Source organism: Acinetobacter sp. Ac_5812, from assembly GCF_013072695.1.
In the GTDB taxonomy this organism is placed as follows: Bacteria; Pseudomonadota; Gammaproteobacteria; order Pseudomonadales; family Moraxellaceae; genus Acinetobacter.
In genome coordinates this window covers 1-230,686 of the sequence record NZ_LXUK01000009.1, presented here as the reverse complement: position 1 = coordinate 230,686, position 230,686 = coordinate 1, and the positions used below count along the sequence as shown (strand labels likewise).

General features: G+C 41.2%; 214 protein-coding genes, 7 tRNA genes, 1 pseudogene and 1 riboswitch (1 of these 223 cut by a window edge). Of the genes and pseudogenes, 133 read left to right on the top strand and 89 right to left on the bottom strand.

The window, feature by feature from the left end; translation table 11 throughout:
• Together A7P55_RS08705 and A7P55_RS08700 are read right to left on the bottom strand one after the other, a co-directional pair.
• Positions 1-321, bottom strand: partial view of a sigma-70 family RNA polymerase sigma factor gene (locus tag A7P55_RS08705; protein ID WP_171551833.1) — the 5' end (the start) only. 552 nt of this gene lie to the left of the window's left edge; the window shows 321 of its 873 coding nt (coding positions 1-321); its start codon is at positions 319-321; its stop codon lies beyond the left edge, outside the window.
• Positions 322-326: 5 nt separating this feature from the next.
• A complete protein-coding gene (locus tag A7P55_RS08700) occupies positions 327-758 on the bottom strand; it encodes a carboxymuconolactone decarboxylase family protein (RefSeq protein WP_171551832.1) in 432 nt (143 codons plus the stop codon).
• Between the two features lie 257 nt (positions 759-1,015).
• On the opposite strand from A7P55_RS08700, the gene hisD reads away from it, so the two are divergent.
• On the top strand, positions 1,016-2,308 hold the full coding sequence (gene hisD / locus A7P55_RS08695) for a histidinol dehydrogenase (RefSeq protein WP_171551831.1): 1,293 nt from the start codon (positions 1,016-1,018) through the stop codon (positions 2,306-2,308).
• Positions 2,309-2,467: 159 nt separating this feature from the next.
• Positions 2,468-3,553 carry a histidinol-phosphate transaminase gene (gene hisC, locus A7P55_RS08690; RefSeq protein ID WP_171551830.1) on the top strand — a complete coding sequence of 362 codons (1,086 nt, stop codon included), beginning with the start codon at positions 2,468-2,470 and terminating at the stop codon, positions 3,551-3,553.
• Positions 3,554-3,567: 14 nt separating this feature from the next.
• On the opposite strand, the gene A7P55_RS08685 is transcribed toward hisC, so the two are convergent.
• Positions 3,568-4,911 (bottom strand): anthranilate synthase component I family protein, encoded by a 1,344-nt coding sequence (locus tag A7P55_RS08685; protein WP_171551829.1) that lies wholly within the window; start codon positions 4,909-4,911, stop codon positions 3,568-3,570.
• A 507-nt stretch (positions 4,912-5,418) separates the two neighbouring features.
• On the opposite strand from A7P55_RS08685, the gene A7P55_RS08680 reads away from it, so the two are divergent.
• The 6 genes from A7P55_RS08680 (at position 5,419) to A7P55_RS08655 (ending at position 13,734) form a co-directional block, all read left to right on the top strand.
• Complete coding sequence (locus A7P55_RS08680; protein WP_171551828.1) at positions 5,419-6,483, top strand: DUF6160 family protein; 1,065 nt, start codon at positions 5,419-5,421, stop codon at positions 6,481-6,483.
• Positions 6,484-6,753: 270 nt separating this feature from the next.
• Positions 6,754-7,587: a C39 family peptidase gene (locus A7P55_RS08675; protein ID WP_171551827.1), complete on the top strand. Its 834-nt coding sequence runs from the start codon at positions 6,754-6,756 to the stop codon at positions 7,585-7,587.
• Between the two features lie 45 nt (positions 7,588-7,632).
• Positions 7,633-8,781 carry a transporter gene (locus tag A7P55_RS08670; protein ID WP_216078002.1) on the top strand — a complete coding sequence of 383 codons (1,149 nt, stop codon included), beginning with the start codon at positions 7,633-7,635 and terminating at the stop codon, positions 8,779-8,781.
• Positions 8,782-8,796: 15 nt separating this feature from the next.
• Positions 8,797-10,461, top strand: a complete 1,665-nt coding sequence (locus tag A7P55_RS08665) for an outer membrane protein transport protein (protein ID WP_171551849.1) — start codon at positions 8,797-8,799, stop codon at positions 10,459-10,461.
• Complete coding sequence (gene filE / locus A7P55_RS08660; protein WP_171551826.1) at positions 10,461-11,696, top strand: putative pilus assembly protein FilE; 1,236 nt, start codon at positions 10,461-10,463, stop codon at positions 11,694-11,696. Before A7P55_RS08665 ends, filE begins: the two co-directional genes overlap by 1 nt.
• A gap of 19 nt (positions 11,697-11,715) precedes the next feature.
• Positions 11,716-13,734 carry a hypothetical protein gene (locus A7P55_RS08655; protein WP_171551825.1) on the top strand — a complete coding sequence of 673 codons (2,019 nt, stop codon included), beginning with the start codon at positions 11,716-11,718 and terminating at the stop codon, positions 13,732-13,734.
• Between the two features lie 42 nt (positions 13,735-13,776).
• Here the strand turns inward: A7P55_RS08655 and A7P55_RS08650 are convergent, their stop codons facing one another.
• Positions 13,777-14,325, bottom strand: a complete 549-nt coding sequence (locus tag A7P55_RS08650) for an NUDIX hydrolase (RefSeq protein ID WP_171551824.1) — start codon at positions 14,323-14,325, stop codon at positions 13,777-13,779.
• Between the two features lie 121 nt (positions 14,326-14,446).
• Here A7P55_RS08650 and A7P55_RS08645 point away from each other — a divergent pair, with 121 nt between their 5' ends.
• From A7P55_RS08645 to fghA, 7 genes and pseudogenes are all read left to right on the top strand, one after another.
• Positions 14,447-15,061, top strand: a complete 615-nt coding sequence (locus tag A7P55_RS08645) for a CoA pyrophosphatase (RefSeq protein WP_171551823.1) — start codon at positions 14,447-14,449, stop codon at positions 15,059-15,061.
• A gap of 23 nt (positions 15,062-15,084) precedes the next feature.
• Positions 15,085-15,611: pseudogene (locus A7P55_RS08640) on the top strand (gamma carbonic anhydrase family protein).
• A gap of 131 nt (positions 15,612-15,742) precedes the next feature.
• Positions 15,743-16,441 carry a tRNA (adenosine(37)-N6)-threonylcarbamoyltransferase complex dimerization subunit type 1 TsaB gene (gene tsaB / locus A7P55_RS08635; protein WP_171551822.1) on the top strand — a complete coding sequence of 233 codons (699 nt, stop codon included), beginning with the start codon at positions 15,743-15,745 and terminating at the stop codon, positions 16,439-16,441.
• 8 nt (positions 16,442-16,449) lie between these two features.
• Positions 16,450-17,271: an undecaprenyl-diphosphate phosphatase gene (locus tag A7P55_RS08630; RefSeq protein ID WP_004655558.1), complete on the top strand. Its 822-nt coding sequence runs from the start codon at positions 16,450-16,452 to the stop codon at positions 17,269-17,271.
• Complete coding sequence (locus A7P55_RS08625; protein WP_023270757.1) at positions 17,271-18,080, top strand: class I SAM-dependent methyltransferase; 810 nt, start codon at positions 17,271-17,273, stop codon at positions 18,078-18,080. Before A7P55_RS08630 ends, A7P55_RS08625 begins: the two co-directional genes overlap by 1 nt.
• Before the next feature lie 203 nt (positions 18,081-18,283).
• Positions 18,284-19,729 carry a C13 family peptidase gene (locus A7P55_RS08620; RefSeq protein WP_171551821.1) on the top strand — a complete coding sequence of 482 codons (1,446 nt, stop codon included), beginning with the start codon at positions 18,284-18,286 and terminating at the stop codon, positions 19,727-19,729.
• Positions 19,698-20,537: an S-formylglutathione hydrolase gene (fghA, locus tag A7P55_RS08615; protein ID WP_171551820.1), complete on the top strand. Its 840-nt coding sequence runs from the start codon at positions 19,698-19,700 to the stop codon at positions 20,535-20,537. Before A7P55_RS08620 ends, fghA begins: the two co-directional genes overlap by 32 nt.
• A gap of 89 nt (positions 20,538-20,626) precedes the next feature.
• On the opposite strand, the gene A7P55_RS08610 is transcribed toward fghA, so the two are convergent.
• Both A7P55_RS08610 and A7P55_RS08605 read right to left on the bottom strand, forming a co-directional pair.
• Positions 20,627-21,634: an OmpA family protein gene (locus A7P55_RS08610; protein WP_171551819.1), complete on the bottom strand. Its 1,008-nt coding sequence runs from the start codon at positions 21,632-21,634 to the stop codon at positions 20,627-20,629.
• A gap of 127 nt (positions 21,635-21,761) precedes the next feature.
• The gene (locus A7P55_RS08605; protein WP_171551818.1) at positions 21,762-22,037 is read right to left on the bottom strand and encodes a DUF2218 domain-containing protein; all 276 of its coding nucleotides are present in this window, start codon (positions 22,035-22,037) and stop codon (positions 21,762-21,764) included.
• Between the two features lie 181 nt (positions 22,038-22,218).
• Between A7P55_RS08605 and rpe the strand changes: the two genes are divergently transcribed.
• The 14 genes from rpe to A7P55_RS08535 all read left to right on the top strand — a co-directional run bounded on the left by rpe (position 22,219) and on the right by A7P55_RS08535 (position 32,097).
• Positions 22,219-22,905 (top strand): ribulose-phosphate 3-epimerase, encoded by a 687-nt coding sequence (gene rpe / locus A7P55_RS08600; RefSeq protein WP_171551817.1) that lies wholly within the window; start codon positions 22,219-22,221, stop codon positions 22,903-22,905.
• A gap of 369 nt (positions 22,906-23,274) precedes the next feature.
• Positions 23,275-23,730 (top strand): hypothetical protein, encoded by a 456-nt coding sequence (locus A7P55_RS08595; RefSeq protein ID WP_171551816.1) that lies wholly within the window; start codon positions 23,275-23,277, stop codon positions 23,728-23,730.
• A 39-nt stretch (positions 23,731-23,769) separates the two neighbouring features.
• Entirely contained in the window at positions 23,770-25,752 is a 1,983-nt protein-coding gene (locus A7P55_RS08590; protein ID WP_171551815.1) for a multicopper oxidase domain-containing protein, read from the top strand.
• Positions 25,739-26,641, top strand: a complete 903-nt coding sequence (locus tag A7P55_RS08585) for a copper resistance protein B (protein WP_171551814.1) — start codon at positions 25,739-25,741, stop codon at positions 26,639-26,641. Before A7P55_RS08590 ends, A7P55_RS08585 begins: the two co-directional genes overlap by 14 nt.
• Positions 26,642-26,723: 82 nt before the next feature.
• The gene (locus A7P55_RS08580) at positions 26,724-27,224 is read left to right on the top strand and encodes a cobalt transporter (protein ID WP_171551813.1); all 501 of its coding nucleotides are present in this window, start codon (positions 26,724-26,726) and stop codon (positions 27,222-27,224) included.
• 1 nt (position 27,225) lies between these two features.
• Positions 27,226-27,771: a hypothetical protein gene (locus tag A7P55_RS08575; RefSeq protein ID WP_171551812.1), complete on the top strand. Its 546-nt coding sequence runs from the start codon at positions 27,226-27,228 to the stop codon at positions 27,769-27,771.
• A gap of 168 nt (positions 27,772-27,939) precedes the next feature.
• The gene (locus tag A7P55_RS08570; RefSeq protein WP_004655532.1) at positions 27,940-28,257 is read left to right on the top strand and encodes a multidrug efflux SMR transporter; all 318 of its coding nucleotides are present in this window, start codon (positions 27,940-27,942) and stop codon (positions 28,255-28,257) included.
• A 17-nt stretch (positions 28,258-28,274) separates the two neighbouring features.
• A complete protein-coding gene (locus tag A7P55_RS08565; RefSeq protein ID WP_171551811.1) occupies positions 28,275-28,763 on the top strand; it encodes a methylated-DNA--[protein]-cysteine S-methyltransferase in 489 nt (162 codons plus the stop codon).
• Between the two features lie 347 nt (positions 28,764-29,110).
• Positions 29,111-30,331 carry a bifunctional glutamate N-acetyltransferase/amino-acid acetyltransferase ArgJ gene (gene argJ, locus A7P55_RS08560; protein WP_171551810.1) on the top strand — a complete coding sequence of 407 codons (1,221 nt, stop codon included), beginning with the start codon at positions 29,111-29,113 and terminating at the stop codon, positions 30,329-30,331.
• Positions 30,332-30,474: 143 nt separating this feature from the next.
• Entirely contained in the window at positions 30,475-31,539 is a 1,065-nt protein-coding gene (gene nadA / locus A7P55_RS08555) for a quinolinate synthase NadA (RefSeq protein WP_004655525.1), read from the top strand.
• Between the two features lie 143 nt (positions 31,540-31,682).
• Positions 31,683-31,759 (top strand) — tRNA-Pro (locus A7P55_RS08550).
• 68 nt (positions 31,760-31,827) lie between these two features.
• Positions 31,828-31,904 (top strand) — tRNA-Arg (locus tag A7P55_RS08545).
• 36 nt (positions 31,905-31,940) lie between these two features.
• Positions 31,941-32,016 (top strand) — tRNA-His (locus A7P55_RS08540).
• Positions 32,017-32,020: 4 nt separating this feature from the next.
• A tRNA-Pro gene (locus A7P55_RS08535) sits at positions 32,021-32,097 on the top strand.
• Between the two features lie 1,060 nt (positions 32,098-33,157).
• Here the strand turns inward: A7P55_RS08535 and A7P55_RS08530 are convergent.
• Both A7P55_RS08530 and A7P55_RS08525 read right to left on the bottom strand, forming a co-directional pair.
• On the bottom strand, positions 33,158-33,802 hold the full coding sequence (locus A7P55_RS08530) for a T6SS effector amidase Tae4 family protein (protein ID WP_171551809.1): 645 nt from the start codon (positions 33,800-33,802) through the stop codon (positions 33,158-33,160).
• Positions 33,792-34,322: a PAAR domain-containing protein gene (locus tag A7P55_RS08525; protein ID WP_171551808.1), complete on the bottom strand. Its 531-nt coding sequence runs from the start codon at positions 34,320-34,322 to the stop codon at positions 33,792-33,794. Before A7P55_RS08525 ends, A7P55_RS08530 begins: the two co-directional genes overlap by 11 nt.
• 400 nt (positions 34,323-34,722) lie before the next feature.
• Here A7P55_RS08525 and A7P55_RS08520 point away from each other — a divergent pair, with 400 nt between their 5' ends.
• Positions 34,723-36,327: a choline dehydrogenase gene (locus A7P55_RS08520; protein WP_171551807.1), complete on the top strand. Its 1,605-nt coding sequence runs from the start codon at positions 34,723-34,725 to the stop codon at positions 36,325-36,327.
• 33 nt (positions 36,328-36,360) lie between these two features.
• On the opposite strand, the gene A7P55_RS08515 is transcribed toward A7P55_RS08520, so the two are convergent.
• From A7P55_RS08515 to prs, 3 genes are all read right to left on the bottom strand, one after another.
• Positions 36,361-37,128 (bottom strand): NUDIX domain-containing protein, encoded by a 768-nt coding sequence (locus A7P55_RS08515; RefSeq protein ID WP_171551806.1) that lies wholly within the window; start codon positions 37,126-37,128, stop codon positions 36,361-36,363.
• A gap of 270 nt (positions 37,129-37,398) precedes the next feature.
• Positions 37,399-38,886, bottom strand: a complete 1,488-nt coding sequence (locus A7P55_RS08510) for a nicotinate phosphoribosyltransferase (RefSeq protein ID WP_171551805.1) — start codon at positions 38,884-38,886, stop codon at positions 37,399-37,401.
• A gap of 25 nt (positions 38,887-38,911) precedes the next feature.
• On the bottom strand, positions 38,912-39,790 hold the full coding sequence (gene prs, locus A7P55_RS08505; RefSeq protein ID WP_171551804.1) for a ribose-phosphate diphosphokinase: 879 nt from the start codon (positions 39,788-39,790) through the stop codon (positions 38,912-38,914).
• Between the two features lie 355 nt (positions 39,791-40,145).
• On the opposite strand from prs, the gene A7P55_RS08500 reads away from it, so the two are divergent.
• Entirely contained in the window at positions 40,146-41,321 is a 1,176-nt protein-coding gene (locus tag A7P55_RS08500) for a zinc-binding dehydrogenase (protein ID WP_171551803.1), read from the top strand.
• Between the two features lie 70 nt (positions 41,322-41,391).
• Here the strand turns inward: A7P55_RS08500 and A7P55_RS08495 are convergent, their stop codons facing one another.
• From A7P55_RS08495 to betI, 4 genes are all read right to left on the bottom strand, one after another.
• Entirely contained in the window at positions 41,392-42,174 is a 783-nt protein-coding gene (locus A7P55_RS08495; RefSeq protein WP_171551802.1) for a TorF family putative porin, read from the bottom strand.
• A 66-nt stretch (positions 42,175-42,240) separates the two neighbouring features.
• On the bottom strand, positions 42,241-43,935 hold the full coding sequence (gene betA / locus A7P55_RS08490; RefSeq protein ID WP_171551801.1) for a choline dehydrogenase: 1,695 nt from the start codon (positions 43,933-43,935) through the stop codon (positions 42,241-42,243).
• Between the two features lie 91 nt (positions 43,936-44,026).
• Positions 44,027-45,499, bottom strand: a complete 1,473-nt coding sequence (gene betB, locus A7P55_RS08485) for a betaine-aldehyde dehydrogenase (RefSeq protein WP_171551800.1) — start codon at positions 45,497-45,499, stop codon at positions 44,027-44,029.
• On the bottom strand, positions 45,492-46,118 hold the full coding sequence (gene betI, locus A7P55_RS08480; RefSeq protein WP_171551799.1) for a transcriptional regulator BetI: 627 nt from the start codon (positions 46,116-46,118) through the stop codon (positions 45,492-45,494). The genes betB and betI overlap by 8 nt, the downstream gene beginning before the upstream one ends.
• Before the next feature lie 265 nt (positions 46,119-46,383).
• Between betI and A7P55_RS08475 the strand changes: the two genes are divergently transcribed.
• Positions 46,384-47,997, top strand: a complete 1,614-nt coding sequence (locus A7P55_RS08475) for a BCCT family transporter (protein ID WP_171551798.1) — start codon at positions 46,384-46,386, stop codon at positions 47,995-47,997.
• A gap of 117 nt (positions 47,998-48,114) precedes the next feature.
• Positions 48,115-50,175 carry a choline transporter gene (locus tag A7P55_RS08470; protein WP_005210696.1) on the top strand — a complete coding sequence of 687 codons (2,061 nt, stop codon included), beginning with the start codon at positions 48,115-48,117 and terminating at the stop codon, positions 50,173-50,175.
• Between the two features lie 52 nt (positions 50,176-50,227).
• Here A7P55_RS08470 and A7P55_RS08465 read toward each other — a convergent pair whose 3' ends face one another.
• The 3 genes from A7P55_RS08465 to mqo all read right to left on the bottom strand — a co-directional run bounded on the left by A7P55_RS08465 (position 50,228) and on the right by mqo (position 53,687).
• The gene (locus A7P55_RS08465; RefSeq protein WP_171551797.1) at positions 50,228-50,683 is read right to left on the bottom strand and encodes a hypothetical protein; all 456 of its coding nucleotides are present in this window, start codon (positions 50,681-50,683) and stop codon (positions 50,228-50,230) included.
• A gap of 42 nt (positions 50,684-50,725) precedes the next feature.
• The gene (locus tag A7P55_RS08460) at positions 50,726-51,967 is read right to left on the bottom strand and encodes an MFS transporter (protein WP_171551796.1); all 1,242 of its coding nucleotides are present in this window, start codon (positions 51,965-51,967) and stop codon (positions 50,726-50,728) included.
• 79 nt (positions 51,968-52,046) lie between these two features.
• Complete coding sequence (gene mqo, locus A7P55_RS08455; RefSeq protein WP_171551795.1) at positions 52,047-53,687, bottom strand: malate dehydrogenase (quinone); 1,641 nt, start codon at positions 53,685-53,687, stop codon at positions 52,047-52,049.
• A 617-nt stretch (positions 53,688-54,304) separates the two neighbouring features.
• On the opposite strand from mqo, the gene A7P55_RS08450 reads away from it, so the two are divergent.
• From A7P55_RS08450 to hxsA, 8 genes are all read left to right on the top strand, one after another.
• On the top strand, positions 54,305-55,318 hold the full coding sequence (locus tag A7P55_RS08450; RefSeq protein WP_171551794.1) for a DUF1852 domain-containing protein: 1,014 nt from the start codon (positions 54,305-54,307) through the stop codon (positions 55,316-55,318).
• A 27-nt stretch (positions 55,319-55,345) separates the two neighbouring features.
• Positions 55,346-56,374 carry a methionine synthase gene (locus tag A7P55_RS08445; protein ID WP_065343570.1) on the top strand — a complete coding sequence of 343 codons (1,029 nt, stop codon included), beginning with the start codon at positions 55,346-55,348 and terminating at the stop codon, positions 56,372-56,374.
• Between the two features lie 87 nt (positions 56,375-56,461).
• Positions 56,462-56,953, top strand: a complete 492-nt coding sequence (locus A7P55_RS08440; RefSeq protein WP_016541624.1) for a flavin reductase — start codon at positions 56,462-56,464, stop codon at positions 56,951-56,953.
• 609 nt (positions 56,954-57,562) lie between these two features.
• A complete protein-coding gene (locus tag A7P55_RS08435; protein WP_171551793.1) occupies positions 57,563-58,114 on the top strand; it encodes a TetR/AcrR family transcriptional regulator in 552 nt (183 codons plus the stop codon).
• A 349-nt stretch (positions 58,115-58,463) separates the two neighbouring features.
• Positions 58,464-58,739, top strand: coding sequence for a hypothetical protein (locus tag A7P55_RS08430; protein ID WP_171551792.1), 276 nt, complete (start codon positions 58,464-58,466; stop codon positions 58,737-58,739).
• Positions 58,708-60,162 (top strand): His-Xaa-Ser system radical SAM maturase HxsB, encoded by a 1,455-nt coding sequence (hxsB, locus tag A7P55_RS08425; RefSeq protein WP_252727841.1) that lies wholly within the window; start codon positions 58,708-58,710, stop codon positions 60,160-60,162. The genes A7P55_RS08430 and hxsB overlap by 32 nt, the downstream gene beginning before the upstream one ends.
• A gap of 5 nt (positions 60,163-60,167) precedes the next feature.
• Complete coding sequence (gene hxsC, locus A7P55_RS08420) at positions 60,168-61,352, top strand: His-Xaa-Ser system radical SAM maturase HxsC (protein WP_171551791.1); 1,185 nt, start codon at positions 60,168-60,170, stop codon at positions 61,350-61,352.
• A gap of 54 nt (positions 61,353-61,406) precedes the next feature.
• Positions 61,407-62,069 (top strand): His-Xaa-Ser repeat protein HxsA, encoded by a 663-nt coding sequence (gene hxsA, locus A7P55_RS08415; RefSeq protein WP_171551790.1) that lies wholly within the window; start codon positions 61,407-61,409, stop codon positions 62,067-62,069.
• A 14-nt stretch (positions 62,070-62,083) separates the two neighbouring features.
• Here the strand turns inward: hxsA and A7P55_RS08410 are convergent, their stop codons facing one another.
• The 4 genes from A7P55_RS08410 to A7P55_RS08395 all read right to left on the bottom strand — a co-directional run bounded on the left by A7P55_RS08410 (position 62,084) and on the right by A7P55_RS08395 (position 67,689).
• On the bottom strand, positions 62,084-62,962 hold the full coding sequence (locus tag A7P55_RS08410; RefSeq protein ID WP_171551789.1) for a DUF6685 family protein: 879 nt from the start codon (positions 62,960-62,962) through the stop codon (positions 62,084-62,086).
• A 232-nt stretch (positions 62,963-63,194) separates the two neighbouring features.
• The gene (locus A7P55_RS08405; RefSeq protein ID WP_004804751.1) at positions 63,195-64,478 is read right to left on the bottom strand and encodes a ribonucleotide-diphosphate reductase subunit beta; all 1,284 of its coding nucleotides are present in this window, start codon (positions 64,476-64,478) and stop codon (positions 63,195-63,197) included.
• 142 nt (positions 64,479-64,620) lie between these two features.
• Positions 64,621-64,752 (bottom strand): hypothetical protein, encoded by a 132-nt coding sequence (locus tag A7P55_RS08400; RefSeq protein WP_004655460.1) that lies wholly within the window; start codon positions 64,750-64,752, stop codon positions 64,621-64,623.
• A gap of 93 nt (positions 64,753-64,845) precedes the next feature.
• Positions 64,846-67,689 carry a ribonucleoside-diphosphate reductase subunit alpha gene (locus A7P55_RS08395; protein ID WP_171551788.1) on the bottom strand — a complete coding sequence of 948 codons (2,844 nt, stop codon included), beginning with the start codon at positions 67,687-67,689 and terminating at the stop codon, positions 64,846-64,848.
• Positions 67,690-68,233: 544 nt separating this feature from the next.
• On the opposite strand from A7P55_RS08395, the gene bfmR reads away from it, so the two are divergent.
• The gene (bfmR, locus tag A7P55_RS08390; RefSeq protein ID WP_004655457.1) at positions 68,234-68,950 is read left to right on the top strand and encodes a response regulator transcription factor BfmR; all 717 of its coding nucleotides are present in this window, start codon (positions 68,234-68,236) and stop codon (positions 68,948-68,950) included.
• 109 nt (positions 68,951-69,059) lie between these two features.
• Complete coding sequence (bfmS, locus tag A7P55_RS08385; RefSeq protein WP_216078000.1) at positions 69,060-70,700, top strand: sensor histidine kinase BfmS; 1,641 nt, start codon at positions 69,060-69,062, stop codon at positions 70,698-70,700.
• Positions 70,701-70,794: 94 nt separating this feature from the next.
• Here bfmS and A7P55_RS08380 read toward each other — a convergent pair whose 3' ends face one another.
• From A7P55_RS08380 to A7P55_RS08370, 3 genes are all read right to left on the bottom strand, one after another.
• Positions 70,795-71,496, bottom strand: coding sequence for a glutathione S-transferase (locus tag A7P55_RS08380; RefSeq protein WP_171551787.1), 702 nt, complete (start codon positions 71,494-71,496; stop codon positions 70,795-70,797).
• Between the two features lie 237 nt (positions 71,497-71,733).
• Positions 71,734-72,090 carry a hypothetical protein gene (locus A7P55_RS08375; protein WP_216077999.1) on the bottom strand — a complete coding sequence of 119 codons (357 nt, stop codon included), beginning with the start codon at positions 72,088-72,090 and terminating at the stop codon, positions 71,734-71,736.
• Positions 72,091-72,182: 92 nt separating this feature from the next.
• Positions 72,183-73,601 (bottom strand): GGDEF domain-containing protein, encoded by a 1,419-nt coding sequence (locus tag A7P55_RS08370; protein WP_171551786.1) that lies wholly within the window; start codon positions 73,599-73,601, stop codon positions 72,183-72,185.
• Positions 73,602-74,292: 691 nt separating this feature from the next.
• Here A7P55_RS08370 and ndhC point away from each other — a divergent pair.
• From ndhC to A7P55_RS08285, 17 genes are all read left to right on the top strand, one after another.
• Complete coding sequence (gene ndhC, locus A7P55_RS08365) at positions 74,293-74,844, top strand: NADH-quinone oxidoreductase subunit A (RefSeq protein WP_004804766.1); 552 nt, start codon at positions 74,293-74,295, stop codon at positions 74,842-74,844.
• A gap of 6 nt (positions 74,845-74,850) precedes the next feature.
• Positions 74,851-75,528: an NADH-quinone oxidoreductase subunit B gene (locus tag A7P55_RS08360; RefSeq protein WP_004655450.1), complete on the top strand. Its 678-nt coding sequence runs from the start codon at positions 74,851-74,853 to the stop codon at positions 75,526-75,528.
• Positions 75,529-75,616: 88 nt separating this feature from the next.
• Positions 75,617-77,404, top strand: coding sequence for an NADH-quinone oxidoreductase subunit C/D (nuoC, locus tag A7P55_RS08355; protein ID WP_005292013.1), 1,788 nt, complete (start codon positions 75,617-75,619; stop codon positions 77,402-77,404).
• A gap of 12 nt (positions 77,405-77,416) precedes the next feature.
• Positions 77,417-77,926, top strand: a complete 510-nt coding sequence (gene nuoE / locus A7P55_RS08350; RefSeq protein WP_171551785.1) for an NADH-quinone oxidoreductase subunit NuoE — start codon at positions 77,417-77,419, stop codon at positions 77,924-77,926.
• Positions 77,923-79,248 (top strand): NADH-quinone oxidoreductase subunit NuoF, encoded by a 1,326-nt coding sequence (gene nuoF, locus A7P55_RS08345; protein WP_171551784.1) that lies wholly within the window; start codon positions 77,923-77,925, stop codon positions 79,246-79,248. The genes nuoE and nuoF overlap by 4 nt, the downstream gene beginning before the upstream one ends.
• Positions 79,249-79,259: 11 nt before the next feature.
• The gene (gene nuoG / locus A7P55_RS08340) at positions 79,260-81,944 is read left to right on the top strand and encodes an NADH-quinone oxidoreductase subunit NuoG (protein ID WP_171551783.1); all 2,685 of its coding nucleotides are present in this window, start codon (positions 79,260-79,262) and stop codon (positions 81,942-81,944) included.
• 3 nt (positions 81,945-81,947) lie between these two features.
• Positions 81,948-82,964: an NADH-quinone oxidoreductase subunit NuoH gene (gene nuoH / locus A7P55_RS08335; protein ID WP_004804775.1), complete on the top strand. Its 1,017-nt coding sequence runs from the start codon at positions 81,948-81,950 to the stop codon at positions 82,962-82,964.
• 18 nt (positions 82,965-82,982) lie between these two features.
• Complete coding sequence (nuoI, locus tag A7P55_RS08330; RefSeq protein ID WP_004655439.1) at positions 82,983-83,525, top strand: NADH-quinone oxidoreductase subunit NuoI; 543 nt, start codon at positions 82,983-82,985, stop codon at positions 83,523-83,525.
• Positions 83,525-84,043, top strand: coding sequence for an NADH-quinone oxidoreductase subunit J (gene nuoJ, locus A7P55_RS08325; RefSeq protein ID WP_171061079.1), 519 nt, complete (start codon positions 83,525-83,527; stop codon positions 84,041-84,043). The genes nuoI and nuoJ overlap by 1 nt, the downstream gene beginning before the upstream one ends.
• A complete protein-coding gene (gene nuoK, locus A7P55_RS08320) occupies positions 84,043-84,351 on the top strand; it encodes an NADH-quinone oxidoreductase subunit NuoK (RefSeq protein ID WP_004655436.1) in 309 nt (102 codons plus the stop codon). The genes nuoJ and nuoK overlap by 1 nt, the downstream gene beginning before the upstream one ends.
• Entirely contained in the window at positions 84,348-86,243 is a 1,896-nt protein-coding gene (nuoL, locus tag A7P55_RS08315) for an NADH-quinone oxidoreductase subunit L (protein ID WP_171551782.1), read from the top strand. Before nuoK ends, nuoL begins: the two co-directional genes overlap by 4 nt.
• A gap of 1 nt (position 86,244) precedes the next feature.
• A complete protein-coding gene (gene nuoM, locus A7P55_RS08310; protein WP_171551781.1) occupies positions 86,245-87,843 on the top strand; it encodes an NADH-quinone oxidoreductase subunit M in 1,599 nt (532 codons plus the stop codon).
• Positions 87,844-87,846: 3 nt separating this feature from the next.
• Positions 87,847-89,343, top strand: a complete 1,497-nt coding sequence (gene nuoN, locus A7P55_RS08305) for an NADH-quinone oxidoreductase subunit NuoN (RefSeq protein WP_004804782.1) — start codon at positions 87,847-87,849, stop codon at positions 89,341-89,343.
• Between the two features lie 106 nt (positions 89,344-89,449).
• On the top strand, positions 89,450-90,085 hold the full coding sequence (gene upp / locus A7P55_RS08300) for a uracil phosphoribosyltransferase (RefSeq protein WP_017402053.1): 636 nt from the start codon (positions 89,450-89,452) through the stop codon (positions 90,083-90,085).
• A 123-nt stretch (positions 90,086-90,208) separates the two neighbouring features.
• Positions 90,209-90,499, top strand: coding sequence for a cold shock domain-containing protein (locus A7P55_RS08295; protein WP_004804787.1), 291 nt, complete (start codon positions 90,209-90,211; stop codon positions 90,497-90,499).
• 110 nt (positions 90,500-90,609) lie between these two features.
• A complete protein-coding gene (locus A7P55_RS08290; protein ID WP_171551845.1) occupies positions 90,610-91,299 on the top strand; it encodes a cold shock domain-containing protein in 690 nt (229 codons plus the stop codon).
• Positions 91,300-91,511: 212 nt separating this feature from the next.
• Positions 91,512-93,623, top strand: a complete 2,112-nt coding sequence (locus A7P55_RS08285; protein ID WP_171551844.1) for a TonB-dependent siderophore receptor — start codon at positions 91,512-91,514, stop codon at positions 93,621-93,623.
• Between the two features lie 50 nt (positions 93,624-93,673).
• On the opposite strand, the gene gigC is transcribed toward A7P55_RS08285, so the two are convergent.
• Positions 93,674-94,558 (bottom strand): LysR family transcriptional regulator GigC, encoded by an 885-nt coding sequence (gene gigC, locus A7P55_RS08280; protein ID WP_171551780.1) that lies wholly within the window; start codon positions 94,556-94,558, stop codon positions 93,674-93,676.
• A gap of 84 nt (positions 94,559-94,642) precedes the next feature.
• On the opposite strand from gigC, the gene A7P55_RS08275 reads away from it, so the two are divergent.
• Complete coding sequence (locus A7P55_RS08275; protein WP_023270726.1) at positions 94,643-95,404, top strand: ferredoxin--NADP reductase; 762 nt, start codon at positions 94,643-94,645, stop codon at positions 95,402-95,404.
• Positions 95,405-95,426: 22 nt separating this feature from the next.
• Here the strand turns inward: A7P55_RS08275 and A7P55_RS08270 are convergent, their stop codons facing one another.
• The gene (locus A7P55_RS08270; RefSeq protein ID WP_004804795.1) at positions 95,427-95,849 is read right to left on the bottom strand and encodes a hypothetical protein; all 423 of its coding nucleotides are present in this window, start codon (positions 95,847-95,849) and stop codon (positions 95,427-95,429) included.
• 203 nt (positions 95,850-96,052) lie between these two features.
• Here A7P55_RS08270 and A7P55_RS08265 point away from each other — a divergent pair, with 203 nt between their 5' ends.
• The 3 genes from A7P55_RS08265 (at position 96,053) to A7P55_RS08255 (ending at position 98,462) form a co-directional block, all read left to right on the top strand.
• On the top strand, positions 96,053-96,253 hold the full coding sequence (locus A7P55_RS08265; protein ID WP_004655414.1) for a hypothetical protein: 201 nt from the start codon (positions 96,053-96,055) through the stop codon (positions 96,251-96,253).
• 229 nt (positions 96,254-96,482) lie between these two features.
• Positions 96,483-98,069 carry a mechanosensitive ion channel gene (locus A7P55_RS08260; RefSeq protein ID WP_171551779.1) on the top strand — a complete coding sequence of 529 codons (1,587 nt, stop codon included), beginning with the start codon at positions 96,483-96,485 and terminating at the stop codon, positions 98,067-98,069.
• A 213-nt stretch (positions 98,070-98,282) separates the two neighbouring features.
• Positions 98,283-98,462, top strand: a complete 180-nt coding sequence (locus A7P55_RS08255) for a hypothetical protein (protein ID WP_004804800.1) — start codon at positions 98,283-98,285, stop codon at positions 98,460-98,462.
• Positions 98,463-98,512: 50 nt separating this feature from the next.
• On the opposite strand, the gene A7P55_RS08250 is transcribed toward A7P55_RS08255, so the two are convergent.
• Positions 98,513-99,709 carry an NAD(P)/FAD-dependent oxidoreductase gene (locus A7P55_RS08250; RefSeq protein WP_171551778.1) on the bottom strand — a complete coding sequence of 399 codons (1,197 nt, stop codon included), beginning with the start codon at positions 99,707-99,709 and terminating at the stop codon, positions 98,513-98,515.
• 141 nt (positions 99,710-99,850) lie between these two features.
• On the opposite strand from A7P55_RS08250, the gene A7P55_RS08245 reads away from it, so the two are divergent.
• Complete coding sequence (locus tag A7P55_RS08245; protein WP_171551777.1) at positions 99,851-100,216, top strand: hypothetical protein; 366 nt, start codon at positions 99,851-99,853, stop codon at positions 100,214-100,216.
• Positions 100,217-100,259: 43 nt separating this feature from the next.
• On the opposite strand, the gene A7P55_RS08240 is transcribed toward A7P55_RS08245, so the two are convergent.
• The 4 genes from A7P55_RS08240 to A7P55_RS08225 all read right to left on the bottom strand — a co-directional run bounded on the left by A7P55_RS08240 (position 100,260) and on the right by A7P55_RS08225 (position 104,588).
• Complete coding sequence (locus A7P55_RS08240) at positions 100,260-101,126, bottom strand: pyridoxal-phosphate dependent enzyme (RefSeq protein WP_171551776.1); 867 nt, start codon at positions 101,124-101,126, stop codon at positions 100,260-100,262.
• Positions 101,127-101,192: 66 nt separating this feature from the next.
• On the bottom strand, positions 101,193-102,260 hold the full coding sequence (locus A7P55_RS08235; protein ID WP_225761715.1) for an HlyD family secretion protein: 1,068 nt from the start codon (positions 102,258-102,260) through the stop codon (positions 101,193-101,195).
• A gap of 119 nt (positions 102,261-102,379) precedes the next feature.
• Positions 102,380-104,026, bottom strand: coding sequence for an MFS transporter (locus A7P55_RS08230; RefSeq protein WP_171551774.1), 1,647 nt, complete (start codon positions 104,024-104,026; stop codon positions 102,380-102,382).
• A 13-nt stretch (positions 104,027-104,039) separates the two neighbouring features.
• Positions 104,040-104,588, bottom strand: coding sequence for a TetR/AcrR family transcriptional regulator (locus A7P55_RS08225; protein WP_171551773.1), 549 nt, complete (start codon positions 104,586-104,588; stop codon positions 104,040-104,042).
• A gap of 186 nt (positions 104,589-104,774) precedes the next feature.
• On the opposite strand from A7P55_RS08225, the gene A7P55_RS08220 reads away from it, so the two are divergent.
• The 4 genes from A7P55_RS08220 (at position 104,775) to A7P55_RS08205 (ending at position 107,558) form a co-directional block, all read left to right on the top strand.
• Entirely contained in the window at positions 104,775-105,452 is a 678-nt protein-coding gene (locus A7P55_RS08220) for a DUF1345 domain-containing protein (RefSeq protein ID WP_065343557.1), read from the top strand.
• Between the two features lie 100 nt (positions 105,453-105,552).
• Entirely contained in the window at positions 105,553-106,320 is a 768-nt protein-coding gene (locus A7P55_RS08215) for a class I SAM-dependent methyltransferase (RefSeq protein WP_171551772.1), read from the top strand.
• 103 nt (positions 106,321-106,423) lie between these two features.
• Positions 106,424-107,032: a hypothetical protein gene (locus A7P55_RS08210; protein WP_171551771.1), complete on the top strand. Its 609-nt coding sequence runs from the start codon at positions 106,424-106,426 to the stop codon at positions 107,030-107,032.
• Between the two features lie 7 nt (positions 107,033-107,039).
• Positions 107,040-107,558: a hypothetical protein gene (locus A7P55_RS08205; RefSeq protein WP_171551770.1), complete on the top strand. Its 519-nt coding sequence runs from the start codon at positions 107,040-107,042 to the stop codon at positions 107,556-107,558.
• Positions 107,559-107,669: 111 nt separating this feature from the next.
• Here the strand turns inward: A7P55_RS08205 and A7P55_RS08200 are convergent, their stop codons facing one another.
• Positions 107,670-109,292: an oleate hydratase gene (locus A7P55_RS08200; protein ID WP_171551769.1), complete on the bottom strand. Its 1,623-nt coding sequence runs from the start codon at positions 109,290-109,292 to the stop codon at positions 107,670-107,672.
• Between the two features lie 400 nt (positions 109,293-109,692).
• Between A7P55_RS08200 and A7P55_RS08195 the strand changes: the two genes are divergently transcribed.
• The gene (locus tag A7P55_RS08195; protein WP_171551843.1) at positions 109,693-110,274 is read left to right on the top strand and encodes a LysE family translocator; all 582 of its coding nucleotides are present in this window, start codon (positions 109,693-109,695) and stop codon (positions 110,272-110,274) included.
• A 61-nt stretch (positions 110,275-110,335) separates the two neighbouring features.
• Here the strand turns inward: A7P55_RS08195 and A7P55_RS08190 are convergent, their stop codons facing one another.
• Positions 110,336-111,313 carry an MBL fold metallo-hydrolase gene (locus A7P55_RS08190; RefSeq protein WP_171551768.1) on the bottom strand — a complete coding sequence of 326 codons (978 nt, stop codon included), beginning with the start codon at positions 111,311-111,313 and terminating at the stop codon, positions 110,336-110,338.
• Between the two features lie 392 nt (positions 111,314-111,705).
• Here A7P55_RS08190 and A7P55_RS08185 point away from each other — a divergent pair, with 392 nt between their 5' ends.
• Positions 111,706-112,602: a hypothetical protein gene (locus A7P55_RS08185; RefSeq protein ID WP_171551767.1), complete on the top strand. Its 897-nt coding sequence runs from the start codon at positions 111,706-111,708 to the stop codon at positions 112,600-112,602.
• 48 nt (positions 112,603-112,650) lie between these two features.
• Here the strand turns inward: A7P55_RS08185 and metG are convergent, their stop codons facing one another.
• Positions 112,651-114,708: a methionine--tRNA ligase gene (gene metG / locus A7P55_RS08180; RefSeq protein ID WP_171551766.1), complete on the bottom strand. Its 2,058-nt coding sequence runs from the start codon at positions 114,706-114,708 to the stop codon at positions 112,651-112,653.
• Between the two features lie 202 nt (positions 114,709-114,910).
• Between metG and A7P55_RS08175 the strand changes: the two genes are divergently transcribed.
• The gene (locus A7P55_RS08175) at positions 114,911-115,378 is read left to right on the top strand and encodes a hypothetical protein (RefSeq protein ID WP_171551765.1); all 468 of its coding nucleotides are present in this window, start codon (positions 114,911-114,913) and stop codon (positions 115,376-115,378) included.
• Between the two features lie 26 nt (positions 115,379-115,404).
• Here A7P55_RS08175 and A7P55_RS08170 read toward each other — a convergent pair whose 3' ends face one another.
• Positions 115,405-115,902 (bottom strand): hypothetical protein, encoded by a 498-nt coding sequence (locus A7P55_RS08170; protein WP_171551764.1) that lies wholly within the window; start codon positions 115,900-115,902, stop codon positions 115,405-115,407.
• 109 nt (positions 115,903-116,011) lie between these two features.
• On the opposite strand from A7P55_RS08170, the gene A7P55_RS08165 reads away from it, so the two are divergent.
• Positions 116,012-116,548, top strand: a complete 537-nt coding sequence (locus A7P55_RS08165; protein WP_171551763.1) for a GNAT family N-acetyltransferase — start codon at positions 116,012-116,014, stop codon at positions 116,546-116,548.
• A 189-nt stretch (positions 116,549-116,737) separates the two neighbouring features.
• Positions 116,738-117,187, top strand: coding sequence for a hypothetical protein (locus tag A7P55_RS08160; RefSeq protein ID WP_016541670.1), 450 nt, complete (start codon positions 116,738-116,740; stop codon positions 117,185-117,187).
• A 94-nt stretch (positions 117,188-117,281) separates the two neighbouring features.
• On the opposite strand, the gene A7P55_RS08155 is transcribed toward A7P55_RS08160, so the two are convergent.
• Entirely contained in the window at positions 117,282-117,962 is a 681-nt protein-coding gene (locus A7P55_RS08155) for a hypothetical protein (protein WP_171551762.1), read from the bottom strand.
• A gap of 264 nt (positions 117,963-118,226) precedes the next feature.
• Between A7P55_RS08155 and apbC the strand changes: the two genes are divergently transcribed.
• Together apbC and A7P55_RS08145 are read left to right on the top strand one after the other, a co-directional pair.
• Complete coding sequence (gene apbC, locus A7P55_RS08150; protein WP_171551761.1) at positions 118,227-119,456, top strand: iron-sulfur cluster carrier protein ApbC; 1,230 nt, start codon at positions 118,227-118,229, stop codon at positions 119,454-119,456.
• Between the two features lie 147 nt (positions 119,457-119,603).
• Positions 119,604-120,482: a 5'-methylthioadenosine/S-adenosylhomocysteine nucleosidase gene (locus tag A7P55_RS08145; protein WP_171551760.1), complete on the top strand. Its 879-nt coding sequence runs from the start codon at positions 119,604-119,606 to the stop codon at positions 120,480-120,482.
• Positions 120,483-120,506: 24 nt separating this feature from the next.
• On the opposite strand, the gene A7P55_RS08140 is transcribed toward A7P55_RS08145, so the two are convergent.
• Positions 120,507-121,064, bottom strand: a complete 558-nt coding sequence (locus A7P55_RS08140) for a DUF2062 domain-containing protein (RefSeq protein WP_017402057.1) — start codon at positions 121,062-121,064, stop codon at positions 120,507-120,509.
• Between the two features lie 316 nt (positions 121,065-121,380).
• On the opposite strand from A7P55_RS08140, the gene A7P55_RS08135 reads away from it, so the two are divergent.
• The 11 genes from A7P55_RS08135 (at position 121,381) to A7P55_RS08085 (ending at position 140,579) form a co-directional block, all read left to right on the top strand.
• Positions 121,381-121,974 carry a LysE family transporter gene (locus tag A7P55_RS08135; protein ID WP_171551759.1) on the top strand — a complete coding sequence of 198 codons (594 nt, stop codon included), beginning with the start codon at positions 121,381-121,383 and terminating at the stop codon, positions 121,972-121,974.
• A gap of 106 nt (positions 121,975-122,080) precedes the next feature.
• Positions 122,081-122,650 (top strand): dCTP deaminase, encoded by a 570-nt coding sequence (gene dcd / locus A7P55_RS08130; RefSeq protein ID WP_003653416.1) that lies wholly within the window; start codon positions 122,081-122,083, stop codon positions 122,648-122,650.
• A gap of 373 nt (positions 122,651-123,023) precedes the next feature.
• Positions 123,024-125,954, top strand: a complete 2,931-nt coding sequence (locus A7P55_RS08125; RefSeq protein ID WP_171551758.1) for a filamentous hemagglutinin N-terminal domain-containing protein — start codon at positions 123,024-123,026, stop codon at positions 125,952-125,954.
• Between the two features lie 86 nt (positions 125,955-126,040).
• Entirely contained in the window at positions 126,041-127,744 is a 1,704-nt protein-coding gene (locus A7P55_RS08120) for a ShlB/FhaC/HecB family hemolysin secretion/activation protein (RefSeq protein WP_171551757.1), read from the top strand.
• Positions 127,745-128,164: 420 nt separating this feature from the next.
• Entirely contained in the window at positions 128,165-129,574 is a 1,410-nt protein-coding gene (locus A7P55_RS08115) for a hypothetical protein (RefSeq protein WP_171551756.1), read from the top strand.
• Between the two features lie 275 nt (positions 129,575-129,849).
• A complete protein-coding gene (locus tag A7P55_RS08110; protein ID WP_171551755.1) occupies positions 129,850-131,481 on the top strand; it encodes a hypothetical protein in 1,632 nt (543 codons plus the stop codon).
• A 306-nt stretch (positions 131,482-131,787) separates the two neighbouring features.
• Entirely contained in the window at positions 131,788-133,278 is a 1,491-nt protein-coding gene (locus A7P55_RS08105; RefSeq protein WP_171551754.1) for a tryptophan halogenase family protein, read from the top strand.
• Between the two features lie 347 nt (positions 133,279-133,625).
• Positions 133,626-136,010, top strand: a complete 2,385-nt coding sequence (locus A7P55_RS08100; protein WP_171551753.1) for a hypothetical protein — start codon at positions 133,626-133,628, stop codon at positions 136,008-136,010.
• Positions 136,011-136,020: 10 nt separating this feature from the next.
• Complete coding sequence (locus A7P55_RS08095) at positions 136,021-136,836, top strand: hypothetical protein (RefSeq protein ID WP_171551752.1); 816 nt, start codon at positions 136,021-136,023, stop codon at positions 136,834-136,836.
• Positions 136,837-136,863: 27 nt separating this feature from the next.
• Positions 136,864-139,533, top strand: coding sequence for a DUF6160 family protein (locus A7P55_RS08090; protein WP_171551751.1), 2,670 nt, complete (start codon positions 136,864-136,866; stop codon positions 139,531-139,533).
• A gap of 8 nt (positions 139,534-139,541) precedes the next feature.
• Positions 139,542-140,579 carry a DUF6160 family protein gene (locus A7P55_RS08085; RefSeq protein WP_171551750.1) on the top strand — a complete coding sequence of 346 codons (1,038 nt, stop codon included), beginning with the start codon at positions 139,542-139,544 and terminating at the stop codon, positions 140,577-140,579.
• A gap of 86 nt (positions 140,580-140,665) precedes the next feature.
• Here A7P55_RS08085 and A7P55_RS08080 read toward each other — a convergent pair whose 3' ends face one another.
• Positions 140,666-141,595, bottom strand: coding sequence for a tRNA-dihydrouridine synthase (locus tag A7P55_RS08080; RefSeq protein ID WP_354667320.1), 930 nt, complete (start codon positions 141,593-141,595; stop codon positions 140,666-140,668).
• A gap of 601 nt (positions 141,596-142,196) precedes the next feature.
• Positions 142,197-143,006, bottom strand: coding sequence for a cytochrome c biogenesis protein CcsA (ccsA, locus tag A7P55_RS08070; protein ID WP_004804864.1), 810 nt, complete (start codon positions 143,004-143,006; stop codon positions 142,197-142,199).
• A 147-nt stretch (positions 143,007-143,153) separates the two neighbouring features.
• Here ccsA and ffh point away from each other — a divergent pair, with 147 nt between their 5' ends.
• Both ffh and A7P55_RS08060 read left to right on the top strand, forming a co-directional pair.
• A complete protein-coding gene (gene ffh / locus A7P55_RS08065; protein ID WP_016164568.1) occupies positions 143,154-144,566 on the top strand; it encodes a signal recognition particle protein in 1,413 nt (470 codons plus the stop codon).
• 150 nt (positions 144,567-144,716) lie between these two features.
• On the top strand, positions 144,717-145,304 hold the full coding sequence (locus tag A7P55_RS08060) for an alpha/beta hydrolase (RefSeq protein WP_171551749.1): 588 nt from the start codon (positions 144,717-144,719) through the stop codon (positions 145,302-145,304).
• Here A7P55_RS08060 and A7P55_RS08055 read toward each other — a convergent pair.
• Together A7P55_RS08055 and A7P55_RS08050 are read right to left on the bottom strand one after the other, a co-directional pair.
• Positions 145,274-146,017 (bottom strand): pantothenate kinase, encoded by a 744-nt coding sequence (locus A7P55_RS08055; protein ID WP_171551748.1) that lies wholly within the window; start codon positions 146,015-146,017, stop codon positions 145,274-145,276. The genes A7P55_RS08060 and A7P55_RS08055 overlap by 31 nt on opposite strands.
• 15 nt (positions 146,018-146,032) lie before the next feature.
• Positions 146,033-146,809, bottom strand: coding sequence for a biotin--[acetyl-CoA-carboxylase] ligase (locus A7P55_RS08050; RefSeq protein WP_171551747.1), 777 nt, complete (start codon positions 146,807-146,809; stop codon positions 146,033-146,035).
• Between the two features lie 6 nt (positions 146,810-146,815).
• Here A7P55_RS08050 and A7P55_RS08045 point away from each other — a divergent pair, with 6 nt between their 5' ends.
• The gene (locus tag A7P55_RS08045; protein WP_016660428.1) at positions 146,816-147,616 is read left to right on the top strand and encodes a sulfite exporter TauE/SafE family protein; all 801 of its coding nucleotides are present in this window, start codon (positions 146,816-146,818) and stop codon (positions 147,614-147,616) included.
• A 6-nt stretch (positions 147,617-147,622) separates the two neighbouring features.
• Here the strand turns inward: A7P55_RS08045 and A7P55_RS08040 are convergent, their stop codons facing one another.
• Positions 147,623-148,165 carry an ATP/GTP-binding protein gene (locus A7P55_RS08040; RefSeq protein WP_023270702.1) on the bottom strand — a complete coding sequence of 181 codons (543 nt, stop codon included), beginning with the start codon at positions 148,163-148,165 and terminating at the stop codon, positions 147,623-147,625.
• A 14-nt stretch (positions 148,166-148,179) separates the two neighbouring features.
• Complete coding sequence (locus A7P55_RS08035) at positions 148,180-149,145, bottom strand: hypothetical protein (protein WP_171551746.1); 966 nt, start codon at positions 149,143-149,145, stop codon at positions 148,180-148,182.
• 353 nt (positions 149,146-149,498) lie between these two features.
• On the opposite strand from A7P55_RS08035, the gene A7P55_RS08030 reads away from it, so the two are divergent.
• From A7P55_RS08030 to ligA, 4 genes are all read left to right on the top strand, one after another.
• Positions 149,499-150,194 (top strand): GntR family transcriptional regulator, encoded by a 696-nt coding sequence (locus A7P55_RS08030; RefSeq protein WP_016541691.1) that lies wholly within the window; start codon positions 149,499-149,501, stop codon positions 150,192-150,194.
• A gap of 10 nt (positions 150,195-150,204) precedes the next feature.
• Positions 150,205-153,654 (top strand): chromosome segregation protein SMC, encoded by a 3,450-nt coding sequence (smc, locus tag A7P55_RS08025; protein ID WP_171551745.1) that lies wholly within the window; start codon positions 150,205-150,207, stop codon positions 153,652-153,654.
• Between the two features lies 1 nt (position 153,655).
• Complete coding sequence (locus tag A7P55_RS08020) at positions 153,656-154,660, top strand: cell division protein ZipA C-terminal FtsZ-binding domain-containing protein (RefSeq protein WP_171551744.1); 1,005 nt, start codon at positions 153,656-153,658, stop codon at positions 154,658-154,660.
• A gap of 71 nt (positions 154,661-154,731) precedes the next feature.
• Positions 154,732-156,759, top strand: a complete 2,028-nt coding sequence (gene ligA, locus A7P55_RS08015) for an NAD-dependent DNA ligase LigA (protein ID WP_171551743.1) — start codon at positions 154,732-154,734, stop codon at positions 156,757-156,759.
• Positions 156,760-156,828: 69 nt separating this feature from the next.
• Here the strand turns inward: ligA and A7P55_RS08010 are convergent, their stop codons facing one another.
• Positions 156,829-157,884, bottom strand: coding sequence for an aldehyde reductase (locus A7P55_RS08010; RefSeq protein ID WP_171551742.1), 1,056 nt, complete (start codon positions 157,882-157,884; stop codon positions 156,829-156,831).
• 353 nt (positions 157,885-158,237) lie between these two features.
• Here A7P55_RS08010 and bfr point away from each other — a divergent pair, with 353 nt between their 5' ends.
• Positions 158,238-158,702, top strand: a complete 465-nt coding sequence (gene bfr / locus A7P55_RS08005) for a bacterioferritin (protein WP_171551741.1) — start codon at positions 158,238-158,240, stop codon at positions 158,700-158,702.
• Between the two features lie 78 nt (positions 158,703-158,780).
• On the opposite strand, the gene A7P55_RS08000 is transcribed toward bfr, so the two are convergent.
• From A7P55_RS08000 to benA, 7 genes are all read right to left on the bottom strand, one after another.
• Positions 158,781-160,049: an OprD family outer membrane porin gene (locus tag A7P55_RS08000; protein ID WP_171551740.1), complete on the bottom strand. Its 1,269-nt coding sequence runs from the start codon at positions 160,047-160,049 to the stop codon at positions 158,781-158,783.
• Positions 160,050-160,094: 45 nt separating this feature from the next.
• Positions 160,095-161,453, bottom strand: a complete 1,359-nt coding sequence (locus A7P55_RS07995) for an aromatic acid/H+ symport family MFS transporter (protein ID WP_171551739.1) — start codon at positions 161,451-161,453, stop codon at positions 160,095-160,097.
• A gap of 482 nt (positions 161,454-161,935) precedes the next feature.
• The gene (benE, locus tag A7P55_RS07990; RefSeq protein ID WP_171551738.1) at positions 161,936-163,129 is read right to left on the bottom strand and encodes a benzoate/H(+) symporter BenE; all 1,194 of its coding nucleotides are present in this window, start codon (positions 163,127-163,129) and stop codon (positions 161,936-161,938) included.
• Between the two features lie 56 nt (positions 163,130-163,185).
• Positions 163,186-163,971 carry a benzoate diol dehydrogenase BenD gene (gene benD / locus A7P55_RS07985; protein ID WP_171551737.1) on the bottom strand — a complete coding sequence of 262 codons (786 nt, stop codon included), beginning with the start codon at positions 163,969-163,971 and terminating at the stop codon, positions 163,186-163,188.
• 21 nt (positions 163,972-163,992) lie between these two features.
• The gene (gene benC / locus A7P55_RS07980) at positions 163,993-165,009 is read right to left on the bottom strand and encodes a benzoate 1,2-dioxygenase electron transfer component BenC (protein WP_171551736.1); all 1,017 of its coding nucleotides are present in this window, start codon (positions 165,007-165,009) and stop codon (positions 163,993-163,995) included.
• A 72-nt stretch (positions 165,010-165,081) separates the two neighbouring features.
• On the bottom strand, positions 165,082-165,582 hold the full coding sequence (gene benB, locus A7P55_RS07975) for a benzoate 1,2-dioxygenase small subunit (protein WP_171551735.1): 501 nt from the start codon (positions 165,580-165,582) through the stop codon (positions 165,082-165,084).
• Positions 165,579-166,961, bottom strand: coding sequence for a benzoate 1,2-dioxygenase large subunit (gene benA / locus A7P55_RS07970; RefSeq protein ID WP_171551734.1), 1,383 nt, complete (start codon positions 166,959-166,961; stop codon positions 165,579-165,581). The genes benB and benA overlap by 4 nt, the downstream gene beginning before the upstream one ends.
• 238 nt (positions 166,962-167,199) lie before the next feature.
• On the opposite strand from benA, the gene A7P55_RS07965 reads away from it, so the two are divergent.
• Positions 167,200-168,159 carry a LysR family transcriptional regulator gene (locus A7P55_RS07965; protein WP_171551733.1) on the top strand — a complete coding sequence of 320 codons (960 nt, stop codon included), beginning with the start codon at positions 167,200-167,202 and terminating at the stop codon, positions 168,157-168,159.
• A 78-nt stretch (positions 168,160-168,237) separates the two neighbouring features.
• Here A7P55_RS07965 and A7P55_RS07960 read toward each other — a convergent pair whose 3' ends face one another.
• Positions 168,238-168,813 (bottom strand): peroxiredoxin, encoded by a 576-nt coding sequence (locus A7P55_RS07960; RefSeq protein ID WP_005191107.1) that lies wholly within the window; start codon positions 168,811-168,813, stop codon positions 168,238-168,240.
• Positions 168,814-168,947: 134 nt separating this feature from the next.
• On the opposite strand from A7P55_RS07960, the gene A7P55_RS07955 reads away from it, so the two are divergent.
• The 7 genes from A7P55_RS07955 (at position 168,948) to A7P55_RS07925 (ending at position 175,111) form a co-directional block, all read left to right on the top strand.
• Positions 168,948-169,277: a DUF6176 family protein gene (locus tag A7P55_RS07955; protein WP_171551732.1), complete on the top strand. Its 330-nt coding sequence runs from the start codon at positions 168,948-168,950 to the stop codon at positions 169,275-169,277.
• A gap of 42 nt (positions 169,278-169,319) precedes the next feature.
• Complete coding sequence (locus A7P55_RS07950) at positions 169,320-170,033, top strand: hydrolase (RefSeq protein WP_171551731.1); 714 nt, start codon at positions 169,320-169,322, stop codon at positions 170,031-170,033.
• A gap of 336 nt (positions 170,034-170,369) precedes the next feature.
• A complete protein-coding gene (bioA, locus tag A7P55_RS07945; RefSeq protein ID WP_171551730.1) occupies positions 170,370-171,665 on the top strand; it encodes an adenosylmethionine--8-amino-7-oxononanoate transaminase in 1,296 nt (431 codons plus the stop codon).
• Positions 171,652-172,806: an 8-amino-7-oxononanoate synthase gene (locus tag A7P55_RS07940; RefSeq protein ID WP_171551729.1), complete on the top strand. Its 1,155-nt coding sequence runs from the start codon at positions 171,652-171,654 to the stop codon at positions 172,804-172,806. The genes bioA and A7P55_RS07940 overlap by 14 nt, the downstream gene beginning before the upstream one ends.
• Complete coding sequence (gene bioC / locus A7P55_RS07935) at positions 172,803-173,555, top strand: malonyl-ACP O-methyltransferase BioC (RefSeq protein ID WP_171551728.1); 753 nt, start codon at positions 172,803-172,805, stop codon at positions 173,553-173,555. The genes A7P55_RS07940 and bioC overlap by 4 nt, the downstream gene beginning before the upstream one ends.
• Positions 173,552-174,196, top strand: coding sequence for a dethiobiotin synthase (gene bioD / locus A7P55_RS07930; protein WP_171551727.1), 645 nt, complete (start codon positions 173,552-173,554; stop codon positions 174,194-174,196). Before bioC ends, bioD begins: the two co-directional genes overlap by 4 nt.
• A 249-nt stretch (positions 174,197-174,445) precedes the next feature.
• The gene (locus tag A7P55_RS07925) at positions 174,446-175,111 is read left to right on the top strand and encodes a hypothetical protein (RefSeq protein WP_171551726.1); all 666 of its coding nucleotides are present in this window, start codon (positions 174,446-174,448) and stop codon (positions 175,109-175,111) included.
• Positions 175,112-175,185: 74 nt separating this feature from the next.
• Here A7P55_RS07925 and A7P55_RS07920 read toward each other — a convergent pair whose 3' ends face one another.
• The 5 genes from A7P55_RS07920 to A7P55_RS07900 form a co-directional block, all read right to left on the bottom strand.
• Positions 175,186-175,605, bottom strand: a complete 420-nt coding sequence (locus A7P55_RS07920) for a biopolymer transporter ExbD (RefSeq protein ID WP_171551725.1) — start codon at positions 175,603-175,605, stop codon at positions 175,186-175,188.
• A 14-nt stretch (positions 175,606-175,619) separates the two neighbouring features.
• The gene (locus A7P55_RS07915) at positions 175,620-176,048 is read right to left on the bottom strand and encodes a biopolymer transporter ExbD (protein WP_171551724.1); all 429 of its coding nucleotides are present in this window, start codon (positions 176,046-176,048) and stop codon (positions 175,620-175,622) included.
• A gap of 11 nt (positions 176,049-176,059) precedes the next feature.
• A complete protein-coding gene (locus A7P55_RS07910) occupies positions 176,060-176,935 on the bottom strand; it encodes a MotA/TolQ/ExbB proton channel family protein (protein WP_119055277.1) in 876 nt (291 codons plus the stop codon).
• Between the two features lie 41 nt (positions 176,936-176,976).
• Positions 176,977-177,690: a TonB family protein gene (locus A7P55_RS07905; RefSeq protein WP_171551723.1), complete on the bottom strand. Its 714-nt coding sequence runs from the start codon at positions 177,688-177,690 to the stop codon at positions 176,977-176,979.
• A 154-nt stretch (positions 177,691-177,844) separates the two neighbouring features.
• Positions 177,845-180,529, bottom strand: coding sequence for a TonB-dependent receptor (locus A7P55_RS07900; RefSeq protein ID WP_171551722.1), 2,685 nt, complete (start codon positions 180,527-180,529; stop codon positions 177,845-177,847).
• A gap of 659 nt (positions 180,530-181,188) precedes the next feature.
• Here A7P55_RS07900 and A7P55_RS07895 point away from each other — a divergent pair.
• Genes A7P55_RS07895 through A7P55_RS07870 form a run of 6 tightly spaced genes read left to right on the top strand, consistent with a single transcriptional unit; the run spans position 181,189 to position 190,697 of the window.
• Positions 181,189-182,973, top strand: a complete 1,785-nt coding sequence (locus A7P55_RS07895; RefSeq protein ID WP_171551721.1) for an ABC transporter substrate-binding protein — start codon at positions 181,189-181,191, stop codon at positions 182,971-182,973.
• Between the two features lie 14 nt (positions 182,974-182,987).
• Positions 182,988-184,802: an ABC transporter substrate-binding protein gene (locus A7P55_RS07890; RefSeq protein ID WP_171551841.1), complete on the top strand. Its 1,815-nt coding sequence runs from the start codon at positions 182,988-182,990 to the stop codon at positions 184,800-184,802.
• A 26-nt stretch (positions 184,803-184,828) separates the two neighbouring features.
• Positions 184,829-186,847, top strand: a complete 2,019-nt coding sequence (locus tag A7P55_RS07885; protein WP_171551720.1) for a M3 family metallopeptidase — start codon at positions 184,829-184,831, stop codon at positions 186,845-186,847.
• Between the two features lie 12 nt (positions 186,848-186,859).
• Entirely contained in the window at positions 186,860-187,798 is a 939-nt protein-coding gene (locus tag A7P55_RS07880) for an ABC transporter permease (protein ID WP_004804925.1), read from the top strand.
• A gap of 10 nt (positions 187,799-187,808) precedes the next feature.
• Positions 187,809-188,951, top strand: coding sequence for an ABC transporter permease (locus A7P55_RS07875; protein WP_171551719.1), 1,143 nt, complete (start codon positions 187,809-187,811; stop codon positions 188,949-188,951).
• Between the two features lie 12 nt (positions 188,952-188,963).
• Positions 188,964-190,697, top strand: coding sequence for an ABC transporter ATP-binding protein (locus tag A7P55_RS07870; RefSeq protein ID WP_171551718.1), 1,734 nt, complete (start codon positions 188,964-188,966; stop codon positions 190,695-190,697).
• A gap of 55 nt (positions 190,698-190,752) precedes the next feature.
• Here A7P55_RS07870 and rluB read toward each other — a convergent pair whose 3' ends face one another.
• Genes rluB through A7P55_RS07855 form a run of 3 tightly spaced genes read right to left on the bottom strand, consistent with a single transcriptional unit; the run spans position 190,753 to position 193,133 of the window.
• Positions 190,753-191,700, bottom strand: a complete 948-nt coding sequence (rluB, locus tag A7P55_RS07865; RefSeq protein ID WP_171551717.1) for a 23S rRNA pseudouridine(2605) synthase RluB — start codon at positions 191,698-191,700, stop codon at positions 190,753-190,755.
• Between the two features lie 42 nt (positions 191,701-191,742).
• A complete protein-coding gene (gene scpB, locus A7P55_RS07860) occupies positions 191,743-192,342 on the bottom strand; it encodes an SMC-Scp complex subunit ScpB (RefSeq protein WP_171551716.1) in 600 nt (199 codons plus the stop codon).
• Complete coding sequence (locus tag A7P55_RS07855; RefSeq protein ID WP_016541723.1) at positions 192,339-193,133, bottom strand: segregation/condensation protein A; 795 nt, start codon at positions 193,131-193,133, stop codon at positions 192,339-192,341. Before A7P55_RS07855 ends, scpB begins: the two co-directional genes overlap by 4 nt.
• Before the next feature lie 241 nt (positions 193,134-193,374).
• Between A7P55_RS07855 and A7P55_RS07850 the strand changes: the two genes are divergently transcribed.
• From A7P55_RS07850 to A7P55_RS07825, 6 genes are all read left to right on the top strand, one after another.
• Positions 193,375-194,091, top strand: a complete 717-nt coding sequence (locus A7P55_RS07850) for a GNAT family protein (RefSeq protein WP_171551715.1) — start codon at positions 193,375-193,377, stop codon at positions 194,089-194,091.
• Between the two features lie 209 nt (positions 194,092-194,300).
• Complete coding sequence (locus A7P55_RS07845; protein ID WP_171551714.1) at positions 194,301-194,783, top strand: hypothetical protein; 483 nt, start codon at positions 194,301-194,303, stop codon at positions 194,781-194,783.
• Between the two features lie 76 nt (positions 194,784-194,859).
• Positions 194,860-195,420: a hypothetical protein gene (locus tag A7P55_RS07840; protein WP_171551713.1), complete on the top strand. Its 561-nt coding sequence runs from the start codon at positions 194,860-194,862 to the stop codon at positions 195,418-195,420.
• Between the two features lie 316 nt (positions 195,421-195,736).
• Positions 195,737-196,186 (top strand): hypothetical protein, encoded by a 450-nt coding sequence (locus A7P55_RS07835; protein WP_171551712.1) that lies wholly within the window; start codon positions 195,737-195,739, stop codon positions 196,184-196,186.
• Complete coding sequence (locus A7P55_RS07830) at positions 196,155-196,481, top strand: hypothetical protein (protein WP_171551711.1); 327 nt, start codon at positions 196,155-196,157, stop codon at positions 196,479-196,481. Before A7P55_RS07835 ends, A7P55_RS07830 begins: the two co-directional genes overlap by 32 nt.
• 55 nt (positions 196,482-196,536) lie before the next feature.
• Positions 196,537-197,418, top strand: a complete 882-nt coding sequence (locus A7P55_RS07825; RefSeq protein WP_171551710.1) for a DMT family transporter — start codon at positions 196,537-196,539, stop codon at positions 197,416-197,418.
• Positions 197,419-197,494: 76 nt separating this feature from the next.
• Here the strand turns inward: A7P55_RS07825 and A7P55_RS07820 are convergent, their stop codons facing one another.
• Positions 197,495-198,112, bottom strand: a complete 618-nt coding sequence (locus tag A7P55_RS07820; RefSeq protein WP_151716571.1) for an L-threonylcarbamoyladenylate synthase — start codon at positions 198,110-198,112, stop codon at positions 197,495-197,497.
• An 88-nt stretch (positions 198,113-198,200) separates the two neighbouring features.
• Complete coding sequence (locus A7P55_RS07815) at positions 198,201-198,863, bottom strand: elongation factor P hydroxylase (RefSeq protein ID WP_216077997.1); 663 nt, start codon at positions 198,861-198,863, stop codon at positions 198,201-198,203.
• Positions 198,864-198,959: 96 nt separating this feature from the next.
• Here A7P55_RS07815 and A7P55_RS07810 point away from each other — a divergent pair, with 96 nt between their 5' ends.
• From A7P55_RS07810 to lysM, 6 genes are all read left to right on the top strand, one after another.
• Entirely contained in the window at positions 198,960-199,520 is a 561-nt protein-coding gene (locus tag A7P55_RS07810) for a YceD family protein (RefSeq protein WP_004804944.1), read from the top strand.
• 74 nt (positions 199,521-199,594) lie between these two features.
• On the top strand, positions 199,595-199,780 hold the full coding sequence (rpmF, locus tag A7P55_RS07805) for a 50S ribosomal protein L32 (RefSeq protein ID WP_004638135.1): 186 nt from the start codon (positions 199,595-199,597) through the stop codon (positions 199,778-199,780).
• Positions 199,781-199,977: 197 nt separating this feature from the next.
• Positions 199,978-200,964: an ACP S-malonyltransferase gene (gene fabD / locus A7P55_RS07800; protein WP_171549429.1), complete on the top strand. Its 987-nt coding sequence runs from the start codon at positions 199,978-199,980 to the stop codon at positions 200,962-200,964.
• On the top strand, positions 200,961-201,695 hold the full coding sequence (gene fabG / locus A7P55_RS07795; protein ID WP_171551709.1) for a 3-oxoacyl-ACP reductase FabG: 735 nt from the start codon (positions 200,961-200,963) through the stop codon (positions 201,693-201,695). The genes fabD and fabG overlap by 4 nt, the downstream gene beginning before the upstream one ends.
• 86 nt (positions 201,696-201,781) lie before the next feature.
• Complete coding sequence (acpP, locus tag A7P55_RS07790) at positions 201,782-202,018, top strand: acyl carrier protein (protein WP_004655272.1); 237 nt, start codon at positions 201,782-201,784, stop codon at positions 202,016-202,018.
• 206 nt (positions 202,019-202,224) lie between these two features.
• Positions 202,225-202,698: a peptidoglycan-binding protein LysM gene (gene lysM / locus A7P55_RS07785; protein ID WP_004804950.1), complete on the top strand. Its 474-nt coding sequence runs from the start codon at positions 202,225-202,227 to the stop codon at positions 202,696-202,698.
• 70 nt (positions 202,699-202,768) lie between these two features.
• Here the strand turns inward: lysM and A7P55_RS07780 are convergent, their stop codons facing one another.
• Positions 202,769-203,545 (bottom strand): hydroxymethylpyrimidine/phosphomethylpyrimidine kinase, encoded by a 777-nt coding sequence (locus tag A7P55_RS07780; protein ID WP_171551708.1) that lies wholly within the window; start codon positions 203,543-203,545, stop codon positions 202,769-202,771.
• A 93-nt stretch (positions 203,546-203,638) separates the two neighbouring features.
• On the opposite strand from A7P55_RS07780, the gene A7P55_RS07775 reads away from it, so the two are divergent.
• Complete coding sequence (locus tag A7P55_RS07775; RefSeq protein ID WP_171551707.1) at positions 203,639-204,313, top strand: HAD-IA family hydrolase; 675 nt, start codon at positions 203,639-203,641, stop codon at positions 204,311-204,313.
• 47 nt (positions 204,314-204,360) lie between these two features.
• Here A7P55_RS07775 and ribB read toward each other — a convergent pair whose 3' ends face one another.
• The gene (gene ribB, locus A7P55_RS07770) at positions 204,361-205,020 is read right to left on the bottom strand and encodes a 3,4-dihydroxy-2-butanone-4-phosphate synthase (protein WP_171551706.1); all 660 of its coding nucleotides are present in this window, start codon (positions 205,018-205,020) and stop codon (positions 204,361-204,363) included.
• A gap of 98 nt (positions 205,021-205,118) precedes the next feature.
• Positions 205,119-205,277: riboswitch (FMN riboswitch) on the bottom strand.
• A gap of 185 nt (positions 205,278-205,462) precedes the next feature.
• Here ribB and A7P55_RS07765 point away from each other — a divergent pair.
• Together A7P55_RS07765 and A7P55_RS07760 are read left to right on the top strand one after the other, a co-directional pair.
• Entirely contained in the window at positions 205,463-205,687 is a 225-nt protein-coding gene (locus A7P55_RS07765) for a hypothetical protein (RefSeq protein WP_171551705.1), read from the top strand.
• 1 nt (position 205,688) lies between these two features.
• Positions 205,689-206,861: a hypothetical protein gene (locus tag A7P55_RS07760; RefSeq protein ID WP_171551704.1), complete on the top strand. Its 1,173-nt coding sequence runs from the start codon at positions 205,689-205,691 to the stop codon at positions 206,859-206,861.
• Here the strand turns inward: A7P55_RS07760 and A7P55_RS07755 are convergent.
• The 11 genes from A7P55_RS07755 to A7P55_RS07705 all read right to left on the bottom strand — a co-directional run bounded on the left by A7P55_RS07755 (position 206,858) and on the right by A7P55_RS07705 (position 214,782).
• Complete coding sequence (locus tag A7P55_RS07755; protein WP_171551703.1) at positions 206,858-208,648, bottom strand: patatin-like phospholipase family protein; 1,791 nt, start codon at positions 208,646-208,648, stop codon at positions 206,858-206,860. The two genes, A7P55_RS07760 and A7P55_RS07755, sit on opposite strands and share 4 nt — an antisense overlap.
• A 205-nt stretch (positions 208,649-208,853) precedes the next feature.
• Complete coding sequence (gene panD / locus A7P55_RS07750; protein ID WP_004655255.1) at positions 208,854-209,234, bottom strand: aspartate 1-decarboxylase; 381 nt, start codon at positions 209,232-209,234, stop codon at positions 208,854-208,856.
• A gap of 139 nt (positions 209,235-209,373) precedes the next feature.
• Positions 209,374-209,955, bottom strand: a complete 582-nt coding sequence (gene pth / locus A7P55_RS07745) for an aminoacyl-tRNA hydrolase (RefSeq protein ID WP_171551702.1) — start codon at positions 209,953-209,955, stop codon at positions 209,374-209,376.
• Between the two features lie 19 nt (positions 209,956-209,974).
• Entirely contained in the window at positions 209,975-210,271 is a 297-nt protein-coding gene (gene rplY / locus A7P55_RS07740) for a 50S ribosomal protein L25 (RefSeq protein WP_004663523.1), read from the bottom strand.
• Between the two features lie 97 nt (positions 210,272-210,368).
• The gene (locus A7P55_RS07735; protein WP_004804966.1) at positions 210,369-211,322 is read right to left on the bottom strand and encodes a ribose-phosphate pyrophosphokinase; all 954 of its coding nucleotides are present in this window, start codon (positions 211,320-211,322) and stop codon (positions 210,369-210,371) included.
• Between the two features lie 37 nt (positions 211,323-211,359).
• Positions 211,360-211,434, bottom strand: a tRNA-Gln gene (locus tag A7P55_RS07730).
• An 18-nt stretch (positions 211,435-211,452) separates the two neighbouring features.
• Positions 211,453-211,527 (bottom strand) — tRNA-Gln (locus tag A7P55_RS07725).
• Positions 211,528-211,556: 29 nt separating this feature from the next.
• Positions 211,557-211,631, bottom strand: a tRNA-Gln gene (locus tag A7P55_RS07720).
• Positions 211,630-212,463: a 4-(cytidine 5'-diphospho)-2-C-methyl-D-erythritol kinase gene (ispE, locus tag A7P55_RS07715; protein WP_171551701.1), complete on the bottom strand. Its 834-nt coding sequence runs from the start codon at positions 212,461-212,463 to the stop codon at positions 211,630-211,632. The genes A7P55_RS07720 and ispE overlap by 2 nt, the downstream gene beginning before the upstream one ends.
• 14 nt (positions 212,464-212,477) lie before the next feature.
• Complete coding sequence (gene lolB, locus A7P55_RS07710; RefSeq protein WP_171551700.1) at positions 212,478-213,059, bottom strand: lipoprotein insertase outer membrane protein LolB; 582 nt, start codon at positions 213,057-213,059, stop codon at positions 212,478-212,480.
• 4 nt (positions 213,060-213,063) lie between these two features.
• On the bottom strand, positions 213,064-214,782 hold the full coding sequence (locus A7P55_RS07705) for a tetratricopeptide repeat protein (protein WP_216077996.1): 1,719 nt from the start codon (positions 214,780-214,782) through the stop codon (positions 213,064-213,066).
• A 79-nt stretch (positions 214,783-214,861) separates the two neighbouring features.
• On the opposite strand from A7P55_RS07705, the gene hemA reads away from it, so the two are divergent.
• Positions 214,862-216,145, top strand: a complete 1,284-nt coding sequence (gene hemA, locus A7P55_RS07700; RefSeq protein ID WP_171551699.1) for a glutamyl-tRNA reductase — start codon at positions 214,862-214,864, stop codon at positions 216,143-216,145.
• A gap of 7 nt (positions 216,146-216,152) precedes the next feature.
• On the opposite strand, the gene A7P55_RS07695 is transcribed toward hemA, so the two are convergent.
• Entirely contained in the window at positions 216,153-218,039 is a 1,887-nt protein-coding gene (locus tag A7P55_RS07695; RefSeq protein ID WP_171551698.1) for a CHC2 zinc finger domain-containing protein, read from the bottom strand.
• A gap of 127 nt (positions 218,040-218,166) precedes the next feature.
• A complete protein-coding gene (locus A7P55_RS07690; RefSeq protein ID WP_171551697.1) occupies positions 218,167-219,270 on the bottom strand; it encodes an outer membrane protein assembly factor BamD in 1,104 nt (367 codons plus the stop codon).
• A 71-nt stretch (positions 219,271-219,341) separates the two neighbouring features.
• Between A7P55_RS07690 and rluD the strand changes: the two genes are divergently transcribed.
• The 3 genes from rluD to A7P55_RS07675 all read left to right on the top strand — a co-directional run bounded on the left by rluD (position 219,342) and on the right by A7P55_RS07675 (position 221,953).
• Positions 219,342-220,391, top strand: coding sequence for a 23S rRNA pseudouridine(1911/1915/1917) synthase RluD (rluD, locus tag A7P55_RS07685; protein WP_171551838.1), 1,050 nt, complete (start codon positions 219,342-219,344; stop codon positions 220,389-220,391).
• Between the two features lie 165 nt (positions 220,392-220,556).
• Complete coding sequence (gene pgeF, locus A7P55_RS07680; RefSeq protein WP_171551696.1) at positions 220,557-221,297, top strand: peptidoglycan editing factor PgeF; 741 nt, start codon at positions 220,557-220,559, stop codon at positions 221,295-221,297.
• Between the two features lie 83 nt (positions 221,298-221,380).
• Positions 221,381-221,953, top strand: coding sequence for a flavodoxin family protein (locus tag A7P55_RS07675; RefSeq protein ID WP_171551695.1), 573 nt, complete (start codon positions 221,381-221,383; stop codon positions 221,951-221,953).
• A 40-nt stretch (positions 221,954-221,993) separates the two neighbouring features.
• Here the strand turns inward: A7P55_RS07675 and smpB are convergent, their stop codons facing one another.
• The 11 genes from smpB to A7P55_RS07620 form a co-directional block, all read right to left on the bottom strand.
• Positions 221,994-222,467 (bottom strand): SsrA-binding protein SmpB, encoded by a 474-nt coding sequence (smpB, locus tag A7P55_RS07670; RefSeq protein ID WP_004804984.1) that lies wholly within the window; start codon positions 222,465-222,467, stop codon positions 221,994-221,996.
• Between the two features lie 101 nt (positions 222,468-222,568).
• Complete coding sequence (locus A7P55_RS07665) at positions 222,569-222,769, bottom strand: AlpA family phage regulatory protein (RefSeq protein WP_171551694.1); 201 nt, start codon at positions 222,767-222,769, stop codon at positions 222,569-222,571.
• 37 nt (positions 222,770-222,806) lie between these two features.
• Complete coding sequence (locus A7P55_RS07660; protein WP_171551693.1) at positions 222,807-223,211, bottom strand: helix-turn-helix domain-containing protein; 405 nt, start codon at positions 223,209-223,211, stop codon at positions 222,807-222,809.
• Positions 223,205-223,810, bottom strand: coding sequence for an HNH endonuclease signature motif containing protein (locus tag A7P55_RS07655; RefSeq protein ID WP_171551692.1), 606 nt, complete (start codon positions 223,808-223,810; stop codon positions 223,205-223,207). The genes A7P55_RS07660 and A7P55_RS07655 overlap by 7 nt, the downstream gene beginning before the upstream one ends.
• Before the next feature lies 1 nt (position 223,811).
• A complete protein-coding gene (locus tag A7P55_RS07650) occupies positions 223,812-224,048 on the bottom strand; it encodes a hypothetical protein (protein WP_171551691.1) in 237 nt (78 codons plus the stop codon).
• Positions 224,045-224,281, bottom strand: a complete 237-nt coding sequence (locus tag A7P55_RS07645; RefSeq protein ID WP_171551690.1) for a hypothetical protein — start codon at positions 224,279-224,281, stop codon at positions 224,045-224,047. Before A7P55_RS07645 ends, A7P55_RS07650 begins: the two co-directional genes overlap by 4 nt.
• Positions 224,282-224,420: 139 nt before the next feature.
• Positions 224,421-225,734 (bottom strand): hypothetical protein, encoded by a 1,314-nt coding sequence (locus A7P55_RS07640; protein WP_171551689.1) that lies wholly within the window; start codon positions 225,732-225,734, stop codon positions 224,421-224,423.
• Between the two features lie 9 nt (positions 225,735-225,743).
• Positions 225,744-226,475, bottom strand: coding sequence for an ERF family protein (locus tag A7P55_RS07635; protein WP_171551688.1), 732 nt, complete (start codon positions 226,473-226,475; stop codon positions 225,744-225,746).
• Between the two features lie 11 nt (positions 226,476-226,486).
• Complete coding sequence (locus A7P55_RS07630; RefSeq protein ID WP_171551687.1) at positions 226,487-226,807, bottom strand: hypothetical protein; 321 nt, start codon at positions 226,805-226,807, stop codon at positions 226,487-226,489.
• A gap of 2 nt (positions 226,808-226,809) precedes the next feature.
• Positions 226,810-227,265: a hypothetical protein gene (locus A7P55_RS07625; protein ID WP_171551686.1), complete on the bottom strand. Its 456-nt coding sequence runs from the start codon at positions 227,263-227,265 to the stop codon at positions 226,810-226,812.
• 195 nt (positions 227,266-227,460) lie between these two features.
• On the bottom strand, positions 227,461-228,291 hold the full coding sequence (locus A7P55_RS07620; protein ID WP_252727840.1) for a S24 family peptidase: 831 nt from the start codon (positions 228,289-228,291) through the stop codon (positions 227,461-227,463).
• Positions 228,292-228,406: 115 nt separating this feature from the next.
• Between A7P55_RS07620 and A7P55_RS07615 the strand changes: the two genes are divergently transcribed.
• From A7P55_RS07615 to A7P55_RS07595, 5 genes are read left to right on the top strand one after another with little or no spacing between them, the layout of a single operon-like run.
• A complete protein-coding gene (locus tag A7P55_RS07615) occupies positions 228,407-228,670 on the top strand; it encodes a helix-turn-helix domain-containing protein (protein ID WP_171551685.1) in 264 nt (87 codons plus the stop codon).
• On the top strand, positions 228,658-228,966 hold the full coding sequence (locus tag A7P55_RS07610) for a hypothetical protein (RefSeq protein WP_171551684.1): 309 nt from the start codon (positions 228,658-228,660) through the stop codon (positions 228,964-228,966). Before A7P55_RS07615 ends, A7P55_RS07610 begins: the two co-directional genes overlap by 13 nt.
• Positions 228,967-228,983: 17 nt before the next feature.
• Positions 228,984-229,331 (top strand): hypothetical protein, encoded by a 348-nt coding sequence (locus A7P55_RS07605; RefSeq protein ID WP_171551683.1) that lies wholly within the window; start codon positions 228,984-228,986, stop codon positions 229,329-229,331.
• Positions 229,328-229,624 (top strand): hypothetical protein, encoded by a 297-nt coding sequence (locus A7P55_RS07600; RefSeq protein ID WP_171551682.1) that lies wholly within the window; start codon positions 229,328-229,330, stop codon positions 229,622-229,624. The genes A7P55_RS07605 and A7P55_RS07600 overlap by 4 nt, the downstream gene beginning before the upstream one ends.
• Positions 229,621-230,475, top strand: a complete 855-nt coding sequence (locus A7P55_RS07595; RefSeq protein WP_171551681.1) for a phosphoadenosine phosphosulfate reductase family protein — start codon at positions 229,621-229,623, stop codon at positions 230,473-230,475. The genes A7P55_RS07600 and A7P55_RS07595 overlap by 4 nt, the downstream gene beginning before the upstream one ends.
• The last annotated feature ends 211 nt before the right edge of the window (positions 230,476-230,686 follow it).

Below are 230,686 nucleotides of genomic sequence, written 5' to 3'. Positions count from 1 at the left end.
GAGGGTGTAGTCAGATTCGACCGAGAATGATTCTGTATGATGATAGGGTTCAGGTAACCATGTTCCCGTATATTCAGTTCTAGATCTGTGGTGAGCACGAAGTAGATCAATGCAATGGCGTGTGCATACAGAGGTCAACCAAGCTTGAGGATTGAGAATATCTTGCCTAGGTTGCTGCTGCCATTTTATAAAAATATCCTGTAAGACATCTTCAGCATCACTCGTTGTTCCTAATATTCGGTAAGCAAGACCGAACAGAAATGTTCGGCTTGTCTCAAAAATAGTTAAATCTTGTTGGCTAATCATGCCCGATGCTTTCATAGATGTTAATGCTGTGAAATTGCAATTCGATTCCACAAATTAATCATGCCAATCAGTAAAGTTAAAGCTGAAATTTGTGCTTCACTGAAATTTTTTAATAGGGTTATGCCTAACGGTTCATAATCAGTGAGCACATGCAAAGTCGTGAGTGCTTCAACCCAAGCAAAGGCTGCTTTTTCCTGATCTGTGTAATCATTGCAATGTCGCCATACCACCAAGCGATCCAAGCGTGATTGTATTTCACCATCTGCCAAGGCTTCTGCAATATGCATCTTCACACAGAAAGCACAACCATTGATTTGCGAGGCACGTAATAGAACAAGATGATAAAGCGAGCGATCTATCAGAGCTGAATCGAGAATGTTTTGATGAACTTGATAGAGGTAATGAAGTGACTCTGGTAAATGTTTTTTAGGATGAATATTAAGCGTCGTCATTGTCGTGTTCCTGATTAAAATCAAAGTAGGTACTCATTTGACGAGTCAGCCTTTTGCTTTGTGACACGGGAAGGAAAATAATTTTTAACTTTTTGTTCTTGTTGCTTAAATATTTTGATTAAGCAAATAAAAGTAGAATGATGGGGTGATCGAAGAACTCATTTTTTCCCATTGATTTTTTTAGCCTACATTGTGCCCACAAGCGTACTGAAAAAGAGTAAACTTAGCGTTCTCTTTTTCGCCTTGTGGGTAAATTGATGCGACGTTTATCGACTCAGGATCAAAATTTTAAACAGACATTTGCTGAACTTTTAGCATTTGAAACGGTTAATGATCCTCAATTAATACAAACTGTAGATCAAATTATTGCTGATGTTCGTCAGCATGGTGATGATCACGTGCTTAAATTAACGCAACAGTTCGATCGACATCCAGCGCATCAATTCTCTGATTTAGAACTGACTCAGGCACAGCTCAAAACTGCATTTGAGGGTTTAAGTGTTGAAATCCGTGAAGCATTAGAACTTGCTGCAAAACGCATTCGTACTTTCCATCAGGCACAAAAGCAGGAAGGTTGGACTTATGTCGATGATCTGGGGAATACCCTAGGTCAGAAAGTTACACCACTGGATCGTGTTGGAATTTATGTGCCAGGTGGATTAGCCTCTTATCCATCGTCGGTACTCATGAATGCTTTGCCTGCACATGTAGCAGGCGTTCCTGAAATTATTATGGTGGTTCCTGCACCAAATGGTGAGTTGAATCCATTGGTATTGGCAGCTGCTTATTTGGCAGGCGTAAGCCGAGTGTTTACTATTGGTGGTGCACAGGCCGTTGCAGCATTGGCTTATGGAACACAAACCATTCCAGCAGTAGATAAAATTACAGGACCAGGTAATCGCTTTGTAGCAGCCGCAAAACGTGCGGTGTTTGGTCAAGTCGGTATTGATATGATTGCAGGGCCTTCGGAAATTCTGGTGTATGCCGAAGGTGAAAATAATGCTGAATGGCTAGCCATGGATGTATTGTCTCAAGCAGAGCATGACACCGTTGCACAAGCGATTTTCATTACCTCTGATGAAGCGCTGTTAAATGCAGTTGAAGCCGCGATTGAAAAGCACTTAACTGAATTACCAAAAGCCGAAATTGCCAAAACATCGATTCAAAATCGTGGTGCATTGGTATTGGTAAAAGATCGTGCAGAAGCAATTGAACTGATAAATCAGGTTGCGCCAGAGCATTTAGAACTCTGTCTTGATGATGCTGAATTGATGAGTCAGGCGATTCGTCATGCAGGGGCGATCTTTATGGGACGTTATACACCAGAAGCGATTGGGGACTATTGTGCCGGTCCAAACCATGTCTTGCCGACATCGGGGACAGCACGTTTTTCTTCACCGCTCGGTGTTTATGATTTTCAGAAACGCTCTAGCTTAATTATGTGCTCTAAAGAGGGTGTGAAGAGCTTGGCAAAAGCAGCGGATGTGTTGGCAGTGCAAGAAAATCTTGATGCCCATGCGCGCTCAGCCCGTTATCGTTACGAAGTTTAAGCTTGAAGTGTGTGTTGTGGTCTAGCACTATAATAAATATAAACCTCTCCCTAACCCTCTCCTAAAATGAGAGGGGACTTGTCTCTATAGATGTGAAATAGGTTTGAAGATTCCTCTCCGATTGGGAGAGGTTAGGAGTGGGCAACAAGAGAATATAAAATGACGTTTACAGCAGAACAAATGCGTTTTTGGAGTCCAGAGGTTCGTGAATTAGAGCCTTATGTACCTGGTGAGCAGCCTAAAATTCAGAACTTACTCAAACTCAATACCAATGAAAACCCATATCCGCCATCACCAAAAGTGGTAGAAGCAGTGCAAGCTGTTTTAGCAGATCATGCTGATGCGTTACGTCTATACCCTGACCCAGACGCGACGGCGTTAAAGCAGGCGATTGCCAAACAGCAGTATGTTGATGTGGCTCAAGTGTTTGTAGGCAATGGTTCGGATGAAGTATTGGCACATATTTTCAAAGCTTTTTTTATCCAAAAAGAACCGATTCTTTATCCAGATATTACCTATAGCTTTTATCCAGTTTATAGCCAGTTTTTTGCTACGCAGACCAAGCAGATTCCTTTGAATGAAAAATTCGAAATTGATGTATCGGATTATGCGCAGGAAAATGGCGGTATTATTATCACCAATCCGAATGCCCCAACCAGTATCGCGCTTGGTTTAGATGAGATTGAACAGGTGCTGAAGGCAAATCCAGATCGTGTGGTTGTGATTGATGAAGCTTATGTCGATTTTGGTGCTGAGTCGGCGGTGCGATTGGTCAATCGCTATGAAAATTTAGTGGTTTGCCAAACGACATCTAAATCTCGTTCATTGGCTGGCTTACGCGTTGGTTTTGCGATTGCACAAGCGCATTTGATTGCAGCACTTGAAGCAGTCAAAAATAGTTTTAACTCTTATCCAATCGATCGCTTTGCGATAGCCGCCGCCGTAGCTTCATTTGAAGATCAAGCTTATTTTGAAGCGCAATGTGCCAAAGTGATTGAGAGCCGAGAAAAATTGGTGAGTGATCTCTCTGATTTAGGCTTTGATGTATTGCCATCAAAAGCCAACTTTATTTTTGCTACGCATCCTCAACAAGACGCTGCTCAACTGGCTCAAAAATTGCGTGAACAGGGAGTTATTGTGCGTTATTTCAATAAGCCGCGAATTAATCAATTCTTGCGTATCACGATTGGTACAGATGAACAAAATCAGCGTTTAGTCGATACGCTTAAAACGCAAATTTTATAAATCGATATTGAAGTTTACTGTTCAGAAGCCTGCCATGTATTGAGTAAATCAAGCATGGCAGAAACTTTATCAAAGCATTCTTGATATTCTGCTTCTGCATCAGAGGCAATGGTGATGCCGCCACCCGCCCACATGGATAATTGGTCCTGATATTTTTGAATACTACGAATCAAGATATTCCAACAACCTGTACCATCGAAATTAAAATAACCTAAGCTGCCACAATAGGCACCTCGTGGTGCACCTTCCAATTCTTCAATGATTTGCATCGCCCTAATTTTGGGTGCACCTGTAATCGACCCCCCAGGGAGGGCAGACAATAGCATCTGCATTGGATTGATTTCTGCTTTTAAGATTGCCGTAATCTCGCTGACCATATGATGGACTTGATTAAAGCTTTCAATTTCAAATAATTTGGTTGTTTCAACAGAGCCTGTCTCAGCATAGACACTCAAGTCATTGCGGAGCAAATCGACAATCATGACATTCTCAGCCTGATCTTTTTCAGAGTGGCTGAGTTTATCCTTTGAGATCTGATCTTGTTGTGGATCGTCAAAACGTGGCATGGTGCCTTTGATTGGACGTGTTTTAATTTCTCGATTGTTTTTAAACTCAATAAAGAGTTCAGGAGAGCAACTAAGCAATTCAAAATCATTGATTTTAAGATAACCTGCATAAGGTGCTTGAGTGAGTTCCCATAAATCATGGGCACGGCTTAATAATGAGCCTTGTACATTTGCTGTAAATTCTTGAGTCAGATTAATTTGATAACAATCGCCTGCTTTGATGTACTCCTGAACTTGGTTGAATGCAGTGGAGTACTGCTGTTTCGTCCAACGAGGGTGGCATTGCTGATTTAAAGACAGTGCATTGAGTTGTTTTGGTGTATTGATCAAATCGGAAATGTGTTGATAGATACTCTTAGCCTGAACTTCATCACTATAAAAGTACCATTCACCTTGCTGAAACTTTAAAAAGCTAGTGTATTGACCCAAGAAAAAACTTGGCTGTGGACGTGCATCAATTGTTGTAAATTGATCTGCACTATAGTCATAACTAAAGAAACCAATATATCCACCATAAAATCCATCAGGATGATCAGAAGAGGAGGTGCCATCAAACTGAGAGAAGTCTAGGAGAGAGCATACTTCTGATTTGATTTGATATTGATTGAATTGTATTTGTTGAAATTGTTGAAGATTATATTGCTGAAAAATTAAAAACTCTTTGGGTAAAAATGCAATAACAGGTGTACCTTGGTCATGTAAATAAACTAATCCAGTCAAATCAAACAGTCGGGACAGAAGCTCAAATGTAGAAGTGAGTTGCGTGTTAAGCTTTTGCTGAAAATAAGACATAAAACGGAAATACTGGTTGTACATTTGAAGAGAGAAATTGTACTACATCCAAAAATATCAAACTGATGTTTATCCTACTGTTTGATGAAAAAACGGATGCTTTGGAGCAAAGATTCCTTAGATCAAATAAATGATGTATTTATCAAATTAGAATAAAAAAGCACTTTTGTTAACACTTCTTATACGTATTTGGATAGGGATAAACGGAGCATCGCCAAACTTTATTATTTATATACAAAATTATTTTATTAAAAAAATCAAAAATTACATAGTGTTGTCATATTTTTTTGATGGATGGAGTGTTGTGTGTTTTATATGCCGTTTGTCGGTTTGTGGATAAAAAACGGTTAACAGGAGTTGAACATAAAATAACAAACAGGTAATTTAGTAATTGCTAAGCGAACTACTCAAGGATTGGAAGTTCAAGTTGTCATTTAAGAATAAAACGACCGTGAACAGTTTAGAGTAGTGTAAGTCAAAAAATAAATGCTCTTGGGAGAGTGCTCAATGAAAATGTTTACTAAACTAGCTTTAGTTTCTTCAATGGCGATTAGCGCAAATGCAATGGCTATGCAGTCAATGGATGATGCTGCACTAAGCGCTGCAACAGGTCAAGATGGTATCAATATTGGTATTGGTATTTCTAAGATTGAAATTGAAAAAGTTTTAATCCATGATAATGATGGTTTATCTACTACTGCAACCTTGAATGGTACAGCTATTGTGGGCGGTACAGGTACAGCTACAACAACTTCTTCAGGCGCGATTGTCATTAAGGGTAATGGCTTAGCTCCGAGTGCAACAAATTTAAACTCAACGAATGGTATCGTAATTACTGCTCCAATGCTTAATGCAACTGATGTTGATGATACTCGTGCGTTAGCTTCACATAACCTTGCTGATCTGTCGATTGATACAGATAAAGGTACAGGTACTAATGGCGCATTTCTTAACGTTGCAGCTGCAGTTTCTGGTCTAGATATCTACATCGGTGAAATTGGTGTATCTGAATCAAATGCTCCAAGCACAACTGCGGTTCGTCGTGGTGCGAAAGATTCTGGCACGGGTTCTAATTACAATGCAATTTTATCTGGTTTAACATTGAAAACAGGTAGAACTTCTGCAAACATTCAATTAGGTGCTGCTCCTCAAGGTGCTATGATTGTATTGGATACAAAAATGATCGGTGGTTTGGAAATTAAAAACCTTGGCATTATTGATAACTCTACAAAACCAACTGGTAGTGATGGAACAGGCTCTAGCGCTGCTAACCGTGCTGCTGGTGTAATTCAATTGGATAGCATTAAAGTTGCAGATGCGAGTGGTGCTGACTTAACAGTCAATGCTAAGGTAAGCGTAGTTGGTAAAACTGATACAAGTAACGGTTACTTACGTATTATTACAGGTTCTGGTGCTACGACTCCAGCAACTGATGTATATATCAAAGGCGTTCATTTAGGAAGTGGTGCAGCTAAATCAATTGGTGATGTTGAAGTTCAAGGCATGCAGACTTACTACAACGACGGTACAGCAAACGTAAAAGGTTCTATGATTACAATTTCTGGTCACTAAACCTATAAATAAAGAAAGCGCACATAGTGCGCTTTTTTTATTTATATCAAGAATAAAAGGTGATTTACATTTTTTAATGTAACTTTAGTCACGATAATCTATTAAATTATTACTCAATTGTATTTTCTCTTACATTTCGTCAAAAAAAACTAAAAAAAAGATGTATTTTCTTATAAAAAAAGGTATCTTCAATTTGCAGGGATGGAGTGTCATTGACACTAAAAATAAAATGAATAAGGCAAGTGCTGCCATTGTTAGAAAAAGAGACTTATGTTAGAGATCGCTTTAGGCTCGGCATTGATGTATTACTTTACAACGCAAGCCTTTGAAATAGAAAAAAAACCAGCGGGGACTGTGTATTACACAGAAACCATGGATTCTCGTTATCCTTCTTTTACACGGAATCATCGCGAATCAGTTGTGATTAAGCCAGCTGTAGAGGAGCAATTCCGAGGGATTGTACGTCAGGCTTATGATTATAGTTGTGGTTCTGCAGCATTAACTACATTATTAAATGGCTATGGTGGTTTGCGTCTTACAGAACAGCAAACCATGAGTGGTTTACTCCAATACGGAGAATACCAGCGTATTATTGAACGCCGAAGTTTTTCTTTACTTGATATGAAGCGTTTTGTTTCTGCTTTAGGGATTAATAGTGGGGGATATCGTGGAGAGTTTTCAGATCTTACAGCATTAAAACAACCCGCGATTGTACCAATTACGTATGCTGGTTTTAAACATTTTGTCGTATATAAAGCATATAAAGATGGAAGGGTTTATGTTGCTGATCCTGCACTTGGCAATATCAGCTTTGATGAATCTCGGTTTAAAGAAATATGGGACAACAATACATTATTTATTGTTGATATTCCTCAACAATACCAAAAGAATCTATTGGCATTGCAAGATGCAGATATGCGTCATGTAGAGGATGCAACAGTAAATCGATATGCCCTTGCTGAAATTCAGTTCCCAACGCAAAAGTTTGAACGCCTTGCTGACAAAGCTTCAACCATGCGTAAGGTATTGGATTCAGATACCAATTCAGCAACGTATAACCAACCGATAACGACATATATGCGCTTATATTACAAGCGGAAATAAGTTTAGAAAAATCAGTAAAATTAATGTAATAGGATGCAAAGTAAAATGAATCATACATGGATGAAAATGAGTGTGTTAGCCTTAAGTTTAAGTGCTATCACATCAACACTTTACGCAGCAGAACAACAACCTACTACCGACCCAGTCACATCTGAGACAGGTCAGGTGTCGGTAGCGGATGTACAGGGGAATACGATTGCTGAAAGTCCAGCAAATCCTGTTGTGGAAAGTAGCTCGGTTGCTGAAGGAAGTCAGGCTGATCAAGCTGCAAGTGCTTTACAGAAAAAAGAAAATGACGCAACTCAAGAAACAAATTTACAAGAAGTATTCACTTCAAATGAGCGTCAATATTCATTAATTAAAAAAGGTATTTTTTCATCTTATTATGATATTGATTATACCTACTATCGTGATAGCCGCCTTGATTTGGCTATGAGTGATAGTAATAGTTCTCTATCAAGATTACGGGTTGAGGAAGATGCTAACCATACTTTAACCAATACGTTTACGGTCCAATATGGTTTATTGGACAACGTCACTTTATCTGCATCATTGCCTTTTGTTGCGAAAAAAGATTTATTACAAGACCAAACAACTGCAGGTTTGGGCGATATTAACTTTGGTGCACGTTGGGAACCGTTTCCATTAAAACAGGGCCGCTTACCATTAGTACTCTTTGGTAGTCTATCGACTAAAACAGGAGATAGTCCTTATGAAGTGGGTGTGGATGAACTCTCAACGGGTAAAGGGTATTATTCTGTTGGAGCAGGAGCGAGCACGCGAAAGTATATTGATCCTGTGGTCTTGTTTGCATCGGTTTCAACTAATTATGGTTTGAAAGAGTCTGGTCTGAATCAATTGAGAGGAAGCCGAGTTTTAGAAAGTTTCGAACCAGGTTTGAGTGGCGGTTTCTCTTTCGGTTTTGCATATTCGTTTAACTATGATGTGTCTTTAACCATGTCATATCAGCAAAGCTTTAATACAGGTGCGAAATTCTATTTTGAGAATGATGAGAGCTATAAATCTGCTGACCAGAGTAGTGCAATGCTGTCATTTGCTTTAGGGGTGCGTGTATCACCTGAAACAATTGTCAATGGTACTGTTGGGATCGGCTTAACGGAAGATGCGCCAGATGTATCACTAGGCCTATCTTTCCCGCTTGATATCATAGGTTTTGGTAAAAAAGCTCGTTAAGGAGATGTAATAATGGTGAAACACCTTAAATTATGTCCATTAACGATAGCGATTTTTTTTGCTGGGCTATCGAGTGCTACCCATGCACAACTCGGACAAGACCTATCTGTAGATTTGCGTTCTTTATCATTAGGGAATGCAGTTACTGCAGATCCCCCTGGGATTAGTGCAGTTCACTTCAACCCTGCAGCACTTGCTAAACTGGACGGTTTGCAAACTGACGTACAAGGGATTCTCGCCAATTTTGCTATTAAGCGAGACTATGCAGCACCAGCGGGTTATAACGTTTTTGGTTATTCTGATGATCCGCTAGTATGTAATGACGGACCTGAAGTTGATGCAAATATTTGTACTGATTTTAAAGGTACTGTAAATGGGGACGTTGAATATGCCAGTATTTATGTCCCTGTTTTGAAGAAGATTGTCGATTTAGGACCGAATTCCCCATTAGTTGCGCCGACAGCAGGTATTTCTTATAAACCTCCTGGTTCAAAGGTAACTTATGCGACTGCGATTTATGCACCTCTAGTTGCTGGTTTTGGGGCAGAAGATGGTAATCCAAGTAACTATATGGGGCAACAGGTTGCCTTAGAGCGTATTACCTATTTGTCACCTTCATTTGGTTATCAGGTTAATGATAATTTATACTTGGGGGCATCATTTGGAATGTCCTATCAAGCGATTGCGATGAAAACCGACTTACGTTTCCCTAATGAATTAATTGGGGTATTACGTATGGTGGATGAGGTGGTATGTGGACCATTTAAAGAAAATGGTGACATTATTACAGATCTTCTACTATTTGGTATGTGTAATGCTAAAGAGGGAATGAATCCATTTAGTAAAGTTGGCGCGCTAGATGTATCACTAGAGCAGTCGCTAAGTCCAAGTTATAATTTAGGTTTGCTTTGGGAACCTACTGATGATTTTAGTTTTGGTATGGTATATCAAAGTGAAGCAAAAATGCGTTTGCATGGGAAATATCTAATTAATGTAGCTCAAGCACCTAGAGATTTGATTGCAGGCCTTAATTCATCAGCTACAGGTCAAATTCTTGCTGCAATTTTAGGATTTCCTGGTTACGCGCCGGCTGTAGAATCAGGTTTATTAGCAATGGATTTTAAATATCCACAACATTTTAAAGCAGGGATTAAATATAAAATATTACCTGATCTGCAAATGAATTTTGATTTAGGATGGACTGACTTTTCAGCATGGGATAAATTTAGGTTTGAATTTGATCGCCAAATTTCGCTGTTAAAAGTTGCTAAATTATTATCATCTGATGTAACAGATCGCTCACTTTCTCTACCATTGAAGTTTCAGTCTTCATGGCGTTGGGGAATTGGTTTTGAATATTCCGCGACAGATCGTTTGAAGTTACGTATGGGCTATGAGCCGCGTACAAGTTCGATTCCAGATGATAAACGGAATACCATGGTACCAATTAATAATGCGCAATTGTTTGGTTTGGGCATTGGTTATCGTTTTGATCAGGATACAGACTTAGATTTATCATTAGGTTTCTTACGTAGTCGTGATGATATTCCAGCAAATACAAGTAGCCTTTCCAACCAGACAGGTGTAAATAACCTGTTACTCAACCCGTATGCGGGCTTAAATGTAAAAACAAATACCAAAGTCACTTTACTCGGGATTAACTACAGAACAAGATGGTAATGCAAAAGAAAAGGGCTAAAAAATCGACACTTGCTATTTCATTATTTTATTTAATGGTATCAAGTGTTTCAGCTGTTTATGCAGATGGTTTCTATACAATTATTGGACCAGATGGTCGTCCTATGATTGTGCCGATGAGAGCCGAAAAAAAGGAAGTAGAGTCAAATAAGCAGAAACAGGAAATTGTTACTGAAAAAACGGTTCAGCCAACTATTGACCATTCCAGTACGGTAAAGACGATTGTCATGCCTATTGGACAGCAAAAGATTGAATATGCTCAAGCAGTTGAGGCCCAAAAAAATCTGCCTAAGGCTATTAACACCGATGAAGGTGCTAAACCTACGATAGAACAGCATAAAATAGAACCAATGGGTTCATCTGATAGGATGGACAGGGGGACAACAAAGCCTCTGATTGTACCTGTTGAGCAATCAAAAGTGAGTAAAGCACCTACAAGCTCATTGAGGATAGAGAAGCCAACAGTTGAAAAAAACACAGCTGTGATAGAAAAAGCACCGTTAGCTCAAGGCACTTCAGATGAGGCAATCTCATCTAATGGATTTAGTCGGGTTGATGGTGTTGATTATGTCAATAATGAATATTTAGAAAATCAAGAATTTAATCTCGATGGCAAAAAACGCTTTTATACGATACCTGACGGCACTGGGCGTACAGAAACGATTGAACGAAAAAAAGGAGTAAGTCGGTCAGTTTTGGATAAATTATTGAATCGTTCACAGCAATCCGCAGCTCCAATCGTGTTATCTAGCACCTATGTGAGTTTATCGAGTGAAGATCTAAAAGCTGCTTTTGAAAATGATCGCTGCTTTTTAGAAGATTATAAAAAGTCGATCAAAACTTTGACTTTGAATAAAGATGTTGGACTTTGGCCTCGAAAGCCACTAAAGGAAAAGTTTGAATATGAGCTTTTGAAGTTAGATACCTCAATTCAATATATGCAGATTGACTCATATTCTTCTAATAACAGTAAACCAGTGTATTACTGGCCACTGGTTGTTTTTCTCGATGAAAAAGGATGTATTGCTGAGGGTGTCAGTGGTTTTAAAAATAGCACAACTGCAGCGACAGTGTTGCAACACTCTGCTATTCAAGGTGTGATAAAAGTACCTAAAGATGTTCGTTATGTGATGATGACACCATTAGCATCGGCAGTTGATGTTTCTGAGCAAGAACTCTCTAATCAAGGACAGATAAGAATTTCTGTTTTACAGTAAGTACGGATAGGATGAATCAATGATGAATAAAAAAATATTATTGCCATTTGCTTTTTCAACGTTGGCTATTTTTTTACATGGTTGTGGTAGTGAAAGTACTAAAATCAATGAGGATCCAACCAAAGGAGTAACAGGTGTTACTTCTAATACCAGCTGTAATGTGACGGCGGATGATTGTCTGCAGTTTGTATTAGATTATCCCGTTGCAGGTCTAAATTTTGATTGTAGTAGTGACAAGGTCAATCACTTTGCTACAAAGCTAGATAGCAATATTGTTACAGGCGCATGTAAATTAGGAGATACCATAACTTTCTATTTACAAGGTGCTGACAGCCCGCGGAAAATTAGTTTAGGTACAATTCAGTTAGATAAAATCACCAAAATCAAAGTGGCAGCAGTACCTACACGTATTCGTATCGTTGATCTGGCGTCGGGTTTAACGGGGCAAACACCGGCCAGTTTAAGTATGAGTGATAATACGATCAGAGTCGCAATGGCTTTGGTTAAAATTTTCCAGAGTCAGAGTATTACAAATGATCTAAATATTATCGGTGATATACAACCAATTGAGTTCACCACGGAAAAGAAAAATACGCTTGCTGCGATCAGTCGTGATATTGGGAGTACTGAATTAAGCAGTGGGGCATATGCCGAAATTTTAAAACCATGGTTGGATGTTAGTAAAGTCAATGATGATCAAGCATTTGCTGTAGTTACCCAGCTACTCAATTTAAGTAATATGGGCGTATGGTATGCAGAACTTCCACTTTTTAAAGCAGGCAGCAATGGTACAACTGTTGAAGTACCCAACGAGGGGAGTGGTGTAGCCCCAGATGGTTTTTTCGGATGTAATAGAGAGCTGTATAAGGACTGTTTCAATATCGGAGAGGATAAAGGTGCTAGTTTACGACACATGATGGGACGTTTTGAATTGCTGACAGATCGTCAAGGATATATCATTGGTCAAGGTCAACAATGGCGAGGTAGCCCCGTTATTACCAATAGTATTGTATCTCCACCAATGGTATTACTTACAAATACTAAACCTGATAAGTTGCAAGTCAATGCACAGAAAGATTGGTTTAATATAATTAGTCAAGAAGTTAATCAAAGTCAGCCTTTACATTTTACATTAAATAATAATTCAGCCGAAGATGTGCTAATAACACAAGGTAAATTCATTAATGGAACCAATATTGCTAGTACAGAAGCAGTTTATCGACAATTGACGAAAGCTAAATCTACAGATCCATTTAACAATGCAAAAGATTTAGGTTTATGGCAGCAGAGTATTGCTGGCGTAAATTATAAAGGCGTGACTGATGTCTATAGGCTTAACCCAGCCAGTTATTTACCAAAAGATGTTTTTACTACAGAAGCTAATGTTCGATCTGGACAGCGCTATGCATTCCCATTATATGCAACTTTAACCTTTAAATTTCAGGACGCGAGTATCTCACCAGTAGATTTAGGGATTGTGATTGATGAACATGGCGATATTCGAACTGATATTAAAAAGGATGCAACAGCAACAGATATGTCTGGGAGTTGTGCTAAAGCAGAACCACAAGCAGATGGTTCATATATTGATGAGTATGGTGTAGCACAATATCGAGTGGGTACGACAGGTGGAGCACTTTATTCAGCCAATGATAAGTCGATTACAGTTCGTATGATTTTTGCAAATCCAAAATTTGGCGCAATTGATGGCGTGTTACTTGGTTTAAATTTTACCTCCTTAGATGGTCAGACGAATATCAGTGGTGCGAAAATTAATGTGCATAATTTATTAAATGGACAAGCGACAGGGATTAACTTAACCAACTTTGCAAATAATACAGTTTCTTGGTTGAATAATTCTGCGCTATATCTCACAACGTATATTAATATCTATGATAAAGAAGGAACAGATAAGAGCAAGTTTATTGAACCAACGGCTCAGGAACGTGCATTTGCAAAAGGGTACCAAGGAACTGCAAGTATCCGTATTGCAGACCAAAGAATACCAGCATGTAATGCAATTAAAGTGAAATCTTAATATATATCAATAAAAAAGACCGCAATTGCGGTCTTTTTTATTTTAACCCGTATGGTCAAGTCGTGTTCCCAGCGTTTCTAAATGGGTTGGAAAAAGCCCTGTTTTACGATCAGAAAAATAATGTCGAAGTGTCTGTTCTACACTCGGAAATGCCAGTTCTGTCCAAGGGATTTCATGTTCTTCAAACAAACGGCATTCGATACTCTCTTCGCCAGCACCAAATAAACCTTGCTTTAATTGTGCTTTGAATAGGACATAGATTTGACCAATACGTGGAATATTGTACATACAATATAGTTGTTCAATCTCAACTTCAGCTTCGGCTTCTTCGCGAGTTTCTCTTGCAGCGCCTTGCTCCATGGTTTCAAAGAGTTCCATATAACCAGCAGGTAAAGTCCATAAACCATAACGTGGTTCAATTGCGCGACGACATAGCAAAACTTTATCGTCCCAAAGCGCTAAAGCACCACAAATCACTTTGGGATTTTCATAGTGAATGTTGCCACAGTGAGTGCAGACAAGTCGTGATTTATGATCACCTACTGGAATTTTTGCTTCAGTTTGATGTCCACACGCAACGCAAAAGCTCATAATTATCATCAGCCGTAGAGATAGCTCAGCATAACTGAATTTTGAGGACTTCGCATCATGATCTATGATTGCAGTTAAAATTTCAGCTATGATGCTGAGTAAGGAAAAAGAGAACAAAGAGATGAGTCATATGGAAGAACCATCGTTAATACAGCTTTTACAACAACGGTTGCGTTTTTCCAAACGAATCCAGCAGGCGGATGCTGCGGTTTTGATTGCAATTACCCAAGAAATTCAACCGAAAGTTCTACTGACACGCCGTTCAATGCAACTGTCTCAACATGCGGGAGAGGTGTCTTTTCCCGGTGGAAAACGTGATCCAAGTGATACCAGTAATATTGTGGTTGCATTACGTGAGGCACAGGAAGAAACTGCCCTAAATCCATTTGATGTTAAACTTTTGGGTGATTTACCGATTCAGCGTGCGCGAAGTGGTCTCTCGGTTAAACCCATTGTGGGCTTAATACCAGCTCAAGTCGATTTAATCGCTCAACCTACAGAAATTGATCGAATTTTCTTTGCACCTTTACAAGCGTTGATGGATGCTCCGCCTTTGCCTTATGAAGTCCGATTGGCACGGCAGTCGCTTTATTTTCCTAGTATGCAGGTGGAAAGCGAAGTTGTGTGGGGACTTACGGCTCGCATGTTAATTTCTTTATTTCAATATGGATTGGGCTATCAAAAGAATTGGCCATTCTTGGTGAATCCGCCTCATTTTGGTTTATCTAAATTCTAATTTTTTAAGAGTTATTGATCATGATGTATACCTATCAGGGATTGAGCCCAAAAGCTTTACATGAACCTTGGGATGGTTGGGTTGCACCCACGGCGACCGTGATTGGTCAGGCTGAATTAGGACGTCAGGTCAGCATTTGGTTTGGAGCTGTGGTTCGTGCCGATAATTGTGTGATTCGGATTGGTAATTTCTCTAATATTCAGGAAAATGCAGTATTACATACTGATGCAGGCATTGAATTGAATGTGGGTGAATATGTCACGATTGGGCATAAGGTGATGTTGCATGGTTGTACGATTGGTGATAATTCCTTAATTGGTATGAATGCTGTAATTCTCAATCATGCAGTGATTGCAAGAATTGTATTATTGGAGCCAATGCATTGATTCCTGAAGGGAAAGTGATTCCTGATAATTCAGTCGTGATGGGATCACCAGGTAAAGTAGTGAAAACGCTGGATGAGCAGGGAGCTGCCCGATTACGTTTAAGTGCATTGCATTATGCAGAACATTATAAAAATTTCTTAAATTTAGAGCCGTTCCAGTTTTAATCATTTCAGTGTAATCAGCCAAGCTTATGCTTGGCTTTTTTATGGCGATAAAAAGACAATAACTCGCCTATCGTGTTTGAGTGGAGTATGATACTCGACGTTTTTTATCTCTTTTTCTCTAAGGTTTTTGCATGAAGTTGCTTGCATTGGAAACTGCAAATGAGCAGTGTTCTGTTTCATTAATTGATGATACTCAAGAACTCTATTTTCAATTGGATGAGCGAACCAAGGCACAAACTCAAACTATTTTACCTTTAACTGAACAAGCCCTGTTGCAAACCAATACGCAATTGGCTGACTTAGGCGCGATTGCTTTTAGTCGTGGCCCAGGTTCATTCAGTGGTGTGCGGATTAATGCGGCGGTAGCACAGGCCTTAGCATGGTCACAAGATTTACCTGTTATTCCTGTTTCGAGTTTACAGGCTTTGGCACAGGCGGCTTATCGTCTTAATGGTCTAAAACAAGTGACGGCTGTTCTTGATGCACGTATGCAAGAAGTCTACATTGCCAATTTTAGTCTGGATGAGCAGGGCATCATGCAGGCCATTGATGATGAGAAATTGTTAAGTTATGAGCAGGCCACAGCATATTGTCAATTTACAGCGATTGGTTCGGGTTCAGAATTAATTAAGCCAACTGCGATAGACTCGGAAGTGGCTTCCAGTCAGCACACGTCAAATGTCAACATCAAGGCAACGGCGCAGGATATTGCGAGCATCGCTCGAGTCTATGCGGCGCAGCAAAAATGGGTGGATGCTGAACACGCATTGCCTGTGTATTTACGTGATGATGCTTGGAAAAAAATTCCCGAACAAGGCAAAGCGAACTAAGGTTAATTATGGATCTTTTATTGCTATTTAAAGCAGCGATCATGGGGTTGGTAGAAGGGATTACTGAATTTCTACCAATTTCAAGTACAGGACATTTGATTTTAACCGGTCAACTGTTGGATTTCTGGACGGTTGAAAAACGAGATATGTTTGCGGTGGCTGTACAGATTGGTGCAATTGCAGCCGTGATCTATGAATATTGGGGTAAGTTGTGGGGCGCACTGATTGGCGCACTCACAGGACAAGAGCAAGGTCGCCGCCTAAGCCTGAATCTGATTATTGCCTCGATTCCAATTGTGATTATTGGTTTGACCTTCGGTGATGTGGTCAAAGCCTATTTGTTTAATGCCATTACCGTTGCGATTGCCTTGATTGTCGGTGGTTTTATTATTTTATGGGCGGAACGTCGCCCACATCAGATCGTGACTCAAGAAGTTGATGATTTGAGTTTTAAGCAAGCGACTTTAATTGGTTTGATTCAGTGTTTGGCTTTGATTCCAGGAACGTCTCGTTCAGGCTCGACTATTATTGGCTCATTATTCTTAGGCGTATCACGTAAAGCTGCAGCAGAGTTTTCCTTCTTTTTAGGGATTCCAGTGCTGATGGGTGCAGGCTTACTGGATATGTACAAGATGCGTCATGAGTTGCATAGCAATGATATGGCCGTGTTAGGCGTAGGAATCATTGTTGCCTTTGTTTCTGCTTTGGTGGTGATTCGCGCTTTGATTCGTTATGTATCCAAGCATGACTTCACTGCATTTGCTTATTATCGCATTATCTTTGGTTTGTTTATTCTTGCAACATGGTGGACAGGTTGGGTGCATTGGTAATGCAAATCGGGTGTTGGTATCAAACGGAATATGAACAGTCGTTTCAACAACTGCACACGCATTTGGCTGAACTGAATGTGCAGCTCAACGGGCAGGCGGTTGAAAAGGTGAATGCACGTTTTTTACGTTTGAATCCTGACATGGCATTGGTTTTGGATGAGGATGGACTTAGTCTTGCTGCCAATGGCATGAAAATGCAGCCGGATTGGCGTGCAGAAATTCCTCGCCTAAAAAGAGCCAGCCTGAAATCTGAAATGATTGCCAGAGCCTGTCAGTTGGGTGAAAAGCCAACCTTAATTGATGCCACTGCGGGTTTAGGTCATGACAGTTTACTCATGGCCTACCTCGGTGCGAATGTTCGTTTGATTGAACGTCATCCGATTCTGTTTGTGTTATTGGAATACAGCAAAGCCAAAGCCGAACAAGATCCATTTTTGCAAAGCTTTATGCAACGGATCGAGCTGATTTATGCAGATTCCAATACCTATTTACAGCAATTGGGGCAGCAAGGTGAACAGGTGGATGTGGTGTATTTAGATCCAATGTTCCCGCAGCGTGATCAGAATCAGCAAGCCGTAAAAAAACAGGCGCAAGTCAAAAAACAAATGCAATTGTTGCATATGTTGTTGCCTGAGGATGGCGAGATGGATTTAGGCGATCAACTGCTGGATCTGGCGCAAAAAATTGCCAAACGTGTCATTGTGAAGCGTCCACGCCATGCAGTTTATCTGGCAGATCAAACGCCTGATCATCAATGGCTTGGTGATGCTTGCCGTTTTGATGCCTATTTTCCAAAAGGTCAAATTTGAATCAGAATTGAATGATTGTTTGGCTTGCGTCAATGCTCGGTAAAGATTTGTGATATAGTGCAAAAGCATGATTGCTAAAAAATTCTTGTCGAGCTTACACTACAGTCACGCATCGCGTCTTTTAGGAAAAGTACTGCGCATTCAATCATTAGAATGGCATATTTTCAGTTTAGGCTTGAAAAGAGAAACTCCCGAAGAATTTTATGATCGACCTCAAACCCTCTATTAATATCTGGCATGATTTTAAAAGTAACCAAATTGCTGGAATGTGGTTGTTCCTCGGGTCACGTCGTTCCTTGCAGGTCGTTCATCCCTCGATTACCCAGCTGATTATTTGGGGTATTTTAGGGGGCTGTACCAACTCTTTATATAGCTGGTTGGTGGCTGGACAAGTCGGAGAGTTTAATGCTCAAGGTCTGATTGGTTATGCACTTTGGCCGTTTATTGCTCTGATTGTTGGTATTTTCCTGTCACAACGCATGAACCAGCCGCGTCTGATGTTGGTACCTGCCTTGTTATGGCTCGTATTGGATACCAATATTCTATTGTTGCAATGCGCCATTCAGTATTTGGGTTCAAACGGCTATCTTAACTTTATCCCTGACAGTATTTATAACGGATTCTTACCACCTTTATTTGTTGGCCTCTTTGTTTGGCAAAGTTTGGCAGTGATCTGGGTTTTTTCACGTGCCTTGAATTGGCCTTGGTGGGAACGTGCCTTGGTGTTTGTGGCAACCATTGCCACCATGGTGGTTTGGCAACTTTCAGTGAAAGATCAGCCGATTTGGAAAGTCGAGGCAACACCACCAAGTTTTGCAGAAGATGCTTTTTATGCGCAAAGTCATTTGTTAGATAAAGCGCTGGATCAGATTCAATATGGAGATATCGCCAAAAGCCATTGGTATTTTATGGGGGTGGCTGGTGATAGCTATGTGGATGTATTTAAATCTGAAATTGAGCGCATAAGAGAGCAATTTGACACCCGTTTTGGCACTTTTGGGCGCTCGATTATGCTGATTAATAATCCAGCAACACGCTTGGACGTCCCAATAGCCTCTAAGACCAGTATGGAATTGGCTTTACGCCGTATTGGCCAGCAAATGAATCGTGATAGCGATGTGCTGTTTCTTTATATGACTTCACACGGCGAACGCAATCATTTTGAAATTGAAAATGCGCCTTTGGATTTAGATCAAGTTGATCCAAAATGGTTAAGAGAGACATTGGATAAATCGGGCATTCGCTGGCGTGTCATTGTGATTTCTGCTTGTTATTCAGGTAGCTTTATTCCGGCGCTACAGTCACCTGATACTTTAATTATTACCGCATCTGCTGCAGATAAAACCTCGTTTGGTTGCAACAATGAAGCGGATTATACTTATTTTGGTCGAGCATTCTTTGATTTGGCGATGCGCGAACAATACTCAATGAAAACTGCATTTGAGCAAGCCAAGCAAACTGTGACCAAATGGGAAATAGCACAGGGTGTAGAACCTTCTGAGCCACAGTGGGCGATTGGCCGCAATATGGAACTGATGTTGCCACAGCTTGAGCCCTATTTATTTCCAACGCAAAATATCGCTTCAACAGATATAACCAAAACACAGGATGATGAACATGCAGCTACTGCAAAAAAACCGCTGTTTTGAGGGTGAACAACGTATTTATCAGCTGGAGTCGCAACATTTAAAGGGAAGCAGCAAAGTGGGCGTTTATTTGCCTCCTGCTGCTTTGGCAGGTAAGCCTTGTTCAGCTTTGTTTTATCTTGCAGGACTGACCTGTACCGAAGAAACCTTTGCCATCAAAGCACATGCACAACGGATGGCTGCTCGATTAAGTCTGATTTTGATTACGCCCGATACTTCTCCGCGTGGAGATAATGTCGCTCAAGGCGATCATTGGGATATTGGGCAAGGGGCTGGTTTTTATATCAATGCAACCCAACAGCCTTGGGCAGCGCATTATCAAATGGAGTCTTATCTGGTTGATGAACTGTATGCGCATGTCTTGCAAGATTTTCCGGTGATTGAGAACCAAATTGGTATTTTTGGGCACTCAATGGGTGGGCATGGTGCCTTGACCTTGGCCTTTAAATATCCCGAACAATTTAAATCAGTTTCAGCTTTTGCGCCGATTTGTGCGCCGAGTCTCTGTCCTTGGGGTGAAAAAGCATTCAGCCAATATTTAGGTGCAGACCAACAACAATGGCTCGCACATGATGCGACAGCGTTGGTGCAGGAAAAGGGCAGTGTGTTTGATGAAATTTTAATTGATCAAGGTTTGGATGATCAGTTCTATGCGCAATTGAATCCTGAAAAGTTCAAGCAAGCTTGTCTGGATGCAGGGCAACACCTGACTTTACGCCAGCACAAAGGCTATGATCACGGCTATTATTTCATTCAAAGTTTTATCGATGATCATTTACAGTTTCATGCGATTCAATTAGAAAAAAATTAACAACCAAAAGGTTCTGCTTAGGGGCTGTTGTTTGAGTCAATAACATAAGGCATAGCTGAAATGCCAACAGCCCCTAATTTGTTAGCGCATTATAATTTTACTAATTCGACTCTTCTGTTTCTTGCTTTACCTTCTTCACTCTCATTACTGGAAACGGGTTTGCTATCGCCAAAGCCTTGCGCCTTTAAACGGGATGAATCAATCCCTGCATAGGTCAATGTTTTGACAACGGTTTGTGCTCTTGCTTTAGAGAGTTTTAAATTATGTGCTGACTCACCTGAGTTATCGGTATAGCCATTAATTCCAAGTTTTAGAGCGTCATCACTTTTTAATAAGTTCAGTATTTGGGTAATTTGTTCATCTGAGTCTGCTAATAGTGTTGCTTTATCTGTTTCAAAGTTAATCTGTATATCCACTTTATTGTTCTGATCCAAAGCTGCTTTTAACTGATTTGCCGAAAGTGCTTGTGCGGTTATTTGTACTGGTCGGGTTTCTAAGACCAATAATCCCGCTGATAGTCCGCTTTGAGTGATTTGAAACCAGATATCTCGGTGATTTTGATGAATCACATAGCTTTGTGTCGGATTATTATAAATATCTCCTAAGCCCTCTACATAAGCTACGCCATATTTTTCTGAAAGTTGGCTAGCCAGCTCTGTCGGGATTTTACTGTCTGTAATTTTTTTGCCGCCTAAGCTGCTAATAACCGCATCCAAATTACGCTGTAACTCCAAGAAGGAGGCTTGTTTGTTATTTTCTTCAGCATCGATTCGTCCATTAAAAAGCTGACCTTCAACTTTCTCTAATCGATCTCCGACCCAAAACTCCATTTGAGCGAAGTTTTCAGTGGATTGATGAGCAAAATGATAGCCTTTAGGCAATTGAATAAATGGAAAATCTCCAAGTTCAACATTCGAAATCGGAATTTGATCGATACTGAAGCGATCTGTTTTTGTTTGCGCTTCAGCTGATGGATGTTCTGTTGTCGCCGCACTTGTCTCGGCAGCCTCATGCTTTTCTTGTTTTTTACTACAACCGACGGTCGTTAGGCTGATGATTACAGTTATTAAAATGATGGATGAAAGTTTCTTATTCATATGCTTTCCCTATTTAAGGCATACATGATATCCAAAACAAAATACTATTTTTAATTAACTTAATTTAAGCTGACAGATTGAATTGAAAGATTGATCTGCCAGCTAATTGAACACTTTTTTCAATTTTTTAACTATGCTGCCATTCCGCTATAAATTCCTGTTGCGCCATACGGTTTAAATGATCAATCACCACCTGTTCCAGACGAGCCACATCTTCTTGTTGATTTTCAATCAGTACAGCCAAATGTTGTTCCTGTGGTGTAAGCGTCACAGTGGCAGTCGGCATAAAAATTTTTGAATGGGTTTCGGTTTCCAAGACTTCAAATTTATGTTTCCAATGGTTGAGTAAACGCTTACTGATTCGTTTCCCTTCAGTGGTTGTGATTTGAGTCGTACTGTTCATGTTTTAGATATCCTGTTATTTCACTTCATACCATAGCAAAGCTGAGAAAAGATAAAAATAGTGCAGATGCAACGTGGTGTTGCAAGTTTGCAATGCCCTAATAATGACTTTGTAACAGACTTAAGTCTGTTAAATTTGCTATAATCCATGCATCATTTTCTTAGCGTTTGCCAGGTCATCCATGTCCAAGCCTTATTTAATTGCACCTTCGATTTTATCTGCTGATTTTGCACGTTTAGGTGAAGACGTAGAAAAAGTTTTAGCTGCAGGTGCAGACGTTGTACATTTTGATGTGATGGATAACCACTATGTACCTAACCTGACTTTTGGTGCTGGTATTTGTAAGGCACTGAAAAATTATGGCATCAAAGCGCCGATTGATGTGCATCTGATGGTTTCTCCTGTTGATCGTATGATCGGTGATTTCTTGGAAGCCGGTGCAGACATTATTACCTTTCATCCGGAAGCAACCGATCATATTGATCGCTCGTTGCAGTTGATTAAGGCTGGTGGTGCCAAGGCAGGTTTGGTTTTCAATCCTGCAACGCCGTTGCACTATCTTGATTATGTATTGGATAAAGTCGATCAAATTTTATTGATGAGTGTAAACCCTGGTTTTGGTGGGCAAAAATTCATTCCAATGACGTTGGAAAAGCTTCGTCAAGCGCGTCAAATTATTGATGCCAGTGGCCGTGATATCCGTTTAGAAGTGGATGGTGGTGTAGGGCCAGCCAATATTCGTGAAATCGCGGAAGCGGGTGCAGATATGTTTGTTGCAGGCTCAGCGATTTTTGGTCAGCCAGACTATAAAACCGTGATTGATCAAATGCGTGCAGAATTGGCACAAGTTGGTGCAAAAGAAGTTTAGTATTTTCATTCTATTATTCACATAAACCTGTGGATAACTTTGTTTATAACTCGGTGGATAACCGTGTTGATAAGCAGGTGGATAAGATGTTGTTAAAATAAACAAAATGATTTCAGTTGTTTATATTCACAACAAAATGATGAAAAAAGGACAGTTTTCTGTCCTTTTTTTGTGCATTAACTTATTCATTTTGCTTTATTTTTGTCCATGCTTGTTGGGATGCCGTTTAGCTTGATAAAACAGCAGTTTGCAGCACGATTTGGCTAGAATTATCGAAATTCAAACATAAAGATGATTGTGTATAACTGCAAAAGAACTTATCCTAGGCAGAGTCAAATCTTTTTTGATGATTGAAACAAGGAACATTAAGTGCAACTTCTTAAGCGATACAAACGTGTGTGGTTTGTATTCCTGATGATATTTTTCATCGGGGGAAGTGGCGTGGCTATGGCTGCTGTTCAAGCGATTCAATCCGATCAAAATACCTCAGCTTCAATTCCAGCCATGGCATGTCATGATCAGCAAATGATGGATCAACATCATCATATGCCAAGTTCGAAAAGTGACTTACTGAGTTCAGCACAATGCCATGATGGAAAAATGCATAGCGATCAACATTGTCTGGACTGCAATAGTACCTCACATTGTCAAAGTATAAATCTGGGTTTGGATCAAAACAGCCCAAGTTTAGCATCTTCACCGTTTTTAGAGCTCAGCACACGTACCAATACGGACTATCAAGCTCGACACCTTGCTGGTTATTGGCAAGAGATTTTACGTCCTCCTAAAGCCTGGTCTGCCTTTACAGGCTCTTTCTATTCATGAAAAGAGCAATTTGAAAAGTTAACAGATTAGGAAATTATCATGTCTTCAAAACTATACGCTGGTGTTGTTGCTAGCTTAAGTCTACTGTTTGCGCCTTATACTTTGGCTGCAATTAAAGAATATCATCTGAACATTAATGAAGGGACAGTGAATGTCACTGGCAAACCCGTCAAACGCATTACTGTAAACGGTAAATTTATCGCCCCGCTATTAGAGTTTGAAGAGGGCGATGAAGCAGTGATTCATGTGCATAACCAACTCAAAAATCAAGATACCTCTTTGCATTGGCATGGACTGCTGTTGCCTGGGCTGATGGATGGCGTGCCTGGTTTTAATGGTTTCCAAGGGATCAAGCCAAATGGCAGTTTTGAGTATCGCTTTAAAGTCCGTCAAAACGGAACCTATTGGTATCACGCGCATAGCAAAGGCCAGGAACAAGACGGTTTATATGGCGCGTTGGTGATTTATCCAAAAGGCAAGCAACCTGTTGCTGCACATGAAAAAGCACAGCGGGATTATGTGGTGATGTTGTCGGATTTCCATGAAACGGAAAGTGACAAGATCATGGCAAATTTGAAAAAGTCTGCTGAATACTATCAAAACCATCGTGAAACACTGGGTGATGTCTGGAAACAAGTTAAAACGCAGGGTTTGAAAGCCACGTGGCAAGATCGTTCCGCATGGAATCAGATGCGTATGGCCAAAACTGACATGGGCGATGTAGACGGCTATACCTTCTTGGTCAATGGTCAGACTCCACAACAAAACTGGACCGGTGCTTTTAACGCGGGTGAAAAAGTACGTTTACGTTTTATCAATGCTTCAGCAATGTCTTTCTTTGATGTGCGTATTCCCAACTTAAAAATGACCGTGGTCAGTGCTGATGGTCAGCCAGTCAAACCTGTTCCTGTGGATGAGTTCCGTATCGGTACAGCTGAAACCTATGACGTACTGGTCGAACCAAAACAGGCCCATTATCAAATCGAAGCGGAATCGATTGATCGTACTGGCTTTGCTATTGCTTCATTACACAATGACATGACACCCAATACTCTAGCAGTTCAAATCCCTAAAGCGCGACCACGTGCCTTGTTGACCATGGAAGATATGGGCATGGATCATGGTTCACATGGTTCACATGGTTCACATGGTTCACATGGTCAGATGGATATGGGCAAAATGAATCATGGTTCAGATCAGCCAATGAATATGGCCAATATGGATCATAGTCAGCATCAGATGCCACAAGATCAGGTGAAGACAGCAACAACTTCTCAGCCCGCTATGGATCACAGTGCACATGCTCAAATGGATATGAGCAATATGGACCATAGCCAGCACCAGATGCCACAAGATCAGGTGAAGACAGCAACAACTTCGCAGCCCGCTATGGATCACAGTGCACATGCTCAAATGAATATGAGCAATATGGATCATAGCCAGCATCAATCAGCTACAACTGCTGAAGCATCAAACACGGATACTGTACAAGGTTGGGCCAATGCGGTAACGCCTGCGGGGCATAAGGCGTTAAGTTATGCAGATTTACAATCCTTAAATCCACAGCCTGAGAACTATAGTCGTCCAGCAGAACGTGAAGTGGTGATTCGTTTGGGCGGTACCATGGAGCGTTATATCTGGACTATTGATGGCAAGAAATTTAGCGATCCTGACTTTAAACCTTTAACCGTGCGTTATGGCGAGCGTATCCGACTCAAATTTGTCAATGAAAGTATGATGGCGCATCCGATGCATTTGCATGGCATGTTTATGCAGCTGGAAAATGGTCAAGCACCACAGGATATGCCAAATAAACATACCTTGGTTGTACCACCGGGCAAGACGGTTACGGCTTTACTGACTGCGGATGAAATTGGAGAGTGGGCGATCCATTGCCACCTGTTGTATCACATGAGTGCGGGCATGATGAGTAAGTTGATTGTCGCTAATGTAGACGGAAGTACAGCTGCACCAGCAACCCCTGTTCAATCTTCTCAAGGAGCAAGCCATGCACATCACTAAGCAATCTTCTAAGATGAAACGTTATACGCAATTATTGGCGATGGGTGGATTGGTCTCTTCTTTAAGTACATTCACTTTTGCACATGAAGGACATGATCATTCAATGCAAATGGATATGCCTGCACAGCAGAATATGCCCATGAGCGCTTCTGCTGCTATGGATCATTCGCAACATCAAAACTCAACTATTCCTCCACAGGCGCAAAATAAAGATGAACATGCGGGCCATTATAAGGAGCATGGTGGGCAAATTTATCAGGCGACACAGTTAGATACGCAATGGATGTTGGATGAAGATGGGCAGGGCACACTCAAATCCAAGTTAAAAACTTGGGTGGGAACTGATGAAAATAAATTATTTATCCTTGCTGATTATGCCAAAGCTGAGTCAGAAAAATCGGAGCAAAGTCTGGCTGCGCTATACAGTCGGAATATTGCAGATTTCTGGGATGTGCAAGCTGGGGTAAATTATCGCTATAACCCTGAACGTGAGGTGGATAAGGAACAATTTGAGGGTGTTGTCGGTTTTCACGGCATGGCGCAGTATTTCTTCGAAACCGATGCACATCTGTATGTCGGACAAGACCAACAATGGCGCTTTGTGTTGGAAACAGAACGAGATTTGTTGCTGACTCAAAAGTTGATTCTGCAACCATATCTGGAAATGGAATGGGTACTGCGAGATGAATCCAAGTATGCTGCTAAAACAGGGCTTGCCGATGCTGAAGTGGGGGTTAAAACCCGCTATGAAATCGTCAAGAATCGAGTGATGCCTTTTATCGATGTTGGCTATGGTTATAGCAAAGGGCGTAAGGAAACCAACTGGCAAACCGCCAGTGACTCCAAAACAGGTTGGGTCTATGGTGCTGGTCTGTCGCTAAAGTTCTGATATTTTGTTTAAAATGTCATTTTTTCAAGATACTGTTGGTTTATACTGACAGTATCTTTTTTGAGTCATTCATGGTGCATAAATGGCTTTAGAACAACAAGACAATCCAATAATAGATAAACTAAACGCGTCGACTAACTTGAGAGAAAAATCTCAACGTGTGTCGGCTTCTCAGCTTGAGTTGATTCCTGCCGATGGCAGTATGAATGTGAGTTTTTACTATATCCCTCATATGAGTAGTGCTGTAGAAGAGCAGCGCGTAAGAAAAGCATTACTGCCTTTTTCAGATCAACTCATTGAACACTGTATTGATTTAGAAGCACGCCATTTAGCCCTCTATCATCAGGACCCGATTGCTGAGGTGACTGCCGCATTACAGCGCTTGAATCTTGGTGCGGAATTACAGCAAACCATGCCGCATTATGAACCGATGGAACTGGCGACCTCTAAATCACAAGTCGCTCAGAATAAAGATCAGCAGCAAGATGAAAATATCTTAAGCCTGATTCAACAGTTCTTTTCAACTGCTTTAGCGCGATTAAAGCAATGGATAAAAGCTTTAAGCAATAAACAGGATCAATAACATGCCGAGATGGATGTATGGCTTGCTAGTGATTGCACTCGGCTGGATGCTGTGGACAAAATGGATTAAACCGACACCTGATATCAGTCAGATTACGACTCAGCAAGGGGTACAAGTTGTGGCTTTAGAAAATTATGAAGGCTCATTTCGTGTACTGTCGAGAGAAGACTATCATTTAGGGCGTGAAGCTGAGTTTTCTCCTATGGATATTGCCGTAGGCTGGGGGGAAATGGCCAATCCTCAGGTCTACAAACAGCTTGATATTTCTCAAAGTAACCGCTGGTATCGTTGGTCTATTGATCAGGAACCCCCAATCCCACTGCGGCAGATTGCAACACATAGTGCCAATATGCATTTGGTCCCCGCCAATGCCGCAATTGCAGCACAAATGAAAAAAATTAAACAAGATGATTTGGTGTATTTAAAGGGTTCTTTGATTGAGATTCAGACCCAAGAAGGTTGGCGTTGGAAAAGCTCTTTATCTCGAGAGGATACGGGTAATGGTGCATGTGAGTTGATGCGGGTTGATCAGATTATCTGGCAGTAATGCATTTTAATAGAACGCTTATCTTTTCAATGTCTTAGTGATTTTAGATACATAACAAATTACATAATTTTCATGTTTTACAGTACACTGCTGCACCTAGGAGGACGACCTCCCTCGAAAAAATCACGTTGGGACGACCCGACAATCGATAAAGTTGAGCGTAATAAAATGGCATGGGCAATTTTAATTTTGGCAGGTATTTTTGAAGTCATTTGGGCATATTCCATGAAGATGTCTGAAGGATTTACCAAGTTAACGCCAAGTATCGTGACCATTGTTTTCATGATTTTAAGTGTGGTATTACTTTCCATGTCGATGCGGACACTTCCACTTGGAACGGCTTATACCATTTGGACGGGAATTGGGGCAATTGGATCATTTGTTGTTGGTATTTTGATCTTGAATGAACCAATGACGGCTATGCGTATGATCGCAGCGGTATTAATCGTTTCAGGTCTTGTATTGATGAAGTTATCATCAAATTAATGCTTTAGGAGAGCGTGATGCAACTGGTGTATATGTACATGGATTCTCCTGTGGGTGCATTAAAGCTGGTTGCTCATGATCAGGCACTGGTCGCCGTGATGTGGGACAATGAAGACCATAAACGGGTGCGACTGTCTGAATTAGTTGAAGATCATCAGCATCCAATGCTGCATAGGGTTAAACAACAATTAGAACAGTATTTTGCAGGGCAGCGTCAGCAATTTGATTTGCCTTTGGACTTTCAAGGTACCGCATTTCAGCAACAGGTTTGGCAGGCTTTATTGACCATTCCTTTTGGAGAAACGCGTAGTTATAAAGACATTGCTATTCAGTTAGGGAATGAAAAAGCGGTACGTGCTGTTGGAGCCGCCAATGGTAAAAATCCGATTTCGATTATTGCGCCGTGTCATCGGGTGATTGGGTCGAGTGGGGCGCTGGTGGGTTTTGCGGGTGGTTTGGATAAGAAGCAGATTTTACTGAGTTTGGAACAAAGTAAATCTACTTAGTTCATGGATAAAAACTCGATTTTTCTGATTATTTAGCATAAGCTTTTAAGGCAAGGTTTGGTATATAAACCTTAGTAGATTTTTGATACGTGGGAACGTCACTCGCAACCTGCCCGATTTAAAGAAGATGCAAATATTGTATTGATGATTGAAATTAGATAGATGCAAGAAATGAACAGGTTTTGCGGGTGACAAATGGTTTTGCCTACTTTTCCCGAAAGAAAAGTAGGTCGAGCCGAAGGCTTACTCAGAAATGGGATGAAAGTTCAATAAGACTCCGATGAAATAAATCTCCTAATTAAATATCAAACTAATATCTTTAAAGCTCAATTAATGGAAGTTTAAAAATGGCTGTTGGTGACGTAACAATGCCACTTATGCATGTGGTGCAGGGTGTAAAAATTGGCTCAACTGAGGCGTATGTACGTTATCCAAATCGACGAGATTTAGTCATTTTTGAATTGGCCGAAGGCTCAAACGTTGCTGGAGTATTTACTCAAAGCGCTTTTGCGGCTGCACCTGTTCAATTGAGTAAAAAGCATTTGGCCGAGAACACACCACGTTACCTGATCATCAACACGGGTAATGCCAATGCTGCAACAGGCACAGTCGGTTATAAAAATGCAGAAGCCACTTGTGCCAAGTTGGCTGAGTTAACTGGTGTTCAAGCCAATCAGATTTTACCATTTTCAACTGGTGTGATTGGTGAGCAACTCCCGATTGAACGTTTAGTACAAGGTATTCAACCTGCATTAAATGATTTAAATGCGGATCGCTGGGCGGACGCGGCATCAGGCATCATGACCACCGATACCACACCAAAAGGTGCATCTGAACAGTTTGAGCTGGATGGTGTGAGCTATACCATGACGGGAATCAGCAAAGGCGCTGGCATGATTCGTCCGAATATGGCGACTATGTTGAGCTTCGTTGCAACCGATGCGCCGATTCGTGCTGAATTGGTACAGCGGTTATTGCAAACTACGGTTGAGCATTCTTTTAACCGCATTACCATTGATGGTGATACCTCGACCAATGACTCTTGTATCTTTGTGGCGACAGGTTTAGCTGGTGGTGCTGAAATTCAGAGCCAAGACGATGCACGTTATCAACAAGTGCTCGATGTGCTTGCACGTATCATGAATCGTTTGGCGCAATTAATTGTGCGTGATGGTGAAGGGGCGACCAAATTCATTACCGTTCAGGTGGAAGGCGGCGCCAATACCCAAGAATGTTGTGATGTTGCTTATAGTGTTGCTGAGTCGCCACTTATTAAAACAGCTTTATTTGCCTCAGATCCAAACTGGGGTCGTATTGTGATGGCGATTGGTAAGGCGGGTGTACCAAACCTAGATAGCAGCAAAGTTCAAGTCTGGCTGGGTGATGTACAGATTTGCCTAGATGGTGGTGCAAACCCAGACTATACCGAAGCAGCGGGCGCAGCCGTCATGGCTGAGAAAGAAATTAGCATTCGTATTGACCTCGGTCGTGGTATAGCAAAAGATACGGTTTATACCTGTGACTTTTCTTACGACTATGTCAAAATTAATGCCGATTATCGCTCATAAATTTGCGTTATAATAAAGCCTCCACAGTGGGGCTTTTTTTATAAGCTAGTTTGTGGATGAGGTGATTTTTCCCAAATGATCACGCCATTACCCACGTTAAAAGTTTGCAGTAATGCAAGCACGCAGGATAGAGAAGACGTTTTATGAATGATGCGAATTTAATTGCGAACGAAGCCAAAAATATTGTGCAGGCGCATTTAGATCGTTTGGGCGAGCCAAAGGACAATAGCCTTAGCCCAGAAGTGAAACAAGAAAAGTTTGCCCAAATTGCAGCCGAGTTGAAAAAGCGCAATGCAGTGCTTGTGGCTCACTATTACTGTGATCCTGAAGTGCAGGAGCTTGCCGAACTGACAGGTGGCTGTGTTTCTGATTCATTGGAAATGGCACGTTTTGGTCGTGATCATCCTGCAACAACCCTTGTGGTGGCAGGCGTAAAGTTTATGGGCGAAACCTCAAAAATCTTATCACCTGAAAAAACAGTGTTGATGCCAACTTTAGAAGCTACCTGTTCACTCGATTTGGGTTGTCCTGTGGATGAGTTCACAGCATTCTGCGATCAGCATCCTGATCATACCGTGGTGGTGTATGCCAATACTTCAGCGGCTGTGAAAGCGCGTGCCGATTGGGTGGTGACATCAAGTTGTGCGGTTGAGATCATTGAACATTTAGATAGTTTGGGTGAAAAAATTATTTGGGCACCAGATCAGCATTTAGGTCGCTATATTCAAAAGAAAACCGGCGCTGAAATGTTGTTGTGGGATGGTGCATGTATCGTGCATGAAGAATTCCGTGCGCGTGGTATTGCGCAGATGAAAGCGCTCTATCCAGATGCAGCGGTATTGGTTCATCCTGAATCACCTGAATCGGTGGTGGATATTGCAGATGCAGTGGGAAGTACCTCGCAACTGATCAAAGCTGCACAGACCTTGCCGCATAAACAAATGATCGTGGCAACAGATCGCGGTATTTTCTACAAAATGCAGCAAGCAGCGCCAGATAAGGAATTATTTGAAGCACCAACTGCAGGTGAGGGGGCGACTTGTCGTTCATGTGCACATTGCCCGTGGATGGCAATGAATGAACTTGATGGCATTTTGCATGTATTACAGCATGCTGATCAAGAAATACACGTCGATCCAGCCCTAGCTGAACGGGCGAAATTACCCTTAGATCGAATGTTGAACTTTAGTGCTTCTTTGAAACGCTAAAATGTCTGAAAATGCTTGTTAAATATACATTTGATAAGGATTTATTAGTTTTTTGGAAAATAGGTGTTGACGTTCTAAGGCGTCGCGCCTAGAATGCACACCGTACCGCACGATGTGCGATACAATAAAAGCTGAAAAGAAATCGGAGCATAGCACAGCCTGGTAGTGCACCTGGTTTGGGACCAGGGGGTCGTAGGTTCGAATCCTACTGCTCCGACCATTTAAAATATGTTGAAAAACATAGTTTTAAATATCGGCGAAGTATCGTGATAGTATTATCATCGTTATGCGCCTGTAGCTCAGTTGGATAGAGCATCCGCCTTCTAAGCGGATGGTCACAGGTTCGAATCCTGTCAGGCGCGCCATTTGGCAGCTTGGTATATAGAATCAAAGTTTTGATGGTGGATGTAGCTCAGTTGGTAGAGCCCCGGATTGTGATTCCGGTTGTCGCGGGTTCGAATCCCGTCATTCACCCCAATTTCGGAGCATAGCACAGCCTGGTAGTGCACCTGGTTTGGGACCAGGGGGTCGTAGGTTCGAATCCTACTGCTCCGACCATCATCTTAAAAGATGAGATAAAATACCGCTAAGTTAGCGGTTTTTTTACGTCTGGATTTCTTGAGTTTAATAACTTAAATTGAGTCCGTAGCCGTAGGTCGAGGCGTACCAAGAAAGAAAAATTAATAAAAGAATAATTAAAATAATAAAGGAAGAAATTGTTTTATAACCAACTTTTCTTAAAGAGAATAAGTATCCGATGATTCCTCCTGAAAAGAGGCTTGTCCAAGTAAATGTTCTTGCCATTATTAGAAAATCAGCACTACATCCTTCTCGACATCTCGATTGACCTGTATAAATTAAACTAAAAAAGTGAGGTACAATAAAAATGATTATTGCAACTAAAGAAATCCCAGCTAGAACCCACAAAGTATGTTTCATTACTTTACCTCGAAAAGAAACTCCTATTTATATTTTTAAATTTAATAACTTAAGTTGAGACCGTAGCCATAGGTCGAGGCGTACCACATTAAAAATATATGCGTAAGAAAAAATAAACTGAAATAAAGAACTAAAATTAATTTCTTGATTTTTTGAATCGCGTAGTAATAACTTAATGTTATTGTTATGAGTATTACTCCCCAAAACCAATATTTGAGTATTGAAATAAACTGGGTACTGCATCCTTCTTTGCAGGGGATTTTTCCTGTAACAAAAACAAATGGGTCATATGAAAACTGCATAATTGCTAAAATAAATATTACCCCTACAATTGGGTATAGAATTTTTTTTATCATTTTAACTCAAAATTAATAACTTAGGTTTTTCCCATATCCATAATCTAGGCCGTACCAAGTTATTGCGATCCAGATTATCGAAAGAAAAATTATTATAGTTAGTAGGATTTTATTGGGTAATTTATTGGAACTTTTTAAGTATCCTAGAATACCACCAATCACAATGGAAAATAGAAGGAACCATCTGCTGAAACTGATATATGCTAAGCTACAACCCTCTGCACAAGTTTTTCTACCAATAATAGCTAAATAAAAATTAGGTATTGTATATATCAATAATATTGTTAGTACAACGCCCAAAATTACATATAAAATTTTACGCATTATTTAACCTCGAAAAATAATATCCTTTTTGCGTTAGCATAATCAGTGTATATATACCCACCAAGCATATTCATTCTATTTATACCAAAAAAGAATCTAGGTACAGTTGTCCAATTACTTGTTAACCTAAAATTATTCCATAGATCTATATGCCCCCCAGAGGCTATGTCTCTAAGTTCTTCTAGTCCATCTCTCTGCCAAAAATCTCCAAAGTAAATAATTCCTGTACGGCCTTTAATTTTTTTCTGCCAATTTTTGCCCGTGATATCCTCCGCTGGGCCAATACCACAAACTGGACGTGTTTGTAACCATTGGGCAAATTCATTTGCTCTTGTTGAGGTGGGTAATCCTTTTAAAAGTAAGCGACCAATAGTTGCTTCATTTTTTTCAGGTTTTATTAGTTTTTCTGAGAAAGAAGTCATTTTTATACCAGTGCGATGAAATGTAACACTCATTCGAATTGCACATTGATTTTCAAACTCGTCAGGTATTTTTCCATTTACAGTATAAGGTGGAGTCTTGTCACCATAGTAATTATCCCATAGTTCTTTAAAGGTAATCGGGACGATTCCCACCATACTACAAGCCGCAACAGAACCTCGTTTGGGATTTGTTTTAACTGTCCCCGATTGATTAACTGGCATCACCACCACGCTTGGTGAGCGCTTCTTCACCTAAATAGAGTTTATAAGAAGCATGCTCCTCAGTTTCAATCCGTGGTAGTTTTCCATCAGCGCCAATTGTGCCTTGATAGATTTTACCCTCAGCTGTTTCGATCAAGTAGGGCATACCTTCGGCAAAACTAAACTCAGCTGCAACTTGCTCATCAAAAACTTGAGGGCTACTGGTATTGAGAAAGTTGCTAACAGCGGATGAACTATTCGCGCCTGCACCAATTCCGTTATCTCTCACCACAAGACTTTGATTCGGGAAAAAGGTTGCACCGCAAGTGGCTTTGTCACCCGCCACAATAATAGTTCTGGTGCCTGCCATTAAAAAGCCTCTGCCTGAAGCTTGGGCTGTGGCCATCACTTGGCATTTAGGGCAATAGTGCCTCATGCCTTCGACGTGTACAGGAATCCCTTCGACGAGAAAGATGTTATCTGCCTCTTGTACTATGCCACCGTGGTCTGTATGACAACCTTTGGTGATGAGTGCCTTCATTATTTTATCCAGTAAATAATATTCAGTTATTTGAAAAATTTGTTTTAATAAAACTAATAAGTGGTTTATTTACTTGGTTTGGCTATTCAAAGTAAAGCGGAATGCAAACATTGTCCTGATGTGTTAAAGAAGTAAGTTTGAAGTGTTGATTGGTGAATCCATTCTGAGTGTTGTGCCAGTTTTAAAAAGACGTGAATGAATATTATTAGGTGACTTATTGGCTTCTGAAAGATTGCTTTTTTATTGCAAGGTTATTGCTTGATTTGACTATTGCGCTTTTATTGCGTTGCAGTTAAGTTGCTCTTAATGAAATAAATTGGTTAGACAACTACAACAGTATTTAAATGTTGTATTCGGCATAATGCTTCCACTTTTTAAAAAGAAAAAACAGAGTATAGAGATGACAGAAACAGCTTTTGATTTTGTAATTATAGGTGGTGGTTCGGCAGGCTCGGTATTGGCTGGGCGATTATCTGAGAACCCAAATATTTCGGTATGTTTATTAGAAGCTGGTGGTGATGGAAATAGTTGGTTGGTGAATACACCTTCCGCAGCGGTGATCAGTATTCCAACTAAAATTAATAACTGGGCTTTAGAAACTATTCCACAAAAAGGTTTAAATGGGCGTAAAGGTTATCAACCTCGTGGAAAATGCTTAGGTGGCAGTTCTGCCATCAATGCGATGGTGTATATCCGTGGACATCATAGCGACTATGACCATTGGGCTGCTTTAGGCAATACGGGATGGTCTTATGACGATGTTTTGCCATATTTTATAAAATCAGAGCATAACGAGCGTATTCGTAATGAATATCATGGTCAACACGGACCATTAAATGTCAGTGAATTGCGTTCGGACAATCCGTATCAGAAAACCTTTGTTGAAGCTGCGAAGCAGGTCAATTATCCACTCAATGATGACTTCAATGGTGTAGAACAAGAAGGACTCGGTGTTTATCAGGTTACACAAAAAAATGGTGAACGCTGGAGCGCAGCGCGTGGTTATCTGTTTCCTTATTTAGGTAAACGCCCGAATCTACATGTGATTACCAAAGCTTTGGTGTCAAAAATTGTGATTGAAAATGGTCGTGCTGTTGGGGTTGAATATAAACACAATGGACAAAGCACGATTGTTCGTGCCAATAAAGAAGTGCTCTTATCTGCGGGTGCATTCCAATCTCCACAAGTCTTGATGTTGTCGGGGATTGGTCCACGCCAAGAACTAGAAAAACACGGTATCCCTGTAATTAAAGATTTGGCGGGTGTGGGTGAAAACCTGCATGATCATCCTGACTTTATTTTTGCTTATAAGACCAAGCAAATGGAAGGAACTTTTGGGGTGTCGGTTGGGGGCAGTATTGATTTAGTCAAACAGATTGGGCGTTATCGTAAAGAACGTCGTGGTTTAATCACCACCAATTATGCTGAATGTGGTGGTTTCTTAAAAAGTCGTCCTGAATTGGATAAGCCGAATCTACAGTTGCATTTTGTGATTGCGGTGGTGGATAACCATGCTCGAACCATGCATATGGGACATGGAATTTCATGCCATGTTTGCTTGTTGAATCCGCGTGCGCGGGGTTCAGTCAAACTCAGTGGTAAAAATGTCGATGATCCATTATTAATCGACTTTAAATTCCTTGAGGATGAGCAAGATCTGCAAGATATGGTTGATGGGTTTAAAGTCACGCAAAAGTTAATGAATGCACCCGCTTTAAGTGAAAAAATTAAAGAAGATATGTTTACAGCCAATGTGCAGACTGATGATGAAATTCGTGAGATTTTACGGCAACGTGTCGACACGGTCTATCACCCTGTTGGTAGTTGTAAAATGGGTGTGGATGAGATGGCGGTGGTCGATCCTGAGCTAAAAGTGTATGGCATTGCAGGACTGCGCGTGGTGGACGCGTCGATTATGCCAACCGTGGTCAATGGCAATACCAATGCACCTGCAATTATGATTGCTGAAAAAGCGGTGGATTTGATTCGTCAAACTTGGAAGTAAGTTCTAAGTTATTGAGGAGCTAAGCTATTTACCTTAGCTCTTTTCATTTTCAGTGCTGTTACGTGGCGTTTCCAGCATACGCGGAAAAGTAAAATTATAATCTTGCAGTGCATAGCGGAACAATTGAGCAGGGCGCTTGCCGACAATTTTTTGCTGTCCCGTTTCTTCAACGGCACCAGCTTCTTGCATACGTCGTCTAAATGATTTTTTTTCTAATCTATGACCTAAAATAATTTCATAAATGGTCTGTAATTCAGTCAGGGTAAATAACTCAGGCATCAGGCTGGCGGGTAAGGCGGTATAACGGGTTTTATTGCCAAGACGTTCAAATGCCAGTTGTAATAGCTGTTGGTGATCAAAGGCTAAATCTAGTTGTAATGCTTGATCGATCGGAAGCCATTGACGGTGTTCGGTGGTGCTGCTTGTTTGAATTTCAAATTGGTCAAAATCAATCAGGGCAAAATATAAAGCGGTAATGGACCAACCACGTGGATCACGATGTTGATTGCCAATGGTTTCGACTTGTTCTAGATAAGGGGAGTGAATCCCTGTTTTTTCATGCAGTTTACGGTGTGCTGTTGCCATTAAATCGGGATCGGTTTTTAAATCGACAAAACCACCCGGTAGCGCCCATTTGCCTTTTTCGGGAAAGTTGGAGCGTTGAATCATTAAGACTTGTAATTGACCTTTTGCTACAGAAAAAATTGCCATATCGACCGTAAACAGAGGCGTGTCATAGTCTGTTTTTTGATAGTGGGCAAGGTATTCCTGTTCGGAGGTATGGATAGTTTCCTTACTCATAGAAATATTAAGAAATCGGAATAAAGTAATATCATAGCGGAGTCTTATTGGGTTCTCATCATATTTTAGGATAAGCCTTCGGCTCGACCTACTTTTGTTTTGGCAAAAGTAGGCAAAACCATTGTCATCCGCAAAACCTGTTCACCACTTGCATCTATTTAATTCTAGTAAAGAGAGTCGTGCAGATATTCTTTTAATACTATGCAGGTTGCGGATGACTTTTCCGAGTATCTAGTCACTGGATGTGTTTTAATCATAGAGAATTTCGCTTTAGACCAATCTCTCCCGAATTTGATCAAGTGAGCATTCTCTTAACAATTGACCATTTTCAAATACCGTTTGCAGTGCGCCCATTTTCTCCTGTTCAAAGCTTTGTTGATCAAAGAGCTCAAAACCATTTTCAGTTTGTTCAACCCGTAACAAGCCTTTGGCTGACTTTTTAACACCTGAATCCGTTACAGGGTCTTTAAACAGTTCACGACCGACACCGTTAACCTGACCCCAAGTGGCTTTGACTGCAAAACCAAAGCTATCACGAGTCAAATAGTTATAAGTATAGCTGCCGATTCCGAAGACCAGATTATTTGAAGCAAAGCCTTTGGCCTCCAAACCTTTTAAGATATTTTGGGCACGTTCTAAGGTGATCGAGTCACCATAGATCAAGCCAACCCGTTCATTCAATACCTTATAGCCTTGAGCGGTTTCTGTGCCGCCAAAAATTTCCCATAAACATTGCACTGCACCTTTGTAAGCGGGACTATTTAGCTCTGCATCAGGATCGCCACAGATAATTTTCACGGGATCACCTGAGTCAGGGCGAAACACCACTTTGGCGAGTCCGAGGGCATTCGGTTGGCGTTTTAAAATTTCTGATTTTAATTCCACACTAAACTCGGTAATCACACGCCAGAAATCCCAAGTATCTGAAACGATACTGACTACACCAGCAGGATAAAGCTCACAGATCAGACGTCTAAAGGTCTCGATTTCACTTTCTTCACTGCCCATACACATCACACTGTGTTCTGTTGCAGGTACTGAAACACCGACGACACCTGTTGCGTTGTAATATTCTTCTGCATAATCAATGGAAGCAACTGAATCTGTCCCAATAAAACTGGTTAAGTGACCCACACCCGATTGGGCAGCATCATAGATCCCACTCATCCCTCGGCTACTAAAATCATGGCCTTGAACAGCAACAAAGTCTAAAGCTGCACCTGTTTTTTCTGCATATTGAGTCAACAAACGTTTGTATTCGTAGGCAATGCTGGCGGTGGTACAGCTTTTCCATAATTCGGCACTGAGCACGGTTTCGATATAGTTGGTTAACCAAAAGAAATTCGGGTCAGTATTGATAATAGTCAATACCGGCACTTTGATATTGACGCGGCTACCTTCTGGCAAGGCTTTAATTTTTAATGGTAAATAGCCGAGATCGTGCAAGGCTTCGATGTGCTCGACAGGTACCGCACCTTCACCTAAAGAATTGTCCATACGGCTTTTATAGGCTGCGACGACTTTGGCTTTGGGTTGATTGAAGAAGCCCTCATTCCAGGTTTCGATTAGAAAGTGTTTGATAAAGCCTTGCAGACCAAAGAACACAATCTTGTCATCAAAATCAGGCAGCATTTTGGCTAAACGTGATGAACGCGGGGTAAAGTTGGCATAGACGTATTCAGTTCCCACTGGATACTGACGACGGTGGTCTGCTTTGTAGAAATCAATTGCATTGAGTGGGTTAATTTTAATACTCATTTTTATTGGCCTCGTGCTTTAAATCTTAATTTTGAAAATTGATGATATTGAGTTTGTTTGCTTCTGCTTGTGGCAGGCTATTGCTGCTAAAGACCTGATCGACCAAGCCATCAAATACCGCGAGACCTTTGCTAAAAATGCCATGTGTGACATACAAAATAATGTTTTGGCAGTTTAGGCTGCGTAATTGTTTGGCAATACCAATAAAGGTTGCACCACCGTCACAAATATCATCGGTGATCACGGCTGTTTTTCCTGTCAAATCAGGGCTATCCACCGCCGTTGTGCTAATTTTTCCCGTACTTGGATCACGTTTCTTTTCACAGTGAATCACTTCAATGGCCTGTTGGCGTTGCGGATTGATACCGTTTGCAATCGCTTGGGTACGTTGTATTGCACCGGCATCAGGGCAGATCAATACCGTATTGTCGGCGCTTAAAATCTGCATCAATGCTGGGCTTTGCTGGATAATCTCAATCGGCTCAATATTGATCACCTGTTGGAAGCGGGTATTTTTACGTAGTAGCTCCAGAGTCACCTGACTATGACAATCCCACACCACAATTTTCTGACGTTGTCCTGCAAATTTTTCGCTATTGCTATTTAATAACTTGGTCATTAAATCCAATGAGAAGGCCTGACCTTGTGCACAGATGCGGTCTTGACGTGCATAGGGAAAATAAGGGATTTCTACCGAAAGGCGAGTGCCTTGTTGCAGTAACACATTTTCCAGTAGTAGATAATCCATCACATCTGCGCTGTTATGCAGTGAGGCTTTGATCTGAGTGTCGGCCTGTAACTGGTTCAATAACTCAGGTTGCAGTTGAATATGACGCTCACCACCTGAAAACTGCAAAAACTCGATGGGAACATTTGCTTGAGCTGTCATAAGTTGAATCGTCATTTTTAGTTTCTCTTTTATAGTGGCTTAAAGCCATTAAATATATATTGGCATAATGACACTATTGAATGCAAGTGTTAAATTTGATCGTTTTAATGAAAATAGGGAAGTAATTTAGAAAAATAGTGTCATCTATTTGAAGTTTAAAGAGAATGATTTTTAATCTTTTTTCAATCAATCGGGCTATCCTAAAATACATCATGTGCTGACTTTATTGCTGCGATATATTGATATTTAGGTCATGGTTTTTGACAATTATCCTTGTCAGGATTGAGTTATGTGTTGTTTGCTTGATACTGCAACAGGTCAACGTGCTGAAGGTGAACAATGGAAATAAAACAAAAAAGGAAAGCATCCTATGAAATCTCTGATTTGTCATAACGCTGAATTAAAACTGGAAGACAGCCTTCAATTGGTTCCTGCAAAGGGGCAAGTCTTACTTGAAGTGGTACGTTGTGGTATCTGTGGTTCTGATTTACATATGCAACATCACTGTGATCACATGCATGATTTGGCAGCACGAGTTGGTTTCAATGGGGTGGCAAAGTCCTCGGATAAACTGGTGTTTGGTCATGAGTTCTGTGGCAAAGTCTTGGACTATGGCCCAAAAACACGGCGTAAATTGAAAGCAGATACTTTGGTTTGTGCCATGCCATTGTTAAATGTTGATCCACAAGGTTATGTTCCGACGGGATTGTCGCCAAGTGCTTCTGGTGGTTATGCAGAGCAAGTCTTGGTGCAATCGAGTTTGATGTTTGAAGTTCCGAATGGTTTAGACGCGGATCGTGCCGCGCTGACTGAACCAATGGCGGTTGCCTTACATGCGGTACGTCGTAGTCGAATTAAGAAAAATGAGCCAGCGATCGTGATTGGCTGTGGTCCTGTGGGTTTGGGCGTGATTATTATGCTCAAAGCAGCAGGCGTCAAAACCGTGATTGCCAGTGATTTTTCACCAAACCGTCGTCGTTTGGCTGAGCAATGTGGTGCGGATGTCTTGATTGATCCTAAACAACAGTCTCCATTTGGTAATTGGAAAGAACTTGGGCTATTGGGCAATGTTTCTGAAGCTGTGAATATGGGCATGGGGATTTTTGACAAGGTTCAGACCTACTCATTACCTTGGGTCAATGCCATGCGTGTCGGTGATAAACTTGGGATATTGCCGAAACGTCCAGTGATTTTTGAGTGCGTGGGTGTGGCTGGGATTATGCAGCAGATATTGGAAGGTGCGCCGCTGTTCTCACGTATCGTTGGGGTGGGGGTGTGTATGCAAAGTGACAAGATTGAACCTGCCTTGGCGATTAATAAAGAGTTGGAAATCCAGTATGTGTTGGGTTATACCCCACTTGAATTCCGTGACACGCTGCATATGATTGCGGAAGGTAAAGTCGATTGTTCACCGTTGATCACGGGTGTGGTCGGTTTGGAAGGGATAGGCAATGCTTTTGAGGCGCTGCGTGATCCAGAGCAACATGCCAAGATTCTGATTGATCCCAAACGTGCAGGCTCAACGATTGAGTTGATCAAGGCATAACAGCCAAGATTTTAAAAGCCGCTTGTAATGAAGCGGCTTTTTTATGTCAGAAGGTTTGATCCAGCTAGGATTAGAAACTTTTGGTCAGTGACAAAGTCACGGTTGAATCAATCGGATTGGAGACTTTGGCGTTGGGATTGCCATTGCTGTATTGCTGATAAAAACCGTCTTTATCCCATGCTTTGCTATAGGTCAAACTGCTGGAAAGATTGTAGGGTAGTTCTTTGTTGACGGCAAAACTGGCATCTTGGAAGCTGGCAGCAGAAAAGTTTTTAATGCGTTGGTTGCCATAATGTGCATCGACTGACCAACCTTGCGTAATCGGTTGATGCCAATTGACATCTAAATACCCTGAGCCACGTGAATGCTTATTGTTGCCGACGCCCAAGGTATCCGAATTATTGCCGAAATAATCTTGGGTATAGGTAATCGCATATTTAACGCTGAGCGGCCCATAGCTGATTTCAGGAATAATTTCCCCATAATCAAAACGGGTATTGCCTGTATCCGCAGTGGTTTTTGCCCCAGGATAATAGTAATAGGCGACTTTAGTGCCAACGGTTAAATCACCAAAACTACGGCTATAGCCAGTATATACATCCCATTCGACTGAAGCATCCCGAATAAAATGATCGCTTACGGTCGATGCCCAAGTGCCTGCATAAAAACCACTGGCATGATTGTAGTCCAGTCCCCCTTGCAAGGCTGGTTTGCCCCAAGTTTGTTGAAAACCGCGAGAAACGTATTGGCTGGCTACTGTGATATTGGCTGAGTAGGGTGAGGTCGCTTCAGTGGCGTGGGTGCTTTGAAAATAAAAAGCCAAAGGTGCAATTAAGAATAAAGTTTTTTTCATCATTTCTCCCTGAATGAAGTGGAACCCGAAGCTGGGCTTCGGGTATCCCCTAAAGGAATTTCTTGCTTATTGTATTGGACGTAACGGTGCTTGACGTACAGGTGCTGTATCTGCTTTGTAATAGCCCGCCTCAGAGCGAGGGAGTTTTTGACCACGGATTTGATCTGCAATTTTTTCTGCGATCATAATGGTGGTGGCATTTAAGTTACCGGTAATAATCAGTGGCATGATGGAAGCATCGACCACACGTAAGCCTTGTACGCCATGGACTCGACCTTGTCCATCGACCACCGCCATATCATCTTCGCCCATCTTACAGCTACATGATGGATGGAACGCTGTTTCCGCATGGCTACGTACGAACTCGTCCAGTTCAGCATCGGTCTGGATATGTTTACCTGGACTGATTTCTTCACCACGATATGGATCAAGTGCAGGTTGCGCCATAATTTCACGGGTGATACGGATCGCATCACGGAATTCACGCCAGTCTTGTTCTGTAGACATGTAGTTGAACAGAATACTTGGATGCTCAAATGGATCTTTGGATTTGAGCTTGATCCGACCACGCGAAGGCGAGCGCATTGAACCGACATGGGCTTGGAAGCCATGCTCTTTTACTGCATTACTGCCGTTGTAGTTAATCGCAACAGGCAAGAAGTGATACTGGATATTTGGCCAGTCGAACTCTTCCGAACTACGGATAAAGCCACCCGCTTCAAACTGGTTGCTTGCCCCCACACCTGTGCCATTGAATAACCATTCAGCACCAATGGCAGGTTGGTTATACCATTGTAGTGCAGGGTAAAGTGAAACAGGTTGTTTACATTGATATTGCAAATACATTTCCAAGTGGTCTTGCAGATTCTCACCCACACCCGGTAGGTCATGTACCACATCAATATCCATCGATTTCAGGAAGGTACTTTCACCTACACCTGAACGTTGCAGGATTTGTGGTGAGGCAATCGCACCTGCACAGAGCAAAACTTCACGTTTGGCTTGTGCCTGTTTCATATTGGCTTGGTCTGCACCAATAATATATTCCACACCCACCGCCTGTTTTTGATTAAACAGGATTTTATTGGTGGTGGCATGCGTGACGATGGTTAAATTCGGACGACCTTTAGCCAGATCCAGATAACCACGCGCGGTACTTGAGCGACGACCTTTGGGGGTCACGGTACGGTCCATTGGACCGAAACCTTCTTGTTGATAACCATTTAAGTCATCGGTACGTGGGTAACCTGCCTGTACGCCTGCTTCAACCATGGCATGGAACAGCACATTATTGCCATTTTTAGGGGTTGCCACGGACACAGGACCTTTGTCGCCATGATAGTCATTGCCGCCAATATCACGGGTTTCGGCTTTTTTATAGTAAGGTAAGCAGTCGGCGTAGCTCCAGTCTTCCAGACCTTTCATGCTTGCCCACTGATCCAAATCCATGGCATTGCCACGGATATAGCACATGCCATTAATCAGTGAAGAACCACCGAGACCCTTACCACGACCACATTCCATACGGCGATTGTTCATGTGGGGTTCAGGATCGGTTTCATAGGCCCAGTTATAGCGACGACCTTGTAAAGGAAAGGCCAAAGCGGCTGGCATTTGAGTACGGAAATCTAAACGGTAGTCTGGACCACCGGCTTCCAAAAGTAAAACAGTCACGTCTTTGTCTTCAGTCAGACGTGTTGCGAGTACATTTCCGGCAGATCCTGCGCCAATGATAATGTAGTCATACGCTTGAGTATTCATCGTTATCCCTTTTTCTATTCTTGAGGATGCCGATGCAATCATGGGATTGCTCGGCATTGAGGATTAATTTTGAGGGTGACAGCTGAGCGCATTAGAAAATGCTGTGATACTCACCTAACTCAACTTGAACGGATTTGATACGGGTGTAATGACCCAACGTGGTTAAGCCATTTTCACGACCAACACCAGATTGCTTGTAGCCGCCCACTGGCATTTCAGCAGGTGATTCGCCCCAGGTATTGATCCAGCAGATACCGGCTTCAAGTTGATGAATCATGCGATGCGCTTTGCTGATGTCTTGAGTTACCACACCTGCGGCTAAGCCAAAGCTGGTGTCATTGGCACGACGGATCACTTCTTCCTCAGTTTCATAGCTGAGAATGCTCATCACAGGGCCGAAGATTTCTTCTTGAACAATCGCCATATCATCTTGGCAGTTGCTGAATACCGTCGGGAGCACATAAGCACCTTTGGCAAGATCACCTTCTGTAGCACGACCACCCCCAATCAACAGTTTTGCACCTTGCTGTTTGCCTGACTCAATGAAAGACAACACTTTTTCCATATGCGGGAAACTGGTGAGAGGTCCGAAATTGGTTTGCTCAGCCATCGGATCGCCAATACGAATCCGTTTTACCCGTTCCACAACCGCTGCTTCAAAGTCAGCAAGCAAGGCTTTTGGTACAAACACACGGGTACCATTGGTACAGACTTGGCCTGAGCTAAAGAAGTTTGCCATGACTGCAATATCCGCAGCACGGTCAAGGTTGGCATCATCACAGATAATTAGTGGTGATTTACCACCTAGCTCCATGGTGACTTCTTTCAAGGTCGAACCCGCAGCACTGGCCATGACTTTCTTGCCAGTTTCGACGCCACCAGTGAATGAGATTTTTTCAATCACAGGATGTTCAGTTAACCATTGACCGATATCACGCCCCGCACCTTGAACCACGTTAAAGACGCCGTCTGGTAGGCCCGCTTCAGTATAGATTTCAGCAAGTTTAAATGCGGTAAGCGGGGTGGTTTCGCTTGGTTTGAAAATCATGGCATTTCCCGCAGCAAGGGCAGGGGCAGATTTCCACATTGCGATTTGAATTGGATAGTTCCAAGCACCGATACCAGCAACCACACCGAGGGGTTCACGACGGGTATAGAAGAAGCTTGATTCACGAAGTGGCACTTGCTCGCCTTGAATGGCTGTGGCAAGGCCAGCGTAGTATTCGAGTACATCTGCGCCTGTCACAATATCAACAGTCGATGTTTCGCTGTAGGCCTTACCGGTATCGAGGGTTTCGAGCTGGGCAAGTTCATCATTACGTTCACGTAGGATATCAACCGCACGGCGTAGGATGCGTGAACGCTCCATCGCGGTCATCGCTGCCCAGACTTTCTGGCCTTGTTGTGCGCTTTGAACAGCCGCTTCAATGTCTTGTTGTGAGGCTTGTTGAAGTGTTGCGATCACTTCACCGTTGGCAGGGTTAATGCTGTTAAATGTTTGACCACTGGTTGCTGAGACATAACGTCCGTGGATATATAACTGGTGAACTTGTGCATCACTCATTCTGTTTCTCCTGCAAAGGCGTGTTCGCAAATTGGATTTGCGTTTTTACATAATCATAAGCAATGGAACGTGCCAGCTGGCTGTCAAACTCATCGTGACTGCTTAAACTGCCGCGTAACCATAATCCGTCAATCAAAGCCGCTAATCCGCGAGCGGCAATGCTGGCCTGTTGTTTATCCTCCACCAACATCAGAAAATAATGTTTCAAGTTGGAATACAGGCGTTGATCATTAATTCGTTGTAAACGTCCAAGTTCGGGAAGGTGCATACTGGCAGACCAAAAGTCTAACCAGACCCGCATGGCTTGTTTGTTGACCTGACTGATATCGAAGTTGGAATCAATAATGGCCTTAATCTGGCTTTCTGGATGCGCATCTGCTTCGGCTTTGTATTGGTCAGTCTTTTGACGCAAAACGTTGAGCATTTCTTGCATACAGGTATTGATTAATCCCTGTTTGTCACCAAAATAGTGACTCACAATACCGGTCGATAGTTCGGCCTTTTTTGCAATTTGTGCAATGGTGGTATTGGATAACCCCACTTCAGAAATTACATAAAATGCGGCGTTAATAATCTCTTCACGTCGCACATGCTCTGGTTTTACTCTACGCTTTGTCATGCTTATCCATTTAAAGCCCTGCCAAGGTGCTTTTTATTCAACATTTCTCGATGTAGAGCATCATAACATTTTTTTATCATACTTTTTATTGATTGAACGTTCAATCAATAAAAAGTATAATCTGTAAAAATCAATGAATTTTTGATTGGTAAGAACAGATGTAAAGTAATAAACCAAAGATTCTTATGGATAAGGCGATAAGCAGAATTGAACACTTATCACATTATTTTTTAAGAAAAAAACACCAATTGCAAGGAGCAAGAACATGGTGTCAGAAAGTAATGAAGGGTCCCCATCTGAACCTATACGTTTAAATTTGTTTGTTTTTTGGAGCTCTGCAATCAGTATCGGCATTTTTGGCCTATTGTTTGTGTTGTTTCCACAGCGCAGTCAGTTCTGGTTAACCTATATACAAGGGCAGGCGAACCAATTATTTGGCTGGTATTACATGCTGGTGATTGTGGTTTGTTTAGGTTTTGTAGCATGGCTGGCTTTTTCTCGGGTTGGGCAGATTCCATTAGGCAAAGATGACGATAAACCTGAGTTTGGCTATTTGGCTTGGGTGTCGATGCTGTTTTCCGCAGGCATCGGGATTGCACTGCTGTATTACGGTGTGGCTGAGCCAGTTGATCATTTCCTGCGACCACCAGAAGGTCAGGGTGGAACGATTCAAGCTGCGCGTGATGCCATGATGTATAGCTTTCTGCATTGGGGCATTCATGGTTGGGTATTGTATGCCTTACTGGGTGTGACTTTGGGTTATTTCGCCTTTCGTCGAGATTTGCCGTTGGCCTTGCGTTCCGCACTGTATCCAATCTTTGGTGAGCGAATCTATGGCTTGGTTGGTGATTTTGTCGATGGCTTTGGGATTTTAGCCACAGTCATTTCTTTGGTGACCAATCTCGGCATCGGTGCTTTGGTACTGGTGTCTGGCGTGCATTATCTACTTCCTGAGATTCCCAATAATAATACGACCTTGATTGCCGTGGTGTTGCTGATGATGTCAGTCGCGACCATGACCACCGTGGTTGGGATTGAAAAGGGCTTGGCGTGGTTATCCCGCATCAACTTACGTTTACTCTACGCCTTATTACTATTCGTATTCCTGACAGGGCCAACCAACCACTTGCTCAATGGTTTAGTCCAGAACATGGGTGATTATCTCGATCATTTTCTGGCAAAAAGCTTTGACATGTATCTCTACAACAGCAAGGCAGGTGAGTGGTTAGGTTCGTGGACGGTGTTTTATTGGGCATGGTGGATTGCATGGGCGCCATTTGTAGGGATGTTTATTGCGCGGATTTCCAAAGGTCGTACTATTCGTGAAGTTGTACTCGGTGTCTGTCTGATTCCACTGGGTTTTACCTTGGCTTGGATCTCGATTTTTGGCAATACTGCAATCTATTTTATTTTGGAACAGAAGCAAAAAATCCTCGGGGATTTGGTACTGACTGACCCTGCTTTGTCCTTATTTAAGCTTCTCGAATTTTTACCCTTCAATCCTTATGTTGCTGGGATTGTTGTTGTGATTTGTTTCGTATTGTTTTTGACCCCTGTGGGTTCTGGTACACTCATGATCGCAAATCTGTCCTCGAAAGGGGGTAGCAATGAAAGTGATTCACCAATTTGGTTACGAATTTTCTGGTCTGTGGTGATTACCATTGTCAGTATTGGGCTGCTGTTGGCAGGGAGTTTCCACTCCATGCAAAGTGCCGTAGTACTCTGTGGTTTGCCATTCTCCGTTATTATTTTGCTGTATATGTTTGGCCTTGCCAAAGCAGTTAAACAGGATCAATTTTTTAGTCCTACACCACCGCAAGTGATAACGCAGGACACTCAGTCATCACATCACACAACTGAAAAATCAGAAACATTGTAATTCGGGTAAATAACTTTTGTTTTTCATTTTCTATTCAGATATGTCTTTTCATTGATCTAGTGATGAAAAGACGTGGATGAATATTTTCTTTTTCTTCTCTAACTCCCTGAGGATTGTATGGCGACAGATAATCCAAGAGCGGTTGATGATGCTACATTAGCGAATAAAGACCATTTAAATCGTGTGGTCTTCTATGTTTCAGCTCTACTTATTTTAACATTTGCACTGGTAACGATTTTATTTAACGACTTTGCCAATCATTTACTCAATGTGGTACTGGCTTGGGTCAGTGATAAATTCAGCTGGTATTATTTACTGGCTGCGACATTGTATTTAATCTTTGTGGTTTTTATTGCTTGCTCACGTTATGGCGATATCAAACTTGGTCCGAAGCACTCCAAACCTGAGTTCAGCTTACTCAGTTGGTCCGCAATGCTGTTCGCAGCGGGCATCGGCACAGACTTAATGTTCTTCTCTGTTGCAGAGCCGTTATCTCATTATATGAATCCGCCTGTGGGCGAAGGTCAAACCTATGAAGCTGCGCGTCAGGGTATGGTTTGGACGCTGTTCCACTATGGTTTAACGGGTTGGGGCATGTATGCCTTGGTCGGGATGGCCTTGGGTTACTTTAGTTATCGTTATAACTTGCCACTGACCATTCGTTCTGCGCTCTACCCAATTTTTGGTAAAAAAATTGATGGTCCAATTGGACATAGTGTAGATATTGCCGCAGTCATCGGGACGATCTTTGGTATTGCCACCACCTGTGGTATTGCCGTCGTTCAAATCAATTATGGTTTGCATGTCTTATTTGGCTGGCCTGAAAACCTGTTGATTCAGTCGGCACTGATTTTGGTTGCCGTTATTGTCACCATTATTTCGGTAACCGCTGGGGTCAATAAAGGCATTAAGGTGTTATCTGAAATCAATATTTTTGCCGCAATTGGCTTAATGTTGTTTGTATTGTTCTTGGGCAATACTGGATTCTTACTCAATGCCTTGGTACAAAACTTTGGTGACTATATCAGTCGATTCCCAAGTTTGGCCTTAGAAAGTTTTGCTTTTGATCAGCCGAAAGAATGGATGAACAGTTGGACCTTGTTCTTCTGGGCGTGGTGGGTGGCTTGGTCGCCATTTGTGGGGCTGTTCTTGGCGCGCATTTCTCGTGGTCGTACCATTCGTGAATTCGTCTGCGGCACCTTGATCATTCCTTTATTGTTTACCATTACTTGGTTATCTATTTTTGGGAACAGTGCCTTATATAATGTGATTTTTGAAGGCAATACGGCACTGGCTCAAACGGTTCTGACTGATCCTGCGCATGGTTTTTATGACCTATTGGCGCAATATCCGTGGTTTGCATTTATTGCAGGTGTGGCAACGATTACAGGTCTATTGTTCTATGTAACCTCTGCCGATTCTGGTGCATTGGTTTTAGGAAACTTCACCACTAAATTTTCCAATGTTGATAATGATGCGCCACGCTGGTTAAGAGTATTTTGGGCAACGGCAATTGGCTTGCTCACCTTGGCAATGCTGATGGCAAACGGGATTACCGCACTGCAAAGTGCCACGGTGATCATGGGCTTACCCTTTAGCTTTGTCATGCTGTTGGTCATGGCGGGTCTGTACAAGTCTTTGCGTCTGGAAGATTACCGGAAGGCGAGTCGTAGTATGAATGCTGCACCCGTGGTCGGGAACGTGGATATCCTGAACTGGAAGAAACGTTTAGCCCGTGTGATGCATCACCCAGGTACCAGTGAAACCCAACGGATGCTTGATAGTGTTTGTGAACCAGCAGTACGCACAGTTGCTGATGAACTGGTGAAGCGTGGTATGCATGTTGATGTCACCCAAACAGCATTGGAAGATAACGATGCACTCTATCATTTAGATTTAACCATCTATTTGGAAGAAGAGCACAACTTCGTTTATCAAATCTGGCCGGTACGTTATATCGCACCAAACTTCAGTGAACGTGGTAAACGCGGCAAGCAGTTCTACTACCGTCTAGAAACCTTCTTATATGAAGGCTCTCAGGACAATGATCTGGTTGGATACACCAAAGAACAGGTGATTAATGACATCTTGGATAAGTATGAACGTCATATGACCTTCTTGCATATCAATCGTATTAGTCCCGGAAATCGTCCGTTGTATCCAGACTCTCAAGATTAGTCTGTTGAATAATAAAAAACCTCACGTGAAGTGAGGTTTTTTATTAGCCTAATTATAAGGCCCCATATTTTTGCCATGTTTCACCGGTTTCATAGGTTTCATAATGGCTTTTCAGTTCATGCAGAGATTGGGTCTGGTAGATCGCAAAGATGATCATGATCAAGAATAAGCTGATCAATTTAATGGCACGTTTATTCTTATATTCATCTGAATAGAGGTAGAAAATACAATAAAAAGCGATCATCAAATACGTGCAAAACAGTGAGTTAAACACCAGATAAATCAGCAAGGCAGCTGTAATCACGAAGGCGATCCGATTCTTTAAAATCGTCGGTCGCAAGCTAAGCACATTCAATATTAAAAGGCCAAATGAGGTCCAAAACAGATAGGCTTGACCGCCAATAATGACAATATAGGTCGATTGCAGCCACAGCAAGACCAGCCATACAAAAACGGAAAAAATAATAAATTTAGAGAGGCCTGAAGACGCGGGCAAAGTATGTTTCATATGACATTGAATTTTAAAATAACTGTTTGTTTAATAGGGGAATTAAAAACGGAACTTCAATAAATCTTTGGTCTTAATCTTTGTTAAAACAACGCAGAGCAAAGACAGTGAACCACCCATCAACATCGCAGGAATCACGCTGAAAAAGCGCGTCATCACACTCGACTGCAACGCACCAAGCTCATTACTCGAGGTGACAAAGATGCCATTGATGGCAGCGACACGTCCAAGCATGTCCTTGGGTGGAATCAGTTGCAGTATGGTTTGACGAATGACAATGTTGATACTGTCACATGCTCCCATAATAATGAGAACTGCGACTGAAAAATACAGCTGTCTGGTAACAGCAAATAACAAGGTACACAGACCAAAGCCTGTCACTGCTATCAGCATCATCTGCCACGGTCTAGATTTTGGTGGATAGCGAATTAAAATGATCATCATCACCAATGCACCAAAGGCTGGTGCCGCGCGTAATAGACCAAAACCATCTGCACCGATATGTAAAACATCTTGGGCAAAAATGGGCAATAGCGCGATGATGCCACCAAAAAAAACTGAGCTCAGATCGAGAAACATCGCCCAAAAAATAATTTTAGTTTTAAAAATAAAATGCAGCGCTTCTTTTAGACTCTGAGTTACTGACTCTGTTTGGATTTGCGGAAAATCTCGCTTTTGCAAACACCAGAGGGCAATACTGCCAGCTAAAAAAAGTGCCACGATGACACTAAAAGTAATGTCTAAATCGAGATGAGCGAGTAAGAAGCCACCAATGACGGGTGCAAGAATGCCACTGGCTTGCCAGCACATGCTGGTCCATGTTGCTGCATGGGTATACAAATGCTCGGGTACCACAAAAGGACGTAAAGAATTAAAGCAGGGGCTATATATGCCGCGAATACAGCCAAATAAAAAAAGAATACTCAAGGATGAGATTAATAATACATTTGCACTGATGGTTTGGCTGTGAAAAAGATCAAAACTGATCCACAAAGCAATCGATAAGGGAATGGCAAAGCTAAAGCTGATCTGCAAAATACGCTGACGATTAAAACGGTCAGCAATATAACCGCCCCATAAAGAGAGGATGAGAAAGGGTAAAAAATCCATGATCCCGACCAAGCCGAGAATGAGCGGATTCTTGGTGATTTGATACAGATAAAACGCGATCAGGACTTCTTGAATTAGTACCGCAAACGTCAGGCAGCATTGATTGATGGTCAATAACGTGAAGTCACGACTGGCAAATGCAGCAAAAGCAGAATGAGGTACAGCAGAAGACATAAGGCGTAGATTTAAAACATACTAATAAAGAAAAAGGGAAGAGCTGAAACTCCTCCCTTTTTGATGTGCTTAGCGTTACTTATTGTGCAACAGCTTCAGCTTGAACCACTTTCTTAGCAGGAACTAAGTTTGCAGGTGTCGTATAGTTCAAGCCCAAAGTTGAACTTGAGTACTGACGGATTTGATCTAACAACGCTGGATCTGTTGAAAGGTCTTTACCATAAGAACGTACGATCTCATGCAATTTGTCGTTCCATACACCTTTAGTTTGCTCTGGGAATGCTTTTTCAAGCAAGTTGAGCATGATGTAAGGTGATGTAGACGCACCCGGAGAAGCACCTAACAATGCAGTTACAGACTTGTCTTTAGAGGCAAAGATTTCTGTACCGAATTGCAATTTAGCAGGTTTGCCTGGCTCTTTTTTGATGATCTGAACGCGTTGACCACCTTGTTGTAAATGCCAGTCTTTTGGATCAGCTTCAGGGTAGTATTTTTTCAACTCGTTGAAACGATCTGCATCAGACATTAACACTTGGCTTACTAGATACTGAACAAGATCAGCGTTTTGTAGACCAATTGCAGCCATCGGCAACACGTTGTTTTTGTTGGTTGATGCAAGCAGATCAAGCTGTGAACCATTTTTCAGGAACTTGTTTGAATAGGTTGCGAATGGGCCAAACAACACATATTTTTTACCGTCGATATAACGGGTATCGATATGTGGAACAGACATTGGAGGCGCACCAAGATCAGCACGACCATAGACTTTGGCTGTATGTTTTGCTGTTACTGCTGGGTTGTCAGTTACAAGGAACTCACCGCCCACAGGGAAACCAGCATATTGTTGTGCTTCTGGTAAGCCAGTCATTTGCAATAATTTAATTGCAGCACCGCCCGCACCAATAAACACAAAACGTGTTTTGACATGATCAACTTTGCCAGATTTCAAATCTTTGAAAGCCACAGACCAAGTGTTGTCATCATTTTTGCTGATACCCGTCACTTCAGTTGAAGTGCTGAGTTTGAAGTTCGGACTCTTTTCAAGGTTGCCAATCAACTGCTTGGTGATTGCACCGTAGTTTACGTCAGAACCAACGTCCATACGGGTTGCAGCCACTTTCTGTTGAGGATCACGACCGTCCATCACCAATGGTGCCCATTGTTGAATTTCAGCTTTGTCTTCACTCAATTTCATGCCAGCGAATAACGGATTTTGAACCATGGCAGCATAACGCTTTTCCATGAAGTTCACGTTATCGCCCCATACGAAAGCAATGTGTGGGACTGGGTTGATGAAGGTCGTTGGTGTTTCGAGTACACCTTGCTTCACTTGGTATGCCCAGAACTGTTTGGCAATTTCAAACTGACCAGCCACGTTTACAGCTTTGGAAATGTCCATTTTACCGTCTTTTTCTTCGGTATAGTTCATTTCCATAAAGCCTGAGTGGCCTGTACCCGCGTTGTTAAAACCGTTTGAACTTTCTTGTGCAACAGCATCAAGACGTTCATACATGCGGATATTCCAGTCGGGTTGTAATTCGTTGAGATACGTACCTAAAGTGGCACTCATGATCCCGCCGCCGATGAGTACAACATCGACAGTTGGTTCGTTACTGGTGGTTTTAATTGCCTTAGACGCAACTGGTCTAAAAAGAAAGGCAATTGCAATAATAATTAGTACCACGAGTAGTACTAATAAATATTTCCAAAATTTTTTCATTCAATTTACCTTAAAAATTAAATGACGCTCTATATGACAATCGATATAGAGAGAAAGAATTTAAATGATGATACAGGCGCAATAAAGGCACATCAGTACGGCAAGGGATCGCCTTAACACTGATGTTGAAGAAGTTAGTTCATGAATTTTACTTTAATTTAGACGGTATTTTGGTTGAACTAATGTTTCAAAATGTACAAATCAAGCCGACTTTGATGATTTATTGTGTGAAAGTTGTAGAAAGTTCTAGTAAATCTTAGACTTATGGTTTAGAGAGATCAGTCACATTTTAACCGAATAGGATGATTTGAATAATACAAATGTGCGCTCAATTATCATTGAGTGACGCTCTCTATGAGAGAACAATGCCGCTTGGTATGATTTACATGCAGCTTATGCTTTATCCAGATCAGTTCAAAATCCCCTGAGCGATATTCATCTATAAAAGTGCCATCAGCCGAGGATGCTGAATCATATTCATCTCAGCAAATTTTCAAACATGAATTTCATTCATTTTGGACTTAGATTAAATCATTTTTATTCAGCTAATGATTACGGTATAAATCACTCTATACAGAAATTCAGATTTATCTCAGAAATTAGGGTGGCGGATTAAAATGAGTAGCGCATTTAATTTTACGATCAAGAGTATTCGTTTTGATGAGAACTATTACCCATCAGAAAATACCCGTATTACAACCAACTTTGCCAATTTGGCTCGTGGTCAAAGCCGCCAAGAAAATCTGCGTAATACCCTAAAAATGATCGACAATCGTTTCAATACCTTGGCGCATTGGGATAATCCAGAAGGCGATCGTTATGCGGTCGAGCTTGAGATTATTTCTGTTGAGATGAAGGTTGAAGCGGGCAGCGATAGCAATGCATTGCCTTTGATTGAAATTTTAAAAACCAATATTGTTGATCAAAAAACCAATGAGCGTATTGAAGGTATTGTGGGCAATAACTTCTCTTCTTATGTGCGTGATTATGATTTCAGTGTGTTATTGCTTGAGCATAATAAAAACCAGTCTGGATTTAGCACCCCAGAGAATTTCGGCGACTTACATGGCAACTTGTTCAAGAGCTTTATTGAGTCAGAGACTTACAAGGCAAACTTTAACAAGCCGCCTGTGATCTGCCTCAGTGTTTCCAGCAGCAAGGTCTATCAACGTACTGAAAATCAACATCCAGTATTGGGTACGGAATATCTGCAAGATGAATATTCATTAACGGATGAGTATTTCCAGAAAATGGGCTTAAAGGTGCGTTATTTCATGCCGCCAAATAGTGTTGCGCCGTTGGCCTTCTATTTCTCTGGGGATTTATTGGCGGACTACAGCAATCTGGAATTGATCAGCACCATCAGCACCATGGAAAGTTTCCAGAAGATTTACCGTCCTGAAATTTACAATGCCAATTCAGTGGCAGGCAAATCCTATCAACCAAGTTTGAGCAACCAAGATTATTCACTGACTCGCATCGTCTATGACCGAGAAGAACGTAGTCGTTTGGCGATTGAACAAGGCAAATTTGTTGAAGAACAATTTATCAAACCTTATCAAAACATTCTGGAACAGTGGTCTGCCAGTTATGCAGCACAAAGCAACTCGCAAAAAAGTTACGCGCACTAATTTATTGAAAATATAAGGTTATTGATGATGAAAAGATTATTACCAACGTCGACTGCGGGTAGCTTACCGAAACCGTCTTGGCTGGCAGAGCCTGAAAAGCTTTGGTCGCCGTGGAAACTGCAAGAGCAGGGTTTGATTGAAGGTAAACAGGATGCATTGCGTTTGTCTTTACATGAGCAGCAAGTGGCAGGCATTGATATTGTCAGTGATGGCGAGCAAACCCGTCAGCACTTTGTCACCACCTTTATTGAGCATTTGACGGGTGTCGATTTTGAGAAACGTGAAACGGTGCGTATTCGTAATCGTTATGATGCCAGTGTACCAACCGTTGTCGGTGCGGTATCGCGTCAAAAGCCTGTTTTTGTGGAAGATGCCAAGTTTTTACGTCAGCAGACCAATCAACCGATTAAATGGGCGTTGCCAGGACCAATGACCATGATTGATACGCTGTATGATGCGCATTATAAAAGTCGTGAAAAATTGGCATGGGAATTTGCCAAGATCTTGAATGAAGAAGCCAAAGAGTTAGAAGCGGCGGGCGTGGATATTATCCAGTTCGATGAGCCTGCATTTAACGTGTTCTTTGATGAAGTGAATGATTGGGGCGTGGCGACTTTAGAGCGTGCGCTTGAAGGTTTGAAATGTGAAACTGCGGTGCACATTTGCTATGGTTACGGCATCAAAGCCAATACTGACTGGAAAAAGACCCTCGGTTCAGAATGGCGTCAGTATGAAGAAGCCTTTCCAAAGCTACAGCAGTCAAAACTTGATATCATCTCACTCGAATGTCACAACTCACGTGTGCCAATGGATCTAATTGAATTGATTCGCGGCAAGAAAGTGATGGTGGGTGCGATTGACGTGGCCAGTAACACGGTAGAAACACCAGAAGAAGTTGCCGATACCTTACGTAAAGCACTTCAGTTTGTCGATGCTGATAAACTGTATCCATCAACCAACTGCGGTATGGCACCTTTGGCGCGTGATGTTGCGCGTGGCAAGCTGAATGCTTTAAGTGCAGGTGCAGAAATTATTCGTCGAGAACTGCAAGGCTAAAATGCACTGAGGTCGAGAGGTGCAAAGGGCGAGTAGGTGCGCCCTTTGCGCTATCCCCAAGCTCGGGTTTAATTGAGGAGTAGAGTGATGGTTGAAGCAACAGATTTTAGAGATGCAATGTCTTTACTTACCAGTGCGGTCAGTGTGATTACCACCACAGGTATGTCTGGTCGCTATGGCTTTACTGCATCTGCTGTATGTAGCGTCACAGATACGCCTCCGACTTTATTGGTATGCATGAATCGAGCCTCGAGTTCGCATGTGCATTTTGTCGACAATAAAATCCTGAGCGTGAATGTGTTAAGCGCAGATCATCAGCATATTTCGAAAGCCTTTTCCTCTAAATTGAGTCCAGAAGAACGTTTTAAACACGGTGCTTGGTCAGCGTTGGAAACCGGTGCGCCAGTTTTGGATGATGCCTTGGTGAATTTCGATTGCGAGATTGATCAGATTCAGGACGTGGGAACGCATACGATTTTTATTTGTCGTATTGTAGCGGTTCAACAAAGTGGACATGATCAAAGCTTGGTGTACTTTAATCGTGCCTATCACCAAGTTGGGCAAACTGAAGTCGCTTAAAGCAGTGCGCTTTAAGCCGATTGGCTGATTATTAAAATACATTTATATGATAATTTAAAAATAATAAATAATTTAATTAATTGAAAAATAATAAGAAAGTTACTTTGGCCCAAAGTGTAGCATTGACACCCTTAAACCCACTGATTATTCTTTAAGCGCTGGCCTACATCGCCAGCCGGTTTTAGCAGACCGTTTCCTAAGTGCATTGAAAAACCTTGTTTTTTTGATGTAGACTTGTTCGTCCCTCTTTTGTAGCGGTAGGGCGAAAGGGGGACGCCTTCGGGCGTGCTGATTCTTAGGTTCAGTCTGCTAACCCTCTTTCTCCCTGCCACCATAATTTTTATGTCTTGGCAGAATTCCGAATGATTTAGGAGTTGGCCATGCACTGTCTTTATATTCTTCTCAATTAGTCTTTGACACCGTTTGATTGCCCTTAGGTTTTCAAGCGTAACTTCGTCACGACTAAAAAATCATATCAACAATAAAACTTGAGATGCGCTCATGCCGTCTTATCGGGTCTTTGCACGCCTTTTTTTCGCTTATTGCAGCATTAATGGCCGCTTGATCTGGTTGAGCAACAACAAAAAATTATTCAATCATGGAAATGCTATGCCACCTTTTGCTTTGACTTATCGTGCTTTAAAAGTCTTGGATACTTCACAAGCGTTGTTTAGCCAAGATGGTTTTCATCAGGTCGGGGTCGATCTGATTATTGATGCGTCACAAATTGCCAAAGGCACCTTTTATAAATATTTTCACTCCAAAGAGCATTTGGTTGAAATGACACTGAGCTTGCAGAGAACCGCACTCAAGAAAGAAGTCCGTTCAATTCTCTATACCAACAAGAACTTATCGGGGCGTGAAAGACTGAAACGGATTTTCTTTTTACATGCCGATGTAGAAGGGATGTACCATTTATTGTTTAGGGCAGTTTTTGAAATTAAAGCACGTTATCCAAATGCCTATGAGATGGTGGTGGAGTACCGAAACTGGTTGATTCGTGAAATTTATATGTTGTTGGCAAGGGCGGATATCCATGCTGCCAAAGCAGATGCACAGATGTTCTTGTTTGTGGTGGATGGGGCAATGGTGCAGTTGTTGAGTGGGAGTGAGGTGGATAAAGGGAAGTTGTTGGAGGGATGGTTGGTGGGGGTGGGGTAGGAGGAAGCTGGTGGTAATCTGTTTCTATTATGCGGATGGTATTGTATGCTGAAGTTGTATTTTAAAGCCCAGCAGGTCAGTTAATTAAAAAAATTTGGGAATTTTAATTTCATTATACTTTTATATAACTAGTATGGCTTTTTAATAAATGATGAAATAGGAGTTATTTCTAGATATAGTTTTATTTTTAAAATTTTTCTAAAAAACCTTATAATAAATAAGATCTTGTTTTGAAGTGAATCTATTCTATAATATAACTGCAACTATAACTCTATAGTGCTAGTTGTGGTAGATATTAAATATTGATGGAAATAAATTTCAGTGAATTTATCGACTTAAAGGGGCTAGTATGGGGACTCAGACGCTAATTCAATTTGGTTTTGATGTTTATTATGAGATGTCATTAGATGAAGTAGTACAGGCATTGAAATTTTGTCCCCTTAAGTATGAGATAAAGCAATTAGATACTCATAATTTCTTTTTCACAGTTGAAGATGCTGAACAAAAAAAAGTAATTCTTAATTTTCTTAGTGATTACAAATTACGTCAAGAGCTAAGTCAAAAAATCAGTATTCAACAGAAATTTTTTGTAGATGCAATCATCATGGCGAGTATTAGTAAATAAAATGCTTTTTAAAAATGTTGAATTATTACCATTTAATTTTAAACGAATGGAAAATGAGAAATATCTCATAACTAGTGTGACGGGGGATTTTGAGTTTATTTCTAGAGATAATTTAAAAAAAATAATTGCTAAAGATGAATCTTTAGATATGGCTCTTTATCTGAACTTGAAATCTAAATTCTTCCTGATGAGTCAAAATGCTATTGGTTCAAAACGAGCTTTAATTTCAAGGTTACATGCAAAAAAATCAACAATTTTAGAAGGAACTTCACTCCATATTATTGTTGTGACGATTCAATGTATGCACTCATGTTCTTACTGCCAAGTCAGTCGTCAACATGCAGGAGATGAGTTCACTATTTCCAGAAAAAATTTACTCTTGGCGTGTGATACCATCTTTGAAAGTACATCAGATACTTTAACAGTTGAATTCCAAGGGGGAGATCCTTTAATCAAATATGATTTAGTAAAACTTGCGATTGACTACATTACTAAAAAAAATAAAGAGCACAATAGATCTATTCGTTTTGTAGTAACTACAACATTGCACCAGTTAACCTCTGAAATGTGCTTATTTTTCAAAGAACATCAAGTGGTATTGTCTACAAGTATCGACGGTCTTGCAGACTTGCATAATAAAAATAGACCGATTGCTAATCGAGATGCTTATGAAAGAACTATTACAGGCTTAGAGCTAGCTCGTAAAGAATTAGGTCAAGACTCGGTTTCTGCATTAATGACTACTACACGTAAAAGCTTGGATTATCCTAATGAAATTGTGGATGCATATGTTAAATTAGGATTTAAGGATATTTTTATCCGTGGTTTGAGTGATTATGGATTTGCAAAGAAAAACTCAAAGCGACTTGCACCAACTCACGCTGAGTTCTTAGATTTTTATGAGAAAGCATTGGAACGTGTTATCCATTGGAATGATAAAGGATATGAACTAATAGAAGTTCATTCCGCAATCTTATTAAACAAAATCCTTTCTCCATTTGACCACGGTTATATTGATCTCCAGAGTCCATCAGGCGCAGGACTGGGGTGTATTGTCTATAACTATGATGGATACGTATATCCTAGTGATGAATCTCGTATGCTAAAAGAAACAGGGGATATTTCTTTACGTTTAGGTAGAATTGGTGAGCCTTTATCTCAATTGTTAAGCTCTGATCTACAAAGAAATATCATTACTTCAAGTTTGAATTTTAATGATCCAAGTTGTAGTCAATGTGCTTATCTACCGTATTGTGGGCCTGATCCAATTAGTGCTTATAACGAATTTAGAACGATGACTCCACCTACCCATTTAACTAGTCATTGTAAGCGTTACATGGGTTTGTTCGATTTGATATTTAACAAGTACCAAAATTCTGAAAAGTTTAGAAAGTTAGCAAACCAGTGGGCCTTTAGTAAGTAGATAAGATGAGAAAAATAAAGCTAGACTCGGTCACAAAACATACTCCACAAATCTTTAGGGTACTTAGTCTTGATAATTTGGATGTAGAGTGGTTACCTAATCAATCTATTCTAGTGCCAGTTACTAATGTCCAGGAAGTCGAGATTTTTGATCGATATATTCAGGCAGGATTAGACAATCTTTATTCAATTTATAGTCCAGACTTGCTTGATAAGGTTGGTGCAAACAATCTCTTTATTCCAGAACAACAAGCACTAAAATCAAATGATGTGGTTACTATTGACCCATATAAAAAGAATCTAAGTGTACTTTTGAGAGCAAGTGATACTCATCATACTTTATTTTTAACCAACAGATGCAATAACTACTGCATCATGTGCTCTCAACCACCAACTAAGCATGATGACTCATGGTTGGTACGGCAAGCATTAGAAATTATTGATCATCTTAGCTATGAACCGATGAATATTGGCTTAACGGGTGGTGAGCCATTACTACTAGATACACAGTTAAGATTAATCATCGATACCATTCATAATAAATTTCCTTCAACCGTAATTGATGTACTAACGAATGGTCGCTTGTTTAGTAATCCTAAGATAGCGGAATCAGTGTTATCTAATCTTGAAACGAAAGTGAATTGGCTTATCCCACTATATGGTCATGCAGATCTCTTACATGATTTTGTAGTGCAGCAACATTCGGCTTTTGAAGAAACATTAGAAGGTCTTTATGTCCTCCAGCATTACGAACAACCGATACAATTAAGAATTGTTTTGGTTAAGCCTGTATTAGAGAACTTAATTGATCTCTGTACTTATATACGAACCAACCTTCCATTTGTGAATGAGGTCGCTCTGATTGGCTGTGAACCTATAGGTTTTGCATTGGCTAATAAAGAATTGAGTCAAGTTGATATCAAAGAGTGGTGGGAAGAACTGATAATTGCAATAAATGTATTGGTAAACTCAAAAATCCGTTTAGTACTAATGAATATTCCTTTGTGTTGCTTACCTGAATCTTTATGGGAATTTTCTGCTAAAAGTATTTCAGATTGGAAAAATACTTATGATAAAGTTTGTGAAAATTGTGATGTAAAGAAAAAATGTTGTGGTTTATTTACTTGGTATCAAAATGGCTGGGCACCATCTGCTCTGAATCCTATAAAACTTGTTGATAAACAAGGTTAAACGCTTGCATAATATAAAAGTTTAATAACAATATATTTTTTAGTGGGGTGGTGTTTGAGTAAATTTATAAAATCATTAGCTGTTTTTGCTGCATCGGCACCAGTTATTAATAATAAAGCAGCCGCAGCAATTAATACTAATGTGGATTCTTATGAAAATTTAGAACCAGTTTCTATACGTCCTTTAAATTATGAATATGAAAACATGTTTGCAGGTCATAGAAGTCATTCAAGCCATAGAAGTCATTCAAGTCATTACTCTGGCTCGGGATATTCAGGTTATTCCAGTTCAAGAACACCTGTTTATTCTGTACCAAGCTATACTCCACCGAGTTATTCAAGCTCGAACTCAACTACTTCTTCAGGTACATCCTCATCTTCAAATAGAAATAGTTCGAATATAACTGTAAAAACTTACTCAAATGTTCCAACTAAAACAGATACTCCAGTTAATAATTATTATGGAACTAACTTAAATACGAGTGCACCCTCATCATCAGAAGATCCAATCTTAATGCAGGTTATGCAGATCAAGCGGGTACAAGTAGCCTTGTTACAATTAGGATACTATTCTGGGAAAATTGATGGTGATCTAGGTAAAAATACACGTAAAGCTATTGCTAACTACCAAGTTGATAAAAACCTATCAATTAATGGTCGGATGACAACTGAGCTTTTGAACAGCTTGGGAATTTCTGCAGTTAATTATTATGAATAGTAATGCAAAATATTTTATAATTTATCTCTTAATAGGTCTCTAATTAAATTATTTTTGTGAAATTTTTTGTTTAGCTGAGCTCTTAGTAGAAAGTTTTTGTATGATTTTTCTAAAAAATATATTCTTATATTAAAGCAATCGAAATGTGCATGTGAAAGTGAGTAAATAGTACATCTTTCTGAAAGTATTAAACAAAAAGATTTTTGATTTTCACAAATATTATCCATTGTAATAGAGATTTCTCTATCAGATTTTTCAATAATGAGATATATGGCGTAATTTTTTAATAATTCTTGTAAGGATTCTTGATTTATTTGGTATTTAGTTAGTTGTTCAATGTAAGGTATTTTAAGCTGTGGATTTTGGGTGCAAATATTGGCAATATTTCCAATTCTATGATTGCCATCGCTATTACTAACCATTAGACCTTTGTGCCAGCTTCTTTTAATAAAGCCAGACACTCCATTTAATTTCCCATCCTTATTGAAACATTCTTTTAGATGTTTTACTTCAGTTTTATGTATGTGTTCATCCCCTGAATTTGAAATAGTTGCCAATTTCCACCAGTTCACTAAATCACAAGCTTGAGTAAAGTTGAAGTGTTTGGCGCTTTTACCTCCACATATATACTTAACTTCCGAAAGATCTAATTCATATTGACTTATTATTTCCTTGTGAATCAATCTTTTTAATATGTCACGAAATTTTTTTATAGTTAGTGAATCTGATTTATAGGCTTCAAATATATGATTCCAAGTTTTATCCTGTTCGACTTGAGATAAGTCATCCAAATTTAAAAGAGAACCACTATGTCCATGATTGTCATTTAGCCAATAATTAGTACAAAAAAGTAAATTTTCTTGATATTTATTAATAATTGTCTTGCTGAACATTTGGTGAAATTCCAGTTATGGTCATCAAACCTACTTTAAATGTATTTAAATTAATATTTTGAGTAGGGTTGATTCTATTTTTATTGGGTTAATTTTGAGATGTAAAATATCTTTTTGATTAGCCATTTAAAATGTAGAAAACGACTTTAAGGCTCAAAGCTAGATTAAAAAGATGATATAAAAAGGGCTGCCATTGGTAGCCCTTTTTTAACTGCGTATTTATTCTATTGACTTACCAGCTTAACGCACCACCAGTTTGGTAGTCTGTTACACGCGTTTCAAAGAAGTTCTTCTCTTTACGCAAGTCCATCATCTCAGACATCCACGCAAACGGGTTAGTTACACCAGCAAACTGCTCAGGTAAACCAAGTTGCGCTAAACGACGGTTACAGATGAACTTCAAGTATTCTTCCATCATGCTTGCATTCATACCCAATACACCACGTGGCATCGTGTCACGCGCATATTCGATTTCAAGCATGGTGCCTTCAAGAATCATTTGAATCACTTCTTCTTGGAACTCAGCCGTCCACAAGTGCGGGTTCTCGATCTTGATCTGGTTGATCATGTCGATACCGAAGTTCAAGTGCATAGACTCATCACGCAAGATGTACTGGAACTGTTCAGCAACACCGTTCATCTTGTTACGACGACCCATACTCAAGATTTGAGTAAAGCCACAGTAGAAGAAGATCCCTTCAAGTACGCAATAGAACGCGATCAAGTTACGCAATAAACGTTGGTCGTTTTCAGGCGTACCAGTGTTGAACGTTGGATCACTTAAAGATTGAGTGTATTTCAAGCCCCACGATGCTTTACGTGCAACACTTGGAATCTCGCGGTACATGTTGAAGACTTCGCCTTCGTCCATACCCAAAGATTCGATACAGTATTGATAAGCATGGGTGTGAATCGCTTCTTCAAACGCTTGACGCAAGATGTACTGACGGCATTCAGGGTTGGTAATGTGACGGTAGATCGCCAACACCAAGTTGTTTGCAACCAATGAGTCTGCAGTCGAGAAGAAACCTAAAGAACGCATGATGATGGTACGCTCATCTTCAGTTAAGCCATTTTCAGACTTCCAAAGCGCGATATCATGGTTCATGTTGACTTCTTGCGGCATCCAGTGGTTTGCACACCCGTCAAGATACTTCTGCCAAGCCCACTCGTATTTAAACGGAACAAGCTGGTTTAAGTCTGCACGACAGTTGATCATGGCTTTATCATCAACCTGCACACGCTGTGCACCCATCTCAAGCTCTTCCAAGCCAGGTGCAGCATCTAAATGTTCTAAGGCAGCAGATGCTCGTGCCAACGAATCGGTTGGATTTGTTGATCGCACGGTACTGGTTCCAGCGGGTTGTGCAGCAGCCACGCGCGGCGATGATTGCTCTGAATCAGATACCACTTGCGTATTAACCGTTTTTTGCGTGTCGATGGGCGCAGACTTGTGTTCAGGTGCAGTCGGTTTTTGCGAATCATCTTCAAAATCGTCCCAACTAAGGATAGACATATCAATTCTCTCTTCGTTGCTTTATATCTTTTATTTAGACATCTCAAGCAAGGAGATGTCCTACTATACGCTCAATTTGTGTAAGCAAAATTAAGTTTTATTGATTGAGTTTTTAAAAGTGACCAATGGACACTGACAATCCCTAAGACTTATTTTGATTACGCTGTTGTCTACGTATTTTAAAAAACGCGTAAACGAGGGGGATATAAAACACTAGAAAGGCACAAATCAGAACAATCACACCAAATTGATAATTATGACTGAGATGGAACATGATCGATGCCTCTATAGAAACCTCTCTTGCGACGCTTTAGTCGCTCATCACCTCTCCTAAAAGGAGAGGGAATTTATGCAGAGAGGAATAAAATTACTGACAAGCTTCGCAGTCTGGGTTGTCAATTGAACACGCCAATGGCACTGGTGCTGCTGTCGTGAAACCATCTTCTTCAACCGCAGTTTCAGGTTTCTTCTCAGCCACAACTGCTGCTGGTGCTGCCGCAACCACAGGCGCTTCAACCGATGCTGGTTTAACTGCATTCAGTGCACCAGTATTGATGGTTGATTTCTCAGCCGATGTTGCACCTAAAGCTCGGAGGTAATAGGTGGTTTTAAGACCACGTAACCATGCCATTTTATAGGTGATGTCAAGTTTCTTGCCGTTCGCGCCAGCGATGTAAAGGTTCAATGACTGTGCTTGGTCGATCCACTTTTGACGACGTGACGCAGCATCTACGATCCAGCGAGTATCCACTTCAAATGCAGTCGCGAAGATTGCTTTTAATTCTTCAGGAATACGCGCAATCTTTTGCACTGAACCTTCGAAGTGTTTCAGGTCATTGACCATGACGGTATCCCAAAGACCACGTTCTTTTAATGCACGAACAAGGTAAGGGTTGATCACGGTGAACTCACCAGAAAGGTTCGATTTCACATACAAGTTCTGGAAAGTTGGTTCAATCGATTGAGACACGCCACAAATGTTAGAGATGGTTGCAGTCGGTGCAATCGCCATCACATTTGAGTTACGCATACCGTCTTTTTGAACTTTGGCACGTAAAGTGTCCCAGTCTAAACGTTGCGTACGATCCACTTCGAACATACGCTCTGGACGAGATTTTGCAACGATTTCTAAAGAGTCGATTGGCAGAATCCCTTGATCCCACAATGAACCTTTGAATGTTGAGTAAGCACCACGTTCAAGCGCAAGGTTACTTGATGTTTCGATCGCGTAGTAGCTGATCACTTCCATCGATTCATCAGCGAAATCAACTGCTTCATCTGAGCCATAAGCAAGATTCATTTCATACAATGCATCTTGGAAGCCCATGATACCCATACCTACAGGGCGGTGTTTCAAGTTTGAGGTTTTCGCTTGTGGCACCGCATAGTAGTTAATGTCGATTACGTTATCGAGCATACGCACGGCAGTTTTCACTGTACGCGCAAGCTTTTCACGATCTAATACGCCACCTTGAACGTGTTGTACAAGGTTGATCGAACCTAAGTTACAGACCGCGATTTCATCTTGGTTGGTGTTTAAGGTGATTTCTGTACACAAGTTAGATGAGTGAACCACGCCAACATGTTGTTGTGGTGAACGTAAGTTACATACGTCTTTGAATGTGATCCATGGGTGACCAGTTTCGAATAACATCGAAAGCATTTTGCGCCATAAATCTTTCGCACGTACTTTCTTGTGTAGCATGTTTTCTTGTTTTGCGACTGCTTCGTAGTGTGCATAACGCTCAGCGAATTCTGCGCCTGTTAAATCATGCAGGTCTGGTGTTTCAGACGGTGTGAACAATGTCCATTCAGCATCTTCAAATACACGTTGCATGAACAAGTCAGGAACCCAGTTCGCTGTGTTCATGTCGTGGGTACGACGACGGTCATCACCGGTGTTTTTACGTAGCTCTAGGAACTCTTCAACATCCAAGTGCCAAGTTTCGAGGTATGCACAAACTGCACCTTTACGCTTACCACCTTGGTTCACAGCAACGGCTGTATCGTTCGCAACTTTAAGGAACGGAACCACACCTTGAGATTTACCGTTGGTGCCTTTGATATAAGAGTTCAATGCACGTACAGGTGTCCAGTCATTACCTAAACCACCCGCCCATTTTGACAGCATGGCGTTATCACGCATTGCACCATAAATGTCATACAGGTCATCACCAATCGTGGTTAAGTAACAGCTCGATAATTGCGGACGCAATGTACCTGAGTTAAATAGCGTTGGTGTAGACGCCATGTAGTCGAAGCTAGACAATAAGTCATAGAACTCGATTGCACGGTCTTCTCTATTTTCTTCATTGAGCGAAAGACCCATCGACACACGCATAAAGAATAATTGTGGTAATTCAAAACGCACGCCATTTGAATGGATGAAGTAACGGTCAAATAAAGTTTGTAGACCTAAATAGGTGAATTGGTTTGAGCGTTCTGGTTTGATCGCAGCAGCCAATTTTGCAAGGTCAAAATCAAGCAAGTCTTTAGACAGAAGATCAAGCTCAATACCTTTCTTCAAGAAGGTTTCTAAAGCATCACCTTCTAAGGTGTCTGTCGGTAGACCGAGGAACTCTAAACCTGTGCTGACCAATTCGCTACTGAGTAAACGCGCAGTCACATAAGTATAGTTTGGCTCTTGTTCGATACGGGTACGCGTTGCCATCATCATGGTGGTCGCGATATCGCTTTCTTTTACGCCGTTATATAAGTTCTTTACGGTTTCATCAAGAATGGCTTGAACATCAATCCCTTCTAGACCTTCACTTGCAGTTTCAATGGTTGCAGTAAGCGCATCCAAATCCAATGGTTGGAGCTGACCATTGGCATCTGTAATTTGAAGGGTAGGGTGATGGTTCGCACCAGTTTGCTGACGAGCACTTGCGCGTTGGTCACGATAAATGACGTAGGCACGTGCAACTTTTTGCTCGCCTGTACGCATCAATGCCAATTCAACTTGGTCTTGAATTTCTTCGATATGAATCGTGCCACCAGACGGTAAACGACGATTGAAGGTGTTCATTACCATTTCAGTCAGTTGAGTGATACGGTCATGGATACGACTTGAGTCCGTACCTTGTTGACCTTCAACAGCTAAAAATGCTTTCCCAATCGCAACAGAAATTTTCTCGGCATTAAATGTCGCAATCTCACCGGTGCGCTTAATGACCTGAAGTTGGCCAGGAGTAGAAGTGATGATGCTCATGTCAGCATAGCTCCATTATCATCTATTTTTATGTTCATGGACCGTTTGAATCGAGCAAAAAGTATGCCACGATGTTTGAGGGATAAACACAATACTTAGTGGTTAAAGTTTATTTTCAACACAAGATACGGGATTTTTTGCAGTAGATCAATCCTTGACTTTTTACTAATTTTTTTTTCATGTGTTAACTGCTGAAATCACAGTCACATAGCATATCAAAGCCGTTAAAAAAGGCTTATAGATAACTCTGTGGATAACTCAAAAAACAGACACTTAAATTGTTTTGGGCGAATAAAGAAACAAATTGTTTAACATTGGCACAAAATCTATACTAAATATTCATCCTGTCGGAAAAAGCATAGAGAGCTGAAAAATATATTAAAATTCATAATTTTAATAAAAATATAACAAAAGGGGTTAGGCGTGTATCAGTTTGGTGAACGCCTACTTGTTTACAATGTAAACGTGTGTATATTGCAAAACATAAACCAATGTATCTGTCAGATTTCATAGGCAGATTCACTCAGATTTTAGGGGCAAACAAATGAGCCAAGAAGAAAAGTTACCGAAGATTTTGATCGTAGAAGATGACGAACGCTTAGCACGCTTAACACAAGAGTATTTGATTCGTAACGGTTTAGAAGTTGGAGTCGAAACAGATGGTAATCGTGCAATTCGTCGCATTATCAGCGAGCAACCAGATTTAGTGGTTCTTGATGTGATGTTACCGGGTGCAGATGGTTTAACCGTTTGTCGTGAAGTACGTCCACATTACCACCAACCGATTCTGATGCTGACTGCACGTACAGAAGATATGGATCAGGTTCTTGGCTTAGAAATGGGTGCAGACGATTATGTTGCAAAACCTGTTCAGCCACGTGTGTTATTAGCACGTATCCGTGCTTTATTACGTCGTACGGATAAGACAGTTGAAGACGAAGTTGCTCAACGTATCGAGTTTGATGATCTTGTGATTGATAACGGTGGTCGTTCAGTAACGTTAAATGGTGAGTTGGTTGACTTCACCAGTGCTGAATATGACTTGTTATGGTTGTTGGCATCAAATGCGGGTCGTATCCTGTCTCGTGAAGATATCTTTGAACGTCTTCGTGGTATTGAATACGATGGCCAAGACCGTTCGATCGATGTACGTATTTCACGTATCCGTCCAAAAATCGGTGATGATCCAGAAAATCCAAAACGTATTAAAACTGTACGTAGTAAAGGTTATTTATTCGTTAAAGAAACCAACGGAATTTAAACACCGCAAAAGCCTCCTCCATATAGGGGGCTTTTCCCTTTTGATCGAGGGGCCTTGTGCAGCGTGGCTGCTCAGGGGAGGTGTTCACTAGCTTGGAATTATTTACCCTATGGTAAGTCGAGTACTTAAAAACAGCATATTTTTGCGTATCTATGCTGGTTTGGTGGTTTTGGTCGTTGTGGTTGCCGCATTTTGTTATTTGCTGGTGCAGATCATTAACTATCAACGGGCGCAAGAATATCGTGAATCTCTTACTGATGGTATTTCCTATGTCATTAGTGAAGGGGTGTCTCGTCAACCAGAAAAGCAACAAAAGTTAGATTGGATTTCCGATGCTTCTGATTTGCTGGAGCTACCGATCTACTATGTGGATGCGGAACGGGTAGAACTATCGCGTACCGAGAAAAAGCGTATTGCTGAGCAAAAGTCAGTGGTGCGTTACGATGCCAATAATGGCGTTGGCTATATCATTATCGGTCTAAAAGACGATCCTAAGCATTACCTTTATATTAAAGTCGATAAAATTGGCGAACGCCAAATGAGAGCGCTACCGATTTTTGTACTGGATTATTTGATTTTTTATCCAGGGCAGGAGCGTGAGTATTTAGAGAAAATTAAAAAGCATTTTTATTATCCAATTGGAATTGCAGATATTAAAGATATAAATCTGGATTCAGAGCAGATTGGTCGTTTGCGCCAAGATCAAAGTGTGTTGCTGTATAAAGACAGTGCAACTGTGCGTGGCACCACCATTTCGATTGTTTCTCCAATGCCAAACCATCCTGCACAAGTGCTGATTTTAGGGCCTGTTCCAATGTTTAATTGGATGCCGTTCCAGCTTTCAGCAGGGATCACCTTATTCAGCTTGTTCTTATTAAGTTTGGGTGTTTATGGCCTGATTTTACCGCTTGAGCGTAAAATTCGTCAGGTACGTTATGCCTTGAATAAGATGAAGTCGGGTGATTTGTCCTTACGTGTACCAATTGAAGGTACTGACGAAATGGCAAATTTGGCATCCAGTTATAACAATATGTCAGATCATATTCAGCGTTTGATTGAAGCGCAGCGTGAATTGATGCGTGCGGTGTCGCATGAACTCAGAACACCTGTGGCACGGATTCGTTTTGGTATGGAGATGCTGGCTGAGGAAGATGATTATAATTATCGTATTCAGCAAGTGGACATGATTGATAAAGATATTGAAGCACTCAATACCTTGATTGATGAGATTATGACCTATGCCAAATTGGAGCAGGGCACGCCATCTCTCGATTTCGAAGACATTGTACTGGTTGAAGTATTGGATCAAGTCGCAATGGAAACGGAAGCATTGAAGACGCAAAAAGAAATTGAACTGATTGCACCGCCTTTAGCATTAAAAGTCGATGCAGAACGTCGTTATCTACACCGCGTGGTGCAAAATCTGGTCGGTAATGCAGTACGTTACTGTGATAATAAAGTACGCATTAGTGGTGGGATTCGTGATGATGGGAATGCTTATGTCTGCGTCGAAGATGACGGACCGGGGATTCCTGAACAAGAGCGCAGTCGTATTTTTGAGGCCTTCGCCCGTTTAGATGACAGCAGGACCCGTGCTTCAGGGGGTTACGGTCTGGGTCTGTCAATTGTCAGCCGTATTGCCTACTGGTTTGGTGGTACGATTCAAGTCGATCAAAGTCCAAACTTGGGTGGTGCACGCTTTATCATGACCTGGCCTGCAAAGCGATATAAACAAGTGATTAAAAAATAAGTAGTGAAAAAGGGATGATAAATATCATTCCTTTTTTATTTATTGATCGATTCTTAAATAAAGTGTTGTAAACAGAAGAGTTTGATAGGGGCAATTATGCCCATGTTTTAGACCAGTAAACTTGATGTTCAGTACGATTCCAGTGGCCTTTGAGTTGTGCCGTCTGAAAAGAATTTAATCTCTGGATACGTTGCATATAGTTTGTTGTGGCAGAGAATCGTGTACTGTCTGGAATTAACGCGAGCAAGGCGTCTAATAAAAAGACCATCATGATATCGGCAGCAGAGAAATTTTCCCCTGCAAACCATGCATGTGTTGCAAGATGCTGTTCTATGAATGCCATTTGCTGATAAAGGGTCGGATTAAGAAACTGTCGATCAAAGGATCGCTTTATTATTTTGATTAAAGGTCGTGCAAAAAAAGGTGACCGATCTACCATTCGAGAAAAAATCTGCTTGAGTGCTAAATTCGGCATGAGTGTTGCGTCTGCAAAATTTTTCCAATAAAAATATTGCTCTTTATTTGCTGAATTTGTTGGTTGGAGCTGATGAGGCAACCCATTCGCTAGCAGACGATCTAATATGGCGGAGGTCTCTGCTAAAACGTGGGGGGGGCTATGCATGTCATCCACCAAAATTGGAACTTTACCTAAAGGGTGAATGTCTTTAAGCCACTCAGGTGCCTCGCCGTTGCGGGTACGCTCACAAAAAATAAGCTCATAGTCGAGTTGTAAGGCTTCAAGTAGCCACACGACACGCTGCGAGCGAGAGTTGCTTAGATGGTAGAGTTTTAACATGGATTTTAATCGGTTCTAGTTAATCGTGTCCGCCTGCTGGGGAGTGGGGTTCTGGTGTCTAGTATAATTTTTGGCACAAATGTCGGTGTCTATTGCATTCATTGCCGCGACTAGATCCTGTTTGTTATTGGATTATTTGCAAGAAAAAAGCAGCATGGTTGCTGCTTTTTATAAATATAATGAAAAAGAATCATAATCTAAAGTGTTGGGCACCGATTGCGATGACCTAAATGATTTTTACTCATGAAGAGAGGGGTCGGGTTCAATCAGTGGTTTACCTGAGCGAAGGCTCTGCAATGCATCTGCATTGAAGTCAATCAGTAGTGCATTGTTCTTAATATCGATTTTATAACCTTTGATCAGGGGGTGATCTCCATTTAAGGTTTCGACTTTATAGCCATCGGCAATATTGAGAATACTTTCTAAATTGGTGGTTGTGGCGGCAAAATCCTCTCTAAATACTTCGTAAATGTCTCTTAAATCAAAAATCGCATTATCAGCATCTGGATGTTTTCGAACATAACTTTCTATATGGCGCATCAGAAGTTGTGAAAAAAAGAAATAATCCGAAGCGTGAGTGTATTCTAGATGCATATTTTTCTCCTTTTGTTCTCATTCTAGAATACTCATCTATTTGCGCTGCTGTGTATAAAGATAATTAAAGTATTTAGCTGAATTGCAACATATTATGTCGAAATGACAACTTGGTTTCGGCCCTGTCGTTTGGCTTGATACAGCGCATCGTCGGCCTGCTTAAATAATTGCTCAATGGCGTGTTGATTTTCAGGTGTACAGATACAAATGCCAATGCTGATTTGAATGAAGAAACGTTGCTGTTGTTCATGTTCAATTGGCGTTTGGCTGATCTGTAGGCGGATTTTTTCGGCGCAGAGATAAGCCGCATCTGCATCAGTGTCGGTCATAAAAATCGCGAATTCTTCACCGCCTAAGCGACCGAGCAAGTCTTGAGGGCTAAGTAGGCGCTGAATAGTGTGGACGCAGCTTTGCAAGGCACGATCACCCATCTGGTGCCCATAGTTATCATTCACCTGTTTAAAATGATCAATGTCGAGCATCAGAAAGGCCGTACTTTGACCAGCCTGTGTTGCTTGCTGCTGGAACAGTTGCACCGATTGCAGAAATTGGCGGCGGGTTAGGCTGGAGGTGAGTTCATCATGGGCAATAGTATGCTGCAATTCTTGGATTAGCTTGGATCGCACCATATTGATGCTGGACACGGTGAGTGGGGCAATGGTCATCATAATCAGTCCAAGGCGGATTGAGATGGCATTATTTAAAAATTGCTGGGGGTAAAGTAATAGGTAGTTCTGCGAGACGTGATAGATCACAAAGGCGCAACTGATCGAAGTAATAATTGCCACTGAAAAATGACGATAGCTCAATGCACACCAGATCAGTGCTGCAATTGGATAAAGTAGGGAGCCGGGTCCTGCATCGTAGTAGCCAATTGCAATGGAGAAAATAACCGCAAATAGCGGTAAGCTTTCTTGTACCGTTTGCGTCTTAAACTCTTTCAGTTGCTGTTTAAATTCACTCCAAAGCGGAGCACTAATGATTGCCGGCAGCAGTAATAATGCGTTTTGAATTTCCGCAGTAAACCAATAACCAAAATCAGTCCAGAATGAGCCGAGCGCGAATTTGGTGTTGAGTAAAGGTAGGGTCAGCGCTGCAAATGAAGAGCTGGCCAAAGCGCCGATACAGCAGAAACTGAATAGAAAGAGATAAAAATAACCGTGATGCAGTGAGCGGATAAAGGCATTAAATTTGATATACAGGGTCAGTGTGGTGATGACATAGAGCAAATTGGCAGAGTTCAAGCAGATATTGAGCAAGAGAGGAGTGCCTTGCAAGGCATCAGCAAGTAGATAACCCACGATTGCCCCGATAAAGCTGATCGGGTGCCGAGTTTGTGGAAAGCGAATCAGTAAACCCAGTAACACCGAGTTTGCAGGCCAAAAAGAGGCAAGAAAGGTCAGGTGTCTGGTTGCGATACCGAGTAGGCAGCACAATAGAATGACCCCACTAAAAAGTAGAAATAATTGTAAAAGTGAGCGTGGTTTTAATGCTGCATAGGCTTGGGGCATGCTGGCGCGGTTCTATGGGGAGACAATGTCGCGCTATTATATAGGGTCTGTTGAGATTTCACAGATGCTTGCGACAGAGGATGTTTTTTCGGCGGTACAAGGCGGGTTTTGCGAAACCTAGTTATTCTAAGTAATGAGTAGCGGCAAAAAATGTCCCTATCCTTGCACTGCAATTAAAGCTTTGCTCTTGCTCAGGTTATGGCTAAAACCTCCATAAATTACGTTATGAAGGGGATCACCATTGCCTGCATTTCATGCTTTGTTTATTTACGGAGCTTTAATCGCTCCTCATTTAGCCGATAACGCAATGCATGGCTGAAATGTCAACAGCACCTAACTTTTGTTTAAATTTTCAGCATAAATTTGTATCAATGCAATGATTTAGTTCGTGCTGCAATATATTGGGGCGAGCCACTCAAAATTTAGTTTTTTTTCATGATGTAGAAAAAGAAAAAAATGATCAATATAGTCTTCTTGATTAGATAATTCGATTTTTAGGGGTGAATTAACCATGATCTTGGATATATCGGTAAATTTAAGGACAAAATCATCCGAAAGACTAAAGCGCTTCAACTAGCATGAGAAATTAGAAATCAGGTACAATTGGCGGGATTAATTTTGTGTTTGGTGTATTTGAAGGCCAATACATACATTCTTTGTTAAAAATAGGCCTGCCAGGAGTTATCCCCGCATGAGTGCCATTACTCCATACGAATGGGCAATAATTGCCTTCGTGATCGGCGTTACATTTCTTTGCGTTTTTATGCTCACTGTTCCCTTACTCCTAGGGGGTAAAGCATGGGGACGTGCAAAGCAAGAGCAGTTTGAATCAGGTGTAGTTGGTGCGGGCGGTGCTCGTATCCGCTTGTCAGCCAAGTTCTATTTAGTTGCAATCTTCTTTGTGGTTTTCGATTTAGAAGCCCTCTATCTCTACGCTTGGGCAACTTCAGTCCGTGAAGTTGGTTGGGTTGGCTTTGCAACGGCTGCAGTCTTTATTTTAGTTTTATTGATCGGTTTAATTTATGAACTTTCTACAGGCGCGCTGAACTGGGCACCTTCGGATCGTCGTAAAGCGGCTGGGATTAAAACCAAAATCGGTTCGCCAAATATGAACATTGCTGACATTACGCGATTCAATAATATTGAAGAGTTAGTTGTCGATCCTACTGGTCATATTCCAGCACAGTCTTCAGGTCGTGTTAAATCTAAAACACCGACTACATCATTACTTAAAAAGGAGTAAGTCGGGATGAAATATACTTTAACCCGTGCGAATCCGGATGCCGATCAATATCCATTACAAGATCGTCAAATCGTAACTGATCCACTTGAGGAAGAAGTTAATAAAAGCGTGATGATGACGCGTCTTGAAGATGTGTTGCATACAGCGGTGAACTGGGGGCGTAAAAACTCTTTGTGGCCTTTTAACTTTGGTACTTCATGCTGCTACGTTGAATATGCAACCACTTTAACAGGTGTACATGACTTGTCCCGTTTTGGTGCTGAGGTTATTCGTGCTTCACCACGTCAAGCGGATTTGATGATTGTTGCAGGGACCTGCTTTGTCAAAATGGCACCTGTAATTCAACGTTTGTATGAACAAATGCTTGAGCCTAAATGGGTGATCTCAATGGGTGCATGTGCGAACTCTGGTGGTATGTACGACATCTATTCTGTGGTTCAAGGTGTCGATAAAATTATTCCTGTTGATGTGTACATCCCAGGTTGCCCGCCTCGTCCAGAAGCATTGATTCAAGCATTGATGTTACTTCAAGACCAAATTCAACTAGAGCGCCGTCCACTTTCAGCGGTTATTGGTGATGATCTTCAGCCTGTGTATAAGCCAAAGATGATGCCAGAACGTGACCGTAAAAATGCTGAACGTATTGCGGTGAAAAACTTACGCTCTATGGATGATATTAAATAATTTTCTCGATGAGTTTTTGACATGTCCCGTGATGGGTATGGTCATCGGAAAAATTGCCAGAATTTGTATTAAATAGGAAGCCAAGCCAATGGCTGAAACTGACATTGCTATGCCAGAATCAACACCAGTTGATTCCCGCCCTGCATTTGCAATCGTAGAAGAGCTCAAAACCAAATTTGGTGAGAACTTCTACGTGCAGACGACTTTTGAAGAGTTTCCAACAGTCTGGGTTGAGCGCGCACGCGTGCAAGAAGTCCTCATGTTCCTCCGTAAAGTGGAACGTCCTTATGTGATGTTGTTTGACTTGTCAGCGGTAGATGAGCGTTTACGTGTTCACCGTGATGGTTTACCAGCATCAGACTTTACTGTGTTCTATCACTTGTTATCGCTTGAGCGTAATAGTGATATTCGTATTAAAGTTGCCTTGAATGAAAATGACTTAAGCCTTCCAACCGCAACCAATATTTGGCCAAATGCCAACTGGTACGAGCGTGAAGCTTACGATATGTTCGGTATCGATTTCGCAGGGCATCCAATGCTCCGTCGTATCTTGTTGCCAACCTATTGGGAAGGCCACCCATTACGTAAAGAATATTCAGCGCGTGCGACAGAATATACGCCGTATATGCAAGACCAAGCAAAGCAAGATTTCGAACAAGAACACTTACGCTTTGTACCAGAAGACTGGGGTCTAAAACGCGGTAATGACGACGAAGACTTCATGTTCCTGAACTTGGGTCCTAACCATCCATCTGCGCACGGTGCTTTCCGTGTGGTGTTACAGTTGGACGGTGAAGAAGTGAAAGACTGTGTACCTGATATCGGTTATCACCACCGTGGTGTGGAAAAGATGGCTGAACGTCAAACATGGCATTCATTTATTCCTTATACCGATCGTGTTGACTACTTGGGTGGTTGTGCGCAAAACATGCCATACGTGATGGCAGTTGAGCAGCTTGCTGGTATTAAAGTACCTGAGCGTGCGCAAGTCATTCGTGTGATGTTGAACGAATTGTTCCGTATCAATAACCACTTGTTGTTCTGTGGTACAGCGATTCAGGATGCGGGCGGTATGACTCCTGTATTCTATATGTTCGCAGACCGTCAAAAAGTTTATGACATCGTTGAAGCGATTACCGGTTACCGTATGCACCCAGCATGGTTCCGTATCGGCGGTACGGCACATGACCTTCCAAATAACTGGCAAAAGCTGGTGAAAGAGTTGTTGGAATGGATGCCGAAACGTTTGAACGAGTACTACACTGCGGCGCTTAAAAACTCAGTATTTATTGGTCGTACCCGCAATGTTGCGCAATACGATGCTAAATCTGCGTTGGCTTGGGGTGTAACGGGGACTGGTCTACGTGCGACGGGGATTGATTTCGACGTTCGTAAATATCGTCCATACAGTGGTTATGAAAACTTCGACTTTGATATTCCAGTGGAATATGAAGGCGATGCATATGCACGTGTCTTGGTTCACTTCCGTGAAATTACTGAGTCGTTGAAAATCATTCAACAGTGCTTGGACAACATGCCATCTGGTCCATATAAAGCAGATCATCCATTGGCTGTTCCACCACCGAAAGATAAGACATTACAAGATATTGAAACCTTGATTACGCACTTCTTGAGCGTATCTTGGGGTCCAGTAATGCCTGCTGGTGAGTCATCATTTATGACGGAAGTGGTGAAAGGCGCGAGTACTTATTATTTGACTTCAGACAAGTCAACCATGAGTTATCGTACCCGTATTCGTACACCGACATTCACTCACTTACAGCAAATGCCTTCAGTGATTAACGGCAGTTTGGTTTCTGACTTGATCATTTATTTGGCGACCATTGACGTGGTTATGGCTGACGTGGATCGCTAGGGGTAAACGATTATGATGATTTTGACTGATAAAAAACCTCGTGTGAATGTTGAAGGGATTTTGACTGCTGAAGAAATCCATGAAATTGAACATCACATTGGTCACTATCCGTACCCACGCGCAGCATCACTTGATGCGTTGAAGTGTGTACAAGGCCGTAATGGCTGGGTTGATGATGCACAAATGAATGCGATTGCACAGTTGTTGAGTATGAGTGTGGCGGATCTGGAAGGTGTTGCAACTTTCTATAACCGTATCTACCGTCAACCGGTTGGTCGCCATGTGATTTTATTGTGTGACTCAATTGCATGCTTCTTGATGGGTGCAGAAACTTTGGCAGAAGCGTTCCAGCGCGAGTTGGGTATCCAGTATGGACAAACCACAGCAGATGGTCGTTTTACCTTGCTCCCAATTTGCTGTTTAGGCAACTGTGATAAAGGTCCAACTTTAATGATTGATGAAGATACGCACGGCCTCGTGGACGTGTCATCAGTTAAACAGTTATTGGAGAAGTATGTATGAATACTGAACCAAAACCAATTTATGGCGACGGTAACCCAGAAACGCATCCATTGACTTGGCGTTTGAGCAAACAAGAGTTTGTTCGTGCTGCCGATGAATACGAAGCATTAGAAGGTTATGCTGGCTTTAAAAAAGCCTTGAGCATGCCACCAAAAGATGTGCTTGAAGTCATTAAAGCTGCGACAGTCAAAGGTCGTGGTGGTGCAGGTTTCCCAGCGGGAATTAAATGGTCATTGATGGCGCCAAATGATGGTGGCCCACGCTATTTGATCTGTAATGCCGATGAAATGGAACCAGGTACCTTTAAAGACCGTTTGTTGATGGAAAAACTTCCTCATCAATTGATCGAAGGCATGCTGATTGCAGGTTATACCTTAGAAGCAACTCAAGGTTATATCTTCATTCGTGGTGAATATGTCGAAGCAGCTCAATACTTAAATGAAGCATTAGAGCAAATCCGTGCCAAAGGTTACTTGGGTGACAACATCCTTGGAACAGGCTGGAACTTTGATATGCATGTTCACACCGGCGCAGGTCGTTATATCTGTGGTGAAGAAACTGCATTGATCAACTCGCTTGAAGGTCGCCGCGCCAATCCGCGTACCAAACCGCCATTCCCGCAAGTTGCAGGGGCATGGGGTCGTCCAACGATTGTCAACAACGTTGAGACCTATAACAACTTGCCAGCGATTATGCTGCGTGGTCCTGAGTGGTACATCAATCTTTCTGCGGGTAAGTCGAAAGACCCAGGCACCAAGATCTATGGTGCATCAGGCAAAGTTAAATTCCCTGGTCTTTGGGAACTTCCATTCGGTACAACCGCGCGTGAAGTGATTGAAGATCATGCCGGTGGTATGCGTGATGGTCTCACTTTGAAAGCATGGTTACCAGGTGGTGCTTCGACTGACTTTTTAGCAGCTGAGCACATTGATCTTCCAATGGATTCTGAAACAATCATGAAAGCGGGTTCACGTTTAGGAACCTGTTTGTTGATGGTGGTGGATGAAACTCAATGTATGGTTTCTGCTACACGTAATTTAGAAGAATTCTTTGCACGTGAATCATGTGGTTTCTGTACACCATGCCGTGATGGTTTACCTTGGGCAGTTAAAGCGCTTAAAGCACTGGAAGCAGGCGAAGGTAAGAAAGAAGATATCGATCACTTACAAGAACTTACTCGTAAATTGTGGATTGGTAAAACTTTCTGTGCTCACGCACCAGGTGCGATGGAGCCGCTTATGGGCGCACTTAAATATTTCCGTGGCGAGTTTGAAGCAAAGGTTAAAACCCATGCTCCTGCTCTAGACGTAGAACAAGCTTAAGGAATTCGACTATGGCTACAATTCATGTCGATGGAAAATCGTATGAAGTCAACGGCACTGAAAACTTGCTACAAGCATGTTTAAGCCTTGGCATCGACATCCCGTATTTTTGTTGGCACCCATCCTTAGGTTCTGTTGGTTCTTGTCGTCAATGTGCGGTAACTCAGTACGCAAATCCTGAGGACACACGTGGACGCTTGGTAATGTCATGTATGACACCTGCTGCCGACAATACCTATATTTCGATTGAAGACAAAGAAGCAACGGATTTCCGTGCGTCGATTGTTGAATTCTTAATGACCAACCACCCGCACGACTGTCCAGTCTGTGAAGAAGGTGGTCACTGTCATTTACAAGATATGACCGTCATGACGCAACATGACCGTCGTCGCTATCGCTTTACCAAACGTACGCATCACAACCAAGAGTTGGGTTCGTTTATTGCGCATGAGATGAACCGTTGTATCGCATGTTATCGTTGTGTGCGTTACTACAAAGATTATGCGGGCGGTACGGACTTTGGTGTCTATGCCAATGCTTCACGTGTTTACTTCGGTCGTCCTGAATCAGGAACTTTAGAGTCTGAATTCTCTGGTAACTTGACTGAAGTCTGTCCAACGGGTGTATTTACTGATAAGACACATTCGGCACGTTATAACCGTAAATGGGACATGCAGTATGCGCCAAGCGTATGTCATGGCTGTTCTTCAGGTTGTAACATTTCTCCGGGTGAACGCTATGGCGAAATCCGTCGTGTTGAAAACCGTTTCAATGGTTCAGTCAACCAATACTTCCTTTGTGACAAAGGTCGTTTTGGTACGGGTTATGTGAATCGTGAAGATCGTCCACGTCAACCGCAGTTCCGCAATGGTGAAACTGTTGCGACTGTGAGTGTTGATCAGGCACTTGATCAAGTGATTACTCAACTTCAAGGCAAGAAAGTGTTAGGTATTGGTTCACCACGCGCAAGCTTGGAATCAAACTACGCACTACGTGAATTGGTTGGACAAGACAACTACTCAACAGGGATGTCTCAAAAAGATCAAAACTTGGTTGAGTTAGCTGCGTCAATCATGCAAACACAGGGTATCTATAACCCGAACATGCGTGAAATTGAAAGCTATGATGCGGTGTTGATCTTGGGTGAAGACTTAACTCAAACTGCGCCACGTATGGCTTTATCTGTTCGCCAAGCTGCGAAAAATAAAGCCAAAGAAATGGCTGCTGCAACACGTACACCAGACTGGCTGGCTGAACCGGTTCAACGTATCGGTCAAGATGCAAAATCACCAATCTATATCCTTGCTGCAACACAAACGCGTTTAGCGGATGTTGCGACAGGTGAAGTGGTTGCATCGCCAAATGATATCGCACGTTTAGGTTTCGCAGTTGCTGCTGCCGTTAAAGGCGAAGTATTGACGGGTCTGGCTGATGATGCCAAAGCATTTGCGCAAACCATTGCAGATACTTTGAAAGCGGCGAAAAAACCATTGATTATCTCTGGTACGAGCTTACAAGATCCTGCCATCATGGAAGCTGCAGCTCAAGTTGCACAAAACTTAGGTGAACATGCAGGTTTGTCATTGACTGTTCCTGAAGTGAACTCAATGGGCTTGGCACTGTTTGGTGGCTTAAGCTTAGAACAAGCATTTGCACAAGATTATGATGCAGTGGTTGTGATTGAAAATGACTTAACTCGTCGTTTACCCGTGGCTCAAGTAAAAGCTGCATTTGACAAGGCTGAGACTGTGATCGTACTCGATCATAGTGAAACTGAAACCTTGAAACTTGCAGATATCGTACTTTCGGCTGCAAGCTTTGCTGAAGGTGACGGTACTGTCGTAAGCCAAGAAGGCCGTGCACAACGTTTCTATCAAGTGTATGACCCAAGCTACTACAAACCTGAATATGCGATTAAAGAATCTTGGCGCTGGTTACATGCTATTGAGACGGGTCTGAAAGGCAAAGCAGTCGATTGGACATTGCTTGATGATGTAATTGATGACATCGTGAAGAATGTTCCTGTACTTGCTGCAATTGAAGACGTTGCACCAGATGCTGGCTATCGTATCCACGGTTTGAAAATTGCACGTGAACCACGTCGTTACTCAGGTCGTACTGCAATACGTGCACCGTTATCGATTCATGAACCGAAACAACCGACGGATATCGACTCTGCATTAACGTTCTCTATGGAAGGTTATGTAGGGAATCAAACAGCATCTTCATTGGTACCTTTCGCATGGTCTGCGGGTTGGAACTCACCACAAGCTTGGAACAAATACCAAGATGAAGTGGGTGGTCACTTAAAAGGTGGTGATTCGGGTGTACGTTTATTCGATCGTTTAGCAAAACGTCCTGCACGTAGCTATGTTGCACCTTCAGCTGTTGTTGTGAATCCTGAAAGCTTCCGCCTTGTGCCAATGCACCATATTTTTGGTTCTGGCGAATTCACCATTAAAACACCTGCGATGGAATCTCGTATTCCTGAAGCAATGTTTGCTGTGGGTGAGCAAGATGCGACACGCTTAAATGTTCAAGATGGTCAACGTATTACAGTAAAAGCAGGTGAAACGAGTATTAGCTTACCAGTACAAGTGATCGAATATTTACCAACAGGTTATATTGGTTACCCAATTGGTTTAGCACCAACTGTTTCATTGGCAGAGCCTGTTTCTGTGGCGGTAGGAGTGTAATTCATGAATCAAGAAATTATACGTCAAACGCCACTTTGGGCTGAGAACTGGCCAATCGCTTATTCAGTGATTCAGGCGATTGTGATCTTGCTGGTGGTGGTTTTGGTTGCTGCTTTGATGTCATTTATTGAGCGTCGTCTCTTGGCATTATGGCAAGACCGTTATGGTCCAAACCGTGTCGGTCCGGGTGGTATGTTCCAGATCGTTGCCGACATGCTTAAGATCATGTTCAAAGAAGACTGGACACCAAAGTTTGCTGATAAGCTGACTTTCCGTTTAGCACCAGCAGTTGCGATGGCAACTGCGGTACTTTCATTCATGGTGATTCCAGTAAGTCCGACACTGGGCGTTGCGGACATGAGTATCGGCCTATTGTTCTTTATGGCAATGGCAGGTATTGCAGTTTATGCAGTGTTATTTGGTGGTTGGGCGTCTAATAACAAATACTCATTACTCGGTGGTCTTCGTTCTGCTGCTCAAACCATTTCTTATGAAGTGTTCTTGGGTATCTCGTTGATGGGTGTGGTTGCGATTGCAGGTTCATTCAACCTTCGTGAAATTGTTGAAGCACAACGTGATATGTGGTTCATCATTCCTCAGTTCTTAGGTTTCTTGATCTTTGTGGTTGCGGGTGTTGCGGTCACGCACCGTCACCCATTTGACCAACCAGAAGCTGAACAAGAATTGGCTGAAGGTTACCATGTTGAATATGGTGGTATGAAGTGGGGGATGTTCTTCGTTGCGGAATACGTCAACGTTGTTTTGATCTCGGCTTTGATCGTGACTTTATTCTTCGGCGGATGGCTTGCACCATTTAACTTAGAAATTCCATTTGTTCCACCATTATTCTGGTTCGTGATTAAAACAGCATTCTTTGTAATGATGTTTGTCTTGGCTCGTGGCTCGTTAATGCGTCCACGTTATGACCAAGTGATGAACTTTGGTTGGAAAGTTTGTTTGCCATTGGCGTTGGTCAACTTGTTAGTGACTGGTGCTGTGATTCTGATGAATCAGGCCTAGGACAGCAGGGAGTACAAAATGTATAAAATTCTAGCTGGCTTTGGATCGATTGTACGTTCGTTATGGATGGTGTTCAGCCATGTAACACGTAAACGTGACACGATCTTATATCCAGAAGTACCGGGTGAACAAATTGCGCCTCCACGCTATCGCGGTCGTATCGTATTAACGCGTGATCCAGATGGTGAAGAGCGTTGTGTGGCATGTAACCTTTGTGCGGTTGCATGTCCAGTGGGCTGTATTTCATTGCAAAAAGCGGAAAAAGAAGATGGACGTTGGTATCCAGAATTTTTCCGTATTAACTTCTCTCGCTGCATTTTCTGCGGTATGTGTGAAGAAGCATGTCCAACCACAGCGATTCAGATGACACCAGATTTCGAACTGGGTGAATATGTACGTCAAGACTTGGTGTATGAGAAAGAAAACTTACTCATTTCTGGACCGGGTAAATATCCTGACTACAATTTCTATCGTGTAACCGGTATGGCTGTGAGCGGTAAAGAAAAAGGTCAAGCACAAAAAGAAAGTGCACCAGTAGATGTACGGAGCTTATTACCATGATGTGGCCATTTTATTTGATGGCACTTGTGGCCATTGTTTCGACAGTACGTGTGGTGACCAACACCAATCCTGTGCATGCATTACTTAGCTTGATCGTTTCTCTTCTTGCGGTTGCTGGCATTTTCATGATCGTGGGGGCGCCGTTTGCGGCTGCCCTTGAGATCATCGTGTATGCAGGTGCGATCATGGTCTTGTTCGTCTTCGTTGTCATGATGTTGAACCTTGGACAAGATACCATTGAACAAGAAAGCAAATGGTTGACTTCAGATGCTTGGGCTTTTCCTGCACTGATGAGCTTTTTATTGGGCTTAATCTTGGTGTGGATGCTCGGTGGTGAATACACCACGATTTCTGCACCAATGGGGACAGAAGTTGTTGGGCCTAAAGCAGTCGGTCAAGCACTATTTACTCACTATCTATTATTGGTAGAAGTTGCCGCGATGTTATTGCTTGCAGCACTTGTTGCAGCATTCCACTTAGGCAAACGTGAACCAGGTGCAGAAGAGGATAAAGAATAATGGGACACATCCCTTTAGAACATGGTTTGATCGTTGCAACCATCCTTTTTGCACTGGGTTTTTACGGTGTAATGGTGCGACGCAACCTTTTATTTATGCTAATGAGCCTTGAAGTGATGATGAATGCCGCTGCATTGGCATTCGTTTTAGCAGGTAGCGTTTGGGCGCAGCCAGATGGACAGATCATGTTCATCTTGATTCTGACGCTTGCTGCAGCAGAGGCATGTATTGGTCTTGCGATCGTCCTTCAGTTTTATCATCGCTTCCATCACTTGGATGTGGATGCTGCTAGTGAGATGCGCGGATGAGTACATTATATTTAACCGTTTTATTTCCGCTCATTGGTTTTATCCTTTTAGCGGCAGGGCGTGACAAACTTTCTGAAAATGTAGCTGCCATTATTGGCGTTGGTTCAGTGGGTTTATCTGCGTTATTTGCTTTAATTGCCGGTCTGGCATTTACCAGCAGTGGTCAAACCGTTTTTGTTCAACACTTATGGACTTGGTTCAGTGTTGGCGGTTTTGAGCCAGGCATCAGCTTACAGTTAGACGGCTTGTCATTATTGATGACAGGTATGGTGACAGGTGTTGGTTTCCTGATTCACATCTTCGCATCATGGTATATGCGTGGTGAAGAAGGTTATGCGCGTTTCTTCTCTTATTTCAACCTATTCGTTGCCAGCATGTTGTTGTTGGTCTTGGGCGATAACTTGGCGTTATTGTTCTTAGGTTGGGAAGGCGTAGGTCTGTGCTCTTACTTATTGATTGGTTTCTATTACTCAAACCCTGCAAATGGTTGGGCGGCGATCAAGGCATTCACCGTAACACGTGTGGGTGACGTATTCTTACTCATCGCATTGTTCTTGCTCTATCAACAGTTTGGTACGTTGAATATTCAGTACATTGTTGAAAATGCAGCGACTGTGATGACGCAAAGCTCATCATTGTCGATCTGGACAGCATTGATGTTGTTCTTGGGTGCGGCAGGTAAATCAGCGCAAATTCCATTACAAACATGGTTAGCCGATGCGATGGCTGGTCCTACACCAGTATCTGCATTGATCCACGCGGCAACAATGGTGACAGCAGGTGTGTACTTATGCTGCCGTATGTTCTCTGTGATGGAAATGGCACCAGAAGTAATGCAGTTCATCTCGATTACAGGTGCTGTAACTTTGCTGGTTGCTGGCTTTGCCGCATTGGTGCAAACCGATATCAAACGTATCTTGGCTTACTCAACCATGAGTCAGTTGGGTTATATGTTTATGGCAGTGGGTGCTGAAGCATACCAAGCTGGTTTATTCCACATGTTGGCTCATGCATTCTTCAAAGCGTTATTGTTCCTTTCTTCAGGTGCCGTAATTCTTGCATGTCATCACGAACAAAACATTTTCAAAATGGGTGGATTACGTCACAAGATTCCATTCGTATTCTGGTGTTTCGTGATCGGTGGTGGCGCATTGGCAGCACTTCCAATCGTGACGGTTGGCTTCTTCTCTAAAGATGCGATCTTGGGCGCGGTATATGCTCAATCGACCATTGCTAACCTTCCGCTTTACCATACTTTGTACTGGGTGGGTGTTGCAGGTGCATTCTTAACGTCTATCTATACTTTCCGTTTAATCTGGGTGGTATTCTTCGGCGAAGAGAAAACCCATGCACATGCCATTCATGGCGTGACGTATTGGGGTCCACTTGCGATTCTTGCTACGTTATCAACAGGTATTGGTTACTTCTTGCAAGCGCCAGTTGCCAAGTTATTGACGACTGCAAATATTCCAAGTTTTGTGATTCCAGAAACATTAGAAGCTGCAGTTTCGCATGCTGAGCATTTAGCAAGTGGTGTTGCCCTCGCTGGTTTAGCTGTGGGTATCTTCTTGTTTGCTTTTGCATATGGTGCAGTAAAAGCTTTTGCTCAAACGTCTTTGGGTGCTGGTTTAGCGCACATTTGCCGTACAGCATTTGGTTTCGATGCGTTGTATGACATCGTCTTTGTAAAACCTTATTTATTGATTGCGAAAATTTTAGGTCGTGATCCAGTTGACGGTTTATGGTTAGTACTCCCTGCTATTGTGAAGGGTGGTAATAGCTTTACAAGTTCGCGTCAAACAGGTTCATTACGTGAATACGCTTCAAGCATGTCACTCGGTGTAGTGGTGTTATTGATGATCTTGATCGTGATTCAGGTTGTGGGGAAATAAAATGGAAAACAATTTAATTTTACCCGCACTGATTTTAGTTCCTTTCATTGCTGGTTTTATTTGTTGGTTAGTCGATAAATACGACCAACATTTGCCGCGCTGGATTGCCTTGATTGGTATGCTCATTACCTTCGGTTTGGGCATAGCACTGTGGCAAAGTGGTACATTTAGCTACGAGCTGGGCGGTAAAGTCCCGACTTGGGCGGCTGAATTCCATCTTCCTTGGATTCAGACTTTAGGCATTAGCATTCACTTAGCGGTGGATGGTTTATCTCTCCTTATGGTGTTGTTGACTGCATTACTGGGTGTACTTGCAGTGGGCTGTTCATGGGGTGAGATTCAAAAGAACGTTGGTTTCTTCCATTTAAACTTACTTTGGAGTTTAGGTGGGGTAATCGGTGTATTCTTGGCGATTGACTTATTCCTGTTCTTCTTCTTCTGGGAGATGATGCTTGTACCAATCTATTTCTTGATTGCGTTATGGGGTCACTCAGGGTCGAATGGTCGTTCGCGTGTTTATGCTGCAACCAAATTCTTCTTATATACTCAAATCGCTGGTTTGATCATGTTGATTGGTATCTTAGGCCTTGTGGTCTATGGATACATGATGACAGGTATGATCGGTTTCGATTACAACTACCTATTGGCTGTTGCGAACCACTTACCACCTGAAGTTGCTTATGCATTCATGCTGTGTTTCTTCATCGGTTTTGCGGTGAAATTACCGGTATTCCCATTACACGGCTGGTTGCCTGATGCGCATGCGCAAGCACCAACAGCGGGTTCTGTGGACTTGGCTGGTATTTTGATTAAAACAGCAGCGTATGGTTTACTTCGTTTCGTAATTCCATTCTTCCCGGCTGCATCAGCACAATTTGCTGATATCGCCATTATTTTGGGTCTGATTGGTATTTTCTACGGTGCATTCTTAGCGTACCAACAAACAGATATGAAACGTCTGCTTGCGTATACTTCTATTTCGCACATGGGTTTCATCTTACTTGCAATTTATGCAGGTAACATCCTGACCTTCCAAGGCCTGATGATCATGATGTTGGCGCATGGCTTGTCATCTGCTGCATTGTTCATTATGTCTGGTCAAGTGTATGAGCGTTTACATACACGTGATTTACGTTTGATGGGCGGTCTTCGTGGTCAGCTGCAATACTTGCCATTCTTCTTGATGTTCTTTGTTGCAGCATTGGTTGGTGTACCAGGTTTAGGTAACTTTATTGGTGAATTCCTGATCTTGATGGGTTCATTCAAATCTTATCCAGCGTTCACCATCATCGCAGCAGTGAGCTTGGTATTTGCGGGTCTATATGGTCTGATCTTGATTCACAAAGCATTGTTTGGTGAGCCAAATCCAGAGCAAAAACAGCACTATACTAGTCCGCTTAAGGATCTATCTGCTCGTGAAGTGAGCATTTTGATGATCTGTGCGATCGGTTTGCTTTGGTTAGGTATGTATCCGCAAACATTCTTGGATATGTCTCATTCAAGCATGCAATGGTTAGTCAATAGTTATATGCCAGTACAAGACGTTGTCGAGACTGTTCAACAGGCAGCAACTCAACTTGAACATGTGGAGATGCAATAAATTATGAACTTCACAATTTCTTTTTCTGAGCTAATGCCACTGGCTCCCGTGATGATTGTGGCTTTGACCGCAATTGTCGTGATGTTATTAACTGCGATTAAACGTAATCACAATCTGATTGCAACAACTTCGGTTGTGGGTTTAAACCTTGCTGCAATTTATATTGGATACACCATGTTTAGTGGGCACTTTGCACCAGTAAACGTGATGGGTATGTTCATGGTTGATCCATTTACCATGCTCTATCAATTCTTGATTCTGATTGCTGCTTTAGCGTGCTGTACTTTATCTCATGCCTATATTGAGACCTATAAGGACAACCGCGAAGAGTTGTATATCTTGTTACTGTGCTCAGTGACAGGTGCAATGTTGTTGGTTTCAAGCTCACACTATGCAGCATTCTTCATCAGCTTAGAGTTGATGTCGATTCCTGTATACGGCATGTTGGCGTATACCTATCAACGTAGTCAGTCTTTGGAAGCGGGGATTAAATACCTTGTGCTTTCAGCGACTGCTTCTGCAATGTTGCTCATGGGTATGGCCTATATCTATGCCTATACAGGTTCATTGTCGTTCTATGACTCTGTTCAGGCATTGTTTACTGCAATCAAACAACCGATGGTGTTATTGGGCTTAGGTTTAATTATCTTTGCTGTTGCATTCAAACTTTCACTTGCGCCATTCCATAAATGGACGCCAGATGTGTATGCAGGTGCACCAGCACCTATGGCAACCTTCTTGGCAACGGCTGCGAAAGTTGCAACGATTGGTCTATTTGTACGTTACTTACTGACTTCTGGTGCAATCTTGGTTGAATCATTAGTGACAGTAATTACCATCATTGCGGTATTGTCGATCGTGGTGGGTAACTTACTTGCAGTTCGTCAAGTCAATTTGAAACGTATCTTGGGTTATTCATCGATTGCACACTTCGGTTATTTACTAATTGCTTTAATCAGCATGACTTACGCAAGTCTTGGTAGCGTCACTGTTTATGTAATTACCTATGTATTGACCACAATCGGTGCATTTGGTGCGGTTGCATTAATGTCGAGCCCGTATAACAACGTTGATGAAGCACAAAGCCTTGCAGACTACCGTGGTTTGTTCTGGCGCCGTCCGATCTTGACTGCAACATTAACCGTGATGATGTTATCTTTGGCAGGTATTCCATTAACAGCAGGCTTCATTGGTAAGTTCCTGGTTGTAATGGCTGCGGTGACAACGCAACACTGGTTCTTGGCGGCAATGATCGTGGTGGGTAGTGGTATCGGTTTGTACTACTATTTACGTGTGATGGTGGTGATGTATATGACTCCACCAGATGTACCTCGTATCGATGCAGATGCGCATTGGGGGAGTAAAGTCGGTGGTCTTATGGTGCTTGCTGCTGCGTTATTAGTATTGGTGATGGGTGTTTATCCAGATCCAATGATTAACTTGGCATTGAAGGCAGAGATCCTTTCTCCATTGCACTTTATGTTGTCTCAACAACAGTAATCGTCGGATTTGTACAAAAAAGCCTCCAAAGTTGGAGGCTTTTTTATTGATGAGTAAAAAAACACTTTATAATGGAACGAGATTAATATTACCTAGGTACTCATTCGTGTCGATTCAAGAAATCCGTCATCCGCTTATTCGCCATAAACTTGGTTTATTACGTCGTTCAGATATTAGTACCAAGAACTTTCGTGAATTAGCGCAAGAAGTCACGATGTTACTGACTTATGAAGCAACAAAGGATCTTCCTGTTGTTGATCATGAAATTGATGGGTGGGCAGGGAAAGTCTCAACTCAGCGTATCGCAGGGAAGAAAATCACCATTGTTCCGATCTTGCGTGCTGGTATTGGTATGCTTGAGGGTGTTCTTAGCCTGATTCCAAGCGCGAAAGTAAGTGTCTTAGGTTTAGAGCGTGATGAAGCAACTTTGGAAGTGCGCACGTACTATAAAAAGTTAGTGCCTGATGTTGCCAATCGCTTAGCCATGATTATTGATCCAATGCTTGCGACAGGTAATTCTTTAATTGCTGCAATTGATGTATTGAAAGCAAGTGGCTGTAAAGATATTCGTGTCATGGTCTTGGTTGCTGCACCAGAAGGTGTTGCCAAAGTAGAAGCTGCACATCCAGATGTGTTGATCTATACCGCATCGATTGACCAAGGTCTGAATGAAGAAGGCTATATTGTTCCTGGTCTGGGTGATGCTGGCGACAAGATTTTTGGTAGTGTTCAAAAAGACTGATTTTTGAAACATTCATAAAAAGAGACTTGATCTCATCCTGAAGTTGTTTTGGGGATAGATTGAAAGTCTCTTTTTTATTTTTATATACTGTGATTATTAGATTTGCAAAGTAGGATAAATGTCATGAAGCAAGAGTTCTATCAGGGAAAAATTAAACAATATAATCCAGACAAAGGCTTTGGCTTTATTGGGACCTCTGAAGGGGATGTGTTTTTTCATATTTCAGAGTATCCAGCAGGTGGTGAGCCGAAAAGAAATGAAAAAGTGAAATTTGTGGTCGTTGAAAATGACGGGAAGTACAAAGCCACAAAAATTGAGCTTGTTGATCCAAACCCAGCGAAAACCAGAAAAACTAAAATAGCGACGCATAATAATTCGATCACATCTGAGTTGTTATCAAATTTCAGACGTTAATTTTTCTGCAATGGTTTGACCTGAACTGGGTTGAAATTTTTAGAGAAAAGAGGCTTTTAGCCTCTTTTTTTATTAGAATAGACGGAATATAAAAATAGAGTGTTAATGTGATGTTTCTTGAAGGGAAAATTAAAAAATATAATACTGAACGGGGTTTCGGTTTTATTGAGGTAGAGGGTAAGCAAGAAGATATTTTTTTCCATATTAGTGATTTTCCAAAGATAGCAGGGGAGCCAAAACTCGGAGAAAGACTTAAATTTCTTCTGGTTGAGGATAAAGGGAAATTTAAAGCAGCCAATATTGTGCGTTTGGATTTAAACAATTCGAATATAACCTATGCATCTGTAGCAAATCAGTCCTCTAAAAGATTTATTTCGCAGGAGCATAGTCTATCTAATTCTAAGAAGAGCAAGATATTTACGGTGATGGGACTCATCGTGATTGCAATTTTAATGGTTCTTGTCTTTCAAAAATATCAGTCCTATCAGCAATCGAAAGAGTTAAAAACTGCGCAGCTGATCAATGAGCAAAAACGCATTGTTGAAGAACAACGTAAAGCAATTGGCGAATTACCTGAGCTAAAGTTATCAGAAAAAACGCAGCGCTCACTTGAGTCACATCATCCAGAATCGATTCAAACGGTACAACCTACGAATACTCAGTTTAAGTGTGATGGGCGGACTCATTGTTCACAAATGCATTCTTATGAGGAAGCACTATTTTTTTTAAGAAATTGCCCGAATACCCAAATGGATGGAAATAATGATGGTGAACCCTGCGAGCGACAATTTGGTCGATAAAACAGAGGATTAGGGCTTCAATGACTGAGTGAATATCTAGATTATTTAAATTCTCATCATAAGATTTTCATCACCAATATGTAATAGTTATTATTTTATTAATGATTTTTATTATCATTTGTTAATTTGTCTTATATACTGTGGTCAAATTTTTATCGGGGTTTGATCACTTGAAAAAGAATCTATTATTTTTGTCTCTCATTGCTTTGCCGATGTTTGCTGTTGCAGATGACAATACAGTTTTACCAACGATTACGGTAAAAGCCGATCAACAAGAGAGTTATGCTGCTGGAAAACTTAAGAAAAACTCAAATTTGGGTAGCTTAGGTAATAAAGCTACTATTGATACCCCATTTTCTGTCACGACTTATTCGGAAAAGTTGATTCAAGATCAGCAGGCTGCGACTGTTTCAGAAGTCTTAAGAAATGATCCAAGTATTCGTGAAACAACCAATGCTGGACATTTAAATGAAAATGTTCAAATTCGTGGTTTTAGCGTTGGATTTGAAGACTATAACCTAAATGGCTTGTTTGGAATGGCACCGACTGGGCGTATTCCTACAGATATTCTTGAGTCAGTTACTTTATTAAAAGGCCCAAATGCTTTAGTTGCTGGTATGGCACCAGCAGGTAGTGTTGGTGGTGTTGTAATGGCACAGACTAAACGTGCTAATCGAGACCTTACTCAAGTGTCAGCAAGTTACGAAGATGGGGGCTACTATAAATCAGGTTTTGACGTATCCCGTCGCTTAGGCACAAATAATGAATTTGGTATCCGAGCGAGCGGTTCTTATGGCACAGGTGAACATCTCATTGATGGAATGGACGATACCAATGCAACAGGTGTGCTTGCGCTTGACTATACCACAGACACATTAAAGCTAAACTTTGATGCCTATGCGATGCGAGATGATCGTGAAGGTGGTTCACCGGCAATGGTCTCAATGGGAACAATCAAGCAAGTGATTGCAGCTCCAGATGGCAATAATAACTATTTTCCAAAAATTGAAGGAAAGCAGAATAGCCAATATGCTGGGCTCTCTGGAGAATACAAGTTCAGTCCAGATTTAAAAGTGTTTGCTGGCGTTGGATATACTGAAAAAGAATATTCAGGGCATCTTTTTGGTACGCGCATGATTGTGCAAAATGCTGCAACAAGTGCTGCAACATCTCAATATTATCGGGTGGGTACTCAGGAACACAATGTTGCTGCAAACACTGGTCTTGAAGCAAAGTTTGAAACAGGAAGTATCAAACATACTGTTGGTGTTCGAGCAGATTATTTAACGCGAAAATATTGGCAGCATTATAATAATAAAAATGCAGGATATATCCTTCCAACAACAAACTTTAATACGAATCTTTACAACCCATCATCTGAAGGTGCTATGCCAACAGCATCTCCATATATTGGACCATATGCAGATAATAAATATGTGAGTTACACTTTAACCGATCAGATTTCCCTGTTGAACGATAAGCTTGAGTTCATTGTGGGTGCACGTTATCAAGATATTGATACTAGAACTATACCTGCCTATGCTGCAAGTAGTTACAGTGACGATAAAATTTCACCAAGTCTGGCAATCATTCTCAAACCTTTTGGTGAAAATATATCTTTTTATGCAAGTTATGTTGAAGGTTTATCTGAAGGAAAATCTCTTACTGATCTAAGCTATAAAGATGATATAAATTATAATAAAACTTTTGCTCCTTATCAGACTAAACAATATGAATTAGGTGCAAAAGTTCAGCAGGGTTCATGGTTAAATACTCTGGCGATATATCAAATTGAAAAACCTGATTTGATGACAACAAAGCTTACTGCCCCTGATGCAAATAAGAAAACACAAATTACTACAGATGATGCTAAAACCCGTTCACGTGGGGTTGAATGGACGTTTGCTGGCAATTTAACTCAAGATTTGAGTGTAATTGGAAATATGGCTTATATCGATGCGAAATATAAGAAAACAGCTCTGGCAACAACGACAGGTAAAACCATATATGGTATTCCCGACTTTACTGCAGGGTTGAACCTTAATTATGCGATTCCAACCCTAGATGGTTTAAGCTTAAATGCTGGTGCTACGTATGTAAGCAAACAATATTTAAATAGCGATAATTCTTTAGAGTTGCCTGATTACACTATTTTTGACTTGGGTGCGAAGTATGCGACTAAACTTGGAGGCGTGAATACAATTTTTAGAGCCAATGTTGATAACGTGGCCGATAAAAAGCACTGGGCAGGTGTATTTAACAGTGACTATGCCATTATTGGTGCAGGTCGTACTTATAAACTCGGTGTCAGCTTCGATTTCTAAATGAAAATAAAAAACGCTTCCTATTAGGAAGCGTTTTTTATTGGGATGAACTAAACCTGATTTTCACAAAATTGTAAAAAGGCTTTCAGTCCAGGCCCTTGGTACTTTTGACGATGCACTAACATATAGAGCGGGCGGGTTAATTGCCAGAATGGGGTATCTAAGATCACCAGTTGACCTTTCTCTTGTAGCGGTTCAATTGCTAGGCGTGACACGCATGACATGCCCAAACCACCTGCCACAATTTTTAAGATCGCTTCATTATGACCTAATGTTAAACGGATATTGGCATCGGGTAAATCCTGCAAAATGGCATTATCAAACACTTCACGAGTGCCTGAGCCTTCCTCACGTAGAATCCACTCCACATCTAGGAAATCAGTTGAACTCACGGGGCGATTCAACTGTGCTAAGGGATGATCAGGCGCACAACATACGGCTAGCTCATCATCACGCCAATGGATACATTGCAGTTGAGGTAAATGACAAGACCCTTCGATCAAGGCGAGATCCAATTGGAATTGATTGACTGCTTCAATCATTTGACGGGTATTGCCCACTTGCAGTTGCAGATGTGCTTGTGGATGACGTTGTAAAAATTCAGCCATCAAATCTGGCATTAAATAATCACTAATTGTAAGCGTTGCACCTAAACGCAGATCAATGCTTTGTAATTCACCCTTAGCCGCTTGTTCAAAAGAATCACAGCGACCTAAAATTTCTAAAGCTTGTGGGAGTAAAAACCTCCCCAAATCATTGAGTTGTAAGCGTTTACCCAAACGATCAAAGAGTGGTGCACCTAGACCATCTTCTAAATCGGCTAAAGCCATACTTGCCGCACTTTGTGTAAGTCGGACAGCATCACTCGCTTTGGTTACCGTTCCCTCTTGAGCGACCGCCACGAAAACAGCCAATTGGCGTAATGTCATGCGCATGTTAAATAGCCTTAATGTTTTGAGTATCCATCAATTATTCGATCATGCTAACATGAGCGCACTGTTTCGTGCCACGTTCTCATCATGTCAATTGAAAAATTTAGCGTAGAAAAGGTTTTATCTGTACACCGTTGGACTCATAATCTTTTTAGCTTCACCATGACCCGTCCAGCACATTTCAAATTTACTGCAGGTCAGTTCGCGCGTATTGGTTTAATGGTTGAAGGGGAGCTGGTTGTTCGGGCTTATTCAGTTGTATCTTCACCTTTCGATGAAACTTTAGAATTTTTTTCAATTGTTGTACCTGATGGTGCTTTTACCTCGAATCTGCAACACCTCAAAGTCGGGGATGAGTTGTATCTGGAAAAAATTTCCTATGGCTATTTAACGCTGGCACGTTATCAACAACCTTTACCACAAGATTTATGGTTATTGGGAACAGGCACGGGGCTTGCGCCGTTTTTATCGATGTTACAAGACTTTGAAACATGGAATAAATATCAGCAGATCAATCTGGTCTATAGCGTACGTACGGAATCTGAATTGGCTTATGTCGAGCGTATCCAAGAGATTGCCGACTTATTTGGCGAAGGGCATACCGGCTTTAAGTTTATTCCAATTATTACCCGTGATCCGAATGCCGCTCTGCATGATCGTTTACCTGTTTTAATTGGCAATGGTGAGTTAGAAAAAGCTGCAGGACTCTCTTTTAACCGAGACAGTAGTCATGTGATGCTATGTGGTAATCCACAAATGGTGGAAGATACCAAAGAAGCGCTGAAACAACGCGGTTTAATTATGAATCGTCGTGGTGAAGGGAATATTGCTGTAGAGAATTATTGGTAGAAGCGTGGTGAATGGATATGTCTTAATGTACAAACATATCCATAAATTCACGAATTTCTTGAATGGCGGTATCCACATCCGTGGTTAACCAAGTGGGTTCAAATAAGCCAATATAATGCTCTAGGCGATCTTGTGGGACAACCAGACGCACTGGACAATCCTCTTCGAGTAACCGCCAAGGCAGGATTGGAACTTCATTATCCAAAAAAGGTTGGACATTGCGAATATCGACTATCATCGCATTGATACAATCTGGCAAAGGCATCACCGAAAACTCTTCTGTACGACGACGAAAGTATTCTAAATCGCCCCATTTCAGAATATAGCTCGGCTTATTGAACTCAATAATTCCAATCAAATGTTCATCGCGTGTGTGGTGTAAAAAACATTGATGAGTAACATCAGTGTCTAATTCAAGAGAAACGCTTTGTTGGCTATAGGACATAAAGCAGAATGGCTGAGAAAGGAGGCGCGTATTATAGCTTATTTTAACGCATTCTAAAACCGACTATATTTTAAACAAAAAATTAATAAAAGAAAGTAGAGTTCTGCAACCAGTGCAACGATAGTCCGAAGCTTTTTCACACAATGCAACACTGGGTATTGCTAATATAAAACTTGAAAAGTAAAAGGATGAGGGCTGCTATCATGCATGATTTTAGTAAGCCACAGCCTCATGTGGCCAGCAAAGAAGAAATTACCAAAAAGAGAAGATTACCCGTTTATATTTTGATTATGGTCGGAATCTTCCTGATTGCATTACTTGTTTATATGGTTGCTGATCATTCAGCCAATCCAACTGCTCAAGTGATCATGTCACAGTTGCAGTCGGCCATTCTGAATGCTTAAGCAAGCATATCTTTAGACCAAAACCAATTCATAATAAAGCTCATTGGTGTGAATCAATGAGCTTTTTTGCAATATTGTGAGACTTTTTTGTTGTATTAGTGATGCCATTGATTGATTGGAAAATAGACAAAAACTAAGGTGGAAGCATCCATAAATCATGTTCTTAATTGCAGAACGTTCTTAGGTGGATGTGTATCAAGATTTAAAAACACAATATAAGGATAACAACATGAATGATTTTTTTAGTGACCCCTCCAATCGTGGAGGATTTGATGCAATGTATTATTGGGATCAGTTTCATCCTATTTTTGCTGCAGTTGTCATCCTACTTATAGGGTGGATTGTTGCTTTAGTGATTGCAGCAGGTGTTAAAAAATTACTGCAAAAGCTTGATACCAATCATAAATTGTCTTCTGCAACAGGCCGTACTCCAAATATTGAAAATCTGGTCTCCAAACTGGTGTTCTGGTTTGTGATGATTCTCGCTGTCGTTGGCGCGCTTAATGTTCTAAATATCAGTGGGGTCAGTGATCCATTTAGCAATATGGTGGGTCGCGTGTTGGCTTATATACCTAACTTGCTGGCAGCAGTCGCGGTGGGATTTATTGGCTGGATTATCGCACGTCTGGTTCGTGCGGGGCTGACCAATGTACTTTCTAAAACTGAACTCGACGAGAAGCTGAGTGGCGAAGTTGGTGTCAGTTCACTCAGTAGCAATATTGGTGAAATTTTCTATTGGTTAGTGTTATTACTGTTCTTACCGATTGTCTTATCAATTCTAGGTTTAACAGGGCTTTTAATTCCCGTACAAAACATGGTGAATGAAGCGATTGCTTATCTGCCGAACCTGTTTATTACGGCTGTGATCATTTTCGTGGGCTATGTGTTAGCGAAAATTGTAAGAGGCATTGTTGAAGGCCTCAGTAATAGTCTCGGTTTACAGGCGCAAGCTGAAAAAGTTGGCTTATTTAAGAACTCAAATGTTGCTAAATTCTTAGGTTCATTTGTATTTGCCATCATAATTATTACGACTTTAATCGTGGCTTTTGAAGCCTTGGGTATCCAAGCAATTTCTCAACCTGCAACCGCCATGCTCAATCAGATCATGTATGCAATTCCACAAATCATTGCAGCAGGTTTGATTTTAATTGTAGCTTATATCGTATCGCGTTTTGTGGCACGTTTAGTGGCTGAATTGATTTCGGGTGCAGGGGTCGATGAAATCCCGATGAAGCTTGATTTACAACGCTTCTTGGGACAAACCCGTGTTTCTGATGTGATCGGTTGTTTAATTGTTTTCTTTACCATGTTATTTGCGGTTTCAGAGGCGGCCAATCGACTTGGGCTAGAACAGGTCAGTGTACTGATTGCGATGTTTATCCAGTTTGGCGCAAGTATCCTACTTGGCGCTGTGATCCTCGTGATCGGCTTCTGGTTAGCTAATGTGGTCGCCAATATCGTACAACGTGGTGAATACAACAGTTCACGCTGGTTAGGCAATTTAGTCCGTATCTTAATTATGGGCTTGGTGATTGCAATGGGCTTGAAAGCCATGGGTATTGCGGATTCGATTGTGAATTTGGCTTTCGGTTTAACACTTGGCTCAGTCGCTGTGGCTTTTGCCTTGGCCTTTGGTTTAGGTGGACGTCAACCTGCAGAACGTTTGCTCAGCGATTTGCTGGATAAGGCAAAAACTGAAGCAAAACAACCGAATCCTTTACATAAGGAATCCGTTGAATCTGCGAACCCAACAGCACCAACATCCACCAATACGGTGAATCCAACGCCACCTACACCGCCGTATTCGGATGAATAGAAAAAATAATCTTTGATTTTTTTAATCAATTCGACCACTCTAAGCAGGGTGGTCGTTTTGTTTGTATCGGCGCTATTGGCTTTTGTTTTGGATTGCAATTGGATATTTTGAGTAAAGTTAGAGGGTTTAAATAACAAATTTGACCTCAAAAGCAATTCATTTATAGCTAAAGTATCAATAGTCTCTAAATAAAAAGTCTATAGGAGAATGAAGATGAAGAGGCCAAATCGAGTATTCGCACCGATTATTATTGCAGGCATTACTGTTGGATTCTTGGCGAGTGCTTATAAATTTGTTGTTGCTAAATCAAACTCTTCTAAAGAGAGACCCATTGAAAATACACAACAAATCGCAACTTCAGAAGCAGCAAACTCTTCAGACCACCAAAACTGAAACAGATTTTATTGAAAGTCGCCTGAAGTGCTGTAATTCATATGGTCATATCAGACAAATTGAGCTGCTGCCTGTGCAGAAGACCATGCCCATTGGAAGTTATAGCCACCTAAGTGTCCTGTAACATCCAGCACTTCACCAATAAAATATAAACCTTTCTGTTTTTTGCTTTCCATGGTTTTGGAAGATACTTCACTGGTATCGACCCCGCCGAGTGTGACTTCGGCAGTACGATAGCCTTCAGTACCTGATGGTTTTACCGTAAATGCATGTAATTGCGCTGCAATATGCTCGAGCTGTGCATCACTGAGATTACCAATTGGCGTTTCACTTTGTTCTGCCCAAATTAGTTGTTGTAATTCAAGTACGATACTTTTGGCGGTAAATTCACTGATTAAGGTACGCAGTAACACTTTAGGCTGTGATTTTTTCTTATCTTTAAAAAATTGTGCAAAGTCTTGGCTTGGGAAGAAATCAATTTTAAAGCTTTCCCCAACATGCCAGTAGTTCGAAAGTTGCAGTGAGCTTGGACCACTAAGACCACGATGGGTAAACAGCAAAGCTTCGGTAAATTGATGACGATCATTGATCAAGGTTGCGTCTAATGCATTGCCACTCAAGCGTGTGGTGATTTCTTTAAACTGATCGGAGAAGGTGAAAGGAACTAGACCCGCACGGGTTGGGTAGACATGATGTCCGAACTGTTGTGCCACTTCATAACCAAAACCTGAGCCACCAAGCGTGGGAATGGATAAACCGCCAGTTGCCACCACCAAAGACTCACAGTGATAAGTCCCTTGACTGGTTTCAATCATAAAACTGGAATCTGCCTGAGCCTTAACTTGTTGTACTTCACAGTGGGTGTGAATCTGTACACGTTTGGCTTTGTCACATTCTGAAAGTAAGAGTTCCAGAATCTCTTTAGATCCTTTGAGTGTGAATAATTGCCCGTGTTTGCGTTCTTCATACTCAATGCCGTATTCACAGACCAAGCCGATAAAGTCCCAATTGGTGTAACGGGTTAAGGCTGAGATCACGAAATGCGGGTTTTCAGACAGATAATTGGCAGGTTCGACCTCCAGATTGGTAAAGTTACATTTACCACCCCCTGACATCAAAATCTTTTTGCCAACTTTATTGGCTTTTTCCAAGACCACAACCGAGCGCCCACGTTTGCCTGCTTCTGCAGCCAACATCAAGCCCGATGCACCTGCACCTAAAACAACAACATCAACTTGATGAACCATGGGGAAAATACTCAAGGGAGGAAAAGCGGGCAATTATAGAAGATTTAAAGCCTTTTGAGTATGTTGATTGTTTGATTAAAAAAGATACTTTTAAAATCAAAGCATGTTATAAAATTGGTCTCAATAAAGGGGATAACAATAATGAATGATAAGACTTTTTTAGAAGGCACGCCGCCGAATCAGCAAGACCAACTCAGACAATATACCTTAATTATATATGGGCTTTATGCAGCCAGTATTTTTGTGGGATTGACCAGTATTGCCGCAATTATTATGAACTATATGAAGCGTGACGAGGTAAAAGGAACATGGTTGGCTAGTCATTTTGAGTGGCAAATCAAAACCTTTTGGATCACTCTCATTGCTGCAATCATTGGTTTTATTTTGTCTTTTGTACTCATTGGTATTCCGATTCTCTTTGCAGCATCAATCTGGTTTATTTATCGCATTGTCAAAGGCTTAGTGGTGTTTATGGACAATAAGCCGATTGGTGATGGCTGGTTTTAAGCACTTGATTCGATCAGATGAAAAGTCACTTGAGGGTGGCTTTTTATTTTAAGCGTCCTTGTAATCCACCGGTATGGATCGCCAAAATACGGCTATTTTCCGGAAAATACTGCTGCTGGATTAAATCGAATAGCCCCATCATCATCTTTGCGGTATAGACTTGTTCTAAAGGAATTGCATATTGTTTCTCAAAATGTTGCATAAATTGCAGGAGTTCGGTTGTGGTTTTGGCATAACCTCCACAACAATAAGCATCGGTTAAAGACCAATTACTTTTATTGGTCCACTGTTGAATATCTCGTTTTAGGAAGTCGCCTTTTAATGCAGAAAAGCCTAAAATCTGTTGTTGTTCTGAACTGCTTTCAATTAAGCCTGCAATAGTGCCACCTGTTCCAACTGCACAACAAATCACATCATAATTCTTTCGATCATCTTCGCTCAAAATTTCTTGTGTTCCTTGCAGTGCAAGTGCATTGCTGCCACCTTCTGGAACAATAAAGGCTTGAGGATATTGCTGTTGAAGTTGTTGTAAATATTTGGTTTCATGGCGCAGTCGATACTCAGCCCGACTGACAAAATGCAATTGCATACCAAAATCTTGCGCTGTTTGCAGGGTCTGATTTAAGTCTTGAGTTGCAAGTTCTTCACCACGAATTATGCCAATGCTTTGCAAGCCAAAGTGCTGTGCTGCATAGGCGGTTGCGGCAATATGATTGGAGAATGCTCCACCAAATGTGAGTACTTGGCTCAAACCTTGTTGTTGAGCTGCAAGCAGGTTGTATTTTAGCTTATAAAATTTATTGCCTGAAATGTGAGGATGAATCAGATCTAAACGCTTAATCGTCAGTTGAACCGAACTGGGAAACGCTAATGTTTGATAGGGTGTGGGAAAAGCAATGTGATCAAACATTTTCGAACAAGAGAAATAGATTTGACCACATTGTAAATGGATTTGATTGAGAATGTCAGTGTTGTATTAGGAGTCGGTATCCACGGAGGTAATTACCGACATCCCAGGGCGTAAGTTTTCGATGCCTTTTTGATTTGGATCTATGGCGATACGAACTGAAATACGTTGTACCACCTTGGTAAAGTTACCTGTGGCATTGTCGGGTTTGAGCACGCTGAATTCTGAACCTGCTGCAGGGGAAATCTGTTCAACATGCCCTGTAAATTTCTGATGATTCATCGCATCGACGGTGAAATACGCTTTTTGCCCAATTTTCATATTGGCAATTTGAGTTTCTTTAAAGTTGGCAATCACCCAGGTTTGTGTCGGAATCAAATAAAGTAGTTGTGTTCCCGCTGCAACATATTGACCGACGCGTGGATTGACCTCACCCAATTGTCCATCCAGTGGTGCAACAATGGTGCTGTAGTCTTTGGTGGTATTGGCTTGGTCGAGTTGTGCCTGCGCGCTATTGACTTGTGCTTTTAAGCCAGACTGCGCCACTTGCGCTGTTTTTAAAGCTTCTTGTGCCACCAAGATATTGGCTTCGGCCTGTTTCAGTAAGGCATGATTATTCTGCGCATCTGCCGCGGCTTTATCTTGTTCAGATTTTGACGCTGCACCGCTATCTCCCAATTGTTGGTAGCGTTTTAGCTGAGCCACCGATAAGTCATACTGTGCCTTGACTTGATCCAGTTTGGCTTGTGCGGCCACAACATCGGCCTGACGTTGCGCAATAGCTTGAGTTTGATTGGCAAGACTGTTTTCTGCTTGCTCAACACCAGATGCTGCCTGTGTGACTTTTTGGTCATAGGTGGTGGCATCAATATGCATCAATACCTGACCTTGTTTGACTTGATCAAAGTCTTTGACCAAGACATCTTTAATATAGCCATTGATCTGCGAAGACAGGATGGTGGTTTTACCTTTCACATAGCTATTGTCAGTTTGTTCAACCGCCGTATGGAAGGGGCCAATCCGCCACGCCCATAGAATAATGGTAATACCTACCAATAACACCAATAGCATCCACCACAGGGTCGAGCGTTTGGTCTTGATCAGCTTGCTGGTTGGCGGAGGAGGTGGAGGCGGCATTTGTGCCACAGTTTCAGGCGCCTTTGCTACAGGCGCTGTTTCATTTTGCTCAGTGGTTTGAGCATTATTATCTTCGGGTTTATCTTGTTCTGACATCATCTTTTCTCAATCAAAAAGGATTAACTGGCTGCTTGCAGATTTTTCCGGGTTTTGTATTTATCCCGTGCATATTTAAATAGCCCCCACAGCAATAACACCACCGCAAAAATACCGTTTAATACGATTACATCGTTATAGGCACGTACCTGAGCCTCACGGGTGACCACCTTATTCAGGTTCTGCAAGGCTTGGTTATTTTGTAAAACAGGGTCATTGCTACTGACCATGGCACTATGCTGATAGGTCTGTAAACGCTGTGCCACAATTGGATTTGTCGGATCAAGATTGCTATTGATTTCGACTTTATAATCATAGGTATGACGCTGCTGATAGGTGTTGAAGAAGGATGAGCCGACCAAGCCACCAAAATTCTGTGTGGCTGAAAACAGCACAATAAAGGTCACCACATATTGTGGACCACGTTGTAGGGTACGCATAAAACCCATCAGCAACAGCGGGCCGATAAAGACACCACCTGCAAAGCTGACGAGAAATTGACTGCGGTAAAAGTTGGCAGGACGCACATCACTGGTCAGGTGATAATCCAGTGCACAAGCAATTAAAATCAGGATTTCAGCCAGAAACAAATTCAGAATCAGCCGTTCACGATGAAAGGTCAACGCACTAAATACAGAACCGGCAATGGTGCCGCAGAAAATCACCACATACAGCGGCACAAACTGGTCGGGGCCCATGCCCATGGTCTTAAGAAAATTGACCGCAGCATAGCTTTGTTCTGACATGAGCAAGCGTAGGGCGAAGGCACTGACCACAAAACTGAGTAGATCACCTGCGGCTAACCAACGGGTCATAATCAGTGGATTACGACGATAGTGTTCATAAGTCAATCCCAACACAATCAAACAAAAACCGACGATTAGGGTATAGGCCAACCAAGGACTATTGAACCACCATAAAATCGGCCCTTGGGTGAGTACGATACACAGACAGGCAAAACCGGGTGCAAGCAAGGCAAAGGTAAAGAAGTCCTGCTTCTCGAATACCTCCAAGCGTAGGCTGCGTGGCAGTTTTAACGCCACCACCATGGCAAAACAACAAATTGCCAAACCCAATTCAAAGGTATAAATCACATCCCACTGGTTGGCACTGAGCAGAAAAGGAGAAATGATCCATGCCAAAGGCAGGCCAAGTTGCTGAAAGCCAAAGGCCAAATAAATCCCTTTGGCCATATCCGCCTTACCAAAGGCTTGCATGGTGTAATACATACCGAGCGAGCTTAAAGGCGCAGCTGCCAAACCTGCAATAAAGCGTACAAATAAGGCGACTTCATAGGTTTGAACAAAGATATGTAACACCAGTACACCAATAAAAGCCAATAGGCCAATTTCTGAAAATAAGCGCAAACCATATTGTTGGCGGGCTTTAAACAGAATCAGGTTAGAGCTGACATTGGCCATCACATAAGCCGCAGGTAGCCATGCTGCCTGTGATGGGGTCAAGCCATATTCACCTTGGAAAATTGGTAAATTGGCAATGATAAAACCATTACTTAAACTGGCTGCAATACATATAAACAGGCCAATAAAAAAATAGGCAAAACGTTTTGGTCGGGCATGTGCAATTGCAGCAGGCGAGCCCGGTAAGGTTGGGCGCTCATCAGCAGACCAATCTGGAGGTGTCTCAAGATAGCGAGGGCTTTTATCCATGTTATTTCCCGAACTAAACTTTAATGCCGTTTAATAATAATTCTATTGCTCGTTTGGCTAAGCGCACTTGATCTGATGTATTATGCCCTTGAAATGAAGACCCCAAGATCGCCGTGATCATTCCGAAATCTTGTGGAGTAAGATCAGGACGACAAAGCTGATGTTGTATGGCTTGATCAATCAGTGGCTGTAACGCTTTATCGCGTCTTTGATAAATGTTTAGCATGATTGGGTCTTGCCGATCAATAATACGCCAGTAATCAATCAGTACAACTAAATGCGGCAGTTGTTCGATATGACCTTCAATCAAACGAATAAAACCATCATTAAATGCCAGTAAAGCCTGCGACCGTTGTTCTAAACGTGTAATCGCTCGTTCCAACAAGGCAGCCACCAGCGCTTTACGATCTGCAAAATTACGATAAAACGTTGCACGTCCCACGCCCGCATGATCAATGATGGCTTGTAATGGCACATGAACCCCTTGCCTGCGGAAGATTTCTTCGGCGGCATTGAGGAGTTCATCACGATTATGCGCTGCCAATTGCTGACGTTTTGCCATGACCTAAATTTCTTGGGAGATATAGGGTAAATTAAACGGACATTTTTGTCCGAAGTAAATATGTCGAGAAACTTTATTTTGTTTAATTTCGGTAAAATCGCAGTTCTGAGTGATTTTTCTAAGGCAATACAGTGTTAAAAAATAAGGGTAAATTACTCATGCATAAAAAATACAAATAGGTGAAACATGCAAGGATTCATCCATCGTTTAGTGAAAGGAATCAAGTATCGACCATATTTGTCTGCGACTTTTTCTTTGGGATTGTTGATTTACGGGGCTTTGCATCTGTTCACGCAATGGCATTGGGCAACCTGCTTGCAGCTCGGTTGGAATATTGCGATTTGGCTGTATTTATTTCTGACCTTGAAAATGATGTGGCACTTGGACGCCACCCATATTTTACAACGTGCCAAACAGCAGGATGAAGGCAAGTGGATGATCTTGACTGTGGTGCTGATCGCTATTGTGATTTGTTTTATTTCGATTGTGGTGCAGTTGGGACATGTGCCTAAAGATCAACCTATTTTAAAAACAGTACTCATTTTACTGACCATCGGCACGATTTTCTCGACATGGTTATTACTGCATACTTTATTTGCCATTCATTATGCACATGATTACTACCTTGCCAAAAGTCGTCATCAAGATGCAGGTCTAGATTTTCCGAAAACCGATCAACCGGATTATCTGGATTTTATCTATTTCAGTTATATCATCGGTACTTCTGCACAAACCGCTGATGTCTCGATTACCAGCTCAGAGCTTCGACATCTGAATATTTTTCATTGTGTGTTGGCCTTTATTTTCAATACCGTAATTTTGGCGGTGGCGATCAACGTGGCGGCCAGTTTGATTGGTCTTTAATTGATAACTTATTTTTATTAATTTGTATAAAATTGATCATTTTTATTTTTGGTTGTTGTTGGTTATTTTGAATTTAGACCGACAACGCAAGGATAAGAACATGAGTACCCAGCATCAAGTCAATCAACAGCAATATCAAGATAAATCTCAAGCCTATTTAAACAGTAGTGTTCACGCACAAGGGATTGAGTTTGCAAAAATGCAGCACTTGATCCAGTCACAGCAATTGAAAAAAGTGTTGGATTTAGGTTGTGGTGGTGGCCATGTCAGCTATCAAATTGCACCCTTTACCGATCAAGTGACGGCTTATGATTTAACGCCGTCAATGGTTGAATTGGTGGCTCAGCAGGCCAAGCAAAAGGGCTTTGATCATGTCAAGGCTGTACAAGGTGCAGCGGAGAGTTTAGCTTTTGCCGATCAAAGCTTTGATTGTGTGATTACGCGCTATTCAGCACATCATTGGCAAAATGTGGCACAGGCGATGGCGGAAATTCGCCGTGTATTGGTGCCGCAAGGCAAGGTGATTATTGTCGATATTTTAGGGCACTCAAATCCAGTGATGGATACCTTTTTTCAGACTATTGAAACCATTCGAGACCCAAGTCATGTGCGTAATTATAGTTTGCGAGAATGGATGCGCTTTGCTGAATATGCAGGTTTTAGGGTTGAGACTGTTGAAAAGCAGCATTTAGATTTAGAATTTACGAGTTGGACGGAGCGAATGCAAACCTCTGAATATGCAGTCCAGACCATACGGGATTTACAGCGCAAGGCATCTGATCAAGTTCAACAATATTATCGTATTCAAGCAGATGGTTCGTTTAGCAGTGAAGTGTTGTATTTGGTACTTTCAGCCTCATATGGATGAGGCCAGCAATAAAACATTGAATTCCCAATCTATTCTAAGCAGAATAAGCTGTCTATTTTGTGGCACTTAGACCACGGCTTAAATCAATTGGGTATATTATAAAATGACAAGTAGATTAATTTTAGCAATCAGTGTGCTCTGTTGCAGTAGCGTACTATGGGCGAAAGCAGAAGTTTTGGCTCAAGCGGGTGAGGTCAAAATTATTAAACGAAACTGTAATGTAAAAACCGATGCCTGTGATTATATCAAAGTCTATAAAGGTCAAGAAAAGGTCTTAATATCGCAATGGAATAAGACGGCAAGGGCCTATCAATTCACCCCAAAACAGATTGGGTTTCAACTCGGTGCAACCGGCAGCGCACATATTCTCACGGTATATGGTCAAAATAACAAGCAGCAGGAATTCTTTGAATTATTACAAATGTCACCCGATCAAAAGTGCTTTGTGACCAAACAGCAATTGGATAAAGAACATGACAAAGTGGTGTTTTACCGTTTGCCTGAATTCAAGCCTTATTTAAGCATCAGTAAAAAAGATTCAAAGTTTAGTGAGATGGGACAGATTGGCTATTCCACCTTCTTTGATGAGAGCGATGGCTCGTTTAATTTTGGCTATGATGCAGAAGAAGACGGAGAGAAATACTTTCAGGAGATCAAGGTCGAAAATCCATGTAGTTTAAAACCGAAAATCATTAAACAAGGTGATGAGTAAAATCAAAATGATGAAGCAAAATAAGATGTTGAAATTGGTGCTTGCTGCTACGGTATTGGTCGCTACACAGACTGCTTTTGCTGCGGAAAACGTCAAGAAAACACGTTATGGGCAAGTTCAAATTAAAGTCAGTCCTGAGACTGGGCAAGAAACGTTGTATTTTAATCAGAAGATGGTGTTGCCAAAAATTGAGGGCAATAACGGTCTGTCGATTGAAGGTATTTATAAACTATACATGGATGATGTGGTTTTGGTGCAAGACATTGGCGGCAGTGGTTGTCCCATCCAACTGAATTTTGTGAAAATCAGCCCAAATCAGAAAGTGACAGTTTCGCCTGTTTTTGGTTCATGTTCGGATCTCATCAAGGTTTCAGCGAAGCCGAATCAAATTATCGTGACCATGCCTGACTTTATGGGGGCACCAGAAAGTGAGGAGCAAGAACGGAAAGTTGCTCAGAAGAAAATGATTTATAGCTATGATGGAAAATTACTGAAAGCAAATGGCAAACTGCTGCTTCAAGAATAAGCGCACTCTTCTCTGCAAATTCGACTGAATCTTGCGAATAGATATAAGGACTAATCAAGTGGATGAAGTAGATCATCAAGATCTACTTCATTTTTAGCCTTTCAAAATGATTTAGTGAAACACGGTTTCTAAGGCTTTTAAACCGACGTTGGGATCGAGCAAGCCGTTATAGATTTCTGGAACTTCACGATCTACACCTAAAAGCTGATAAATGGCGAGCATGGCGCCACGAATTGAATATTCCACGGTAAACACCACATCATCTTCCAGTTCCACAAATTGACCCAAGAAGGCAAAATTAACAGCATTTTCTGGAATCAATAAGGGACGATCGCCGGCTTTACGACAGGCAAACAGGGCTGAGGCATAAGGCATCATCACCGTGCTAATGTCACTATGCGCCAGTACATGATCCAGAATATCGTCGAATCCGAGCTGATGAATTAACTCAATCACAATTTCTTGCCCAGTGGCTTCACTCATTGGTTTTTTGATGTAGTCACCGATGTGATCAATTTCAAAGCCATAGCCCCACAAAGTGAATTTACCTGCAGGTAAGTCGGCAAAATGTGGCTGTGCAGGCACAACAATGGATAAATGCCAGCCCGATTCAAACCACGTCATCAGTGCACCCGTTCCTGGTTCATTGCCTGTGTAATCAATGATGCGTTTCAGCAAGACATCATCATGCAGCGTCAGGGTAAAGGACTTCCATTTATGTTCGTCGATATTGCCATTAAAGGTCATTGGCCGGCCAAAATCAGGTGCTTTTTGTGCAAGGGTTTCCCATAAGCGCCAGCCATGATCCTGTCGATCACGAATTAAGGCAGGCACATCATTCTGACCGCCATAACGTGAATCGGCTGTAATTGAACCTAAGGTAAATAAGGCGAGATCATGTTCACCTAAGATAATCTGTTCCGTGCCTTCTGGAAGATTCAGATACAGCTTGCTTGCCTTACGCTCTTTACTCTGCTCGTCTTCAACAAAATCAGCGTCAGTGACATAAGTACCAAAGCGCACATCCACGCCTTGTTCGACCAGCCAACGTTGTAAAGGATAAATCATCGAATCATATTGATTGTATTTGGTGCGTTTAACCCCAGCCAAGGTATGGATACGGGGTAATTCCTGAATAAAGCGTAAGAAATAACGACGTAATTCTGCTGCACTATGCCATTTCTGAAAGGCAAAGGTGGTACGCCACATTCGCCAGAAATTGCTTTGAAAAAATGCATCATCAAAAAATTCATCAATACGACGACTGCCAATCCGTTCTTCTTTGAGTGCCAATAGACGTAGCATCTGCGCGCGATTTAATGTGGATAAACCGAGCTTTTCGGCTTCTGCAATGACATGATTCGCATCGATTAAACGGGCTTGGGCATGGGTTTTAATTTTTTCATTAAATTCGCGACATTCCTCACGGACAGAAATATTGGGATCTTCCAGTGAGGGGATGCTAGAGAATAGATCCCATGTGCAGAGATAGGTTTCATCGGTCAGCATTCGTCCGCCACGCGTCACCCAAGCATGATTGGGGTTGAGTGGGTTATGTCCACCATCCATTGAACCACCTGAAACCTCAAGCTCTTCTAAAATATGAATGTTTTGGGCGGGTACTTTGGCGTCACGAATGGCAAAGGCTGCTGCCGCCATGCCGGCAATACCGCCGCCAATGATCCAGAGATGTGATTGTGAAGGGTCTAAAGTTTTCAGTTTTTTAGTTTGCATCTAATGTGCCTCGGTTATCGTTATTGATGAAAATGAATTTAATCCATAATTTTATTATGGGATTTAAGTTGCTAAAAATAAATGAAAGTTACATTAAAATGGATGACAAATTTTGATCATAAAATTAGTTTTATAGAAAAATTGGATACTTGATTTATGGCGGAGATGAATATGCTATTTTTAAGTGTTTGATATTCATTATGAATTGAGTCTTTGCTCTAGTTTATTGCTTTCTAGTTTGATGACGTCGATTGAAGCACTCAAAAATTGCTGAGATTAGTCAAAATTTTTATATCTTCTCGCTCTACTTTTTCAGTAAAATTAATATTTGAAAATTATTCTAATCTAGAGGTTTTACTTGGAATCGTTATTGATTTTAGGCTCAATTGCTTTGGCGTTAATGTTGGGTGCAATCAGCCCTGGCCCTACCTTTATTTATGTGGCTAAAAACTCAATTGCGATTTCTCGTAAGCATGGACTGTTTACCGCCTTGGGAACAGGGACGGGTGCAGCTTTATTTGGTTTGCTTGCGGTCATGGGCTTGCAAGCGATTCTATTGGCGGTGCCTTCTGCCTATATCGCGCTAAAAATATTTGGTGGTCTGTACTTGCTTTGGCTGGCCTATAAAATTATCAAACATGCTAAAGAACCGATGGAAGCAGTCAATGGTACTGTGAATCGCATGAGCTATGCACAAGCCTTTCGTTTAGGGCTGATTACTCAGCTCAGTAACCCGAAAATAGCCATTATTCTTGCCAGTATTTTTACGGCTTTATTACCGAAAGAGATCCCAAGTTATTACTATGTGGTGTTGCCAATGCTGTGCTTCTTTATTGATGCCGGTTGGTACTCGCTGGTTGCAGTGGCACTGTCAGCAGAAGGCCCACGTAAAGTTTATTTAAAATCAAAATCGATATTTGATCGCATCGCCGGTGGCGTTATGACCTTGCTGGGATTAAAGCTGATCTTTGGTATGAAATAATAGAGCAGAAAAAGCGACCGAGAAGGTCGCTTTTTTATTGCCTAAAATCAGCTTGTTCAGCTTAATCTTTAAAGTGTACAGGAATCCATTGATAGCTTTTTCCATCGGCTGAATATATATGCCCAATGCCCGGGAAAGGTAAATGTGGTGCAGCAATGGTTTGTCCATTTTTAGCAAAATCAGCAAATTGTTTTAAGCGTGTAGCCACTGCTTTTTTCGGATCAATATCATATTCAATCGCAGTTTCTGGTTTATCAAATTGCACAGTATGTGAATGCACAATATCTCCAATAAACACCACACTTTCACCTTTGCTTTTTAATTCATAGCTAAAGTGACCAGGCGTATGTCCCGTCGTATTAATGACTTTAAAACCTTGAATTTCATCACCGAGTTTATAGGTCTTAAAGCGTTGTTGGGCTTGGTAAGGCGCAATCGCTTGCTTAATGTGCTTTACGGTTCCTTCATAACCTGCTTGTTTGTCTTTTGGAAGCTTAGCTGCCTGTTTTGGATCGAGCCAGTAATTGGCTTCATCACTGGAAACGTACACGGTTGCATTGGGGAAGTTAGCAACACCATCTTTGCTGATGCCACACACATGGTCGGGATGTAAATGCGTGAGTAAAATGGTATCGACCTGTTCAGGTTTGTAGCCTGAAGCCTCTAGGTTTTTTAGAATTGAGCCTAAATGTGCACCAAAACAACTGGCAGCACCGCTATCGACGAGTACCAATGATTTTCCTGTATTCACAAGAAAAGCATTGATGGAGGTCTGTACGCCTTTGTCTTGATCGGCGTAGTATTTCTTTAAGATGTGTTGGACTTGTTGCGGTGAAATATCTTTAAACAAGCTTGGTGACATAAAGTTCGTGCCATCGAGTAGAGCGGTAATTTGTACATCACCGACTTGATGTTGATAAAAGCCAGCGACTTGTTTTTGTTGTTCAATGATCGGCAGGGTTTTGCTTGTTTCTGCATGGCTGAGTAAAGGGAAGCTGCTCAAGAATGAGACGGAAAGAAGTAGGGCAGTTTTTTTCATTTATAAATATTCTCGAATTTAGTTGAATTGTCTACTTTTTAGCATGTGAGAAGGATTTTTTCATCTGTTTTTTTATTGATAGAATATTGTGATCATAGGTATCACAGAAATCCCAATTCAAACATCTAAAAACAGAAGAAAAGCTCGAGTGATAAGAAAAATATGTATACGATTAAATATAGGCTTCGATTGGCTACAAAGCTCAGAAAATTCTAAGTTTATGTGCTGGTTGGAATTCAATGCAAGATTTTGAGATATTTAAAAGAAAGTTAATTAAATCTATTTAAGCAATTTATTCTTGCAGATAAAGATTATCAGCAGGTTAATGCATTTTTTCTGAATAGCCTTGTTTTCATCCAAAGCTACAAGAAAATCTAAATTAGAAATAACTTATGAATAAAATATTGGAACATGGGGGGAATTCTGTGTCTTATAAAATATTAAATTATTATGGAAAGATATTTATCATTTTCATCATCATTTTTTCAAGTAAATATGTTTATGCTGAACGGGTTGCCGATCCTGATACATTTTTAAAAATGCTCATTTCGCAACAATTACTTTTTGCAGATTGCCGAGAGAAATATCCACAACAAATGCAGGAAATTTATGGGGCTGAAACCAACGTGTTTGAAGCTTTAGATAAAGATGGTCGATATGATAAAAATTTTAAGGCAAATGTGGATAAGGTATTTATTCATTTAGATCCTGAAAAAAAGCAAAGTTTGACACAGGATGTAACGAGTGAATTTAAGCAAGTAAAAAATAAAGAGGGAGTGCTTTGTACAAATTTTTTAACCCAAAAGAAACACATAAATCTTAAGTTGAATAAAATTGTATATGATCCAAAGACTATGCTTTTTTATTTAAATATTCAAAATTATTGGTTACAAGGCAAGATAACAAGCGATGCGTTACCATGTGATTGTGATAAGAAAAAGACAAATTTAGAAGAAGTCCGCCAATTCACTCTAAAAAACCAGAATAAAATTTTAAAAACTGATCTTCTATATATGCAGCAACGAGAAGATGGTGTGAATGCAGCATCCATGATGATTATGTGGAGAAATGATCATCAAGAATTAAGTCAAAGTGAAACTCAAGCATTGAGTGAAAAAAATCGTATTATTGATGATTTTGGTTTTGAATCTATTGTACCTATAGAGCCGGCAACTCTACCAGCTAATCTAACAAGCTTTTTGGAAGGGGAATATGCTTTAACTTATGAGTGTAAAATTGACTATATTCATGCAGAAAATACAACATGTATAAAAACATTGATTAAATGATGGTGACAATATGACAAGGCTTCCGAAGAGGCCTTGTCATATATTCGATTAAGACACTTTATCGCCTGGTTTCGCGCCAGATTCAGGTGAAATCACCCAAACCCCTTCGCCATTACCTGCTGCAAGTACCATACCGTTAGAAATACCAAAACGCATTTTACGCGGTGCAAGGTTGGCGACCATCACCACCAATTTGTCTTTTAGATCTTCTGGCTGATAAAACTCACGAATACCACTAAACACATTACGCGGTTCAGCTTCACCTACATCCAAAGTTAGTTGTAGCAATTTATCAGAACCTTCAACTGTTGCAGCTTCTAATACTTTTGCTACACGAAGATCAATTTTCATGAAATCTTCAATACCAATGATTTCAGCTTCACCTACTTTTGGCTCAGGCTTCTTCTCGGCTTTCTTGTCTTTTTTCTTCTCTGCTTTTGGCGTTTCTGCCGCCGCAGCTAAAGAATCTTTAGATGCATCCACCATTGCAGCCACAGCTTTGGCATCAACACGTTGCATTAATGGCTGGAATTGCGCAATTTCATGTGCAAGCAAAATTTGCTGACGTGATGCAAAGTCGAAGCTTTCAAGCTGTAAGAAGGCTTGAACCTGTGCAGCAAGCGTTGGTAAGACTGGCGCCAAGTAAATCGCAAGTTGACGGAATAAGTTAATACCCACCGAGCATACATCATGAACTTGTTGTTCCTGACCTTCTTGCTTGGCAAGTGCCCACGGTTTTTTCTCATCAATATACTGATTGGCACGGTCAGCCAATGCCATGATCTCACGAATTGCTGCTGAGAATTCACGTGCTTCATAAGCCTGTGCGATTGAATCACCGGCATCAATAAAGCTTTGAACCAGTTCAGATTCTGCACATGTATTCGACAATGTATTATTGAAGTTGGTGTTAATGAATTTTGCACAACGGCTAGCAATATTCACCACTTTACCGACAAGGTCAGAATTTACTTTTTGAACGAAGTCATCTAGGTTTAAATCTGAATCTTCAACTTTGTCAGACAGCTTAGACGCAAAGTAGTAGCGTAAATATTCAGGATTTAAATGTTCTAAATAGGTTTCAGCTTTAATGAAGGTACCGCGAGACTTCGACATCTTCTGACCATTCACCGTCAAGAAACCATTCACAAATAAACCTGATGGGGTACGGTAGTTAGCACCTTCAAGCATTGCAGGCCAGAACAGCGCATGGAAGTAAACGATGTCTTTACCAATGAAGTGATAGACTTCTTTATCGCTGTCTTTTTTCCAGAAATCATCAAAGCTTAGATCTGGGCGTTTAGTTTTGATGTAGTTTTCAAAACTCGACATATAACCAATCGGTGCATCGACCCAAACGTAGAAATATTTATTTGGCGCATCCGGAATTTCAAAACCGAAATAAGGTGCATCACGCGAAATATCCCAATCCGATAAACCTGCTTCAAACCATTCGTCTAGCTTGTTGGCAATCGAAACAGGTAAACGACCTTGGTCACGTGTCCACTTTTGTAAGTATTCTGAGAAATTCGGAAGTTTAAAGAAGTAGTGGTCTGATGATTTCTCAACTGGGGTCGCACCACTTAACGTTGAACGCGGGTTTTCTAATTCAGTGGCGTTGTAGGTTGTACCGCACACTTCACAAGCGTCGCCGTATTGATCTTCTGACTTACATTTCGGGCATGTACCTTTAATGAATCGGTCAGACAGGAACATGCCTTTTTCAGGATCGAATAACTGAGTAACAGGGCGAATTGCAATATTGCCTGCTTCACGGTTTTTGATATAGATTTCTTCTGAACGTGCTTTATTCTCATCACTATTGGTTGAATCATAGTGATCGAAATGTACGCCAAAACCATCAAAGTCACGGATATGTTCTTTCTGAACATTGGCAATTTGTTGTTCTGGGCTGATGCCGTTCGCTTCAGCACGTAGCATGATTGCAGTACCGTGAGCATCATCCGCACATACATAAGTCACATCATGGCCCATTGCACGCATCGCACGAACCCAAATATCTGCTTGGATATAACCGAGTAAGTGACCCATATGGATAGGACCATTGGCATAAGGTAGGGCATTGGTGACTAAAATTTTACGCACGGATATTGTTCTCTCATTCGTATTTGCAAGGCAGATGATTTTACATGACTTGGCCTCGACTTGCACAAGGGATTCAGTGAAATCTTTTCAAGCCTCGTTTTTAATTATTCTAGAACTTCATTAAAGCTTCACTTGCACTTCAATCAAAACACATTTCCTTTATTGATAATGGCTGCATGGTCAATAAATAAAGGAAACAATAATGAGGTCTTGGCATTTGCTTTGCGCATCGTTTTGCGCCAGCATGACATCAGTTTTTAGTTTTGTGATTCCGTATTGTTTGTTCTTAAACTTTCAACAAAACCATTTATTGCATGTGGTCAGCAATGCAATGCAAGTGATGCTGTATCTCATCCCATTTCTCGTCGTGCTTGCTTTTATCTTCTACGTCATTGTTCTATCAGTATTGAAATTACCCAGTAAGATATTTGATTTGGTGCAGTTTTTTAAAGTCAGTCTGGTCTTTTTTATGGGATGGATGTGCTTAGTATTGATAATTTTATTTGAAGATCAGGTCAATGGTTTTGATTTTGAAACATTGGCCATGAGCCTTTTCATCTTTGTTGCGGTTACACCTGTGCTTGCATTGGGTTGTATCAGTGCCAATTGTTGTTATGTGTTGATGTGCAAAAAGAAGTATGGCGATTTAAATCAATTTAAGAGGATCTAGAGGAGGAGAGTATGCATCCCGAAGGATTACATACTCTGCATTTGTTTAACGGTGATGCTGTCCTTTGAATTTTTTCTTAAAGAGATAATCTTTCCTTTCGATAGGAAATGGATGTGATAGCTCTTTAAGCCGTCCGTTTTCGGATCAAGGGTAATTTCAGCAAACATCGGTGTTTGCCAAAGTTCATCACTGCCCAAAGTTCCTAACCACGCTTGTGCTTTTAGTGCCAGCGTAAATTCATCTTTGACTTCAAGCTCAGTAATGCTGAGTTCACTGCACCAATGTTCTGTTTTAGGAAATTCGGCTTTAGAAAATTTCCAGCAGATTGTAAGTGCCAGACTACTTTCAACAGGTGCTTTATCGTCACTTTGCTGATCAATCACTGGAATTAACTGTTCAGCCAGATCCTTTTCAAACGAGAGAATCATGTTCTGGATTCTTCGTTTACTGGAAAGAATATAGTTCAAGCGTTTTTCTTGGGCCTGAAGTTCATGCTGAATTTCTAAAAGTTCATTTTCATTCATATTAGGTAATTCTGACAACGAGGTCTATGATTGAGATATTGCGGAAGTATATCCGAACTATCTCCTTATATTGTTAATAGTTTTTAATACACATTTATTGGTTGCAAAAATGATCGAAACAGCTCGACTGCGTTTAAGACAGTGGCAAGCAGAGGACTATGCATCCTTTGCCGCTATGGGTACTAATCCACAGGTGATGGAATATTTCCCTAAACTCCTGACTCGAGCAGAAAGCGATGCCATGATCGATAAAATGAAATCGATTATCGACACACAAGGCTGGGGCTTTTGGGCGGTTGAATTAAAACACAACCAGCAATTTATTGGTTTTACTGGTTTACATGATCAACCGACACAATTTTCATTTTCGCCGTGTGTGGAAATTGGATGGCGACTCGATCCAGCCTTTTGGGGGCAGGGTTATGCGCCAGAAGCGGCTCAAGCCGCTCTCGCATTTGCTTTTGATCTATTGAAACTGGAGAAAGTGGTTGCATTTACCACTTTGGAAAATACCAAATCACAAACGGTGATGCGGAAATTAAAGATGCAAAAAGTGTCTGAGTTTCAACATCCCGCTTTAGCGACGGAGCATCCTTTAAGTTGGCATGTACTGTATGAAATTCTAAGACATGATTTTATTGAATAAATGGGATGTTATTCATTTATATGATTTTTATATCTAAAAATGAATAGCTTTAACAATCCGCAATTAATTGAATCTTCCTGTATCCCATTTGTTTCAATTTGCAGCAATGGGCAAAAAAAAACTCCAAACACGGTATAACTAAGGTTGATCCAAACAATATGTTTTTTACCTATAGAGTGAGGAAATACCATGACAAACGAAAAACTTGATGAATTAAAAGACCAAGCAGCAGAATTGGGTAATGACTTAAAATACAAAGCAAAAGAAGCTCAGTTACAAGGTGAAAAAGCAGTTGATGACTTAAAGCATTCCGCAGAGGAATTAAAGTTAAAAGGCGAAAAAGCCCTTGATGATCTCAAGAAAGATGTTTCTGAGCAAAATGCTGAAGGTAAGGAGGCGGTTTCAAATAAAGTGGATGATCTTAAAGCCAAACTTGAAGATACCCAACACGCAGTTCAAGACAAGTTTGATCACTTTAAAGAAGAAGCTGGCCATAAACTGGATGATGCCAAAGCCAAGGCTGCTGAATTGAAAGATGAAGCGGCTGCCAAATTTGATGATCTAAAAGCTCAAGCCAGTCATAAGCTGGATGATTTAAAGAAAGCTGCAACGGATACCATCAATAAATTCAAAGGTTAAGCTTGTTAACCGAAGGATTGACCAAAAATATTCCTCAAACATATGTAAGGTATGTTTGAGGATTTTTATTTAAATCTTTTAAAATTGTTTTCTATCAGGTCGTGCAAATGAATCGAACAGGTTGATTGATGGACATATCGGTATATTGTTGGCGTTGTAGATCGAAAATCCTATAAAAGGGCTGAGTACGTTTTTGATAAGGAAAAAGCTGATTCATTAATGCTGTTTCTAAGGCTGGCTGAGTCTGTTGCTGGTGTATTTTGCCTTCTTTATCGATGTAGATTTTTACATTCAATCTGAAAGATTCACCTTCTAATGGAACACTTTTTTGTAAAAGCAAACAGGCCATTTCAGTTAAGGGAGACGGTGAGGCAACCCGTCGAATACGTTGTGTAACAGCTTGATCTTGCATGGAAATAAAAGAATAAACTTGCTCATAGTTTGAGAACATGCGTCTGTTAGTGTGATCATGCTGTTCTGCCGAGGTCTCCTGAGTGGGTAAATCCTCTGGCTTTATCTGTTGCGCAAGCGCTAAGGCATGGCGATTAAGTATGTCTGAACTGCTTGCTTTGAATAGTTGAATCTTTAATCCGTTTTTTTCTGGGCTAATTCGAATCGAGATCTTAATTTCTGATGACGCAGCTTGATCTTTGTGCTTATTTACCACGATTTCTGTTTGTGACGGCAATTGATAAATAGCACGATTAATCGATTCTTGGGCAAATAGCGGGACGTAAGCAAATAGACTGCAAATCATCAAATAATATCGTGTCATTGAACCCTCCAAAGTTAAGCATAAACATCATGCGACTCAGCATATGATGCAAGAGCAACCCCATATTTTTCATGGTCGATATGATCAGCTTAACAAGATATCCCATTCCTGTGAAAAGTATCAGTTACTGCAGATTGAAATTTAAAGCAGAAAAGTTGCTATAAAAAATGAGCAATTATCTACTTTGATATGAGCGTCAATTCTTCAATACTGCTAAACTAACCAAACTCAGTGAAATGTTGATCTGTTTTTGGAGTAAACAAAATGTCGTGGCTTTCTTCCTTAAAATCTGTTTTTTCACCAGCACAAGAAGTGAAGGAAGACGAGATTCAAACAGTTCTACAAAATTATGTACTGCCACATTCTGAAAATAGTCTGAAAGATCGTATCAGCCAAGTCAATGTACAAGGTCGTATTTTACAACTTACAGTGAATACTTTTCCTGAAGAAAAAGATCATTTACAGCAAATTCACGATGAATTGGCTGAAGCCTTGGAAAAATGCGGTATTCAAGAATTAAACTTACATATTATTCAACAAAAACATGCAGCGCATGGTGAAGCAGGTCATAGCTGCTCATCGAAGCCAAAAGCAGAAAACAGCAATTTACCCCCTGTGATGGATGCTTCACCTCAAGTAGAAGTTGATCCGAACAATCCACCAATTCAAAAAGCGGCACCCCAACAACGCGATGTGGCAGCGCATCCACGGATTCAAAATGTGATTGTGGTTTCATCTGGTAAAGGTGGAGTAGGTAAATCAACCACCACGGTGAATCTGGCACTTGCATTACAACAACTCGGCTTAAAAGTCGGTGTTTTGGATGCTGATATCTATGGCCCAAGCATTCCGACTATGTTGGGTAATGCCGGTAGAACCCCACAGATTGAAAATGAGCACTTCGTACCTTTAGATGCGTATGGTATGGCGGTACTGTCGATCGGGCATTTAATTGGTGCGCACAATACACCTGTGGCATGGCGTGGCCCGAAAGCAACAGGTGCATTGATGCAGTTATTCAATCAGACTTTATGGCCTGATCTAGATGTACTGGTCATTGATATGCCACCTGGTACAGGCGATATCCAACTGACTCTGGCACAACGTATTCCTGTGACGGGAGCCGTGATTGTGACCACACCACAAAATGTGGCGTTGATGGATGCAACCAAGGGTATTGAATTATTCAATAAAGTGAATATTCCTGTACTTGGTGTGATTGAAAATATGTCCACGCATATCTGTTCAAATTGCGGTCATGAAGAGCAGATTTTTGGCACAGGCGGTGGTGATCTGTTATCTGAGCAATATCATATTCCTTTACTTGGTCATCTACCTTTAGATGCCAAAATCCGTGAGCATGCAGATCAAGGCACACCAAGTGTGATCGCAAAAGATGCAGCCGCAGACAGCTATCTCAATATTGCACAAGCCGTGTTGCAACAAATGGAAAAGTTACCAAAACGCCAGAAAGACGATAAGCGTATCTTCTAAGATGCTTAAAAACCCAGCATATCCTGCTGGGTTTTTACTATTTGATTAAAATAAGTTTTTATTTTTACGCTTTAAAAATAAATTAAAAAAATAAAAAATGGTATGTTGCTTGCTTATCACTTGTTTTGATTTTTTGAGTATAGATCAATGATGCAATTTAAAAGCCTGATGGGTATGGTCAGTGTTTGCGCAGCTCTCGTTTTAAGTGGCTGTAATGGAGATAATTCTTCAAATCGTAATAATCAGGTACAAGAAAAGCCAAAGTTACAGCCGATTGTGATTCAAGGTGCGTTACCTGTTGAATCAGAGCGAATGGCATCAAAACTAGACAATGTGACTGTGGAAACCATTGGTGGTTGGAAGTTTTGGAAGGGCACCTATAAAGGCTATCCAATGGTGGTGTCTAAAACCCGTATGGGCATGAGCAACTCGGCCGCAGCGACAGCCATTGCAATTCAGCATTATCAACCGATTGCGATTATCAATCAGGGTACCTCGGGTGGTCATGATCCAGACTTAAAGGTATTTGATATTGTACTGGGTAAATACACCACCAATATTGGTGCATTTAAAACCCCAAATAAGCCAATTGGCGGTGGTTCTAATTCACTGGAGTGGAATGAAGCCTTTGACGTGTTACCAGAAGATGAATCTGATCCAGAACCGATTGCAATCCGCAAATTCGAAGGGGATAAGGAATTACTGGTCGCCGCTTATAAAGCCAAAGTGCATTACAGCAAAGGGCAAGTGGTTGAAGGCACCATCGGTTCAGCAGATACATGGAATAATGAACTGGATCGTATCAACTTTTTCCATACCAAATACGGAACCTCTGTAGAGGAAATGGAAGCGGCATCGGTGGCTCAAATTGCGCAACAGTTTAAAGTGCCATTCCTTGGGGTGCGTATCTTATCGAATAATATTACCAATAATGGTGCCTATGACCCCGCAACAGGCGAAGCGTGTCAGGACTATGCACTTGAGGTCGCTGAGCAATATATGAAGGCGAAAGCAGATGCTAAATAATTAATGTGATCGAGAAGAAGTCATTTAAATGGTTTCTTCTCTCTGTTGTTTTTCTCGTTTGCGCCAGCTGCGAATCACGATCCAGCGCCACATCAGGTGAGTCGCTAGATAAAATAAAACGGCAAATAAAACAGCTTCAATGATTAGACCTGAAACTAAAATTTTGGCCAAACTAAAATCAATATGACCATGCCCAAAGTTCTTAATCCAGTTTAAAATCTGATGTAACACTCCAAGCAACATCTCTTTATTGATCATATTGACGTGATAAATTTTTGTCCCAAACCAAAAGCCTAAATATAGAATTGGCACCACGGTAAAAGGATTGGTGAGCCATGCCATACAGAGGCCAATGGGTAAATTTACTTCAAAAAATAACACCGTCAGAATAATAAACAGACTATGAAATGGAACAGGCAGAATGCCCCAGAAGGTGCCAATAAACATGGCTTTTGCAATCGAGCGACGATTCACATACCAAAGCAATGGATTCAAGGCGCGATCACCAAAAATTTTCATCAGCTTTAAGCTCGCGACTTTCTCTGATGAAGGCAGCCACTTGTGAAAGAATTGCTTAGGCATAAACGCGGAAATAGACCCAGTAGGACAGATGAACAGGAAATTGTATAGAAAATAACACGATTTACTTAGTGAAAACTTAAAATACTGACAGCCATTATTGCACTAAACATAGGCCTCAGAAGAATAGCTTACATTTCTTGTATTTTAAATAGACGCTTTTTATGCTGTGACTGTTGAGTAGAGTCAACTTGTAATTCATAAAACATAGTTAAAACAGTTGCTTAAATTGCATTTGGTCATAACTGTTTACAGTTAATTTTTTGCTATGGCTTCAGAATTGGATTAATCTGAAACTATCTTCTAGTGAGGTCATTCAATGATTTCATGGTTCTTTATTGGTTTAGTCATTACCATTCTGTTGACTCCTGGTCCCACCAATACCTTATTGGCATCTTCGGGTATTCAAGTTGGATTACGCAAATCTTTACTCTTGATTCCAGCAGAAGCAATTGGCTATATCATCGCAATTAGTGCATGGGGCATGCTGATTGGTAAAGTCTCAGCGACTTTGCCTGCCTTGCCTATCTTTTTGAAATTATTAAGTGCGGGTTATATCGTTTTTCTTGCGATTAAATTATGGCGCACAGCGAACCAAGAAGTGGCTTTAAATCAACCGACCATTCGACCTAGAGAGTTGTTATGTGCAACCTTGCTTAATCCAAAAGCCCTGTTATTTGCTTCAGCGATATTTCCCGTTGCAGCATGGAAAAGCCAAGAGATTTATCTTGCGCATATGAGTACTTTTGTCGGCTTGATTTTGCCCATTGCGTTATTCTGGATTTCAGTCGGTGCAATGTTAGCAACCAATAAAGTTGCATGGCTGTCTCAATCAAAATTACAGCGCACAGCATCTGTAGTACTTATGGCTTTTGCGATCCCCATTAGCTATTCAGCATTGATCAATTTATAACTTTGACAGCGTTATCCACATAATAGGATAGTGCTGTTGTTTTCATTGATACCATTTTACGTTAAAGTACTCGCTAATTATTAACTTCGTCTATGGATAAAAAGTCATGGCAATAAAATCTGATCGTTGGATTCGTGAAATGAGCGAAAAACACGGCATGATTGAACCTTATGCAGAGAATCAAGTTCGTTTTGATGAAAACGGAGAAAAGTTGATTTCTTATGGGGTATCGAGCTATGGCTACGATGTCCGTTGTGCACGTGAATTTAAAGTGTTTACTAACGTTCATTCAGCGATTGTTGACCCAAAGAACTTCGATGATAAAAGCTTTATCGATATCGAATCTGATGTGTGTATTATTCCACCAAACTCATTTGCTTTAGCGCGTACCATTGAGTATTTCCGTATTCCACGCAATGTTTTAACCGTTTGCTTAGGTAAGTCGACTTATGCGCGTTGTGGAATTATCGTGAACGTAACGCCATTAGAGCCTGAGTGGGAAGGTCACGTTACCCTAGAATTTTCAAATACAACCAACTTACCAGCGCGTATTTATGCAGGTGAAGGTGTTGCACAAATGTTGTTCTTTGAAAGCGATGAAGTGTGTGAAACATCATATAAAGACCGTGGTGGTAAATACCAAGGTCAAACTGGTGTGACCTTACCGAAGACTTAATTTTTAATCGTTTTAAAAATTTAACCATTGATCATCGGGTCAATGGTTAATACCCTCTCAGTAAAAGCTAAATATAATGCTTATCGCATCATCATAAATCGTATCGTTTTAACGAATAATAATCCTTAAATTTTTAGTATTTCCTTATTTTTACTCAATTAGATTTATCCATCTAAATAAAATGCTCTACGTCTCATTCTCTTTAAATTCAATCTAAGTAAATCAAAATAAGTACTCACCTGTAATTTATGTGATTGCTTGATGATGTTTTAACCATTGGTCAGGAAAATATATAAATTAATCAAATAATAAAAAAGATATGCTAAAAATAAATCGCAATTTTTTAAAATATTAAGAACAGGTGGGGATAATTGTGAATAAGATCTATCAAGTAGTATGGAATGCGACGCATCTTTGCTGGCAAGCAGTGAGTGAAAAGGCTAAAGGGGGCGTGGTTGCAACGCAATCAACAACAAAAATCAAATCTAAAACCGCAGTTGCTCATACAGCAAAACGAGCAGCATTCTTTGCAGTGAATGTACTGAGTGCCAGTATTGTTTTTGCAGGACCAACAGGTGGCGTGGTGAGTTCAGGCACAGCCACGATTTCAACCGCAGGTACCACCACCACCATTAACCAGTCCACCGCAAAAGCTGCGATTGACTGGAGCAGCTTTTCCACCAATAGCAATGAAATCGTGAATTTCGTGCAACCGAATAGCAGTTCGATTACCTTAAACCGCGTTACGGGGACAAGTGCATCCAACTTAAACGGTCAGTTAAATGCCAATGGGCAAGTATTTATTATTAACCCGAATGGCGTGTTATTTGGCAGCACCTCACAGGTGAATACCGCGGGTCTGGTGGCATCGACCTTAAGCCTGAGTAATGCTGATTTTAATAACAATCTATTTAATTTTAATAACGCTACCAATAACAAAAGCGTTGAGAACCGCGGCAAAATCACTGTGCCCACAGGTGGTATAGTGGCTTTGATTGCTCCGACAGTAAAACAAACAGGAACGATTAAAGCACCACAAGGCAATGTTTTATTGGCAGCAGGCGGTGATATTACCCTGAATTTAAATAATGGCAGTTTGTTGGGGTACACCATTAATCAGGGTAAGGCACAGGCCTTGATTAACTCAGGCGGAATGATTCAGGCGGATGGCGGTAAAGTGATCCTTACTGCAAAAGGGATTGATGAATTAAGTAATGCGGTGGTGAATAGTGTTGGGGTGATCCAAGCGCAAACGGTGAATAATGTCCGTGGTGTGATTGAGCTTGGCAGTGATTTAAGCAGCGGTAAGGTAAATGTCAGCGGTACCTTAGATGCATCAGCCCCGAACGGTGGTAATGGTGGACAAATCAAAACTTCTGCGGCTGAGGTAAACATCAATTCAGGTACCAATATCACGACACAGCGAAATAGCACGAGCAGCTTACCGTCGACCACCAGTGGCTGGGAGTTGAAAGCCAAAAATGTTGATGTCGATTTCTTTGGTGGCAGTGTCAGCAGTACCACCTTGGGTGATGCTTTAAATAAAGGCAACGTCACTTTGAATGCGATGGGTACGGCAGAAGGCCAAGGCAATATTAATATCAATGATGCCACTAGTTGGAATGCTAATACCGCCCTGACACTAACCGCAAACAAAGATATTAACTTTAATAGTGATTTAGATTTAAGTGGAGATAAAGCCAAACTTGCCATGAACTATGGCGCGGGTTCGGATTACAACCTAAATAATGGCGCCAAGATTAATATCAGTGGTTCATCCCCGACCTTATTGATTAATGGAACTTCCTACATTGTGATCAATGACTTAGGTGAGGAAGGGGATGCCAATATTAATACCCTGCAAGGAATGAACAATAACTTGACCGGGAATTATGCCTTGGGTAGCAACATTGACGCCTCCGATACGGTCAATTGGAATAATGGGAAAGGTTTTGACCCAATTGGACAGGCGGTTATCGATTTGAGTCAGTTTGAGATTCAAAGCGGTATGCCCTTTCAAGGAAATTTCCATGGTTTGGGCCATACAATTGAAGGATTAACCATACAGGACCCTTTACTTAATGTGGAGAGACTGAGCGTTCATACGTTTATACCACAAGGTTTATTCAGTGTGTCATCTGGCATTTTAAGAGATATTGGGTTGGTAAATACCCAAATTAATGCTTATGTTGGGGTTGGAGCACTATCTGGTTATCATCAAAATGGGAGTGTTAAGAATGCTTACAGTACAGGTTTGATTCAAGGTGGGATATATGTTGGTGGTTTAATTGGTCTTGCTGGGAATCCTAATCAGAGTGATATGAATGGGAAAATTAGCAATAGTTATTCTAATAGCCGAATCGTTGGAGGAACGATTACAGGTGGATTAGTGGGGGCTAGTACGCTATCGATTGATAATAGTTATGCCACAGGGGATATTTCTTTACTCCCTGTAACTATGTCTGAGGAGGATGAACAAAATAAGGGCCCGAATGATTTTGGTGGAGCGTACATTGGTGGTCTGGTTGGGTTCATGAAAAATGGTATTTCTAATAGTTATGCCACAGGCAATATTATATCTGGAATGTATATTAACAATAACTTTCATCCTGAGTTGGGAATATTTGGGGCTGGAGGACTGGTTGGTAGTTTAAATCTCGATAGTGTTACTCATCATATTGATCAAAGTTATGCAACGGGGAATGTATCTGGAAAACGTAGCGTTGGCGGTTTAGTCGGTGTTACAGTTGTTAGAAGCAATTCTAATCAAGCCCAACTCTATATTAATAACAGTTTTGCGACAGGTAAGGTCGATGGCGAAAGTGCTGTTGGTGGCTTGGTTGGTGGAAATGCTGCGAATAATCTTGTACTTGGTAGTTATGCATCTGGTGAAGTGAAAGGGAAGAATGAGGTTGGTGGCTTAATTGGCTTGAATCTAGGAAAGGTCAGTAATTCTTATGCATCCAATTTAGTGGTTGGAGAGAGTCAGGTCGGAGGACTAGTGGGTTATCATACAGGTTCGATTGAAAATAGCTATTCATCTGGTGTTGTGTTAGGTGATAGTAAAACAGGGGGATTGGTTGGGGATAATCCCTATGCGAGCATAGTAATCAATAGCTACTGGAATACTGAAACATCAGGTCAATCTACCAGTGCGGGTGGTGTGGGTAAAACTACCGCTGAACTGCAAAAAATTCTGACTTTTTCAGGTTGGGATATTGCCGATGCTTCTGACCCAACTTCAAGCTCGACATGGGTGATTGATGAGGATAATGCAACTCCATGGCTCCGTTATAACCATTAAGATTAAAAGAGATTATTAAGATATAAGACCAGAGGCTTAAGCCTCTGGTCTTAAATAATAAGATATTGATTAAATTTAGAGAAATAATGAAATTTTATTTATATAAACAAGCAGGGATGCGCAATAGAACACTCCTTCAAGTAATGGGAGGGATTAGCATTTTGATTGCTGGTTCTTCTATTGGCCATGCTGAAGTTGTGATTCCTGATAGCGGAACCATTACTAAACAATTAAGTCCTGAACAATTCAAAGAAACACCAAAAAGAGACCAACAGTACTTTGGCGCTGATTCATCGCAGCAAAATTACAGTCAGGATCAAACCCCTATTTGGGTCACAAAAGTCCAGATAGAAGGGAATCAGCAAATTTCTACAGTAGTTTTGCATGATTTAGTCAAATCACTGGAAAATAAAAACAATGTATTAGCTGATTTACAGCTTGGCGCAGAACAAATTACTGAATATTATAAAAAGCAGGGTTACTTTCTGGCGAAAGCCTATCTCCCTAAACAAAAATTAGAAAATGGAATATTGGTGATCCGAGTACTCGAAGGACAACTCGGTCAAGTTCTTTTAAATAACCAGTCTAAAATTAAAGATACAACCATTAAGCGCTTTACCGATCAAATTCCTCATCATCAGGCTTTACAACAACAGCAAAGTAATAAGACCTTGCTACTTGTCTCAGACCTAGCAGGTGTCGGGCAAATTCAGGCAAACCTACAGGCTGGCGAACAGACTGGGCAAACAGACCTTGTTCTGGATATTCTAGGACAACCAACTTGGCTCGGACGAATTGGTATTGATAACTCTGGAAGTAGCTATACAGGAAAATATCGACTTTCAAGCTATCTCGAAAGCAATAGCTTGTTGGGATATGGAGAGAAGCTATCTGCTCAATTACTCGGAAGTAATCAAGATTTGCTTTCAGGTAGTTTAAATGCTCGGTTTCCTATCACTGGAACGGGTCTATGGCTGGGCGGTGGCTACAGCAGAACTGAGTATGAACTGGGTGAACAATTTAAGCAATTAGATGCTACAGGGACCTCTGAAAACTATAATGTAAATCTCATTTATCCATTGATCCGAAGTCAAAAGACTAATTTGAATTTGAAGCTGTTGGCTGAAAAAAGAAAGTTATTTGATGAAATCGCGGCCACGAATACAGAGACATCCAAACAGATAGAGGCAAGTCGGATCTCACTCAGTTTTAGTCGAATGGATGATTGGGGGATTGGAGATGCCAAAGGTGGTATCAATCAATTTGAATTGATCACTACGGTTGGCAATCTGAATATACAAAGCCCATCAGCTTTGAATATTGATCGCTTATCTGCAAAGACCCAAGGCAGTTTCAATAAATATGAACTTAAGCTTTCTAGACAGCAAAGATTAACAGCATCTTCATGGTTGACCAGTGAGTTATATGGACAGCTTGCATCCAAGAACCTCGATTCAGCCGAGAAATTTTCCTTGAACCAAATGCGTGCTTATCCAGCAGCAGAAGGACTTGGAGATCAAGGTTGGGGGACATCAATTAATTTTTATTATCAATTAAAACCATGGCTAAATACTTATTTATTCCAGGATGTCGGACGAATACAGCAAAATAAAAATCCATATCTTAGCGATAAAAATAGCCGCGCTTTGGCAAGCACAGGGATTGGTTTTGGCGGTGGCTATCAAGACTTTGACTATAATGTAACAGTTGCATGGCGAAATACTTCAGCTGCGAAAAGCGACAAGGATCAGCAACCACGATTGCAGTTTAGCGTGGGGTGGAGATTTTAACTTAAATCAATGAATATATTTATTTGTAAATATTACTAATCATCTGTGTTTTTAGAATAGGGTTATTCTTTTGCAGGGAGAGTAATGTCGTTGTTGGATAAGTTTTATAGAGCAAATAGATATATTGTAATTTTTATTAAATATTAGCTGTTTAATGCTTAAATAAAAAATATTTTAGCTCACCCTGTGAAAATAGGGTGAGCTTTTTTTATGTGATAAATTTAAATAAATTTTATATTTATGGCCTATATTGTTAAGTTAAATTAAACTTGTATTTAATAATATTTAAAATATAATTTAAAAAACGATTTGTCTTTATATCAGTTCACAGAGTGTATATAGATTAGAACCTCGTCTGTGGTTGATATGAAACATTATAAAAATAAACAAATATGGATGTTTTAAACACGGAGGTCGGTCATGCGCCAGTTTAAGTCCCTTCACCTAGCAATGCTTTTGTTCAGCAGTTCGTGCTTAAATTTTGCATATGCCACTACAGCTACATTAAAAAGTATGACAGATAGAGAGTTGTCTGCCACAACTGGACAGGCATTGTTGAATATGTCTTATATTTCACCAACTGATTTAGCTAATAAAGAAGCACAACGATTAGGCGGAGATAACACTATAGGTTTCTATAAGTTAGGTTTAGAAGGTGAAATGGAACTTAATGTGAACATTAAAAAACTTCAATTGGGATGTGGTGGTATCAATGGATATGGTGGTTGTGACATTGATATTGATTATATTAGTTTAAGTGGTTTAGGTAATTCAGCAATATCCAATTCTGATACTGCGGTTGACCGCGCAGCGCGCGTTGGTTCTTCCGCAGTTTTAACTAACCCATTTATAGAGTTCGCAATTAAAAATCCAGATAAGGCCTCAACTCGACAGGTTGTGGGTCTTAATTTTAGTGCAGAAAAGGCATTGGGTTTAATTACCTTTGGTTTGGAAAATGGTGCTACTAAAACGGGTATTAATTCACTCAGTGGTCATATGGAAATTGCAGCAACCACAGGCGTTGCCAATGTCAATGGTTTTGGTAACAGTCAAGTGGCGGGAGAGGCAAATCGACGCACCTTAAATCAGTCAGATGGATACGCTCCTATTTCAGGAGAAGTGTGTTCAGGGGTAGGTTCTTGTACTCCTAACAATATTACAAATATCGGTTTTGAAACAGAGTCTTATTCTTTGAATCTTCGAGATAAAGCCACGGGAAGTAATATTTTAAAAGGTGATTTAGCTATAGGGCAGCAAGCGATTACAGGCAAACGTATTAATACTGCAAACTTAACAGCGACTGCAAAGGTACGTGATATTGATTTAAGTGGGAATATTGTGGCAAGAGCAGCAGGAGTCTTGGATTTAGATAAAGAGGTGACGGGTACGATTCAGAATTTGCTGGTTGATGTGGCGATTAGCGAAAATTTAGGTTATTTCCATAAAGTGAGCTTAAATGGCACAGCCGCTTCTTTATCATTACAGTCTCAGGGTATCCAGTGGAGCAATAATAAATCGGTGTCTCAAAATGGCTGGTGGTTAGAGTTTACTAACCCAGTTGATATTGGATTTATTGAACCTGCTTTTAATGTTGATATTCCTAAAGCCACTCTAAATGAAGCGTTTGCACAAGTATCGAATTATTTAACCAATGTTCAGCCTGTTGATTGTGGTTTTGGTGGCGCATTAAGATGTGTTTTGGGTGATACTGTTCCTGTGGGTACAGTTAATTTAATCAATGCAAATCGACCTCAGATGGGTTTGACAGATTTACAGTTAGCAACTCAGAACTTTACGCCAAACTGTTATGGCACTTTAAAATTCTGCTAGTCTTATATTTGGTAATAGAAAAGTAGCCTAGGCTGCTTTTTTTATTGGTTTGTACCCCAAAAAATCTAATTTAATCTTTTTGTCTGACATGTAACCCATTAAGATCAATTTACCGTTATAGGCCATTTTTATCGGATTTTGTTTATTATTTAATAATATTTAGTTTATATTGGAACGGGTTAGATAGCATCAAATGAGCTATAGCACTTTTATAAGTGAATCTTATAGAGTTAAGTGCATTGTTTATATGTTGGTGATTTAAAAGGATTTTTATAATGAAAAATAGACTTTTACCTATATTTTTTTTGGGAACTATTGGTCTGTGCTTAAATTCAACATACGCAACTACCAATACAATGCAAAGTATGACGGATAGTGAAATGTCTGCAACGACTGGGCAGGCCTTAATGAGTTTGTCCTATATCTCGCCTACTGATGCTGCAAATCTTGAAAAGAATAGATCGGGTGGAGATCAAGCAATTGGTTTTTACAAACTCGGAATGGAAGCGGAATTAGAGTTAAATCTAAATATTAAAAAACTACAATTAGGTTGTGGTGGGCGTAATGGGATTGGCTGCGATATCGATTTAGATAACGTAAGTTTAAGTGGTAATCCTGCAATGGTTGGTAATGCTGCAACTGATGCTGCTTCAGATCAGAATCGGGCAAACCGAGTCGGAAGCTCTGCAAAATTAACAAATCCTTTTATTGAGTTTGCAATTAAAAATCCAGGTCAAGCATCTTTGAGGCAAATGGTTGGATTCAGGGTTAGTTCTGAAAAAGCTCAAGGTTTATTAACAATAGGAACGGAAAATTCGAATATTCCAAATGGGATTAATGCCTTATCGGGCTATATTCCTGTTCGATCAGATAGTTCGGGTAAAATTAAAGGTATTATTGAAACTGCACCAAGTTATTTTGATGCGTCTGATCCGTATAATAGGATCTCAGGAAAGTTGAATGCTCCATTAGGTACGGTTGCACAATTCCATTTGGATCAGGGAGGATTCTGGATTCCTGGATTCAAAAATGTAGGCTTTGAAATTCCTGGATTTACGATTAAAGGAAATCGTATGCCAACAGTTCTATCACTTAATCCTATTGTAAAACTACCAGATTTAGTTATGGGGCGTGATTTTAATAATAATAACTGTAGCGGTGCATGTAATGATTATGGAATGACTTCTAATTTTCCTGTAAAACCTACATATAACTTGAATAGTAATACGATATCGGATGGTAATGGTACTATATTAAGCTATGCGAATAATGGATGGACTCAAGTAGGCGTACAAGGTGGGGTATTAACTCCTGACCAGCCAAATACTGATCAGGGTATACAACATTCATTACGTGCTAAAGTTGATAGCTGTAGTGGTATTGGTTGTCTTTTTGCGGGTGATAGTTATTATGTAAATATGTACACACGCGTAAGAAATGTGACAGCGAATGTAACAGTAAAGCAACCTTTAGGTTTAATCCATTCATTGCCGTTAAATTCTGGAGCTTCTCTGAGCTTACAATCTCAGAATATTTTATGGCCAGGGCAACCCTTAGATGATATTACTGAACCAGGTTGGTGGTTAAGTATTAAAGATGGTGTTGACCTCGGTACAATTGTTCCAACTGCTCCAGTTAATTTATGTGAAGGAACGACAGCTGTTTCACAACAATGTGTTCATCCTCAGATTGCAAAGCAAGTAAGAGATTTCCTTGCGGCAAATCCGCCTTCAACGAGTGATTTGGGTGGATTGATCAGTGGTAATAGTGCATTAGGAATTAAGGTTGGATCAGCTGGCGCTTCGGGAGGAATTGGTTTATCGTCTTTAGGTTTAACTGTAAATGGATTAACCTTGGGTAATCAATATTTTACACCGAACTGTTATGGTAGCTTAAAGTTCTGTTAAGTTTTATGGGCTGGTTTATTTAACCTTTACTTTTTAGAAAGTAAAGGTTTTTTGTTTTTAGATTGAGTAGATATTTTTAGTTTATATTGATTTCCTTTTAAATGAATTTTTAGGTCTTTTTATTGGATTTTAATTTTTATTATGCTGGTTTTTTAAATTAAAATGAATTAAATAAAAGGTGATTCATCTAGTTGAAATTATCATGCGCTTGACTTGGTCTTTGTTCCAATAGTCGTATTAATCATTATTTATAAATAAGTTTAGTACTGTTGGTTTGATTTTAAGATTTGTATAGGGATATGTAAAATGCTTAATTTACGAGGAATGAATAGAGTTGTTGTGGTTGGCGCAGGAACAGCGGGTTGGTTTGCTGCTTTACAACTGAGACAAATTTTTAGTCCTTCAGTTGAAATTGTAGTGGTTTCAGCACCAGAGGTTCCAATTGTAGGGGTTGGCGAAGGGGGGATATTAAATTTGCTTCCTATGTTATATGAGTTAAAAGTTGATTTAAAAAATTTTATTGATGAAACAGGGTCTGTACTTAAACTAGGTTTTCGCTATGAGCGTTGGCGAACAGGAACAAAAGAAGACTATTACTACCATTTATTTACGGCAAAAAGTGAAGAGTTTAATTGGGTAGAAAATGGGTTTCATCCTTATCTATCTGGATTATTCAACCATGGTATAGATATTGGTCGGGATTTGGCATCATTTCAGTTTTGTGAGGAACGAAAGCCATTTAAAGAGGTTTTATCCATAATCACAGAAGGGAAAAGTAATTTTGGTGCTTCCCTCCATTTCGATGCTTATAGAGTCGGTCAATATCTTCGAAAAATAGCATTATCACGTGGGATTATTCATGTCGAGGAAAAAATACAAGACTTTGAGTTGAATGCTCAAACAGGGTATGTCACTGCAATTCAATTATCGGAGCGAAAAATGCCATGTGATTTTGTGATAGATGCTTCGGGTTTTGCGCGCTTGTTAATTGGGAAAAAATATCAAGTTGAGTGGTGCTCTTTTGCAGATATGTTGCCAATGAATAGAGCATTACCCTTTCATTTGTTACATCAGGATAAAATTGAGTTGGTAACACGTGCAACAGCAATGAGTTCTGGTTGGGTATGGCAAATCCCATTACAGGAGAGAATAGGAGCGGGATATGTTTACAGTGATCACTTTATAACAGATCAGCAAGCACAACAAGAAATAGAGCAATGGTTGGGGCATAGAATTAGTCCAGTACAACCAATTGCATTTGAAGCCGGCTATTTTCGACAAGTTTGGAAAAATAATGTACTTGCAATTGGTTTAGCCTCAGGTTTTGTTGAACCATTGGAGGCTACTTCAATTGGACAAATGTTAGTGCAGTTGTCCTTGTTAGCTTTAATTATAAAAGAAAATCATGGAATCATTTCTCAACAATCGATTGACTATTATAATCAGCAAAATGCGCAAGGCTGGCATGGTATAAGAGATTTTATCAGAATGCATTATGATACAGGGCGCTCAGATACCCCATTTTGGAAGTATATGCAAACAGTACCTTTATCAGAAAGCTATCAAGAACTTAAAAAGTGTTGGAATCATCGTACGCCTAGACAGCTTGACTTCTCACAATATGATATGAATGGTTTTCAAATGTTTGGCCTTTCTAGTTGGTTTGCTGTCGGGGCTGGCGTAGGTGTGATTAAACCAGAAGCATCTGCAGCAGAGTTATATGCTTTATCTTCTGAGCAGAAGCAAAGATTGGCACGATATTTACAAGAGACAAAGCAACGTTTGTCCGTCCAATAACGTATCTTTTATATTTGAGGAGAAGTTTATATGGGCTGTTGGGGTTTACTTTCACTATATTTTTATAGGTGAAAGAAGTGTAAATGTTGATTCCAATTAGAAATGAATATCGTTTTTATAGCGTTTGAATTTACGTTTTTTCATCTATCGGAAAAATGTAACATTTAGCCAGTTTATTTTGCATTTGTGTAATTATTCGGCATAATGAGAAAATATGATTGCATAGGCATAATTGATGCCTGTTATATCGAGTGATGCTTGGAAGCATTCCTTTTAGGACGTAAATCACTCAGTTGGACTTAAAAAAATAATGATGATGCGGAGCATCGTGTAATGGGAAGGTCAAGATGACTACACTTCATACGGTATCATTTAAACGAACTGTTTTAGCAACACTCATTAGTTTATGTTTAAGCCGATATGCTTTTGCTTTGCAAGAAATTTCTGACGATGCTCTAAGTGAAGCGATCGGAGAAGGTATTGCGATCTTACCGACGGATTATTCTTTTGTACTTCGTGGAGACAAATTGGGTAATGAAACATCCTTAACCGATAGAAGCAAAGATACGGGATATATTCACTATGTACCAGTAGGTGGACTAACCTCATTAGTTCAAGATACTAACAAAGACGGGTTTGTGACTAGTGCGGACCATTCCGTAGGCAAAGCTGATTTATATTTATATGGCTTAGCCTTGTCCAAAAATGATAATAACGCAAATAGTCGATTTGGCTCAAAGATCGCCAGTTGGGGTACGCCGAATAACCCTTGGATTTTTAAAGCAGCGACGGCCACCAATGTCCCTGATTTTTCAGGTGTAAATGGTTCAGTTACTTATCTTAATCTTGAAGCACCTTTGTATGAAACGGGTGAAAAAACAGGCGTTGATGCTTATAATTTGAAATTGGCATTATGGGCGGATGCTTTTGTACTGGATCAAAGTAAACCACAAACAGGTAGTGTTAATGGTCATAATAGTGCAGACAAATACAAATTAGGTGAATTATTTAGTTCAACACAAACGCCGGCCGAGGCAGCAGCTGGTGATCGTGCCAACCGTTTGCGTTTACAAGCGATTGCCAATGGTTTTGGGGTGAATGGCAGTAATTTACAAGTTTTTCAAACATTGGGTGGTTCAGATAATAATAATGGCATGAGTGCCTTTTATAATAAAACATTGGGTTTATCGGGTCTGATTCGGCTAAACAGTGGGGATAGCCAAAATTTTAAAGCAGTGTACAACGCCAATAATCCGACGCGAACTTATAGTGTTGATGGCGGAACGAATTATTCGGCAACTGCTGGTTGGCGAACTTATACTGGAGCAGGAACAGCGAAAGCTGGATGTGGAGATGCCTCAGCAAGTTTTGATGATGCAAACTGCCAGTATCGTTTCCGTGACCGTATGATAAAAGATGTTGTATCTGGTGCATCTTGGAATTTACCTAGCGGGTTTCAGCCAGGAGATAAAGTATTACGTTTAAGTACTCGAGAATCGTCAACATCACCGCAAACGAATCTATCAACACCTGCTTTAAATGCAACCTCAGCACCAACTTTTGATGCGAATGAAGGGATATATATATATTACCCTAATATCAATCTTGTACTAGGCAATTTATATCAGCCAGTAATTTTAGGTTCTGATGGTCGAAACTTTAGTTTGGAAATTGCGCGTATTCCAAATAAACCTGAAATTTATAAAAAGATTTATACTGACTATTCTGGCGCTGACACTAGTTATTTGGGCTCCACCTGTAATATATATAAGTGTGGCGATTCTACTATTTCTGGTTATCAAGGCGGGTCAGCACGTACTGATTACAGCCTAAACAATGGAACAAAATTGGCGACGCATAGTAGTATTAGTATCGGAACAGCATATAGTCCTGATGGTGGTAATACTTTACTTGCATACAGTGGTGTTGAGTCAATGGGGATATTCTTTGGCACTCCAGTTGCAAGAACCAATATTTCTGGAACGAAAACTTATAATGAAGTTCAATATCAACAGCGTATGCAGCGTGAGCGAACCAATTACTTAGTGACAGATCGTTATGTACTACAATCTCAAGGCGGTGTGTTTAGTGGTGGTACAGAAATTGCGGATCCTTATGGTGGGTCTACGATTCAAGCTGGTTGGGCAGGTACCACAACTTCTTATCGTTGGTATACACGTCAAGGTTCTCATACAGACTGGATATATTTGGATTCAGTCAATCCTGATGGCTCAAAAGTCTTTGGAAATGTAGATGGTACTTATGTTCAACTCAATTGTACAACAGCAGCGTTTAGTTGTTTAGGTGGTAATCCTTATGGTGGTAGCTCGGCTGCTGCTGGTCAAAGAGGGACGGTTTCAAATGCAACAAACCTACAAAATCTTGGTAATGGTTTTATCGCAGGTATGGATGATTGTCCAGGAGCCACCTACTCACAGTCAGCGTGTAGTGGTTCACCCTCTGGTGAAGGACAGTTTGGTGTAGGAACAGCAACAAACCCTAAAACAGAAAATATGCAATGGACGTACGGTTCGCGTGGAGGAGCGAATACAGAAGGACGTTGGTTCAATGTCAATGGCGGTCTAGAAAGAATTCTATATGGAAGTGCAAATGATTCGGCTCCTTCGGCTCCTACAGGTGGTGTCAATCCGTCAGCCATGAATAACTACGGTTCAGCAGTTATTGATGGTCTTTTAATTCAGCATATGAAGTTTACTACTAAAGGATTGTAGGAGTATGAATATGAAAAAAATAGCCTCTTTAGTCCTACTGTTCTCAGCAAGTATATCTCATGCTGAATTAGAAGTTTTAGATAATCAAGCACTGCAATCTATACATGGACAAGGCGGAGCTGATTTATCTTTGAAATTGTCTTTAAATCATAATGTATTAAGTGATGCTGATTTACTTGCTGGTGTAGCACCCACATTTAATTGTGATCCTGCGCGTTTAGAGTATTGCCGTCTCGCAATCTCAGTAAATAAACGATTTGTGCAACAAGGAAATGCTCTACCGACGGACCCAGTTTGGTCAATGGCAGCGAGTGATCCTACTGAAGCGAATAAAGGGCGTAAACTTTGGGTTGTATTGAAGGGTTTACAAGGCACAGTGAATATTCAAAAAATTGGTTTAGATGCTGTAGATCTAAAATATGCGCCAAAAACTGGGTCTGGCATCGTTACGAAACCTGCGATGCAATTCAGTTTTGATGGTACAAAACCTATTCAAATCCGTAATTTTGGCTTCAATGCTTTATCGATTGAACAAGATACAGGTACAGTACTCTCATATTATAATAATGGCAATTTAATTGAGGGAACAAGTACGAATCCACAAGATTATGGCTTTTTAAAAACAGGGACTTATAGTGCTGTTGAGCAAACAACAGATACGGTAAATACAAGTATTCCTATAGATCAAAGAGTCCCTAAAGGCACTACAGCCAATAACTATGATACGGGTTTAGAAAAAGGATTTCTTGGATTACAAATGAATGGCAACCTTGCAATAGATGGCAAAGTTCAGATTTTTGCTTGTAGCAATCATGCTCGTTGTTAGACTTTTTTAGTTTCAAAGGATTGAGCAATGAAAAAAAATAATCAAAAGCTGGAAACACGACATTTTACACTTACGATGCTTACTGCAAGTGTATTGTTGATCAGTTATCCCGTCTATGCATTACAGGCATTGGATGATTCATCTATGCGTAATGTAAATGGTCAAGATGGTTTGCATGCCACATTAGATTTTAAGGAAATGAATGTTGGTACATTTTTTTGGGAAGATGATGCTGGTCGCGGGAGTGCTAATGTAACAGGCACTACTTTACGTGCCGAAGGTGAGAATTTTAAAATACAGGCACATAGTTCAACGCCGAATATCAATCCAAATATTGACATTAAAGTAAATACTGGAAGCGAAGGTAATAATACAGGCCTGAATTTCGGATTAACAGTTGCACCTGTATTAATTAGTATGAATAAGTTTAAAGTTTGTGATGCAACGGCATGTGGTAGTCCTGTGGGGGATATTGCGGTACAAACAAACTCGGATACAAGTATTGGATTTAAAACTCGAGATGGTCTTTTTAGTAGAGATGGTCAAAGTGAGTTAACTTTTAGCTCTAGAAATGCCAGTATTTATTTTGGGCAAAAAACTGGAATATTATCAAGTCAAACACTTAATCAGTTAATTTTGAAAAATTTTAATTTCAACTTTTTTGCTAAAGGGGTGATGTACATTGATGGGACAGAAGGCTTTATTGTAAGAACCAATGCGGCAAACGTTGCAGATGCTTATATTGTTTATAATACAGATGGTTCTGTGAATACGGCCTCTAGTATTAAGCCAAATTCATCTTATGGTTATGTAGACTTTACTCGTGTAAATGACCCAGCGAACTCTGGAACGATTACGGGAAATACGTATGGAAGTACGGCAAGTAATGCTGGTTTAAACCTTGAATTTATGCTCAATAAGAATGTAAATCCGAATAGCCCTTATTCAGTCGATGCAACCAAAACTCCCCTCAATGGTCAAACAACATCAGACACTGCAAAAGGCCTCATCCGTTTAGGTGCGAGTGGTCGTATGGTGAATGGTTCAGTACAGGTGAGGGGAACAAACTCTAATAGTCTTGATAGTGGTGTGAATGGTGGTACGACACGAACAGATCCTATTTATAATATAACCACTAATAATTATGGCAATCCTAATAATACGAATGTGTTAGGCAAAGCAAACAATGGAACTAATGCAACGGCTTCTGGAGGTGGTGGTTCACAAAATATTATTGGGAATACTGGTATCGCTTTTCGTATGAGAGCAGATTTTACCAAGAAGAATGATCCGATGTTGGAAGGGGATAATTCAAAGGCAACGACTTTAGAAATTGGCGGTGCTGGTTTTAATACTTATGGCTTTGAGTTTGGCGAATTGACAGGATTAAACCTGCAAAACCGAGGTTCATTTGATACAGGTAATGTTTATTTAAATTTAGTCGATAGTAAAACAGTTTTGTTACCTGCCAATAAAGCATTGCAAACCAGCCGATATTGGAATGGTTCAGCATCTACTATGCTTACGACCGATGCAGATTATGTTCAAAGCATACATAATGGAACAACTAATCAGAATCCATATGCAATACTCGCTGCAATTCGTGGTGCGGAGTTTCAGGCATTTTCACGGAGTGGACGATTTACCAATAGTGCAAGAACGATCGGAACAAATATTCCAGGAAGTAATCCTCCGGTTCTCTCTGTAAATATGCCAAAAATTAATGACACAGCCGGAAATACATGGGGCTTAGCACTGCCATTCTATGATTTGAATGCAAATTTAGCGATGTATGGTACAACAGCTCCAACTGATGCTTATTATTATGACTTGAGTGGAACGCGGTATACGGTTGCTGCGGGTTCTGAGCGACTAGGTTTCTCACTTGCGATGAGTACTACAGGTATGAATGGTAGTACTGATCCGACCAAGCAGAAAACAACCTCAATATTATTATTAGATAATGCGGATACAAACTCTGTTCGTTATATGGGCTTACGCAATATTGATATGCTGTTGAAAGGTGTGGGAACAATTGGACTTGAAAATGGAAGTTTTAATGCAAGCTTGAAAGATGTGCTTATCATTTTATCTGCACAAATTGCAGGGGGCTATTTACCTGGTGCTAAATATGCGGGAACACAGACTGATGCATTAGCATCATCAGCCGATTTTTCAAATAATAATGATGTTTTACTTTCAACTAAACTTCGTTTAGATGGTAAAAAAATTGATCTTTCTCTTATTCCAAATAGTGAATACACTGCGACAGATGGTAGTCGTCTAAGCGTAGTTGGTGAACTAGAGCTAAAAGCAGTAAAAGATGGAGGCAAGAGTGCAATTCAATTAAGTGATCCTTTGGATGGTTCTACTGTTGGCTTTGATAATATTGAGGGTAAGGTCGCATTTAATAATGCGATTATTATCGCACCCGATACAAGAGGTACATGTCCTACAGCTGGATGTGATGGTATGGTATCATTTAAAGCTGGTTTAACTTTTAACCCTGCGGGCACAACAGGTATTGGTAGTAGTGGCGCCACAGCAACGGATGCTGAGAAAATTGCTGGGGTATTACGAATTAGAGACATTAATTTATATCCGCCTTCAACGACTAGCTCACCGCAGCGTTTGGGTGAAGCTGTCTTAACTGGTGGGCGTTTAATGAGTCAAATTGGTATTATTCCTCGAAACTAAGGATAGGCATGATGAATAAAATAATTGGATGTTTGTCTCTGCTGTTGTCACCATTTGCAATGGCGATGCAACCACTTGATGACCAAAGTCTATCTGTTGCCACAGGTCAGGATGGGTTGAATATTGGTGTTAATGTTTCAAAAGTTGAGTTTAAGCAAATTGCAATTATAGATACAGATGGCTGGGATGCTAATAATGTGAATGCAACAGAGTATCGTGGACGAGGAGCTTTGGTTATTGCTCAAAATGCGAACTCATTATCGAATACAGCAATTAATAAGCCAACCATTACAGCAAAAAATGCAAGTGGTGCACAGACTGATTTAGCTTTGCAAGCCGTTATTGATATAGATAAAGGAACTGGAGCGAATGGAACCTTTGCAAATATTGCCCTTTCTTTTGGTGCAGTAAATGAGTTGATAATTTCACCTTTCTCCATTTATGCAGCAAATGACAGTGTTTTATCTACTTTAGGTAATAGTTATATAAGAAGTTCTATTTTTGATCAAAATCCAGCTGCTCCTAATACTGTTATATTAAAAAGTAATGTTAAAGAGCTACTTAGGCTGCAAAATGGTTTAAATATTAAATTTGTATCCACTAACCAGCCAACAATGAATATTCAATTGGGAGCGGCACCACAAGGTAAGATGATTCGTTTTGGTGGTGCAATTGATTCAATTTGTGGTGTTGGTTGTAATATCATGCTGGTTTCTGGCTATGATGGAAGCAATAACCCTATCGGTGCAAGCTTTAATTTCCAATTGAAGGCTTCAAATTCATCAGGATTTAGTTTGAGTAAGTTTTATGCTGGGATTGAAGGCCTATCTAATACTGATAAGGGAGCTTTTGTTTTGGGAATTGACAATAAATCGGATAATGTCGATTTAAAATTGAATAATATTCAATTTGGTAATACGGCAGCTATTCCAGCAACAACTGACGCAGCCTATCGTTTTAATGGCTTACAAAATAGTGCGATTGGGAATATTGGTTTTACTCAAGCTTCAGTGACAGATTTAAAGGTTCGAATTAACGGCATGTAAGATATAAAACGAATGATTTTATATAAGATGATTGTTTTCCAAAGCGGCTTAGGCCGCTTTTTTATTGCATAAGGATAATTCTAAATTTAGCTTTGTTTTAAAAATTGGATAATCTCATCTAATTGCTTGATTTTCTTCACCTGCCCCCACAGGGCTTGTGCTTCAGGATAGGCTTTGGTCATCATCCCTAGCCACTGCTTATAGCGTCCAACCATACCAATTTCTGTCTTATATTGACCGCTTAAGAAGCGAAGCTGTAGTGTCACCAAATCTGGCCAAGACAGCAATGCCTGATCCATATTTTGACGGATACAGAGTGTTAAATCTGGTGTAGTCACTGCACCACGACCAATCATCAAATCTTGACAATGTGATTGTTCTAAGCAGGCTTTTGCATCGGCATTGTTCCAGATCTCGCCATTGGCAATCACGTTGATGTTTAATGCCTCTGTAATGGGCTGAATTTTTTCCCAATAGGCAGGTGGGGTATAACCATCAGCTTTGGTGCGTGCATGTACAGTGAGCCAGCTCGCGCCAGCGTCTTCAATGGCATGGGCATTATCTAGCGTATGATTTTCATCCAGATAACCCAAACGCATTTTAGCTGAAACAGGAATATGTGCAGGCACAGCATCGCGTACCGCTTTCACCAATAGATGTACCGTTTCAGGCTCATCCAATAAAACAGAACCACCACGATGGCGATTGACCGTTTTGGCTGGACAACCAAAATTCAGATCAATGGCTGGTGCGCCTAGTTCTACGACTTTGGCGGCATTGGCGGCGAGCATATCGGGGTTATTGCCAAGAAACTGTACATGTACAGGTGTACCTGCTGCTGTTTTGCCTCCATTTTTTAATTCAGGGCAAAAACTATCGTAGATATGATCGGGCAGAATGCTATCGGTAATACGGATAAACTCAGTCACGCACCAATCAAAACTGCCAACATGAGTGAGCACGTCACGCATAATCGGATCAGTCAGACCTTCCATTGGGGCGAGTACAAGTTTCACGATTTATTACCTAAAGAAGCGAAAACAGCGTTATACGCATTTTTTATTAAGATGTCTAGAAAATGTAGCATGTTCTAAACATGCTGATCTTGAGCGTTTACAGAGAAGTTAATCCATAAGTTTTCATCATCAAAGTCTTGCACATAGAGCTTAATTTTTTGTTGAGGATACATATTTTCTGATCCTAAAATAAATTCGCAGTCTTTGTAGCTTACGAGACCAAAAAAATTTCATTATATTGAACAATTACCCCTTGAGGGTAAAAACAAACAATTTCTGAATCAAGACATTGGTTGATCTGAAATTTAGTCTTTAAGCGATTCCATGCATTTAAATATTGAGATGTAGATATACTCCAAAAGTTTAAAAATTCGTCCTTTGTCGTAACAGATAATTCTTTTAAGTGTTCTGAAAAGCTCCCTTCTGGGAGAAAAAAATTAGATGTTTCATTTATAAAAGTCGTATTTAAAATTATCGATGACGTAATACAAATTGCTCTTATACAGTAATATTCCTGATCTAATTCATACAGGACGATTGTTCCATCTGTATCTGTATACTTATAGTAAGAGCACATACGAATCCATTTTAGAACGTTTTATCAACGTCCTAAAATCATTTCTAATACAAATTTACTGCCCATAAAACCAATGGCGAGCAGGACAAAACCAGTAATGGTAAAACGAATGGCTTTGCGTCCACGCCAGCCGAATTTGTAATGTCCAATCAACAAAGCGCCGTACAAGAACCATGAAATAATACTAAAGGCGGTTTTATGCGCCAGATGCTGGGCAAAGAAGTTATCAATGGTAAAAAAGCCAAATAACAAGGCGGCTGTCAGTAAGCCAAAACCTGTGATGATCAAATCAAATAACAGTGATTCCATCACTTGGAAGGGTGGCAATAAGTTGACCCAGATCCGTCGTTTTTGTTTCTTTTTCAGTTCTCGATCTTGGAACCATAACAATACCGCATGGATGGTGGCCATGAGTAGAACAGCATAAGCAGATAATGACAGAATAATATGTAAATCTAAGCCTAAGCTATGTTGTTCAATAATTTGATTGGGTTGGCTAAAGGCAAAGCCTAAAATTAAACCGAATGCAGCGACAGGTGTCCCGATCAAATTTAAAGGAAGGATTGGGCGAATCAAACTCAAGATTAAACTGAGTGCCAACATCAGCCCTGAAGTAAATGACATCAGGTTAAAGACATCATAGTTCACCCCAATCGGCGTCATCATGTCTTGGTAGAGCACAGTACTATGCAGTACCAAGCCTAATCCAACCATCAGACCATAACACCAAAGATTTGGAGTACGTTTTGACATCAACCGTATAAACAAATACCAAAATGAACTGGTATAGGCGATGAGTGCCAAAATTGTGTAAACCAAGGGGAGACTGATCATGTCAAACCTTTTGCAGGAGGATGAATAATATTCACCATATAAGATATAAATTCGCTTCGAACTACAGTATCCTATAGCATCTTACGCATAAATTTTCTATTTTAAGAAAGATTTTTTTGCAACTAGCCATTTTAAGCGGATTTCGCAATGTTTGATACCTTAACAGAACGACTCACACAGAGTTTAAGAAATGTTACTGGCTCAGGGCAGCTGACCGAAGACAATATTAAAGATACCCTACGTGAAGTACGTATGGCACTTCTTGAAGCCGATGTGGCGTTACCTGTAACTCGTGAGTTTATCGCGAAGGTGAAGGAAGAAGCGCTCGGTCAAGAGGTGATGACTCAGCTTTCCCCTGGTCAGGCATTTGTAAAGATTGTCTATGATGAACTCACCAAGATGATGGGTGAGGCCAATGAAACACTAGATTTAAGTGCAAAACCACCTGTTGTTGTCCTGCTTGCAGGTTTGCAAGGTGCAGGTAAAACCACAACGGCTGCAAAATTAGCGCGTTTTCTAAAAGAACGTCAAAAGAAAAAAGTCATGACTGTTTCTGCCGACGTGTACCGTCCAGCAGCGATCAAGCAGTTAGAAACGGTATCCAATGAAGTGGGTGTGGGTTTCATCCCTTCGGAAGCATCTGAAAAGCCTATTGATATTGTCAATCGTGCCATTGAACAAGCGAAAATCCAATTCGCTGATGTTTTGATTGTCGATACAGCGGGTCGTCTACATGTCGATGAAGACATGATGGACGAGATTATAGAATTACATGCAGCGGTGAAACCGACAGAGACGCTATTCGTTGTCGATGCGATGACCGGTCAGGATGCTGCCAATACAGCAAAAGCCTTTAACGATGCTTTGGCTCTAACCGGTGTGATCCTGACTAAAACCGATGGTGATGCGCGCGGTGGTGCGGCACTTTCTGTTCGAGCGATCACAGGCAAGCCAATCAAATTCTTGGGGATTGGTGAAAAACTAGATGCACTTGAGCCATTCCATCCAGATCGTGTTGCGCAACGTATCTTGGGTATGGGTGACGTCCTTTCTTTAGTCGAAGAAGTTGAACGCAAAATCGACAAAGAAAAAGCCGAAAAAATGGCGAAAAAATTGCAAAAAGGCGGAACCTTCAACTTTGAAGATATGCTGATGCAATTTGAGCAAATGAGCAAAATGGGCGGCATGATGGGCTTCTTGGATAAGTTGCCTGGTATGAGCAACGCCGGCATTCAGGATGCGATTGAAAAAGCCAATCCTGAAAAGCAAGTTAAGCGTATGGAAGCCATCATTCAGTCGATGACGATCAAAGAGCGTCGTAATCCTGATTTGATGAATCCAAGCCGTAAAAAACGTATTGCAGCAGGTTGTGGTATGGATGTGGCTGAGGTCAATAAGTTGATCAAGCAACAAGCACAAATGGCGAAAATGATGAAGAAATTTGCGAATCCATCGGGTATGAGCAAAATGCTGAAATCACTAGGCAATATGCAAAAACAATTTGGTGGTGGTGGCGGTAATATGGGCCCTTTGTTTGGCAGTAATGACCAGAAAAAGTAAGTTCTATACTTCCTAAAAAGGCGCTTGATGCGCCTTTTTTAATGCGAGCGTGCTGTATAAATTTAATACAAAATATCAACATTCAACTGGATGTAAAAAGCAGAAAATTAAAAATAAGTCTATGTTTTACATTGAAAAGTAGTGTTGAATATGTCACATAATTCAAAAAATAAGGTATTTATTGTACATTGTGAACATGCTGATCCAGAACAGCATTGGTATGCATGGTTAGAACAACAACTGAAAAGTGAGGATGTTTTCGTTGAACGGGTTTTTCTTGCGGATGCCAATCATCCTGAAGCAGAAATTTGGCAAACTTGCTTGGATGCACAGCTCAAGGGGTTAAATGAACAGAGTATTGTGGTGGCACATGGCTTGTCTTGTGTGGCTGTAGCTCGGTTTTTAGCGAAAAAATTACAACGAACGACGTTGAAAGCAGGGATATTCATTGCTGGTTTTCATGATCCTATCTTAAAATATCCTGAGTTCAACAGTCTTCTTGAACACTCCCATTTTGAAAGTGGTTTATTGCGTGTCAATATTCAAAGACGTCTGGTTTTCTTTTCCAGTAATGATCCAGTGGTTCCTGTACCACTCACCTTTAAATTTTCCAATTTACTCAATGCCCAACTGATTGAGGTGGCTCAAGCTGGGCATTTTCGTACAGAAGATGGATTTGGTGAGTTCCCTCAATTATTGCAAGTTGTTCAAACCTTGCTGAAAGCTGAGTTTAGTTGAACATAATGGCGCAATCCTTTGAGTAATAAATCAGATTCAACTTGAGGTTGATAGTGGCTAAGGAATTTTGCAAATAAGCTCGCATCGCCACCAGTCAAAATCAGCTTTTTCGGCGATTGTTGCATAATTTGATCAATGCTGCTGATCAAGCCCAGCAAGATACCGTGGTGTACTGCATCCACTGTGTTATGACCAGGTTTTAAATTATCAAAAGCAGAGTCTGGAATTTTAATGCCTTTGGTATTTTGAATCAGCGAGTCTCGTTGTAGATACAAATTTGGCAGAATATAACCACCTAAATGTTGCAATCCTTCGACCAGATCAATGGTCAGGGCAGTGCCACAGCCAATCACACAAAAATTTTCATTTAGTTTTGCCATGGCGAGGACTTGTAACCAACGGTCAATCCCCAGTTGGCTTGGAACATCATAGCCACACTGTAAACCCGCATATTCAGCATGGACTTTGGCAAAAATAATCGGAATATCCAAAATATCGAGAATCATGTGAATACGTTGATTATTTTCCGAATCCAATACGGAAGAAATGCCGACACGACTTAAATTTTGATGACGAAAGTGCTGAATCAAACCGAGCAATAAATCGGCAGGTGATTGTAGATGTAACTCGGCAGCATGTTCAATCACTTGATCATTTGCTGTGATCCAGTATTTTAAGCGGGTATTACCAATATCCAGCCATAAACTTTTCATAGAATCACCACTTCCTCAAATCGAGGCAAGACGTAAACGGCCTTGATAAAATTGTTGAAGCTGATCGGTTTTGATCAACACTGCACCGTCATTGGAAATCCCTTGAAATAGCCCCTGAACTTTACCGAGGGTATGTTCAAATTCAACCTGTTGATTCAACCAAATTGCATGATGGTTAAAACGTTCAGCTAAATTATAGCTACCATGTTCGAACCATTGTGCTGCTTGTTGAATTGCGGTGTAAAGTTCCGCAATCAGGGTTAAACGATCCACATGGGCTAAACCGAGCATGGCTAAAGAGGTGATCGGTTGGTCTGCATTTTCAACAGGTGGAGTACTTAGATTCATTCCTACACCGACAATAGCTTGATTGGGTGAAAGTGGTTCTACCAAGATTCCGCCCCATTTCCCCTGAGGGCTGTATAAATCATTGGGCCATTTGACCTGTAAGTTCAAGCTATGCAAGCTAGGCATCTGTAAGATATTTAACGCAACTTCAAGTGCTAAGCGACCATCCAGTGCTGTATTGGTTTGGATCAGTGTGCTTAAATAAATGTTGCCCTCAGGAGAGGCCCATTGTCGCTGGTGCTGACCACGACCTTGAGTTTGCTGTGCACTACAGACCAATCCTGTAGTCATCCCTTTTTGCGCAATTTCACGCATATCATCATTGGTCGATGTTGTGGTTGTTTTGAGTAGTACCACTTCTGGAAATTGATTTTTTGCGTTCAATAATTGCTGAAGCTGGCGGGTTGCGAAATCATCCATCATTTTTACAAGTAGAGTGGTCATGTGTTTATGGAGTTAATCATATATTTGCTGATTGGCGCAATTGCTGGATTTGCTGCGGGGCTATTCGGTGTGGGTGGTGGCTTAATTATTGTTCCAATTTTATATATTGTGTTCACCCAAATGAATTATGACCCGAATGTGATTATGCATATTGCAGTTGGAACATCCTTAGCAACCATTATTGTGACCTCGATTAGTTCGGTGATGGCACATCATAAAAAAGGAGCAGTGTTGTGGCCCGTATTTCGTAATTTGGCACCAGGCTTGGTGTTGGGTTCATTCCTCGGTGCTGGGGTGGCTGATTTGATGTCAGGGCAGCATCTACAATTGGTGATAGGTGTCTTCGCCGTCTGGATGGCGTATAAAATGTTTAGAGGCGCCAATGCAGTGGTTGATCCAAATCGTCATCTTCCTTCAGCAGCGTTACAACTTGCTGCGGGTGGCGGCATTGGGGTGGCATCAGCGATTTTTGGTATTGGCGGGGGTAGCCTTACCGTACCTTATCTCAATCGTCATGGCGTGGTCATGCAAAAGGCAGTGGCAACTTCGGCTGCCTGTGGTTTACCCATTGCAGTGGCGGGGGCATTAGGCTTTATGTGGTTTGGTGCCAAAGAGCAGATTGAAGTGCCGAATACGATTGGTTATGTGCATATCTATGCTTTCTTGGGCATCAGTGTAATGAGCTTTATCACCGCAAAATTTGGTGCCAAAGTGGCACATCGTCTGTCACCAGCCATGCTAAAAAAATGTTTTGCAGGCCTATTGGTGGTGGTTGGCAGTTACTTTATTTATAAAGGTTTGCTCTAATCCGTTTTAGTGAGTGAGACCATAATGTACTTCAATGGTGGCAATCAAGGTTTCGACCAGAAGAAGTACATCATCTTGCTGACGTGCATCAATAAAGAATAGTGGGTAATTCAGTTCTTTGGCGGCCAGCCAGTCACGATACATGGATAATGTTCGTTCTGGCATACGATCAATATGGGTAATTGCAATCACAATATTATGACCAAAGGGCTGAAAGGCCTGAAGATATTGTTCTAAATCCAATAAAGGGTTTTCGGCAGCGTGATCAATCATGACAATAGTGCCGATTGCACCTTTACAAATCACTGCCCAAATAAAATCGAAGCGATCTTGCCCGGGTGTGCCATATAAACCGACCTTGAGCCCGTCCTCCAAAGTCAGTTCGCCATAATCAATCCCAACAGTGGTCAGTAACTTGTCATGTGATTCGGTATCGGTGTTCAGTGCTTCGGTACTGAGGACTTCAATTTCAGATAATGCTTTGATTGCCGAGGATTTACCTGAACCCATGGTACCACCGAAGACAATTTTATATTGATGTAAAATCATAAGGATGACCTTAATTAAAAGCCTAAACGATGGCGTAAGCGACCAAATAGTTTTTTCATAAAATGTTGTTCTGTTTCGCTTTGCTGAGTTTGCTGGCGATATTTTGCCTGTTGATCTTTAATCAATGTGCCACACTCTGCACCCAAACACGCCGCGACAAAGTGTCTGACCTTTTGTTCGGGCAGATTGAGTTGTTGTGCAACCATACTGATTTGCGCACCTTGGGCAAAACAAGCAGACATCCGTAAGATATCTTGGCGATCACTTTTGTTTTTGGGTTGTGGCCAGAATTGTAGATAAAAACTCGAGGCAGAGGCGGGACATAATCCTTCAAAGTCCATGGAGGTCCAGAGTAAATGCCAGAGCCATTGTTTTAAGTCTTGCTGTGGTGTATTTAAAGTCCAATGCAGATCATTTTGCGTGGCATAGGTGTAGTTCAGGCTTGGGTCGGTTTGAAAAGAATTAAATTCAGGATGTTGCCATAGCCATTGATTGCGTGGATCGGCAATGGCTAGTAGTCCTTGGTTATCAAACAGCTGAATCTTGCCGTTTTTCGGATTCTGGATTTCTTGTAATACTTCTTTAATTTGTTTGCGCTGAAAGGTCGGAGCATCTTCAGTTTCGATATTTTCTGAGCTTTGATTTAAGCGTTCATTTAGATGAAGGCTGAGCCAGTGATGCAATGAATGGAGATGGTTCAAGGGCAGAAATAAGGTGTCATCTTCAATGGCGCTATTTTTTTCAAGGTCATTGGCAATTTTCAGCACATTGATTTTATTGTTTTGCAGCAAGCTTTTAATATTGGGGGAATCAAAAAATAGCTGATTGATCATGAGGATATCCAACTGCGGCTCGGCAATATTGCTCCAATTGATTTGGACATGATGAGGTACGGCCGTTTGAACCTGTTGTTTTAACTCATTCAAGGTTCTGAGACTGAGCCCAAAAATAGCAATATTGACCGCTTGATGAACACCCATGTTATGACTCATCTATATGTGTACTGAGTAATTCAGTAGGAGAATTAAAAGTGCGATATTCTTAATGAAAATATTATTTTTTGTGACTTGTATCAATTAAAAAGCGATGAAAGAAAATCTTTTCAGATGTGTGGTTAAGTTTCACTTGAGTACATAAATATTTGATATTCAAAATAGAAAAACTAACTTTTTAGTACATATTGAGAATCATATTGCGATTTTTTCGCGTAATTGGCTTAAAAAGCAATAAAATTGTCAGACAATGATATAGAATTTATAGGGCGAGATCAGTTAAAACAAAAAAGCGCAAACAGCATTGGATCAATGCGTATAACAAAGATAGCGAGGGACTCATGAATCTCGAAGAGGCTGATAGTCTTTCTGAACAGATTGCAAAGTATATTAGTGAACAAATTATTAGTGGTGAGCTGGTTGAAGGCGAACGCATTCAAGAGTTGCGCATTGCCAAAGAATTAGATGTCAGTCGTGGCTCGGTTCGTGAGGCACTGTTGTTACTGGAACGGACTTATTTAATTGAAATTTTTCCGCGTCGTGGTGCGATTGTCTCTGAAATGTCAGCACAACAAGTCAAAGCCTTATTCGACACCAATGTGATGGTGCTTGGGCATATTGTGCAGCGGATTAGTGAAACCTGGCGAGTCAATGAAGCAGAACAACTACAAACTTTATTGGATCAACTGGTGGAGTTTGTTCGTGCGGGTGATATCGAAAAATTTTACGATGCCATCTTTAAATATTTGGCAGAACAGCATGACATGGTGGCGAATCCTTATTTGATGCAATTTTATAAAGAACTGTTGCCGTCGTTACGCCGTAGTTATTTTTTGACCTTGAATACTTCGCGTCGAGAGCTCCAAGAATCATTTACCCTATTCAAGTTGGTGATTGATGCTATTTTGATCCGAAAATCACAACAAGCTGCTTTATTTATGGAAGATTTTTGTCGACACTTGCGCAACCTTGTGTTGGAATCTCTGACACGTATGAAACAGATTGAATTGGCTTGGGCTAGACGCTCACGCCGCTAGTTAGGGCAGTATGCGTTTAAGCAGTTTAAAACTTTCAGGCTTTAAATCTTTCGCCGATAGTACAACATTACATTTTAAGGCCAACCGTACTGCGGTGGTTGGGCCGAACGGTTGTGGTAAATCAAATGTCATTGATGCGATTCGCTGGGTGATGGGCGAGTCCAACGCACGCCAGTTGCGTGGCGGCAGTATGCAGGATGTTATTTTTACCGGGACCGCCAAACGCAAACCAGTTGGGGTTGCCAGTGTCGAACTGCGTTTTGATAATACTTATGGCAAACTCGGTGGCGCTTATAATGCCTATAGCGAGCTGGCCGTCCGTCGCCAAGTCACCCGTGAAGGTAAATCTGAATATTTCCTGAATGGCACCCGTTGCCGTCGCCGTGATATTACCGATATTTTCTTGGGCACTGGTTTAGGGCCACGTTCTTATGCGGTGATTGAACAGGGCATGATTAACCGTCTGGTTGATGCCAAGCCCGAAGAAATGCGCGTGTTTATTGAAGAAGCGGCAGGAGTATCACGTTATCAGGCACGTCGTCGTGAAACCTTACAGCATTTAGAACATACTGAACAAAATCTGGCACGTTTAGACGATATTGCGGCTGAACTAAAATCTCAACTCCGCAGCTTGAAGCGCCAGTCTGAAGCTGCAATTCAATATAAGACCTTAGAAGGGCAGATTCGAACTTTAAAAATTGAAATCCTTTCGTTCCAAGCCAATCAAAGTCAGAAATTACAGCAAGAATATACCGTTGAAATGACGGCACTGGGCGAAAACTTCAAACTGGTTCGTTCTGAGTCACAGACCATTGAGCACGATCTTGAAGCCACCAGTGCTTTATTCCAGCGCTTAATTCAGCAGTCTTCACCCTTGCAGCATGAATGGCAGCAAGCCGAGAAAAAGCTGTCTGAATTAAAAATGACCTTGGAACAAAAACAAAGTCTGTTCCAACAAAACAGTACCAGCTTACTGCAACTTGAGCAGCAGAAAGTACAAACCAAAGAGCGTTTGCAACTCTCTGAATTACAGGTTGAAACCTTAAGTACTCAATTTGATGAGCAAAATGAAAGCTTACTTACCTTAGAGCAGCAGACACAAACGTCTGAGCACAATTTTACTGATGTTCAAGCTCAACATAAGCAAGCGCAGCAGCAATTTGAACAACTGAAAACTCAAGTCGATCAGCAACAACAAAAAAAGTTGCAGATGGCGGCGCAAATTGAGCAGTTGGGTAAGAATGTGCTGCGGATTGAGCAGCAAAAGCAGACCTTGCAAACGCAAACCACTCAGATCCGTGCTCAGGTTCAGGATGATGAGCAAGCGCAGCTAGAACAATTGCAGCAGCAACTGCAACAGGAAATCATTGCATTAGAAACTGCAATTGAGCAATTACAGCAGGATGTTCAGATACAGCAAGATCAACAACAGTCGAACAAAACGGATCTGCAAAGCCTGAAAACCGAGATTCAGGTTTTATTGGCTGAACAAAAAAACTTAAATCAACTCGTCGCCAAGCAAAGTCCGAAGCAGGACCAACATGCAGTCCGATTGATGCAAAGCCTACGTTTAAGCGCTCAAGCTAAAGCGCATGCAAGCATTATTGAGAAGTTCTTAGCCAAGTGGCTGCAAGCGCAGTTGATTGAGAATGGGCAAGCCTTCCAAGAGGGTATCTCACGACAGTTAAAATCATCACCACAGCAGCCTATTCAAGTTGCAGAGCTGACCTGTTTGAGTGAATGGATCGAGGCACCACAATCTTCTTTATGGGCCAATGTCGCCGTTGCAGAAGATTTAACCACAGCTTTGCGATCTCAAGTGGATCTTCAGCACGCACAATCCATTTTAACGCTGGATGGTTATCATGTTGGTGCCGATTGGGTGATTGCGCTGCATTATGATGAAGACAGTCAAACTGCGCAGGGCATGCTCAGTCATCAAGTCCGTTTAGAGGAAATTGAACAGCAACTGGCACAGCAACAACCACAGCTGGATAACTTGGAACATCAGTTTTCTCAACAGCAGGAAATGTTGCAACAGCAGCAACAGCATTTGCAGCAACAACAGCAAAGTCTGAAGCAAAAGCAAAAAGAGTTACAACAGTTGGATGTACAAATTGCCAAACTGCAAAGTACGGCACAGGCCTTTGTGTTGCAACAACAACAATTGGCCGATCAACTGAAACAGCTTGATCTACAGCTTGAAGAAGATGCTATGCAGCGTGATGATCTGGAGATTGATCTACATGCGCTTGCATTGAAATTAGAAGCGGTGTTGCCGAACTATAAGACGCTACAGTTTCAGGTGGAAAACTTGAATGAGCAGTTGGATGAGCAGCAACAGCAGTTGACTCAACAACAGCAGCAACGTGAAGCTTTACGCCGTCAGACCTCGCAAGCCAATCAACAAATTGAGTTGTTAGAGAAAGATATCTCGTTCCTAAAAACACAATATCGTCAAATCATTGAACAAATCGAACAGGCCAAGAAGTTTGTTGATCCGATTCAGCTTGAGCTACCGAATTTAGAGTCACAATTCCAACAGCAATTCCAGCAAACCGAAAAGCTGCAAAAAACCTGGAATGAATGGCAGCTGGAATTGAATCAAGTGCAAGAGAAGCAGCAACAACTCACAGAACAACGTCATCAAGCACAGCAAAAAGATGAGCAGGTGCGTGAGCAGTTAGAGCAAAAGCGCTTGGCTTGGCAGGCGGCGAAATCAGATCGTGAACATTATTTAGAGCAACTGAAAGAACTGAATACAGATGCTTTATCTGATCTGTCGATTGAAATTAAAGATCATCAGCAGAAACTGGAAAAAGCCCAGCAGCAATTTGAGAAAATCGGTGCCGTGAATTTAGCGGCTTCACAAGAATACGAAGAAGTGTCACAGCGTTTTGATGAGCTGAGTCACCAGATGCAGGATCTACAAAATACCGTTGATCAGCTCAAAGACGCGATGAAAAGTATTGATCAGGAAACGCGTAAGTTATTTATGACCACCTTTGATCAGGTCAATCAAGAGTTACAACTGCTATTTCCAAAGGTATTTGGTGGTGGTGAAGCGACTCTAAGCTTTGAAGATGATTGGCAGTCTGGGGTGAAACTGATGGCGCGTCCACCCGGCAAGCGTAACAGCTCCTTGGCCTTGCTTTCAGGCGGTGAAAAGACGCTAACGGCTTTGGCTTTGGTATTTGCCATCTTTAGATTGAACCCTGCACCGTTCTGCGTATTGGATGAAGTTGATGCACCACTTGATGATGCCAACGTACAACGGTATTGTAATTTGGTAAAAGAGCTTTCTGAACAAGTGCAATTCATTTACATTACACATAATAAATTGGCGATGACCATGGCAACTGATTTACTTGGAGTCACCATGCCAGAGCCAGGCACATCAAAATTAGTGACTGTCGATTTAGAACAGGCAAAAGAATACGGGTTAGTTGCGGAGTCTTAGTATGGAAATGAATACAATAATAGGCATTGTTGCCGCCGTTGCGATTATGCTCGTTGGTTTAATCATGATTTTAAGAAAACCAAAACCAGTAGAGCCATCATTAGAAGCAGATTTACATATTAATCCTGAAAGTCAGCAACCTGTGATTCCACGTCATGTACGTGACCAGCTTTTACAAAAAGAAGTGCTGACCACAACTGAGCGTGTTGAACCAAGTTTAAATACTGAAGCAATTGTAGTGGAGCCTGTGGCAGAGCAGGCCATTGATGCGACTAGTGTTGAAACAAAAACGACGGAAATCGAACAAACGGCTAAAGCAGATGAGGCTGTTGAAGCTGTAGTAGAACTGGAAGCGGCTCAAAAAGATGAGACAGTAGCAGCTGAAACAGAAATAACAGTGGCCTCTGAAAATGCAGAAGCTACAGAGAAAGCAGAGGAAAGCAAAGCGGAAACTGAGCTCAGCTTAAATCCAAATATTGAAACGGTTGCGATTGAAGAGTTTGATGGCGAAAGTAATATTCTGGATGTGCATTTACATGAACAGCAGCGCTATGATGATGAAAGTGCTTTAGCAACTGCAGAACAGATTATTGCCTTGAATGTTTATCCGAACCCACGCCGTGCCTTATCTGGTGATAAAGCACTTAAAGTATTATTGAAATATGGTCTACGTTTCGGTGAAATGTCTTGCTTCCATCGTTATGAAAATACCGACGAGCCAAGTGCCTTAATGTTCTCTGTGTTGCGTATGACTGATAATGGACCAGCAGGTTTTGATTTAGAAACCTTATCTGGCGAACAAGTACAAGGTCTAGCATTTTTCCTTGCATTGCCAAATAGTAAAGCAGTCACGGGTTATGACATGATGACCAGTATTGCGGGTTTAATTGCACGTGAAGTCGATGGTAAGGTCTATGATGAAAACAATTTAGAGTTTACGCCGCAGTTGAAAGAACATTGGCGTCATCATGTGATCGATTATCGTCCAAATCAAGCAACCGTCTAATGAATCTTTTATAATAAATTTAGTAAAAATTATAGGGCGGTTTTTCCGCCCTTTTATATGGTGAAATTTAAATGGAACACAACTCAGTTATTGAGCAAATGCGTCAGTTGATTCAACTGATTGCAAAACACAATCATGCTTACTATGTGATGGATCAACCTTCCATTTCTGACAGTGAATATGACCATTTATTTCATCAGCTGAAAGCACTAGAACAACAATATCCAGACTGTATTCAGGCCGATACGCCGACCAATAAAGTCGGTGGTCAAGCGCTATCAAAATTTGAAAGTGTGACTCATGCAGTGCCGATGCTGTCACTGGGCAATGTCTTTAATCAGGAAGACCTGTTTGCATTTGCCCGCCGTATTGATGAACGTTTACCGAACCAGAAAGTCCAGTATGACGTTGAACTGAAACTTGATGGCTTAGCGATTTCACTGTGGTATGAACATGGCGTCTTGGTTCGTGGCGTGACACGTGGTGATGGTGAGACAGGTGAAGACATTACCCAGAATGTCAAAACCATTCGCAACTTGCCAAAAGTGTTATCCAGTCAGCATCAAGCGATTCCAGCGTTTTTGGAGGTTCGTGGTGAAGTATTGATGCCAAAACAAGGCTTTGAAAAACTCAATGCCGACCAAGAAGCCAAAGGCGATAAAACCTTTGCCAACCCACGTAATGCCGCAGCAGGAAGCTTGCGTCAGTTGGACCCAAATATCGCCGCTTCACGTCCATTGGCGTTCTATGCTTATGGGATTGCACAGTGCCAGCCAGATCATGGACTTGAAACCATGCATGATAGTTTACATTGGCTCACCAAGTTTGGTTTTGAAATTGCTGAACGTCAATTCCTATGTGCTTCGATTGAAGAGGTACAACAACGCTATGAACAGATTCAACAAGAACGTCCAGATCTTAAAGTTGAAATTGACGGTATGGTGATTAAGGTGGATAGCCTTAAACAGCAACAACAATTAGGCTTCTTGAGTCGTGAACCTCGCTGGGCAACGGCTTATAAATTCCCTGCACAGGCGGCACTCACCAAAGTTGAAAATATTGACTGGCAAGTGGGGCGTACTGGAACACTGACACCTGTTGCGCGTTTGGCACCCGTCTTTGTTGGTGGGGTAACCGTATCTAATGTCACCTTGCATAACATTGGTGAAATCCATCGTTTAGATGTGCGGATTGGCGATACCGTCAGTGTCTATCGTACTGGTGATGTGATTCCAAAAGTTGAGAAAGTTTGGGCTGAGTTCCGACCTGTCGATGCAGAGATGGTGCATCTCCCGACCAATTGTCCAGTCTGTGAATCCCCTGTGGTGATGCCAGAAGGTGAGGCTTTGGCACGTTGTTCAGGTGGCCTGTATTGTGCGGCGCAACGTATTGAAGCCATTCGTCACTTTGTTTCGCGTAAAGCTTTGGATATTGAAGGCTTAGGCGACCGTTGGGTGGAGTCACTTTTACATCTCGATCTACTCAAAGATGTGGCTGATATTTATCATTTGCATGAGCACCGCGACACTTTATTGACCATTGAGAAAATGGGTGAGAAATCGGTTCAGAACTTGATTGATGCGATTGAAGCGAGTAAGAAAACCACTTTGGCGCGTTTTATCTATGCCTTGGGAATTCGCGGTGTTGGTGAAACCACCGCACGCATGTTGGCTAATACCTTTCAGACGCTTGATGCTTTAAAAGCTGCGGATATTGAAGCACTTAAGAAAACCCCCGATGTGGGTGATATTACTGCTGAGTGGATTGCGGATTTCTTCCAAGCACCGCATAACATCGAAGTGTTGGATCGTTTAATGGCGGCAGGTATTCATTGGGATGCACCTACTGCACCAACGCGTCAGCCATTGAATGGTGAGAGTTGGGTGGTGACAGGTACATTGGAAACCATGGGCCGTGATGAAGCAACCCAGAAGCTTCAAGCCTTAGGTGCGCGTGTCAGTGGCAGTGTGTCCAGTAAAACCAAATGTGTGGTTGCTGGCGAGAAGGCAGGTAGCAAGTTAGATAAAGCGCAGAAATTAGACATTCGAGTCTTGAATGAGCAAGAGTTCTTAGAATTTTTGAAGCAGTATGAAGCCTGATTCTTTATTTAAATTTTGAATCTGTGCGAACGGATAAAAAAGGCGGCATAAATGCCGCCTTTTTTGATATTAAATATATTTTTTCACAATGCCATCATCCAGCAATTGCTGGAAATGTTCGCAGACACTTTCACGCACATCTCGATATTCAATCCCGAGTTCTTTGACACTGCGCTGCGCATTAAAATAGATTGGATAACCCATATTCAATTTTACAAATTCACGTGAATGGCCGAGGATTGGCGCGACAAATGAAAAGGCAGTTTTTGGCACAGTAAAATGCGGGAATGGGAACTTATAGCCAAACTTTTGAGTAAGTGCCTTACCCATGTCCAATAAGCTGAGTGTGCCACCACAAATGATATAACGACCTTGTGCTTGTGGATTTAATGCCGCAGCGACATGTGCATCGGCAACATCACGGACATCCACAATCCCATTCCACATTGGCGGTACACCAAACAAGGTGGTGCCATTACCGAACTGTTGTAAGACTTCAATACTACCTGACTGACTCGCATCAGTGAGAGATGGTCCCATCACTAAAGCAGGGTTAATACAGACTAAATCCCAACGATTTTGTTGTTCAGCCATTTCCCAAGCTTTGCGCTCAGCAGCAACTTTTGAATAGGGATAGGGTTGATGGCTTTCACTACTGGTATTGTTCCAATGGCTCTCATCAAATTCATTATTGGCGGTATTTTGAATCTCAACCGCATCACCATAGGTTGAAGCAATGCTTGAGGTCAGTACCACACGTTTGACCGATTCAGTCCGATTGACACTATCTAATACGTTTTCTGTGCCTTTCACCGCAGGCTCAATAATGTCTTTGACTGCATCTTTATAATTGGTCACCACAAAAGGGGATGCGGTATGAATCACGATTTCACAATCTTTCATTGCATCATCAAATGAATGTGGTTCAAGCAAATCTGCTTTAAAAAATTCAATCCTCCCAGAAGATTGCTCTGCCAGATCGTACAGATGCTGAATCTTATTTTTCTTGGATGGGTCACGCACCGTTGCATGAACCGTATAGCCTTGATTCAACAGACGTTCAATAATCCAGCCTGCAATATAACCCGTCGCGCCAGTGACCAAAATTGGTTTGCTTTTATCCATTGTGGTTTCCACATTATGTTTTTGTGATTGCTGTTATTTACCGAATTTTGCTCAAACAAACAACAGCTGAACAGTCATTTTTCATGATTTTTTGATCAAAACATCAGCGGAATAAGAAGCATTGCTAATGGTTACAAAAAATCAAACAAATGATTTTCAATAGGATTATCACTTTTTAAAGCCATAAATGATATGCAAAGGCTTATTTTATTTAGATAAATTCAGCCAATTCGAACTGTAAATGCGTATGTTTCTCATTTTAATTTTATAAAAATCATAAACTTACACACTTTTATTTTTGCAATTCTATTTTAACTTGGCCATAATATTGTCATTCGATAGGAGTAAGTATTATGCGTGGCAATCCAGAAGTCATCGACTATTTAAATATGCTCATTGGCGGTGAATTGGCTGCTCGTGATCAATATCTAATTCATTCAAGAATGTACGAAGATTGGGGCTTGAGCAAGATCTACGAGCGTATTGACCATGAAATGCAAGAAGAAGCATCTCATGCCGATTCAATCATTCGTCGTGTGTTGTTCTTAGGTGCTCAACCGAATATGCATCGTGAAGACATCAATGTCGGTAACGATGTTGTGAGCTGTCTAAAAGCTGATTTGGCACTTGAATATCACGTGCGTGAAAAATTGGCAGTGGGTATCAAACTGTGTGAAGAAAAAGGTGATTTTATTAGCCGTGATATGTTGCGTCAGCAGCTTTCTGATACAGAAGAAGATCATACCTACTGGTTAGAAAAGCAATTACGTTTAATTGAATTGATTGGTTTACAGAATTATATTCAATCACAAATTTAAGTGATCAGACTGGATTCATGATGAAAAAAGAGAACTTCAAATGAAGTTCTCTTTTTTTTTGAGAAATTAATATAAGACTTAGAATTTTTTACTGTAGTTGACAAATAAGCGGTCTTCACCAAAGTCATTACCATGTTTCACATCATAGTCAATGCGGATGTATTGCAGGGCAAAACCTTTGAGATAAGGCTGCTGAAAAGCATAGTTCAGAATAATATTGGACTCAGTTTCATGGTTTTTATCGCCATTGGCGGCCTTAAAATCATGACCATAGACATATTTCACCATCGCATTTAGCCCAGGTACATAGTCCTTAAAATCATAGCCATACATTAGGTGGTAAGACTTTTCATTCTTTTTAAAGAAGCCTGTGGCATTCCAGTTGATAAAATAAGTTTCAGGCAGGAAACCATCAGGTAAGGGATAAGCAGACTCCCCGATAATCTGCTGATAGCCCAAACCAAAAGACTGATTATTCACTTTCAGCATTTCCAGTATTCCAATATTTTGCGCATCAATATCAAAGTTACTGCCATCATTCTTGGCATTGAAATACTTAAACTTGGAATTCAATGATAAGTTCGGTTGTTTCCATGTATGCTCTAACCCAACATAGTGTTTGTTGTAGAGGTCTTCTAAATTGCCGAAGTAGTATTCGGCCTTCAATGATGGCGTCAGTTGATAACGCAGATCCAGATAATTTAAACCATCTGAGTAAACGGTTTTGCCATTGGCAGTAAAAGAAAATTTCTTAAAATCTTCTTCATTACGCGGTGACACTTTGGTCACTCGGCCTATTTCGGCATAGAGCTGATCAGAAAGTTGTGACTTTAAGTTGGTGCCCCAATAGGATGCCAACAACTGGCGACTGGCATCTACCGCCGTCACAGGAAGATCCAGCCAGAGTTCACCGACACTGAGCAGTGTTTTGTCATAGCCCAGTTTTAAGGTCGCACCATATTTTAAATAGTCAGAGGCTTGCGATTGTGTTTGGGTGTCGAATGGCAACACAGTATCCGCCACATGCTTATCTTGACTCAAACGTACCGCATATTGCACTGAAGCATCCGCACCAATGGTGATCGGTTTATCTGCGATTTGTAGTGGGGTATCCCGCATATTTGATTTGTAAAATAAAGATGCCGCTTGAGACCAGCTGCCTGTATTTTTAAGGCTCGGGTTGTCATAGTCGCGGTTGATATAGGCATTTTTGAGGGTAAATTTCCATTCATCTTGAGCTGGCTGGGCTGTTTCAGCAGCGAAAACAACCGGGCTAGACAAGCCACTCATTGCCAATAGGCTTGCAACTGTTAAACGCGTAGGGCAAAAGCGCTGTAATAATTTCATAATCCATATCCGAAGTCAGTGCGCCAATCCTCGGCGCACTTATTGTTATTGCTGAGTGAGCGAAGTTTGTGGGTTAAAGTTTGGAGCTGTTTGGGCTGCAACTGAAACTTTTAAATTGACCATAAAGATGGCAAGCGCCGCGATAATGCCAGGGATGGCAATTGCGAGAAAATTCATTTGGTGAGGCAGTTCAAAGGTGAGCAAAGCACCTGTTAGGACAGGGCCGATGATAGCGCCAATTCGCCCAATACCCGAAGCCCATCCCATCCCAGTTGAACGTACTGCGGTTGGATAGAATTGCGCCACAAAGGTATAGAGCAGAATCTGTGAGCCAATGGTTGCTGCCCCTGCGATGGCAATCAGGCTATATAAAATGAATTGGGGGCTATTAAAACCCAGCAGAATCAGGGCGGCTGCACCAATCACAAACATGCTGGTAATCACGGGTTTTAAGTGGAATTTATCAGCCAGTGCACCACCGCCAATTGCGCCGACCATGCCTCCAATATTCAGTGCAAATAGGAACAACATACTGGCACCTAAAGAGTAACCTGCTTGTAGCATGAGTTTAGGTAACCAACTGCCTAGCGCATAGACCATCAATAAGCACATAAAGAAGGCAATCCAGAACATGAAGGTACTAAAACTACGACCTTGCTGAAACAGTGCACGCACAGGCGCTTCGGTGCTGGTACTTTCATTTAGAATCAGTTGAGTATTGCTGGTTAATTCAGTTTCAGGTGCGATTTTAGTGACAATCATCTGGGCTTGATCGTGATGATTCGATTTCACTAAAAATGCCAGAGATTCAGGTAGAAATTTCCAGATCAGTGGAAGAAGTAATAATGGAATGCCTGCAATTAAAAACATGATTTGCCAGCCCATGTCTTTGACTAACCATGCACCCAGTAAGGCAGAGCTCATTCCGCCTATGGCATAGCCACTAAACATCAATGCAACCAAAGTGCTGCGGATTTTCTTCGGGGCATATTCGGTCATGAGTGCAACCACATTTGGCATCACCCCACCAATGCCAAGCCCCGCGATAAAACGTAAAATTGCAAATTCAGTTGGACTTTTCGCAAATGCTCCTAAGAAGGTAAATCCACTAAATAAAGTGACACAGATCAGAATGGTTTTTTTACGGCCCAGTTTGTCTGAGAGCGTGCCAAAAATCATGGCGCCAAACATCATCCCGAATAAGGCTGCGCTGGCAAGCAATCCCGCTTGTACAGCAGTGAGCGACCATTGTTGCATCAATAAGGGCAATGCTACGCCATAAATCACCAGATCATAACCATCGAAAATAATAATGATGAGACACCAGATTAAAACTTTCCAATGAAAAGCGGTAAAACACGCTTTATCAATTATGTCATTAATATTGACCTTGTTTGTATCCATTGCTTCACCTCCAATTTGTGAAGTACTGAGTTATTTTTTATTAAGCTATTTTGTTATTGGATCAGAGTCAAAAACCTAATTGATATATCTTTATGTCTTTAAAGTATTGTGATTTTATTTGGTTAATCTATTGAAATTTATATTTTTATTTTATTATTTAATTTGGTTTGTAGAATTTGCATTAAATATTAAATGGTGAGAATTTTGCTGATTTTATGCTGCGTAAATGTGTTTTTTTTAAACGATAAAATCATTTTTAAATAGGAGGGATGTTTTTAATTTGGATGTATTTTTTTATTTTACCAATTGGTTTAATTGATGTTGGATTGATTTTAAGTATCTAACTGGACCTCATAATTTTATATTTTAAAGTGAGGTTTAAAAATTGCCTTGCTGACTTTTTAAAAACACAACTTGATGTGACTAAAGTCGGCTTTGATATGACAGCAAGGCGGAGAGTCGGAGGAGTTGTTTTCTTTTTCTTAAGCAGATTGTGTTGCAGCGCGTTGGGTGAGAATGAGATGGGCAATCACCCCAATACAGATTCCCCAAAATACTGAACTTAATCCAAGAAAATGCATCCCTGAAGCTGTCGCCAGAAAGGTAATCAGTGCAGCATCACGGTGTTGAGGACTCTGCATGGCAGCAGTGATATTGGTTGCAATTGCGCCGAGCAAGGCTAAACCTGCTAACGCGGCAACTAGCTCTTTGGGCAATAAGCTAAACAGCATCACAATACTGCCAGCAAATAGTCCGCCAAGAATATAAAAAATCCCATTGGCAATCCCTGCGATATAGCGTTTTTCTTTCAGTTCATGTGCATCTTTGCCCATACATAGCGCCGCCGTAATAGATGCGAGCACGATGGTAATACCGCCGACACAGGCCACCGCTAAAGAGGCAATACTGGTTGCAGTAATAATCGGTTTGGCAGGGGTGTCATAACCACTCAACTTCATGATCGCCATCCCCGGTAAAAACTGACCCGACAGACTGACCAGAATCAAGGGCAGTGTCAGATTTAAGGTGGAGTTCCAAGTCCATTCGGGGCTGATCCATTGTGGAATGGCAAGATGAAAACTGACTTCTACAGGATTCATTTTTCCCAAGAATAAACTGAGTGAAATGCCCGCTGCCAGTACCCAGATCATGGTGTAGCGCGGCATCAGTCGTTTGGCAATCAAAAACACAATCAGCATACTGAATACAATTAAAGGCATGCTGTCCGAGGCGGTAAACAGGTTGATTCCAAACTGGAATAGGATACCTGCCATCATGCCAGCAGCAACGTCCTGAGGAATCCATTTGAGGAGTTTGTCAAAACAACCTGTAATTCCAATCAGAAAAATCACAATCGCAGAGGTGATATAGGCCGCGACGGCTTCATTCAGAGAAATATCAGGAAATAGTGTTACCAATAAAGCGGTCCCTGGCGCAGACCATGCGGTAATAACAGGGGTTTTGTATTTGATCGAGAGATAAATCCCCGCAACAGCTGCACCGATGGAAATGCCCCAGATCCATGACACCATCATCTCTGTCGAGACATGGGCACGTTGTGCTGCCTGAAAGAATATAATCAGTGGCCCTGAATAGGAAATCAGCACCGCCAGAAAACCAGCAACCGTGGCTGAAATGGACCAATCTTGTTTTAATGTTTTGAATAATGTTGTCATTCGCTGATGGCCTCCATGCACATCCTGTACTTTATCTGAAATGCAAAAGATCAGGGCTAACCCTGATCTCCACCTCCTACAGGAATAACACTTCCTGTGATATAGGAGGCATCCTCGGATGCAACAAAGACAATGGCTTTGACCTGTTCCTCAATATTGCCATAACGGCCCATAAACGTGCGGTCTATGGTTTGATCGACGACCTGCTGCATCCAGTCTTTTTCATTTTGACTGAGTGGATTGTGATTGCGTGGTACTTTGCGTGGTGGGGCTTCGGTTCCACCTGTGGCAATGGCATTGACGCGAATTCCATCTTTGGCATGTTCAAAGGCCAGTGATGCCGTCAGTGCATTGACGGCACCTTTGGCTGCAGAGTAGGGAATACGGTTAATGCCGCGAGTGGCAATCGAGGAAACATTGACGATCACGCCTGCCTGTTGTTGAATCATTGTAGGCAAGACTGCTCGGCAACACCATAAAGTTGGAAAAAGTGAGCGATTCACTTCCTTGATAATTTCTTCTTCAGAAAACTCCTGAAAAGGTTTCATCCAGATCGCGCCGCCGACATTGTTGATCAGCACATCGACTCGACCGAACTGTTCAATGGCTTTGGCAACGACACTTTGTGCACCCGCAAAGCTTTCCAAATCGGCTTGGATGGTGATGGCATCAGCACCCAAGGCGTTTACTTCAGCCAGCACATCCTGCACATAATCAGAACGATCTGCCAAGACCAGTTGTGCACCTTCGGTCGCCAGTTGTAGCGCCACGCCACGGCCAATGCCTTGAGCACTGCCAGTGACAATCACCACTTTATGCTTAAATCTTTGTGCTTGAGACATAGGTTAATTCTCCAGTAACCATCAATTCGCAGAGAACTTTTCGAATAGGAAGTGAGCAGGTTTGATCTGTTCTGCCTCTAACCAACCACGGACGGCTTCGACCATTGGTACAGGCCCACAGAGATAAATATCAACATCGCCACTGTTTAGCCAGTCAGATTCGATATGGCCTGTGACATAGCCTTTACGCGCATGTTGACTGTCAGGATGTGCAACCACAGTCCGATACTCAAACCAAGGGAATTTCGCTTGTAATTCTGCCAACTTTTCCAAAGCCACCAGATCAAAATCGTTGGTCACGCCAAACACTAAGCGCACAGGTTGGTTAGAACCTTTTTCTTCCAGTACTTGTAGCATCGACATGAAAGGGGCAATGCCTGTACCACCCGCTAGCATCAGTACAGGACGCGTGATATTGCGGAGATAGAAACTACCGAATGGCCCTGTAAAAGTCATCTTGTCGCCCGCTTGAGCGGTTTTACTTAAGAAATCACTCATTTTGCCGTTTGGCACATTACGAACCACAAAGCCTGTTAAACGGTTACCGGGCTTGGAACTAAATGAATATGAACGGGTTTCGCCTGTTGCTGGAATACCAACATTGACATATTGCCCTGCAAGGAAATGGATATCGGGTTGCCCATCATCCAGTTGAATATCAAAAGTAATGGTCGAATCAGATAGGTTTTCAACGCGGGCCAAAGTCCCTTGGAAAGAATGAATTTCAGTTTTACAGACATCAGAGGATGCCTGAATCTGGAATACAGCATCTGAGCTTGGGCGACATTGGCACGCCAGAATATAACCTTGCTCTGCTTCTTCAGGCGTTAAAGCATCATCGATATACGTTTCTTCTGGCATATCATAACTGCCAGATTCACAGAAGGCACGGCAGGTACCACAGGCACCGTCACGGCAGTCCAAAGGAATATTAATTTTTTGGCGATAGGCTGCATCGGACAGGGTTTCGCCTTGAGCGACACTAATAAAACGTGTCACACCATCTTCAAATTGAAGTGCTACATTGTGGTTTGACATGAGACGTATCCTACAAAATAATTTTAATTTGGGACCTCAGCCAACAGTCCGTTTGACTGAGGAGACCTATTTTTAAAGGTGGTAAATATCAATCACTTGATTGATGTAATCATTTTTAAGCACCACATATTTGCTTAGGATTTTGGGTTCATCACCAGAACAATCAATCACATAGCGTGACATGCCAAAGTAGCTATAGGTGGTTTTATAGCGAAAGCTCAAGGTATTCCAGTTAAAGCGAACCGTGAGTTTATTTCCGTCGCGCGCTACGATTTCGACATTGGCAATATTGTGGCAAGTGCGGGTATCGGGCATGGTGGCAGAAGAACGTTCGGTCTTGATACGGAACACACGGTCTTCCAAGCCTTGGCGATCAGGGTAATAAATCAGTGAAATTTCAGCTTGTGGATCTTCAGTGAGTTGATCATTGTCATCCCACGCAGGCATCCAGAAACTGGCTTCAGGGGCATAACAATTGAGCCAATCGTCCCATTGTTCATCATCTAAAAAGCGTGCTTCACGGTAAAGAAACTGGGCAATATTTTCCAAGCTGGTTTTGTCTTGAATACTCATGCGTTTTCTCCTTGAGCCGCGATTTGCTTCTCAGCGACAATGGCGTGTTTGATGGTCTGCAACCAATATTGATGTTGTGCCAGATAGAGGCCTTCATCTTCGGTTTTAATTCCGCTTAACATCGGTTTAAGTCCAATTTCATTGGCAGCATCATCAGGGCCATAAATCCAGTGCTTGGAACCACGGCACATGTCATTCCATTCCAGTGCAATGCCTGCATAACCGGCCTGACAGGCACGGAATTCTTCCAGATCATCGGGTGTGGCCATACCAGAAGCATTAAAGAAATCTTCATATTGACGTATACGACGCGCACGTGCTTCAGGGGCTTCACCTTTCGGCGCAATACAATAAATCGTCACTTCAGTACGATCGACCGAAATCGGACGTAACACCCGAATTTGTGAACCGAATTGATCCATCAAATAGACGTTTGGATAGAGGCAGAGATTACGCGAGCGTTCGATCATCCATTTCGACATGGCTGCGCCGTATTTCTCGGTATATTCGTCTGCCTTCGGAAAGTTCGGACGATCTTCAGGATTGGCCCATTGCGTCCACAGCAGCATATGACCATTTTCAAAACCATAAGAACCGCCGCCTTGCTTACCCCAAGACCCAGCACTCATGGCACGAATATTATCGGCAGCTTGAGTCTCTTTACGGTGTTGAGTGGTTGCGGCATAGTTCCAATGCACTGCTGAAACGTGGTAACCATCGGCACCATTTTCAGCGGTGAGTTTCCAATTCCCTTCATAGGTATAGGATGATGTGCCGCGTAGAACTTCTAAACCATGTTCGGATTGATCGACAATCATGTCGATGATTTTGCTGGTTTCACCCAAGAATTCTTCAAGCGAAGGTACATCTGGATTGAGGCTGCCGAACAAGAAACCTTTGTAGTTTTCAAAACGTGCGACTTTTTTCAGGTCATGTGAACCGTCTTGGTTAAAGCAATCTGAATAACCTGCTTCACTTGGGTCTTTAACTTTGAGGAGTTTGCCTGAGTTGTTAAAGGTCCAACCGTGGAAAGGGCAGGTATAGGTGGCTTTGTTACCGCGTTTATGGCGGCAGAGTTGGGCACCGCGATGGGAGCAGGCATTGATCATGGCATTCAATTCGCCATTACGATTGCGGGCGATGATGATGGGTTGACGTCCGATATGGGTGGTATAGAAATCATTATTATTGGGAATTTGACTTTCGTGGGCCAAATAAACCCAATTGCCTTCGAAAATATATTTCATTTCGAGGTCGAATAAAGCTTGATCGGTAAACACTGAGCGATGCAGTTTAAATTCACCCGTGTCGATATTATCGACCAGTAATTCATCAATGCGGTCAAGATGGCTGGTATTGATTACAGGAATACGTGGCATGTCCGTTCTCCGACTTTCCAAATCTGTGGAAGTCATCGAGTTACGCTTAAAGCGTCTCGATATCCTAATATGTTGTGTGATGGCTTGAACCGATAAGGATGAATATGGGCAGCTGGAATCTAGCGGAAGCGATTCATAACTTCATCGGTTTATCTCTTGTCTATACCTTAAAAGAATGAGTAAACTGTGTCTAAGACTGAATTTATATTTTTATATATCTTAAAGGTATGGAAACCTCATGGAATTACGTCATTTACGGTATTTTGTTGCGGTTGTTGAAGAACAGAGCTTTACCAAGGCCGCAGAAAAACTATTTATTGCTCAACCCCCTTTGAGTCGGCAGATTCAAAATTTGGAAGGCGAGCTAGGAATTCAATTGTTTGAGCGAGGAAGTCGACCGTTACAAACCACACCCGCAGGGCATTTCTTTTATCAGCACGCGATTAAACTTTTGTCTAATTCTGAAGAAATCAAGAGTATGGCGAAACGGATTGGACTGATTGAACGCAGTGTCACCATTGGTTTTGTCGGGTCGCTGCTTTATGGTCTATTGCCACGGATCATTTATTTATTCAGGCAGCAGCAGCCACATCTCAATATTCAACTGGTTGAAATGAGTACCACAGAACAACTACAAGCCTTAAAAGAAGGACGCATTGATGTGGGCTTTGGACGTTTGCGGATTAGTGATCCAGCGGTCAGACGGATTTTATTGCGGAAGGAGCGATTGGTTGTAGCGGCGCATACCAGCCATCCGATTGCACAGCGGACAGAAGGGGTTTATCTGGCAGATCTGATTGATGAAAAGATGTTTATGTATCCGACTTCACCGAAACCGAATTTTTCGACTCAACTGCTGAATATTTTTGCCGAGCATAGTCTCGTGCCAAAAAATATGCATGAAGTGCGTGAAATTCAACTGGCCTTAGGGTTGGTGGCAGCAGGTGAAGGTTTATGTGTGATTCCTGCCAGTGCAGATACCATTCGTTTTCCACATTTAAATTACATTCCGATTCTGGACAATGGTGCGGTTAGCCCAATTTTTCTGACGGCACGGGCAATGGATCGTAGTGAAGACCTACAGCTGTTATTTGATTGTGTTTATCAGGTCTATGATCTGGAAGGCATTCCGTATCAACGGACCGTATTTACACTGGATCAGAATCCAATTGATGATTCCAATGGCATTGATTTTTAAACGCGTATAAAAATGCCTAGACTTCAAATAGCTAGGCATAAAAGCAATCAATAAGCTGATTCAAAATCTTCAAAGCGATTATTTACTTTGTAAGGTTTTTAGATCTTTCAACACTTGATCTGCATGAGTTTGAGTATTCACGCTGGTGTAGTGATACATCACCGCGCCTTGAGGGTTAATCAAAAAACTCTCGCGTTTGGCAATTTTAGTAATACCCAAGTTTCGAACAATACCAAATTTAGTGGCCAGTTCGCCCTGATCATCAGCAAGAATTGGGAACGGTAAGCCAAGTTTTTCTGAGAATTTTTGATGTGATGCGACATCATCCAGACTGACACCCAGTACCACAGCATTTGATTTGGTAAATTGTGGATACAGTGATTTAAATTGATTGGCTTCTTGAGTACAACCTGCAGTATTGTCTTTAGGATAAAAATATAGCACCACCCATTTGCCTTTATATTGATTTAAGGTGTGCCATTTGCCAGTTTGATCTTGCAGTTTAAAGTCTGGCGCAGATTGCCCAACCCATTCTTTTTGAGCGGTATCTTGCTTTGAAAATAAGGTAGTTTGTGCGCTACTGAGCGTTGGTGCACTGAGTAAAAAAAGTGAACTACATAAAACGAGAACTTTGGACTTTATCGTATTCATCATGTTGATCTCAAAGTGTAATAGCAGCTACTTTAGCAAATTTAGAGATTGGATGTGGTAGAAAATTCTTTACAGGGTTTTGCTCTGCTTTATATATTTAAATTGAATAGCGATTTAGAAAAAGAAAAGGAAAATCAATGGATGTTGGTGCAGTTCTGATTAAATTAAAAGCCAATACGCAGGCAGAGGTCGAGGCTTGGCAGCAAGAAATTCAACAACGTAAAGCCGAAGCCATTCAAACACTGCAAGCTGAAGGGGTAACCGTTGAATCTTGGTTTCAACTTGAATTGAATGGAGAGCACTATTTACTTGCTTATATGCGTGCTAAAGATCTTGCTTATGCGCAGCAGGTGGCAAGAAATAGTTGCTTTGATATTGATCAAGTTCATCGACAGTTCAAGCAACATTGGGAGCAAGTGATCCCAGCACAGCTTTTGGTAGATTTGGAAAATAATGAGCAGTGTTAATCAGGGTATACTGCGTTGAAGTTTTTAGAATTGAGCAAGCGCATGACCTATAAGATTCTACTCATCACAGGATGGGGCGGTGGTGCCGAACTATTAAAACCTTTACATGAGGCTTTAGAACAAAAGGGACATATCGTTGAACGGCTTAATATCTTTAATGCGCTAAATGATGACATCTTGCAACAGCAAGTTGAACTCGCAGTGAAATTTGATGTGATTGTGGGATGGTCGCTTGGTGGACAATTGGCAACATTACTGGTCGATCAAATCCAACATCAATATGCTGAACAGAAAGTTTTAATCACGTTAGCGTCGAATCCATGTTTTGTGGCACAAGCAGATTGGTCGACTGCAATGCCTGTTGAAACCTTTATGCAGTTTAAACAATCATTTGAACAGGATGCGATTACGACTTTAAAGCGTTTTGGTTTATTGGTCTGTCAGGGTGCAAGTTCGGCAAAGAACGATTTCGTAGTTATGCAGAAATTGATTCGTCCGCAACCAATTGCATTGCTTCGGGACGGATTACAGTTGTTGGAGCAATTAAACTTGGTTGAGTTGTATAGAAATTATCAGGGTAGGCAGTTACATGTCTTTGCCGAGCATGATGCTTTAGTTCCTTACCAAGTTGTGCGAAAAACTAAAGATTTGGCTGCAAAGAATTTGTCTTTGGTTTCTGTGGAAGGGGCTTCACACGGTTTTCCATGTTTTATGGTTGAGCGGACTGTGCAAATAATTGAAGATTTTATTCAATAGAGGGTTTAATCTTGCTTGAATTGAAAGTTCTCGCAATATATTTTAGCTTTTGACAAGTTTAAGATAAAGTTTATTTTATAGGCCTAACGGAATCGTGCCGAGTTCTCATCCATTTTTAGGATATGCCTTCGGCGACCTACTTTTCTTTCGGGAAAAGTAGGCAAAACCATTTGTCATCTGCAAAACCTGTTCACTTCTTTCACTTTTTCTTTTGATCTAGTGTACTAAGCCTTGTATCTTGTTTATATCACGCAGGTTGCAGATGACATTTCCGAGTATCTAAAAGCGTGATCAGGTTGATGGAAAATTTTGAAATAGCAGCAAATGAGGTAGAGGATGACCGATTTATTTGATTTAGAACATATATGGCATCCCTATACTTCGATGTTAAATCCACTACCAACCTTTAAAGTCAAACGTGCCTACGGTGCAACGATTGAATTAGAAGATGGTCGAACTTTGGTTGATGGCATGTCGTCATGGTGGTGTGCGATTCATGGCTATAACCATCCTGAACTGAACCAAGCAGTTAAAGATCAATTGCAAAACATGGCGCATATCATGTTCGGTGGTCTGACCCACGAACCTGCAATTGAATTAGGTAAATTATTATTAAAAATTACGCCGCCGAATTTAGATAAGATTTTCTATGCAGATTCAGGTTCGGTTGCCGTAGAAGTTGCGTTAAAAATGGCAGTTCAATATTGGGCTGCATTAAACAAACCAGAGAAAACTAACTTTATTACCACACGTTCTGGCTATCATGGCGATACCTGGAATGCGATGTCTGTCTGTGACCCAGTCACAGGGATGCATCAGATTTTTGGTACAAGTTTACCCAATCGAATTTTTGTACCCGCACCACAAAGTCGTTTCGATGGTGAGTGGAATCCGCAAGATATTCAGGAACTCACGCAGCAGATTGAACAGCATCATCACAGTATTGCCGCACTGATTATTGAGCCGATTGTGCAGGGCGCAGGCGGCATGCGTTTTTATCATCCTGAATATTTACGTCAGGCCAAGGCCTTATGTAAGCAGTACAATTTGCTGTTGATCTTTGATGAGATTGCTACAGGTTTTGGACGTACAGGTAAAATGTTTGCTTGGGAACATGCCCAAGTTGAACCTGACATTATGTGTATTGGTAAGGGCTTAACAGGCGGCTATATGACGCTGTCTGCGACCTTAACCACCAAGCAGGTGGCTGAAAGCATTAGTCGTGGTGAAGCGGGCGTGTTTATGCATGGCCCGACCTTTATGGCGAATCCACTGGCTTGTGCGGTTGCTTTAAGAAGCACCCAATTATTGGTGGAACAGGATTGGCAAGCCAATATTCAACGGATTGAAAAGATTCTTACTCAACAATTAACCGATTTAGCCCAGCTTGACCATGTTGCGGATGTACGGGTTTTAGGGGCGATCGGGGTGGTGGAGTTAACCACAAATGTCGATATGAAAACCTTGCAGCAACAGTTTGTTGAACGGGGTATTTGGGTACGGCCATTTGGAAAATTGGTCTACGTGATGCCGCCGTATGTGATCACAGATGACGAACTCCATTATTTATTGGCACAGATGAGTGCAGTGGTGAAAAATATGCAGGGAGTAAATGCCAATGTCCTTGCTTGATCATTATGCCGAGCAGCTTGTTCAACTCAGACAACAGGGTAATTTTCGCCAATTCACTTCAAATGAGCAATCTGGACGATGGATCACGATTCAAGATCGAAGCATGTTGAATCTGGCATCCAATGATTATTTAGGCTTGGCCGCTGATTTAAGTTTAAGAGAAGAATTTCTGGATACGCTGAAAATTGAACGAGCGCTCTTTAGTTCATCTTCGTCACGCTTGCTCACGGGTAATTTTGCAGAATATGAACAATTTGAAAATAGCCTAAGCAAAGCATTTGGTCGCGCTGCTTTACTCTTTAATAGTGGCTATCACATGAATATCGGCATCTTACCTGCTTTGGCGGATAGTAAAATTGTGATTCTGGCTGATAAATTGGTGCATGCCAGTATGATTGACGGGATTCGATTATCGACCGCTCAATATGTACGTTATCGTCATAATGATTTGCAGCATCTGGAACAGTTATTGCAAAAGTATCATCAAGATGAGCAAGTTGAACGCATTATTGTGGTGACTGAAAGTATTTTTAGTATGGATGGCGACGAGACGGATTTAGCTGCATTGGCGCAGTTAAAACAACGTTATGTCAAAACGATGTTGTATGTCGATGAAGCACATGCGATTGGGGTCAGGGGAGAGCAAGGTCTGGGGTGTGCCGAGCAATATGGGGTGCTGGATCAGATTGATTTCTTGGTTGGAACCTTTGGTAAGGCGATTGCGTCGGTGGGTGGCTATATCATTTGTGATCCAATCATCCGTGACTATCTCATCAATAAAATGCGTCCATTGATTTTTAGTACCGCATTGCCTCCAATTTCGATGGCATGGTCTGATTTTATCTTTAACAAAGTTTTGAACATGCAACAACAACGTCAGCATTTGGTTGAAATCAGTCAATATTTACAGCAGGCGGTGATTGCAAAAGGTTTTTCAAGTCCATCCAGCAGTCATATCATTCCGATTATTGTTGGGGAAAGCCAAGCTGCAATTGAAAAAGCACGCTATGTACAACAACAAGGTTTTTATGCCATGCCAGTACGCCCACCAACAGTGCCACAGAATAGTTCACGCTTACGTATTTCATTAACCTCTTTGGTGCAAAAAAATGAATTGGAACAATTGGTGGAGTGTTTGTGAGCATCAATAAAGCATTGGTTGCGCAACGTTTTGCCAAAGCAGGGCAAAGCTATGTTGAGCATGCTGTGGTACAAAAGCAAATTAGTGCGCAGTTATTTGAATACCTTAAAGTGTATTGTTCGCAGAACTTAGCCTCTGTGCTTGAGATTGGCTGTGGATCTGGCAATCTAACCCACTTACTTCAATCTCATTTTCAAGTTGAGCAACTGTTTTTAAATGATTTATATGCAGATGTTGATCAGCATTTTCTCAATTTTAAACATGTAAATTGGTTGATCGGTGATATTGAGCAGCTGAATTTGCCGCAGTCCTTGGATGCTGTGATTTCCAGTTCAGCATTGCAATGGATGGTTGATCTGCCTGCATTATTACGGCGGATTCACAGAGCCTTAAAACCCAATGCATATTTCGGTTTTTCTACTTTTGGGCCAGATAATCTCAATGAAATTAAGCAGTTGACAGGACAAGGCTTAAATTATATTGGCTTAGAATCTTTAACGCGACAGCTTGAACAGCAAGGTTTTGAAATACTACTCATCGAGCAAGAACTGAAGAAGGTATATTTTGATCATCCAAAATCGGTATTGCAGCATTTAAAGGCGACAGGCGTGACTGCAACAGCAAGGTCACATCGCTGGACCAAGCAATCCTTGCAGCAATTTTATTCAGATTATCAACAGTTTCATGATGAGCAGGGTTTTAGTCTGACTTATCATCCGATTTATGTGATTGCGTGGAGAACAGCATGAGTGCAGCAATTTATTTTGTCAGTGGTATTGATACTGAAATTGGTAAAACGTATGCCACAGGTTATCTCGCCAAGCTTTGGACCGAACAGGGACAGCGTGTCATTACTCAAAAATTAGTACAAACGGGTAATGTAGATGTTTCGGAAGATATCGAAAAGCATCGTGAAATTATGGGTAGTGGCTGGTTTCAGGAAGATCATGACAAACTGACCATGCCTGAAATTTTTACGTATCCAGCCTCGCCGCATTTAGCCACACGTTTGGATGGACGTGATCTGGATTTTGCCAAGATCGAAGCAGCGACCAAAGAATTGGCTCAGCGCTTTGAGGTGGTATTGTTAGAAGGGGCCGGTGGTTTGATGGTGCCTTTAACCACAGAGTTGTTGACCATTGATTATATCGCTCAGCATCAATTTCCTGTAATTTTGGTGACTTCAGGACGTTTGGGCAGTATTAATCATACTTTATTGAGTTTAGAGGCATTAAAGCAGCGTGGTTTGAGTTTACATGCTTTGGTGTATAACTTAAAGGATGAGTCGAAAGATCCACTTATTTCGAAAGATACCGCAGATTATTTAAAAGCTTATTTGGCAAAGCATTTTCCTGATGCTCAATGGATTGAGTTGGAAAAGTTTAAATAACTTTAGATATTTATTGTCTAGTAAATATCTGTGATCGTGGAGGGCGGCAAGGATGCCGCCAAGTTAGACTGCCTTGCGCTGCTTTCAAAGCCTTGCTTTGAAATTGCTCAGGACGTACCGTCAGTCTAACAAAAGATTTTTGTTACTTTTCAAAGATGAAAAGTAAGAAGGTTTTCCTATGATCGGATGAGAGCTGGGAGAGACTCCGTCAAGACCGCTTTCAGATTTAATCACTAAAGAGAAATCATAATGAATAAAAAGAATTTTATTTTTATAACCCTCTGCCTGTCAGGTCTAATCTCGACTACTCATGCTGCTGTACCTCCAGATAAAACCATTATCAGTTGGATCACTAACTTACAAGATTCAAATGCCAATCCTCCTCAAGCCATTCAGATTGATTCTACCGAAGCAGTAAAACTGATCTCAGGAGAAGAAGCCTATTTATCGGGTGTGAGTTTTGAAAATGCAGGACGTAATTTTTGGGCTGGCTATGTGTTAACCCGTCCAAAATTAAAGCAGGCGCGAATCCTAAAAGAGTTTGGTGGTCAATCAAATAGCTTTAAAGTGCATCCAACCGTTTATAAAGCTAAACCGATTCAACTGATCGAAATTGAAAGCGCAGGCTCAGGACAAGGTACTGTTGAATCGAGTAAAAGCTTAGTTTATTTCACTCAGTGGACAAGCAAACTGATTACCGAGGTGGAGGAGTCTTCTTATGACGGACGTTATGATGAAAAACTGGGGGCAGAAGACTGTCGTACTGGTCGAGATAATTCAGGCTATTTAAATGTGATGCCTTATTCCCCTTATGTGATTCGAACCACCGTGACAGGGGATGCCTGTAATAATAAGCCACAAGGTTATAAGGTGAGTAGTAAACTTATTCCGATCGTGATCAATGAAATAAAATAAAAAAAGCTAACAAGCGAACTTGTTAGCGCAGGAGTAAAATTGTAGTTATCTGATTAATTTTTTGTTTTTATTATTTAGTTATTACTGACGATACCGATTTTGGTGACATTGCTCTGTTGAGCGAGTGCCATCACCATCGCGATATTCTTATATTCAGCCTGTGCATCAGGTTTAAACTTAATCTGATCTTGATCAACTTTTTGCGCGACCGAATCAAACAAGGCTTTTAAGGCTGAACGATCAGCAACCGCTTGATCATTCCAAAAAATATGCCCTTGCGCATCAACCCGTAAATTAATGGTTTCGGGTGGCTTCTGATCCGTTGGCGGTGGTGGTGTACCATTTGGCAAATTAATGTTAATGGCGTTGTTTGGAATTGGGATGGTGATAATGAACATAATCAGCAGCACCAACATGACATCAATCAGCGGTGTCATGTTGACGTCGAGCATCACATCTTCTTCATCATTTTTTGAACCCACATTCATACCCATGTGTGATTCTCCTGTTATGGTGTAGAAGCAGGGGGAGTGGTAACAAAAGCGATTTTGCCAATCCCTGCTTGCTGTGTTGTGCTGATTACCTGATCTATCGCTTCATAATGTGTCTGTTGATCGCCACGAATATGAACCTCAGGTTGAGGACGCTTTTGTGCTTCAGCTTGTAAACGGGCAAGTAAAGTTTCTTTATTTGCAACGTGTTGTTCATTCCAGAAAATATCCCCTGTTTTATTGACGGAAAGCTGAATATTTTGTGGGGTGGTGGCATAAGGGGTATTTTTTTCTTCAGGTAGTTTTACCGGAACAGTGTGCGTGACCACTGGAACTGTAATTAAAAAGATAATCAGCAGCACCAGCATGATGTCGACCAGCGGAGTCGTGTTAATCGTCCCGATGACATCATCGTCACTTTGATCTGAATTCATCATCATGCCCATAATGGTGTTCCTTATTTAGAATCACGGTTTGGGTGATTACTGTTTAAGTCACCGCTGAGGAGTACGGCATGTAGGTCTGAACCAAATGAACGGACATTGTCCATGACCGCCTTATTACGACGGGTTAACCAGTTATAACCAAGTACGGCTGGAACCGCGACTGCAAGGCCAATTGCCGTCATAATCAGTGCTTCACCTACAGGTCCAGCTACTTTATCAATCGATGCTTGGCCTGAAATACCGATCGCAGTAAGCGCGTGATATATCCCCCAAACTGTTCCAAATAAGCCTACGAAGGGTGCGGTTGAACCCACAGTGGCGAGGAAGGCTAGACCATTGCTTAAGTGACTTTGTACTTTTTCGATTGCACGTTGGATTGAAATCGTCACCCATGTGTTGAAATCAATGCGCTCTAATAAGGTGCCATCATGATGTTTGGTTGAACGAATGCCTTTTTCAGCAATATAACGGTAGCTGCTATTGCTATTTAAACTTTCTGCAGCGCTATTTAAAGACTCTGCTTCCCAGAAATGACGTTCAGCTTCGGTACCATGACGTTTGATTTTACTTTGTTGAAAAACTTTAGACAGAATGATGTACCACGTTCCAATCGACATCAGTACCAAGATAAATAGCGTTGATTTTGCCACTAAATCACCTTCGCGCCAGAGGGCTTCTAAACCATAAGGGTTATGTACTTTTTCTACAGTTGCAGGTAATGGCGGTGGTGTCGGTGCAGCTTGGGTTGTCGCATCTGTACTCACACTTGTGACTGCGGTGGTTTGTGTTGTTTCATCAGCCCACACGGTTGCAACAGGCAGTAATGTACTGCCTGCGATGAGGCCAATTGCTGCGATTCGAGAAATACGTTTTGCTGTGTTTGTCATGTTTAAATTCTCCAAAAAATTTGTTTGTTCAATGCATTTAATTAGGAAATTGTGAATGGATATTCGATCTCGTACCATTCTTGTTGTGGTACACCGTCTTTCATTGCAGGTTTAAATGTGCACAGGCTATAGGCTTTGACTGCTGCTTTATCTAGGCTTTTACTACCACTCGATTTTTTAACTTTTGAGTCGATCACTTTGCCTGAACCATCAACCAGTACACGAATACGCACCGTACCTTCTTCTTCATTCATCAAGGCTTCACGTGGGTATTCAGGTTTTTGACATCCCGCTTCGCCTTCAGAAACACCGCGCGAAATTCCTGCGGGTTTTGCTGGAGCAGCAGGTGCGGCAGGCACTGTTGGAGCAGCAACAGGACTTGGACTTGCTGCAGCAGGCGTAGGTGTTGGTGTAGCAACAGCCGTTTTGGTTGGTTGAGCCGGTGCTGGTTTTTGCACAGGTGTGACTTTCTCCACCTGTTTAGGTGGGTCAGGCATCTTGGCCACTTTTTCGACCATTTTTTGTGGCTCGGGTGGCTTTTCTTTAGGTTTTGGTTCCTCTGGTTTTGGAGGCGGTGGTGGTTTGATGTCCTGAATAATCTGTAGTTCTACAGGCTTATCGACAGGCTTGCTAAAGTCGGTCGCTAAACTTGTCATCAGAATATAGGCGATAATGAGATGTAAAAATAACACCAGACCAATACCGACAAGGCGTTTGGCAGGTTGATTTTCACTCTCAGAAAAGGGGATGCCCATAAATACTCCTGAAATTGTAATCAGTAATTCATATCCATTCGGGGCGGCTTGTATCGATTTAGACTGACAACAACCGCTTGGAATGTGATGAAACAGAGGATTACGGTGAAATCACTACGACAGAACAATATTCATGTCGTAGTGATGAAACGTATTAAAATTTATAGGTACCGCGAACGAAATAGCTACGACCAAGAGCATCTGCATAACGTGGGTCATAACCCATTTGGAAGTTATCGACGACATTTGACGCAGGTGGTTCAGCATCAAACATATTTTTAAGACCAAGTGTGAGTTCTAGGTTCTTGAAACCTTTATAAGTGCCTGAAAGGTTATAAGTGGTATAGTCGCCTACAGAATGGTCTTGCCCATTAGAGTTTTGGTCTTTATAACCTTTAGAGAAGTTTTGCTGTAAGTTGAGTGCCCAGTTCTCATAGCGCCAATCTAAATTCGCCGTGTGTTTCCAGCGTAAAACGATTGCCTGATAATCCAAGCCTGCATAACTTCCAGCAACACCAACCCATGGCATGCCCTTGTTTTCTTGGTATTGGTAATCTGTTACATAAGTGCCATCAATACTGAGGCCAAACTGACCTGTGCTGGTCATTGCTGAACGCCAAGCTGCGCCGACATCAAATCCTGAGGTTTTGATACCGCCTAAGTTTTGATTGGTGGTATTGATGTAATTTAGGGAACCATCTGCATTACGGATGAATTTATCTGCATACTTCACAGGATCTGCAAAAATAGCCGTCTCTGAAATGGTGGTAATTTGATTTTTCACTTTGATATCGAAATAATCGAGTGTGAAGACCAAGTTTTTGATGGGCTCAAATACCACACCCGCAGTAAATGAATCTGATTTTTCAGGTTCTAAGTTTTGGTTACCGCCATTTTGTCGATCAAATTGCATACCACAGTCACGCGCTGGTAATGCACCTGCTGTTGGGACGCCACCTGGGCAAAGTAATGGATCATTGTAGGTTGCTGCGGTATTGGTGACGGATTTAGGTGAATGCATTTCTTGTAAGGTTGGTGCTCTAAAACCTTTGGTATAGCTGGTTCTAAACATTAACTGTTTAATTGGTTCCCAACGAAGGGAAAATTTTGGATTAAAGGTATCACCAAAATCACTGTAATCATCGTATCGGGCTGCAAGCTGGGCTTCTAAAGTTTTATGCAAAGGGATATGTAATTCTGTGAAGACAGCTTTGATATTGCGCGAACCTTCATTTACGGGTTCATTTGGATCGACGCCTGTACTTGGTGCGACGCTTGCAATTTCAGCCAGTGTCTTCGATTGCCAATCGTCACGGCGATAACTTGCACCAACAGCAAAACCGACATCACCAGCTGGTAATGTATAGATCGGGCGGCTTGCCGTGAAATCGACTGTGGTTGAGTCTAATTTCGCATCTAGATATTTACCTTTGACGCTTAATCCACTCCACACATCACCATCGGCTGAGCTTTGTGCACCAAAGGGATTGAGGGTGCCATCTAATAATGCTGCGGCCGTTTTATTGTAGTTGAGATAGCCATTTAAAACGTTATCGGCAGCGTTACTCCGGGCATAAGTTACACCAGTACTAATATCCCAACCATATGCGTCACCTTCAAGACCAGCAAAGATTCGGTGTGAGTCATTCACACTATTGCTGACACGATTACCGGCTTGTGAGCGTAAATATAATTCTAATGGACCACTGACATTATCCATAGCTGGCGTGATGCCATTTCCAGGATAATACTTACTGGATGGATTCATCGGTAAGTCAAAAAAGACGTCAGGTGCAACGGATGTGGTCACTTCACTACGTGCGTAAACGTACTCACCAATCGCATTGAAATGATCATTAATCTTGGCAGTAATACGCCCCATCACAGAAACGTCTTCTGTTTTAGGAATAATGCCAATCACAGCTTGACTGTTATAACGGCAGGTTACGCCGTCATTGCTGAAGAATAGCGGATTATCGCCACACCCAGTTTTGGCGTATGGACTGCCGAAAGTACCCGTCTCTGTATCGTATAAATTTGCGGGGAAAGAACCACTACTGGTTCGATTGACACCTAATTCGGGTAACACCCCCCCACGACGGCTGACCTTACGGTCTTTCGCCATAACATCTTCACCGCGTCGATAATCAACAACCCCGAAAACATTGAATCCATTTTCCTCTAAATCGCCATAACCACCAAAGATGGAATAGTTTTGTTGCTCACCCCCTGTTTGTTCTGGTTTTTGGTAGTCGGCACTGAAATTTAAGCCACTAAATTGTTTTTTGGTAATAAAGTTGACCACACCACCAATTGCATCGGTACCGTAGATGGCAGATGCACCATCTTTCAGCACTTCAATACGATCAAGCATCGCCAACGGAATGATATTTAAATTGGTGACACCGCTGTCATAGGCATTGGCTGCTAAGCGGCGACCATTCAGCAAAACCAAAGTCTTATTGGCACCAATTCCCCTTAAATTTGCGGCAGATCCCTGTGTTCTACTGGTTCCGACATTTGAAGCCGTGACAAAGTTAGATTGATTGGCTGTAATTTTTGAGAGTGCTTCTTCGGTTGTTGTGACCCCTTGTTTTAGAATTTCATCCACTTTGACAATAGTAATCGGTGAAGCACTTTGTGCTGCGACTCCTTTAATGGATGAACCTGTAACCGCAACTTTTACGACTTTGGCTGCTTTTTCCTCGGAAGGCGATTCGGCCTCAGCAGCATGAGTCATGGTTAAACACAGCATACTTAAACTGAGCGTACTGAGTTTAAGCATGGTTCTGCTCGCTTTTGGCAGAGCACTTGGTTGAGCGAAGTTGGCTTTTTTCATTGATTATTTAACCCCTAAATGGATTGCCACTCTAAAAATTCAATAAATCCGTTTTAGCAAGAGCTGTGCCAAACCCTATTTTTAGATTTCGCTTAATGTAGAATAAAATGTGTAAAAGTGTTTTAGTTTTTATATATAAGCTTTTCATATTTTTACTAAATATTAAAAATATTGAAATAATTTTAAATGTGGAATGGTTACCATAAAGTTCCAAATGAGGTATGGTTTTGTAATGCATTAAAATGAATCATAAAGTTTTATTTTTGCTTTTTTCTGGTGCGAAGTGGTTTTTATTGTTATAAAACATTAGGTTTGTTATTTTTATTTCATTGAAATGGAAAATAATATATAAAAATATGATTTGGCATAAAGTTACTTTTATTTAAGATGCGTGAAAATTAGATCTGCTAAAAATACGTTTTGATTAAAAATTAAACATAATTTTTTTATTTGAAAAGTGGCATGAAATTAGCAAGGTAATTTTCCATCTTTAAGGGGTTTTTCTTTTAACTTAATTTTTCCAACTGGTAAAACATCATTAAATAAATGATTTTTTAATAAAAAGTTGGAATGAGACATGCTGAAAGGGAAACGGTTGTAGTGTTGAATGCTATGCAAAAGTCTAGTATTTATTAAAAAACGATGATGTGAGCACTGATTTGAAGTCAACTTTTTTTACGGTCACTGTATTATCAACCGTTATTGTATTTATACCGATGGGCTATGCAAAAACACCTGCTCAGGCAGATAAAGTACTCAGTGTTGCTTTTGAAGCTCCAGATGATGGTTTTGATATGGTTAAAACTTTTAATTTTTACAGCGGGAATGTGGCCGATGTAATTTTTGAAAGATTGCTTCAATACGATTATCTCGCTAACCCCGTGAAATTGGTTCCATCAACAGCAGAAAGCCTACCTGTGATTGAAAAAAATGGTCAGGTTTATATATTTAAAATAAAACCCGGGATTTATTTTACCGATGATCCTGCATTTAAAGGCAAACGTAGAGAGCTGGTTGCAGAGGATTATGTCTATTCGATTAAGCGGATATTAGATCCTCAAAATCATGCTTCAGCATTTTCTTTTATTGATAATAAAATTGTGGGTGCCAATGCATTGGTGGATCAAGCCAAAAAAACGGGCGCATTTAACTATGATGCCAAGATTGACGGCGTTAAAGCACTGGATAAATATACGATTCAATTTACCTTGACGCAACCTGATTATAATTTCCCTTATATTTTGGCCTATAGCACCTTTGGTGCGACTGCACGCGAAGTGGTTGAATACTATAAAGATCGTTTAGCCATGCATCCTGTGGGTACGGGACCTTATATGCTGAGCAAATATGTACCCCGCAGCAAGATCGAACTGGTTGCCAATCCGGATTACCGTGGTTTTGTCTGGAACTTTAAATCGACAGGCACGGCGTGGGATAACCAACTGGTAAAAGACATGAGTGGCAAGCAAATGCCGCAAATTGGCAAAGTCAATATCAGCATTATCGAAGAAGAACAATCACGTTGGCTCGCCTTTCAGTCCAAACAACTGGATTTTGATAAGGTCACTTCAAGTGCAATACCTAAGGTGCTTGATCAAAATAATCAGTTAAAAGCAGAAATGCAAAAGCAGGGTATACGTCTATATGCCAATAAAGAGGCAGAGATCACCTATTCAATGTTGAATATGCGTGATCCTGTTGTTGGTGGTAATAGCCTAGATAAAATTGCGTTAAGACGTGCAATTGCGATGTCTTTTAATGTCAATGAATATATTCGTATCTTAAGAAAAGGTCAGGCGGTTAAGGCTGAAATGCTGGTACCTGCAGGCATTAATGGTCATAACCCGAATTATCGCAGTAGCATTGGTTACAATCCTGTTTTAGCCAATAAATTATTGGACCATTTCGGCTATAAAAAAGGCCCAGATGGCTATCGTAAGCTCCCAAATGATAAACCTTTAACCTTAAAAATAAATACCGAGAGTGGAACATCTTCCGTGATGTATTCTGAATTGTGGAAGAAAAATTTAGATGCAATTGGAATTCGGGCAGACTTTAAAGTGAGTAATTTTGCCGATAATTTAAAAGCCGCAACCCAGTGTCAATACATGATGTGGAGTGGCGCATGGCATGCCGATTATCCAGAGGGTGAAAATTTCACGCAATTGCTTTATGGTCCGAATGTTGGTCGTGGTAATCAATCCTGTTATCAGTCAGCTGCTTATGACAATTTATATAAACAGGCGATGCAGCAAGCCCCTGAAAAACGTATGCCATTCTATGAAAAAATGAGTCGCCAAATTGAAGCAGATGGAACGTGGATTTTACAAGATACGCGGATTCGGAACTGGTTGATTCAACCTGAGGTGCAGGGATTTAAAGCTCATCCAATTATGAATACCAATTGGCAATATTTAGATATTGTTTCACCAAATCAAAAATAAGTGATGCGTTTATGATGAAGCAAAATTTTAAACTTTCGATGCAACGGACTAGTCTGGCGCTGTTATTGGGGACAACATTAAGTCTAGGGGTAACGATTACAGAAGCGAAAAGCCCAGCTGATCCTAAAAAAGTCTTACGTTATGCCTTTCCAGTGGCGGAAACGGGATTTGATCCCGTAGCGACACAAGACCTGTATTCGGCTCATGTCTTATATTCTATTTTTGAAACGCTCTATACCTACGATTATTTAGCTTCGCCCGCCAAGTTGGTGCCAAAAACGGCAGTGGCATTACCTGAAGTGAGTACGGATGGGTTGACCTATACCATTCGGATTCAGAAAGGGATTTATTTCACACCTGACCCTGCATTTAAAGGCAAGCCACGTGAACTCACCGCTGCTGATTATGCGTATTCATTTAAACGCTTACTTGATCCAAATCTGCATTCTCCTAACAGTTGGTTATTTGAAGATAAAATTGTGGGCATTGAACCGCTTATTCAACAAGCAAGTAAAACAGGAAAGTTTAATTATGATCAGCCGATCGCGGGACTACAAACGCCTGATCGTTATACCTTGGTGATTCGTTTAAAAGAACCCAATCATAATTTTCCGATGCTGTTGGCGCATCAACCCACTGGTGCAGTGGCACGAGAGGTGATTGAAAAATATCGGGATAAGGCGGGCTATGTGATGGGACGTCCTGTGGGAACAGGTCCTTATATGCTGTCACATTGGACACCAGGTTCACGGATTATATTGAAGGCAAATCCAGATTATCGTGGTTTTACCTGGGACTTTCAGGCCAGCAGTCCAGAAGATCAAAAAATCGTACAACAGATGCAAGGCAAAAAAATGCCACAAATCGGTGTGGTCGATATTCAAGTCATTGAAGAATCACAATCCGGCTGGTTATCTTTCCAGAAAGATGGACTGGATTTATTTACACTTGATGGTGAATTACCTGCACAGGCTTTGCAATCCGATGGTTCATTAAAACCTGAACTTGCTAAGAAGGGTATTCAACTGTCTCGTATCTCAGATCCTTCGATTGATTATTTGTATTGGAATATCCAGAACCCGATTGTTGGTGGTTTTAGTAAAGATAAGATTGCATTGCGTCGCGCGATGTCCATGGCAGTTTCTAAAGAAAAATTTATCACTGTCTTGGCCAAAGGGAATGCCAAAAAATTAGAATCACCGATTCCATATGGTGTAGCAGGGCATGATCCAAATTATAAAAGCAGTATTCCTTATTCTGTAAAGGCAGCTAACTTGCTATTGGATCGCTACAACTACAAAGTCGGCAAGGATGGTTGGCGAACTTTACCTGACGGAAAGCCTTTGGTGATTGAGTTTATGCCATCGACCAGCAGTGCACGAAGTATGCAAATGGCCGAGTTGCTCAAGAAAGATTTAACCAATATTAAAATTAATATGGTGTCAAAACCAGTTCCATTTGCTGAAGGTTTAAAAGCAGAAAAACAGTGTAAAACCATGTTTAAGGCTTCGGCTTGGATTGCAGACTATCCTGATGCAGATAATTTTGTGCAGTTGTTTTATGGCAAAAATATTCATGCAACCAATCACACCTGCTTCAAATTGCCCGAATATGACCGTCTCTATGAGCAATCATTAAGACTTGAGGATGGTCCTGAGCGCGATATGCTGTATCGCAAAATGTCACGGTTGTTAGAGTTTTATTCGCCCGTACAATTTATGTCGACGCGTTACCGTACCGTGGTCGCTCAACCGCGTGTGATTGGTTATAAAAAACACCCTGTTCTGCCAGCAGAATGGATGTATATCGATATTCAAGACAAGAAATAACAAACAGATTAAATTGGAGAAAGCGCATGGCGAAAAGAATATTGAAGTTGTCGACACTGGGACTGTTATCGATGGCAGTCACGGGGATGAGTCAAGGCATTTGGGCTGAAAATACAAGAACCACGTTACCGATTTTAAAAAGCAGTGAAAGTGCACAATGGTGCGATGCTAATTTACAGACTTTAAAGCAGCGTATTTCTCAACTGGAAAAACAAAGCATTAAACCGCAATCCGATGCTGCACCTGTGTTGGCAGAGTGGGATCAATTGATGGCAACTTTCGAGGATTTTGCCGGGCCAATTAGCTTATATAGCAACGTTGATCCAGATGCTAAATTACGTCAAGCCGCTGAAGATTGTGAGGTCAAACTCAATCAACTACAAACCGAAATTTATCAGAACCCGAAGTTGTATCAACGTTTTAAAAATACCAAAGCCAACGATGTAATCGATACGAAGTACCGCCAAGATATTCTTGATGCCTTTGAAGATACAGGGGTACAACTTCCACCTGCAAAAAGGGCACGGGTCAAAACAATTTTTGATGAGTTGACCAAACTATCGCAAGAATTCTCTCGCAATATTCGTGATAACCCAGAAAAATTAGAATTTACACCTGACGAGTTAAAAGGCTTACCAGATAGTTATATTTCAGGCTTAAAGAAAAATGACAAAGGCAATTATTTATTAGGTTTTGAATATCCAGAATACCAACCTTTTATGGAGTTGGCCGACAGTGATGATGCACGCAAACGTTATCAAACTGCATTTACACGTCGCGGTACAGAAAAGAACTTAGTCTTGCTTAAACAGATTATCGACTTACGTTATGAACTGGCACAGCTGTTTGGCCAGCCAAGCTATGCCGATTGGGCTTTGAAGAAACGTATGGCGAAAACGCCAAAAACAGTGAATACCTTCTTGGCAGATGTACACAAAGTGGTTGCACCACTTGAGCAAAAAGAAGTGGAGGAGTTACGTGCATTCAAAGCCAAGACCTTGAACACAACTGTAGAAAAAGCTGAAATTAACCGTTGGAATGTCAATTATTGGAGTGAAAAACTCCGTAAAGAAAAATACCAAATTGACCAAGAAAAACTGCGTGATTATTTCCCAACCTTAGCTGCACAGAAGTGGTTATTTGCGATTTCATCTGATCTTTATGGCATTGAATTTAAGCTAGCCAAAGTCGATGCATGGCAAAATGAAGTGGAATATTACGATGTCACTGACAAAAAAACAGGTGAAGTGCTTGGTGGCCTATACATGGATAAATTCCCACGTGAAGGCAAGTACGGGCATGCTGCGGTCTGGGGTGTATATGGCGGCAGTACGCTGAGCAAACGTAAACCCATTTCAGTGTTGGTCACCAACTTTAACCGCAAAGGTTTAAATAGTGACGAACTAGAAACCTTTGTGCATGAGTTTGGTCATGCCCTGCATGGCATTTTATCGAAAACCCGCTATTCAGCTCAGTCAGGCACCTCGGTAGAGCGCGACTTTGTCGAAGCGCCATCACAAATGTATGAAGAGTGGGCACGTCGTAAAGAAACCTTGTCTAAAGTAGCCGATTATTGTGACCCCGCTTGTCCACGTGTTGATGATGCATTAATTGAGCGTCTTAAATCGGTACACAATTATGGACGTGGTCTGCGTTATGCACGTCAAACCCTATATGCACAATATGACATGGCTTTGCATGGCGCAGATGCACTCAAAGTACAGCCGATGGATGTCTGGAAAAAAATGGAATCGGCAACCGCATTGGGCTATGTACCGAACACTGAGTTCCCTGGTCAGTTTGGCCATTTGATGGGTTATCAAGCGGGCTATTATGGCTATATGTGGTCTGAAGTATTGGCCTTGGATATGTTGTCGGCTTTTGGTGATAATTTGAATAATCCAGAAGTGGGACAGCGCTACCGTCAGGCGATTTTGTCACAAGGCAGTCAAAAGAATGCGGCACAACTGGTTAAAGACTTCTTAGGCAGAGAGCCCGATAACAAAGCCTTCTTTAATGAAATTACAGGTCAACGGGTCAAATAAGGATTTGCCATTATGCTTGCTTATGTCGTGCGTAGACTATGGCAAATGATCCCGACCATGTTGGGTGTCATTTTGCTGATTTTCTTCTTGTTTAACTGGGTGGGGGGCGATCCTGCATATATCTTGGCAGGGAAAATGTCCAACCCCGAGCAAATTGAAAACATCCGTAAACAGTTAGGGGTCGATCAACCTTATTATGTGCAGCTGTGGATTTTTATTAAACAGATCCTGACTTTCGATTACGGTGCCAGTTGGAGTACAGGCGAATCTGTTTCACAGATTATTCTGACCCGTTTAGGGCCATCATTGACCTTATTGATTCCACTGACCATTTTGCAAACCGTGATTTCAATCATCTTGGCATTGGCGGTTGCATCTGTTCGTGGTTCCTTGACCGATCGTATGGTGATGATGCTGTGTACCATTGGCATGTCGATCAGTATCTTGGTGTATATCATCATCTTCCAATATGTTTTGGCCTATCAACTCAGTTGGTTCCCAGTACAAGGTTGGAGTGATAGCTTTAGCCAAAATCTATTCCATTATGCCTTGTTGCCGATCTTAATCATGTTGGTGGTCAGCATTGCTCCAACGCTACGTTTATATCGCAGCTTCGTCTTAGATGAAATTAACCAAGATTATGTGCGGACTGCGCGTGCCAAAGGTGTGGGGGAGTCTCGGGTACTCGGTGTACATGTATTGCGGAATGCCTCAATTCCGATTGTGACCGAAGTGATGGCCAGTTTGCCCGCCTTGTTGATCGGAGCTTTCCTGATTGAACGTTTCTTTGGTATTCCGGGCATTGGTCGGGAAATTATCATCGCCGTTGAACGCAGTGATTTTCCTGTGATTAAAGCCATCACCGTATATATCGCTGCGGTCACCATGATTTTTAACTTGATCGCCGATCTGATTTATAAGCTCCTCGATCCTCGTGTGCAGTTGAAATAGGAGGATGACGATGCTCAGTACAATTTTTAAAGGCAAAGCTTCCTCAAATGAATCTTCTGCGTCAACAGGACTCTGGCATTTGGCCTTGAATCGATTGAAGTCAGATCGAATCGCTGTGGTATCTTTTGTCATCGTATTATTTTATTTCATCCTGCTCGCTTTATCCATGACAGGGGTAATTGCCTCTAACTGGAATAAAGAAGTTGCAGTCAGTTATGCGCCACCGACCTTTTTAGGTGCGGATACTGAGTCTGATCAAATTAAGGCAACTACTGAAAGCACGGAAGCTTTACCTGAAAATCCAGTAGACCCCTTAAAAGATGTGATTCAGCAACTCAATGCGGAAATTCAGGCTGAACAGCAAGGTGGTTCAGTCATTGATAATTATGGCGTGGTTGATCCTCTAGCTGAGGATATGCAACAGATTGATCAACAACTCGGTGGGCATTTACTCGATCAAAAACAAGAGCTCAAAACTACATTGCCATTTGGTGCAGACAAATGGGGACAAGATATCTTATTAAAAACCATTAAAGGTGCTGAAACCTCAATTCTAGTCGGTTTGTTATCCGCTTTATTGGCAGTGGTGATTGGTACTTTTCTTGGCGCAATTGCGGGATATTTTGGCGGTTGGGTCGATGATGTTCTGAACTGGTTCTATAACATTTTTACCTCGATTCCTTATTTACTGTTGGTGTTAGCGATTGCGGCGGTATTGCAACAAAAGGGGATTCTATCAATAGTCCTGATTTTAGGTCTAACGGGTTGGACTGGGGTATTTCGTCTGATTCGTGCTGAATATATGAAACATAAATCGCGCGAATATGTCCTTGCAGCTAAGGCCATTGGCGTCAGTCATCTACGTCGTATGTTTGTGCATATATTTCCAAACGTGAGTCATATCGCTTTGGTACAGATTTCGATTTTGGTGGTGTCATTCATTAAATCAGAAGTGATTCTAAGCTTCCTTGGTTTTGGTGTGCCTGTTGGCGTGGTGTCTTGGGGCAGTATGTTGAATGAGGCGCAAAGTGAGTTGATTTTAGGTAAATGGTGGCAATTGGCTGCTGCATCTATCGCAATGGCTGTATTAGTCACTGCATTTTCGATGTTTACTGATGCCTTACGTGATGCTTTAGATCCTAAGTTGAAATAGCGGAGAGACAAAATGCAATATCAGAATGAAACAACGCTATTACGTGTCGATGATCTCCGTGTCAGCTTTAAGGGTGAAAATAAGCAGTGGATCGAAACAGTCAAAGGGATTTCGTTTTCAATTCCTAAAAATAAAACTGTAGCGCTGGTTGGAGAGTCGGGCAGTGGCAAATCGGTTACTTCCTTGGCCGTGATGGGGCTGTTGCCAAAAGGGCAAAGCCAGATTGCCGAACAGAGTCAAATTTGCTTTGAAGGTAAAGATTTACTCAACTTATCGGCCAAAGAGATTCGGAAAATTTGTGGTAAGGATATTGCCATGATTTTTCAGGAGCCGATGTCCTCGTTGAATCCTGTCTTTACAGTGGGAGATCAAATTGCTGAAGTGTTATGTATTCATTTAGGTATGGGACGTAAGCAGGCCAGAGCACGGGTACTTGAATTGCTGAAAGAAGTCGGTATTCCTGCACCTGAAACCAAGATCGATGCTTATCCGAGTCAGCTTTCAGGTGGTCAGCAACAACGGGTGATGATTGCGATGGCGATTGCCTGTGAACCGAAGTTATTGATTGCCGATGAGCCGACCACAGCCTTAGATGTCACCATCCAAAAGCAGATCATTGATTTATTAGAGTCATTACGACAGCGCCATGAAATGTCGATGCTGTTTATTACCCATGATTTAGCCTTGGTGGGTGAAATCGCAGATGAAGTGATTGTGATGCGTCATGGTGAGATTCGGGAAAGTGGCCCTGTTGAACAGGTGTTGGAACAACCACAAGATGTGTATACCCGTGCTTTGCTGCATTGTCGCCCACAGCTGGCGACACGTCCATACCGTTTGCCTGTGACCAGTGATTTTATGAAGCAGGACGAAAATGGACAACTGATCGAAGCCACCAATCTATCTGATTTAAACCTGAAACAACGTGCGCGTGGTCTGACTGGCGAAGAACAAATTGTTTTAGAGGTCAAAGACCTGAAAAAATCTTTTTATAGCCGTAAGGGCTTGTGGGGACAAGATGAATTTCAGGCCGTTAAAAGTGTCTCTTTTCAATTGGCGAAAGGTAAAACCTTGGGACTCGTTGGAGAGTCGGGTTCAGGTAAAACCACCATTGGTTTACTGTTGATGCGTTTGCATGAAGCAACGGGCGGACAAGCCTTGATTGATGGAAAAGATATTCTAGCGATGAGTGAGAAAGAGTTTTGTCAGTACCAACGCAAAATTCAAATCATTTTCCAGAACCCTTATGCTTCACTCAATCCACGCTTTACCATCGGACAGATTTTATTGGAACCGATGCGAATTCATGGCATTGGTCAAAATGATGCTGAGCGTAAAAAGATGGCATTGGAGCTGTTAGAGCGCGTCAGTTTGCCTGTGCAAGCCTATGATCGTTATCCGCATGAGTTTTCTGGCGGACAACGGCAACGGATTGCGATTGCACGTTGCTTGACCTTAAAACCAGAAATCTTGATTTGTGATGAATCGGTTTCTGCGCTGGATGTGTCGGTACAAGCGCAGGTGCTGAATTTATTGCAGGACCTACAAGATGAGTTTGGTCTGAGCTATATCTTTATTTCACATGACTTATCTGTCGTGAAATACATTTCTGATCAAGTCATGGTGATGAATCATGGCGAGTTGGTTGAAATTGCCAATTCAGATGAACTATATCTACATCCGCAACATGAATATACCAAAAAGCTGCTGAATGCGATCCCGCAAGGTATTGTGCAGCATGGTTAAAAACCAATAAAAAAACGCTCTAATCAGAGCGTTTTTTTATTTTTAGGATCAAGAATTAGAACTTCTTAAAACCTTTATTAAAACCAATGGTTTTACGGTTATTGCTGTTGTTGCTATTACCACTTGGGCGTTGTTGTGGCTGATCTTGTTGCTCATCATCACGACGTTGCTGACGTAAGTAACCACCACGACGTGCCGCCATCGGCTTTTCAGACATACGTTCAGTACGACGTTTTGCCATACCGAATAAACCTGTGCCTTGACGTGGTTTTAACTCAACTGATTTTGCCAAGTTATCGATATCGCTTTTATCCAATTCCATCCAACGACCCGTACGTAACTCGCGTGGTAAAATTACCGTGCCGTAACGAGTACGTAATAAGCGGCTAACTTTTAAGCTTTGTGATTCAAAGATACGACGAACTTCGCGGTTACGACCTTCTTTAACCACCACTTGATACCAACGGTTAATACCATCACCACCAATTTCTGAGAATGATTCAAACTTGGCTGGACCATCTTCAAGCTCAACACCTTTCAGCATGTTATTGCGAATTTGTGGGGTGACTTCACCCATCACGCGAACAGCATATTCACGCTCAACTTCGTTTGAAGGGTGCATTAAACGGTTGGCAAGCTCTCCATCATTGGTGAATAACAATAAGCCAGTACTGTTAATATCCAGACGACCCACCATGACCCAACGGTCGTTGGCAATTTGAGGTAAATGATCAAATACCGTAGGACGCTTTTCAGGGTCATTACGTGAACAGATTTCACCTTCTGGTTTATAGTAAATTAATACGCGACGGCGAATTTCATCTTCAATTTGGAATTGTACTTTACGACCATCGATACGAAGTTCATCACCTGGTTCAATACGTTCGCCAACTTGGGCAATACTACCATTGATACTGACACGACCAGCAGCAATGACTTCCTCCATATAGCGACGCGAGCCTAACCCGACTCTCGCTAAAACCTTTTGTAATTTTTCACTCATGACAGCACAACCTTAGACATAATGATCAACAGTTCACCTTTCTCAGGACTTCGGCGCATGTGCGTCGAGTGTCATGAATGCTTCCTTGGCGTTCTGTAGGGGAGGCAATTGACCTAGCGAAGCTAAACCAAATGCATTTAAAAATTGGGGCGTTGTGACTAACAACGCAGGTCTTCCGGGTAAATCTCTGAAACCAGCTTCTTTAATCCAGTTCCAGTCAAAAAGCGTTCTTAAATTCTGGCTATTGTTGGATACACCACGAATCTGCTCAATATCGGCACGTGTGACGGGTTGATGGTAAGCAATCACTGCGACAGTTTCGAGTAATGAGGGTGACAACTTGGTTGGGCGCTCTGGCCAAACCTGTGCAATAACATTTCGATATTTTGCACGTACTTGAAAGCGAAAACCTTGCGCCGTTTCAATTAATTCGATTGAACGACCATGCTGTAGCATCGCCAGTTGTTGTAAAAATGTGCGTAATTGCTGCTTATTATATTGGTTTTGAAAGGCTTCTTTTAGACGTGCAAGCGAAACTGGGGAGTCACTGGCAAATAAAATCGCTTCAATTTGCAATAATACTTCATGATGAATGTCCTCAAACGACATGCCTTCATTTTGCTCAAATTGATCTAAACTCATGCACTCACTCCTTGAATGGTTAAAGGAGCTTCAATGCCTGTATGGATAATCTGAATTCTTTGTTGACGTGTCAGTTCAAGCACCGCCATAAATGTAACCACCATCCCCATACGACCTTGCATGGGATTTAATAATTCAATAAAACTCAATGCCTCACCTGATGCGAGCTGGCTTTCAATAAAGGCAATACGTTCTTCTAATAACACAGGCTCTTGCGCCACCACGTGGGTGATGGGTTCAGGGCGGTTAAATACACAAAATAAAGCATCATGTAAGGCGGCAACATCATAGCCTTCATAAATCGGAGCGATGTGCCCAATACTGACATTGGTGCTAAAAGTATCACGCTCGAAGATTGGCATCTGTCCCAATCGTTCCGCAGCCTGCTTAATACGTAGATAAGTTTCCAAACGATCAATTAATTCTTGTTTTGGATCTTTCTCGAATTGATCAACAGCAGCTGGTTTGGGTAAAAGTAAGCGTGATTTTAAATCCGCAAGCAATGCGGCCATCACCATATAATCAGCCGTCAGCTCAATATTCAGCGATTTCATACTATCCATATAGGACAGATATTGAGTGGCAATCGGAGAGATATCGACCTGTAATAAATCAAAGCCATTTTTTTGAATCAGGTAAATCAGAAAGTCTAGCGGGCCTTCAAATTGTTCCAGCAAAATTTCAAACGCGGCAGGCGGGATATACAAATCTTCAGGTATGACTTCCTGCCACTCGTCAAGCACGCGAATGGAAGGAGTGGACTCCAAAGTTTGGGGGAGAATTTGGTTCATTACCGTTATAAGCCACGCGAATTTTCAAAAGCATGAAAGATATAATTTTTTGTGCAAAGAAAGGCACATGCTACAAGAGCAGCTCTATTCTAATCGAAATTGCCAATTTAATAAATTACCTACTTACAAAAACCTTAAAGTTCTCAGGGTATTTTCTGTATTTATGCAAGATTACATAGGTCATAGAAAAAACTTATGCTTAAATTAGCAACGAAAACCATTCTTTCTATTATAAATCACGATGAAACATTATTTAAAAACACAACAGAATCAATTTGGGCAAACTGTCGGCTTTGCCATCGATCATCAACCTAACCAACCGATTAAACATAATCTAGATGGGCAATCGGTCAAATTGATTCATATTTCAGGTGAAATCTCTGATCAGGCTGCGAATCAAATTTGGGATGCTGTTGCAACGGAAGAAAATGCAGCCTGTTGGACGTATTTGCCTTATGCAGCACCACAAAGCCAAGTTTCACTGAAACAAGATTTGCAAAATTTATTTGGTTTTAAAGGTTCGGCTCATTTTTTAATTGAAATTGATGGCACGATCCAAGGTTGGATTGCTTTGTTAAACCCGAGGTTAGAGCAGGGTGCTATTGAAATAGGCAATGTTTATTTTTCGCATAAAATGAAGAAATCCAAAGCCTCAACTGAAGTGATATTCCTATTATTGCAACAATGCTTTGCATACGGATTTAGACGAGTTGAATGGAAATGTGATGATTGTAATGCACCTTCTAAAGCCGCAGCTTTACGTTTTGGGTTTCAGTATGAAGGTTTATTTCGTCAAGATCGGATGACTAAAGGGCATAACCGTAATACCGCATGGTTTTCAATCATTGATGAAGAATGGCCTGATTTAGAAGAAATGTATCAGCAATGGCTCAGTCCGGATAATTTTGATGCGCAAGGTTTTCAAAAACAGCGATTGTCTGACTTTTTTGAAGGCTAATGAGCGATTATTAAAATTCGCTCATCTCTTTTTTAAATAATTCATCATAAAGCTACCATGGATTTTCTAGTCATCGGAAAATAAGATTTTTTTGATTTATTTCTATCTTATTTTGTTGAATTTAATAAATATTTATAAATAATAGCTCGATCATTAAGTGAGTGTGAACTCATGAATTATAAAATTAAATATTAAGCGAGAAATACAAAATGAATTTTAAGTTTGTTGTAGGTGGGGTAGCAATTATTGCAGCATTATATTTTGGTACTGAAAAATATTGGCAATATGAATTTGAGGAACAAGAAAGAAATAGTTTAAAAAATCTTGCTATTACTCCTGAGATGCAAAGTGCTTCTAAAGATTTACCGATCAAAAGTGATATTTTAAATCAGTATCCTAATATTTTCTTTTATATGAATTTTACTCAGGATCTTCCTCAAGAGGCTGAAGCTTTCATTAAACCTAAATTGCTTGAAAATAGTCAGAAGCTAGCATGTGGATATTTTTCTCAATTACCTCAGCAAGATAATAAATATAAAGATAAGACTAAAGCTGTTGTGAGTGTGATTGAGCACGATAATGTCGTGATGACCTATATTGTTAAAAATCGTTTAGGGAATGTTTTGATGGAACACAAGCAAGTACTTTCACAATGTCCTGAATTTCAAGTGTTAAAACTGAGTATTGCCTAGATTTAATTTAATCTCCAGTTCGTAGGTTTTTAGATTGTAAACTTTTAAATCCATTGTTATCTAGGGCTAACTTTGAATGAAAAACATCCTTATTGTATTTGGGGTGTTGGTGATATTTTGGCAAGTGATTTATCCTAAATATCAATCATATAAATATGAAAAGGAAGCGAGAGAATATTTAAAAACGACTTGGACAGATGAGACAAAAAAGGAAATTTCATCTAGACAACCACAAGGTCTACAAATTGATTTTCTAAATCAATATCCCAACATTCGTATTTATCAAAACTTTTTGGTTGATGCTGTTCCGATTCCTGAACTGTTAGATAAACAAGCATTTAAAAAGTCTTGGTGTAGCCAATTAAATGGGTTGACTGCTATGGAAGCTACACCACGGTTGGCTATGCTGAATGTTTTTGAACAGGATAGAGTAACTTTTTATTTGACGATTAAAGATAAGTTTGGGAAAGAACTATTTTCCTTTCAACAAAGAATCTCAGAATGCCCAAACTTCCATAAAATACGGGATGCTAAACAAGGTGATGTAATTGAAGATACGGAAGAAGTCACCTTTATCCCAAGTACTGTACCAGCAGCGCAAAGTGCTCCCAGCGAACATGCTGCATCTGTGCAGTAATCAATAGCAATTGAACTACTCAAAAGCACTGACATGACCTATACCACGACGCACAATTTCAAGGTTTTCTCCAGATAAATCCGCGATATTGGCGGTTGATAGAGCTCTGAAACCACAGTCAGTAAGCATTAGTTTTAAATGATTTTGATTTATAAGGATTTAAGAAGATAACTATTTTATCTTTTTGTGATGGATTTAATGTTACTTACATTTTGGGACAAGATATTGATTTTTAAGTTTATTTTTTGTTATTTTTTGATTGTGGTTATTATTTTTTTGCTAATTTCAAGATTCTCTAAATAGTGAATTTAAAATTATGGAAAATTTAAAACAATTTATTGAAGATGAAATTTCTTTACATCTTGAAGAGAAATTCATGACTAATGATGAGGTTTTTTGGGCCGCACAATCATTTCTTAGAGATGGATATTTAAAAGTTAGTCATCTGATTCCTGTAAGTGTAAAAGAATTATTTTATGCTGAAGTTCGAGAACTGCTTGGAAAGTATGCAAAAAGGCGTGATCTCCATATGGAGTCAACAGGGAATACGCCTCGTTTTATGAGTAATGTACGTCAAGTTGATATTGCTGAATATGGTGAAGTAATCCCAGCAGTTTATCACTCAGAAAGTTTAATTAAATTTATGGGTAAATTAGCTAAGGAAGAAATTATTCCGAATCCGTGGGAATTTGAGAAATTCATTATTAATTGTCAACATAAAGTAGGAGATACACATGGATTTCATTGGGGGAGACTACCCTTATAGTATGATTTGGATTGTTGAAGCGCCGTCTTTAGAGTATGGGGGAATATTAGAGTGCATTCCTCATACATATTGGAATAAGAAAAATGCAAGGATTAAAGAACATTTATTACGGAATCCTGTGAAAAATTATTATTATGAAACTGGTGATATTTATTTATTAAAATCAGATACAACGTTACATAGAGTGACCCCCTTAGAGCAAGATGCAACTCGAATTATTGTAAACATGGCATGGGAACGTGCTAGAGACATTAATCGTGAGGTTACTCACGAAACATATGCTTTCCGAGACTAAAACTTTAGAAGAGATCGATTATTTAATCCGATCTCTTTTTTCATAAGGAGTTGGAATGAAATTAAAGTTTTTTTTGTTCTTGTTACTTTTGGGCATTATGCAAGGTTCTGCATTTTTATTCATGAAAATAGCAGATTACTCTTTTTCTACAGCCAGTATTGTTTTTTTTAGACTCTTTCTTGCGGCAATGGTAATTGTTCCATATGTTTTTTATAGCACACATTCTTATTGGACTGTGTGGAAGGCGCATAAGAAAATTTTTATTACATTGGCATTTACTTCAACCGTTATTCCATTTTCACTGATCGCGTGGGCGCTTCAGTATATTGCAAGTGGGATTGAAGCTGTATATATGGCATTAATTCCATTATTTGTCGCTCTCTTTGAATATTTCGGTAAAGAAAAAATTCGTTTCAATAGGCAAGTCTACTTAGGTTTTATCTTTGGTTTTTTAGGAATTTTTTTGCTTTCTTTTCAAGATATTTTGAAATATGGGGGAGAAAATGCCAAAGGGCATTTGGCGGTTTTTCTGTCTGCAATTTTTTATGGATATTCCGTTTATAGAACGCGACAGTTAGGAAGTGTTAAACCAGCAATAACCAATGCTTATGTTTTATCAATTTCAGCAATGATTAGTTTGCCGTTTATGATCCTAACTCAGGATTGGAGTACTAATTTTAATCTACAAGCTGTGGGAGCAATGATGGGTTTAGCGCTAATCTCTACAGCCGGCGCACTGTTACTCATGTATTATTTGATCTCTCAAGTGGGCTCTGTATTTACTGCAACAACGAACTATCTTGTTCCAATTGTCGGTTTATTACTAGGTGCTTTATTCTTAAATGAGAAAATCACTATTTTAATGCTACCTGCGTTATTTTTTGTCCTATTAGGGGTGTTTTTTATCAGCAAAAGCACGGTTAGCTTTAATAAATAAGGTGTTTTTATGGTTTTAGATCAACCAAAACCATAAAGTTTAACGGGGGGAGATAAAATAGGTAAGTTTTTATTGGTTACTCAAAAGCACTGACATCACCGACACCACGACGCACGATTTCAGGGTTTTCTCCAGATAAATCCACAATACTGGTGGTGGATAAAGTTCCGAAACCACTATCAATAAATACATCAATCCGTTTACCCAACTGGTTTTCAATATCAAAGGGGTCATCCAATGGATCTTTTTGATCAGGCAAAATCAGGGTACTGGTTAACAGCGGTTCACCGAGTTCTTTTAATAAAGCCTGCGCAACGGGATTACTTGGAATACGCAGACCAATGGTTTTTTTCTTCGGATGCATTAAACGTTTTGGTACTTCGCTGGTCGCTGGCAAAATAAAAGTCGTAACCGCTGGCGTATTATTTTTTAATAGACGATACATCGCGTTATCGACTTTGGCATAGGTCGCAATATCGGATAAATCACAACACATAATCGCATACTGGTGCTTTGGTCCCAGACCACGAATTTGTGCAATCCGTTCCATTGCACTCTTATTTCCGATTTGACAACCGATCGCATAGGCAGCATCTGTTGGATAGACCACAACATCACCAGCACGAATACGTTCTACTGCTTGTGTAATTAAGCGAGCCTGTGGATTTTCAGGATGAATATGTAAATGCAACATTATTTTAACTCCCTGATTTATACGGCTAAATTCAGTATGAAACTTGTTAGGGGCATGTTGCAAGTCTTAGATGTGATAATTTTGTCACTTAATCAAGGTATTCACGTTTAAATTCATCGAGTTGTAATGGTGTTCCATTGCGGGTAGACACACAGATATAATGAATGAAATGTGTGGCATCGCGGGGTAATTTTGCTTCGCCAGAAAAATAACGTTGTACTTGCGCAAAGACATGATCTTTAAATTGATCTCCATTACCGCCATCACCCGTTAAGTTATCCAGTGATACACGAAATTTCCGACCAAAGGCAGTCGCAAATAGCCATTCTATGGCTTGAGGTTTAATTTCAACTTGCTCAAACAGGGCCTGTTGTTCTGAACTTCGTCCATCAGGCGCATACCAATAGCCAAGGTCGGAAAGTAGGCGGCGTTGCTCGCCAGCAATGCTCCAATGGCTGATTTCATGGAGGGCACTATTGAAAAAACCATGGGCAAATTGGATCTTTGCAGGCTGCTCAGAAGTGGCTGGGAAATATTCTGGTTCAAAATCACCTTTAACAAGTGTGACATTATGGTGGGAAAACCAGTGATTAAAGTGTAAAATAAGCCAATCGACCTGTTCTGGTTCTGTTGTTAACTTTTGCCAAGATGAACGTTGCACTTGATCTAGCGCTAACACAGGAACAGAGGTTGAATGGGTGCTAACAAGTAATGAAGATGTTACTTCAAGTTGCGGCTGCAACAGGTACATTGCTTAATTTACCCCGAGTTCTGTCTAAAGAAGTACAAAATTGTATCTTAATCTTTGACAGAGTACCGATGAATTTGTAGAATTGCCGCCTTAATTATGTCAGCAAATACTTTTCCAAGCCAAATCGAGCCATTTAAATGGGCTGAACAGGGCTTTACATGGTCAGGAACACTGCCATTGTCTCGCTTTGCTCGTATTGCTCGAGAAGCTGTTGGTTCAATTGATGATCAATTGATCAACATAGACTGTAAGCTATCAATGGATATCTATCATCGTATTGTATGGTTAGATGGACATACTGAAGCAAAAGTTCCAATGGTGTGCCAACGTTGTTTGGAAGCCGTTGAAATTGAATTGGTTTCAGACTTTCATTTAGCTTTGATTGATGATGAGTCACTGATAGAGCGATTGGATGAGGATGCTGATTTCATCGTTCTAGGTGAAAGTGAATCTTCAAAAAAAGGTGATTTTGATGCACCTGCAGTGATAGATTTGCTCGCACTATTAGAAGATGAGCTGTTATTGTTGATGCCTTTATCTCCTAAGCATGATGCTTGTGAGCATAAGCATCAACCTGCCACTCCAGATGTTGTCGAAGAGAAACGGGATAACCCGTTTGATGTTTTGGCAGGTCTGAAGGGTAAACTTAACTCATAATTTATGTTATAATGTTGAGTTAAGACAACTGAATTTGTTCTGATCCATTTTTTCGATCTTTGTAAGGAGCCATCATGGCCGTTCAGCAAAACCGTAAAAGTCGCTCTCGCCGTGACATGCGCCGTTCACATGACGCTTTAACCGAGAATGCATTATCTGTAGACCAAACTACTGGTGAAACTCATCGTCGTCACCACGTGACTAAAGACGGTATTTACCGTGGTCGTCAATTATTCGCTAAAGCAGCTGATGCTGAATAATTGAACTATATGCATTAAGCGTTAGCTTAAAGTATAGAAAAAATGGGAGCGAAAGCTCCCTTTTTTGTTGTTTTTCGCAATTATAAAAAGAATTAATCAGTGTTAAATTGCCGCATCGCTAAAGAGTCTATTGTCATTCTCATGTAGAATTATGAGTATTGATAAAATTGGCGGTAGACTAATTTAAGGATTTTTATATGTCGACTAAACGACTTGAGCAGGCTGCTCAAGCAACAAAAACAGCATTTGTTTTTCCTGGTCAGGGTTCTCAAAAAGCAGGTATGCTGGCTGAACTTGCAGAGCAGTTTAGTGTCGTTCAAGATACATTTGCTGAGGCATCAGCTGCACTAGGTTTTGACCTTTGGCAGATTGCCCAAACCGGTGAAGGCTTGGACCAAACTGAAAATACCCAACCCGTATTACTGACCGCAAGTATCGCGCTATGGCGTGTATGGTTAGAGCTGGGTGGTATTGTGCCGAAATACTTGGCTGGACACTCTTTGGGAGAGTACAGTGCGCTTGTTGCAGCGGAAGCAATGAGCTTGGCTGATGCAGTTAAACTGGTTCATTTACGTGGCAAACTGATGCAGAGTGCTGTTCCTTCAGGTGAAGGTGCAATGGCTGCAATTCTCGGTTTGGCTGATGAGAAAGTGGTCGAGCTTTGTCAAAATGCTTCTGCTACAGGTCAAGGTTCAGTTGAAGCGGCAAATTATAATGCGCAAGGCCAAGTCGTAATCGCGGGTAGTACAGCATTGGTTCAGCAGGTCATGGCAGAAGCAAAAGAACAATCAGGGAAAGCAATTGCATTGCCTGTTTCTGTACCATCTCATTGCACATTAATGAAACCAGCTGCGGAAAAGTTTGCCGAAGCTTTGGAACAAACTGCCATTGAGCTACCATGCCTTCCTGTAATACAAAATGTCAACGCGGAAATCGCGACAGATGTTGCTCAATTACGTCAGGCGTTAACGGCTCAATTGTACCAATCAGTACAATGGACGCGTACGATGCAATATCTGCAAGATCAGGGTATCCAGTATGTGGTTGAATGTGGTCCAGGTACGGTACTGAGTAATCTTGCTAAGCGATTACCGAACATAGAAAAAGCATTTGCCCTAGATAGCAAAGCACGTATGGAAGATGCCCTAAACGCAGTGTTAGTGGCAGAAGGAAAAATTGCATGACACAACAACGAAAAGTTGCGTTAGTGACAGGAGCAAGCCGAGGCATTGGCGCAGCGATTGCACAGCAACTCATTCAAGACGGTTTTTTTGTGGTTGGTACCGCAACTTCTGAAGCAGGCGCGCAAATGCTGACAGAAAGTTTTGCTGAACACGGGACAGGTGCTGTACTTGATGTTCGCAATGGCGAAGCGATTGATGCACTGGTTTCAGATATCGAGCAAAAATATGGTTCGGTGTTGGTATTGGTCAACAATGCAGGTATTACCAAAGACAACTTGCTGCTGCGTATGTCAGAAGATGATTGGGATGACATTCTCAATATTCATCTGAAAGCGGTTTACCGTTTGTCTAAGCGTGTATTGAAAGGCATGACCAAAGCACGCTTTGGCCGCATTATTAATATTAGTTCAGTGGTTGCGCATTTTGCCAACCCTGGGCAAGCGAACTACTCAGCAGCAAAAGCAGGGATTGAAGCATTCAGTCGTAGCTTAGCCAAAGAGATGGGTAGTCGTCAGATTACAGTGAACAGTGTTGCACCTGGTTTCATTGCCACTGAAATGACTGATCAGTTAAGCGAAGATATTCGTAAAAAAATGACTGATCAAGTCGCTTTAAATCGTCTAGGTGAACCTCAAGATATTGCAAATGCAGTGAGTTTCTTGGCGAGCGATAAGGCTAGTTACATTACTGGTACAGTTTTACACGTAAATGGTGGTCTATACATGGCCTAAGTGGCGATGTATAAACTTTTAAAAAATCTTATATTCAATTAAACTAGTGGCAAATTAAAACGCCACAAGCAATGAGGAGAATTCCTGTGAGCGATATCGAACAACGCATCAAACAAGCAGTAGCTGAACAATTAGGTATGCGTGCTGAAGAGATTAAAAACGAAGCATCTTTCATGGATGACTTAGGTGCTGACTCTTTAGATTTGGTTGAACTTGTAATGTCTTTTGAAAATGATTTTGACATCACGATTCCAGATGAAGATTCAAATGAAATCACAACTGTTCAATCTGCAATCGATTACGTAACTAAGAAACTTGGTTAATCATCTTGCATGATCAAAAGCCACCGCAAGGTGGCTTTTTTGTGTTTGCATGTTTTGCAACAGAATGTTTTTCATTAAGTTCTAACGAATATACATATATTTACAAGACCGCGTTAAATTGAAACTCGAGTGTTTTATTTTTTCTGTATAACTAGATGTAGGTCTATTTTGACTATTATGCATTAATAATTACAGAGGAAATAACAATGGGTCTTTTTGATTTTGTTAAAGGTATTGGTAAGAAAAATACAGCACCAGCTGAACCGCAAGCAGCACCAGCAACGCCAGCTGAACCATCAGCTCAAGAGATTGCGAATAAATTATTAGGTTTGATTAAAAGTTTAGGTCTTCCGATTGATGGTTTATCGGTCACATATAATGGCAATACCGATACAGCAACGATTAAAGGGCAGGTTAAAACCCAAGCAGATAAAGAAAAGATTGTCCTTGCTGTCGGAAATATTGATCATGTTGCGCAAGTTGATGATCAACTTACCGTGGAAACACCTGAGCCAGAAAGTAAGTTTTATACCGTGAAATCAGGTGACAACCTATCGAAGATTTCAAAAGAGTATTATGGTGATCCAAACCAGTACAATAAAATTTTTGAAGCCAATCGTCCATTGCTTAAAAATGCAGATGATATTTTCCCAGGTCAAGTACTGCGTATTCCGCAGTAAATTGTGGATGTTAAAAAAGGCGCTGATTGCGCCTTTTTTATTGAACTTTTACAGAAGATTTTATTGATTACTAGATATTTTGAAAGCGTTTTGGAATCTTTTGCCCATTCGGCACAGGGGTTTCAGCCTGTTTTAACACCCCAAATAACCACGTTTCAGCATGCTGAACGGCAATTTTCAGTGAGTCACCCAGCGCCAAACGTCCAGCAATGAAACTTGCCAACGAGCAGCCTGAACCATGATATTGACCTTCTAAACGCGGGCACTGACTTTCTGCAAGCATTTTGCCATTGGCATAGAGCACATTGCGGATATGATCTGGGGTATCTTCATGACCACCTTTAACCAATACTGCTTTTGCACCCATTTCAAACAATTTTTGTGTGGCTTGTTCAATATCATCCAGACCTGTTAAGGCTCTTAACTCAACGGTATTAGGAGTAATCACTGTTGCTAATGGGATCAGCTCAACAAATGCTTTAACCAGTGTTGCTTGATCGCCCAATGAGCCGCCACTATTTGCCACTAAAACAGGATCGAGCACATAGAGATAATCTGGATGTTCACGTAAAAACTCGGCCAATGCAGCAATATTTTCGGTCGTGCCTAACATGCCTGACTTTACACATTTAATTGGTAAGTCATCCACCACCGCATTTGCTTGTGCGAGTAATAATGCTTTTGGAGTTGCTTCAAAACCAAACACTTGCTGTGAGTTCTGAATCGTCAGCGCGGTACATGCAATCGCAGCATGCGCACCACTTTGCCCAATTGCTTCAATATCTGCTTGTAAGCCAGCACCACCAGATGGATCTAGCCCTGAAAAACAAAGTACGGTCGGACGCACTGCAATTTCCTTTTATTCTGTAATCTACGGTAGTATAGGGGAGTTTCGAGAAACTCTCGACTGCGTTGTGTAAGACTGTAAGAGATTGAGCGAATGACGATCAAAAATATTCTCATCGATTTAGATGGAACCTTAACCGATCCTAAAACTGGAATTCATGGTTCAATTCGTTTTGCTTTGGAAAAATTAGCTCAACCTTTGGCAAATGACATGAATTTGGATTGGACTATTGGCCCACCATTGAAAGCATCTCTGGCAAAATTACTCAATACTCAAGATGACGATTTGGCTGAGCAGGCATTGCAGGCTTATCGTGAGCGGTTCTCGGTGACAGGCTTATTTGAAAATGAAGTTTATCCTTCAGTCGCTGAGACTTTGCAACAATTGCAATCACAAGGCTATGTTTTATTTTTGGCGACAGCAAAACCTACGGTTTATGCGAAGCAAATTTTGATTCATTTTGATTTAGCCCAGTATTTTACCGAAATGTATGGCAGTGAATTGACTGGTGAGAGAACCAATAAAGCGGATTTAATCGCTTATATTCTTGAACAACAGCAGTTAGATGCACAGCAATGTATTATGGTGGGGGATCGTCAATACGACATCATCGGTGCGCGTGCCAATGGCATTGAAACCATTGCTGTGAATTATGGTTATGGCACGGCAGAAGAGTTGGCTCAAGCACAACCTGTGACCCAAATTTCGCAATTTAGTCAGTTGATTGAAGCTGTTGCTGAATTGAATGCAGAGCGGAAAGTTTCATAAAGCGAATTGTAAAAAGCCTCGATAATTCGAGGCTTTTCTATATCTAATCAGACATTATGTTTTAAGCGGTATTGCACCAGTTCTTCGATGCTGATCACAGTCAAGTTATGTGTTTGTGCATAAGCAAGCACTTGAATCCCTGAAGCCATTGAGCCATCAGGATTGGTCAACTCACACAGCACTCCAGATGGCTTTAAACCTGCCAAACGTGCCAAATCTATAGTTCCTTCAGTATGACCACGACGGCTTAAAACACCACCATCGCGTGCACGTAAAGGGAATACATGACCTGGACGACTGAGATCACTCGCCATAGCGCCATCTTTGGTGGCTGCCAAAACAGTGGTGACACGGTCTTTGGCAGACACGCCTGTGGTCACGCCTTGTGCCGCTTCAATGGTCACGGTAAATGCGGTTTTAAACTGACTAGAATTGTCGACTACCATGGGTGGAAGTTCTAAATGATCGGCCAAGGCTTCTGTTAAGCATAAGCAAACAATACCTGAACCATCACGAATCATTTGTGCCATGGTTTCGACAGTTAAGGTTTCAGCAGCAATAATCAGGTCAGCTTCGTTTTCACGATCAAAATCATCCATCACCAATACAGGTTTGCCTTGGCGGATATCTTCTAAAGCTTGTTGAATGCGTTGTTCAGCAGGGGAAAGTGCTGAAAAGAAAAGTTCGGGTTGGATTAAACTTGACATAATGAAACGCTCTCGTAAGTAGGATACGGTTGAACATTTCAGGACTGATGTAAAAAATAAGCGTGCACAAAAACAACGCAAAAAGCGTGTTTCAGTGGTTTCGTCTTCTTTCATCCGGACTATACCGTCGGCTTTGGTCTCTCACCAAATCTGCGAGTATATAAAAAATATATACAGGCTCGTGGGCTGATTAGGTCATTTGATTGCAATGCCTAACTTACCACCGGTGGGGAATTTCACCCCGCCCTGAAGCGATGTACTTTGATTATAGTCGGATTTTTATGAGAAAAGGCAACTTTTTATAGAATGAATCGTTCTATAAAAATGAAAAAAATTGCTGAGAAGTCGCTCTAGTTTTTCTATCGATCTGTGAAGCTGGTAATGGATTTAAATTGAGCATACACTCGAAAGATAAAACAACAATAATTTAAGGACACGATAAATGGAGCAAGCAGAGAAGACAGAATTAGAACGATTGGCACAACAATTACGACGGCCTGTGATGAGTCTTCAGTCATTCTCACAACTTTCTAATCATGATTTGGCTTGGCTCAATCAACAATTACAGCAGGCCATCAAAAATGAAGATCAGAAAATGAATCGTAGTGTGTACCAAACACCTTTTTTTCTTCGTTGGCTGTTTCGAAAAAATAAAATGAGGGAATAGCATGACTCGATTGGCAGTACAGGCAGAGCTGATTAAGCTCGCTCGCATTTTGCAAGTATCAGAGCAAGAATTAGAGTTCATGCAGTCTTTGGCCCCTGAAAACCTTAGACAGTTTCGGTTTGCGATATTAGAGCGACTACAAAATCGTCAGAAAAAGCGTTTCCGTTACCTAGCAGCATGGGTGAGCTGGTTACCACGTTGGGTGAGTGTTTTTATAGTTAAACACTTTTTAGAACCCTTTATTGTCGCCCAGATTGCAGTGTATTTATCTACAGAAAATTCTTATCGAATAGCGAAGCATTTACCTGCAAAAACCATAGCTGCAATTGCTGTTTATTTAGATCCTCGATTGGCAAGAGAACTACTTGGTTATCTCACTACACATCAAATTACCGACATTACTCAAGTTCTATTAGAGCAGCGGGACTTTGTGACAATTGGTCGTTTTGTGAGTATGTTATCTGATGCCGTTTTACAAGATGTTGCACAGGTCGTTGAAAGTGAAAGCGATCTATTGGAAATTGCTTTTTATATTGAGTCCCGCGAGCAAATCGATCATTTAGTCCATGTTTTGCCCAAGCAGCGCATTGAGCAAGCCTTATTGATTGTGGGTGATCCAGCTCAGCGGCTGGTATGGCCTAAAGTTTTGGCTTTAATGAGTTATATCAGTTATGGACTTAAGCAGGAGCTTGGTGATTTGGCGGTTCAGCAAGGGGAATCCGTCGTGAATGCGATTATTCAAGCCACACAGGAAGACCAATTATGGGAAGACATGTTGCCTGTAGTGGCTTGTTTGTCGGCGCAAGCACAGAGCTTTGTTGCTAATTTACCGACATTAAGACGCGTAGAGATTATTCGGAGTATTGTAGAGGCAGCTGATCGTTGTGATTTATGGACCGATATGCTGGTCATTGTGAATTATATGCAAGATGAGGCAAGAGAGGTCGTTGCCACAGCAATTGCCCAAATCGATGAGCAAGTCTTGCATCATATTGCCTATGCATCATTATTACGCTCACAATGGGAAGTTACTTTCGACATTATGCGACGTATGCCAATCGACAAGCAGCAACTATGTCATCGTATTCTAGATGGTTATATGCAGCAATTAGATCCTGAAACCTATCAATATTTAGATAGTCTATTGGATCGTTATCAGATTCATTCGGCTTAAGCACTAGGCAAGGTTTCTCGAATTGGCAATAAGGTTTCTAGAGCATGCTCATAGCCACGTTCGATGAGTTCATCTAATTTATGCCAGTCAAACATACCAATACCTTCAATGGGCATGCGGATATGTAAATTGGCGCGTTCAATTGCTGCTGTTTGTATCATGGTATCACTCGCAAGGGTGGCGGTGCGCATTAAAATCTCTGCCAGACGTGGTGCATGTAGAAGCTTATCTTTGATGATTTTATTCCAGTTCAATAATGCACTTTGATCTGGTTCTTCTAAACCAATCCCTGGGACTCGAATATCGTCATGCAAGCTGACATTGCTAGCAATAATGGTGCCTCGCTCTAGGTTTTGCATGACATCTGTGGGGAGATTGTTAATTACACCGCCATCACAGAGCAGGTTTTCATGCCAAGCGACAGGTGGAGCAACACCAGGCACACTCATGCTGGTTCCGACCCAAGTCGCCAGTTCACCTTGATCATGAATCACCGCTTGACCTGTGGTGAGATTGGTGGAAATACAGTAATAGGTCTGTCTGAGCTCCTCAATTCTGCGACTTCCAAAGATGGCCTGTAATCGGGTATGGAAACGTTGTCCACGAATCAGTGAAACCCGTGGCATGGTGTAATCATTGAGATAATTACGTGCGACAAAAGTTTCATAAGCAATATGGGTCATTTCCACACTATCAAAACCACAGGCGACCAGCGCTGCCACAAATGCCCCCATACTGGTGCCCCCAACAATATCAATTGGGATATGTAGTTGTTCAAGTGCACGAATTAAACCAATATGCGCAAAGCCACGTGCGCCACCACCACCCAGCACCAAGCCCACCCCTTGGCTGGAGATCTGACGAGCGACGGCACAGATATCGGCCTGTGCCCAAGGGTGAATAAAGTAGTGGGCGCGGGCGTGATAGAGCTGTTTCCAAATCAATGTATGCGGGGAAGGGTCTCCTTCGGAACGCAGTAAAACCAATTCAATCGGACTTTGCCAATCATGCTGATTCAATACATCTGATAGTCTGGTTTGAGTGGGTGTTTGGTTGGCCTCCGCCAAAATTAATATTCGATCAGCTTGATGTAAACAGCGTTTCGACCACTCATCATCACTGCAATCCGCAGCATAGAGTACATAACAGTGTTTTTCTTCTAAATTGGCCAGCCATTGGCGTAGTTTTAAATCTTCACTACTGTAGTCTAAAGGGGTCTGACTAAATCCTGAACCAAACAAGGCATCAATATGTGCAGCAGTGACTAAACGAACTTGAGGCCAACGTTGTAAGTGCTCGGTCAGTTTTTCTGCCAGATGTGTGGCAGGGATATGCGCGGATACAGGAATCACTGAAAGTGTGCGACTGTGTCCCATTGCATGACAATGTTGTAATTCGGGTTGCGAGCGGTGAATGATGAGTCGAGATAAAGCAAATAACACTTTGGGGTGTTGGTGAATAAAATCTAGAAATTGTTGTTGTGGAATACCGAGTAGAGCAGTGTCACGGACTGCATTGACTGTTCCTTGATGAGGTTGATTGGAAATGACCCCTGTTTCGCCAACAATATCGTGGCGACCAAAATAAGTCAGTAAGCCTGTCGAAGTGGTAAGTTTGACCCGACCATAAGCAACAATATACACATAATCGGCAATATCATGTGCACAATAAAGCTGCTGTCCTGTTTGCAAATGACGAATATGACAGTGAGGCACCAAGCTTTCTAGGGCGCTGTGATCTGAGTCAGCAAAGAGACTAACTTTGCTAAGAAGGTGAGTAATATCCATATTGTTCAAATTATCGTTATTGTCTTTTTATTGAACAAATTTTGCTGCTGTTTTACAAGTTTGCTTGCGTAAAACTTGGCCTTATTTTTCAGTGTTTTTGTATTTTGTCCCAGAGTATAAACGGGCTGTGTTCGTACAATAAAAAAGCCATGAGCCGCGACTGAAGCGGCGCAAGGGAATGGCTTTTTGAGAATCTTTATAGGGCTTATGCAATTTGTACAGGAATACAGTTTGCAGTGTGGTTTACTGTATTGTCTGGGTTTGCATAAACTAAACGTGGTTTGTGAAGATTGGCTTCGACTTCGGTAAAATCGCCGAAAGTTGCAATAATCACTAAATCACCAACATCAGCTTGATGGGCTGCGCCACCATTCACTGAAATAATACCTGAGTCATCTTCACCACGGATTGCATAAGTGGTGAAACGTTTGCCGTTAGTGACGTTCCATACGTGGATTTCTTCGTATTCACGAATCCCTGCTAAGTCCATTAATACGCCATCAATTGCACAAGAACCTTCATAATGAAGCTCTGCATGAGTCACAACTGCACGGTGAATTTTACATTTTAATAAACGAGATAGCATGGCTAGCGTCTCCTGAGTAAGACCTAAGATGATTATCTTATGGTTGACTTGTCACGTTTTCCGCGGGCTATAGGCGGTTTGATGCGCATTTTGCGCTTAAAAATGCAATATGGCAAGCGGGATTGATCAACAATTCAGTTTAAGCGGGTTTGTAAGCGTTAATTTGATTCATTGCCTGTGACACTTGTCCATCAACAAGCATTTTCACTTGAGATAGAGCATGGTCAATGGCTGCATCCATTAAGCCTTGTTCACTGCTAGGTGCTTTACCAAGCACATGACCAGAAACGCGTTCTTTGGCACCCGGATGACCAATTCCAATACGTAGACGATGGAAATTAGCACCGATATGCGGGACGATATCGCGGAGACCATTGTGTCCACCGTGTCCGCCACCTGTTTTCAAGCGAATAATGCCAGGATTCATATCCAGTTCATCATGCGCAATCAGGATTGCTTCAGGTGCAACTTGATAAAATTTAGCGAAAGGGACAACACTTTGACCAGAACGGTTCATAAAAGTGGTAGGAAGTAATAAACGGACATCATGACCTTCGATTTGGCCACGACCACTGTATCCATGGAACTTTGGATCAGCTTTTAAAGAAATGCCATAACGATTTGCAAGCTGTTCAACGAACCAGAAACCTGCATTATGGCGGGTTTGGGCATATTCCTTTCCAGGATTGCCCAAACCAACAATTAGCGAAATATTTGACACTAATTTACGCCTTTAACACTTATGCGCGTTTGAAGTCAGCGTGCATAGGCGTGTTTTTAGCAGGGTGGCGTTGTAACGCTTGGATTTTAACGTTTTCAACTTTGTCACCGATTTTGATTTCGATAACTTCTTCGAAGAAAGCGTTGTTTTCTAAAGCTTTAACGATTTCACGAAGCTCTAAAGTAACGGCTACAGGCTCAGCGCTACCACCATAGATGATTGCTGGGATTTGAGCAGCGTGGCGAAGGCGGCGGCTCGAACCTTTCCCTTGTTGTGCTACTTCACGTGCTTGAGCGTTTAATACGAAGTTTGCCATGGGCATATCCTCATTGAGTTTGAGTAACTAAACTTGCGACCAGTTTAGTGATAGAAAAACCCTAGCGAGCTAGGGTTTAAGAAAAAAAGCTGGGCTATTATAGATAACTATCGAACATTGCGCTAATAGATTCTTCGTTATTGATACGACGAATTGTTTCAGCAACCATGCTAGCAACAGAAACTTGGCGAATTTTGCCTAAGCTTAGTGCTTCATCTGAAAGAGGAATGGTGTCAGTAACAACCAATTCATCAATGACAGAGTTACGAAGGTTATCAATGGCTTTGCCAGATAAAACAGGGTGAGTTGCATAAGCAACAACACGACGCGCACCAAATTGTTTGAGTGCATCGGCCGCTTTGCAAAGCGTACCTGCTGTATCTACCATGTCATCGACGATCACACAGTCGCGATCTTTAACATCACCAATCAAATGCATCACTTGTGATTCATTTGCTTTTTGGCGACGTTTATCAATGATAGCTAAATCGATATCACCCATTTGTTTCGCAACAGCACGGGCACGAACTACACCACCAACGTCAGGTGAAACAACCACAAGATTGTGGTGTTGTTGCTGGCGTAGGTCAGCGAGTAATGCTGGCGTACCATAGATGTTATCAACTGGGATATCGAAGAAACCTTGAATTTGGTCTGCGTGCAAGTCAATCATTACTACACGGTCAATACCAACAGTTGTCAGCATGTCTGCAACAACTTTCGCTGTAATCGGTACACGAGCAGAGCGTGGACGACGATCTTGGCGAGCATAACCAAAGTAAGGAATGACAGCAGTGATACGACCAGCACTTGCACGACGCAAAGCATCAGCCATCACCAAGATTTCCATCAGGTTATCATTGGTAGGGGCACAAGTAGACTGGACGACAAAAACGTCTTTACCACGGACATTCTCAGTAATTTCAACTGAAATTTCACCATCAGAGAACTTGCTAACAGAAGCAGCACCTAATGGAATATGTAAATGGCTTACGACTTTTTGAGCGAAATGTGGATGAGCACTTCCACTAAAAACGACAAGATTGGGCATGAAGCACCCTTGGCGGTTGGCTTATAATGAATTTGGATGGCAGGGGCGGCTGGATTCGAACCAACGGATGCCGAGATCAAAACCCGGTGCCTTACCACTTGGCGACGCCCCTAAATTCGATACTATGTAATGGCAGGGGCGGCTGGATTCGAACCAACGGATGCCGAGATCAAAACCCGGTGCCTTACCACTTGGCGACGCCCCTAAATATTACATGTATCTACAGATGAAAATTGGCAGGGGCGGCTGGATTCGAACCAACGGATGCCGAGATCAAAACCCGGTGCCTTACCACTTGGCGACGCCCCTAACAGGTAACTTCAAAATGTCTTAGAGGTGATTCTACTAAACTGTTAACCAAGTAAGCTTTACAAGGCGCGTTTTGCAAAATTTGCTCTATATCCATTTCATCGGTTACTTCAGTAAAAACACAAGCACCTGTACCTGTAAGCTTTGCTAGACCAAATTGATCTAAATATTGCATCGCTTCATCTACTTCGGGGTATAACTGTCGAGCCAGAGGTTCAAAGTTATTTCCAAAATTAGAAGGTTGTAACTGATAGGCGCAAAATGTAGTGATCTTAGAATCTCTTGTCAATGTTTTTTGTGAAAAAAGCTGTTGAGTGCTGATAAAACAGTCAGGTTTTAAAATTATGAATTTTTTTTGAGCTAAGTCTATGAATGATAAATGTTCACCGATGCCTTCGGCCCATGCATTACGACCTAAAACAAAGATCGGAACGTCTGCACCCAATTGCACCGCATACTCGGCCAATTTTTGTTCATTTAAACCGCATTGCCAGAGCTGATTCAGCACAATCAGTGTCGTTGCTGCATTGGATGAACCACCACCAAGACCGGCACCCATCGGAATATTTTTTTTAATGCTTATATTTAACCCACATGGTTTTTTTGCATGTGGACGTAATAATTGTGCAGCACGGTAGATTAAATTTTGTTCGAGCTTGACTTCGCTTAAACCTTTAATTTGAATGACTTGTTCTGGGGTTTGCTCAAAAGTCACCCAGTCATATAGATCAATCAGTTGAAAAATAGTCTGTAATTCATGATAACCATTGTCACGACGACCTGTAATATGCAGAAACAAGTTCAATTTAGCAGGGGAAGGCACTCTAATCATAAAAACAATCTAAATCATCGGTTTTGAATCACCATTGTAATACGGTTTTCTTTGTTATCGGCAAGTGCTTGCTTCAATAAAAGTTTATTGGGAAGGGTTTGCGCGTCGTTATAGCTAAAATCAACCGTCCAGCCATCTTCAACCAGTTGCTTGAGGCGATTGCTTTCATCTTTGCTGATTTGCGCATTTTGAGTCGCGGGTTTAGCTTGTACCCAATAAGCGAGATGCATAATTGGTGCTTGCCAACCGGTTGCTTTCTCAAGTAATTCTTCAGGTGTTTCAGCGGTAATCAGACCTGTTTTGGCACTGTTTAATGTCACTTCACCCGGTTTACCTTCGATCTGGGTTTTACCAACCCCTAAAATTCCTGTGAGTTCAATATCAAACTGATCCTGTTGTTGAACCCATGTGAAAAAAGCACTGCCTGATTGTTGTGGTGTGCGGACACCGATTTTACCTTGTAAGCTAAAATTATTTTCATCTTGAACTTGTGGTGATGCAATCACTTTATTTGGCTGACTTAAATGTTGGCAACCAGTTAATAATAGAATGCTACTACTACAAACGATGATGCATAATTTTGAAAACAAGCGCATGAATTTAACTCTTTTTTACGGTAATGGGTAAGATTAAGCCATCAAGTTGTTGTAATTGTGGGGCATTGGCATGTTTTTGTTTCAATTGCTGTAACACCTCGCTAAATTGCGTGAGTGCGCCTTGCATATACAGGGCTTTAGCATAACGAATACCAATATTGACATTCTCACTCAGCGAATACGCTTGGCCCAAGACTTTGGATGCGGTATCAAAATCATTTTGTAAAAAGGCGATATAGCCTAAGGTGTCTAGGATAGATGCCTGTTCTGGGGCAAAATCTAGCGCTAGTTCTGCATATTTACGTGCTTCTTTAAGGCGACGGTTTTGCAGTGCCAGTGTATAGGCATAAGCATTCAGATAGGTTGGGCTGTTGGGCTCAATGATTAAGAGTTGCTTTAATGTTTTGTCTAATTTATCTCGATCGGTATATGGATCGAGTAATAATACTTCGGCATAAATCAGTTCAGGGTCATCAGGTAAACTCTTAATGGCTTCATCAAGCAAGGCTAACGCCGCCTTTTTATTATCCATCTTCTTTAGAATATCGGCCTGTGCTTGATATAAGAAACTGGCATGTTGTGGGTAATTCACCCGTTCTTGGGTCAAGAAGCGTAAGGCATCATTCAGTTGGCCTTGCTTCTCAAAGATGGCAATCATATTGCGGCGAGAAACGATATATAAACTACCATCGACTAGGCGATAGTATGCTTTTGCAGTTTCATAATGTTGTTTACGTTGCGCATTGATCGCAAGGTAATAATAAGCCTCATTTTGGTATTTTGCCGATGATCGCAATTCAACCAAATATTGTTCGGCTTTTTCATATTGCTTTAAGTCAATACTGGTCAAGCCCGCAATAAAGAGCGCTTCTTCTGCCTTGGGATGGTCTTTAATAATATCTTCAAGTTTATCCAAAGCTTCTTGTTGCTGATTAATTTGAATGTAATAGCGCGCTTCCGCCATTCGTACATCAATATTATTCTTATTTTTGCGACTGGCTTGAGCAAACCATTTTTGAGTTTCCTCGTCATTACGTAAAGCCATCAATAAATTAGCTTTCATTAAAATGAAACTGGTTGATTTTGAACGTTTGCGTAATGCACGATTAATATTATTCAGTGCTTGTTCATACAAACCATCTTGCGCTTCTAAACCTGCAATTAAAGCGAGAATAGAGGGGTTGTTGCGCTCCTCACTGGCACGGAGTGCATTGAGTAGAATCTCACGATCTTGTGCCTGTTCAGGTGCAATCCCAGCTAAAATTTCTTCCAGATCGGCAGTAGGATCAATATTTAGAATCTTATCTAGCGTCTTGGCTGCCAACTCATATTCATGTGTTTTTAACGCGATATGAGACAAATAGAACAGGGCAGGAACATCTTTGGGTTCTTGTTCAACCCAATGCGTGGCAATATTTAAGGCGGCTTGTAGGTCATTGTATTCTAAAGCAATGTCTAAGGCGCGTTGTTTAATAGTGGTTGAATTACTACGAATCGCAAGCACCGTATAATTATGTAGCGCGGTTGCAATATCATCATAAGCAAGGGAAAATTCAGCAATCATGCTCTGTTGCAGCGCATGCTCGAAGCTCTTGTCTGCATACATGTCGTGTATTGCTTGTGCAGAGACATAAGAGCTCATGCTACCTAACAACAAGATTGTGGTAGAATACCGTCTAATCGTCTTGCCGCTAAAAAGGGTACGGCGATATAGCTGACGCAATTTTTATTGATCCAAAGTAATGCTTTTTATGACACCGATGTTGCACAATAACATAAATTTAGCGAAATGATGATCTGATATGTCTTTCTTTGCATTGGGCGTCAACCATCAAACAGCCTCTGTTGAACTTCGCGAACAAATTGCTTTCAATGCAGAGCGATTAGCTGCGCTATTGCTTGAACAAAACCAACATTCATCGCTGAATGATCTGGTGGTGGTATCAACCTGCAACCGCACCGAAGTCTATGCCATGACAGAAGATGCGGATAGCGTTCTGACTTGGCTGGCCCAAGTGAATAATATTGATGTAAAACAGTTAATTCATCATGTTTATCGTTACGAAAATGCCCAAGCTGTTACACATTTAATGCGTGTTGCCAGTGGTTTAGACTCGCTGATGTTGGGTGAGCCGCAAATTTTAGGGCAAGTGAAAAGTGCCTTAGCGCTGTCCAAAGATGCAGAAACCGTTTCGCCAGAATTAAACAGCGTATTTGAATATGCTTTTTATGCGGCAAAGCGTGTCCGTTCTGAAACTTCAGTAGGAAGCCACGCTGTTTCAATGGGTTATGCGGTTGCACAGTTGGCTTCTCAGGTGTTTAGTCATACTGAAAAACTCACAGTGATGGTGGTCGCGGCAGGCGAGATGAACACCTTGGTTGCCAAACATTTGGCCGAAATGGGGGTAGCGAAGATCCTGATTTGTAACCGTAGCCGTGAACGTGCAGATCTGTTGGCACAAGAAATTGCCCATCAAGTTGATGTGGAAATTATCCCCTTTGCTGAGCTTGCACAAAACTTGCATAGAGCGGATGTCGTCTCTAGCTGTACAGGTAGTTTGCATCAAGTGATTGAATATTCAGACGTTAAAGCTGCATTAAAAAAGCGTCGCTATCAACAAATGTTGATGGTCGATTTAGCTGTTCCGCGTGATATTGCCCCCAAAGTCGAATCATTGGATAACGTGTATTTGTATGGTGTTGATGACTTACAAAGCGTGATTGATGAAAACCTAGCGCAACGTCGTCAGGCCGCAGTTGAAGCTGAAATCATGGTCAATCAATTGGCGACCCAATTGATGACTCAGCAAAAGGTTAAAGAAGCCAGTGGTACCATTCAGGCCTATCGCCAGCACAGTGAAGAAGTGAGTCAAAAAGAATTGGCGCATGCTTTAGAATCGTTGCAACATGGAAATACTGCTGAGCAGGTCTTACAAGAGTTTGCACATCGCTTGACCCAGAAGTTGATGCACCCAACCTCAATTTTACTTAGAGAAGCAGCTAAAGCTGAAAATCCAGATTACTTTGAATGGCTACAGCAACATCTACAAGATGTGTTTGAACATGAGCGTAAGCCACGCCAGTAATGCACAATTAAGACAATAAACGCAAACTAATCTGTTTGGTCAATTCATTCAGTTGTTGACGTAAATTACGCGATTCAATTAAAGAAATTGGCGATTTTAGTTTTAAGCGCAAATACTTCTCTTGTAGACCGAGTGCATATTCTTTCGCAAGTTTATCGGCAACTTCAGGTGCTTGGGTTAAGGATTGGATATTGGTACGCTGCATAATATCAGCCAGTTCATGGCTATAACTACTACAAGCGCCCAGCACATAATAGGTTGCAAGTTCCTGATCATCAGGAAGATCATCAAACACAATATTCAGTGCCGCTAAAATCTTCGCCAATAATTCATTTTGATCAATCACCGCGCGCAGCTCTTCAAAATGAATATACAGGAAGGGGTGGTGCATTAAAATCGCCACTGCAAAATCTTCGTCTTTGGTCTGAATATTAAAAGATAAAGAGGCATCATGGCTGATTTGTGGGGTGAAGCGTTTTCCAAGCCCAAGTTTTTCACGGAAAGACTGACTCAGCAGATAACGGAATGAGCCATGTTTAGGCAATAACTCCGTTAATTCACGTAGTTCACCCATGACCAGACTTTTACCTTCCGGCGTACTGACATCATGTTGTCCTGTTAGATGGGCAAACACAAAGTCAGATAACAGTGGTGCTTGTTGTAATAGTTTTTGGAAGTTTTCTAAGCCTTCACGACGAATTAAGGAATCAGGATCGTGCTCATTGGGAAGTACAAAAAATTTTAATTCACGACCATCATTGAGTAATGGCAGGGCAATTTCCAAAGTGCGTCGTGCTGCTTTTTGACCTGCGGCATCTCCATCAAAGGCAATGGTAATTCGAGAATTTTGCTTAAATAGCGTGGTTAAGTGATCGGCATTACTGGCCGTTCCCAATGTTGCCACAGCACCATTGATGCCATATTGCTGTAAGGCAATGACGTCCATATAACCTTCGACCATCAGCCAATCATTGGCTTTGAGTTTACGGCCTTCATATAGGCCATAAAGCAGCTGGTTTTTATGGAAGACTTCAGAATCAGGTGAGTTGATATATTTCGGTTTAATCTCATCGTTTAAGGCACGACCACCAAAACCTACCACACGTCCTTTATGATCGCGGATCGGGAAAATCACCCGTTCACGTAATAAATCGAAATCTCGACCACTGTCACTGGAACGAATTAAGCCCAGTTGTTTTAAACCTTCAATATCTTGCGGAAAGGCTTTTTCTAAATGTTGCCAATCCTCTGGTGCATAGCCTAAGCGCCAAAATTGAATGGTTTGTGGGGATAAGCCACGCTGTTTAAAATAGTTTTGTGCCTTTTGACTATTAGGGAGTTGACGTTCATAAAACTGAGCGACATTTTCTAACAAGTCGTAGAGATTACCTTCTTGTACCTGTTCTTGAATGTTAAATGACGGATCAAACTGCGCAAAAGGATCATCCATATAGTGATCCATATCAACAAAATGATCGTCCAGCGCTTCTTGGATAGAAGGAGCTGGTGCTGTTGATTGTTCTTGTTTTGGTGGTGTTGTTTGTGGAGCAGCGGCCTGTTGTGGGCTGCGTTTATAGGATAGTTTTTTATTATCGTGATTATCTTTAGGGAGTTCGATGCCTGTCTGATTAGATAAATCTTTCATTACATCGACAAAGTTACGGCTGTCAATGTCCATCAAAAAGCGAATGGCATTGCCATTGGCTTGGCAACCGAAACAATGATAGTACTGCTTATCTCGATAAACATGGAATGAGGGTGACTTTTCCTGATGGAAAGGGCAACAACCCGAATAGGTACGTCCCGTCTTTTTTAACTTCACACGTTGACCGATCAGATCGACAATGTCGGTTCGATCTAAAATTTGATCAATCGTATGTTGTGGAATTGCCATGTGTGTTTAACCATTTAAGACGGGGAGTAGAACATTGTTGCACTGCAAAATGTCAGGAATCATTGTTACATAAAATAAAAAACAGGCAAGGGAGACTTGCCTGTTTGATGTATCAGATGATTGCAAATTAGTTTGCAGCATCGTCCTCAGATGTATTGCTCGCTTCTGGCTTATCTAATAGGCCAAAGCTTAAACGGTTTTTCCAACTCGGTTTATTTTCCGTGGTTGCTGCCGGTGCTTCAGGTGCTGCCACTGGAGCAGGTGTGGCTTGTTCAGCTTCAGGTTTATCAAACAAACCGAAGCTTAAACGATTGGTTAAGCTGCGTTGTTCAGTATCGCTGCTTACTTCATCTTTTTTCGTTTGAACCGTTTTAGATTCGCGACCCAACAAACCTAAAGTTGCACGATTCACCCAACTACCTTCTTTACGTGCAGCACGTAAATTCACTTCGCCATTCGATTTTACGAGATTTGGATAGTTGAGTTTTAAGATATCAATATATTGCTGAGAGGTCGCATTATCACCAAGTTTTTGATAGCTATAAGCTAAAGTAGCTAATGCTTCAGGCGTTTGTGGCGTTTGCGGATAGTGTTCAATTACCCATTGCGCACGCTCAGCAGCAGCAAGCCATGCTTTGCGTTGAATGTTGAAACGCGCTGCGTTCATTTCGCTTTCAGCCAATTCTTGACCAATAAACTTCATACGCTGTGCAGCATCAACCGAATATTGGCTACTTGGGAAGCGACGAATCAGTTCTACGAAGTTTTGATAAGCAACTTTGACATAGCTCACATCGCGGTGTGATTGCTGTAAAGAAGTATAGCGAATCAAACTGTCGTAATTCATCTCCATGTTGGCTACGCCACGAACATAGTAGGCATAATCAACATTTGGATGTTGTGGATTTAAGCGAATGAAACGATCTGCAAGTGCAATCGTACCTTCATAATCTTTTTGCTTGAATTTCGCATAAAGCAGCTCAAGTTGAGCTTGTTGCGTATATTGCCCAGTTGGATAGTACGTGTCTAAAGCTTCGAGTGACTTTACTGCATCGGTATATTGATTGCGTTCAAGCGATTTTATTGCTTTTTCAAAATAAACTTGTTCACTCGATTGTGGTCCTTTATCCACCACATCTTTCTTACTTGGATTGCTGCTACAGCCCACAAATGCAGACGCTACACCTAAAGATAGTGCAAGCACCGTAATTTTATAACGTGGTAGCGACATAAAAACTCCTCTGTTATTCTGGGCAATGAGCTACAATGGTGCTATTAAACCATTTTTGTACCGATCATCAAATGACTTCAGCACAATCTTCCAATTCAAACATCTCTGAAACAGATTTCTTACTCGAAGATTCTGTGGATGCAGATAATCATAATTCCGACTCAACTGCAACACGTTTATCGTTGCAAATTCAACTTGATGAAAACTATTTAGGTCAACGTATTGATCAGGTTGCCGCATTGGTTTGGAGTGACTTTTCTCGCGAGAAACTCAAGCAATGGATGAAAGACGGTCATCTGTTGGTAAATGGTAACATTGTTAAACCAAAGTACCGTTGTGAAGGCAATGAGCTGCTTACGCTTGAGGTTGAACTTGAAACACAAACTTCAAGCCAACCTGAAAACATTCCATTAAATATTGTCTATGAAGATGACGATATTATTGTGATCAATAAAGAAGTGGGGATGGTCGTTCATCCGGGTGCAGGCAATCCAACTGGAACCTTGGTGAATGCGTTACTTTATCATGCGCCAAAATTGGCAGAGCTGTCTCGTGCAGGCTTGGTACATCGTATTGATAAAGACACCAGTGGTTTATTGGTGGTTGCAAAAAATCTGGAAGCTCAATTTTCTCTGAGCAAGCAGTTAGCCAAGAAAACCGTTTATCGCGTTTATGATTTAGTTGTGTATGGCAATGTCATTGCGGGTGGCACCATTGATGAACCGATTAAACGTCATCCTGTAGACCGTGTCAAAATGGCGATCTTACCGGGCGGGCGTGATGCGGTAACACATTATAATGTGAAAGAACGCTTCCGTGACTTTACCCGTATCCAAGCACAACTTGAAACAGGGCGCACCCATCAAATTCGTGTGCACTTTAGTTATCTTGGACATGGTTTGGTGGGTGATCCTGTTTATGTGAATCGTGTGCGTTTCCCAGCAGGCGCATCAGAAACATTAACGGATATGTTACGTAGCTTTAAGCGTCAAGCTTTGCATGCAGCCAAACTCGGTTTAGTACATCCGCGTACGGGTGAAGAAATGATGTTTGAAGCACCTTGGCCAGAGGATTTTACTCAGTTGCTTGAAGTCCTACGTAGTGAAAATGAAGCGTATTAAGTAAAGCGCTACCTCCCTCTAAGTCTTCCTCCTTAAAGGAGGGAGACTTTGGTGAATTCAATGTCTTACAGTAATTTAAATGCCCTCTGTTTTTAGGAGATGAGGAACGATTATAGTTCCGCAAGGGAGAGGTTGACGGTAGAAAATATAGCTCAGGAGATAGTTATGGAATTTGTACAAGATCTGCCGAAAGGGGTCTATGTCGCACAAACGCAGATTGAACATGCTCAAGCTATTGCAACATCGAATCAAAATCTATCAGGATTTAATTTGGCTTTGCATGTCAATGATGAGGCACAACGTGTTCAGCAGCATCGCATGATATTACTGAATCAGTTATCTGCATTTGGTGTAGATAAAATCACATGGATGACACAAACGCATAGCACGATTTGCCATACCGTGAATGAACAGATTCCATTTGTTGCCCTTGAAGGCGATGGCTTAGTTACGCAAAAAGTAGGCCATGCTTTAATGATGATGACAGCTGATTGTCTGCCTGTGGTGTTGGGTAATGCCGAAGGTACTGAAGTTGCCAATCTACATGCAGGTTGGCGTGGCTTGGCCAATGGGATTATCGAAAATACAGTCGCTGAAATGCAGTCCCAACCGAGTTGGGCATGGTTGGGTGCTGCGATTAGCCAACCGTGTTTTGAAATAGGTGCAGAAGTCAAAGCTGCTTTTTGTGACAAATATCCTGAACTGAAAACAGCTTTTGTTACTGGCCAAGAGGTGGGTAAATATCATGCGGACCTTTATGCGATTGCCCGCTTTATTTTAAACCGTTTCGGTGTGGAAACTGTTTTAGGCGGAGATCAGTGTTCTTATCAACAAGCCGAAGATTATTTTTCTTATCGTCGTGATGCAAAAACAGGACGAATGGCAACTTTTGTATTTATGCAGTAAATTGCATCCTTTGCGTTGTTGATTCGCCATGTCGTAGTGAAAATGTTAAACTTGATCTAATTCATTGGTTTTTAAAATTCTCCATGTCTGTTATTGAGCAAATTATCCCCCAAGTTAAAGTTTGTGTGGTTTATCATAGTCCTTATGGGCATACGGCCAAAGTTGCGCAATATATTACTCAGGGTGCCGAGCAGGCAGGTGCAGAAGTGCATCTCATTTCTGTGGCTGCGCCGCAGTGGGACTTATTAGACCAAGCAGATGTGATCGTTATTGGTTGTCCAACCTATATGGGCAGTCTCACAGCTGCATTGAAACAGTTTATGGAAGATTCATCTAAACGTTGGTTGGCGCGGGCATGGCAAGGCAAACTGGCTGCTGGTTTTACCAATGGTGGTGGTCTTAGTGGCGATAAATTGGCGGTATTGCAGCAAATTAACTTATTTGCGATGCAACACGGCATGTTGTGGGCTGGTTTGCCATTTATGCCAACGGGAAGAAGTGCTTTAGATATTAACCGTATGTCGAGCTTTCTGGGCTTAATGACCCAGTCAGATAATGCTAGTGTTGAAATTACGCCCCCAGAAGGTGATTTGGAAACTGCACGTAAGTTCGGAAAATATTTAGCAGAATTAAGATTAAAGCATATCCCAGTTTAATCTTGAACGAAAAAAAACCTCCAATAATTGGAGGTTTTTTTTATTTATACAGCAGACGAGATTTATCACGTTGCCAGTCTCGGTCTTTTTCTGTGGCACGTTTGTCGTGTAATTGCTTACCTTTCACCAGTGCAATTTCCAACTTAACCAAACGGCCTTTCCAGTAACAAGCCAACGGCACACATGAATAGCCTTTTTGATTCACTGCACCCAAAAGCTTTTCTAGCTCACGACGAGAGAGCAGCAACTTACGCGTACGTGTTGCTTCTGGAACCACATGGGTTGATGCAGACAATAAAGGCTGAATTTGTGAGCCCAATAAAAAAGCTTCGCCATTTTTAAAAATTACATAGCTTTCTGTGAGCGTCATACGTCCCGCACGTAGAGACTTTACTTCCCAACCTTGGAGGGACATGCCTGCTTCAAATTTTTCTTCGATAAAGTAATCGTGACGCGCTCTTTTGTTTTGAGCAATCGTGCCACCATTATGTTTTTTTACAACAATCTTGTTCATCTTAACCTATTGAAATTGATAAGCTAATTTTTAAGCGATTATCTTGTTACCCGTTTAGTTACCCGTTTTTAAAGGCACTCGACTTAAAAGAAAGCCTGCGGTTAGCAGGCTATCATATCAGAATTTCCTTTATGTTTTTCGACTACTTTCTTCACGCTTGATTCATGCCAATAAACTTCCCTTTCACTCACCTTGATTGGTTGTGGAATTTCACCATTTTTAATCATGCGATAAAACTTGGTTCTTTTAATTGAGAGGAGTTGCATAAACTCTGCTGCTCGCACTCTACGATCAATTTGCATCTTCACACCTCCGCATCCGCTTTTGCTATTAATTTATTCATGCTGCAACCCTCACACTTGTATTTTGTTTAATACCCCTAACTCTGTATCTAAGTTTGGTGCGACTTATGCCGATTTGATCTGCGGCTAGGCGTTGATTGCCTTTGCTATAAATTAATGCTTTTTGGATGATGGCCATTTCAATATGTGACAGGATTCTTTTAACCGCCGTGCCTTCGATCTCTATCGCACTTTCAATATCGTTCTCACAAAGAACAATCCCTGTATTTTTAGCCTTTAACCAGGTATCCCACAAAGCTTCCACTTGATCGAATCTAAAAATACAGGTGGTATCTCTTTGTATTGATTGGATTGCACCATTTTCATTCCAATCAATTTTCAGCACACCTAAGGCTTTAACATGGTCCGTAAAGTATGCTTGCTCAACTTTGATATTTAACATGACGCACCGCCTTTAATTACCTGGTGTTTTTTCGATTTCACTTTGGCCATAAGTAGGCAAGTTTCATTTGTTGCTGAATTGGCCAATTTGTAAAAGCTTTGGCTATAACGAACCATTTCAGCTTTGGTCATAAGCATAAGGTTATCTAAACGGCAGTCAGTTTTATCCATGTTTTTAAATGCTACCACTTGGCCGTCTGGAATAGGGCCGTGAGCTTTTTCCCATACAACACGGTGTTTATGAGCAAATTCACTTGGTTCAGCAATTTTAATAATTACATAACCATCTTTAGAGCAGATTCGCTCATAGCCAATTGGCTTTTTATTCCATGCAATCTGACCAGATTTAAAGTTTCCAGAATTGGGTTTAACCAGGCCTTTAGTACCAGTATTCCAAGGCTTGTCACCTTTTCCAAAACAACCGGTTCGGCCAGTGTTCCATTTATTACGTGTGCAAAGTGATTTGATTTGATCAACAGTAAAATTCTCGTTGAATTTAAGATTCACTTTTGCTGTAAGTTCATTGCGCCCAAGGCTGCAATTAGACTTAATAAAGTCTAATTGCTCAGGCGTATATTTAATCGCTTGACCTTTTGGCATGTTATCCCTCGTATTTCACGTCTAGTAGTGGGGCGGTTTGGTTTTCACTTAAACCCTTGTATTCAGCAACCAGTTTCACTGCTTCAAGTTGAGTTTCATGTGTTTTAATGATTTGCTCGCTAATGATTTCCATGTTTTGCGCACGAACAACTTCTGTAGCCAGATCTTCTTTACTTGCATTTGAAAGTCTGTCGAGTTGGTCAAATAGAGCTTTATTCAAATCACCTAATGTATTCATGAAGTTCTCCCAACTACTTTAACCATTGCCCGGTACTGTTCTTGTAATTCCCCAGCACGTTTCTCAATCCACCGACTTTTTTGGCGTGTGAGCTCTTGCTCTGTACAATACCGGTTCATATTTTTAAAGATGCCAAAGTTCTCGGCCAATTGTTCTTCCGCACGTTTAGTGGCAGTTTCTAGGCTCAACTCTGCAGGCATAAGAATAAATTTTTCTTGATCTTGATTTGACATTACTTTCTCCAAATCGATTCTTTAAACTTGGCGTTGGCCACCAGATCCGTAATTTCTGATTCATTCACATTTTGAAAAATGTGCGTCATATTCCCCCCGAATACGTAAAGTATTCGGGTTTTGGTTGAGTAGTTGAATTTCATGATGCTTGGATCTCGTCATTAGCTGCCTTTTCTAGCTGCTGGCGGCGAGTGGTGATTAGGCGCAACATTTCTGGTTGAATCACAACATCAAGGGATGAAACATCGATTTCCAAAGCATCCAATGTGGTTAGGTCTGGCGAGTTTTGGATCTGAACAGCTAATGAAGGTTGTTCAGTTGGTTTAGGGTTTTGAAATTCTTGTAATCGGCGGCTGATTGCTCGTAACAACGGTTGACGCTGATCTTCGGTCCAGGTCCTTGTATCGCTAACCAGGGCATTTGCTTCTTCTGGTGTCTTTGTACTTTGAAGGCGAGTTAAGAGATCTTGAAGTTGAACATTCCACTCAGCAGTCTCTTTTTTAACTTGATCAAAATAGTGGCCAGTTTCGGTTCTTGGTTCATGAACGTCATCAAGTTTGATTTCTTCTAACGATGCAAGTTTTATATTGATACGTGTTGCTAACTCAGCATGCTCAACTTCTGATAACTCATCATTTGATTTAATACGGCGGCGAACTTCGTTTAATTCAAGCTTACTTTTCGCATTGTAAATTTCAGAAGAAAATGCATCACAAAGTACCGATAATTCTGGCTCAAGTTTATCTTGGTTAAATAATTCATGATCTTGGCTTTCAGCCACAACCCTTCCTTGTGCTAACTGATCCAACTTTGCTAGCTTGGCAGCGTTTATTGCATCAAGCTGTGAAGCATTGAATCCATTTTTATCCAGGCCATAACAAGTGCCTTCAACATCCTCAGTAGTCAAGCATGTAGCGATTGCATCTATAACCAGATCTTTGTTGTGTTCAATCTGTGGATCTACAACATCCTTTTTGCTTTCACGCTTCCGAGTTTGTTTTGGCTCAGTGGGACTATCTACTTTTAATGGTTTTACAGAAAAGTCCTCGAATCGCACTATTACACCATTGTGCACACCAATTACACCATGGAAAGCACGGATTTGACTTTCAGCATCAAATATACTTCGTTGGACCAGTCCATTTTCTACCATGCCAACCAATTGTTTATTTTTACTGTTGTATTTTCCTTTTAGAACATGTGAGCAAGTAAAGTCGATAACAAATATATCCTGATCATCTACCAGCTCATCTATTTCGTATGGCTTAGTAAATGTGAAACCTGAAAGTTCGATTTTTTCAATATCTAGGCAAAACTCATAATCAGGCAAACCAAATACAGTGGCAGGGAATTGGTCCAGTTCCATGAAGTCAGATTCTTTAAAACGACATAGAAGGTTTTTACCCTTTTGTAAGGCTGCAAAGGCATCTTGAGCATTTAAAATATTATTCATGGTCTAATCCTAGTGATGCATATTTGTATTTTGGCCATTCATGGGATTACCTTGAGACCATCCCATTTGATCTGCACGTGCACGGCAGGCATTGTTGATACCAACAAAGAACGTTGTTCCTTTAAAGGTTTCGATAGCTGTATCTAAAGTCCGTGGATTCTTAGCATTTTTTATAGAGACAAGAGCATCTTGATAACGATCGGCCAGAGGCTTTGCATTTGGTTGGCTTTGCTGATTGTTGCCACGCTGGTTATTCTGGCCACTTGATCCTTGTTGATTTTGGCCACGGTTGTTTTGTTGCGTATTTTGCTGCTGAGATCCTGCCTGTTGTTGGTAAGCGTCAGTGTCGGCATCTTGCGTATCATCAATTAGAAATAGTCCGTTTAATGCGTATTTACGGGCGTATGAGCTTGAAGCGCCAAAGGTTTGAGCAACATCCATACCTTTCTTATTAATGTCTACACCAGCATGAGCTGTTACAACAGTTTGTTTGCCATTTGCATCGGTAAACACAGCTTTAGCAGTAAGCACTACTACAGATCCAATTTCCTGCACTTCATCAGTCAAAACTAAAGTAGCGTGATGTTGTAGTAAAAATGGCTTAACACCTTCTAAAATGTCCTCAAGGCTGCGGTAATGGAAATTACCAAATTTATTAAATTTGCTTTTTGGTGCCTTTAATTCCTGTTGAATGGTGCGTAACACATCTAATTCAGCAGATTGTGATTGTTGTTGTGACATGTCAGATCCCCTTAATTAGATCGTGCATTTTTATATGCAATTTTTTGGTTTGCGCTGTATGGCGTACGTTGGAAGCAGTCCTTAGAGAACATTTCCTCACGTTCCTTTTTTCGCTGTGAGGCAACCTCTTGTTTGAGGTTGCGTAAGATCCATGGCTTAGCATCCAAATATTCAGGATCAACAGGTGTACCGCCGTTCTCATTTTCGAGACGGATATCTGTAAACTTAAAATTTGTAGAGAAGGTCTGAGGACCTAAACGGACGTGATAACGCCCTTGATCATCACGAGTAATAAACTCGCGGAATGGGGTGGTGAACTTGGTAATGCTCATGATCACCCCCGAACCATTCTGTTTTTTTCGATATGGGCGGTGATGATCGAAATCATGTTCCTGATATCATCAGTATTAGTGAAGTCACCGTAATTATCATTATTTGGTGTGAATATCTGGTCAACAGCCAAGTTGGTGATATGAATTGTTGGTTGTTCTCCGCCAATTGCACCGTTCCATTCTTCAACAAGTTCAAAGTCAAAGCTTGTGTAGACACGGAATCCATCAAGGTTTACTACTGCTTGGCCTGTGGTTGCTGATGTGATTTGGACTGCTAAAACGCCGTATGTAGATTGCGTATTTGCATAATTGTATGAAGGGGCGATTTCTAATGGCTTGGTAACGAGTGCATACGCACCTGTTAAAACACCAACTCCAATAGCAGCAGCTGTGCAATTTTTTAACAAACTCTTGCCAATTGCATAACCGCGATTGTGATTTAAAACATTTTGTTCCATAATCTACCTCATGTTGTGAAGAGCCCTGTTTAGATGTGAGAGTCGGCAGGGCTTTTTGCTGTCCATGAGGATAATTTAGTATTTACTAAATTTTAAGTCAATAGTATTTACTAAATATTTACTAAATTTTATTTTTTAAAATTTATTAGATAATAAAAAACCCTGCATTTAGCAGGGTTTTGATACAAATAATAATTAAATTCTTCTTACTCTTTTACGTCTTGAGCCACCAAGTGGTCTAGTGGCATCAATTACTATACCAACTAAAACCATTCCATCTTCAAACTCGATGATATTTGGCTTCCATTCTGGATTAAGGGCTTGAAGATATTTACGATTATCACTTTCAATGATTAGTTTTTTAAAAGTAGCATCGGTATTATTTCTAACTACAACCAAGTCACCAGAAACAAGATCATCAAAATATACGCCTGGATCAACAAGAATCAAATCACCTTCTATATAAACAGGTGAATTACTTACACCAACAACTCTTAAATAAAAGCAACCATCAGGATCATCAAGACTTAAAGGAGGTTGCCAATCGATTACATCAGTTAAATTTGTTGGTTCCATAGCTGTCATAGTTCCAGCTTGTACCCAAGACAATACTGGTAAAAGTTTAGTTGTTACTGGTACTACATTGTTATCAAAAAATTTATTTCTATTTTCTAGGATTTCACTTTTCTTGAAATCATTATTACTTTGCAGATCTAAAGCCTGTCTCACTAATTTAGGATCAGCTTCATCTTTCCAGTTTTTGCCAAAAACCTTTTGTAAGACTTCTGAAGTTGCTAGCCCATGATCTTGATCGAGATACCCGTTATCAAGTTGCAATAGTTCCTCTAAGGATCTAGCAACTTTTTCACCGAATGTGCCCTTACCCCTAATCATTTGTGATAGGTGGCTAGCAGTCAGATTCTCGTATTGATCACAAAAAGCAGAATCGGAAGATAAATTTCTTTCTTTCCTGATTTTATCAATCATTGCGCGCAAATTTACGCGTCTTAAATGCAATTGGTCCATAAAACACATCTTAACTATTTTTTAGTAAAAACTAAATTCGTAAACGCTAAATAGTTATTGACTAAATTTATTATAAAAATTAGTATTTACTAAATAAAGTTTAGTGGAATTAATTATGGCTGATCTAGGAAAAATTAAGCTTAAGAAATTCTTGAAGCCTTTGACTAAAGAACAAAGAACTACTTTCGCGGCTAAGTGCGGCACAACACTTGGAAACCTAAATCAAATTATCTACAGCACAACGCCGTGTGGAGCTAGTTTGGCTATCGACATTGATAGAGAAAGTGGTGGAGCTGTGCGGTGTGATGATTTGTGTCCAACAGCAGATTTTCAATATCTGCGGAAACAGGAAGCAGAGGAAAACTTATGCAAAACGTAAACCTACAAATTAGATCAGGTGAAAAATTACTTGAGCCAATGTCAACCCGTGTACCAGTAGAGGTAAAGCAGTTGATAGATGATTTGGCAGAAGGAAATCGAGCGCAATGGTTGAGAGAGGCCATAGATTTAAAGCTACAAATTGATTTAGGCCAATCATCAATTGAAATGTTCAAAAAAGCAAAGAATACAACGTATTCAAGTGAATACATGAGTGTATTCAAAACAATTTTTTCTGTATTTCAAATAAGCAAAAAGCCCGAAGTTGCGATTCGAGCTTTGAGCAGTGTTCATTAATCGGAGGGATCAAGAACATGACAACTATATCAAATCAAGAAACATCGGACAAGTTTAACCAGGACTTATGCTTTTCAATCGCTACACAAGTGAAACAAGTAACTATTCCTGCTGTTGCAGAACATGGAGGCTTTCATCACATGACTGTGGCGCTGCCATGGGTATGTATCCACTGTGGTAGTCAACGTGGCGAAGTTAGGCAGGGCATGAGCTTTGACGGCAGTAGAAGAATGCAGGTAGACATGTGGGATAACCCATGTGGGCATGTAGAGAAATATGCAGATGTACGCGTATTCGTTGCCAAGTACCGCGACCAATTAAAACATCTGCAGCAGGCAATAGCTGGTCAAAAGGAGGTGTCATGAATACCTCTAAACTTCCTGAACACAAACAAACGCAGGCGATCCAGTCGTGGTATGAGCCAGCATTGAGAACATTAAATAATTTGTTAGATGTTCGAAAAGCCAATTTACGAAAAATCAATCGTGATGAGGCCAATGCTGCAGTAACTCGCGATGAATTAATTGAGTCTTTGAGCCAGACACACCGTATCAGTTATAACGATGCTGGCCAGATTATTTCTAGTCTGTATCGTGCTGACAAAATCATTATGTTCGGTCGATTCATTCAATTGAAAGACCAGGGTGGTGAATCATGATACATGAATCAGCACTTTCTGAAATTCAACAAGGTGCTCTGTTTGTCGTTAATCATTCTGGCGGCAAGGATAGCCAAGCCATGATGATAAAGCTACTTGAGTATGTACCTAAGGACCAGATCCTAGTTGTGCATGCCAGTTTAGGCTTTATGGAGTGGCCAGGGGCAATGGAACTGGCCCGCGATCAAGCTGCAGCAGCTGGTGTTCCATTCATTGTGGCCAAATCTAAAAAGTCATTTCTTGACATGGTCCTCAAACGTTTCCAGGAACGTCCTGAGGTGCCATCTTTTCCCGCACCAAAATACCGGCAGTGCACCAGTGACTTAAAGCGAGATCCAATAAAGCGGGAAGTGCGCCGTTACACCAAGGCTAATGGGATTGATCGCATTGTAAATTGCATTGGGTTACGTGCCGAGGAATCAGTCGGCCGTGCAAAGCAGGAAGTTTATAAGCCAGCTGCAGATAATGGGAAAGCTGGCCGTTCTTGGTTCAACTATCTGCCGATCCATTCGCTAAATACCAGTGAGGTTTTTAGGACCATTCAGGATGATGGCCAACAGCCGCATTGGGCATATCAAGGTAATGATCGATTGAGTTGCATCACTTGCATCATGGCCAGTGCTGTGGATCTCATTCACGGCGCAAAACAAAACCCAAAAGTCTATGCATTGATGTGCCTGGTTGAGCAGGTCACTGGATATGCATTGCATGCAAGTATGCGCACCCTTCCAGATCTAACAAGTATTCAGCCAGATCATTCACTTTTGACTGAATACCAGGATCTAGTTTCAAAATTTTCAAATACGCGTTCTTACAGAAAACGTATTCCAGTGCTGGAGGTTGCAGCATGAGTAAATACACCCAGAATACCTTTCATGTTGTAATTAAAGCTAATTTTATAGGAGCTACAACATGAAAAATGAATATGTAATTTGCCAATATTGCGAAGAAGATTATGCGGTCGATTATTACAGCAAAATTCATCCAGCAGTTATTTTGTGCAACCCATGTGCAAACATGATTTTGGATGCTGTGCTTATGGCGCAATATGGCCGAGACGTT

Bases quoted from the DNA above. Each gene is read 5' to 3' on its own strand.
- A7P55_RS08700 (WP_171551832.1), bottom strand. From the start codon at position 758: ATGACGACGCTTAATATTCATCCTAAAAAACATTTACCAGAGTCACTT.
- hisD (WP_171551831.1), top strand. From the start codon at position 1,016: ATGCGACGTTTATCGACTCAGGATCAAAATTTTAAACAGACATTTGCT.
- hisC (WP_171551830.1), top strand. From the start codon at position 2,468: ATGACGTTTACAGCAGAACAAATGCGTTTTTGGAGTCCAGAGGTTCGT.
- A7P55_RS08685 (WP_171551829.1), bottom strand. From the start codon at position 4,911: ATGTCTTATTTTCAGCAAAAGCTTAACACGCAACTCACTTCTACATTT.
- A7P55_RS08680 (WP_171551828.1), top strand. From the start codon at position 5,419: ATGAAAATGTTTACTAAACTAGCTTTAGTTTCTTCAATGGCGATTAGC.
- A7P55_RS08675 (WP_171551827.1), top strand. From the start codon at position 6,754: ATGTTAGAGATCGCTTTAGGCTCGGCATTGATGTATTACTTTACAACG.
- A7P55_RS08670 (WP_216078002.1), top strand. From the start codon at position 7,633: ATGAATCATACATGGATGAAAATGAGTGTGTTAGCCTTAAGTTTAAGT.
- filE (WP_171551826.1), top strand. From the start codon at position 10,461: ATGCAAAAGAAAAGGGCTAAAAAATCGACACTTGCTATTTCATTATTT.
- A7P55_RS08655 (WP_171551825.1), top strand. From the start codon at position 11,716: ATGATGAATAAAAAAATATTATTGCCATTTGCTTTTTCAACGTTGGCT.
- A7P55_RS08650 (WP_171551824.1), bottom strand. From the start codon at position 14,325: ATGAGCTTTTGCGTTGCGTGTGGACATCAAACTGAAGCAAAAATTCCA.
- A7P55_RS08645 (WP_171551823.1), top strand. From the start codon at position 14,447: ATGAGTCATATGGAAGAACCATCGTTAATACAGCTTTTACAACAACGG.
- tsaB (WP_171551822.1), top strand. From the start codon at position 15,743: ATGAAGTTGCTTGCATTGGAAACTGCAAATGAGCAGTGTTCTGTTTCA.
- A7P55_RS08630 (WP_004655558.1), top strand. From the start codon at position 16,450: ATGGATCTTTTATTGCTATTTAAAGCAGCGATCATGGGGTTGGTAGAA.
- A7P55_RS08625 (WP_023270757.1), top strand. From the start codon at position 17,271: ATGCAAATCGGGTGTTGGTATCAAACGGAATATGAACAGTCGTTTCAA.
- A7P55_RS08620 (WP_171551821.1), top strand. From the start codon at position 18,284: ATGATCGACCTCAAACCCTCTATTAATATCTGGCATGATTTTAAAAGT.
- fghA (WP_171551820.1), top strand. From the start codon at position 19,698: ATGCAGCTACTGCAAAAAAACCGCTGTTTTGAGGGTGAACAACGTATT.
- A7P55_RS08610 (WP_171551819.1), bottom strand. From the start codon at position 21,634: ATGAATAAGAAACTTTCATCCATCATTTTAATAACTGTAATCATCAGC.
- A7P55_RS08605 (WP_171551818.1), bottom strand. From the start codon at position 22,037: ATGAACAGTACGACTCAAATCACAACCACTGAAGGGAAACGAATCAGT.
- rpe (WP_171551817.1), top strand. From the start codon at position 22,219: ATGTCCAAGCCTTATTTAATTGCACCTTCGATTTTATCTGCTGATTTT.
- A7P55_RS08590 (WP_171551815.1), top strand. From the start codon at position 23,770: ATGTCTTCAAAACTATACGCTGGTGTTGTTGCTAGCTTAAGTCTACTG.
- A7P55_RS08585 (WP_171551814.1), top strand. From the start codon at position 25,739: ATGCACATCACTAAGCAATCTTCTAAGATGAAACGTTATACGCAATTA.
- A7P55_RS08580 (WP_171551813.1), top strand. From the start codon at position 26,724: ATGGCTTTAGAACAACAAGACAATCCAATAATAGATAAACTAAACGCG.
- A7P55_RS08575 (WP_171551812.1), top strand. From the start codon at position 27,226: ATGCCGAGATGGATGTATGGCTTGCTAGTGATTGCACTCGGCTGGATG.
- A7P55_RS08570 (WP_004655532.1), top strand. From the start codon at position 27,940: ATGGCATGGGCAATTTTAATTTTGGCAGGTATTTTTGAAGTCATTTGG.
- A7P55_RS08565 (WP_171551811.1), top strand. From the start codon at position 28,275: ATGCAACTGGTGTATATGTACATGGATTCTCCTGTGGGTGCATTAAAG.
- argJ (WP_171551810.1), top strand. From the start codon at position 29,111: ATGGCTGTTGGTGACGTAACAATGCCACTTATGCATGTGGTGCAGGGT.
- nadA (WP_004655525.1), top strand. From the start codon at position 30,475: ATGAATGATGCGAATTTAATTGCGAACGAAGCCAAAAATATTGTGCAG.
- A7P55_RS08530 (WP_171551809.1), bottom strand. From the start codon at position 33,802: ATGCCAGTTAATCAATCGGGGACAGTTAAAACAAATCCCAAACGAGGT.
- A7P55_RS08525 (WP_171551808.1), bottom strand. From the start codon at position 34,322: ATGAAGGCACTCATCACCAAAGGTTGTCATACAGACCACGGTGGCATA.
- A7P55_RS08520 (WP_171551807.1), top strand. From the start codon at position 34,723: ATGACAGAAACAGCTTTTGATTTTGTAATTATAGGTGGTGGTTCGGCA.
- A7P55_RS08515 (WP_171551806.1), bottom strand. From the start codon at position 37,128: ATGAGTAAGGAAACTATCCATACCTCCGAACAGGAATACCTTGCCCAC.
- A7P55_RS08510 (WP_171551805.1), bottom strand. From the start codon at position 38,886: ATGAGTATTAAAATTAACCCACTCAATGCAATTGATTTCTACAAAGCA.
- prs (WP_171551804.1), bottom strand. From the start codon at position 39,790: ATGACGATTCAACTTATGACAGCTCAAGCAAATGTTCCCATCGAGTTT.
- A7P55_RS08500 (WP_171551803.1), top strand. From the start codon at position 40,146: ATGAAATCTCTGATTTGTCATAACGCTGAATTAAAACTGGAAGACAGC.
- A7P55_RS08495 (WP_171551802.1), bottom strand. From the start codon at position 42,174: ATGAAAAAAACTTTATTCTTAATTGCACCTTTGGCTTTTTATTTTCAA.
- betA (WP_171551801.1), bottom strand. From the start codon at position 43,935: ATGAATACTCAAGCGTATGACTACATTATCATTGGCGCAGGATCTGCC.
- betB (WP_171551800.1), bottom strand. From the start codon at position 45,499: ATGAGTGATGCACAAGTTCACCAGTTATATATCCACGGACGTTATGTC.
- betI (WP_171551799.1), bottom strand. From the start codon at position 46,118: ATGACAAAGCGTAGAGTAAAACCAGAGCATGTGCGACGTGAAGAGATT.
- A7P55_RS08475 (WP_171551798.1), top strand. From the start codon at position 46,384: ATGGTGTCAGAAAGTAATGAAGGGTCCCCATCTGAACCTATACGTTTA.
- A7P55_RS08470 (WP_005210696.1), top strand. From the start codon at position 48,115: ATGGCGACAGATAATCCAAGAGCGGTTGATGATGCTACATTAGCGAAT.
- A7P55_RS08465 (WP_171551797.1), bottom strand. From the start codon at position 50,683: ATGAAACATACTTTGCCCGCGTCTTCAGGCCTCTCTAAATTTATTATT.
- A7P55_RS08460 (WP_171551796.1), bottom strand. From the start codon at position 51,967: ATGTCTTCTGCTGTACCTCATTCTGCTTTTGCTGCATTTGCCAGTCGT.
- mqo (WP_171551795.1), bottom strand. From the start codon at position 53,687: ATGAAAAAATTTTGGAAATATTTATTAGTACTACTCGTGGTACTAATT.
- A7P55_RS08450 (WP_171551794.1), top strand. From the start codon at position 54,305: ATGAGTAGCGCATTTAATTTTACGATCAAGAGTATTCGTTTTGATGAG.
- A7P55_RS08445 (WP_065343570.1), top strand. From the start codon at position 55,346: ATGAAAAGATTATTACCAACGTCGACTGCGGGTAGCTTACCGAAACCG.
- A7P55_RS08440 (WP_016541624.1), top strand. From the start codon at position 56,462: ATGGTTGAAGCAACAGATTTTAGAGATGCAATGTCTTTACTTACCAGT.
- A7P55_RS08435 (WP_171551793.1), top strand. From the start codon at position 57,563: ATGCCACCTTTTGCTTTGACTTATCGTGCTTTAAAAGTCTTGGATACT.
- A7P55_RS08430 (WP_171551792.1), top strand. From the start codon at position 58,464: ATGGGGACTCAGACGCTAATTCAATTTGGTTTTGATGTTTATTATGAG.
- hxsB (WP_252727841.1), top strand. From the start codon at position 58,708: ATGCAATCATCATGGCGAGTATTAGTAAATAAAATGCTTTTTAAAAAT.
- hxsC (WP_171551791.1), top strand. From the start codon at position 60,168: ATGAGAAAAATAAAGCTAGACTCGGTCACAAAACATACTCCACAAATC.
- A7P55_RS08410 (WP_171551789.1), bottom strand. From the start codon at position 62,962: ATGTTCAGCAAGACAATTATTAATAAATATCAAGAAAATTTACTTTTT.
- A7P55_RS08405 (WP_004804751.1), bottom strand. From the start codon at position 64,478: ATGTCTATCCTTAGTTGGGACGATTTTGAAGATGATTCGCAAAAACCG.
- A7P55_RS08400 (WP_004655460.1), bottom strand. From the start codon at position 64,752: ATGTTCCATCTCAGTCATAATTATCAATTTGGTGTGATTGTTCTGATT.
- A7P55_RS08395 (WP_171551788.1), bottom strand. From the start codon at position 67,689: ATGAGCATCATCACTTCTACTCCTGGCCAACTTCAGGTCATTAAGCGC.
- bfmR (WP_004655457.1), top strand. From the start codon at position 68,234: ATGAGCCAAGAAGAAAAGTTACCGAAGATTTTGATCGTAGAAGATGAC.
- bfmS (WP_216078000.1), top strand. From the start codon at position 69,060: ATGGTAAGTCGAGTACTTAAAAACAGCATATTTTTGCGTATCTATGCT.
- A7P55_RS08380 (WP_171551787.1), bottom strand. From the start codon at position 71,496: ATGTTAAAACTCTACCATCTAAGCAACTCTCGCTCGCAGCGTGTCGTG.
- A7P55_RS08375 (WP_216077999.1), bottom strand. From the start codon at position 72,090: ATGCATCTAGAATACACTCACGCTTCGGATTATTTCTTTTTTTCACAA.
- A7P55_RS08370 (WP_171551786.1), bottom strand. From the start codon at position 73,601: ATGCCCCAAGCCTATGCAGCATTAAAACCACGCTCACTTTTACAATTA.
- ndhC (WP_004804766.1), top strand. From the start codon at position 74,293: ATGAGTGCCATTACTCCATACGAATGGGCAATAATTGCCTTCGTGATC.
- A7P55_RS08360 (WP_004655450.1), top strand. From the start codon at position 74,851: ATGAAATATACTTTAACCCGTGCGAATCCGGATGCCGATCAATATCCA.
- nuoC (WP_005292013.1), top strand. From the start codon at position 75,617: ATGGCTGAAACTGACATTGCTATGCCAGAATCAACACCAGTTGATTCC.
- nuoE (WP_171551785.1), top strand. From the start codon at position 77,417: ATGATGATTTTGACTGATAAAAAACCTCGTGTGAATGTTGAAGGGATT.
- nuoF (WP_171551784.1), top strand. From the start codon at position 77,923: ATGAATACTGAACCAAAACCAATTTATGGCGACGGTAACCCAGAAACG.
- nuoG (WP_171551783.1), top strand. From the start codon at position 79,260: ATGGCTACAATTCATGTCGATGGAAAATCGTATGAAGTCAACGGCACT.
- nuoH (WP_004804775.1), top strand. From the start codon at position 81,948: ATGAATCAAGAAATTATACGTCAAACGCCACTTTGGGCTGAGAACTGG.
- nuoI (WP_004655439.1), top strand. From the start codon at position 82,983: ATGTATAAAATTCTAGCTGGCTTTGGATCGATTGTACGTTCGTTATGG.
- nuoJ (WP_171061079.1), top strand. From the start codon at position 83,525: ATGTGGCCATTTTATTTGATGGCACTTGTGGCCATTGTTTCGACAGTA.
- nuoK (WP_004655436.1), top strand. From the start codon at position 84,043: ATGGGACACATCCCTTTAGAACATGGTTTGATCGTTGCAACCATCCTT.
- nuoL (WP_171551782.1), top strand. From the start codon at position 84,348: ATGAGTACATTATATTTAACCGTTTTATTTCCGCTCATTGGTTTTATC.
- nuoM (WP_171551781.1), top strand. From the start codon at position 86,245: ATGGAAAACAATTTAATTTTACCCGCACTGATTTTAGTTCCTTTCATT.
- nuoN (WP_004804782.1), top strand. From the start codon at position 87,847: ATGAACTTCACAATTTCTTTTTCTGAGCTAATGCCACTGGCTCCCGTG.
- A7P55_RS08295 (WP_004804787.1), top strand. From the start codon at position 90,209: ATGAAGCAAGAGTTCTATCAGGGAAAAATTAAACAATATAATCCAGAC.
- A7P55_RS08290 (WP_171551845.1), top strand. From the start codon at position 90,610: ATGTTTCTTGAAGGGAAAATTAAAAAATATAATACTGAACGGGGTTTC.
- A7P55_RS08285 (WP_171551844.1), top strand. From the start codon at position 91,512: ATGTTTGCTGTTGCAGATGACAATACAGTTTTACCAACGATTACGGTA.
- gigC (WP_171551780.1), bottom strand. From the start codon at position 94,558: ATGCGCATGACATTACGCCAATTGGCTGTTTTCGTGGCGGTCGCTCAA.
- A7P55_RS08275 (WP_023270726.1), top strand. From the start codon at position 94,643: ATGTCAATTGAAAAATTTAGCGTAGAAAAGGTTTTATCTGTACACCGT.
- A7P55_RS08270 (WP_004804795.1), bottom strand. From the start codon at position 95,849: ATGTCCTATAGCCAACAAAGCGTTTCTCTTGAATTAGACACTGATGTT.
- A7P55_RS08265 (WP_004655414.1), top strand. From the start codon at position 96,053: ATGCATGATTTTAGTAAGCCACAGCCTCATGTGGCCAGCAAAGAAGAA.
- A7P55_RS08260 (WP_171551779.1), top strand. From the start codon at position 96,483: ATGAATGATTTTTTTAGTGACCCCTCCAATCGTGGAGGATTTGATGCA.
- A7P55_RS08255 (WP_004804800.1), top strand. From the start codon at position 98,283: ATGAAGAGGCCAAATCGAGTATTCGCACCGATTATTATTGCAGGCATT.
- A7P55_RS08250 (WP_171551778.1), bottom strand. From the start codon at position 99,709: ATGGTTCATCAAGTTGATGTTGTTGTTTTAGGTGCAGGTGCATCGGGC.
- A7P55_RS08245 (WP_171551777.1), top strand. From the start codon at position 99,851: ATGAATGATAAGACTTTTTTAGAAGGCACGCCGCCGAATCAGCAAGAC.
- A7P55_RS08240 (WP_171551776.1), bottom strand. From the start codon at position 101,126: ATGTTTGATCACATTGCTTTTCCCACACCCTATCAAACATTAGCGTTT.
- A7P55_RS08235 (WP_225761715.1), bottom strand. From the start codon at position 102,260: ATGCCGCCTCCACCTCCTCCGCCAACCAGCAAGCTGATCAAGACCAAA.
- A7P55_RS08230 (WP_171551774.1), bottom strand. From the start codon at position 104,026: ATGGATAAAAGCCCTCGCTATCTTGAGACACCTCCAGATTGGTCTGCT.
- A7P55_RS08225 (WP_171551773.1), bottom strand. From the start codon at position 104,588: ATGGCAAAACGTCAGCAATTGGCAGCGCATAATCGTGATGAACTCCTC.
- A7P55_RS08220 (WP_065343557.1), top strand. From the start codon at position 104,775: ATGCAAGGATTCATCCATCGTTTAGTGAAAGGAATCAAGTATCGACCA.
- A7P55_RS08215 (WP_171551772.1), top strand. From the start codon at position 105,553: ATGAGTACCCAGCATCAAGTCAATCAACAGCAATATCAAGATAAATCT.
- A7P55_RS08210 (WP_171551771.1), top strand. From the start codon at position 106,424: ATGACAAGTAGATTAATTTTAGCAATCAGTGTGCTCTGTTGCAGTAGC.
- A7P55_RS08205 (WP_171551770.1), top strand. From the start codon at position 107,040: ATGATGAAGCAAAATAAGATGTTGAAATTGGTGCTTGCTGCTACGGTA.
- A7P55_RS08200 (WP_171551769.1), bottom strand. From the start codon at position 109,292: ATGCAAACTAAAAAACTGAAAACTTTAGACCCTTCACAATCACATCTC.
- A7P55_RS08195 (WP_171551843.1), top strand. From the start codon at position 109,693: ATGTTGGGTGCAATCAGCCCTGGCCCTACCTTTATTTATGTGGCTAAA.
- A7P55_RS08190 (WP_171551768.1), bottom strand. From the start codon at position 111,313: ATGAAAAAAACTGCCCTACTTCTTTCCGTCTCATTCTTGAGCAGCTTC.
- A7P55_RS08185 (WP_171551767.1), top strand. From the start codon at position 111,706: ATGAATAAAATATTGGAACATGGGGGGAATTCTGTGTCTTATAAAATA.
- A7P55_RS08175 (WP_171551765.1), top strand. From the start codon at position 114,911: ATGAGGTCTTGGCATTTGCTTTGCGCATCGTTTTGCGCCAGCATGACA.
- A7P55_RS08170 (WP_171551764.1), bottom strand. From the start codon at position 115,902: ATGAATGAAAATGAACTTTTAGAAATTCAGCATGAACTTCAGGCCCAA.
- A7P55_RS08165 (WP_171551763.1), top strand. From the start codon at position 116,012: ATGATCGAAACAGCTCGACTGCGTTTAAGACAGTGGCAAGCAGAGGAC.
- A7P55_RS08160 (WP_016541670.1), top strand. From the start codon at position 116,738: ATGACAAACGAAAAACTTGATGAATTAAAAGACCAAGCAGCAGAATTG.
- A7P55_RS08155 (WP_171551762.1), bottom strand. From the start codon at position 117,962: ATGACACGATATTATTTGATGATTTGCAGTCTATTTGCTTACGTCCCG.
- apbC (WP_171551761.1), top strand. From the start codon at position 118,227: ATGTCGTGGCTTTCTTCCTTAAAATCTGTTTTTTCACCAGCACAAGAA.
- A7P55_RS08145 (WP_171551760.1), top strand. From the start codon at position 119,604: ATGATGCAATTTAAAAGCCTGATGGGTATGGTCAGTGTTTGCGCAGCT.
- A7P55_RS08140 (WP_017402057.1), bottom strand. From the start codon at position 121,064: ATGCCTAAGCAATTCTTTCACAAGTGGCTGCCTTCATCAGAGAAAGTC.
- A7P55_RS08135 (WP_171551759.1), top strand. From the start codon at position 121,381: ATGATTTCATGGTTCTTTATTGGTTTAGTCATTACCATTCTGTTGACT.
- dcd (WP_003653416.1), top strand. From the start codon at position 122,081: ATGGCAATAAAATCTGATCGTTGGATTCGTGAAATGAGCGAAAAACAC.
- A7P55_RS08120 (WP_171551757.1), top strand. From the start codon at position 126,041: ATGAAATTTTATTTATATAAACAAGCAGGGATGCGCAATAGAACACTC.
- A7P55_RS08115 (WP_171551756.1), top strand. From the start codon at position 128,165: ATGCGCCAGTTTAAGTCCCTTCACCTAGCAATGCTTTTGTTCAGCAGT.
- A7P55_RS08110 (WP_171551755.1), top strand. From the start codon at position 129,850: ATGAAAAATAGACTTTTACCTATATTTTTTTTGGGAACTATTGGTCTG.
- A7P55_RS08105 (WP_171551754.1), top strand. From the start codon at position 131,788: ATGCTTAATTTACGAGGAATGAATAGAGTTGTTGTGGTTGGCGCAGGA.
- A7P55_RS08100 (WP_171551753.1), top strand. From the start codon at position 133,626: ATGACTACACTTCATACGGTATCATTTAAACGAACTGTTTTAGCAACA.
- A7P55_RS08095 (WP_171551752.1), top strand. From the start codon at position 136,021: ATGAAAAAAATAGCCTCTTTAGTCCTACTGTTCTCAGCAAGTATATCT.
- A7P55_RS08090 (WP_171551751.1), top strand. From the start codon at position 136,864: ATGAAAAAAAATAATCAAAAGCTGGAAACACGACATTTTACACTTACG.
- A7P55_RS08085 (WP_171551750.1), top strand. From the start codon at position 139,542: ATGATGAATAAAATAATTGGATGTTTGTCTCTGCTGTTGTCACCATTT.
- ccsA (WP_004804864.1), bottom strand. From the start codon at position 143,006: ATGATCAGTCTCCCCTTGGTTTACACAATTTTGGCACTCATCGCCTAT.
- ffh (WP_016164568.1), top strand. From the start codon at position 143,154: ATGTTTGATACCTTAACAGAACGACTCACACAGAGTTTAAGAAATGTT.
- A7P55_RS08060 (WP_171551749.1), top strand. From the start codon at position 144,717: ATGTCACATAATTCAAAAAATAAGGTATTTATTGTACATTGTGAACAT.
- A7P55_RS08055 (WP_171551748.1), bottom strand. From the start codon at position 146,017: ATGAAAAGTTTATGGCTGGATATTGGTAATACCCGCTTAAAATACTGG.
- A7P55_RS08050 (WP_171551747.1), bottom strand. From the start codon at position 146,809: ATGACCACTCTACTTGTAAAAATGATGGATGATTTCGCAACCCGCCAG.
- A7P55_RS08045 (WP_016660428.1), top strand. From the start codon at position 146,816: ATGGAGTTAATCATATATTTGCTGATTGGCGCAATTGCTGGATTTGCT.
- A7P55_RS08040 (WP_023270702.1), bottom strand. From the start codon at position 148,165: ATGATTTTACATCAATATAAAATTGTCTTCGGTGGTACCATGGGTTCA.
- A7P55_RS08035 (WP_171551746.1), bottom strand. From the start codon at position 149,145: ATGGGTGTTCATCAAGCGGTCAATATTGCTATTTTTGGGCTCAGTCTC.
- A7P55_RS08030 (WP_016541691.1), top strand. From the start codon at position 149,499: ATGAATCTCGAAGAGGCTGATAGTCTTTCTGAACAGATTGCAAAGTAT.
- smc (WP_171551745.1), top strand. From the start codon at position 150,205: ATGCGTTTAAGCAGTTTAAAACTTTCAGGCTTTAAATCTTTCGCCGAT.
- A7P55_RS08020 (WP_171551744.1), top strand. From the start codon at position 153,656: ATGGAAATGAATACAATAATAGGCATTGTTGCCGCCGTTGCGATTATG.
- ligA (WP_171551743.1), top strand. From the start codon at position 154,732: ATGGAACACAACTCAGTTATTGAGCAAATGCGTCAGTTGATTCAACTG.
- A7P55_RS08010 (WP_171551742.1), bottom strand. From the start codon at position 157,884: ATGGATAAAAGCAAACCAATTTTGGTCACTGGCGCGACGGGTTATATT.
- bfr (WP_171551741.1), top strand. From the start codon at position 158,238: ATGCGTGGCAATCCAGAAGTCATCGACTATTTAAATATGCTCATTGGC.
- A7P55_RS08000 (WP_171551740.1), bottom strand. From the start codon at position 160,049: ATGAAATTATTACAGCGCTTTTGCCCTACGCGTTTAACAGTTGCAAGC.
- A7P55_RS07995 (WP_171551739.1), bottom strand. From the start codon at position 161,453: ATGGATACAAACAAGGTCAATATTAATGACATAATTGATAAAGCGTGT.
- benE (WP_171551738.1), bottom strand. From the start codon at position 163,129: ATGACAACATTATTCAAAACATTAAAACAAGATTGGTCCATTTCAGCC.
- benD (WP_171551737.1), bottom strand. From the start codon at position 163,971: ATGTCTCAAGCACAAAGATTTAAGCATAAAGTGGTGATTGTCACTGGC.
- benC (WP_171551736.1), bottom strand. From the start codon at position 165,009: ATGTCAAACCACAATGTAGCACTTCAATTTGAAGATGGTGTGACACGT.
- benB (WP_171551735.1), bottom strand. From the start codon at position 165,582: ATGAGTATTCAAGACAAAACCAGCTTGGAAAATATTGCCCAGTTTCTT.
- benA (WP_171551734.1), bottom strand. From the start codon at position 166,961: ATGCCACGTATTCCTGTAATCAATACCAGCCATCTTGACCGCATTGAT.
- A7P55_RS07965 (WP_171551733.1), top strand. From the start codon at position 167,200: ATGGAATTACGTCATTTACGGTATTTTGTTGCGGTTGTTGAAGAACAG.
- A7P55_RS07960 (WP_005191107.1), bottom strand. From the start codon at position 168,813: ATGATGAATACGATAAAGTCCAAAGTTCTCGTTTTATGTAGTTCACTT.
- A7P55_RS07955 (WP_171551732.1), top strand. From the start codon at position 168,948: ATGGATGTTGGTGCAGTTCTGATTAAATTAAAAGCCAATACGCAGGCA.
- A7P55_RS07950 (WP_171551731.1), top strand. From the start codon at position 169,320: ATGACCTATAAGATTCTACTCATCACAGGATGGGGCGGTGGTGCCGAA.
- bioA (WP_171551730.1), top strand. From the start codon at position 170,370: ATGACCGATTTATTTGATTTAGAACATATATGGCATCCCTATACTTCG.
- A7P55_RS07940 (WP_171551729.1), top strand. From the start codon at position 171,652: ATGTCCTTGCTTGATCATTATGCCGAGCAGCTTGTTCAACTCAGACAA.
- bioD (WP_171551727.1), top strand. From the start codon at position 173,552: ATGAGTGCAGCAATTTATTTTGTCAGTGGTATTGATACTGAAATTGGT.
- A7P55_RS07925 (WP_171551726.1), top strand. From the start codon at position 174,446: ATGAATAAAAAGAATTTTATTTTTATAACCCTCTGCCTGTCAGGTCTA.
- A7P55_RS07920 (WP_171551725.1), bottom strand. From the start codon at position 175,605: ATGGGTATGAATGTGGGTTCAAAAAATGATGAAGAAGATGTGATGCTC.
- A7P55_RS07915 (WP_171551724.1), bottom strand. From the start codon at position 176,048: ATGGGCATGATGATGAATTCAGATCAAAGTGACGATGATGTCATCGGG.
- A7P55_RS07910 (WP_119055277.1), bottom strand. From the start codon at position 176,935: ATGACAAACACAGCAAAACGTATTTCTCGAATCGCAGCAATTGGCCTC.
- A7P55_RS07905 (WP_171551723.1), bottom strand. From the start codon at position 177,690: ATGGGCATCCCCTTTTCTGAGAGTGAAAATCAACCTGCCAAACGCCTT.
- A7P55_RS07900 (WP_171551722.1), bottom strand. From the start codon at position 180,529: ATGAAAAAAGCCAACTTCGCTCAACCAAGTGCTCTGCCAAAAGCGAGC.
- A7P55_RS07890 (WP_171551841.1), top strand. From the start codon at position 182,988: ATGAAGCAAAATTTTAAACTTTCGATGCAACGGACTAGTCTGGCGCTG.
- A7P55_RS07885 (WP_171551720.1), top strand. From the start codon at position 184,829: ATGGCGAAAAGAATATTGAAGTTGTCGACACTGGGACTGTTATCGATG.
- A7P55_RS07880 (WP_004804925.1), top strand. From the start codon at position 186,860: ATGCTTGCTTATGTCGTGCGTAGACTATGGCAAATGATCCCGACCATG.
- A7P55_RS07875 (WP_171551719.1), top strand. From the start codon at position 187,809: ATGCTCAGTACAATTTTTAAAGGCAAAGCTTCCTCAAATGAATCTTCT.
- A7P55_RS07870 (WP_171551718.1), top strand. From the start codon at position 188,964: ATGCAATATCAGAATGAAACAACGCTATTACGTGTCGATGATCTCCGT.
- rluB (WP_171551717.1), bottom strand. From the start codon at position 191,700: ATGAGTGAAAAATTACAAAAGGTTTTAGCGAGAGTCGGGTTAGGCTCG.
- scpB (WP_171551716.1), bottom strand. From the start codon at position 192,342: ATGAGTTTAGATCAATTTGAGCAAAATGAAGGCATGTCGTTTGAGGAC.
- A7P55_RS07855 (WP_016541723.1), bottom strand. From the start codon at position 193,133: ATGAACCAAATTCTCCCCCAAACTTTGGAGTCCACTCCTTCCATTCGC.
- A7P55_RS07850 (WP_171551715.1), top strand. From the start codon at position 193,375: ATGAAACATTATTTAAAAACACAACAGAATCAATTTGGGCAAACTGTC.
- A7P55_RS07845 (WP_171551714.1), top strand. From the start codon at position 194,301: ATGAATTTTAAGTTTGTTGTAGGTGGGGTAGCAATTATTGCAGCATTA.
- A7P55_RS07840 (WP_171551713.1), top strand. From the start codon at position 194,860: ATGAAAAACATCCTTATTGTATTTGGGGTGTTGGTGATATTTTGGCAA.
- A7P55_RS07835 (WP_171551712.1), top strand. From the start codon at position 195,737: ATGGAAAATTTAAAACAATTTATTGAAGATGAAATTTCTTTACATCTT.
- A7P55_RS07830 (WP_171551711.1), top strand. From the start codon at position 196,155: ATGGATTTCATTGGGGGAGACTACCCTTATAGTATGATTTGGATTGTT.
- A7P55_RS07825 (WP_171551710.1), top strand. From the start codon at position 196,537: ATGAAATTAAAGTTTTTTTTGTTCTTGTTACTTTTGGGCATTATGCAA.
- A7P55_RS07820 (WP_151716571.1), bottom strand. From the start codon at position 198,112: ATGTTGCATTTACATATTCATCCTGAAAATCCACAGGCTCGCTTAATT.
- A7P55_RS07815 (WP_216077997.1), bottom strand. From the start codon at position 198,863: ATGTACCTGTTGCAGCCGCAACTTGAAGTAACATCTTCATTACTTGTT.
- A7P55_RS07810 (WP_004804944.1), top strand. From the start codon at position 198,960: ATGTCAGCAAATACTTTTCCAAGCCAAATCGAGCCATTTAAATGGGCT.
- rpmF (WP_004638135.1), top strand. From the start codon at position 199,595: ATGGCCGTTCAGCAAAACCGTAAAAGTCGCTCTCGCCGTGACATGCGC.
- fabD (WP_171549429.1), top strand. From the start codon at position 199,978: ATGTCGACTAAACGACTTGAGCAGGCTGCTCAAGCAACAAAAACAGCA.
- fabG (WP_171551709.1), top strand. From the start codon at position 200,961: ATGACACAACAACGAAAAGTTGCGTTAGTGACAGGAGCAAGCCGAGGC.
- lysM (WP_004804950.1), top strand. From the start codon at position 202,225: ATGGGTCTTTTTGATTTTGTTAAAGGTATTGGTAAGAAAAATACAGCA.
- A7P55_RS07775 (WP_171551707.1), top strand. From the start codon at position 203,639: ATGACGATCAAAAATATTCTCATCGATTTAGATGGAACCTTAACCGAT.
- ribB (WP_171551706.1), bottom strand. From the start codon at position 205,020: ATGTCAAGTTTAATCCAACCCGAACTTTTCTTTTCAGCACTTTCCCCT.
- A7P55_RS07765 (WP_171551705.1), top strand. From the start codon at position 205,463: ATGGAGCAAGCAGAGAAGACAGAATTAGAACGATTGGCACAACAATTA.
- A7P55_RS07760 (WP_171551704.1), top strand. From the start codon at position 205,689: ATGACTCGATTGGCAGTACAGGCAGAGCTGATTAAGCTCGCTCGCATT.
- A7P55_RS07755 (WP_171551703.1), bottom strand. From the start codon at position 208,648: ATGGATATTACTCACCTTCTTAGCAAAGTTAGTCTCTTTGCTGACTCA.
- panD (WP_004655255.1), bottom strand. From the start codon at position 209,234: ATGCTATCTCGTTTATTAAAATGTAAAATTCACCGTGCAGTTGTGACT.
- rplY (WP_004663523.1), bottom strand. From the start codon at position 210,271: ATGGCAAACTTCGTATTAAACGCTCAAGCACGTGAAGTAGCACAACAA.
- A7P55_RS07735 (WP_004804966.1), bottom strand. From the start codon at position 211,322: ATGCCCAATCTTGTCGTTTTTAGTGGAAGTGCTCATCCACATTTCGCT.
- ispE (WP_171551701.1), bottom strand. From the start codon at position 212,463: ATGATTAGAGTGCCTTCCCCTGCTAAATTGAACTTGTTTCTGCATATT.
- lolB (WP_171551700.1), bottom strand. From the start codon at position 213,059: ATGCGCTTGTTTTCAAAATTATGCATCATCGTTTGTAGTAGTAGCATT.
- hemA (WP_171551699.1), top strand. From the start codon at position 214,862: ATGTCTTTCTTTGCATTGGGCGTCAACCATCAAACAGCCTCTGTTGAA.
- A7P55_RS07695 (WP_171551698.1), bottom strand. From the start codon at position 218,039: ATGGCAATTCCACAACATACGATTGATCAAATTTTAGATCGAACCGAC.
- A7P55_RS07690 (WP_171551697.1), bottom strand. From the start codon at position 219,270: ATGTCGCTACCACGTTATAAAATTACGGTGCTTGCACTATCTTTAGGT.
- rluD (WP_171551838.1), top strand. From the start codon at position 219,342: ATGACTTCAGCACAATCTTCCAATTCAAACATCTCTGAAACAGATTTC.
- pgeF (WP_171551696.1), top strand. From the start codon at position 220,557: ATGGAATTTGTACAAGATCTGCCGAAAGGGGTCTATGTCGCACAAACG.
- A7P55_RS07675 (WP_171551695.1), top strand. From the start codon at position 221,381: ATGTCTGTTATTGAGCAAATTATCCCCCAAGTTAAAGTTTGTGTGGTT.
- smpB (WP_004804984.1), bottom strand. From the start codon at position 222,467: ATGAACAAGATTGTTGTAAAAAAACATAATGGTGGCACGATTGCTCAA.
- A7P55_RS07665 (WP_171551694.1), bottom strand. From the start codon at position 222,769: ATGCAAATTGATCGTAGAGTGCGAGCAGCAGAGTTTATGCAACTCCTC.
- A7P55_RS07660 (WP_171551693.1), bottom strand. From the start codon at position 223,211: ATGTTAAATATCAAAGTTGAGCAAGCATACTTTACGGACCATGTTAAA.
- A7P55_RS07655 (WP_171551692.1), bottom strand. From the start codon at position 223,810: ATGCCAAAAGGTCAAGCGATTAAATATACGCCTGAGCAATTAGACTTT.
- A7P55_RS07650 (WP_171551691.1), bottom strand. From the start codon at position 224,048: ATGAATACATTAGGTGATTTGAATAAAGCTCTATTTGACCAACTCGAC.
- A7P55_RS07645 (WP_171551690.1), bottom strand. From the start codon at position 224,281: ATGTCAAATCAAGATCAAGAAAAATTTATTCTTATGCCTGCAGAGTTG.
- A7P55_RS07640 (WP_171551689.1), bottom strand. From the start codon at position 225,734: ATGAATAATATTTTAAATGCTCAAGATGCCTTTGCAGCCTTACAAAAG.
- A7P55_RS07635 (WP_171551688.1), bottom strand. From the start codon at position 226,475: ATGTCACAACAACAATCACAATCTGCTGAATTAGATGTGTTACGCACC.
- A7P55_RS07630 (WP_171551687.1), bottom strand. From the start codon at position 226,807: ATGAGCATTACCAAGTTCACCACCCCATTCCGCGAGTTTATTACTCGT.
- A7P55_RS07625 (WP_171551686.1), bottom strand. From the start codon at position 227,265: ATGGAACAAAATGTTTTAAATCACAATCGCGGTTATGCAATTGGCAAG.
- A7P55_RS07620 (WP_252727840.1), bottom strand. From the start codon at position 228,291: ATGGACCAATTGCATTTAAGACGCGTAAATTTGCGCGCAATGATTGAT.
- A7P55_RS07615 (WP_171551685.1), top strand. From the start codon at position 228,407: ATGGCTGATCTAGGAAAAATTAAGCTTAAGAAATTCTTGAAGCCTTTG.
- A7P55_RS07610 (WP_171551684.1), top strand. From the start codon at position 228,658: ATGCAAAACGTAAACCTACAAATTAGATCAGGTGAAAAATTACTTGAG.
- A7P55_RS07605 (WP_171551683.1), top strand. From the start codon at position 228,984: ATGACAACTATATCAAATCAAGAAACATCGGACAAGTTTAACCAGGAC.
- A7P55_RS07600 (WP_171551682.1), top strand. From the start codon at position 229,328: ATGAATACCTCTAAACTTCCTGAACACAAACAAACGCAGGCGATCCAG.
- A7P55_RS07595 (WP_171551681.1), top strand. From the start codon at position 229,621: ATGATACATGAATCAGCACTTTCTGAAATTCAACAAGGTGCTCTGTTT.